At 61.1% G+C, this 230686-nt stretch carries 200 protein-coding genes, 2 tRNA genes, 14 pseudogenes and 2 riboswitches (2 of these 218 only partly in view); of the genes and pseudogenes, 102 read left to right on the top strand and 114 right to left on the bottom strand.

Translation table 11 applies throughout. The features are described 5' to 3' along the window. Nucleotides 1–467, top strand: partial view of a peroxiredoxin-like family protein gene (locus tag R1T40_RS02055; protein WP_106163238.1) — the 3' portion only. 70 nt of this gene lie to the left of the window's left edge; only the last 467 of its 537 coding nucleotides appear in the window; its start codon lies beyond the left edge, outside the window; it ends in the stop codon at nt 465–467. Nucleotides 468–517: 50 nt separating this feature from the next. Continuing rightward, complete coding sequence (locus R1T40_RS02050) at nt 518–835, top strand: WGR domain-containing protein (protein ID WP_317385698.1); 318 nt, start codon at nt 518–520, stop codon at nt 833–835. 19 nt (nt 836–854) lie between these two features. On the opposite strand, the gene R1T40_RS02045 is transcribed toward R1T40_RS02050, so the two are convergent. Continuing rightward, the gene (locus R1T40_RS02045; protein ID WP_106163237.1) at nt 855–1244 is read right to left on the bottom strand and encodes a DUF2147 domain-containing protein; all 390 of its coding nucleotides are present in this window, start codon (nt 1242–1244) and stop codon (nt 855–857) included. A gap of 184 nt (nt 1245–1428) precedes the next feature. On the opposite strand from R1T40_RS02045, the gene hisA reads away from it, so the two are divergent. Together hisA and R1T40_RS02035 are read left to right on the top strand one after the other, a co-directional pair. Continuing rightward, the gene (hisA, locus tag R1T40_RS02040; RefSeq protein ID WP_317386927.1) at nt 1429–2151 is read left to right on the top strand and encodes a 1-(5-phosphoribosyl)-5-[(5-phosphoribosylamino)methylideneamino]imidazole-4-carboxamide isomerase; all 723 of its coding nucleotides are present in this window, start codon (nt 1429–1431) and stop codon (nt 2149–2151) included. Between the two features lie 167 nt (nt 2152–2318). Beyond that, the gene (locus tag R1T40_RS02035; protein ID WP_317385697.1) at nt 2319–2801 is read left to right on the top strand and encodes a DUF2867 domain-containing protein; all 483 of its coding nucleotides are present in this window, start codon (nt 2319–2321) and stop codon (nt 2799–2801) included. A 78-nt stretch (nt 2802–2879) separates the two neighbouring features. Here the strand turns inward: R1T40_RS02035 and R1T40_RS02030 are convergent, their stop codons facing one another. Then, on the bottom strand, nt 2880–3323 hold the full coding sequence (locus R1T40_RS02030) for a DUF302 domain-containing protein (protein WP_317385696.1): 444 nt from the start codon (nt 3321–3323) through the stop codon (nt 2880–2882). Nucleotides 3324–3489: 166 nt separating this feature from the next. Between R1T40_RS02030 and hisF the strand changes: the two genes are divergently transcribed. Both hisF and R1T40_RS02020 read left to right on the top strand, forming a co-directional pair. Continuing rightward, nucleotides 3490–4251, top strand: coding sequence for an imidazole glycerol phosphate synthase subunit HisF (gene hisF / locus R1T40_RS02025; protein ID WP_106163468.1), 762 nt, complete (start codon nt 3490–3492; stop codon nt 4249–4251). Further along, nucleotides 4248–4565: a phosphoribosyl-ATP diphosphatase gene (locus R1T40_RS02020; RefSeq protein WP_106163233.1), complete on the top strand. Its 318-nt coding sequence runs from the start codon at nt 4248–4250 to the stop codon at nt 4563–4565. The genes hisF and R1T40_RS02020 overlap by 4 nt, the downstream gene beginning before the upstream one ends. Before the next feature lie 370 nt (nt 4566–4935). Here the strand turns inward: R1T40_RS02020 and R1T40_RS02015 are convergent, their stop codons facing one another. The 5 genes from R1T40_RS02015 to rlmB form a co-directional block, all read right to left on the bottom strand. Further along, nucleotides 4936–5400, bottom strand: coding sequence for a CoA-binding protein (locus R1T40_RS02015; RefSeq protein ID WP_317385695.1), 465 nt, complete (start codon nt 5398–5400; stop codon nt 4936–4938). A 263-nt stretch (nt 5401–5663) separates the two neighbouring features. Beyond that, nucleotides 5664–6146 carry a YHS domain-containing (seleno)protein gene (locus R1T40_RS02010; RefSeq protein WP_317385694.1) on the bottom strand — a complete coding sequence of 161 codons (483 nt, stop codon included), beginning with the start codon at nt 6144–6146 and terminating at the stop codon, nt 5664–5666. A 1-nt stretch (nt 6147) separates the two neighbouring features. Next, nucleotides 6148–6297, bottom strand: a complete 150-nt coding sequence (locus tag R1T40_RS02005) for a hypothetical protein (RefSeq protein ID WP_317385693.1) — start codon at nt 6295–6297, stop codon at nt 6148–6150. Then, complete coding sequence (locus R1T40_RS02000) at nt 6290–6565, bottom strand: hypothetical protein (protein ID WP_317385692.1); 276 nt, start codon at nt 6563–6565, stop codon at nt 6290–6292. Before R1T40_RS02000 ends, R1T40_RS02005 begins: the two co-directional genes overlap by 8 nt. Nucleotides 6566–6652: 87 nt before the next feature. Continuing rightward, a complete protein-coding gene (gene rlmB / locus R1T40_RS01995; protein WP_106163229.1) occupies nt 6653–7441 on the bottom strand; it encodes a 23S rRNA (guanosine(2251)-2'-O)-methyltransferase RlmB in 789 nt (262 codons plus the stop codon). 119 nt (nt 7442–7560) lie between these two features. On the opposite strand from rlmB, the gene R1T40_RS01990 reads away from it, so the two are divergent. Next, nucleotides 7561–7644 (top strand) — tRNA-Tyr (locus tag R1T40_RS01990). 249 nt (nt 7645–7893) lie between these two features. Here R1T40_RS01990 and R1T40_RS01985 read toward each other — a convergent pair. Both R1T40_RS01985 and bioB read right to left on the bottom strand, forming a co-directional pair. Continuing rightward, the gene (locus R1T40_RS01985) at nt 7894–8412 is read right to left on the bottom strand and encodes a DUF2478 domain-containing protein (protein WP_106163228.1); all 519 of its coding nucleotides are present in this window, start codon (nt 8410–8412) and stop codon (nt 7894–7896) included. Between the two features lie 111 nt (nt 8413–8523). Continuing rightward, nucleotides 8524–9501, bottom strand: coding sequence for a biotin synthase BioB (gene bioB, locus R1T40_RS01980; RefSeq protein WP_317385691.1), 978 nt, complete (start codon nt 9499–9501; stop codon nt 8524–8526). 467 nt (nt 9502–9968) lie between these two features. Between bioB and thiC the strand changes: the two genes are divergently transcribed. Then, the gene (gene thiC, locus R1T40_RS01975) at nt 9969–11807 is read left to right on the top strand and encodes a phosphomethylpyrimidine synthase ThiC (RefSeq protein ID WP_317385690.1); all 1839 of its coding nucleotides are present in this window, start codon (nt 9969–9971) and stop codon (nt 11805–11807) included. A 68-nt stretch (nt 11808–11875) separates the two neighbouring features. Then, nucleotides 11876–12460 carry a thiamine phosphate synthase gene (locus R1T40_RS01970; protein ID WP_317386926.1) on the top strand — a complete coding sequence of 195 codons (585 nt, stop codon included), beginning with the start codon at nt 11876–11878 and terminating at the stop codon, nt 12458–12460. A gap of 133 nt (nt 12461–12593) precedes the next feature. Here R1T40_RS01970 and R1T40_RS01965 read toward each other — a convergent pair whose 3' ends face one another. From R1T40_RS01965 to R1T40_RS01955, 3 genes are read right to left on the bottom strand one after another with little or no spacing between them, the layout of a single operon-like run. Then, nucleotides 12594–13367, bottom strand: coding sequence for a LamB/YcsF family protein (locus tag R1T40_RS01965; RefSeq protein WP_317385689.1), 774 nt, complete (start codon nt 13365–13367; stop codon nt 12594–12596). A 49-nt stretch (nt 13368–13416) separates the two neighbouring features. Further along, nucleotides 13417–14442: a 5-oxoprolinase subunit C family protein gene (locus tag R1T40_RS01960; protein WP_317385688.1), complete on the bottom strand. Its 1026-nt coding sequence runs from the start codon at nt 14440–14442 to the stop codon at nt 13417–13419. Then, a complete protein-coding gene (locus R1T40_RS01955) occupies nt 14439–15209 on the bottom strand; it encodes a 5-oxoprolinase subunit B family protein (RefSeq protein WP_317385687.1) in 771 nt (256 codons plus the stop codon). Before R1T40_RS01955 ends, R1T40_RS01960 begins: the two co-directional genes overlap by 4 nt. Before the next feature lie 142 nt (nt 15210–15351). On the opposite strand from R1T40_RS01955, the gene R1T40_RS01950 reads away from it, so the two are divergent. From R1T40_RS01950 to R1T40_RS01930, 5 genes are all read left to right on the top strand, one after another. Then, the gene (locus R1T40_RS01950; RefSeq protein ID WP_317385686.1) at nt 15352–16266 is read left to right on the top strand and encodes a LysR substrate-binding domain-containing protein; all 915 of its coding nucleotides are present in this window, start codon (nt 15352–15354) and stop codon (nt 16264–16266) included. Between the two features lie 81 nt (nt 16267–16347). Then, nucleotides 16348–17502, top strand: coding sequence for an aromatic ring-hydroxylating oxygenase subunit alpha (locus R1T40_RS01945; RefSeq protein WP_317385685.1), 1155 nt, complete (start codon nt 16348–16350; stop codon nt 17500–17502). Beyond that, nucleotides 17499–17780 (top strand): hypothetical protein, encoded by a 282-nt coding sequence (locus R1T40_RS01940; RefSeq protein ID WP_106163221.1) that lies wholly within the window; start codon nt 17499–17501, stop codon nt 17778–17780. Before R1T40_RS01945 ends, R1T40_RS01940 begins: the two co-directional genes overlap by 4 nt. A 35-nt stretch (nt 17781–17815) precedes the next feature. Further along, entirely contained in the window at nt 17816–18835 is a 1020-nt protein-coding gene (locus tag R1T40_RS01935; protein WP_317385684.1) for a GlxA family transcriptional regulator, read from the top strand. Between the two features lie 129 nt (nt 18836–18964). Then, complete coding sequence (locus tag R1T40_RS01930) at nt 18965–21385, top strand: GcvT family protein (protein WP_317385683.1); 2421 nt, start codon at nt 18965–18967, stop codon at nt 21383–21385. A 39-nt stretch (nt 21386–21424) separates the two neighbouring features. Here R1T40_RS01930 and R1T40_RS01925 read toward each other — a convergent pair whose 3' ends face one another. The 6 genes from R1T40_RS01925 to dctP all read right to left on the bottom strand — a co-directional run bounded on the left by R1T40_RS01925 (nt 21425) and on the right by dctP (nt 27142). Next, on the bottom strand, nt 21425–22669 hold the full coding sequence (locus R1T40_RS01925; protein WP_317385682.1) for an NAD(P)/FAD-dependent oxidoreductase: 1245 nt from the start codon (nt 22667–22669) through the stop codon (nt 21425–21427). 98 nt (nt 22670–22767) lie between these two features. Continuing rightward, nucleotides 22768–23118: a RidA family protein gene (locus tag R1T40_RS01920; protein ID WP_106163217.1), complete on the bottom strand. Its 351-nt coding sequence runs from the start codon at nt 23116–23118 to the stop codon at nt 22768–22770. Nucleotides 23119–23156: 38 nt separating this feature from the next. Then, complete coding sequence (locus R1T40_RS01915) at nt 23157–24185, bottom strand: histone deacetylase family protein (protein ID WP_317385681.1); 1029 nt, start codon at nt 24183–24185, stop codon at nt 23157–23159. 17 nt (nt 24186–24202) lie between these two features. After that, the gene (locus R1T40_RS01910; protein ID WP_106163215.1) at nt 24203–25489 is read right to left on the bottom strand and encodes a TRAP transporter large permease; all 1287 of its coding nucleotides are present in this window, start codon (nt 25487–25489) and stop codon (nt 24203–24205) included. Nucleotides 25490–25493: 4 nt separating this feature from the next. Continuing rightward, nucleotides 25494–26057, bottom strand: a complete 564-nt coding sequence (locus R1T40_RS01905; RefSeq protein WP_317385680.1) for a TRAP transporter small permease — start codon at nt 26055–26057, stop codon at nt 25494–25496. 83 nt (nt 26058–26140) lie between these two features. Continuing rightward, complete coding sequence (dctP, locus tag R1T40_RS01900) at nt 26141–27142, bottom strand: TRAP transporter substrate-binding protein DctP (RefSeq protein WP_317385679.1); 1002 nt, start codon at nt 27140–27142, stop codon at nt 26141–26143. Between the two features lie 277 nt (nt 27143–27419). Between dctP and R1T40_RS01895 the strand changes: the two genes are divergently transcribed. Next, nucleotides 27420–28388 (top strand): LysR family transcriptional regulator, encoded by a 969-nt coding sequence (locus R1T40_RS01895; protein WP_106163212.1) that lies wholly within the window; start codon nt 27420–27422, stop codon nt 28386–28388. Nucleotides 28389–28404: 16 nt separating this feature from the next. On the opposite strand, the gene R1T40_RS01890 is transcribed toward R1T40_RS01895, so the two are convergent. After that, a complete protein-coding gene (locus R1T40_RS01890) occupies nt 28405–28875 on the bottom strand; it encodes an Lrp/AsnC family transcriptional regulator (RefSeq protein WP_106163211.1) in 471 nt (156 codons plus the stop codon). A 140-nt stretch (nt 28876–29015) separates the two neighbouring features. Between R1T40_RS01890 and R1T40_RS01885 the strand changes: the two genes are divergently transcribed. Further along, complete coding sequence (locus R1T40_RS01885) at nt 29016–30056, top strand: zinc-dependent alcohol dehydrogenase family protein (RefSeq protein ID WP_317385678.1); 1041 nt, start codon at nt 29016–29018, stop codon at nt 30054–30056. Nucleotides 30057–30148: 92 nt separating this feature from the next. Here R1T40_RS01885 and R1T40_RS01880 read toward each other — a convergent pair whose 3' ends face one another. Then, nucleotides 30149–30619 carry a nuclear transport factor 2 family protein gene (locus R1T40_RS01880; RefSeq protein WP_317385677.1) on the bottom strand — a complete coding sequence of 157 codons (471 nt, stop codon included), beginning with the start codon at nt 30617–30619 and terminating at the stop codon, nt 30149–30151. A 296-nt stretch (nt 30620–30915) separates the two neighbouring features. Between R1T40_RS01880 and R1T40_RS01875 the strand changes: the two genes are divergently transcribed. Beyond that, on the top strand, nt 30916–31281 hold the full coding sequence (locus R1T40_RS01875) for a winged helix-turn-helix transcriptional regulator (RefSeq protein ID WP_317385676.1): 366 nt from the start codon (nt 30916–30918) through the stop codon (nt 31279–31281). A gap of 98 nt (nt 31282–31379) precedes the next feature. Here R1T40_RS01875 and R1T40_RS01870 read toward each other — a convergent pair whose 3' ends face one another. Further along, a complete protein-coding gene (locus tag R1T40_RS01870; protein ID WP_106163207.1) occupies nt 31380–31604 on the bottom strand; it encodes a DUF1150 family protein in 225 nt (74 codons plus the stop codon). A 3-nt stretch (nt 31605–31607) separates the two neighbouring features. Further along, complete coding sequence (locus R1T40_RS01865) at nt 31608–32021, bottom strand: Hsp20 family protein (protein WP_207796902.1); 414 nt, start codon at nt 32019–32021, stop codon at nt 31608–31610. A 195-nt stretch (nt 32022–32216) separates the two neighbouring features. On the opposite strand from R1T40_RS01865, the gene R1T40_RS01860 reads away from it, so the two are divergent. Next, nucleotides 32217–32441 carry a YdcH family protein gene (locus R1T40_RS01860; RefSeq protein WP_106163205.1) on the top strand — a complete coding sequence of 75 codons (225 nt, stop codon included), beginning with the start codon at nt 32217–32219 and terminating at the stop codon, nt 32439–32441. 97 nt (nt 32442–32538) lie between these two features. Here R1T40_RS01860 and R1T40_RS01855 read toward each other — a convergent pair whose 3' ends face one another. Beyond that, nucleotides 32539–33729: a hypothetical protein gene (locus tag R1T40_RS01855; protein ID WP_317385675.1), complete on the bottom strand. Its 1191-nt coding sequence runs from the start codon at nt 33727–33729 to the stop codon at nt 32539–32541. Between the two features lie 310 nt (nt 33730–34039). On the opposite strand from R1T40_RS01855, the gene purE reads away from it, so the two are divergent. Both purE and R1T40_RS01845 read left to right on the top strand, forming a co-directional pair. Continuing rightward, on the top strand, nt 34040–34528 hold the full coding sequence (gene purE / locus R1T40_RS01850; RefSeq protein WP_106163204.1) for a 5-(carboxyamino)imidazole ribonucleotide mutase: 489 nt from the start codon (nt 34040–34042) through the stop codon (nt 34526–34528). Then, nucleotides 34521–35618, top strand: a complete 1098-nt coding sequence (locus R1T40_RS01845) for a 5-(carboxyamino)imidazole ribonucleotide synthase (protein WP_317385674.1) — start codon at nt 34521–34523, stop codon at nt 35616–35618. Before purE ends, R1T40_RS01845 begins: the two co-directional genes overlap by 8 nt. Nucleotides 35619–35802: 184 nt before the next feature. On the opposite strand, the gene R1T40_RS01840 is transcribed toward R1T40_RS01845, so the two are convergent. From R1T40_RS01840 to R1T40_RS01805, 8 genes and pseudogenes are all read right to left on the bottom strand, one after another. Then, a complete protein-coding gene (locus tag R1T40_RS01840; RefSeq protein WP_317385673.1) occupies nt 35803–36960 on the bottom strand; it encodes an alpha-D-ribose 1-methylphosphonate 5-triphosphate diphosphatase in 1158 nt (385 codons plus the stop codon). Nucleotides 36961–36963: 3 nt separating this feature from the next. Further along, complete coding sequence (locus R1T40_RS01835) at nt 36964–37734, bottom strand: alpha/beta fold hydrolase (protein WP_317385672.1); 771 nt, start codon at nt 37732–37734, stop codon at nt 36964–36966. Nucleotides 37735–37783: 49 nt separating this feature from the next. After that, nucleotides 37784–38638, bottom strand: a complete 855-nt coding sequence (locus R1T40_RS01830; RefSeq protein WP_317385671.1) for a DMT family transporter — start codon at nt 38636–38638, stop codon at nt 37784–37786. Nucleotides 38639–38787: 149 nt separating this feature from the next. After that, nucleotides 38788–39051 carry a hypothetical protein gene (locus tag R1T40_RS01825; protein ID WP_317385670.1) on the bottom strand — a complete coding sequence of 88 codons (264 nt, stop codon included), beginning with the start codon at nt 39049–39051 and terminating at the stop codon, nt 38788–38790. Nucleotides 39052–39671: 620 nt separating this feature from the next. Beyond that, nucleotides 39672–40280: pseudogene (gene istB / locus R1T40_RS01820) on the bottom strand (IS21-like element helper ATPase IstB); the annotation flags it as partial. Further along, nucleotides 40228–41456: pseudogene (gene istA / locus R1T40_RS01815) on the bottom strand (IS21 family transposase); the annotation flags it as partial. The pseudogenes istA and istB, both read right to left, overlap by 53 nt. 398 nt (nt 41457–41854) lie before the next feature. Further along, nucleotides 41855–41929, bottom strand: a tRNA-Gln gene (locus R1T40_RS01810). 233 nt (nt 41930–42162) lie between these two features. Next, nucleotides 42163–43827, bottom strand: a complete 1665-nt coding sequence (locus R1T40_RS01805; RefSeq protein WP_317385669.1) for a tetratricopeptide repeat protein — start codon at nt 43825–43827, stop codon at nt 42163–42165. Between the two features lie 1074 nt (nt 43828–44901). On the opposite strand from R1T40_RS01805, the gene R1T40_RS01800 reads away from it, so the two are divergent. Next, complete coding sequence (locus R1T40_RS01800; protein ID WP_317385668.1) at nt 44902–45831, top strand: PHP domain-containing protein; 930 nt, start codon at nt 44902–44904, stop codon at nt 45829–45831. Nucleotides 45832–46007: 176 nt separating this feature from the next. Here the strand turns inward: R1T40_RS01800 and cueR are convergent, their stop codons facing one another. After that, complete coding sequence (gene cueR, locus R1T40_RS01795) at nt 46008–46409, bottom strand: Cu(I)-responsive transcriptional regulator (RefSeq protein WP_317385667.1); 402 nt, start codon at nt 46407–46409, stop codon at nt 46008–46010. A 410-nt stretch (nt 46410–46819) separates the two neighbouring features. Here cueR and R1T40_RS01790 point away from each other — a divergent pair, with 410 nt between their 5' ends. Beyond that, nucleotides 46820–47935 (top strand): S-(hydroxymethyl)glutathione dehydrogenase/class III alcohol dehydrogenase, encoded by a 1116-nt coding sequence (locus tag R1T40_RS01790; protein WP_317385666.1) that lies wholly within the window; start codon nt 46820–46822, stop codon nt 47933–47935. A 148-nt stretch (nt 47936–48083) separates the two neighbouring features. Here the strand turns inward: R1T40_RS01790 and R1T40_RS01785 are convergent, their stop codons facing one another. From R1T40_RS01785 to R1T40_RS01775, 3 genes are read right to left on the bottom strand one after another with little or no spacing between them, the layout of a single operon-like run. Next, nucleotides 48084–49601 carry a SpoVR family protein gene (locus tag R1T40_RS01785; protein WP_317385665.1) on the bottom strand — a complete coding sequence of 506 codons (1518 nt, stop codon included), beginning with the start codon at nt 49599–49601 and terminating at the stop codon, nt 48084–48086. 5 nt (nt 49602–49606) lie between these two features. Next, entirely contained in the window at nt 49607–50923 is a 1317-nt protein-coding gene (locus R1T40_RS01780; protein WP_317385664.1) for a YeaH/YhbH family protein, read from the bottom strand. An 18-nt stretch (nt 50924–50941) separates the two neighbouring features. Further along, the gene (locus R1T40_RS01775; protein ID WP_106163190.1) at nt 50942–52876 is read right to left on the bottom strand and encodes a PrkA family serine protein kinase; all 1935 of its coding nucleotides are present in this window, start codon (nt 52874–52876) and stop codon (nt 50942–50944) included. A gap of 708 nt (nt 52877–53584) precedes the next feature. Between R1T40_RS01775 and R1T40_RS01770 the strand changes: the two genes are divergently transcribed. From R1T40_RS01770 to R1T40_RS01755, 4 genes are all read left to right on the top strand, one after another. Further along, nucleotides 53585–56164 (top strand): Ig-like domain-containing protein, encoded by a 2580-nt coding sequence (locus R1T40_RS01770; protein ID WP_317385663.1) that lies wholly within the window; start codon nt 53585–53587, stop codon nt 56162–56164. A gap of 107 nt (nt 56165–56271) precedes the next feature. Beyond that, nucleotides 56272–57567, top strand: coding sequence for a TolC family protein (locus R1T40_RS01765; protein WP_317385662.1), 1296 nt, complete (start codon nt 56272–56274; stop codon nt 57565–57567). Between the two features lie 143 nt (nt 57568–57710). Continuing rightward, nucleotides 57711–60071 carry a type I secretion system permease/ATPase gene (locus R1T40_RS01760; RefSeq protein ID WP_394805031.1) on the top strand — a complete coding sequence of 787 codons (2361 nt, stop codon included), beginning with the start codon at nt 57711–57713 and terminating at the stop codon, nt 60069–60071. Then, the gene (locus R1T40_RS01755) at nt 60068–61240 is read left to right on the top strand and encodes an HlyD family type I secretion periplasmic adaptor subunit (RefSeq protein WP_106163186.1); all 1173 of its coding nucleotides are present in this window, start codon (nt 60068–60070) and stop codon (nt 61238–61240) included. The genes R1T40_RS01760 and R1T40_RS01755 overlap by 4 nt, the downstream gene beginning before the upstream one ends. 132 nt (nt 61241–61372) lie before the next feature. Here the strand turns inward: R1T40_RS01755 and R1T40_RS01750 are convergent, their stop codons facing one another. After that, nucleotides 61373–62080, bottom strand: coding sequence for a trypsin-like serine peptidase (locus R1T40_RS01750; protein WP_106163185.1), 708 nt, complete (start codon nt 62078–62080; stop codon nt 61373–61375). Between the two features lie 795 nt (nt 62081–62875). Further along, nucleotides 62876–64507, bottom strand: a complete 1632-nt coding sequence (locus tag R1T40_RS01745) for a PAS domain-containing sensor histidine kinase (RefSeq protein ID WP_317385660.1) — start codon at nt 64505–64507, stop codon at nt 62876–62878. 444 nt (nt 64508–64951) lie between these two features. On the opposite strand from R1T40_RS01745, the gene R1T40_RS01740 reads away from it, so the two are divergent. The 5 genes from R1T40_RS01740 (at nt 64952) to nrdF (ending at nt 69566) form a co-directional block, all read left to right on the top strand. Then, on the top strand, nt 64952–65332 hold the full coding sequence (locus tag R1T40_RS01740; protein WP_317385659.1) for a GFA family protein: 381 nt from the start codon (nt 64952–64954) through the stop codon (nt 65330–65332). 82 nt (nt 65333–65414) lie between these two features. Beyond that, nucleotides 65415–65607: riboswitch (cobalamin riboswitch) on the top strand. Between the two features lie 100 nt (nt 65608–65707). Beyond that, entirely contained in the window at nt 65708–65929 is a 222-nt protein-coding gene (gene nrdH / locus R1T40_RS01735) for a glutaredoxin-like protein NrdH (protein WP_106163182.1), read from the top strand. 15 nt (nt 65930–65944) lie between these two features. Then, nucleotides 65945–66367 carry a class Ib ribonucleoside-diphosphate reductase assembly flavoprotein NrdI gene (gene nrdI, locus R1T40_RS01730; RefSeq protein ID WP_106163181.1) on the top strand — a complete coding sequence of 141 codons (423 nt, stop codon included), beginning with the start codon at nt 65945–65947 and terminating at the stop codon, nt 66365–66367. Continuing rightward, nucleotides 66349–68481 (top strand): class 1b ribonucleoside-diphosphate reductase subunit alpha, encoded by a 2133-nt coding sequence (gene nrdE, locus R1T40_RS01725; protein ID WP_317385658.1) that lies wholly within the window; start codon nt 66349–66351, stop codon nt 68479–68481. Before nrdI ends, nrdE begins: the two co-directional genes overlap by 19 nt. Nucleotides 68482–68588: 107 nt before the next feature. After that, nucleotides 68589–69566 (top strand): class 1b ribonucleoside-diphosphate reductase subunit beta, encoded by a 978-nt coding sequence (gene nrdF / locus R1T40_RS01720; protein WP_317385657.1) that lies wholly within the window; start codon nt 68589–68591, stop codon nt 69564–69566. Between the two features lie 253 nt (nt 69567–69819). Here the strand turns inward: nrdF and R1T40_RS01715 are convergent, their stop codons facing one another. From R1T40_RS01715 to R1T40_RS01655, 13 genes are all read right to left on the bottom strand, one after another. Continuing rightward, nucleotides 69820–70296, bottom strand: a complete 477-nt coding sequence (locus tag R1T40_RS01715) for a hypothetical protein (protein WP_106163178.1) — start codon at nt 70294–70296, stop codon at nt 69820–69822. 64 nt (nt 70297–70360) lie between these two features. After that, nucleotides 70361–71119 (bottom strand): DUF3100 domain-containing protein, encoded by a 759-nt coding sequence (locus R1T40_RS01710; RefSeq protein ID WP_317385656.1) that lies wholly within the window; start codon nt 71117–71119, stop codon nt 70361–70363. A 98-nt stretch (nt 71120–71217) separates the two neighbouring features. Then, nucleotides 71218–72753, bottom strand: coding sequence for an aldehyde dehydrogenase family protein (locus R1T40_RS01705; RefSeq protein ID WP_317385655.1), 1536 nt, complete (start codon nt 72751–72753; stop codon nt 71218–71220). Then, the gene (locus R1T40_RS01700) at nt 72753–73664 is read right to left on the bottom strand and encodes an NAD(P)-dependent oxidoreductase (RefSeq protein ID WP_317385654.1); all 912 of its coding nucleotides are present in this window, start codon (nt 73662–73664) and stop codon (nt 72753–72755) included. Before R1T40_RS01700 ends, R1T40_RS01705 begins: the two co-directional genes overlap by 1 nt. Before the next feature lie 119 nt (nt 73665–73783). Next, nucleotides 73784–74692, bottom strand: a complete 909-nt coding sequence (locus tag R1T40_RS01695) for a LysR family transcriptional regulator (protein WP_106163174.1) — start codon at nt 74690–74692, stop codon at nt 73784–73786. Next, nucleotides 74692–75831, bottom strand: coding sequence for a M20 aminoacylase family protein (locus R1T40_RS01690; protein WP_317385653.1), 1140 nt, complete (start codon nt 75829–75831; stop codon nt 74692–74694). The genes R1T40_RS01695 and R1T40_RS01690 overlap by 1 nt, the downstream gene beginning before the upstream one ends. Nucleotides 75832–75840: 9 nt before the next feature. Further along, nucleotides 75841–76734, bottom strand: a complete 894-nt coding sequence (locus R1T40_RS01685; RefSeq protein WP_317385652.1) for a VOC family protein — start codon at nt 76732–76734, stop codon at nt 75841–75843. Continuing rightward, on the bottom strand, nt 76731–77513 hold the full coding sequence (locus R1T40_RS01680; RefSeq protein WP_317385651.1) for a serine O-acetyltransferase: 783 nt from the start codon (nt 77511–77513) through the stop codon (nt 76731–76733). Before R1T40_RS01680 ends, R1T40_RS01685 begins: the two co-directional genes overlap by 4 nt. Nucleotides 77514–77748: 235 nt before the next feature. Next, entirely contained in the window at nt 77749–79275 is a 1527-nt protein-coding gene (locus tag R1T40_RS01675; protein WP_317385650.1) for a sugar ABC transporter ATP-binding protein, read from the bottom strand. After that, complete coding sequence (locus tag R1T40_RS01670) at nt 79272–80273, bottom strand: ABC transporter permease (RefSeq protein ID WP_317385649.1); 1002 nt, start codon at nt 80271–80273, stop codon at nt 79272–79274. The genes R1T40_RS01675 and R1T40_RS01670 overlap by 4 nt, the downstream gene beginning before the upstream one ends. 13 nt (nt 80274–80286) lie before the next feature. After that, nucleotides 80287–81186, bottom strand: a complete 900-nt coding sequence (locus tag R1T40_RS01665) for an ABC transporter permease (protein ID WP_317386925.1) — start codon at nt 81184–81186, stop codon at nt 80287–80289. A 149-nt stretch (nt 81187–81335) separates the two neighbouring features. Next, the gene (locus R1T40_RS01660; protein WP_317385648.1) at nt 81336–82133 is read right to left on the bottom strand and encodes an SDR family NAD(P)-dependent oxidoreductase; all 798 of its coding nucleotides are present in this window, start codon (nt 82131–82133) and stop codon (nt 81336–81338) included. A gap of 88 nt (nt 82134–82221) precedes the next feature. Then, complete coding sequence (locus tag R1T40_RS01655) at nt 82222–83178, bottom strand: sugar ABC transporter substrate-binding protein (protein WP_106163165.1); 957 nt, start codon at nt 83176–83178, stop codon at nt 82222–82224. Nucleotides 83179–83517: 339 nt separating this feature from the next. Between R1T40_RS01655 and R1T40_RS01650 the strand changes: the two genes are divergently transcribed. The 8 genes from R1T40_RS01650 to R1T40_RS01615 all read left to right on the top strand — a co-directional run bounded on the left by R1T40_RS01650 (nt 83518) and on the right by R1T40_RS01615 (nt 93179). After that, nucleotides 83518–85233 (top strand): ABC transporter substrate-binding protein, encoded by a 1716-nt coding sequence (locus R1T40_RS01650; protein WP_317385647.1) that lies wholly within the window; start codon nt 83518–83520, stop codon nt 85231–85233. 18 nt (nt 85234–85251) lie between these two features. Then, nucleotides 85252–86061, top strand: a complete 810-nt coding sequence (locus R1T40_RS01645; protein ID WP_317385646.1) for an SDR family NAD(P)-dependent oxidoreductase — start codon at nt 85252–85254, stop codon at nt 86059–86061. A 75-nt stretch (nt 86062–86136) separates the two neighbouring features. After that, nucleotides 86137–87435: a M24 family metallopeptidase gene (locus R1T40_RS01640; protein WP_317385645.1), complete on the top strand. Its 1299-nt coding sequence runs from the start codon at nt 86137–86139 to the stop codon at nt 87433–87435. A 66-nt stretch (nt 87436–87501) separates the two neighbouring features. Next, nucleotides 87502–88506, top strand: coding sequence for a thiamine pyrophosphate-dependent dehydrogenase E1 component subunit alpha (locus R1T40_RS01635; RefSeq protein ID WP_106163161.1), 1005 nt, complete (start codon nt 87502–87504; stop codon nt 88504–88506). After that, nucleotides 88472–89515: an alpha-ketoacid dehydrogenase subunit beta gene (locus tag R1T40_RS01630; RefSeq protein WP_317385644.1), complete on the top strand. Its 1044-nt coding sequence runs from the start codon at nt 88472–88474 to the stop codon at nt 89513–89515. The genes R1T40_RS01635 and R1T40_RS01630 overlap by 35 nt, the downstream gene beginning before the upstream one ends. Further along, complete coding sequence (locus tag R1T40_RS01625; protein ID WP_317385643.1) at nt 89505–90824, top strand: biotin/lipoyl-containing protein; 1320 nt, start codon at nt 89505–89507, stop codon at nt 90822–90824. Before R1T40_RS01630 ends, R1T40_RS01625 begins: the two co-directional genes overlap by 11 nt. A 29-nt stretch (nt 90825–90853) precedes the next feature. Beyond that, entirely contained in the window at nt 90854–92284 is a 1431-nt protein-coding gene (locus tag R1T40_RS01620; protein ID WP_317385642.1) for an NAD-dependent succinate-semialdehyde dehydrogenase, read from the top strand. Nucleotides 92285–92294: 10 nt separating this feature from the next. Further along, complete coding sequence (locus tag R1T40_RS01615; RefSeq protein ID WP_317385641.1) at nt 92295–93179, top strand: 2-oxo acid dehydrogenase subunit E2; 885 nt, start codon at nt 92295–92297, stop codon at nt 93177–93179. A gap of 33 nt (nt 93180–93212) precedes the next feature. Here R1T40_RS01615 and R1T40_RS01610 read toward each other — a convergent pair whose 3' ends face one another. Together R1T40_RS01610 and R1T40_RS01605 are read right to left on the bottom strand one after the other, a co-directional pair. After that, nucleotides 93213–94382 carry a CaiB/BaiF CoA transferase family protein gene (locus tag R1T40_RS01610; protein ID WP_317385640.1) on the bottom strand — a complete coding sequence of 390 codons (1170 nt, stop codon included), beginning with the start codon at nt 94380–94382 and terminating at the stop codon, nt 93213–93215. Then, a complete protein-coding gene (locus R1T40_RS01605; RefSeq protein ID WP_317385639.1) occupies nt 94379–95344 on the bottom strand; it encodes a hydroxymethylglutaryl-CoA lyase in 966 nt (321 codons plus the stop codon). The genes R1T40_RS01610 and R1T40_RS01605 overlap by 4 nt, the downstream gene beginning before the upstream one ends. Nucleotides 95345–95411: 67 nt before the next feature. Here R1T40_RS01605 and R1T40_RS01600 point away from each other — a divergent pair, with 67 nt between their 5' ends. The 5 genes from R1T40_RS01600 (at nt 95412) to R1T40_RS01580 (ending at nt 100408) form a co-directional block, all read left to right on the top strand. Further along, nucleotides 95412–96149, top strand: a complete 738-nt coding sequence (locus tag R1T40_RS01600) for a GntR family transcriptional regulator (protein ID WP_317385638.1) — start codon at nt 95412–95414, stop codon at nt 96147–96149. Between the two features lie 66 nt (nt 96150–96215). Continuing rightward, nucleotides 96216–97193 (top strand): Bug family tripartite tricarboxylate transporter substrate binding protein, encoded by a 978-nt coding sequence (locus R1T40_RS01595; protein ID WP_106163153.1) that lies wholly within the window; start codon nt 96216–96218, stop codon nt 97191–97193. After that, the gene (locus R1T40_RS01590) at nt 97190–97621 is read left to right on the top strand and encodes a tripartite tricarboxylate transporter TctB family protein (RefSeq protein WP_106163152.1); all 432 of its coding nucleotides are present in this window, start codon (nt 97190–97192) and stop codon (nt 97619–97621) included. The genes R1T40_RS01595 and R1T40_RS01590 overlap by 4 nt, the downstream gene beginning before the upstream one ends. A 9-nt stretch (nt 97622–97630) precedes the next feature. Next, nucleotides 97631–99133 carry a tripartite tricarboxylate transporter permease gene (locus tag R1T40_RS01585; RefSeq protein WP_106163151.1) on the top strand — a complete coding sequence of 501 codons (1503 nt, stop codon included), beginning with the start codon at nt 97631–97633 and terminating at the stop codon, nt 99131–99133. A gap of 75 nt (nt 99134–99208) precedes the next feature. Next, nucleotides 99209–100408, top strand: coding sequence for a winged helix-turn-helix domain-containing protein (locus tag R1T40_RS01580; protein ID WP_317385637.1), 1200 nt, complete (start codon nt 99209–99211; stop codon nt 100406–100408). A gap of 105 nt (nt 100409–100513) precedes the next feature. On the opposite strand, the gene R1T40_RS01575 is transcribed toward R1T40_RS01580, so the two are convergent. From R1T40_RS01575 to R1T40_RS01545, 7 genes are all read right to left on the bottom strand, one after another. Beyond that, on the bottom strand, nt 100514–103897 hold the full coding sequence (locus tag R1T40_RS01575) for an error-prone DNA polymerase (RefSeq protein WP_394805008.1): 3384 nt from the start codon (nt 103895–103897) through the stop codon (nt 100514–100516). Continuing rightward, on the bottom strand, nt 103894–105372 hold the full coding sequence (locus R1T40_RS01570) for a Y-family DNA polymerase (protein ID WP_317385636.1): 1479 nt from the start codon (nt 105370–105372) through the stop codon (nt 103894–103896). Before R1T40_RS01570 ends, R1T40_RS01575 begins: the two co-directional genes overlap by 4 nt. After that, complete coding sequence (locus tag R1T40_RS01565) at nt 105314–105865, bottom strand: ImuA family protein (RefSeq protein ID WP_317385635.1); 552 nt, start codon at nt 105863–105865, stop codon at nt 105314–105316. Before R1T40_RS01565 ends, R1T40_RS01570 begins: the two co-directional genes overlap by 59 nt. A 116-nt stretch (nt 105866–105981) precedes the next feature. Continuing rightward, nucleotides 105982–107004: an ACR3 family arsenite efflux transporter gene (arsB, locus tag R1T40_RS01560; RefSeq protein WP_317385634.1), complete on the bottom strand. Its 1023-nt coding sequence runs from the start codon at nt 107002–107004 to the stop codon at nt 105982–105984. Then, nucleotides 107001–108242: an organoarsenical effux MFS transporter ArsJ gene (gene arsJ, locus R1T40_RS01555; protein WP_394805029.1), complete on the bottom strand. Its 1242-nt coding sequence runs from the start codon at nt 108240–108242 to the stop codon at nt 107001–107003. The genes arsB and arsJ overlap by 4 nt, the downstream gene beginning before the upstream one ends. A 35-nt stretch (nt 108243–108277) precedes the next feature. Further along, nucleotides 108278–109276 carry an ArsJ-associated glyceraldehyde-3-phosphate dehydrogenase gene (locus R1T40_RS01550; protein WP_317385632.1) on the bottom strand — a complete coding sequence of 333 codons (999 nt, stop codon included), beginning with the start codon at nt 109274–109276 and terminating at the stop codon, nt 108278–108280. 14 nt (nt 109277–109290) lie between these two features. Then, nucleotides 109291–110148, bottom strand: a complete 858-nt coding sequence (locus R1T40_RS01545) for a metalloregulator ArsR/SmtB family transcription factor (protein ID WP_317386923.1) — start codon at nt 110146–110148, stop codon at nt 109291–109293. Between the two features lie 523 nt (nt 110149–110671). On the opposite strand from R1T40_RS01545, the gene xdhA reads away from it, so the two are divergent. The 7 genes from xdhA (at nt 110672) to R1T40_RS01510 (ending at nt 120233) form a co-directional block, all read left to right on the top strand. Then, nucleotides 110672–112096 (top strand): xanthine dehydrogenase small subunit, encoded by a 1425-nt coding sequence (gene xdhA, locus R1T40_RS01540; RefSeq protein WP_317385631.1) that lies wholly within the window; start codon nt 110672–110674, stop codon nt 112094–112096. After that, nucleotides 112093–114462 (top strand): xanthine dehydrogenase molybdopterin binding subunit, encoded by a 2370-nt coding sequence (gene xdhB / locus R1T40_RS01535; protein WP_317385630.1) that lies wholly within the window; start codon nt 112093–112095, stop codon nt 114460–114462. The genes xdhA and xdhB overlap by 4 nt, the downstream gene beginning before the upstream one ends. Beyond that, nucleotides 114452–115399 (top strand): xanthine dehydrogenase accessory protein XdhC, encoded by a 948-nt coding sequence (xdhC, locus tag R1T40_RS01530; protein ID WP_317385629.1) that lies wholly within the window; start codon nt 114452–114454, stop codon nt 115397–115399. The genes xdhB and xdhC overlap by 11 nt, the downstream gene beginning before the upstream one ends. Continuing rightward, a complete protein-coding gene (locus tag R1T40_RS01525) occupies nt 115396–116916 on the top strand; it encodes an ABC transporter ATP-binding protein (protein ID WP_317385628.1) in 1521 nt (506 codons plus the stop codon). Before xdhC ends, R1T40_RS01525 begins: the two co-directional genes overlap by 4 nt. Before the next feature lie 117 nt (nt 116917–117033). Next, nucleotides 117034–118116 carry an ABC transporter permease gene (locus R1T40_RS01520; protein WP_317385627.1) on the top strand — a complete coding sequence of 361 codons (1083 nt, stop codon included), beginning with the start codon at nt 117034–117036 and terminating at the stop codon, nt 118114–118116. Then, complete coding sequence (locus R1T40_RS01515; protein WP_106163137.1) at nt 118116–119036, top strand: ABC transporter permease; 921 nt, start codon at nt 118116–118118, stop codon at nt 119034–119036. The genes R1T40_RS01520 and R1T40_RS01515 overlap by 1 nt, the downstream gene beginning before the upstream one ends. A 120-nt stretch (nt 119037–119156) precedes the next feature. Beyond that, nucleotides 119157–120233: a BMP family ABC transporter substrate-binding protein gene (locus tag R1T40_RS01510; protein WP_317385626.1), complete on the top strand. Its 1077-nt coding sequence runs from the start codon at nt 119157–119159 to the stop codon at nt 120231–120233. 517 nt (nt 120234–120750) lie between these two features. On the opposite strand, the gene R1T40_RS01505 is transcribed toward R1T40_RS01510, so the two are convergent. Beyond that, complete coding sequence (locus R1T40_RS01505; protein ID WP_317386922.1) at nt 120751–121359, bottom strand: CDP-alcohol phosphatidyltransferase family protein; 609 nt, start codon at nt 121357–121359, stop codon at nt 120751–120753. Between the two features lie 116 nt (nt 121360–121475). Between R1T40_RS01505 and R1T40_RS01500 the strand changes: the two genes are divergently transcribed. The 4 genes from R1T40_RS01500 (at nt 121476) to R1T40_RS01485 (ending at nt 124722) form a co-directional block, all read left to right on the top strand. Next, a complete protein-coding gene (locus R1T40_RS01500) occupies nt 121476–122423 on the top strand; it encodes an aldo/keto reductase (RefSeq protein WP_317385625.1) in 948 nt (315 codons plus the stop codon). Beyond that, nucleotides 122420–123505 carry an NAD(P)/FAD-dependent oxidoreductase gene (locus R1T40_RS01495; protein WP_317385624.1) on the top strand — a complete coding sequence of 362 codons (1086 nt, stop codon included), beginning with the start codon at nt 122420–122422 and terminating at the stop codon, nt 123503–123505. Before R1T40_RS01500 ends, R1T40_RS01495 begins: the two co-directional genes overlap by 4 nt. Next, nucleotides 123505–124158, top strand: a complete 654-nt coding sequence (locus tag R1T40_RS01490; RefSeq protein WP_317385623.1) for a DUF938 domain-containing protein — start codon at nt 123505–123507, stop codon at nt 124156–124158. Before R1T40_RS01495 ends, R1T40_RS01490 begins: the two co-directional genes overlap by 1 nt. 96 nt (nt 124159–124254) lie before the next feature. Continuing rightward, entirely contained in the window at nt 124255–124722 is a 468-nt protein-coding gene (locus R1T40_RS01485; RefSeq protein ID WP_317385622.1) for an EF-hand domain-containing protein, read from the top strand. A gap of 51 nt (nt 124723–124773) precedes the next feature. On the opposite strand, the gene R1T40_RS01480 is transcribed toward R1T40_RS01485, so the two are convergent. The 4 genes from R1T40_RS01480 to R1T40_RS01465 all read right to left on the bottom strand — a co-directional run bounded on the left by R1T40_RS01480 (nt 124774) and on the right by R1T40_RS01465 (nt 129857). Beyond that, on the bottom strand, nt 124774–125739 hold the full coding sequence (locus R1T40_RS01480; RefSeq protein ID WP_317385621.1) for a GGDEF domain-containing protein: 966 nt from the start codon (nt 125737–125739) through the stop codon (nt 124774–124776). A 170-nt stretch (nt 125740–125909) separates the two neighbouring features. Next, nucleotides 125910–128417 carry a GcvT family protein gene (locus R1T40_RS01475; RefSeq protein ID WP_317385620.1) on the bottom strand — a complete coding sequence of 836 codons (2508 nt, stop codon included), beginning with the start codon at nt 128415–128417 and terminating at the stop codon, nt 125910–125912. Between the two features lie 323 nt (nt 128418–128740). Then, nucleotides 128741–129034: a DUF1330 domain-containing protein gene (locus R1T40_RS01470; protein ID WP_317385619.1), complete on the bottom strand. Its 294-nt coding sequence runs from the start codon at nt 129032–129034 to the stop codon at nt 128741–128743. 202 nt (nt 129035–129236) lie between these two features. Next, entirely contained in the window at nt 129237–129857 is a 621-nt protein-coding gene (locus R1T40_RS01465) for a CGNR zinc finger domain-containing protein (RefSeq protein WP_317385618.1), read from the bottom strand. Between the two features lie 94 nt (nt 129858–129951). Here R1T40_RS01465 and R1T40_RS01460 point away from each other — a divergent pair, with 94 nt between their 5' ends. Together R1T40_RS01460 and rsgA are read left to right on the top strand one after the other, a co-directional pair. Continuing rightward, a complete protein-coding gene (locus tag R1T40_RS01460; protein ID WP_317385617.1) occupies nt 129952–130767 on the top strand; it encodes an alpha/beta fold hydrolase in 816 nt (271 codons plus the stop codon). 592 nt (nt 130768–131359) lie between these two features. Then, entirely contained in the window at nt 131360–132436 is a 1077-nt protein-coding gene (rsgA, locus tag R1T40_RS01455) for a ribosome small subunit-dependent GTPase A (RefSeq protein WP_317385616.1), read from the top strand. Between the two features lie 375 nt (nt 132437–132811). On the opposite strand, the gene R1T40_RS22250 is transcribed toward rsgA, so the two are convergent. The 5 genes from R1T40_RS22250 to R1T40_RS01435 form a co-directional block, all read right to left on the bottom strand. Next, on the bottom strand, nt 132812–133192 hold the full coding sequence (locus R1T40_RS22250) for a GFA family protein (protein WP_394805007.1): 381 nt from the start codon (nt 133190–133192) through the stop codon (nt 132812–132814). Nucleotides 133193–133509: 317 nt separating this feature from the next. Then, complete coding sequence (locus R1T40_RS01450) at nt 133510–133965, bottom strand: hypothetical protein (RefSeq protein ID WP_317385615.1); 456 nt, start codon at nt 133963–133965, stop codon at nt 133510–133512. A 108-nt stretch (nt 133966–134073) separates the two neighbouring features. Then, entirely contained in the window at nt 134074–135480 is a 1407-nt protein-coding gene (locus R1T40_RS01445; RefSeq protein WP_317385614.1) for an FAD-binding oxidoreductase, read from the bottom strand. Between the two features lie 280 nt (nt 135481–135760). Beyond that, the gene (ggt, locus tag R1T40_RS01440) at nt 135761–137557 is read right to left on the bottom strand and encodes a gamma-glutamyltransferase (protein WP_317385613.1); all 1797 of its coding nucleotides are present in this window, start codon (nt 137555–137557) and stop codon (nt 135761–135763) included. A 29-nt stretch (nt 137558–137586) separates the two neighbouring features. Further along, nucleotides 137587–138573: a 2-hydroxyacid dehydrogenase gene (locus R1T40_RS01435; protein WP_317385612.1), complete on the bottom strand. Its 987-nt coding sequence runs from the start codon at nt 138571–138573 to the stop codon at nt 137587–137589. A 275-nt stretch (nt 138574–138848) separates the two neighbouring features. Between R1T40_RS01435 and R1T40_RS01430 the strand changes: the two genes are divergently transcribed. Continuing rightward, complete coding sequence (locus R1T40_RS01430; RefSeq protein WP_243395068.1) at nt 138849–139322, top strand: SH3 domain-containing protein; 474 nt, start codon at nt 138849–138851, stop codon at nt 139320–139322. Nucleotides 139323–139345: 23 nt separating this feature from the next. On the opposite strand, the gene R1T40_RS01425 is transcribed toward R1T40_RS01430, so the two are convergent. Beyond that, nucleotides 139346–140641 (bottom strand): glycosyltransferase, encoded by a 1296-nt coding sequence (locus R1T40_RS01425; RefSeq protein WP_317385611.1) that lies wholly within the window; start codon nt 140639–140641, stop codon nt 139346–139348. A 463-nt stretch (nt 140642–141104) separates the two neighbouring features. Between R1T40_RS01425 and R1T40_RS01420 the strand changes: the two genes are divergently transcribed. Then, nucleotides 141105–143318 (top strand): NADP-dependent isocitrate dehydrogenase, encoded by a 2214-nt coding sequence (locus R1T40_RS01420; protein WP_317385610.1) that lies wholly within the window; start codon nt 141105–141107, stop codon nt 143316–143318. 195 nt (nt 143319–143513) lie between these two features. Continuing rightward, nucleotides 143514–145316, top strand: a complete 1803-nt coding sequence (locus R1T40_RS01415) for a methyl-accepting chemotaxis protein (RefSeq protein ID WP_317385609.1) — start codon at nt 143514–143516, stop codon at nt 145314–145316. Between the two features lie 184 nt (nt 145317–145500). Here the strand turns inward: R1T40_RS01415 and R1T40_RS01410 are convergent, their stop codons facing one another. Then, a complete protein-coding gene (locus R1T40_RS01410) occupies nt 145501–146454 on the bottom strand; it encodes an aminotransferase class IV (RefSeq protein WP_317385608.1) in 954 nt (317 codons plus the stop codon). Nucleotides 146455–146528: 74 nt separating this feature from the next. After that, nucleotides 146529–147440: a LysR substrate-binding domain-containing protein gene (locus tag R1T40_RS01405; RefSeq protein ID WP_317385607.1), complete on the bottom strand. Its 912-nt coding sequence runs from the start codon at nt 147438–147440 to the stop codon at nt 146529–146531. 146 nt (nt 147441–147586) lie between these two features. On the opposite strand from R1T40_RS01405, the gene R1T40_RS01400 reads away from it, so the two are divergent. Together R1T40_RS01400 and R1T40_RS01395 are read left to right on the top strand one after the other, a co-directional pair. Further along, nucleotides 147587–149125, top strand: coding sequence for a trimethylamine methyltransferase family protein (locus R1T40_RS01400; RefSeq protein ID WP_317385606.1), 1539 nt, complete (start codon nt 147587–147589; stop codon nt 149123–149125). Nucleotides 149126–149187: 62 nt separating this feature from the next. Then, a complete protein-coding gene (locus R1T40_RS01395; protein WP_106165096.1) occupies nt 149188–150219 on the top strand; it encodes a GlxA family transcriptional regulator in 1032 nt (343 codons plus the stop codon). 7 nt (nt 150220–150226) lie between these two features. Here the strand turns inward: R1T40_RS01395 and R1T40_RS01390 are convergent, their stop codons facing one another. From R1T40_RS01390 to R1T40_RS01330, 13 genes are all read right to left on the bottom strand, one after another. Then, nucleotides 150227–150622: a VOC family protein gene (locus R1T40_RS01390; protein ID WP_106165095.1), complete on the bottom strand. Its 396-nt coding sequence runs from the start codon at nt 150620–150622 to the stop codon at nt 150227–150229. A 120-nt stretch (nt 150623–150742) separates the two neighbouring features. Then, a complete protein-coding gene (locus R1T40_RS01385; RefSeq protein ID WP_317385605.1) occupies nt 150743–151477 on the bottom strand; it encodes an ABC transporter permease in 735 nt (244 codons plus the stop codon). Continuing rightward, the gene (locus tag R1T40_RS01380) at nt 151474–152202 is read right to left on the bottom strand and encodes an ABC transporter ATP-binding protein (RefSeq protein WP_317385604.1); all 729 of its coding nucleotides are present in this window, start codon (nt 152200–152202) and stop codon (nt 151474–151476) included. The genes R1T40_RS01385 and R1T40_RS01380 overlap by 4 nt, the downstream gene beginning before the upstream one ends. Next, nucleotides 152199–152876, bottom strand: a complete 678-nt coding sequence (tenA, locus tag R1T40_RS01375) for a thiaminase II (RefSeq protein WP_317385603.1) — start codon at nt 152874–152876, stop codon at nt 152199–152201. Before tenA ends, R1T40_RS01380 begins: the two co-directional genes overlap by 4 nt. Then, on the bottom strand, nt 152873–153808 hold the full coding sequence (locus R1T40_RS01370) for an ABC transporter substrate-binding protein (protein ID WP_106165091.1): 936 nt from the start codon (nt 153806–153808) through the stop codon (nt 152873–152875). Before R1T40_RS01370 ends, tenA begins: the two co-directional genes overlap by 4 nt. Nucleotides 153809–153844: 36 nt before the next feature. Beyond that, nucleotides 153845–154804 carry a HesA/MoeB/ThiF family protein gene (locus R1T40_RS01365; protein WP_317385602.1) on the bottom strand — a complete coding sequence of 320 codons (960 nt, stop codon included), beginning with the start codon at nt 154802–154804 and terminating at the stop codon, nt 153845–153847. Next, a complete protein-coding gene (locus R1T40_RS01360) occupies nt 154801–155397 on the bottom strand; it encodes a thiamine phosphate synthase (RefSeq protein ID WP_317385601.1) in 597 nt (198 codons plus the stop codon). The genes R1T40_RS01365 and R1T40_RS01360 overlap by 4 nt, the downstream gene beginning before the upstream one ends. After that, a complete protein-coding gene (locus R1T40_RS01355; RefSeq protein WP_317385600.1) occupies nt 155394–156164 on the bottom strand; it encodes a thiazole synthase in 771 nt (256 codons plus the stop codon). Before R1T40_RS01355 ends, R1T40_RS01360 begins: the two co-directional genes overlap by 4 nt. Before the next feature lie 2 nt (nt 156165–156166). Further along, entirely contained in the window at nt 156167–156361 is a 195-nt protein-coding gene (thiS, locus tag R1T40_RS01350) for a sulfur carrier protein ThiS (protein WP_317385599.1), read from the bottom strand. Further along, nucleotides 156345–157319: an FAD-dependent oxidoreductase gene (locus R1T40_RS01345; protein WP_317385598.1), complete on the bottom strand. Its 975-nt coding sequence runs from the start codon at nt 157317–157319 to the stop codon at nt 156345–156347. The genes thiS and R1T40_RS01345 overlap by 17 nt, the downstream gene beginning before the upstream one ends. Then, nucleotides 157316–158119 (bottom strand): bifunctional hydroxymethylpyrimidine kinase/phosphomethylpyrimidine kinase, encoded by an 804-nt coding sequence (gene thiD, locus R1T40_RS01340; RefSeq protein WP_317385597.1) that lies wholly within the window; start codon nt 158117–158119, stop codon nt 157316–157318. The genes R1T40_RS01345 and thiD overlap by 4 nt, the downstream gene beginning before the upstream one ends. Nucleotides 158120–158165: 46 nt before the next feature. After that, a riboswitch (TPP riboswitch) is annotated at nt 158166–158269 on the bottom strand. Nucleotides 158270–158574: 305 nt separating this feature from the next. Continuing rightward, a complete protein-coding gene (locus R1T40_RS01335; protein WP_317385596.1) occupies nt 158575–159495 on the bottom strand; it encodes an MYG1 family protein in 921 nt (306 codons plus the stop codon). 346 nt (nt 159496–159841) lie between these two features. Next, a complete protein-coding gene (locus tag R1T40_RS01330; protein WP_317385595.1) occupies nt 159842–160723 on the bottom strand; it encodes a LysR family transcriptional regulator in 882 nt (293 codons plus the stop codon). Nucleotides 160724–160828: 105 nt separating this feature from the next. Here R1T40_RS01330 and R1T40_RS01325 point away from each other — a divergent pair, with 105 nt between their 5' ends. Genes R1T40_RS01325 through R1T40_RS01310 form a run of 4 tightly spaced genes read left to right on the top strand, consistent with a single transcriptional unit; the run spans nt 160829 to nt 164135 of the window. After that, the gene (locus tag R1T40_RS01325) at nt 160829–161227 is read left to right on the top strand and encodes a VOC family protein (RefSeq protein WP_317385594.1); all 399 of its coding nucleotides are present in this window, start codon (nt 160829–160831) and stop codon (nt 161225–161227) included. Continuing rightward, nucleotides 161224–161895, top strand: a complete 672-nt coding sequence (locus R1T40_RS01320) for an SDR family oxidoreductase (protein ID WP_317385593.1) — start codon at nt 161224–161226, stop codon at nt 161893–161895. Before R1T40_RS01325 ends, R1T40_RS01320 begins: the two co-directional genes overlap by 4 nt. A gap of 29 nt (nt 161896–161924) precedes the next feature. Continuing rightward, complete coding sequence (locus R1T40_RS01315) at nt 161925–163100, top strand: MFS transporter (protein ID WP_317385592.1); 1176 nt, start codon at nt 161925–161927, stop codon at nt 163098–163100. 24 nt (nt 163101–163124) lie between these two features. After that, complete coding sequence (locus R1T40_RS01310; protein WP_106165079.1) at nt 163125–164135, top strand: zinc-binding alcohol dehydrogenase family protein; 1011 nt, start codon at nt 163125–163127, stop codon at nt 164133–164135. A 319-nt stretch (nt 164136–164454) separates the two neighbouring features. On the opposite strand, the gene R1T40_RS01305 is transcribed toward R1T40_RS01310, so the two are convergent. Together R1T40_RS01305 and R1T40_RS01300 are read right to left on the bottom strand one after the other, a co-directional pair. Then, nucleotides 164455–165687: a sensor histidine kinase gene (locus tag R1T40_RS01305; protein ID WP_317385591.1), complete on the bottom strand. Its 1233-nt coding sequence runs from the start codon at nt 165685–165687 to the stop codon at nt 164455–164457. 108 nt (nt 165688–165795) lie between these two features. Next, nucleotides 165796–165927: a DUF6552 family protein gene (locus R1T40_RS01300; protein WP_317385590.1), complete on the bottom strand. Its 132-nt coding sequence runs from the start codon at nt 165925–165927 to the stop codon at nt 165796–165798. Between the two features lie 213 nt (nt 165928–166140). Between R1T40_RS01300 and R1T40_RS01295 the strand changes: the two genes are divergently transcribed. After that, nucleotides 166141–166542, top strand: a complete 402-nt coding sequence (locus R1T40_RS01295; RefSeq protein WP_317385589.1) for a DUF892 family protein — start codon at nt 166141–166143, stop codon at nt 166540–166542. Here R1T40_RS01295 and R1T40_RS01290 read toward each other — a convergent pair. Next, complete coding sequence (locus R1T40_RS01290) at nt 166528–167331, bottom strand: Crp/Fnr family transcriptional regulator (protein WP_243395065.1); 804 nt, start codon at nt 167329–167331, stop codon at nt 166528–166530. The two genes, R1T40_RS01295 and R1T40_RS01290, sit on opposite strands and share 15 nt — an antisense overlap. Before the next feature lie 519 nt (nt 167332–167850). Between R1T40_RS01290 and R1T40_RS01280 the strand changes: the two genes are divergently transcribed. From R1T40_RS01280 to R1T40_RS01250, 7 genes are all read left to right on the top strand, one after another. Then, on the top strand, nt 167851–169329 hold the full coding sequence (locus tag R1T40_RS01280; RefSeq protein ID WP_317385588.1) for an FAD/NAD(P)-binding protein: 1479 nt from the start codon (nt 167851–167853) through the stop codon (nt 169327–169329). A 160-nt stretch (nt 169330–169489) separates the two neighbouring features. After that, the gene (locus R1T40_RS01275; protein ID WP_317385587.1) at nt 169490–170809 is read left to right on the top strand and encodes a mechanosensitive ion channel family protein; all 1320 of its coding nucleotides are present in this window, start codon (nt 169490–169492) and stop codon (nt 170807–170809) included. Between the two features lie 48 nt (nt 170810–170857). Then, a complete protein-coding gene (locus R1T40_RS01270; RefSeq protein ID WP_317385586.1) occupies nt 170858–172090 on the top strand; it encodes a putative DNA modification/repair radical SAM protein in 1233 nt (410 codons plus the stop codon). Next, nucleotides 172087–173490, top strand: a complete 1404-nt coding sequence (locus R1T40_RS01265; RefSeq protein ID WP_317385585.1) for a UdgX family uracil-DNA binding protein — start codon at nt 172087–172089, stop codon at nt 173488–173490. The genes R1T40_RS01270 and R1T40_RS01265 overlap by 4 nt, the downstream gene beginning before the upstream one ends. 25 nt (nt 173491–173515) lie before the next feature. Next, complete coding sequence (locus tag R1T40_RS01260) at nt 173516–173980, top strand: pyridoxamine 5'-phosphate oxidase family protein (protein WP_106165072.1); 465 nt, start codon at nt 173516–173518, stop codon at nt 173978–173980. Beyond that, entirely contained in the window at nt 173977–174981 is a 1005-nt protein-coding gene (locus R1T40_RS01255; protein ID WP_317385584.1) for a ligase-associated DNA damage response exonuclease, read from the top strand. Before R1T40_RS01260 ends, R1T40_RS01255 begins: the two co-directional genes overlap by 4 nt. Further along, a complete protein-coding gene (locus R1T40_RS01250; protein ID WP_317385583.1) occupies nt 174982–176541 on the top strand; it encodes a cisplatin damage response ATP-dependent DNA ligase in 1560 nt (519 codons plus the stop codon). Nucleotides 176542–176830: 289 nt separating this feature from the next. On the opposite strand, the gene R1T40_RS01245 is transcribed toward R1T40_RS01250, so the two are convergent. Further along, complete coding sequence (locus R1T40_RS01245) at nt 176831–177424, bottom strand: flavodoxin family protein (protein WP_317385582.1); 594 nt, start codon at nt 177422–177424, stop codon at nt 176831–176833. A 189-nt stretch (nt 177425–177613) separates the two neighbouring features. Here R1T40_RS01245 and R1T40_RS01240 point away from each other — a divergent pair, with 189 nt between their 5' ends. From R1T40_RS01240 to R1T40_RS01225, 4 genes and pseudogenes are all read left to right on the top strand, one after another. After that, nucleotides 177614–178504, top strand: coding sequence for a LysR family transcriptional regulator (locus tag R1T40_RS01240; RefSeq protein WP_317385581.1), 891 nt, complete (start codon nt 177614–177616; stop codon nt 178502–178504). A 378-nt stretch (nt 178505–178882) separates the two neighbouring features. Next, nucleotides 178883–179263, top strand: coding sequence for a nuclear transport factor 2 family protein (locus tag R1T40_RS01235; protein ID WP_317385580.1), 381 nt, complete (start codon nt 178883–178885; stop codon nt 179261–179263). Nucleotides 179264–179267: 4 nt separating this feature from the next. Then, on the top strand, nt 179268–179489 hold the full coding sequence (locus tag R1T40_RS01230) for a tautomerase family protein (protein ID WP_317385579.1): 222 nt from the start codon (nt 179268–179270) through the stop codon (nt 179487–179489). Nucleotides 179490–179565: 76 nt separating this feature from the next. Next, nucleotides 179566–180054, top strand: a pseudogene (locus tag R1T40_RS01225) (Mu transposase domain-containing protein); the annotation flags it as partial. On the opposite strand, the gene R1T40_RS22345 reads toward R1T40_RS01225, so the two are convergent. After that, nucleotides 179993–180385 carry a hypothetical protein gene (locus R1T40_RS22345; RefSeq protein ID WP_455569312.1) on the bottom strand — a complete coding sequence of 131 codons (393 nt, stop codon included), beginning with the start codon at nt 180383–180385 and terminating at the stop codon, nt 179993–179995. The pseudogene R1T40_RS01225 and the gene R1T40_RS22345 overlap by 62 nt on opposite strands. Here R1T40_RS22345 and R1T40_RS22340 point away from each other — a divergent pair. Together R1T40_RS22340 and R1T40_RS01215 are read left to right on the top strand one after the other, a co-directional pair. Further along, nucleotides 180366–180473 (top strand): annotated as a pseudogene (locus R1T40_RS22340) (ATP-binding protein); the annotation flags it as partial. The gene R1T40_RS22345 and the pseudogene R1T40_RS22340 sit on opposite strands and share 20 nt — an antisense overlap. Nucleotides 180474–180505: 32 nt before the next feature. Continuing rightward, nucleotides 180506–180613, top strand: a pseudogene (locus R1T40_RS01215) (IS6 family transposase); the annotation flags it as partial. A gap of 334 nt (nt 180614–180947) precedes the next feature. On the opposite strand, the pseudogene R1T40_RS01210 reads toward R1T40_RS01215, so the two are convergent. The 9 genes and pseudogenes from R1T40_RS01210 to R1T40_RS01170 form a co-directional block, all read right to left on the bottom strand. Beyond that, nucleotides 180948–181578 (bottom strand): annotated as a pseudogene (locus tag R1T40_RS01210) (IS6 family transposase); the annotation flags it as partial. Nucleotides 181579–181707: 129 nt separating this feature from the next. Further along, nucleotides 181708–182613 (bottom strand): sugar kinase, encoded by a 906-nt coding sequence (locus R1T40_RS01205; RefSeq protein ID WP_317385578.1) that lies wholly within the window; start codon nt 182611–182613, stop codon nt 181708–181710. Beyond that, nucleotides 182610–183455, bottom strand: coding sequence for a fumarylacetoacetate hydrolase family protein (locus R1T40_RS01200; protein WP_317385577.1), 846 nt, complete (start codon nt 183453–183455; stop codon nt 182610–182612). The genes R1T40_RS01205 and R1T40_RS01200 overlap by 4 nt, the downstream gene beginning before the upstream one ends. A gap of 43 nt (nt 183456–183498) precedes the next feature. After that, nucleotides 183499–184224 carry an SDR family oxidoreductase gene (locus tag R1T40_RS01195; RefSeq protein ID WP_106165063.1) on the bottom strand — a complete coding sequence of 242 codons (726 nt, stop codon included), beginning with the start codon at nt 184222–184224 and terminating at the stop codon, nt 183499–183501. A 24-nt stretch (nt 184225–184248) separates the two neighbouring features. Beyond that, nucleotides 184249–185766 carry a UxaA family hydrolase gene (locus tag R1T40_RS01190; RefSeq protein ID WP_317385576.1) on the bottom strand — a complete coding sequence of 506 codons (1518 nt, stop codon included), beginning with the start codon at nt 185764–185766 and terminating at the stop codon, nt 184249–184251. A gap of 11 nt (nt 185767–185777) precedes the next feature. Then, nucleotides 185778–186788, bottom strand: a complete 1011-nt coding sequence (locus R1T40_RS01185; protein WP_317385575.1) for a zinc-binding alcohol dehydrogenase family protein — start codon at nt 186786–186788, stop codon at nt 185778–185780. After that, nucleotides 186785–187561, bottom strand: a complete 777-nt coding sequence (locus R1T40_RS01180) for an ATP-binding cassette domain-containing protein (protein ID WP_317385574.1) — start codon at nt 187559–187561, stop codon at nt 186785–186787. Before R1T40_RS01180 ends, R1T40_RS01185 begins: the two co-directional genes overlap by 4 nt. Nucleotides 187562–187635: 74 nt before the next feature. Then, a complete protein-coding gene (locus R1T40_RS01175; protein WP_317385573.1) occupies nt 187636–188574 on the bottom strand; it encodes an ABC transporter substrate-binding protein in 939 nt (312 codons plus the stop codon). 95 nt (nt 188575–188669) lie between these two features. Further along, complete coding sequence (locus R1T40_RS01170) at nt 188670–189704, bottom strand: ABC transporter permease (RefSeq protein ID WP_243395062.1); 1035 nt, start codon at nt 189702–189704, stop codon at nt 188670–188672. Between the two features lie 136 nt (nt 189705–189840). Here R1T40_RS01170 and R1T40_RS01165 point away from each other — a divergent pair, with 136 nt between their 5' ends. Then, nucleotides 189841–190743, top strand: coding sequence for a GntR family transcriptional regulator (locus tag R1T40_RS01165; RefSeq protein ID WP_106165060.1), 903 nt, complete (start codon nt 189841–189843; stop codon nt 190741–190743). 6 nt (nt 190744–190749) lie between these two features. On the opposite strand, the gene R1T40_RS01160 is transcribed toward R1T40_RS01165, so the two are convergent. Beyond that, the gene (locus R1T40_RS01160) at nt 190750–191718 is read right to left on the bottom strand and encodes an aldo/keto reductase (RefSeq protein WP_317385572.1); all 969 of its coding nucleotides are present in this window, start codon (nt 191716–191718) and stop codon (nt 190750–190752) included. Then, on the bottom strand, nt 191715–192812 hold the full coding sequence (locus R1T40_RS01155; RefSeq protein WP_317385571.1) for a mannitol dehydrogenase family protein: 1098 nt from the start codon (nt 192810–192812) through the stop codon (nt 191715–191717). The genes R1T40_RS01160 and R1T40_RS01155 overlap by 4 nt, the downstream gene beginning before the upstream one ends. A gap of 61 nt (nt 192813–192873) precedes the next feature. Here R1T40_RS01155 and R1T40_RS01150 point away from each other — a divergent pair, with 61 nt between their 5' ends. The 9 genes and pseudogenes from R1T40_RS01150 (at nt 192874) to R1T40_RS01110 (ending at nt 201557) form a co-directional block, all read left to right on the top strand. Beyond that, nucleotides 192874–193698, top strand: a complete 825-nt coding sequence (locus R1T40_RS01150) for an amidohydrolase family protein (protein WP_317385570.1) — start codon at nt 192874–192876, stop codon at nt 193696–193698. 9 nt (nt 193699–193707) lie between these two features. Then, nucleotides 193708–194037 carry an L-rhamnose mutarotase gene (locus R1T40_RS01145; protein WP_317385569.1) on the top strand — a complete coding sequence of 110 codons (330 nt, stop codon included), beginning with the start codon at nt 193708–193710 and terminating at the stop codon, nt 194035–194037. A gap of 587 nt (nt 194038–194624) precedes the next feature. After that, on the top strand, nt 194625–195782 hold the full coding sequence (locus tag R1T40_RS01140; RefSeq protein WP_317385568.1) for an ABC transporter substrate-binding protein: 1158 nt from the start codon (nt 194625–194627) through the stop codon (nt 195780–195782). A gap of 98 nt (nt 195783–195880) precedes the next feature. Continuing rightward, nucleotides 195881–198529 carry a methyl-accepting chemotaxis protein gene (locus tag R1T40_RS01135; protein ID WP_317385567.1) on the top strand — a complete coding sequence of 883 codons (2649 nt, stop codon included), beginning with the start codon at nt 195881–195883 and terminating at the stop codon, nt 198527–198529. A 136-nt stretch (nt 198530–198665) separates the two neighbouring features. Beyond that, nucleotides 198666–199066 (top strand): annotated as a pseudogene (locus tag R1T40_RS01130) (transposase); the annotation flags it as partial. Between the two features lie 55 nt (nt 199067–199121). Next, nucleotides 199122–199505, top strand: a pseudogene (locus tag R1T40_RS01125) (transposase); the annotation flags it as partial. A 123-nt stretch (nt 199506–199628) separates the two neighbouring features. After that, complete coding sequence (locus tag R1T40_RS01120) at nt 199629–200033, top strand: helix-turn-helix domain-containing protein (protein ID WP_317385566.1); 405 nt, start codon at nt 199629–199631, stop codon at nt 200031–200033. Beyond that, complete coding sequence (tnpB, locus tag R1T40_RS01115; RefSeq protein WP_317385565.1) at nt 200030–200380, top strand: IS66 family insertion sequence element accessory protein TnpB; 351 nt, start codon at nt 200030–200032, stop codon at nt 200378–200380. Before R1T40_RS01120 ends, tnpB begins: the two co-directional genes overlap by 4 nt. A 76-nt stretch (nt 200381–200456) precedes the next feature. After that, nucleotides 200457–201557, top strand: a complete 1101-nt coding sequence (locus R1T40_RS01110; RefSeq protein WP_317385564.1) for an AAA family ATPase — start codon at nt 200457–200459, stop codon at nt 201555–201557. Between the two features lie 315 nt (nt 201558–201872). On the opposite strand, the pseudogene R1T40_RS01105 reads toward R1T40_RS01110, so the two are convergent. Next, nucleotides 201873–202642: pseudogene (locus tag R1T40_RS01105) on the bottom strand (IS5 family transposase). Nucleotides 202643–202744: 102 nt separating this feature from the next. On the opposite strand from R1T40_RS01105, the gene R1T40_RS01100 reads away from it, so the two are divergent. The 5 genes and pseudogenes from R1T40_RS01100 to tnpC all read left to right on the top strand — a co-directional run bounded on the left by R1T40_RS01100 (nt 202745) and on the right by tnpC (nt 213085). Next, nucleotides 202745–202945 carry an integrase core domain-containing protein gene (locus R1T40_RS01100; protein ID WP_317385563.1) on the top strand — a complete coding sequence of 67 codons (201 nt, stop codon included), beginning with the start codon at nt 202745–202747 and terminating at the stop codon, nt 202943–202945. 79 nt (nt 202946–203024) lie between these two features. Then, nucleotides 203025–203198: pseudogene (locus R1T40_RS01095) on the top strand (transposase domain-containing protein); the annotation flags it as partial. A gap of 167 nt (nt 203199–203365) precedes the next feature. Then, a complete protein-coding gene (locus tag R1T40_RS01090) occupies nt 203366–209983 on the top strand; it encodes a hypothetical protein (protein WP_317385562.1) in 6618 nt (2205 codons plus the stop codon). A gap of 1430 nt (nt 209984–211413) precedes the next feature. Further along, nucleotides 211414–212346, top strand: a complete 933-nt coding sequence (locus R1T40_RS01085) for an IS66 family transposase (RefSeq protein WP_317385561.1) — start codon at nt 211414–211416, stop codon at nt 212344–212346. Then, nucleotides 212330–213085 carry an IS66 family transposase gene (tnpC, locus tag R1T40_RS01080; RefSeq protein WP_317385560.1) on the top strand — a complete coding sequence of 252 codons (756 nt, stop codon included), beginning with the start codon at nt 212330–212332 and terminating at the stop codon, nt 213083–213085. Before R1T40_RS01085 ends, tnpC begins: the two co-directional genes overlap by 17 nt. Nucleotides 213086–213243: 158 nt before the next feature. Here the strand turns inward: tnpC and R1T40_RS01075 are convergent, their stop codons facing one another. Beyond that, nucleotides 213244–213867, bottom strand: a complete 624-nt coding sequence (locus tag R1T40_RS01075; protein ID WP_317385559.1) for a hypothetical protein — start codon at nt 213865–213867, stop codon at nt 213244–213246. Between the two features lie 325 nt (nt 213868–214192). On the opposite strand from R1T40_RS01075, the pseudogene R1T40_RS01070 reads away from it, so the two are divergent. Next, nucleotides 214193–214489: pseudogene (locus R1T40_RS01070) on the top strand (integrase core domain-containing protein); the annotation flags it as partial. 34 nt (nt 214490–214523) lie between these two features. Here R1T40_RS01070 and R1T40_RS01065 read toward each other — a convergent pair. The 7 genes and pseudogenes from R1T40_RS01065 to R1T40_RS01035 form a co-directional block, all read right to left on the bottom strand. After that, nucleotides 214524–214610, bottom strand: a pseudogene (locus R1T40_RS01065) (IS5/IS1182 family transposase); the annotation flags it as partial. A 64-nt stretch (nt 214611–214674) separates the two neighbouring features. Continuing rightward, nucleotides 214675–215601 carry a sugar kinase gene (locus R1T40_RS01060; protein WP_317385558.1) on the bottom strand — a complete coding sequence of 309 codons (927 nt, stop codon included), beginning with the start codon at nt 215599–215601 and terminating at the stop codon, nt 214675–214677. Then, on the bottom strand, nt 215598–216998 hold the full coding sequence (gene uxaC, locus R1T40_RS01055) for a glucuronate isomerase (protein WP_317385557.1): 1401 nt from the start codon (nt 216996–216998) through the stop codon (nt 215598–215600). Before uxaC ends, R1T40_RS01060 begins: the two co-directional genes overlap by 4 nt. After that, nucleotides 216995–218410, bottom strand: a complete 1416-nt coding sequence (locus R1T40_RS01050) for a mannitol dehydrogenase family protein (RefSeq protein WP_317385556.1) — start codon at nt 218408–218410, stop codon at nt 216995–216997. Before R1T40_RS01050 ends, uxaC begins: the two co-directional genes overlap by 4 nt. Beyond that, nucleotides 218407–220713: a glycoside hydrolase family 31 protein gene (locus R1T40_RS01045; protein WP_317385555.1), complete on the bottom strand. Its 2307-nt coding sequence runs from the start codon at nt 220711–220713 to the stop codon at nt 218407–218409. Before R1T40_RS01045 ends, R1T40_RS01050 begins: the two co-directional genes overlap by 4 nt. Before the next feature lie 47 nt (nt 220714–220760). Then, on the bottom strand, nt 220761–222062 hold the full coding sequence (locus R1T40_RS01040; protein ID WP_106165495.1) for a TRAP transporter large permease: 1302 nt from the start codon (nt 222060–222062) through the stop codon (nt 220761–220763). An 11-nt stretch (nt 222063–222073) separates the two neighbouring features. Next, entirely contained in the window at nt 222074–222571 is a 498-nt protein-coding gene (locus tag R1T40_RS01035; RefSeq protein ID WP_243395102.1) for a TRAP transporter small permease, read from the bottom strand. Nucleotides 222572–222846: 275 nt separating this feature from the next. Between R1T40_RS01035 and R1T40_RS01030 the strand changes: the two genes are divergently transcribed. The 4 genes from R1T40_RS01030 (at nt 222847) to uxuA (ending at nt 227616) form a co-directional block, all read left to right on the top strand. Beyond that, entirely contained in the window at nt 222847–223821 is a 975-nt protein-coding gene (locus R1T40_RS01030) for a TRAP transporter substrate-binding protein (protein WP_317385554.1), read from the top strand. Between the two features lie 18 nt (nt 223822–223839). Next, entirely contained in the window at nt 223840–225651 is a 1812-nt protein-coding gene (locus tag R1T40_RS01025) for a glycoside hydrolase family 2 protein (protein WP_317385553.1), read from the top strand. Further along, nucleotides 225648–226379, top strand: coding sequence for an FCD domain-containing protein (locus tag R1T40_RS01020; protein ID WP_009175524.1), 732 nt, complete (start codon nt 225648–225650; stop codon nt 226377–226379). Before R1T40_RS01025 ends, R1T40_RS01020 begins: the two co-directional genes overlap by 4 nt. Nucleotides 226380–226446: 67 nt before the next feature. Next, nucleotides 226447–227616 carry a mannonate dehydratase gene (gene uxuA / locus R1T40_RS01015; protein WP_317385552.1) on the top strand — a complete coding sequence of 390 codons (1170 nt, stop codon included), beginning with the start codon at nt 226447–226449 and terminating at the stop codon, nt 227614–227616. 116 nt (nt 227617–227732) lie between these two features. Here uxuA and R1T40_RS01010 read toward each other — a convergent pair. After that, a pseudogene (locus R1T40_RS01010) lies at nt 227733–227927 on the bottom strand (hypothetical protein); the annotation flags it as partial. A 52-nt stretch (nt 227928–227979) separates the two neighbouring features. Here R1T40_RS01010 and R1T40_RS01005 point away from each other — a divergent pair. Continuing rightward, entirely contained in the window at nt 227980–228348 is a 369-nt protein-coding gene (locus R1T40_RS01005) for an ATP-binding protein (RefSeq protein WP_317385551.1), read from the top strand. A 120-nt stretch (nt 228349–228468) separates the two neighbouring features. Here the strand turns inward: R1T40_RS01005 and R1T40_RS22335 are convergent. The 3 genes and pseudogenes from R1T40_RS22335 to R1T40_RS00990 all read right to left on the bottom strand — a co-directional run. Then, a pseudogene (locus R1T40_RS22335) lies at nt 228469–228660 on the bottom strand (integrase core domain-containing protein); the annotation flags it as partial. Nucleotides 228661–228722: 62 nt separating this feature from the next. After that, nucleotides 228723–228884: a hypothetical protein gene (locus R1T40_RS00995; RefSeq protein WP_317385550.1), complete on the bottom strand. Its 162-nt coding sequence runs from the start codon at nt 228882–228884 to the stop codon at nt 228723–228725. Nucleotides 228885–228989: 105 nt separating this feature from the next. Then, nucleotides 228990–229901 (bottom strand): LysR family transcriptional regulator, encoded by a 912-nt coding sequence (locus tag R1T40_RS00990; RefSeq protein WP_317385549.1) that lies wholly within the window; start codon nt 229899–229901, stop codon nt 228990–228992. A gap of 97 nt (nt 229902–229998) precedes the next feature. On the opposite strand from R1T40_RS00990, the gene R1T40_RS00985 reads away from it, so the two are divergent. Next, nucleotides 229999–230686, top strand: the 5' portion of a protein-coding gene (locus tag R1T40_RS00985) for a CaiB/BaiF CoA transferase family protein (protein ID WP_317385548.1). The gene runs 500 nt beyond the window's last position; only the first 688 of its 1188 coding nucleotides appear in the window; the start codon lies at nt 229999–230001; the stop codon falls past the right edge of the window.

Genomic DNA, 230686 nt, shown 5'->3' with positions numbered 1-230686 from the left:
CGACCGAAACCTCAGAGCGCGGCACCGTCATCTGCTTTTATCGCGGCCTGCACTGCCCGATCTGCGCCAATTACCTGAAAGAGTTCGAAAAGCGCGCGGCCGATTTTGCCGAGCGTGGTGTCAACTGCATCGCCATCAGCTCTGACGGCGAAGAACGCACCCGCCTGATGGCGGAAAAGATCGAGGCCAAAAACCTGCGCTTTGCCTATGATCTACCGCTGAATGTGGCCAAGGACTGGGGGCTCTATATCTCCACTTCGCGTGGCATGACCTCCATCGGCCTGGAAGAGCCCGCCCTGTTCTCCGAGCCGGGCCTGTTCATGGTGTCACCGGAACAAACGCTCTACTATGGCTCGGTTCAGACGATGCCGTTTGTCCGGCCTCATTTCTCCGAACTGGTGTCGGCACTGGATTTTGCCATCGCCAACAACTACCCGGCGCGCGGCGAGTATACCGGCGCCGTTTGATCGCCCCCGCATCCGTCCTGCATCCTCGGTCCCCGACAGCCACGTGAGCAATGGACATAGGCATAGCAACAAGGCATACGGGCCTGACCACCTTCAACGGTCAGGCCCGTTTTACGTTGTACTTGCGCTTTGAAAAATTCAGCCACCGGGACGGGCAGCACCGCTATCTGGTGCTGAGCCTGACACAGACGCTATTCGGCGACTGGTGTGTGGTGCAGGCCTCAGGTCCGATCGGTCAGCCCGGCGGGCAGGAGCGGCGCAACTATTGCAGCTCCCTGAATGAGGCGCAGGATCTCTTCGAGAATACGCGGGACCGGCAGGTGAAGCGGGGCTTCGTGCCGATCCCGGTGCAGATGGGGCTGTTCTGAACGCGCCACCTTAGGGGTCTTACTTCACCCGTGTCCAGGTCTGCTTGGAGCAGATCAACCCGCCCGCGACGCAGCCTCGCAGGCGCAGGCTGTCGCCGTTCAGATCCATCTTGCCGATGTAGATCTTGTTGTTGGACGGCCGCCAGACCTGCCCTTCGTAAGCGCCGCCGCCCTGGGGCACCATGTCGATCACCAGCGTCTTGCCGAGATTGGGTGATTTATACTCGCCGCTGTCATTGAACGTCCGCGCAATCGTGCCGCAGACAGCGCTGCCGCAGGGGGCTATTGCCACATGCGCGTAGGATCCATCATCCGGCTGGGTCTTCCACGTCCCCTCCGCCGGATCAGCGGCAAGCGCGGCACCGGCCAGGCCAAGTGAAACCGCAAGGGTTGCAATCATCTGTTTCATGGTTGTGTCCTCCCTATTCTGGCAGAAGTCTGACCGACAGCGCCGCATGCAGGCAAGACTGACCTTGGGTCGCCCTATCCGGGTGCGGTCGCACGCCCGACCCACGCAGGCGCGTTGCAATTCACCGTGAGCTTGGGCAAAAGGGCAGCCGACGCATTCAAGCATGACCAAAAGGGCGCAGCCGATGATCCTCTACCCTGCAATCGACCTCAAGGACGGCCAGGCCGTGCGGCTTCTGCACGGTGACATGGACAAGACCACCGTGTTCAACGACAATCCCGCCGCGCAGGCGCTGGAGTTCGTGGCGGCAGGCTGTGAATGGCTGCATCTGGTCGATCTGAACGGCGCCTTTGCGGGCGAACCCGTCAACGCCGCGCCGGTCGAAGAAATCCTGAAACAGACACAGGTGCCCGCACAGCTGGGCGGCGGCATCCGCGACATGGCCACCATCGAGCGTTGGCTGGACAAGGGGCTGGCGCGGGTGATCCTAGGCACCGTTGCGGTGGAAAACCCGGATCTGGTCCGCGAGGCGGCGCGCGCCTTCCCCGGCAAGGTTGCGGTCGGCATAGATGCCCGCAATGGCAAGGTCGCGACCAAAGGCTGGGCGGAGGAAACCGACGTTGAGGTCACCGATCTGGCACGGTCCTTTGAGGATGCAGGCGTTGCAGCCATCATCTACACCGACATCATGCGGGACGGGGCGATGAAAGGCCCCAACATCGATGCAACGGCAGCGCTGGCCAATGCGGTCTCGATCCCGGTGATCGCCTCGGGCGGGGTGTCATCGCTCGACGATCTGCGCGCGCTCAAGTCCTGTGGTGCACCGCTGAACGGTGCCATCTCCGGTCGCGCGCTTTACGACGGCGCGATTGATCTTGCCGAGGCGCTGGCGGTTATGAAGGGCTGATCCCCCCCCTGCCACCACAATCGGCCCCGCGATCACGTGTTGAAAAGCTGTTGCCCTTGGCGTCTGCGCCGGGGCGCCTCTGCTCTTCAACACGTGATCTGCGGCATCACGCCCTCTGGCTTGCGGCGCATTTAGCTGAGACGCTGCAACCAGAGGAGACCAACCTTATGTCAAAAATCGAAATGCGCCCCCTGCCCCGTGCCTCCGCCCTGTGGCAGAGCGTGCAGCCTGAAGACTTTATCGATGGCTACGCTGTGCAGAGCAGCCTGTCAGCGCGAGACGCCGCCGATATTGGCCTGAGCATGCCCAAATGGGCTGGCACCCTGCTTGCCCTGCGCAATCGTATCGTGCGGCCCCTCGGGTTGAAGACCGATGTCAGCAACACGGGTGAAGGGGCGATCTTTCCTATCACCCATGAGGACGCGCAGGAGCTGATCCTTGGCACCGACGACAGCCACCTGAATTTCCGCATTTGCGTGCGGCGCGAGGATGGGCGCATCCACATGGCCACATGGGTGCATCGCAACAATTGGATCGGGCGGGTCTACCTGATGGTGGTCATGCCGTTTCATATCCTGATCGTGCGCGATGCCATGCGCCGGATCGCACGCGCGGGGACCCGGACCACGGCCTCTCCAAGCAACGGATAGAGACGCCGTCAGCCCCGTAAATCGCGGCACCCATCGAACCCTGTGTCATCGGGCACGATGGGCACTGCCCTCACTGCTCTATTGCGTCGCAGCGGTGGAGAGTTTCTGCAGCGCGCCGGTCATCACCGCGATGAACTCAGCGCTCGGTTTGATATCCAGACCCTTGAACATCATCACCGGATCCTCATAGGTGAGCCAGACCTTGCCCTCCGCATCCTCATAGGCCAGCGCCTTGAGCGGCAGGAACAGGCCCGCACGCATGTCAGCCTGCATCGCCGGGGTGCCGATCTTCGGATTGCCGAAAATCAGGATCTGCGAGTCGGGCAGCTCTGCACCGATGTCAGACGCGCCCTTGGCGTGATCCACACGGGCAAACACTGTTGCACCGGCCTCATCCAAAGCGGTCTCCAAGGCATTGATCGTCGCATCGACCGAATGGCGGCTCTCAACCTTAACAAGGCCTGCCAGAGCCGGCAGCGCCGTCATCACGCAGAGCGCGGCGGCGGTCAAAATGGTTTTCATCGAAATCTCCTGCTTCACGAGTATGGTTCAGATCGGCACAGATCTTGCCTCGCCCTGCCGGCACACACCAGCCACAAGGCCGTCAATCGCCAAAATCGGCAAGGACCAGCCCTACACGCCGCATTGCCCTCTTTTCCCGCTGCCCGTTCCGGTCCATAAGACCCGCATGCTGAAGACCCGTCTCATTCCCTGTCTCGATGTCGCCGATGGCCGTGTGGTCAAGGGCGTGAACTTTGTCGGCCTGCGCGATGCCGGTGATCCGGTGGAGGCTGCGCGCGCCTATGATGCCGCCGGCGCTGACGAGATCTGCTTTCTCGACATCCACGCCACCCATGAAAACCGCGGCACCATGTTCGACATGGTGCGCCGCACCGCCGAACAATGCTTTGTGCCGCTGACGGTGGGGGGCGGGGTGCGAACCAAGGACGACGTGCGCGCGCTGCTGTTGGCGGGTGCCGACAAGGTGTCGTTCAACTCTGCCGCCGTCGCCAACCCGGATGTGATCCGCGAGGCCGCCGACCAGTTCGGCAGCCAGTGCATCGTCTGCGCCATCGACGCCAAATCGGTCGCCCCCGGCAAATGGGAGATCTTCACCCATGGCGGACGCCGCGAAACCGGCATCGACGCGGTGGAGTTTGCCCGTCTTGTGACCGCCAAGGGCGCGGGCGAGATCCTGCTGACCTCAATGGATCGCGACGGCACCAAATCGGGTTTCAACCTCGAGATGACGCGCGCGATTTCCGATGCGGTGGATGTGCCAGTGATCGCCTCCGGCGGTGTCGGCAATCTGGATCACCTCGTTGACGGTGTGACCAAAGGGGGCGCCAGCGCGGTGCTGGCCGCGTCGATCTTCCACTTTGGCGAATATACTGTGCAGGAAGCCAAGCAACACATGATCGCCAATGGCATCCCGATGAGGCTTCAATGACCCTGCTGCATGACCTCGAACAGACCATTCTGTCGCGCAAGGGCAGCGATCCAGACACCAGCTGGACCGCAAAACTCCTGTCCAAAGGGCCGGAGAAATGTGCGGAGAAATTCGGCGAGGAAGCCATCGAGGCCATCATAGAGGCGGTGAAGGACGACAAGGCAGGGCTCGCGTCTGAGGGCGCAGATGTGCTCTATCATTTCCTGGTGATGCTGGCGGCGCGCGATGTGGCACTGGACGACGTGCTGCAGGTGCTGGCCGACCGGCAGGGCCTGAGCGGCGTCGCCGAGAAGGCAGCCCGCCCCAAAACCTGAGCCGCGACCCCGCACCTCGATACATACCGTCCCGGGCACAATCCCGGGTCAAGGGCCGCTGAAGCGGCCGCGCGGCACGCGCGGTTCACCCTTGAGGCGGGCTTTTGCCCAGTAGAATTGCACAGGCGCTTCAGGGCAGACCTGCCCCTGAAGCGCCTCCCCAGCACCTTCCTCCCCCTCTGCAAACGACCCGGTGACCTGCCAGCGCGCGCTCACACCTGCGGCACAGACCCCGCGCCTTGCCGTCAGGCAAGGCGCCCGGCCCAACCGGCGCAGCGCATGTCTCATGCGCGCCCGACGGGCGGGAGCCCCACCTTGATGCCGATGCGTCGGCACTGCGGCGGTACTGCCCACTGCTCTGCGCGAGACTTCAGAGTTTGGAGGAAATGATACCGGTGGCAAAGCCGCCCTGGCGTAGCTCGCCGAACAGGCGCTGGTATTCAATCTTGGGGCAGCGGTTCTGGATCACCGTCACCCCCCGCGCCTCTGCCTGGGCTGCCGCCTCGGCATGCTCCACGCCGATCTGCATCCAGATGGTCTGCAGGTCCGCAAACACCGTCAAGGCCTCCTCCACGATGGCAGGCACCGCCTCGGGGCGGCGGAAAATATCGACCATGTCGACCTCCCCTTCGATGTCCGACAGCGAGGCCTGAACGGTCTCGCCAAACAGCATCTTGCCCGCGTGACCTGGGTTCACCGGGATCACACGATAGCCCTTGAGCGACAGGTAGCGCGCCACGTAGTAGCTGGGGCGGACCGGATTGAGAGACACGCCGACCACGGCAATCACCTTGGTGCGGGTCAGAATGTCCTTGAGACGTGCATCGGTATACATGGGCTGACTGTGCGCAAGCCGCGCGCCCTATGCAAGCCCGAAGCCCGACCCTGCTGAAGCTGCATGAAAAAAGCGCCCGAAGAATCTTCGGGCGCGAGGTGTGGAACGAGGGACAGTGAAAAAGATCTGCGACGGTTCCAAGGCCGCAGTCTGTCATTAAAACTGGTGCTGTTGAGCCGAAATAAAAGAGGCAATCTCAATTTTGTGAATATGACACAGGCTTGATGACTGCAGATTATACGATTCAGGACGCCTGCAGACCTCTAATCCGTATCCAACACGTCCGGCCAGGCCTGATGTGCGGTCTGGATCATGTGGGTCCGCTCCGCCATCCACAACGCTTCGACCCGCGGCGTGTGAAAGAGATACAGATGCCCATCGACAATTTCCCATGTCATCGGATTGCCGTCGAAGACCCGACCGCGCGCGATACCATAGGCGCAGTGCCCGCCGAACTTCGGCGCATAGGCGCGTGGGTTGGCCTCGAACCGGGATTGGTTATGCGCGGTGTGAAACAGCCAGACCGCACCTTTCCACATAAGCGCGTGATCCTGCGCTCCCTTTTTCGGCTGATCCGCTGTGTGAAACGAGACAGGATCATACCCGCCGATGGCGATGCCGTCCTGCATCGAGATATAGATCGTATCCGCCTGCGCCCGCGACGCGGGAGAAAGGGTCAAGGCCGTCCCAACAAAGATCGCAAAACCGAACCCGGTGAGGGCGTGTTTCAGGCGCAGGTGCAGCAAGTCAGATCTCCGTCCAGATACCGTTCAGCGGCAGAATGCCCGCACCGGCGCGAGCAGAAAAGGTGCGAAACGGGAAATTGAACATCTCGTGACGAGAGTTGAGCACAAGTGCAGCCCGGAGGTCACAGACCATTTTGAATGCGTCAGTCAAAGATGTCCTCGATCACATCAAAGACCTTTTTCCACGACGATTTCTTTTTCTTCTTCTTTCGCTTTTTCATCAGCTTGGCGGTCGCCAGCTCTGCCGCCATCACCGTCCAATCGCCGGATTTCGACTTTTTGGATGACTTGGCCTTATGCGGTTTGGCGACCTTTGGCAGCTTGGCGCCCTTATGATCGGCCAGTGGACGTTGCTTCTGGGCGGAGAGCGGCGCGCCACAGGTGCCGCAGACCAGCGCGTGCAAGGTTTTGTCCGGCACAAAGGCCGACTGCACGCCGCAATAGCAACAGCTGACGATCTTTCCGCCGGGGATGCTTTTATGTGCGATGCCGGTTCTCCTTTGGGTTTATCCCTTCAGGGAGGCATATAGGGAGAGCGCCGCCGCATTTGAAACATTGAGCGAGCCAAAACCGCCAGCTGCGTCGATCTTGACCAGCTTGTCGACCGTTTCCTTGGTCTTTTGACGCAGGCCCGGCCCCTCGGCGCCCAGCACCAGGGCGATCGGGTCGGAGGTGCGGCCGGCAACCGCGTCTTCGATGGTTTCCTCGGCCTCACCATCGAGGCCCAGCACCAGATAGCCCATTTGCTGCAGCGCGACGATACTGTCGGAGAGGTTGCGCATGCGCAGGTAGGGCTGGCGTTCCAACGCGCCCGAGGCTGTTTTGGCCAGCGCGCCGGTCTCCGGTGCGGAATGATGGCGGGTGCCGATCACCGCCGAGGCGCCCAGCACTTCGGCCGAGCGCAAGATGGCGCCGACGTTATGGGGATCGGTCACCCGGTCCAGGAGCAGCACCCGGGGGATTTCAGCGCCGATGCAATTGTCCTCAAGCCCGCCCCAGTTCAGAGGCTTCACTTCCAGTGCTGCGCCCTGATGCACCGAGCCGGGATCGATCGGCACCGAGAATTTGCGCGGCTCGACCACTTCGGGTGTGATGCCGGAGGCGGCGATGGCCTCTTCCAGCTTGTTCTGGGCGTTCAGGGTCACCACAAGCTGCAGCTTTTCACGTTTTGGGTTCAGCAGTGCGTCGCGCACCGCGTGCAGACCAAACAGCCAGACAGTTTCTGCCGAGGCGGCTTTCTTGGCCTTTTCCTTGTCCACCACCCATGCGGGTTTCTTGCTGGGTTTCTTGTTCATGGCTTGCTCCGGAAAACAAATTTCGAGGCGGCGGAAAAAAGTTGCGCTTTTCCGGTTGACGCCCGTTTGGTGCGCTAGTAATCACGCCTCCACGTTAGGTGCAACATGCTTCTAACAGTGGGCGACAGGCCGCAAGGTGTGGCAGGGGACTGTAACTCCCTCGCGGAGACGCACGCCTGGTTCGATTCCAGGGTCGCCCACCATTTCTCCTCTTTCAAACATGATATCAATGTGTTGCGAGGATGAATGGTGGCTCGCCGTTTGTACATTCGGCCCCAATTCTCGATCAGCACAGATGATATTCGCGCGCCCTACAGGCGGTGCGTTGCCCGCCCGCGGCCCCTGTTTTTTTTCGCGGCGGGGCGGTCGCCGGGGCGCTGCCCCGGACCCCGAGATATTTATAAAAAGATGAAGGCAATCCCCCTGACAGGCGGGTTCATAAGCTGGGCCCTTCAGGCGGGTTCCGACACTGCCGCCTCGACCCAGGCGACCAGCGCGTCGAGGTCCGGTTCCGCCTCTGTTGCCGTGCCTTCGGCAAAGCCTTCAAAGGCTGCGACATTCATCCGGTTGACGCCGGAGACGACGGGCAGCCCCATGGCCAGCGCTTCGCCGATGATGGGGCGCATGCCACGCCCGTCCGCCTCATGCTTGCCGAATTTATTGACGATCAGAACCTGCGGCGCAGGCGTGCTGTCAAGCGCCGCCGTCACAAGGCCGACAGCCCGCTCCAGCGCGTCCGGGTTGAGACGGCAGCCACGGGCGCCCTCGCCCAGAGATTGCGAAATGCGGATGGTCTCGCCCTCCGGCAGGACACGCACATCCATGTCACAGAGTTTGTTGTCGTAGCATTCGGTGTTGGTTTGCACGATGCCGGCGGTGCGGATGCCCTTTTCCGCCAGCCGTTCCGCAAGTGCGGTCAGCAGGCGGTCGGTGGCGCCGCGTTCGGCGGTCATTACATAGGCAAGCTGCATGGGATCGTCCTTTGCATATCGTCTGCGCGACACGCAGGATAGCGCGGAAACGCCCGCCCCGCCAGTGGCCGTGGGGCGGGGCTGATGTCGCAGCCGCCCATCACAGCCCCCCTAACGCGTGCCGTGACTGCCCGCCGCCATCGCGCGCAAACCCAGCCGGTCAAACAGCGCCTCGTCCGCGTCTTCCTCGGGGTTGTCGGCAGTCAGGAGCGTATCGCCCATGAAGATCGAGTTGGCCCCGGCAAAGATACACATCGCCTGCAGCTCATCGCTCATCTCGGTGCGCCCGGCCGAGAGCCGCACATGCGCGCGGGGCATCAGGATGCGGGCCAGCGCAATGGTGCGGACAAATTCGATCGGATCGAGCGGGGGTGTGTCTGCCAGTGGCGTATCCGCCATCGGAATCAGCATGTTGATCGGCACCGATTGGGGATGTTCCGGCAGGGTCGCAAGGCTCAGCAGCATGTCGATCCGGTCGCCGTGTTCTTCGCCCATGCCGAGGATGCCACCGGAGCAGACGTTGATCCCGGCCTCGCGCACCCGGGCCAACGTGTCGATGCGGTCGGCAAAGCTGCGGGTGGTGATGACCTCTGGGTAGTAGCGTTCCGAAGTGTCGATGTTGTGATTGTAGTAGTCCAGACCCGCATCCCGCAAGCGCAGTACCTGATCCTGTTCCAGCATGCCCAGGGTCATGCAGGTCTCCATCCCCAGCGCCTTGACGCCTTCGATCATCGCCTCCAGCTGCGCCATGTCGCGGGCCTTGGGCCCGCGCCAGGCCGCGCCCATGCAGTAGCGGGTGGCGCCGGCATCGCGGGCCTTCCTGGCCTCGGCAATCACCCGCTGCACCTCGATCAGTTTTGAAGCTGGCAGCTGCGCGCCATTGCGGGCGGATTGCGAGCAATAGGCGCAATCCTCGGCGCAGCCACCGGTCTTGATCGACAGCAGGCGCGATTTCTGCACCGCGTTGGGATCAAACATCTGCCGGTGCAGGCTCTGGGCCTGAAACAGCAGATCCATGAAGGGCTGGGCGTAGATCTCCTCTGCCTCTTCCCGGGTCCAGTTGGTACGGATAGGGGGCGTATCGAGCATGGAAAACCTCGCTGGAATAGGTGGAACGGCACACGCCGTGGATGAATTTTTATTTTATAGATAATATATGAAATGAGTCGCAAGCGCGCAGGCATTTGAATTTCAGCACAGTTTTCCGCCGCTCAGCTTTGGTGAAAGCACGTTTTGCGCGATAGGTGCGCCTGTGATGGATGCCACCCCGGCAGAGAGAAACTCCTTGACGACACGCTGTGCCCTCCCCTACCCCTAGGGCTACGCAGGGGAGTCCCGCCGAGGGGACTGAGAGGCAGACAGGGAGAAATCCCGGTGACGCGACCCTTAGAACCTGACCCAGTTGATACTGGCGTAGGAAGCTAGGACAGTCGCGCCCCGCCCGGTACAGGTGGGAGCCTCTGCTCTGACACGGCGGGATCTGTACCCCCTGCCCCGTTTTCCTCCGGCCCGGCTCAATTGGTGTCTTTTTGAGAATGGACTCGAGGAGCACCAAGATGAACGTCCCCAACCCCAAGATCACCCCAAAGGTCACGACGGGCGCATTGCCTGCGTCGCGCAAGATCTATGTGGCAGGCGAGATGCATGCAGACATCCGCGTGCCGATGCGCGAAATTGCCACCCACCCGACCGCAGGCGAGGCGCCGCTGCCGGTCTATGACAGTTCCGGGGCCTATACGGACCCCGAAATCCTCACCGATATTCGCAATGGTCTCGCGCCGGTGCGCGCCGCGTGGATCAAGGCCCGGGGCGACGTGGAAGACTATCAGGGCCGCGATGTTACCCCTGCGGACAACGGCTTTGTCGCAGGTGATCGGCTGGTGCCGGAGTTCCCGGTGCGGACCGCGCCCCTGCGGGGCAAGGGCGATGCCGCCCCGACGCAGCTGGCCTATGCCCGCGCCGGTCTTATCACGCCGGAGATGGAGTATATCGCCATCCGCGAGAACCAGCTGCGTGAGCTGTCGCCCTGCCATGGCAGCCGCGATGGGGAGGATTTCGGGGCCAATATCCCAGACTATGTGACGCCGGAATTCGTGCGTGCAGAGATCGCCGCAGGACGCGCCATCATCCCCGCCAATATCAACCACCCGGAGCTGGAGCCGATGATCATCGGCCGCAATTTCAAGGTAAAGATCAACGCCAATATGGGCACCTCCGCCGTGACCTCCTCGATGGAGGAAGAGGTGGACAAGCTGGTCTGGGCGATCCGCTGGGGCGCGGACACGGTGATGGACCTGTCCACGGGCCGCAATATTCACAACACCCGCGAATGGATCATCCGTAACAGCCCCGTGCCCATCGGCACCGTGCCGATCTATCAGGCGCTGGAGAAGGTCAATGGCATTGCCGAAGATCTGACCTGGGAGGTGTTCCGCGACACGCTGATCGAACAGGCGGAACAGGGAGTCGACTATTTCACCATCCACGCGGGCGTGCGGCTGCATATGGTGCCGATGACCGTGGAACGCGTCACCGGGATCGTGTCGCGCGGTGGGTCGATCATGGCCAAATGGTGCCTGCATCATCACAAGGAGAGCTTCCTGTACGAGCATTTCGAGGAGATCTGCGATATCTGCCGCCGCTATGATGTCTCGTTTTCATTGGGCGATGGGCTGCGTCCCGGCTCGATTGCCGATGCCAATGACGAAGCGCAATTTGCCGAACTGGAAACGCTTGGCGAGCTGACCAAGATCGCCTGGGCCAAGGATTGCCAGGTGATGATCGAAGGGCCGGGCCATGTGGCCATGCACAAGATCAAGGAGAACATGGACAAGCAGCTGGAGTGCTGCCACGAGGCGCCGTTTTACACGCTGGGGCCGCTCACGACGGATATTGCGCCGGGCTACGACCACATCACGTCTGGGATTGGCGCGGCGATGATCGGCTGGTTTGGCTGCGCGATGCTGTGTTACGTGACGCCCAAGGAACATCTGGGCCTGCCGGACCGCGACGACGTGAAAACCGGCGTCATCACCTATAAGATCGCCGCCCATGCTGCCGATCTCGCCAAGGGGCTGCCCGGCGCGCAGCGGCGCGATGATGCGCTCTCACGCGCCCGGTTCGAGTTCCGCTGGGAGGATCAGTTCAACCTGTCGCTGGACCCGGAGACCGCACAGAGCTTCCACGATGAGACCCTGCCGAAAGAGGCGCATAAGGTGGCGCATTTCTGTTCGATGTGCGGGCCGAAGTTCTGCTCCATGCGGATCAGCCATGACATCCGCGCCGAGGCCCAGAAAGAGGGGTTCGAGGCAATGGCGGCGAAGTTCCGCGAGGGCGGCGCGCTTTATGTGCCGGTGGCGGACGCGACATCAGAACCGAGTGAGGCCGAGACATGACCCGCGCGGTTCAGGCACGGCACTTCCGCGGCCTTAATGCCCAGAGCGGGCTTTGCGGAGAGCGCAGGATAGAAGGGCTCTATCTGATTGTCGGGCATGTGGGCCGGGTGGAGTTGCTGGTGCCGCAGGGTGCGGATCTGGTGCAGCTGAGGATCGAGGGGCAACCAGAGGCCGAAGTTCGCCGCCAGATCGCCCGCGCACGGGATTTCTGCGCGGTTCACGACGCGCAGCTGGTGATCCACCGGCATTGGCAGGCAGCACTCGATCTGAACTGTGACTTTGTACATCTGACGCAACAGGATCTGGCGGAGGCTGATACGGACGCCCTTCACCGCGCAGGGATACGGTATGGGGTGGACGTCGGCGATGACACGGAACTGAAGCACGCCCTGACGCGGTCCCCGGCTTATGTGGCGCTGGATCTACGCGCGCTCTCGCGAGCATTCGAAGGAAATCAGCCGCTTGAACAACTGAAACGCTGGAAACAGACCTTTGGCGATGTGCCGCTTGTCGTCTCCGGCGGGCTGGTGATCGAGCGCTTGCACGCGGTGTTTGCAGCAGGTGCTGACTGCGTCGCCGTGTCCACCGACATTCAGAGCGCCGAAGACCCCGAGGCCAGAACCCGCGCCTGGGTCACGGCCTGCGAGGCCTGAACACACAGACCACGCGGTTCATTCGCTTGGTCTGACCCGGTATCCTGTTGGTTGGCTATCGGATGGAAGGCGGCAGGCCTCGGCACCTTTGCCGGCTGCATAATTGTACAATGGATCGCGAGATCCCAAAGGGTCAGAGCGGTGCCCCGGCAAAGCTGCGCAAGGTGATCCCTGCCTCTTCGAGTTTGCTGCGCACGCTTCGGGCAATGTCCAGCGCCTCGGGCGTGTCGCCATGCAGGCAAATCGTGTCGATCCGCGCTGGTATGCGGCTGCCGTCCTCAGCGTGAATCGCGCCATCCTTGACCATCCGCGTGATCCGCTGCCCTGCCAAATCCGCGTCGTGGATCACCGCACCGGGCTGCGAGCGGTCAACCAGGGTGGCATCTGCATTATAGGCGCGATCCGCAAATATCTCGCAGGCCACATTGCAGCCCAGCGCCTCGGCTGCGGCCTGCTGCTGAGTGCCCGCCATCACCATGATGATGATGTCCGGCGCGACCGCCAGCGCCGCCTCGTAGCACGCCAGTGCCATGTCCCGATCGGCCGATGCCATATTTGCCATCGCACCATGCAGTTTCAGGTGCCGCACCTCAGTGCCCGCGGCCCGCGCCATCGCTTGCGCTGCGCCCACCTGATATTGCACCAGATGCGCCAGGCTAGCGTGTGGCAAATGCATCTTGCGGCGGCCAAAGCCCTGAAGGTCGGGAAAGCCCGGATGCGCGCCAATGCCAACGCCGCGCGCCGCTGCCGCCGCCATGGTTTGAGCCATCACATCCCAGTCCCCGGCGTGCACACCGCAGGCCACATTGGCGGAGGTGACCACATCGAGCACCTCTGCATCGCGCCCCATCACCCAGGGGCCGAAGCTCTCTCCCATGTCGGCGTTCAGATCGACGGTCAGTGTCATCGGGCATGGCCCTCCTTGGCAGTTTCAGTGTCTGTGCGCATCTTCGCTGTCAGAGCGCATCGTCGAGGTCGCGGCCCGCTGTCGCGCCACTGACCAGTTGATAAGACAACAGGTCGCGCATGCTGGCCGGGTCGCGCAGCAAGGGGTGCAGCCGTGCAGGCAGGCGTTTCAGATCCTCGGCCGCGCGGCGTTCCAGCTCAACCGCCTCCTCCAGCGACACAAGCGTGAAGCTGAAGCGCGCACCGGCCTGGGCCTGCGCCGCGCGCGGCAGATCCGACGGCAGCACGGAGCCGATGCGTGGATAGCCGCCGGTGGTCTGACACTCGCTCATCAGGACATAAGGCGTTCCGTCACCGGTGACTTGAATATCACCGGGAGCGATCACCTCCGACAGCACGCTGAGACCGCCGTCGAGGGCAAAACCGTCTCCGTCAGGCACGAGCCGCACCCCCATGCGATTGGCGCGGGTGTCGCGGGTGAATGTCACATCCTGAAACCGCGCCAGCTCTGTCGCGCCAAAAAGATCCGTCTGCAGGCTGGGCACCATACGCAGGGTGCCGCCCTCCAGACGCGGCTCCGGCTCAAGTGCGAGGTTGACCACACCGTCCGTGTCATGACCGATCGGGAGGGTGTCGCCATCCTGCAATAGCGCACCAAGACCGGAGGCCAGATGGGTGCTGCGCGCGCCAAGGCGGCACTCTGTCGCGATACCGCCGCCGAGGTGCAGGTAGCCATAGGATCCGGCCTGCACCGCGCCGATGGTCAGCTGCGCCCCGGCAAGAAGCAAGTGACTGGCGTTCCAGCGCAGGGATGTCCCGTCATCAAGCGCGGCGCGCATCGGGGCGCCGGTCAGGGCAATGCGGGTGTCTTGTGACACCTCAAAGACGCCGCCCATGCCCGCCATCTCGATCGCGGCCAGATCCGGGGCTTGTCCCAGCAATGCCGCCCCTTCGAAAACTGCCAGCCTGTCCGCCGCTCCGCCCCGAGACAGCCCGAAGGCCAGGTAGCCACTGCGTCCAAGGTCCTGCAGGCTCAGCCCCGGCCCGGCGCGATGAAGTGTCAGCGTGCGGGTCATGACAGCACCTCGCAGGTCGCGCCGCCATCAGGGCCGTCACGCTCAAGCGCTGCGTATGTCTCTGGCGAAATCGGCTCAAACCGCACCTCGTCCCCGGGGCGGAGCACGAAGGGTTCGGGCGCATCCGGGCGAAACAACCGGAACCGGGTCTGACCGATGTGGCGCCACCCCGTCGGCGTGGTGACGGAAAACAGCACGATCTGGCGGATCGCCACCACAACCGCCCCCTCTGGCACCTGCGGTGTCAGGTCGGTCTGGCGCGGGATATCAAAGGCCGGGGGCAATTCGCCCAGATAGGGCTGCCCGGGCGCAAAGCCGATGGTTTGCACCCGCAGCTGTGTTTCGGCGATCTGTCGTACGGCTTCCTCGACCGTGAGCCCCGCACGCTCTGCGGCCTCCGCCAGCTGCGGAGCCAGATCGGTTCCGAACACGGTCGGCACGCGCCACAGCTTGCGCCCCTCGGGCAGCGCGGCATCGTACCAGTCGCGCGACGCCAACAGGGTCTTGACCTGCTGCATCATCTCGGCGTGGGCGGTGCCGAGCGGGTCAAACCGCAGATAGGTGGACACCAGCGAGGTCGAGGTTTCCTGCACCGCTGACCAACCTGCGCGTTCGACCGCGACGCGAAAGGCCAGCGCCGCGCGGTTGGCGGGTTCGCTGAGGGTGTCGGCAAACCGCACGACAAGACCGTCGAAACCGGCAGTGGCCACCTGTGGCCAATCCGATGTCTGCCCCTGTGGCGGCGATGTGGGCTGCGCGTTTGTCATGCCGTATGACTGCCAGCGGTCAAGCCGAAACACCAGACCCAAATGTCGGATGTGACTGGCCATTTGTCGGGAAGCCCACTCGTCAAGCCTCGCATGAACGCCCATACTCGCGTGACTTTCATTCAAGCTACGAGCGCCGCCCATGTCTCGCCGCCACTATGATTTGCCGCCGCTGACAACGCTCACCGCCTTCGAGGCGGCGGCGCGAAACCTGAGTTTCAAGAAGGCCGCCGAAGAGCTTTCGGTCACACCGGGCGCGGTCAGCCATCAGGTCAAGGCGCTGGAAGGCGAACTGGGCGTGACCCTGTTCAGGCGCAAGCATCGCGGGGTGGAACTGACGCCACCGGGACAGACGCTTTATGATACGCTGGCGGCCTCCTTCACCCGCATGTCCCAATGCCTGCAGGCCATCCGCGATCACGGATCTTCTGGCGTGGTAACTGTCGGTTCGACCACCGCGATGGCCTCGCTGTGGTTGTCGCCCGCTGTCATACGGTTCTGGCGTGACCACCCCGAGATCAACATCAACCAGGTGGTGCGGGATCGGGCTTTTACCACCTCGGCGGATATGGATCTCTACATCTGGTATGGGCGGGAACGGGATCCGAGGCTTGACCAATATCCCCTCTACCGCGACCGGTTGCTGCCAGTGACCTCTCCGGAGCGGGCCGAGGAGCTGGCCGACGCGGATCTGGAGGTTCTGGCACGCCAACGGCTGATCCATCTCGAAGGCGATGACATCAGCTGGACCAAATGGCACGACTGGTTCCGCCAGCTGGGCTACAAGGGTCCGGTGGCCTCCGGCATTCGGGTCAACAACTACTCCATCGCGCTGCAGGCCGCTCAGGACGGCGCCGGTCTGACACTGGGGTGGGAACAGCTGATCTCCCCCCTGCTGAACCGGGGAGACCTGCGTACTGTGACGCCGCATGTGCTGTCCGCCCCGCAAAAATTCTATCTGATCTGCAAACCGGAAGAGGAGCTGACGCCCAATGCGCTGATGCTGCGCGACTGGATCATTGCCACGGCCCGAGAGATCACGGATGAACCCAGCTAACCTGTGAGTGAGGTTTTCCGATATTGAGCGAATTTGACCTCGGCCACATGCTCTCTCAACTTCAGTCTGCAGGAGAGTGTGATGAACAAGCCAAGTTCGCTCGAGTCCGTGATGACCTCGGTCAACCGGGCCAACGGTCTGCCCAACGCCCATTATATCGACCCGGTGGTCTTTGCCGAGGAACGCCAGTCGGTGCTGTTTGCCAATTGGTCCGGTATCGGTTTTGGCAAGGACATCCCCGAGGCCGGCGACGCCAAGCCGGTGGATTTCCTCGGCGTGCCGCTCTTGCTGGTGCGCGATCAGGACGGGGCGGTGCATGTCTATCAGAACACCTGCCGCCACCGGGGCATGGTCCTGGTGGACGAACCCAAGAACATCCGCGGCACCATCCGCTGCCCCTATCACAGCTGGTGCTACAGCCTGAAGGGCAAGCTGCGGGCGGCCCCGCATGTGGGCGGCGTGGGTCAGAACACCCATGAAGACGTCAAGATGGACGAGCTGGGCCTGATCACCTTCCGCAGCCATGTCTGGCAGGACGTGATCTTCGTCAATATCGACGGCAACGCCGCACCCTTCGAGGAAGTCCACGCCGATCTGATCGAACGCTGGCAGGAATTCGACAAGCCGCTCTATCACGGCGGCATCGACAGCTCGTTCCAGCTCGAGGTGAAGACCAACTGGAAACTGGCGGTGGAGAACTACTGCGAAAGCTACCACCTGCCCTGGGTGCATCCGGGGCTCAACAGCTATTCCCGGCTGGAGGATCACTACAACATCGAGTCCCGCGGCAAGTATTCCGGTCAGGGCACGCTGGTCTATCGCCAGATGCAGGGCGCCGAGGGCGAGGTGTTTCCGGACTTCGACGACCTGAGCGACAAATGGGACACCGGCGGCGAATATGTGGCGGTCTATCCCAACGTGCTGCTGGGCGTGCAGCGGGACCATACGTTCGCCATCGTGCTGGAGCCGAAGGACTGCGAAAACACGGTGGAGCATATCGAGATCTACTACGCCAAATCCGGCGAGCAGACCGCCGGTCTCGACCATATGCGCCACCAGAACGCGCAGCTGTGGAAGACGGTGTTCGAGGAAGACATCTTTGTCGTTGAGGGCATGCAGAAGGGCCGTCACGGACCGATGTTCGACGGTGGGCGCTTCTCGCCTGCAATGGACGGGCCGACGCATAACTTCCACCATTGGGTTGCCACGCAGATCGAGACGGGCCGCGCCACATGACGCAGGAGTGGACATCCGAAATCTGGGCCACGATCCGCCCCGAGGAGGCCGCAGCCCTGCATGCGGCCATCCTCGCCGCCCATGCGCAGCATGATCTTGAACGGCTCGTCGACCTCTACGCCATCGCCGCCGACAGCAAGGAGGTGGAGGGCGATGTGGACGCGACCTGTTTCTTCCTGACGCAGGCCTTCGTCTTTGCGCTCGAAGCCGGAGTGGCGCGCGCCCATGAATTGAACCGCAGGCTGGTGGCCTATGGCCGCGCCTGGCCCCTGGAGTGATACGGTCTCTCCACCCGAGTTTGGGAGCCTCCCCGATGACCATCACCTTTCTCTGCCTGCCCGGATTTCCACTGGCGCCGCTGTCGCTGGCGATCGATGCGCTGCGGGTGGCCGAAGACATCAACGGCACTCCGGCCCTCGACTGGCAAACCGTCAGCGAGGATGGCGGCGCGGTGGTGTCCAGCAGCGGGCTAAGCCTGACCCCGGCGGGCGCATTGGCAACCGTGGCGCGCAGCGATGTGCTGCTGACCTTTGCGGCGGCCGACGGCGGTTTTGCCCAGCCCGCCGCCAGCAACGCCACCTTGCGCCGCCTGCTGCGGCAGGGCGGCAAGGTCGGCGCGGTGAATGGCGCCATCTTTGCACTGGCGCGCTCCGGCCTGTTCGACGGTGTGCGCTGCAGCGTCCATTTCACCTATGCCGACGCGGTGCGCGAAGGCTTTCCCCGGCTGGAGGTCTGCCCCACCCTGTTCTGCGAGGACCGGGGCCGCATCAGCATCAGCGGCGCGGCGGCGGTGTTTGAATACATGCTGGCGCTGATCGCCCAGCACACCAGCGCTGAGATCGCCGTGGAGGTCGCCTGCCGGTTCCAGCATGCCACCCAGCGCAGCGAGGGGGCGCCGCAATTGCTGCCCGGCCATTCGCGCAACCAGACAAGGGACATGCTGCCGCGCCCGATCCGCGAGGCGGTGCAGTTCTTTGCCGACCATCTGGAGGACCGGGTGCTGATCCAGGACGCTGCCGATCTGGTGGGCCTGTCGCTGCGGCAGTTCGAACGGATCTTCAAGCAGGAGATGGCCACCACGCCGGGCGCATACTACCGCCAGCTGCGGCTCGATGCGGCGCGCCAGAAGGTGTTGCACACCGAGACCCCGCTGTCGGAGGTCGCCTTTTCGGTTGGCTACGAGACCGCCAGCGCCTTCAACGCGATCTACCGGCGCACCTATGGGCGCAGCCCCTCCGCCGACCGCGCTAACCCGCAACGCAGCCGCGCCAATGCGGCCCTGCGCGACCATGCCTTGCCGCAGAGGCCGGCCCTCACTCTGGCGGCGGAATGACCGCGCGCCTTCGGTTTACTTCACCTCATGCGGGGATGAGAATTTTCGACGTTGCCCCACAGCCAACCGCAGTGGAACACTGATCCGCAAGCCAACCTTCACCACCAGCACAGTGAAAGCACCAATATCATGCGTACAGAAGCCAAAGCCGTCGTGATCGGCGGCGGGGTCATCGGATGCTCCATCCTCTACCACCTGACCAAGCTCGGCTGGTCCGACGTGGTCCTTCTGGAGCGGGACGAGCTGACCTCCGGCTCCACCTGGCACGCGGCGGCCAATATCCATGGGCTGCACGACAGCACCAATATTTCCCGCATTCAGCACTACACGATGACGCTGTATAAAGAGCTGGAAGCAGAGACAGGACAGGGCTGCGGCGTGTTCCAGCCCGGCTCGCTCTACCTGGCGCAGACCGAAGCGCGCGAGCACCAGCTGCGTCTGCAGGCCGCCAAGGCCAAGCTCTACGGCATGAACTTCTACGAGATCTCCATCGCCGAAGCGCAGGAACTCAATCCGCTGGTGAATTACGACGGCATCCGCTGCGTGATGTATGAACCCGATGGCGGCAACGTCGACCCCTCGGGCGTGACACAGGCCTATGCCACCGGCGCCCGCCAACGCGGCGCAGAAATCCATCGCTTCACCCCCGTCACCGCCACTGAACAGCAGAAGGACGGCAGCTGGATCGTGAAGACCCCCAAGGGCGACATTCGCACCGACTGGGTGGTGAATGCCGCCGGCCTCTGGGGGCGCGAAGTTGCCAAACTGGCCGGTCTGGACCTGCCCTTGCAGCCCACCGAGCACCAGTATTTCGTCACCGAGACCATCAAGGAAGTCGCCGACATGGACCGCCGCCTGCCCTCGGTGTCGGATCGCGACGGCGAATACTACCTGCGTCAGGAAGGCAACGGGCTGCTGGTCGGTGCCTATGAGAAGAACATGAAGTTCTGGGCCGAAGAGGGCACGCCGCTCGATTTTGCCCATGACCTGTTCCCGGATGATCTGGAGCGCATCGAAGAGAACATGATGAACGCCATCGAGCGCCTGCCGCTGGTGGGCGAAGCAGGCATCAAGCGCGTCATCAACGGGCCGATGATCTGGTCGCCGGATTCAAACGTTCTGTTCGGCCCGGTGCCGGAAATGCAGGGCTATTTCTGCTGCAACGGCATCATCCCCGGCTTCTCGCAATCCGGCGGCATGGGGCTGATGGCGGCGCAGTGGATGATCGAGGGCGAGACCCAATACGACATGTTCGCCTGGGACGTGGCGCGGTTTGACGACTGGGCCACCAAGGAGTTCACCAAGGCCCGCGTGCAGGATCAGTATGCGCACCGTTTCGCGATCCACTTCCCGAACGAGGAACGCAGCGCCGGCCGCCCGGCCCGCACCCGCCCGATCTACGAGATGCAGCGCGAAATGGGCGCGGTCTTTGGCCTCAACGCCGGGTGGGAGCACCCCTTGTGGTTTGCCGATCAGCCCGGCACCGAGGACACCAATGGCTTCACCCGGCAGAACTGGTGGGCGCCGGTGGGCGCGGAATGCAAGATGCTGCGCGAGCGCGCGGGCATCATCGACATCTCGAACTTTGCCAAATACATCTGCAAGGGCCCCGGTGCCGAAGACTGGCTGAACGCAGTCTTTGCCAACACCATGCCGAAATCCGTCGGTCGCTCCTGCCTGACGCCGCTGATTTCAAAACGCGGCGGCATTGCCGGGGATTTCACCGTCACCCGCACCGCCGAAGACGAGTTCTGGATCATCGGCTCCGGCATGGCGGAACGCTATCACAAGCGGTTCTTCGGCGCGGTCCCCCTGCCCGCGGGCACATCGTTTGAGAGCCGGACCCAGGAGGTCTGCGGCTTCAACGTGGCCGGGCCACGCTCGCGCGAGATGCTCCAGCGCATGACCAACGAGTCGCTGGCCACCGAGGATTTCCCCTTCATGCGCAGCAAGCGGCTGATGCTGGACGGGATCAATGTGTCGGCGCTGCGGGTGTCTTTCACCGGGGACCTCGGCTGGGAGTTGCACTGCGCCACAGAAGACCAGCAAAAGCTTTACATGACGTTGATCGAGGCCGGGCGCGACGTCGGCGCAGGCCCCGTCGGTGGCCGGGCCCTGATGTCGATGCGCATCGAAAAAGGCTATGGCTCCTGGAGCCGGGAATACAGCCCCGAATACTTCCCGCAGGAGGTCGGCCTGGACCGGCTGTGCAAGATGCAGAAGGACTTCCTCAACAAAGCCGCCGCCGAGGCCGCTCTGGCCACGCCCGCGCGCGAGGAACTGGTACTGCTTCATCTGAATGAGACGGATGTCAGCGCCTCCAACGCCGATGCCACAGGTGGTGAGCCGATCTTCAAGGACGGTGTCGGCATCGGCCGGGTGACCTCCGGCACCTATGGCTACACTGTCGGCATGTCGCTGGCGCTTGGCTATGTGAAGGGTGCAAAAGCGGGCGACGAGGTCGAGGTGATGGTGTTGGGCCGCCCACACAAGGCGGTGATCCTTTCGGAGCCCCCGTTTGACCCGAAGGGCGACCGCCTGCGCGCCTGATCAGAGGTTACATCCTGGCGCCATGACAACGTGGCGCCATCACGACAAAACAGCCGGGCGGTTTTCTGGCAGGAGTGCCGCAACTGCCGCCCGGTTACCGCCTTCGATCAGATTGGCAAGATGACGTGCTGTGGTGGGGCCAAGCGTAAAGCCTTGATGTCCGTGGCCAAAATGAAACCAGAGACGGTCATGCCGGGGGGCGGCACCAATCATCGGCAGCATATCCGGCAAAAAGGGGCGTGTGCCACGCCAGATCGGCCCCGGCTCTGCCGCACCGAGGTCCATGTAGGCGGGCAGTCCCTCCGCCGCGCGATCAAGCTGGCGCACATCCGGCACCCGGCCCGAGGCCTCCAGCGCCACGCCGCACGTCATCCGCAAGCCGCCCTTCATACTGCAGAGCACCACCCCGTGGCGGGCATCAAAGACCGGGCGGCGCAGCGTTGGAGTCCCGGCATACATGCGGTGCGCGCCATGTTTCATGATCATCCGCACCCGGTAGCCCAGCTCAGCCAAGAGCGGCGGTGTCCACGGCCCAAGCGCAATGACGGCGTGTTCGCCGGTGATCCGCTCCGCATCTGCCTGCACCTCCCATGCGTGGCCGACACGACGTAACGTGCTGGCATCGCCGACCCGGATCTGTCCGCCTTGCCTCTGGAACAGCTCCGCGTAGCGGGTGACCAATTCGCCCGGGGCGGCGCAGCTCCAGACCTCTTTCCAGTGGATGGCCCCAGCAGGCGGGGTGCGAAACACTGGCTCGGCCTCGCACACCTGCGAGCCGCTGAGGGTGGCGGTGTCGATATCATAGGCCTGCCGCAGCCGGTCGAGGTCGCGGGCCATGGCCTCGAACTCTGCTGCCTCCTGAAACACCGAAAGGTAGCCATCCTGCGCCATCAGATCCTGCGCGCCTGCCAGTTTGATCCAGCGGTCGTGATCGGCGCAGGCGCTGCGGATGAGCTGCGCATTGGGCTGCGACAGAACCTGATGCCGTCGGGGATGCGAAGAGCGATAGTACTGCCAAAGCGCGGGCAGCTGGCTCAGCACGCCGCGCGGCGACCACACCACATCGTTGCTGCGCCCCAAAAGGATATCAAGGATCTCTGGCAGCGCGCGGGGCATGGCATAAGGTTCTGCTGCCTCGGCCTGAATAAGGCCCGCATTGCCATAGCTTGTCTCCTGCCCCGGCGGTTTGCGGTCGACAACCGTGACCGCGTGGCCGCGGGCCTGCAACTCCAGCGCGGTTGCAATGCCCACCATTCCGCCACCAAGAACCAGAATTTCGGACATGAGAGAGGGCTCCTGCAGGCAAAGAATTCCACGCAGGCCCGCCATGTTCAGCGGGTCTACGCATTGGTGTCATGGGTCGGGCAACCTGCCCGCCGCGATCAGCCTTTGGCGGCGATGATCAGGATCTCGACGGTGAACTCGGGCGTGGCGAGTTTGGATTCACCGCAGGCACGCGCAGGCGCACGGCCCTCGGGCACCCATGCGTCCCACACGGCGTTCATCTCGGCAAAATCGCCCATGTCGGCGAGCCAGATGGTGGCTTGCAAGACGCGTTCCTTGGAAGACCCGGCCTCCGCCAGCAGCGCGTCGACCTTGTCGAGGCAGTCCTGCGTCTGCTGGGTGACGCTGGCCCCGGCGGTGCCGACTTGACCGGCGAGGTAGATGGTGTCGCCATGGGTGACGATCTGGCTCATGCGTTGGGTGGTGTGGGCGTAGGTGATATCGCTCATGAAAGCTCTCTATGGTTTGAGGATTAAAAGGAAATTTGTCAGCGCGCGGCAGATGTAAATCCGCCAAGCACACGGGTGAGGTTATGGCCGAGACTGTCGGAAATGTAACCGCCCTCCTGCACAAAAAGCGTCGGAAGCCCGGCGCGGGCGATCGTCTCGCCAATGCGGGCAAACCCGTCGCCGGTGACCTGAAAGCCCTGAAACGGATCGTCCTTGGAGGCATCAAGGCCCAGCGCAATGACCAGCACATCCGCGCCAAAGGCCTGCACCCGGTCAAGGCAGGTCTGAAGCGCGGCCAGGAACGGCGCATCATCGGTGCCGCGCGGCAGCGGCAGGTTGAGGTTATAGCCCCGCCCCCGGCCCTCGCCGCGTTCAGAACTGTGGCCCCAGAAGAACGGGTAGAAGTCTGCCGGATCAGCATGGATCGAAAGCGTCAGAACATCGTCGCGATCATAAAACAGTCCCTGCGTGCCATTGCCGTGATGCACGTCCACATCCAAAATCGCTGGTCTGAGGCCCCGATCCCGCAACAGCTGCGCCGCGATGCCGGAGTTGTTGAGGAAACAAAAGCCCCCCGCCATATCGCCAAAGGCATGATGCCCCGGCGGGCGGCACAGCGCGTAGGCCGCGTGTTCGCCATTCGCGACCAGATCGGCGGCGGTGATCGCGGTCTGCGCCGACCAATAGGCAGAGCCCCATGTCGCGGCATTGATCGGACAGGAGGTATCGGCCTGATGATAGCCCGCCTGCCCCAGCGCGGAGCGCGGATAGCTGTCGCGGCGATCACCGGGCTTGATGTGGGAAATCACCTCCGGACCTGCGCCCTCAACCTCGCTCCAGCGGGCATGGATCGTTTGTAGAAACGTCAGGTATTCCGGCGAATGCAGTGCGGCGATGGGGCCAAGGCCTGCGTCATCTGGGGCGGTAAATGCACAGCCGGCGGCCTCGGCCCCGGTGCGCAGGATCTCGGTGCGTTCGGGCTGTTCGGGGTTTGGCTTCATCACCCCATAGGCCATGAACTGGCTGGGATTATGGGCGCGCTGGCGGGGATCATAGATCGCTTTCATGTCGGTCTCCTCAGGCCTCAGCCAAAGACAAAATTGGGCAACCACAGCGCCACTTGCGGCACAAAGGTGGTGATCAGCAGCGTCGGCAACCATGCAAATGCGATCATGATGAAGGTGGGCTTCAACATCTCGCTGACCGGCGTGTCGGTGACCTTGGCGCCCAAATACAACAGCGGTGCCGTGGGCGGCGTGATATTGGCCATGCCGAGATTGACGCCAAGGACAGCGGCAAAATGCACCGGGTCCATGCCGGCACTCTGCACGATGGGCAACAAGAGCGGCGCCGACAGCAACAGCCCCGAGATGTCATCCATCAGCATGCCGATGAGGATCATCACCAGATTGACCATCAGCAGGATCACGATCGGGTTGTCCGAGATCGAAAAGATCAGATCCTTCGCCATGCCGGGGATGTCCTCGAACACCAGGAACCGGCTGACGATCACCACCACAAAGACCATCAGCATCACCACGCCAATGGTGGTGCCCGCATAGCGCAGGGTCGGCCAGATGTTCTGCGGCGTGAGGCCGCGATAGATGAACAGGCCGACGGGAATGGCATAGATCACCGCCACGCCTGCGGCCTCGGTCGGGGTCATGATGCCGCCGTAAATGCCACCCAGGATGATGATCGGCATCAACAGCGCCGGAAAGGCCCGCCCCCCGCGCCGCACAAATTCCTGCGGGTAGCTTGCGGGGCGTTCCAGCAGTTTCAGGTCCGCCTTGCGCATCAGCACATAGTTCACGATGCACAGAAGCGTAATGAGGATCAGCCCCGGCACCACGGTCGACAGGAAACATTTGAGCACCGATTGCTGCGCGACCCAAGCGTATAGGATCTGCGACGAGGATGGCGGGATCAGCAGCCCCAGTGGACAGGCCGCCACAATGAGCGCCGCTGCCGGGCCACGCGGGTAGTTTGCCGCCTTCAGATGCGGCATCATGATCGACCCGATGCAAGTGAGCGTTGCCGCTGCCGAGCCGGAGATCGACCCGAAAATGCCGCTGGCAAACACCGCCGCCGCACTCAGCCCACCGTGGAGACGCCCCACCAGAAGCTCCGCCACAGAGACCAGCGGTGCGGCGATACGCCCCCGCTCCATAATGGCGCCGGCCAGGATGAACAGCGGGATCGCGAGCAGGACGATGGAGTTCATCTTCCAATGCCCGGTTGGCATGAACCCGGTCACGTCATGACCGCCAAAGACGCCGATAAAGACCAGCACGCCGCCGAAGGACAAAGGCACGCTGACCCCGATCAGAAGCAACACGCAGAGAATGAACAGACTGCCGAGGATAATCATGGGCTCAGGCTCCGCGTGCGCTATCACTGTCGGCGGGCACGGCGAAGCGCGCAGCCGGAAGTTTCAGGAAAACAAAAAGCCGCAGCGCGCTGTAGAACCCCATCAGACCAAAGCCGACAAAGATCGCCGCACGCGGCACAAAGAACGGGATCTGCAAGGCGATGGTGGTCTGATAGCGCGGATAATCCCCGATCTCCTCGATCATCATGACCGTGGCCCAGTAAAACAGCACCGAGGTCACCAAAAGTTCGATCCCGGTGATTAGGATCGCGCGGGCGCGGCGTTTTGCGGGGTCAACGATCACGAAATCCAGAAGGTCGGCGTTCACATGCGCGCCCTCCCATGTGCCCATGGCGGCGGCGATAAAATAGAGCCAAAAGCAGATGATGAGCAGCCATTCCTCATAGGCGAACAGATCGGCGTTAAAGCCATATCGGAACACCACCACGAGGAAAAAGGTCAGCGCCATGGCGATACAGCCAAAGCAGATGTAGATGGTTTGAAGTCGCAGCAGAGTGCGGACCAGCTTGGCCAGCCCCGGCGGCAAATCCTGGCTCAGGTCTTTCATGGCGCGCTCACCGTCAAGAGATCATAGGGACACACAGGCCCCGCATTCCGGGGCCTGCTGACAGCAGTTTGACGTTTAGGAGATCAGTTCGTGGGGGCCATCAACCGGTCGATCACATCCTGACCGACGATCTCTGCGATACCCGGCCAGACGTCCTTGCGCACGGTTTCGGCAATAGCGCTGCGCTCGGCGTCAGAGACCTCAACCACCTCGTAGCCGGTTTCCTTGAGCTTATCGATGTAGCCCGCTTCATTGGCCTTGGCCTCGGCAAAATAGCTCTGTGCGGCCTTGTCAAACGCGGCCTGCACGGCTGCGCGCTGTTCGTCGTTCATCTCTTCCCATGTCTCCATGGAGGCATAATAGGTGGTGTTCTCGACAACCGCGCCGTAGGGGATGAAATACTTGCCCACATCCGAGGTCGCAAAGGCGCTGTAGGCCAGCTGCGCGGTGCAGCAGATCGCGCCATCGACCACGCCGGACTGGATCGCCGGGAAGACCTCTCCCCAGTTCATCGTGGTGGCGTTAAAGCCCATGGCCTCCACGGTGTTCTTGATCACCTGACTGGACCAAACGCGGATGTTGACGCCCTTGTCGCCCACGGTGGTTGCGTTTTCGGGCAGGCTTTCCGCAACCACGCCGATAAACCCTTCGGGTGCGTTAGCCAGCAGCTTCAGCCCCAGCCCTTCAAGCCGTTCGCCGAAGATCTCGTTAAAGGCACTGTCCTTGTTCAGATAGATGTTCTCCATCTCGTCAAAGCTCGACACCAGATAAGGCAAGGAATTGATCTCCAACACCGGATCGCGGTGGGCATAGATCACCGAATGCACCAGATCGACATTGCCGCGCGCGGCATCCTCGAACAGCTCTTCGCCGGAGCCAAGCTGCCCCGCCTCAAACAACGTGACTGAAAGGCCCACATCGGCGCCTTCGATATCCGCTTCGATCTGCTTCAGGATGTCATTGCCGAAGTGTTCAACCGGGACAACACCCGCGAGTTTGAGCCGCATATCGGCAGCCTCCGCCGCACCCAGCGACAGGGTGAAAGCAGCCGCCGTCGCGGCAGTGGTCCATAGTGACTTACGCATGAGAAAAACTCCATTCCCTGTTGTTGTGGCGAAAAGGATCCCGCGAATGGCCCATCTGTCGGCTGAAGCCGCTTCTGACGATGCGCCGGGGATCCCCGCCGATTGACAGGAAAGGTGCGGAGACTGACCGAATAGATCAAATAGATAATTGATAAACTAGACATAGTTACAATCTATGCCATGCTGAGAGCAAAGATGCCTTGATGCACACAGCACGGACAAGATCAATCTATGCCGTTGATTTCAAAACAACTTCCCTCTCGCCACGAGGTCATCCATGATAGCACGCGCTCCACATATTGATCCTGAACGCCTCGCACGGGAAATGAACTGGAACCTTCTGCGCACATTTGTTGTGCTGGCCGAAAGCGGTTCCATCACCGAAGCGGCAGAGCGCCTGCGCTTGAAACAGCCCAGCGTCTCGGTTGCGCTTAAAAAACTGGAAGACCGTCTTGGGCAACGGTTGATTGACCGCTCCCCCGGTCGCTTTGCGCTGACCGAGGCCGGTCAGCTGCTCTATGGCGAGGCGGTGAACATCAACGGCTCCATCCTGCGGTTGGCCACCTTGATGCGCGACGTCACACCGGACATCAGCGGCCATGTGCGGATTGCGGTCGCCAGCCACGTGATCTGCCCGCTGTTCGACGAGGTGATCGGCGATTTCTATGCCGCCCACCCACAGGCCAGCCTGTCGATCGATGTGATCACCAGCATGGATGCCATTGCCGCCGTGGCCGCAAAACGCGTGAGTTTTGCCCTTGCGTTGGTCCGCAACCAGGACCCGAACCTGCGCTATATTCCGATGTATCGCGAGGTCTTCGGCCTGTTTTGCGGCCCGCGCCACCCGCTGTTCGGGCGTGAGGATCTGACGCTGGATGACCTCAAGGGCCACGGGGCGGTGGTGTTTGACAACGACCGCCTGCAGGATGCGCTGCAGGACGTCACCCTGCTGCGCGCGCGGGCCGCTCTTGCGCCGCAAGTGACCGGCGTGTCGGAAAACCTGGAAGAAGTGCGCCGGATGATCATGTCCGGTCTGGGCATCGGTCCCCTGCCCAAACATGTGGTGGCACGAGATCTGCGCGACGGGCTGCTGTGGCAGGTGCCGCCCCTCGAAGATCTGCCCGAGGTCGATGTCTACCTGATCTGGAACCCTGCCACGGTACGCAACCGCGCCGAGGACAAGCTGCTGCAGAGCCTGATTGAACGCCTGGAAACAACGCCCTTCTCAGACCGAACCTACGCCTGAAACTGCGGGCGGGCGATCAGCCAGGCCGGATCGGCAGCCTGTTCGACGACTTCATCTCTCGCAGCGACAGGTTTGAGCGAATGCTCGTCACACCCGGTAGGCGGCGCAGCGTCGTGTCGACAAACACGCTGTAATCGTCGAGGTCGCGCGCCACCACGATCAGCAGGAAATCATCGGCTCCGGTGGTATTGTGACAGGCCAGAATGCTGGGCGTGTTTTCGATGATGCGCTGGAATTCCGCCGTGGCGTCCGGGTCGTGCTCCGAGCAGCTCAACTGCACAAAGGCCATCACCCCGAGCCCCAGCTTCCGCCGATTGAGATTGGCCTGATAGCCCTCGATGATACCGCTTTCCTCAAGACGCTTGAGACGTCGCCAGCAAGGGGTTTCGCTCATCGACAGATGCTCGGCCAGTTTGGCGTTGCTCATGCGGCCATCGGTTTGAAGCAGATCCAGTAGATCTGCGTTCACATTGTCAATTCGATCCATTGAGCAGAATCCCCTCTCAACCGCTGAAATCAGGGCAGATTACCCCATGAAATCCGCCACACCCATCAAGAAAAGCAAGGCCATTTCTTAACTTTGAGGTAGATTGGCCTCAGCGCATCTACTCAAGAAGGATCCCTGCGATGAAAGCCGTCCTGTTCGAGAAATTCAGGCAAGCCCCCAAAGTCGCAACGGTGGCGGACCCGACGCCCGCGCGCCATGGCGTCGTCATCAAGGTTGAGGCCACCGGGGTATGCCGCAGCGATTGGCATGGCTGGATGGGGCATGACAGCGACATCGACCTGCCGCATGTGCCCGGACACGAGCTGGCCGGGGTGATCGAGGCCGTGGGCAAGGACGTCACCAACTGGCACGTCGGAGACCGCGTCACGGTTCCCTTCATCTCCGGTTGCGGATCCTGTTCCGAGTGTCATGCCGGCCATCAACAGGTCTGCCACAATCAGGAACAACCGGGGTTCACCCATTGGGGGTCCTTTGCCCAATATGTCGGCATCCATCAGGCGGACCTGAACCTTGTCGCGCTGCCCGAAAGCATGGACTTCGCCACCGCAGCCAGCCTTGGCTGCCGGTTTGCAACCGCGTTTCGGGCCGTGGTCGATCAGGGCAAGGCCGGGGCCGGACAATGGGTTGCGGTGCACGGATGCGGCGGCGTCGGGCTGTCGGCGGTGATGATCGCCAATGCGGTGGGCGCAAATGTGATCGCCATCGACATAGACGACCAGAAGCTGGCGCTGGCCCGGTCACTTGGGGCCGTGGCAACCGTCAACGGGGCCACCTCTGCCAATGTGGCTGACGCGGTGATCGACATGACGCGCGGCGGGGCACATGTGTCGATGGATGCGCTGGGGCACCCGGTGACCTGCTTCAACTCGATCCAGAACCTGCGCCCAAGAGGGAAGCATATCCAGGTGGGCCTGATGTTGGGCGATCATACCGCGCCGCAGGTGCCCATGGCCAAGGTCATTGGCAACGAACTGGAAATCCTCGGCTCGCACGGCATGCAGGCGCATCGCTATGGCGCGATGCTGGACATGATCCAGTCCGGCAAGCTCGCGCCTGAGCGGCTGATCGGCGATCAGATCAGCCTCGATGAAGCGCCCGCCGCCCTGGTGAACATGGATAAATTTCAATCGATCGGCGCGACGGTCATCACCCGCTTCTGACGCCAGCCGCCCCGGTGAGACCGCAGCATCGCGGCTCGATACTGAGAGCCGGCTGACGGTGCTGCCCCTGCCGGCTCTCGCTGCCTGTCTCGTCAGAACATGGTGTTGTCGTTGGCCGCTTCGCTTGGAACGGCCTGAATCACGTCCCAATGCTCCACAATCATGCCGTCTTCGACCCGAAAGATGTCGACAACCGCCTCGCCGAGATCCGCGCCGCCATTGGTCGACTGCACATGCAGCCAGACAAGATCGCCATCGGTTGCGCTGCGCACGATGCGGGCCTGCGATTCCGGGTTTTCAGCGAAGTACCCGGTAAAGAATGACACAAAGGGTTCTTTGCCATCCGGCACGCCGGGATTGTGCTGAATGTAATCCTCGGCGACGACCGTGGCTGCCTCTTCTGTCTCATGCGCATTGAAGAACTGGTCATAGAACGTGACCACCAGCTTGCGGTTGGCCTCTTCCGCTGCCAGATCCCGCGCTGCATCCTGTGCCATTGCGGAGGCAGGGACGGTGGCAATGGCGAGGGCCATCAGAGTGGATTTGAAGGTATGGATCTGCATGTGGTGCTCCATCATTGTTATCATGCAATAGCGCTACGGCCCGATGCGGCTCTGTGTCCGGGCATCGGCGTAGAGGTCGCGTTTTTCAGGGGAAGGCACGGTCGAAAGCTGGGGTATCAGCCTTTGGGGTGTTCACTATTGGGTTCTCCCACGCGCCGACGACCGGTATGTAGGACAGACCAATTCTCGCCTACACACCGGTAGCTAGGAGCGCCGGGCGGGCCGCACAAGAAGTCACCATATGGTGACTAGGTCACTGCTCAGTGACCTCCCCCAGCTTTCACAGGACCGATCACATGAGCACTGAGCCCTTTACCTTTGACCAACCCTGCCCCATCCGGGATGTCCTTGACCGGATCGGCGATCAATGGAGCCTGCTGGTGCTGGAAGCACTGGCGGAAAAGACGCTGCGGTTCAACGAGCTGATGCGCGAGATCGGGGATGTGTCAAAGCAGATGCTGTCAAAGACACTCAAACGGCTGGAGCAGGATGGGCTCGTTCTGCGCACGCTCTATCCGGAGGTGCCGCCACGGGTAGAATATGCGCTGACTGATCTGGGACGTTCGATAATGGAGCCCTTGGCTGTCCTGATCGAATGGGCGGATGCAAATCACCGCGCAATTGTAGAATCGAGACGCCGGGTGAGCCCTCCACATCACTGATACCAAAAGTAAAAGACCCCGCACCTTTGCTCAAGATGCGGGGTCACGTCTGTCATTTTTAGTGCGCCGTTTGCCCGGCGGGCGTCATCGCAAAAGGGTCAGTGAACCGCTACGGGCGCATAGTCGTGCTGGCGCGCCAGCACAAAGGCCATCTTGCGGTCGGCCACCAGGGCAAGCTGTTCGCCGGCCTCATCATGGACCGCATAAAGCTGTTTGCGTCCGGGCACAGAGGCCTGAACATCCTTGGGCAGATCAGTAACGGCGACCGTCTTCACGTAAACGGTGCGTCCGCCCGTCTCAGCCATCTCTACAGGTGTCTGCATGATTTACCCCTTTTTGATATTGATCGTTTGTACAACTGTCTCGGGTCGTGATCGGGTCAAGTCCACATGAAGCAGGCCGTTTTCCATCACGGCCTCGCCCACCTCTACACCATCGGCCAGCACGAACATGCGCTGGAACTGGCGGGCGGCGATGCCCCGGTGCAAGAAGATCCGCCCATCGGAATCATCACTCTGACGCCCTCGAATCACCAACTGCCGATCCTCGACCGTGATCGCCAGATCAGCTTCGGCGAAACCGGCCACCGCCAAGGTGATCCGGTAGGAGTCGTCCGAAGTTTGTTCGATATTATAAGGGGGATAGCCTTCATTGCCGGATTTGGCAGAACGCTCCAGCAGGCGTTCCAGCTGCTCGAAGCCCAGCATATGCGGGTATGAACCCAAGGTAAGTTTCGACACTGTATTTTCGTCCTTAATTCGAAAGCGACGTTTTCTTCCGGTCCCAATATGGCAACCGATATGTTATAGGATATGGGATGTATCTGCCGTTTCACAAGTCCTAGGTTCGTCTTTCCATGCGCAGTCGCCCCTAGCACTGCGATCACAGAGAGCCTAATGTGGTTATTGTTTCACTGTCCTTAACAAGAGTCGCAAATGAACGAGCGGTCCAATCTGTCGATGGCAACCGAAGACGTCCTCCGGGTGGAGCTTGAAGTCTTTCGCAGGGAGCACAGAGACCTCGATGAGGCCATTCAGGCGCTCGAGGAGAAACCAACAGCTGATCCGCTGACCATCCGCCGCCTCAAGAAGCAGAAGCTGGTGCTGAAGGACAAGATCTCGCTGATCGAAGACCGTCTTCTGCCGGATATCATCGCCTGAGGCCAAGTCCCGACGCCAGGTCCCGGCACACCACAGGCCGTGTCACTGACAGAACTGCCCGGCGGCTTATCCCGAATGACCTGCCGATAGCGCGCGCCTATTCCACGCTCGCACCAAACACCATGATCGCTATGCCCAGCGCCGACAACGCAGCGAACAGGGCCACCCGCCGCCCATCGTCCGCCGCATAGGCGCGGCGGGCTGCCAGCATCGACTGCAGCGCGTAGTAGAAGGCAAAGGCCCGCGAGGCGTATGTGATGATTTCAAACACGCTCATGCCCCATGTCATCGTCAGCCCTGCCCCGGCCAGCAGCGCATAGACCGCGCGGGCTGGAACCCGACCGCCGCTGACTTCTGCGACCAATCCGCCCGCCCCCCCGGTATCAGCCACGGCAGCAGAGAATTGCGCGCTCAGGGCCGCCGCGATCAACAGAATCGGCAAGATCGGGGCCACCAACGCGGTAAAGGCAATGATCGATGTCTCGCTCAGCTCGCCCTGCCCCGGCAGATAGAGAAAGGTCAGAAACAGGATATAGAGCATGTAGATCGCCGATGAGAGCCATTGGGCGTAGCGCATCGACCGGATACGCGTGCCCGCGTCATACTCCGCGCCCATGTAGCGCGAGATCTCGAACCCCTGCACCGTGACCAGCAGGCCAAAGACCAGCGTGACCGCCTGCCATCCCACGATGTCGGGCATGTGCAGGACCAACGCACCTGTCGTCGCCTGCGTGACAAAACGCCAACCCAGCGCGAACAGAAGCCCGGCGATAATGGCCAGCTTCACGCCAACCGAGACCTCCTCCAGACGCTCCAGCGCGCCGAAGCCCCGCGTCCAGCCCACAAGCAGGATCAGCAGGAACACGCCAGAGGTGACCACCCGGCCCTGCTCCGGCCCCAGATCCGTGAGGCTGACGGCAAATGCGCCGAGAAGGTTCAGGTAGTAGGCGACCGAGACGAAGTAGGCAAAAGCCAGAGCCAGCGAGCCGAGCTGTTCCAGCCGCAGATCCAGCTGGTCGCGTATTCCCGTCCCGTCGAGCCATGCGATATTGTAGCGCACGGCAGCGCCATAGGCATAAGCCACCCCGCAGAGTGCGGCCATGACGGCCGGAGCCCAGATGCCGAAGTGCGTGTCGAGGATCGGTCCCAGTACCAGGAACCCGCTGCCGATGATCGACGCCAGCGGGGTCACCGTCGCCCGCCAGATCCGCGCCCCTGCGACCCTGGGCAGCATCAGGACAGCCCCGACAAGCGCGCTGACCAACACAATGGCGGCATTGAGGATCATGGCTGGGTCCCTTCGTCTTCTGCGCGGCATGCCCCGCAAGCGACGGCTTACGCCCATACTTGCTGCAAGATCAACATACCGCGATCTCTGCGTCGCATCAGGTTGGGGTACGCAGATTTCATGCATCAGGTCAGCGCGCACCCCTCAAGGCTGCCGGCTGCGGTTCGATGCAAGGATGCCCCCTCTCAGTGCCCGCCCCGGCGCCCCTGCGACGCCCATCTTGCAGATGCAGCAAATCAGCTGCCGCAGCGCATTGCCATTTCAGGTGATTTCGCTAAGGTGCGCGCTCCTTCCACTGTAGAGGCGAGACATGGCCGACATCAAAGTAGGGATCATCATGGGGAGCCAGTCCGACTGGCCCACGATGAAGGAAGCAGCCAACATCCTGGACGAGCTGGGCGTGGCCTATGAGACACGCATCGTCTCCGCTCACCGCACGCCGGACCGGCTGTGGGACTACGGCAAGACCGCCGCTGACCGCGGGCTGCATGTGATCATCGCCGGCGCCGGCGGCGCTGCGCATTTGCCGGGCATGATGGCCTCCAAGACCCGTGTGCCGGTGGTTGGCGTGCCAGTGCAGACGCGCGCGCTCTCTGGTGTCGACAGCCTCTATTCCATTGTGCAGATGCCCAAGGGCTTTCCAGTGGCAACCATGGCGATCGGCGCTGCCGGGGCCGCCAATGCGGGCCTGATGGCCGCCGGAATACTCGCCACCGGCGATGCCGCCCTTGCCGCCCGGCTCGATGCCTGGCGCGACGCCCTTGCCGCTTCCATTCCCGAGGAGCCTACCGATGACTGATCTCGACCAAATCCTCGAACCCGGCGCCGTAATCGGCATTCTCGGCGGCGGCCAGCTGGGCCGCATGCTGTCGGTTGCGGCCTCCCGCCTTGGCTTCACCACCCATATCTTTGAGCCCTCTGCCAATCCGCCCGCAGGCCATGTGGCGGACAAGGTGACCACCGCCGGCTACGAGGACGAGGCCGCCCTGCGCGCCTTTGCCGAGACCGTCGATGTGATCACCTACGAGTTTGAGAACATTCCCACCTCTGCCCTCGACATCCTAGAGGCGCTGAAACCCATCCGACCGAACCGCGAGGCGCTGCGAGTCTCGCAGGACCGGCTGACAGAAAAGACCTTCCTGCAGGATCTCGGGCTGGCCACCGCGCCCTTTGCCGAAGTGAATGATGCCGCCGATTTGGAGGTGGCACTGGAGCAGGTCGGCACGCCGTCGATCCTGAAGACCCGCCGCTTCGGCTATGACGGCAAGGGCCAGATGCGCATCATCGACCTGAGCGAAGCCCCTGCGGCGCTGGCCGCCATGCAGGGTGCCCCGGCGGTGCTGGAAGGGTTCGTGCCGTTCAGCCATGAGGTCTCAGTGATCGCCGCGCGCAGCCTCAATGGCAAGGTGGCCTGTTATGACCCGGGCGAGAATGTGCACTTGGAGGGCGTTCTGAGCACCACCACGGTGCCTGCAAACCTCAACACCAACCAGAGCATGGATGCGGTGTTGATGGCGGGCAAGATCCTGAACGCACTGGATTATGTCGGCGTGCTGGGCGTGGAGATTTTTGTGACAGGTCACGGGCTGGTGGTGAATGAAATCGCACCGCGGGTGCATAACTCCGGCCACTGGACCCAGGAAGGCTGCACGATAGACCAGTTCGAGCAGCACATCCGCGCCATCACCGGGTGGACCATCGGCAATGGCGCGCGCTATGCGGATGTCGTGATGGAGAACCTGATCGGTGAGGATGTGGAACGCATCGCCGACCTCGCCCGCGATCCAGATTGCGCGCTCCATCTCTATGGCAAGGCCGAGGTCAAGCCGGGCCGAAAGATGGGTCATTTCAATCGCGTCAACCATACCGAAGGTCGCGAAGGTTACTGACACCCGCGCCACATGTGTCATTCGGGCCCAAGGCCCGGATGACCGCGCCGCAAGGAGGGCCCATCGGGCCTGACGCGCGGCGCTCCCCCGCCCGCCGCAGGCGAAAGCGGTGTGGCAGGAATGGGGGCTCTGCCCCCAAACCCCCGAGGTATTTCAGAAAAGATGAAGCAAACCCCGGCTCACCTCAGCCGAGGAAACGGGCCGCGATGGCGCCGCTCATATAGCTGACACGACCGCCAGACAGGGTGGCCGCGACCTGATCGGCCTCATTCAGGATCACTAGGTCCGCACGCTTTCCAGCCGAGAGCACGCCGCGATCCGAAAGTCCGAGCACATGGGCAGGTCCGCTTGCCAGCAACGCCCATGCCTGTTCCAGGGCCAACACACCGGTTTTTGCGAGCATCAACGCCGCACGCCGCGGGCTGGGATAGTGGTAGTCGGAGGCCAGCGCGTCACAGAGCCCCATGGCGATCAACTCGATCGCCGACGCATTGCCCTTGTGGCTGCCACCGCGCACCACATTTGGCGCGCCGAGAATGATGTGATCGCCTGAGGTACGCGCGGCCTCGGCCGCTTCTGCCGTTTCGGGAAACTCCGAGATCCTTGCGCCACGCGCCCGCCAGCAACCACGATCTGCCTCTGTCTGATCGTCATGACTGCCGAGGCGCACCCCCTGCGCACGCAGAGTGTCACAGAGCGCATCCAGCGCAGCGGGCACCTCGGCGCGGCGGGCGTGTAGCTCAAGCAGCATTTCAAAGTGTTTTTCCGGGTTCCGCCCGGCTTTCAGCGCCTGCCCGGTCAGCCGTGGCGGCTTCTTGCCCTCGGCCAGTCGATCATGCGGCAGGTGATCGTTGAACACCACGTAAGGCACACCCCAGTCGGCGATGCGCGCCGGAAGGTCGGAGTAGGCATCGAGTTGGTGGATTTCAAATCGCAGCTGCGGGATCAGGTCGGTGACCAGCTGATCGGCCACCTCGGCGAGGCCGGCAAAAACCTGCGCGGCAAAGTCCGGGCCACGCAGCCCGCCCTCCCAGGAGAAAAACTGCGCCAGCACGCCGGTGGTGATGCCATTGGCTGCCAGCTCCGCTTCGGTGGCGCGGATCCCCTCGCCCATCTGCTTCATCGCGCCCCGGCGCGGGGCGACATGGCGCTCGAACCCGTCGCCGTGCAGATCGATGATGCCGGGCAGAATGCGATAGCCTGTGAGATCGACCTCGCGCGCGTCCGATATGTCCTGCACCAGCCCCTCGGCGAGGCTCAAGACACCGCGGCGCTCCAGCCCGGTGTCATGCAACACGTCTGCGCCCACCAGCCGCAGCGCCACCGTTCCATCCGTCCCCATGTCCTAGTCCACTCCGTTCAGACCACCATCCCAGTCCCGGCCCAATACCCCATCAAGCCACCCAAGCGAAGGCTCAAAGCGACCCGTCTCCAGGAACTGCACCACCTGCGCGATCACACGCGGATTGTTCATCATGTAGGTATGCGTCACCGGCAGGATCAACTGGGATGCCATCCCCTCCACCCGCGTACTGGCGACAGACACCTTGCCATCGTCATCGCCCGGAAGAATGCTCGAGAACACCGGGTTCAGGGACTGATTGCCGGCAATCACACCCACCGGGTAGTCGACTGGCGGCAGACGTCTGGGCAGGCTGTCAGGCCCGGTGCCGAGTTCCTGCCCCGCCGGTCCGTGCAGCAGATCAAAAACCGCCCAATCTCCCATTTCGTCCACCAGTTCGCTGCCCTGGTTTGGCGGCGCGAGCATGACCACGCGCCCCAATGTGACGGGGCGCGTGTGCGACAGCCAGTGGCGCACAAGAATGCCGCCCATGGAGTGGGTCACAAGATGTACGGGGGTCTGGGTGCAGGCGTCAAAGGCGCGCGGCAATAGCGCATCCGCCAGCCGCTCCACCGTGTGCTCGGTCGAGGGGTAGCCTGGGCGCACCACCTCATAGCCACGCTGGCTCAGCGCTTCCTCCATAAGCAAAAAGGAGGTTTCCGTGCGCGCCAGACCATGCAGGAGGATGACGCAGCCCTTTTGCGTCTCCGCCTCCTGCGCGCGGGCAGAGAGTGCCGAGAGGATCAAGATCAGGATGAAATGTATACGAAGCATAGATCAGCACATAAGCCCTGCACCGGCTTCGTGGAAGCCCTCAGTCTGTTCAGCGCAGGGGGCTCTTGCGCGGAGCACAGAGGGTCACCACCGCGATGCCCCCCAGCACGACAAGCGCGCCAAGGGTCAACCGCGCGCCTATGGGCTCTCCCAGAATTACCGCGCCTGCCAGAATGGCGATGACCGGCACGCTCAGCTGGACCGTGGCGGCCACCGGACCCGGAATCTGGGGCAGCACCCGGTACCATAGCGCATAGCCCATCCCGGAGGTCACCGCACCTGAGATCACCGCCAGAAGGCATCCGAATGCCGTGACCACAGTGCCGCCGCCGAGAAACCACAGGGCCGGCAGGATCATTCCCGTCGCCAGCAAAAAATTCACCGCACTGGCTGCCAATGGCGACGACGCGCCCCGGCCCAGCAGGCTGTAGATCCCCCAGCCAAGCCCCCCGGCCCCCATGCAGACAACTGCCCAGAGCGGCGCCCGCACGTCACCGCCGGGCCAGACCACATAGGCCAGCCCCGCAAGTGCGATCACGGCGCCGATGATCTGCAGGCCCGCCACAGGCTGGCGTCGCGCAATCCCCCAACCGAACATCGACACCTGCACCACGCCGAACAGGATCAGCGCCCCAAGCCCTGCATCCAAGGCGGCATATGCCACGGAAAAGCCAATCATATAGAGTGTAAGGGCTGCGCCGCCCGCAATCGAGCGCCAGCGATCCTCGGCCGGGCGCTGGCCTTGCACCGCGCACATCAGCCACAGCGCCGCCGCTCCGGATGCCAGACGCAGCAATCCAAACCCGGTTGCATCCATATACTCCGACCCGATCGCCCAGCGACCCAGGATGGAATTTGCGGCAAAGGCGATCATGACAAGGCATGTAAGGGCAAACAGCCGCATCTGCGGGATCCTTTCGATGTCCCAAACGGACAGGGCCAGACAACAGCCTCGCCCCATTACGTCAAGGTAAAGACGCATGCGGCGGGGTCACTATCTCTGCACCACATTGTGTCCCCTGCCAGACACCGTGATGCCCGGCAGGGGTGCGCTCAGTAAAGAGGGGGTGGATACCAGTGCGGCGGCTCGACGCGCTCATATCCACTGGGCAAGCCGATATCGTTGCGGATATGGTCGCTCAGGCCCGCCCCCAGCGTACCGGCCGGCGGCGCGCGACGCAGCGCGACCAGCCGCAAGGCCAACCCCATCCGGCGCATCAGGCTGAGAGACCGGAAATGCTCCTCTACAACGAGGCGGGCAAGCGCCGGGCTGGCACTTGGGTTCGGGGACATCAAGTCAGGTCCAATCGGTGTCATGTTGTATTCCACCCAATACGGGCGGTCCTTTGATCAATAAGTTGATGGTTGGACAGACCCCGTCCCCGAATGCGCCGAAACACAGCGGATACAGCCAGGCCATCGCAATCAAAGGCGCGAAATCGCGACCATGGTTGCAGAAGAATGGGCATCAAACACGGCCAAGTTGGCGTGAGACATGCGGTCTGTCATGAAGTGGAAATTGCGTTCAGCTCAAGCAAGCCGAATATCGAACAGCACCTGCGTTAGCAGAGTGTCTGTGGGCCCCGCGCGAGGGCGCCAGCAAATGAGCCAGCGATCCGTCCGGCGATGAGGCGCAACTGTATGCGTACAATGGTCACGTCGTGCCTCCTTCTACCTTGGCTTGAACACATTGTGTTGCTAGCATGCCGGTTCAGCCCGCGCGTAGCCCTAAATTGTCCCAACACAATCAGATGTGGCGAATGAGACACATTGAGCCCTGTGCAGAGCCGCGCGAGTGGAACCTCGCATACGGCCGCAAATCCCAGCACAAAACGCCCCCCGCATCACGTGTCGGCCTGCAACGTTTTTGATTGTCACTGAGAACTGACCCGGTATTTTCACCGAGATTTGACCCACCCTCAGTTATGCATCGTGGTTTATGACGCGGTCAATGTTTTGGCCTCCTTTCGTTTTTTCGTTGCAGCCTCAGCGCTGGCCTTGAAGCGGTAGCTATCGTTTCCGGTTTCGAGGATGTGGCAGCGGTGTGTCAGCCTATCGAGGAGCGCGGTTGTCATTTTTGCATCCCCGAAGACCTGCGCCCATTCTGAGAAGCTGAGGTTTGTGGTGATGATGACGCTGGTGCGCTCGTAGAGCTTGCTGAGCAGATGGAAGAGCAGCGCCCCGCCAGATGAACTGAACGGCAGGTAGCCGAGTTCGTCCAAGATGACCAAGTCGACCTTCGTCAGCATCTCAGCGAGTTTGCCTGCCTTTCCGAGCGCCTTCTCCTGCTCCAGCGCGTTGACCAATTCCACGGTCTAGAAGAAGCGCACCTTACGCCGGTGATGTTCGATGGCTTGGACGCCGATTGCCGTGGCTGTGTGGCTCTTGCCCGTTCCGGGGCCGCCGATCAAAACGACATTTTCGGCCGCTTCGATAAACTCGCATCGGTGTAGCTGGCGCACTGTCGCTTCGTTGATCTCACTTGATGCAAAATCGAAGCCCGTCAGGTCCTTGTATGCGGGGAAGCGGGCGACCTTCGTGTGGTAGGTAGCGTTGGATAACAGCGAGATAGTGGCGCCAGTCATAGATGACTTTGCCGGGCTTGCGATGAGACCGCTCGATGATCCGCGCATGCTTGCAAACCGTTTGCCCTTCAGCGACCACGACCAACCGTTCGGGATAGACATGCAAAATGACACGGCGGTTCGCAAAGCTGGCGGGCACACTGTAGCGGTTGCGTTCGAATGTGATCAGGCATGTGGGTGACACGCGCTTGCTGTGTTCGATGAAGCCATCAAAGGCGGGCGGCAGCGCCATCAGCACCGGCTTCTCAGCCTCCCACGCATCAGCGATGGACCCTGGTAGGGCCTTGTGTGGTGTCTCATCCCAAAGCGCGATGCAGCGATCTTCGAGCCACTGGTTCAGTTCTTCCAAATCGGCAAAGACCGGCATGACCTGCCACATACGGTTGCGCGCATCTTGCACGTTCTTCTCGACCTGGCCTTTCTCCCAACCCGCAGCGGGATTGCAAAACTCAGGCTCAAAGACATAGTGGCTGGCCATAGCTTTGAAGCGCGCATTGATATCGCGCTGTTTGCCTTTGCCAACGCGGTCTACGGCCGTCTTCATATTGTCGTAGATCCCCGGCCAGGCACCCCACCAAAAACACGGAATGCATGCCAGTGCGCATCAAACAGCATCTCGTGCGTTTGAAGCGGGTATGCCCGGACCAGAAACGCCCGGCTATGCGATAGCTTGATATGGGCAACCTGAAGCTTGACGGGCTCGCCGCCGATAGTGGCCCAATCCTCGCTCCAATCGAACTGGAAGGCTTCACCGGGCTGGAACACCAAAGGCACGTAGGTGCCGCGCCCCGTTGTCTGTTCCGCTCGATGGCGATCGTCACGCCATGCCCGGGCAAAAGCCGCGACGCGCTCATAGGAGCCATCATATCCCAGCTTTACCAGATCAGCATGCATTTGCTTCACTGTCCGCCGCTCTTTGCGTGACTTCCGCGTCTGGATCAAAAGCCAAGCGGACAACCGATCCGTATATGGGTCCAATTTGCTTGGACGCTTGGGCGTCTTGAACTTCGGCTCAACCGCGCCTTCGCGCAGATACTTCTTGATAGTATTCCGAAACAAACCCGTCCGCCGGGCGATCTCGCGTATCGGCATTTTGTCACGCAATGCCCAGCGTCTGATGACACTCAAAAATCCCATGTCGATCACTCCAAATCCCCCCAACCAAAACCGTCGGGGAAGTGTGTTCACATCGGTCAATTCTCAGTGACAATTTATGGGGCTACCGGGTCAGTTCTCAGTGACAATCAACAGCCTCGGCATTTAGACATAGGAGACCGAGGAGATAACTTCAGAGATGAACTGGAGCGGCGGGCGAACGGGGTGGACTGGAGGCTGCTATAGCCTGAGGCCATGCCCAAATCCCGACCGAAAAACAGCTAACCCGCCTCTCCCGCATCTCGGGAGGGGCAACCCACGCCACCCGTATAACGTTATAGCGGGTGCTTCGGGGGTGCTCAAACCAGCTGGGGCACTAAACGGGGGTATTCCGGTCACCGGGTCTCGGCAACGGTCTTGCTGCGATGTTCAGGAGTTGGTGGCTGGGATGGTAGGATTCGAACCTACGGTACACTGTACCAAAAACAGTTGCCTTACCACTTGGCTACATCCCAACACTGTCTGTGTGGGGCCTTCTAATGAGAGTTTCGGAGGGCTGCAAGTGGTTTTTCACAAAAAAGTCCCGACGCGCGAAATTTCATCAAATTTCTGAAATAAAACAGCGTACTATCCGAGGGCAAACGACCCGAACCTCACTGCGCCCGAGAGCGCTCCGCACATAAGAAAGAGAGCCCGTAGGCTCCCCCCAAATTGCAGTGGCTGGTTCTGGCATCCACCCGAGACTGAACTACTCCGGTACACCCGCCTCGCGCAACGCGCTGGCCCAATCCGGCCCAGACGGCGTAAAGGCGGCGGCGTGTTCCTGCATGTAACGGGACAGACTGAAATCCGGGGTCACCCGCATCAGAGACTCGACAACATCGCGGGCTTCGTCGCCCCGCCCCGACATCTGCAGCGCAATGGCCTTCGTGCGCAACGTCGAGGGATAACTGTCATTTTCCTGCAGAGACTGATCCGCCAACTCGATCGCCCGATCGTAGTCCCGCGCAGCCAGGCTCACCGAGGCGGCCAGCGAGTTAAAGTAGTAGCGCTGCGGCCCCAGTGGAGTCAGCTTGCGCGCCGCCTCGGTGAGGCGCATGCCCTCGTCGGGATGGTTTTGCATCGCCCGCGTCGCCCCTTTCAGCAAGAGCGCCAGCGCCTCATTTGGATTGTCCTGCAACGCCTTGTCGTAAGAATACTGCGCGCTGTCGAACTCGAACGTCAGGTAGCTGGAGATCATCCCCTTCAACGTATGTGCAAGGGAAAATGCCGGATCTTGCGCCAGGGCGGCGTTGGCAAGGTTTTCCGCCATCAACGTCCTTTTCCTACGATCCGCGGACAGCCCCTTCTGCACGCGCATGACCTGCCAGATCCCGGCCCAGGTCAGCACCACAGGATGGTGCATTTCACGCTCCATCAGCGTATCGAGGATTTCGTTGGACTTCTCAAACTGATCGACATGTTTGCTCTGCATCATCACGATCGACGCCATCAGCAGCGTGTGATTTGCCAGATTGGAGAGCGGGCGGAAGCTGACCAGGCGCACGGCCTCGCCCACAACGGTTTGTCCGATCTGGCTGGTGGCGTCGCGCAGCGGGCCGCTCTGCCCCATCAAAAGATCGGAGAGCGTGCCGCGAAACTCACGCGACCAGATCACCTTTTCCCGATGCGAGTCATGCAGGTCAATCTGGGCAATAAAATCATGTCCGTTGATAAATACCGACCCGGACACCAGATAACTCACCCCCGCAACGGAGGACACTTCGGCCGGTCGCACATCATCGAGGCTGAATTGCCGCGATGCCATGTAAGACGTTACAGAGAAGGCTTGGCTCCGCGACAGTTGTCTCGACAACTCCTCAGACAGGATTGCACCAAGCGGCGCGGTTGACCCACCGGGCGAGCGCTGAACAAAGGGCAACACAGCGATCGAGGGCAACAACTCATCCAGAACCACGCGGCTACGATCCCTCGGCGCCCAGGGCGGATCAAGCGGTGCCGGCGCGGCACTGGCGGTTTGCGAACGCATTTCCGAGAGCCATTCGGCAAACACATGTTCATGCGGCAGCTCGAAGCCTTCCATGAATGCGCCGCGCGTGGTGTCCGCCTCGATTTCGATCATACGGAGATCCAAGGTGACGCGCTCTCTGTTTGCCATCAATGCAGATGACGCCGAGGGGCCGATATGCTTTCGCAAGGTCGATAAGGCAGTGCGCAAACTTGCCTTGGCCTGCTCCGGCTGGGCAAAACTCCACAGGGTGTGTTCAAGGAAGGCTCGGGTCCGCACCCCTTCCTCGGCGGTAATCAAAAGCGCCAGCAGCGCCTGATGCTTCGCGCCCAGCTGAATAGGCTCGCCATCAGGTTTATAAACACCAAATGCTCCGTACTGACGCACCTTCAACACTAAATCCATCGAATACCCTCACCATACAAGTTAACCATGCCACCACCTCAAAAACGCAAAAAAAATCTTGTGGCAACAACTTCACTCCCACCATTAAAGCAGCAAAACGCGGAATCAACAAACAAAAAAATCCAACAAACAAACCCAAGCAACTTCAACGCATTAAGGAATGATTAATGATGCATTTTGAATGTTAACAAAACAATCAAAAGCAACCATAGGTAGTTTTTAAAATTCAAACCTTGCAATACTCAAAAAATTAACATTGGGCGTTAAGTGCTTGCAAAACATGTCATTCGACATGCTAATGACAGTTTAAGCTTCCTACGCGAACAAACGCGCCAAATTAACCAATACTAACATGAGTAGCCTCAGGCCCGCCAATGCGCCGAAGCGCCAAACCAGGATAGCGCAGCAGATCATTGCATTGATGCTCAAGACGTACGCGTTGGCGCAGGATTTTGGTGTCGTTCCCCATAGCCAAGACCAAAGCAATGACAGAATCGCTCCTCGATGACCGCCGCACGGCAAATCACATGGCGGCTTTTGTGCACAAGCACTGGGGCGACCGCATGACGCACAACCAAGGCGGTATATTGCAGCACAGCCCCAAGACCCCGCAAACAATGAGGAATTGGCTCTTGCGAGCACCACAGCATTGACGCGCCCTACGCCTCTGTCGATGTTAATTGATCCAAAGATGATCGGGGCAACCCTCTGAAAACCTATATTATCGCCACTCTAATTCAGAGATATTGCAATCCAACTACACCGCCCCCAGTTCCACGGTCCACTCCGACAGAGAAATTAATCGCGGGCCGGATATTGCGGCTGTGCAGATGGAATTGAGCGTCCCTGTCCCTCAACCGCCTTGCCGCCGCCAACAGCACCTGAATACGAGCCTGCCACCTCAAGACTGCACCACCCTCTGCTCTCGGCGTCCAAGCGCCAGAGGCCCCTCAACGACCAGCCCCCTTCCCTGCGACATAGAACGCGCCGCTGTCCTGCGGACGCACGGTCACACGGCTGTTGCAGAACCACGCTAGGGCAGCCGAACATTGTTCCTATCAAATGAGCCCAATCATGCTCCTAGCACCCTTTGATGCCCCCGGTTCCTTCTTCCGTGGCAACCTGCACACGCATTCAGACATGTCGGACGGCGCCCTGCCCCCCGCCGAGGTCTGCCGGCGATACAAGGCACAAGGCTATGACTTCATCTCGCTCACCGACCACTTCGTCGGGCGATGGGGCTATCCGATCACCGATACAAGCGCCTTTCGCGACGATGATTTCACCACGCTCCTGGGGATCGAGATGCACTCCGGAGCGCAAAAAAACGGCGAATTGTGGCATCTGCTCGCCGTTGGCGTGCCCGCAGATTTCGCCCCCTCCAACTCCCCCGACTTCCGCCCGGTTGCAGATCAGGAAAGTGGACCGGAAATCGCCGAACGGGCTCGCCAGGCGGGAGCATTTGTCGCCATTGCCCACCCGCAGTGGTCAGGCCTGACCGAAGAGGATGCACGCAGCATCTCGGCCGCGCATGCGGTGGAGGTCTACAACCATGGCTCCCACACCCTTGCGGATCGCGGCACCGGCATGCCGATCCTGGACCTGCTGCTGTCCGAGGGGCGCGCACTCACGCTGATCGCAACCGATGACTCCCACTTCAAGGGGCCGGACGCCTTTGGCGGTTGGGTGATGGTCAAGGCAAAGGCCAACACACCGGGTGATCTTCTGACTGCGCTTAAATCCGGACAGTTCTACTCCTCGCAAGGACCGGAGATCCACGGCATTTGGTATGAAGGGGATCGCGTGCGCGTGTCCTGTTCCGCCGCATCGCAGGTGATCGTACAAGCGCATAATAACGCGTCTGACGTGGTCACCGGAGACAGCCTGACCGATGCCACCATCGCGCTTGGCCGAATGACTCACAGCCCCTGGCTGCGCGTGACAGTCATTGACGCGGCGGGCAAACGGGCCTGGTCAAACCCGATCTGGCCCGCGCAACTCTGATCCTGCCCGCAGCGAAGCCACCAAAGCCATCGACATTGCGCGACCGCGCCACGCCCCTATGGGCGCGGCGCCCGGCCCAACGGGCGGAGATGCGCGCGACGCGCGTCTTCAACGGGCGGAGCCTCCCCTCCGCAATCTCAAACGGTCGCGATGTGCCGAACAGCGGGCAAGACGTGTCAGCCCGCGTCTTCGCAGCTGCCGGAAAGATCCTTCAGAATCGGGCAGTCGGGACGGTTGTCCCCCGCACAGCAGGTGATCAGCTCGCTCAGCGTGGCGCGCATCGCTTCCAGATCGGCGATCTTCGCTTCGATCTTGGTCAGATGCGCCTGCGCAAGCTGCTTCACATCCGCGCTGGCGCGGCTGTCGTCCTCATAGAGCCCCAGAAGCATCCGACAATCTTCGATCGAGAACCCCAATGCCCGCGCACGGCCGAGAAAGGCCAGCTTGTGCAGGTCGCGCTCTTCGAAACAGCGGTAGCCATTGGCGCTGCGGTTGGGGCGGATCAAGCCGATGTCCTCGTAGTAGCGGATCGTCTTGGCCGGAAGTCCCGACCTGGCCGCAACATCGCCGATATTCATGTCTTTCCGCCTCCCAAAGTCCCGTCCCGCCGCTCCGAAAGAGGGCTGCTGGTTTGTCACAAGATGGACCTGACGGGCGGCAATCTCAAGCCAATCCACGGAAACTTGAGCAAAGCCCTGCGCAGTGACGCAGGAAAGAACACTTCTGTCGGTTTTGAGCGCCTTCCCGCCCTCATGTCACCGCTATAGACGGAGGAGACGCCTTTCGATCTGCGGCACGGGCTTTCGGCAGTTGCGCGCGCCCCGTGGCGTGATGTACCCCTGAGATGGCATGTGCTGGTCCCGATGGCCCCGAAGAACACGGCCGCTCTTGCGGTCCCCGCGCCGATACCCTTTGCGAACCGCCTGCCCTTGCGGGCCTCGCCATACAGGCGTAACGGTCTGAAAAGTCTGAAAAGAAGGACAAAGTGATGATCAAAACCCGCGCCGCAGTTGCCCTCGCCCCCGGCAAACCGCTCGAAATCATGGATGTGAACCTCGAAGGCCCCAAGGCGGGCGAGGTTCTGGTGGAGATCAAGGCCACCGGCCTGTGCCACACGGATGAATTCACCCGCTCCGGCGATGACCCCGAAGGCATCTTCCCGGCGATCCTCGGCCATGAGGGCGCCGGTGTGGTGGTCGAAGTGGGCGAAGGTGTCAAAAGCCTGAAGCCCGGCGACCACGTGATCCCGCTCTACACCCCCGAATGCCGCGAGTGTGACTACTGTCTCAACCCCAAGACCAACCTGTGTCAGGCGATCCGCTCTACCCAAGGTCAGGGTCTCTTGCCCGACGGCACCACCCGCTTCTCGCTGGAGGACGGCACGCCGATCCACCACTACATGGGCTGCTCGACCTTCGCCAACCACACTGTGGTGCCGGAAATCGCGCTGGCGAAAATCCGGAATGACGCGCCCTTTGACAAGGTCTGCTACATCGGTTGCGGCGTCACCACAGGCATTGGTGCAGTCATCAACACCGCCAAGGTGGAAATCGGCTCCACCGCCATCGTGTTCGGCCTTGGTGGCATCGGCCTCAACGTGATCCAGGGCCTGCGCCTGGCCGGTGCGGATCAGATTGTCGGCGTCGACCTCAACCCCGGCAAAGTCGAGATGGCAGAGAAATTCGGCATGACCGATTTTGTGAACCCCTCCGAGGTGAGCGGCGATCTGGTGGCGCATCTGGTCGAGCTGACCGGCGGCGGTGCCGACTACACCTTCGACGCCACAGGCAACGTCAACGTGATGCGCACCGCGCTGGAGGCCGCGCACAAGGGCTGGGGTGAGAGCATCATCATCGGCGTCGCCCCTGCCGGAGCCGAGATCTCCACCCGTCCGTTCCAGCTGGTCACCGGCCGGTCCTGGCGCGGCACCGCCTTTGGCGGCGCAGCCGGTCGCACAGACGTGCCGAAGATCGTGGATTGGTACATGGACGGCAAGATCGAGATCGACCCGATGATCACGCACAAGCTGACGCTGGACCAGATCAACGAAGGCTTCGAGCTGATGCACGAAGGCAAGTCCATCCGGGCTGTGGTGGAATTCTGATCGCCCGACCTTCTGGTGTAAAATGACAAAACGCGGACCTCTGGCGGGGCCCGCGTTTTTTAGGACTTCGGGGCATGGAGCGTCTTGATGTCAGCCCCCGTCCAGATCCGTGATCTGCCTGCGCGCGCCCAAGGCGCCTGTCCAATCGTCAGCCACTCGCCGTCGTGACGGTTGAGAGTGTCACATCATACCCCCAAAGCCGCCGCAGGTGTTTCAGAACCTCGTCCCGACCGTCCTCGGCCAGTTGGATATTCTCGCGCACTGTATGGGTAAGCTTCAGCGTTCTGTCGCCCTTCAGATCCGCATCGCTCACCTGGATATCCGGCTCGATGTAGGCAAGGTCATATTGCTTGGCGAGATCGCGGCGGATCGTCTTGTACCCTGCACGATTGTGGATCTGGCTGATCACCAGCTGCGGATGGGTTTCATCATCGGTCAGGGTGAACAGCTTGAACTTGCGCATGAGATGCGGCGACAGGAACTGCTGGATGAAGCTTTCGTCCCGGTAGTTCGACCAGGCATTGCGCAGCACGCCGCGCCAGTCCGGATCACCGGCAATGTCCGGAAACCACTCTCGATCCTCATCCGTGGGGTCCTCGCAGATGCGGCGAATGTCCTGCATCATCGCAAAGCCCAGCGCATAAGGGTTGATGCCGGAGTAGCGCGGGTCGTCATATTCCGGCTGCATCACCACATTGGTGTGGCTGTGCATGATCTCCATCAGCGCGCCTTGGGTGATCAGCCCCTGATCATAGAGCTTGTTGACGATGTAGTAATGCACGAACGTCGCACAGCCTTCATTCATCACCTTGGTCTGCTTCTGCGGGTAAAAATACTGCGCCAGCATCCGCACGATGCGCAGAATCTCACGTTGCCAGGGCTCCAGAACGGGGCTGTGTTTTTCAAGGAAGTAGAGGATGTTCTCCTGCGGCAGGTTCATCCGCTTGCGCCGCTCGCTGTGATCCAGATCCTCGTCCGGCGCATCCATGTCACGTTTCAGCCCCAGTGTCGCATCCGTCCAGATATCAAGCGCGCTTTGCCCCTTCTCATAGGCCTCGCGCAATTGCTGCATCGCGCGACGTTCCTCGATTGTGGGCTTGGGCGGGCGACCGTATCGAAACACGCCCTGAGATTGCAGCGCGTGGGCCGCGTCCAGTATTTCCTCGACCGCATCGTAGCCATACCGCTCCTCGCAGGCGGCGATGTAGTTCTTGGCAAAGGCCAGGTAATCCTGGATGCCATCCGCATCGGTCCATTGCTGGAACAGATAATTGTTCTTGAAGAAGTGGTTATGCCCAAAGGCCGCATGCGCCATCACCAGCGTCTGCATCGCCATGGTGTTTTCTTCCATATTGTAGCTAATGCAGGGGTTGGAGTTGATGACGATCTCATAGGCCAGCCCCTGCCGCCCGGTGCGATAGAGCGCCTCGTCACGGGCGAAATGCTTGCCGAAGGACCAGTGGTGATACATCAACGGCAGGCCGACGCAGGAATAGGCATCCAGCATCTGCTCGGCCGAGATGATCTCGATCTGGTTCGGGTAGACGTCCAGCCCCAGATCCTCGAGCGCGATCTTCTCGATGGCGTCGCGGGCTTTTTCCAACAGCTCGAACGTCCACTCCGGCCCGGTGAAAAGCGGTGTGGCGGTGGATTTTGCAGTCTGCATGTGGATCAGCCTTTCACCTTGGGCAGGAAGAACTCCCGGAAGATCGGATAGATGTGGCCGGGTTCAGAGACGCGCTGCATCTCGAAATGGGCGACCTCCCCCTTGACCTGCCGGTAGTTCTGCCAGAGGTCCTCGCCCGCCTCGTTGTTGTCCAACAGCATCTGCGCTGACTCCTCGACGATCTCCACATAGGCGTAGAACTGGCAGACCGGCAGCAGTTGCTCGGTCAGGATCTTGCGGCAACGCACGGAGTCATTGCCGAAATTCTCCCCGTCCGAGGCCTGGGCGCCGTAGATGTTCCACTCGTCCGGCGGATAGCGTTCGTCGATGATCTCCTTCATCTTCTCCAGCGCGGTGGAGACGATGGTGCCGCCGGTCTCACGCGCATAAAAGAACGTCTCCTCATCGACCTCCTGCGCGTAATGGGTGTGGCGCACAAAGACGATCTCTGTGTGCTCATACCCGCGCGTCAGGAACAGATGCAGCAACAGGAAGAACCGTTTGGCCAGGTCCTTTTCGCGTTCCTGCATGGAACCCGAAACATCCATCAGGCAGAAGACCACGGCGCGGGAGTTGCGGATCTTTTCCGGCACGAAGGTGTCATAGCGCAGATCCAGCGGGTCGATATAACCCACCACCCGGCGTTTGCGCCGGATGCCGTCGAGCTTGAGCTTCAGCTCCGCCAGCAGATCCTCCTGGCTGGGCGAGCGTGCGTCCAGCTCCTCCAACTCGGCCACCTGCGCCTCCAGCTCGCGCTGGGACTTGGTGGACGGGCGCTGCAGCGCTATGCGACGCCCCAAGGAGTTGCGCATGGTGCGCACCAGATTGAGGTTGTTGGGGGTGCCCGCGGTGGTCAGCCCGGCGCGGCGGGTGCCGATGGTTTCGGTCTCCACCGTGGCCTTTTCCACCAGATCCGGCAATTCCAGCCCGTCGAACAGGATTTCAAGGTATTCGTCCCGCGTCAGGGTGAAGGAAAACTCGTCGTCTCCCTCGCCGTCCTCAGAGGCCTTGCGCCCGCCTTGACCCGCGCCGCCCTGTGGTCGGTCGATCGTGTCGCCGACCACAAACTCCTTGTTGCCAGGCAATACATGGCGGCGATTGCCACCGGGACCGTGATAGAGCCGCGGCTCCTTCAACCCCTTGGCAGGAATGGTGATTTTCTCGCCGTTTTCCGGAACGCTTTCGCCCTTGCCGATGGATTTTTCCCGCACCGAACGGTCGACGCGTTCCTTGATATTCTCTCGCGCGCGTCTGAGGAACCGTTGCCGGTTCCCCAAGCTTTTGCCCTTTGGATTTGCGCGCCTGTCGATGAAGTGGTGCATATAGACACCTCCCGCCTGTTAGCCCGCCTTGTTCACTCGCATGTACCATTCGACGAGGCGTCGGACCTGCCTGTCGGTGTAGCCATGCTCGCGCATGCGTTCGACGAACTCCTGGTGTTTGCCTTCGGTTTGACTGTCCTTTTTGGACCCGAAGGATATCACTGGCAGCAGCTCTTCCACCTGGGAGAACATGTGCTTTTCGATCACGTCGCGCAGTTTCTCGTAGGAGTTCCACGCCGGGTTCGAACCGGTGTTGGCCCGATGCCGCAGGGCAAACTTGACCACCTCGTTGCGGAAATCCTTCGGGTTGGCGATGCCGACCGGTTTCTCGATCTTCGACAGCTCCGCATCTAGAACCTCGCGGTCATAGAGCTGGCCGGTATCAGGGTCCTTGTAGTCCTGTTCCTCGATCCAGGCATCGGCGTAGGAGATATAGCGGTCAAAGACGTTCTGACCGTATTCCGTATAGCTCTCCAGATAGGCCTTCTGGATCTCGTTGCCGATGAACTCTTCGTAGCGCGGTGCCAGTTCGGTCTTGATGAACTCCAGATACTTCTGTTCGACCTCTTGCGGGAATTGCTCGCGCTTGATCATACCTTCGAGCACGTACATCAGGTGGACGGGATCGGCGGCGACCTCCTTGGTGTCGTAGTTGAACACCGAGGACAGCACCTTGAAGGCAAAGCGGGTGGAAACCCCGTTCATGCCTTCGTCAACGCCGGCGCGGTCCTGGTATTCCTGCACCGTCTTGGCCTTGGGATCGGTGTCCTTCAGGCTCTCGCCATCGTAGACCCGCATCTTGGAGTAGAGGTTGGAGTTTTCATGCGGCTTCAGCCGGGTCAGCACCGAAAAGCGGCTGAGGATCTTCAGCGTCTCCGGCGCGCAGGGTGCCTCGCGCAGTTCCGAAAATTCTATCAGCTTTTCATAGATTTGCGCCTCGTCTGAGACCCGCAGGCAATAGGGCACTTTTACGATCGACACCCGGTCGATGAAGGCCTCGTTGTTCTTGTTGTTCTTGAAGGTCTGCCATTCGCTCTCGTTCGAATGCGCCAGGATCAGCCCATTGAAGGGGATCGCGCCGAAGCTCTCGGTCCCCATGTAGTTGCCCTCCTGCGTTGCAGTCAGCAGGGGGTGCAGCATCTTGATCGGCGCCTTGAACATCTCGACGAATTCCAGCACCCCTTGGGTGGCCCGGTTGAGACCGCCGGAAAAACTGTAGGCATCGGGGTTGTCCTGGCTGAAGTGTTCCAGCTGGCGGATGTCGACCTTGCCGACGAGGGTGGAGATGTCCTGATTGTTCTCGTCGCCCGGTTCCACCTTGGCGACACAGATGCGGCGCAGGCGGGAGGGGTGCAGTTTCACCACCGAGAACTTGTTGATATCGCCTTCGAATTCATCCAACCGCTGTACCGCCCAGGGCGACATCAGCCCCGGCAGCCGATGGGTGGCAATGCCGTATTCCTCTTGCAGGATCGGCCCCATGCGCAGCGGATCAAACAGACCCAGCGGGCTTTCGAAGATCGGCGAAATGTCATCGCCCGCCTTCAGCACATAGATCGGCTCATCCTCGACCAGCCGCTTCAGCCGCTCCGCCAGCGATGACTTGCCGCCGCCGACCGGTCCCAGCAGATAGAGGATCTGCTTGCGCTCCTCCAGCCCCTGGGCCGCATGGCGGAAATAGCCCACGATCCGTTCGACCGTGTCCTCCATGCCGTAGAAATCCTTGAAGGCGGCGTAGCGTTTGATCGTCCGGTTCTGGAAGATCGGCCCCAGTCGGGAGTCCTTTGAGGTGTCAACCAGTTCCTCTTCGCCGATCGCCTTCAGCATGCGTTCCGCCACATTGGCGTACATGCTGGGGTCGTCGCGACAGGCCGTGAGATAGTCCTGCAAAGACATTTCCTGCTCGCGCGTCTGGCCATAGGCCTCTGCAAAAAGCTCTGCAACTTTATTCATCGGGGTCTCGCCTCCTGGTTAACGTCGTTACCCGTCCTCCTGGGCTTCGGGATCGCACGCGAACAGAGTGGCCTGACGAGGGCCGTTGAGGTGTCCGCGTTTATCGTTGTTATTTTGAGTCTGCTCGGCGCTCTTGACCGTGATCTTGGCCAGGCGTCCCTCCATACATATGACTGTAGAGGGGTTTCCGTCTGGGCCAAGGGCTACAGCGTCGGATTTATTTACCTATATCATACACTAGATATGCCATTCATCATAACGAAGTTTGGTATATTTTCTATTAACACTCGTGAAATGGTCCGTAACTTTGCATCACAACTCGGCGACAGATCCTGTCAAAACCGGGTGCAAAGCGGCCAGAAATCGCCAGCATCGCTCCGGCTCGCACCCTCTCAGACTGCGCAAAACACCAGACTCCGGCGCCATCTCAATGTTGGTTAATGGGATATTAACCATTTTTCGTACCATTGCTGCAGACATGAGTATGAACCGGCCCGCCCGGCCAAAAAAGTGAGGTATTTGAGGCACGCTAGGCAGGCAAACAGGGCGAAGTCACCTAATCTTGGTCTGGACAGGTCAGCAAATTGGAATGCATATTGGCCCCAACAAAGCCGCAAAGACGGCACGTGGCAGACACATACAGGCAACTGAAACAGGCAGCGCGAGACCTTTACGTCGACGCGCAAAGTATAAAGTGAGCAGTTTAGCATGAGCACCGTTGCATTTATTGCCCGCAATCCGTCGGGCACCAATCAGCATGGAACCTCTGCAGAAGGGTCTCCATCTGTAATTTCCACAACTGGCGCGAAAGATATCTCGCTCAACCTCGACCCGACTGATGTTGAGAGCTACGCCCGCCGCGGGAACGATCTCCACATCACCTTGTCAGACGGCACCATCGTGGAACTGGACGGTTTCTACAACACAGCCGCAACTGGTCCGAAGAACCTGTTCCTGAGCGATGAAGGTGATTTCATCGAAGTTGTCCTCGAGGACAAGGCCGATGGAATGTTGTTCGCAAGCTACGAACCCCTTGATCTGTCAGGGAAATGGAGCGCCTACGACGATATGGTCTTTCTTGACGTTGACCGTATTGAACCCGTTGTGGCACCGCTTGCCGCACCGCTGCTTGGCGGCCTCGGCGGTCTGGGCGCCGCAGCAGCTGGCGCCGCAGTCATTGCAGGCGCAGGTGGTGGCGGCGATGGGGACGGCGGCGGCGGTGGCGGCGACGATGGCACCGGCGCGATCATTCCGACCGTGAATGATGCAGACGGCACCTATGACGTGCCAGAAGGCGACCCGGACGGCGTAACCATTTCCGGCACCGGCGAAACCGGATCAGACGTGGAAGTCACCATCGGCGATGTGGTCGTGACCACCACCGTCAATGACGATGGCACCTGGTCTGTGAATGTCCCGACCGACGATCTTCCCGATGATGGCGTTTATGAGACGGTCGTGGATGTTGTGGCCCCCGATGGCACCACCTACGACGATCTCGACGGTCCCACCATCGACATCGACAGCGAGCCTCCCACCGTCGTCATCACCGAAGGCACCCAGTCTGTCGGCGACGTGGTTGACGGCGACGAACAGGCCAGCGGCACGGTGATCACCGGCACCGGTGAGGCCGGGGCGACCGTGAGCCTGGAAATTGCAGGCGCCACTCAGACCACAACAGTGGCGGAGGATGGCACCTGGACCGTGACATTCACACCGGGCGAAATCGCAACTGGTGAATACGAGACCGGCATCACCATCGTCACCACCGACCCGCACGGCAACAGCACCACCTCCTCCGATGTGCTGGAAGTGGATACCGAAACCGCCGTCACCATCGACACCGGCCTTTCCGGGGGCGACGATATCATCACCGCCGCTGAAGCCGCCGCCGGCGTCGCGATCACTGGCACCGCCGAAGCCGGCGCGTCGGTCGAGGTCACTGTCGAGGGCGTGACCCGCACCACGACCGCGAATGGGGATGGCACCTGGTCCGTAACCTACGAGGCAGGATCCCTGCCCGACGGTGAATATGATGCCGATATCTCGGTCACATCCACCGATGCGGTCGGCAACACTGCAACGGCGACATCCACCATCGAAGTGGATACCGATGCCGGGTTTGTGCAGCTCGACGAAGCACCGATCGAGGGTGATGACATCATCAACCACGACGAGCGTGCCGATGGTGTCACCATCACGGGCACCGCAACCGCCGGTGAAACCGTCACGGTAACGCTCGGCGGGTTCAGCGACACCGTCATCGCCGACGCCGACGAAAACTGGTCCCTTGTTGTGAGCGCAAACGACATACCCGAGGGCACTGGAAACCTGGATGTCACCGCTTCGATCAGCGATGACCTCGGCAACACCGAAAGCGACAGCGACACGGTGGAACTCGACACCGTGGTGGAAAACTATGAGTCCGAGACGCTTCAGACCTCGGACGATGTGGTGAACATCGACGAACTCGCCGCTGGCTTTACATTGGCGGGTACGGTCGAAGAAGGTTCCACCGTCACGGTGGAAATCGACGGCACCGACTACCCGGCCTCCGTGGACGACGACGGCAACTGGAGCCTCACGCTTGATGGTGACGACCTCGGCACCGAATCTCGTGAGGTAAATGGGACGATCTACGCGGAGGACTCGGCTGGTAACGTCGACGATATCCCCCTGAACTTCAGAATCGACACCGACGTCGACACGCCGGATCATCGTGGTGGATATATCGAAGACGGATTAGCCTACAGTGTCACCGTATCCGAGGAAACGGAAGAGCTATCCGTCTATAGGATCGATGACAATGGTTCATCATCAGTAATTCAGGGCGCCCCCGACACCTCGCCCACTGGGCTCCCTTCAATCGTCTTCGACGACCCAATTCCAGATGGCACCAATCTGGTCATTCAGGAAACCGATGACGCAGGCAACCGATCTTCGGTACTGGTGATCGACCAGCAATCCGTCAGTTCCGACCTGCTGAATTCGGTTGGCGAGCACAATATCGATACGCTAGACCTTGTGTTCGAGGATAACGGCAACGGCGCCAACGTCACGCTGACCGAAGAGATGATCAACAACATGTCCTCGAACTCGGATACTCTGGTGGTCCGCGGGGATGACAACGTCGGTCTCAATGATGATGACAATCCTCATACCGTCACCCTCACCGGAGGAGTCGCCGCTGGCACCGAGACCGTGGATGGCGAGACCTTCGATGTCTACACGATCGGGGATGGCGACACCCGCCTGCTGGTCGAAGACGATGTGAACGTCGTTATCTAAAAACGCCTGTTGCCGCCCCTCCCCTTTGCGAAGGTTCACGGGGTGGCGGCAACACAGCGATAACCCGTGGATCAACCACGGGACCATCTGAGGCACGAGGGAATTTTATGGCTCTGGCAAGACGCATTTCTGCCGTTGCACTGTTGTGCAGCCTGACGGCGTGTGGGTTGCCAATTCCAGGCCTCACCCCCGCAGATCAGGACACTACGGCGCTGCAAAGCAACTTTGCGCAGGCCGAAGACGCACCACAGTCCGAAGTCATCACAGCGTTGATGCAGCGCCAGTCGCTGCTGGAGCCCGGCAGCAGCTATGACACGGTCGCAAGCGCGTCCCTGTCCGCCTCGGCACGCGCGTCGGAATCTGCACTGATCAGCGCCAAACTGCGGGCAGAAGCCAAATCCAAGAACTGGCTCCCCTCCCTGCGCCCCAGCGTCAGCCTCAATGATCTGGGCGAGATGGTGGCCAGCATGCTGTTGGAACAAGTGCTCTTCGACAATGGACGTCGCAAGGCCGAACGCGCCTTTGCCGCCGCCGATGTGGAGGTTGCCGCCGTCACCCTCTCTGCGGATATGAACGACCGGGTCAAAACCGCGCTGTCGCTCTATGTGTCGGGGCTGCGCGGCGACGAGAAGGCCGCCTATGCCCATCGCGCCATCCGCACCATGCGCGATTTCGAACGGGTGGTTGTTGGGCGTGTGAACGGCGGTGTGTCTGATCGCTCCGACCTCAGTGTGGTTCAATCCAAGATCAGCGGCGTGCAGTCCAGCATGGCCACCGCAAATGATGCGGCCCGCACCGCGCGCGCCGAGCTTGAGGCCATGACAGGCCGCACGTTTGAGGCCTCGCCACAGCGTTTGAACCTCAGCCTGCCCCCCGATGGCAGCAGCTATCTCAGCGTTCTCAAGGCGAAATCCGAAGCCACCCGCACCATCGAGCAAGCCAAGATGGAGCGCGCCGGGCTGCTGCCGCAGGTGTCGGCCTCCGGTCAGGTCGGCAGTGAGGGCAGCGGCGGCGGATTGCTGCTGAACCTTGCGGAACCGCTTGGTCTGGGGACTCCAGCCGCGCTGAAGGCGGTAGAGGCGTCCAAACAGGCGGCCCTGCGCCGCATCGGTGAGGCGGAAGAGAACGCACGGCGTGACTACAGCCGTGAGATCCAGCGCCTTGCCTCCTATCGCCGGCAGGAACGTGAGGCGCTGTCGCTGTCACGCGCCAGCCGCGAAACCTACAACCTGTTCAAGGCACAGTTCGAGGCCGGGCAACGTCCGGTGATGGACGTCATCCCGATCTACGAAGAACTAGTGAAGCGGGAACAGGCCTATATCGACGCAAAATATGAAGTTGTGATGATCCAGCTCGCGCTCGCCGCGTCACTGGGTCTGTTGGCGGATGGGGACAAGATTTGACGGATCGAGACAGCCATAGCCAGAATGAGCCTGCGCAAAAGCCCGCCAAACGCGGGCTGAAGCTGTCATCGATCTCCGGTGGTCTGACCTCCAAACAACGCAAAGGCAGCGACAAAGGCAAAAAGGCACCGGTGAAGATCTCGATGATCTCGCCGGTCACAGCGCCCGCGCCAGTCGCGGGCCAAGACGACAAAACCGCCAGCCCCCCGCCCCCGGCTGCGCAACCAGACGCCGCTGCCGCACCGGCCCCGTCTGCATTTGATGCGAACCAACCGCTGCCCAATCTCCCCTCCGCCCCTGAACCGGACGCAGCCGAAGCAAAGGGCCAGGATGAGGTCGTCGCAGCAGTTGAACCGACGCCGGTGGCTCCCAGCAGCAGCCAAGACGACGAAGCCGCCCATCACGCCCGCCTGAAGGCGCGGGCGCACCTGATGTGCCGCCTTGCCGCACTGCGCGGGTGCACGCTTGCCCCGCAGGACATGATCGAGCATCTGCAGACCAGCGGGCCGGCCTCTCTGCGCCCCGAGGCGATGATGAGCGCGCTGATCACCGCAGGCCTCAAGGCGCGCGTGCAGCAGGTGAAACGCCCGACGCCGCGCCACTGGCCCGGCATCGCCATCATGCAGGGCGGGCAACCGGTTCTGGTCCTGTCGCAGGGCAAGGCAGGCGTCACCATTTACGATACCTCCTGCCCCGACAATCGCGCCGAAGTGCCGATGCAGGATTTCATGCCCTACTTTACCGGGCAGATCCTAACCACCCGCGCCACGCTCTCGCAGCTGGCACAGCGGCACACGCCGCAGCTGGATACCTCGCATTGGTTCTGGGGTGAGTTTCCGAAATATCGCCGCCAGATGGGGGAGATCATGCTCGGCTCTCTGGTGGCCAATGTGCTGGCCGTTGCGGTCGCGTTGTTCTCGCTGCAGGTCTATGACCGCGTGGTGCCGCATCAATCGCAGGCGACACTCTGGGTGCTGGCGATCGGCGCCCTGATGGCGATCACCATGGAAGGTGTGCTGAAGCTCGCCCGCGCCCGCATCACCGATGCCGCAGGGCGTCAGGTCGACATGGCGGTGCAGCACAAGCTGATGCGCCGCGTCATCGGCCTGCGCATGGACCAGAGCCCCCTGCCCCCCTCCGGTCTGTTTGCCGCGATGCGCGATTTTTCCTCGGTGCGGGAGTTCTTTACCTCCTCCACCCTGTCGACGCTGGCGGATGTGCCCTTCATCGCCGTCTTCCTGCTGCTGGTGGCCTCGATCGGCGGCCCGGTGGTCTATGTGATCATCATCGGCGGCGTGCTGATGCTGCTGCCCGGCTACTTCATCCAGAAGAAGATGCTGGCGATGACCCGTCAGGCACAGGGGGCCTCTGCCAAGAGCGGACGGCTGCTTCAGGAAGTGGTCAGCGAGATGGAAACCATCAAGACCCAGCGCGGCGAGGAACGCATCCTGCGGCTCTGGGACGAGCTGAACCTTCTGTCCTCGCAGGCCTCCAACGGGCAGCGCAAGCTGTCCAGCGCCCTCACCTACTGGAGCCAGGGCGTGCAGCAGGCCACCTATATCTGCGCCGTGATCCTCGGCACCTATATGGTGTTTGCGGGCGAATTCACCGTCGGCACCATCATTGCCACCGGCATTCTGACCAGCCGCACGCTGGCGCCGCTGACGCAGTTTGCCGGCACACTGGCGCGCTGGAGCAATGTGCGCGCCGCGCTTGATGCGCTCGACGTGATCGCCACCGCTCCGCAGGAGCGCGAAAAGGGCCGTGCCTATCTGCGCCGTGAAACCATCGAAGGCCGGTTTGAGCTGCGCGAGGTGGTGTTTCGCTACGATCCCGATGGCGCGCCAACCGTCGATGTGCCCGCGGTCGCCACCACGCCGGGCCAACGCATTGCAATTCTGGGCGTCAATGGTTCGGGTAAATCGACACTGCTGAAGCTGCTCGCCGGTCTATACACTCCGGAACGGGGCCGCGTGATGATCGATGGCACCGACATGAGCCAGATCGAACCACGCGATCTGCGCCGCCACATCGGGTATCTCGGCCAGGAGGTAAAGCTCTTTGCCGGTACGTTGCGGGACAACCTGAACCTGTCCCTGCTGACACATAGCGATGAACGTGTGATGGAAGCGCTGGAATTCGCGGGCCTCGCCCCCTTCGTGCAGACCCACCCGCGCGGTCTGGACCTGCAAATCGGCGACGGTGGCGCGGGGCTGTCCATCGGCCAACGTCAAGCCGTGGGCTGGGCACGCTTGCACCTGCAGAACCCTTCGGTTGTCTTGCTGGACGAACCCACAGCGGCGCTTGACCAGACGCTGGAGCGGACGCTGGTGAGCCGGCTGGACGGCTGGCTCGGCAATCGCACCGCAATTATCGCGACCCATCGCATGCCGATCCTGTCCCTGACCAACCGCACACTGATCCTGCAGGCCGGGCGCATGGTCGTCGACGGGCCGCGAGACGAGGTTCTGGCGCATCTGAACGGCGGGAGCAAAGCGTCATGAGTATCGCAGCAGACATGGATATTCTGGAAGGCACGCATGGGGCCAGCCGCATCATCAAGCTGGTGGCGCTGGTGCTGGTGCTGTTCGTGACCTGGGCCGGGTTTGCATCCGTCGACGAGATCGTGCGCGCAGACGGGCAGATCGTCTCCTCCTCCCGCTCTCAGATCGTGCAGAACCTCGAAGGCGGCATCCTTGCAGAACTCCACGTCCGTCAGGGTGACACCGTTGAGGCCGGCCAGGTGCTGGCAAAGCTTCAGGACACCAAATTCCGCGCGGCCTCGGATGATCTGCAGGACCAGATCGACGCGCTGGAGATCAAGCAATACCGGCTCGAGGCGGAGATCGAGCGCGCCTATTCGTTCGATGTCCCCGAAACATTGGCCGAGCGCTCCCCCTCCATCCTCGCCTCGGAACGTGCATTGCTCAAGGCGCGACAAGGCGATTTCGACAGCCGCCGCAACAGCGCCGAAGAGATACTTCTGCAGCTGAAGAACGAACTCTCGAACCTGCGGTCCCTGCATGAGCAGAAGATCGTCGCCCTGCTTGAAGTCAACGAAGCCAAGAAGAAAGTCAGCGACGCGCAGGCGAAATTCGATGAGATTGGAACGCAGTCAGAGCTGGAGCTTGCGGAAGAATACTCCGACACCCTGCGTCAGCTGACCTCCCTGCGACAAGAACAGCGTCTGGCGCGGGATCAGCTTCAACGGACCGTCATCACATCGCCCATGGCGGGGATCGTCAACAGTCTGGCCGTGACCACGATCGGTGGCGTGGTGCGCCCCGGGGACGAGATTCTGGAGATCATTCCGCTCGGCGAAGAGCTGTTCGTGGAAGCGCGGGTTAAGCCTGAGGACATCGCCAATGTGCAGCGCGGGCAGGATGTGACCATAAAGCTCACGGCCTATGACTACACCATCTATGGTTCACTGCGGGGTAAGGTCGATATCGTCTCGGCGGATACGTTCGAGGATGAACGCGATCCCCGTGCCCCCCCCTACTACCGCGTCACCGTAAAGGTGGATCGCTCCAGTCTCACGGCGCGTCAGCAGCAAATCGAAATTCGTCCGGGGATGCGGGCAACTGCGGAGCTGCAGACCGGCTCCAAGACCATCCTCAGCTACTTGCTCAAACCGCTCTACAAGTCACGTGAAGCGTTTCGAGAGCCCTGATCTTCTTAGCTTTGTAACCGACGTGACCTGAAACACGTCAAGCTGCTGGTCCTGTGCGCTCTAGATCCGGACGGAGCAGACAGCCATTCTGGCGTATCGCATCCGGTGGTGGCGTTGGACCCGAGAGCAAGATCAGATCGCGTTTTGCATCATTGTCCGCAGCGTGCGGTCAAGAGCGGTGCCGATCGACACCCGACGGTGCCCCATGGCTGCTTTGGACGAAATGACCGACACGATCTTGGGCGCCTGCCCCGGTCGGATTTCCAGCACCGGCGCGCCGGATGCGCCGAAATCGACCTTGCAGGACATCACCAGGGTTCGGGTGCGACGAGACAGCACTTGGCAGTTCTGCTCTCTGTTGGCACGTGTGGCGTTCGAGTAGCTGTAGGATAGGACATCGACGTTTGCCCCGCGGTCCGCACGGGCGGACATGGAGAACGGGCGAATGTCGTTGCGACTGATCGGATTGGACAGCCGCAAGACCGCGATATCACTGCCCAGTTGCGCATTTCCACCAGCCCGGAACCGATAACCGGGGTGCACGACCGCCTTGCTGACCGAACGCGCGGCCTTGACCCGAGTGCCATCAAGCCCGGCTTCAAAACGGATGCCGCGCGGGTTCACCCGCCGTCCGGTCTGTGCGTCATAGACGCAATGCGCCGCCGTCAGCACCAAGTTTGACGCAATAAGTGTACCGGTGCACATGTATTTCCCGGCTATATTCAGCCGCCCCACGGCTTCCCATCCCGGCAGGCTGCTGGCCCGACGTTCGATTGCCATAGCAGATTCGGACACACCGATAGACAGGCATGCAGCGAGCATCGCAAGCATCAGTCTCATTGTTCCACTCCATTTTCCCACCTCTTCACACTCGTTCAGGCGTGCGGCTGGAATATGGCTGGCCCCTGTTGGCCTTGGACCAAAACGTGGATTGATTGTGTCAGTCTTAACATACCTTAACACCTCAGGTCAGATGGCGTTAAGGATCGCAGAAATGCCAGCGATTACAGGCGAAAAGGTTAACAATTTGGACAAATTGAACCTAACGTACTGCAATTCAAAACAAATTGTAGTGAATTCAGCGCCGATCCCCTCGGATTGTCTCCTGATGTGAGGGTAATATCTTCATAAAATCAGGGCTTGATGGGTGAGAATCTGTCACTTTTGCCACAATCAAAGCAGTTCGCGCCGTTTCGAGAGCTGGCCTATTCGTTAAAATTTGACAGACCGTCGCCTGACATGTCGAGCCCGATCAGCCTTCAGGCGCGCCCCTCGTCACGGGGCATTCTTCCACCTCAGCCACACGCAGATCTTCTTCGCCCCCTGCCCCAGAGGCAGCATTTGGAGCGACGAACAGCGCGTTGGCATTTGGTTTTCGATCAGCCTATCGCCCCGCAGGAAAGCGCATTGAGGCCCGTATAGACACCTCAATCTATATCCTCGCGCCGTCCCGTCCCTGCGGTGATCGAGCGACATCACAGGGCAAGATGTACCCCGGACGTTTGGAGAAGAAGATCGATGCGGATGCGGCGTCGCTTGCGTCTGTCGCAAGCTTCATGGTGCGAATGACAAAAGAGCGAGGCGCGGCGGACGTGGGGATACTCCGCCGCGCCGGCTCCACCCCCTCTTTGACACTCACGAGATCAGAGTAGCATCTTCCGCCAAGGCATGAAGGCAGGCGAGCAACTCATGCTTTCTAAACGGCTTCGACAAGAAGCCATTCATTCCAATTTCGCTACAGGCTTTGACATCGCTTTTCTGAACGTTTGCCGTCAGAGCGATAATCTTGCTCTTCGTTTGCCCGGTTGCGTCTTCATGCTGTCTGATTTTTTGAACGGTTTCCAAGCCGCCCATGACAGGCATTGAAAGATCCATCAGTATCAAATCGTATTGGCCAGCAAGATAGGCCTCGAATGCCAAGGCGCCATTTTCCGAAAAATGGAGATCGGCACCGGAGTTCCTCAGCATTTTTTCCACGACCAGCTGATTTGTCTTATTATCCTCAGCCACGAGTATTCTCATTCCGCGCAGCTCTTCCCGCGCCTCTTCTGCCAGGGCAACCGGATCAGTGTTTGTCTTTGCTGCAAGCAGAGCGGATGAGGCCGCTGCCTCTTCAGCGAGAGCCCCGTCGTCGCTCAAAGACCCAGGCGTCAAATCAAGCCGAACTGTAAAGGTAGACCCTTCGCCAAACTTCGATTTGACCGTGATCTCGCCGCCCATGCGCTCGACAAGTGCTTTGGAAATCGCGAGCCCAAGTCCCGTGCCTTCCGTGCGCGTTTTTGGCGAACCATCCGCCTGCTCAAAGGCAGAGAATATGCTATGAAGTTTGCGCTCTTCAATTCCGCATCCCGTGTCCGAAACCTCAACGCAAAGCGGGCATGTCAGTGCCTGCGGGGTCTCGGAAATCGTGATCGAAACATATCCCTCATCGGTGAACTTGATCGCGTTTCCTATCAGGTTCAGCAACACTTGCCGAATTTTGGTGACATCCCCAAAAAATATGGATGACACATCCTCGGAGTAGTTCACCCGAAAGTCCAACCCCTTATATGCCGCCTTGGCCGACAAGAGCACCGCGACGTCTTCAACTAAGTTACGAAGTGAGAACAATTCGGGCTGCAGTTCGATTTTTTCAGATCTTATCTGTGAAAAATCCAAAACATCATTGACGATCTTAAGCAATGCATTTGCAGAATTGAAAATTGTATTCGCAAAGAGCGACTGCTCCTGATCCAACTCCGTTTCTTGCAGCAACTCACAAATTCCCAGAATCCCATTCATTGGGGTTCTGATTTCGTGACTCATATTGGCAAGAAATCTCTCCTTGGCCTTGTTCGCTTGCTCCGCCTTCTCTTTGGCGACCCGCGTGAGTTCCAAAGCAACATCGCGTTCACGTTCAGAGGTGATGTCTTCGACGGACCCCACCAGATGAGTAAGCTTCCCCACTTCGTCAAAAACCGGGGTCATCGTGTTACGAATATACTGCGTCCCCAGAACGGCAGGCAAATTTATCTCATATGTCGTGGCCTTGGCCGTCCGCACCACATTCTGCTGCACTGCAAGGGCACGTGCACCAGTGGAGCCGCCAAATATCTCCAAAGCGGATTTCCCGAACCAGCCGCTTTCGGGAAGCTGTGCGATTTCCCGCGACCGTTTGTTGATCGCGATATATCGGGGGATCTGGTCGTCACCGACTTCCAAAACGATTACCGCCATGCCTATAGCATCCAATATGGCATAGAGTTCGTTCACTTGCAGTCGTTTCACGCGTTTGTCCCTTTGTGCAGGAGAGCACCTACCGCAGTATGCCGGGGGCAACATCTAACCGAGCATATCCTAGTACCGAGTTTCTCTAAACCAAAATTGAACATGGAGGTCTTCCGGAGGTTCAAATGCGCTGAATTGCGCAGCCTTGGGCATGACGACATCCGCCTGCATACCTGCCAGCGCCCAGACCCTCGCGATGAGGGATGCCGTCGGCAAGAGACAAGAACGCCGGAGGGGATTTACGGGCTCTGCCAGGGTGCGACGGTGCATACAGCGTCGGGCTGATGTACTGGCGGCACAATAAATGGCGTTCTCCGAGCTTTCCCGAACGGAACACCGCCCGGCCCGTCGGCCCGCCGCCAGCGAACCTGTCACCATGAGAACCTTTCATCACACCGACGTGACATGCTAAACTGTCGTGCACGCGAGATGTGGAGGCGCAAGATGACGACGGAGACAGGGGGCTGCCTGTGTGGAAGTGTCCGGATCACAGCAGTCGGACCGCCGATGCGCGTTGGCATGTGCCACTGTCTCGACTGCCGCAAGCATCATGGTGCGGTCTTTTACTGCGCCGCAGTATTTTTGCAGCAAAACGTGACCGTCAGCGGTGATCTGCGCCACTATCAGGAGCGGTACTTCTGCCCTACATGTGGGTCCTCCGTTTTCGCCAAAAGCGGCGATGAGATAGAAGTGCATCTTGGCGCCTTGGATAAGCCGGACATGTTTGCGCCAGAGTATGAACTATGGGTGCAGCGGCGTGAAAGCTGGCTTCCTGCGCTCGACGGCCGCCCACAACACGATCAAAACCGGCACCAAGACGACTAGCGCGCAGCTATCCACATGCCTCTGTGGAAAACTTCCCTGAAGAAACCATACACCATATATTGACCATTTGCTGGATCTGCATCAATATCGTGTTGCTTTGGTTCTTGTGAGGCGACTCGCAAGCAATGAGGGAAATCGGTGAAAAACCGACGCTGCCCCCGCAACTGTAAGCGGCAAGTCCACCCTGGGCCACTGATGCGCAAGACGCATTGGGAAGGCGGGATTGGGCATTTGAGCCGTGAAGCCAGGAGACCTGCCAAAGCAGACAACGACGACCGCGGCGGAGGGCCCGGACGCGTGACACGGTGCTGTTTCGGCGCCGGGTTCCGTGTCCCCTTTCGTCCAAGCAGACAAAACCTGAGGGACCCTTTGCTGATGAGCATCACCGTCTATTCCAAACCCGCCTGTGTGCAATGCACCGCCACCACCCGCGCACTCGAGGCGAAGGGAATTTCTTTCGACGTGATCGATCTGACCGAAGATGCTGCCGCAATGGAAATGGTACAGGGCCTTGGTTACCGTCAGGCCCCTGTGGTTGTCGCCGGACAAGAGCACTGGGCCGGGTTTCGCCCCGACCTGATCGGCCGTCTGGCCTGATCCGGCGCTGATCGGATGGCCGGGCTCGTCTTTTTCTCTTCACGATCGGGCAACACGGCCCGATTGGTGGAGCGCCTCGGGCTGGAGGCTCTGCGGCTGCCGCAGGCAGGGCCGCCGCCTGAGCTGGACGCGCCCTTTGTACTGGTGTCTCCGACCTTCGCCGACGGCGAAGGGCGCGGCGCAGTGCCCAAGCCGGTCATTCGGCTTTTGAACAACACACGCAATCGCGCCCTCCTGCGGGGCGTGATCGCGGGAGGCAACCGCAACTTTGGTGCGACCTTTGCCCTTGCCGGTGAGGTCATCGCACGCAAGTGCAGCGTCCCCGTTCTCTACCGCTTTGAACTGGCGGGAACCGAAACAGACATTACCCGCATCCGCGCGGGCCTTGCCCGGTTCTGGGCAGCACAGGAGAGCCAGACATGCTTGACGCAAGCGTAACCGCCGATCTCGACTATCATGCCCTGAACGCGATGCTGAACCTCTATGATGATGAGGGGAAGATCCAGTTTGACGCCGACCGCATGGCGGCACGGCAGTATTTCCTGCAGCATGTGAACCAGAACACCGTTTTCTTTCATTCGCTGGAGGAAAAGCTGTCCTATCTGGTCAAGGAAGGCTTCTATGAAGCGGCTGTGCTTGATCAATACGAGCGCAGTTTCCTCCACCAGATCTGGGACGCGGCCTTTGCCAAGAAATTCCGGTTCCCGAGCTTTCTGGGGGCGTTCAAATACTACACCTCCTACACGCTGAAGACCCGCGATGGGCAGCGCTATCTGGAGCGTTACGAGGACCGGGTGGTGATGAATGCGCTGACGCTGGCGCGGGGTGACGCAGCGCTGGCGATGCAGCTGATGGGCGAGATCATCGACGGCCGGTTCCAGCCTGCCACGCCGACCTTTCTGAATGCCGGCAAGACGGCGCGGGGCGAGTTCGTCTCCTGCTTCCTGTTGCGGCTGGAAGACAACATGGAAAGCATCGGGCGCGGCATCAACTCCGCCCTGCAGCTCAGCAAACGCGGCGGTGGCGTGGCCCTGATGCTGACCAACATTCGCGAGCATGGCGCCCCGATCAAGGGGATCGAGAACCAGTCTTCCGGGGTGATCCCGGTGATGAAACTGCTGGAAGACAGCTTCTCCTACGCCAACCAGCTGGGCGCACGGCAGGGCGCAGGTGCGGTCTATCTGAACGCCCACCACCCGGATATCCTGCGTTTCCTCGACACCAAGCGCGAAAACGCCGATGAGAAGATCCGCATCAAGACACTGAGCCTTGGCGTGGTCATTCCCGACATCACCTTCCAGCTCGCCAAGAAGAACGAGGACATGTATCTGTTCTCGCCCCACGACGTGGAAAAGGTGTATGGCAAAGCCTTCTCGGAAATCTCGGTCACCGAGAAATATCACGAGATGGTGGACAACCCGCAGATCCGCAAGAAGAAGATCAACGCCCGCGCCTTCTTCCAGACCATTGCCGAGATCCAGTTCGAATCCGGCTACCCCTACATCATGTTTGAGGACACGGTGAATTCGGCCAACCCGATCGCCGGTCGGATTTCGATGTCCAACCTCTGCTCCGAGATCCTGCAAGTGAACACCGCGTCCGAGTTCACCGATGACCTCTCTTACGCGCAGATGGGCACCGATATTTCCTGCAATCTCGGCTCCATGAACATCGCCCGCGCCATGGATGGCGGCGATCTGGCGAGCACCGTCGGCACCGCGATCCGGGCATTGAATGCGGTGTCGGAAATGTCCGCCATCGATAGTGTTCCCTCGATCCGCAAGGGCAATGACGAAGGCCATGCCATCGGTCTTGGCCAGATGAACCTGCATGGCTACCTCGCCCGCGAGCGCATCCATTACGGCTCAGCTGAGGGTATCGACTTCACCAATATCTACTTCTGCACCGTGTTATTTCACGCTCTCAGTGCCTCCAACACGCTGGCACAAGAAAAAGGCACACGGTTCAAGGGCTTTGAGGACTCGACCTATGCCGATGGCAGCTTCTTTGCCAAATACGTCGACCGGGACTGGCTGCCGGAGACCGACCGCGTGCGCGAACTGTTCGAGGGCGCCGGCATCAATGTGCCGAGCCGCGAGGACTGGTCCGTCCTGTGCGACAAGGTGAAGGAGCACGGACTTTACAACCGCAACCTGCAGGCGGTGCCGCCCACCGGGTCGATCAGCTATATCAACTATGCCACCTCCTCGATCCACCCGATCACCGCCAAGATCGAGATCCGCAAGGAAGGCAAGATCGGCCGCGTCTACTATCCCGCGCCCTATATGACCAACGAGAACCTTGAGTATTACCGCGATGCCTATGACATCGGCCCCGAGGCGATCATCGACACCTATGCGGCGGCAACGCAGCACGTCGATCAGGGGCTGTCGCTGACCCTGTTCTTCCCCGCGGAGGCCTCGACCAGAGACATCAACCGCGCGCAGATCTACGCGTGGAAGAAAGGGATCAAGACGATCTACTACATCCGTCTGCGCCAGCAGGCGCTGGAAGGCACCGAGGTCGAGGGCTGCGTGTCCTGTTCGCTGTAACCTGAGGTTGGGATTGGGGGCTCTGCCCCCGGCCACATACGTGGCCTCCCCCGAGGTATTTTGAAAAAGATGAAGGGGCGCGGCCCCTAGCTGCTGAGATCGAGTATATGAAAGACATGACCCAACCCCGTGCCGTGCCCAAGGCGATCAATTGGAACCGTCTGCAGGACGACAAGGATCTGGAGATCTGGAACCGCCTGACAGTGAACTTCTGGCTGCCGGAGAAGGTGCCGCTGTCCAATGACATTCAGTCGTGGTCGCAGCTGACCCCGGATGAGCAGACCCTGACCATCCGGGTTTTCACCGGCCTTACCCTGTTGGACACCATCCAGAACGCGGTTGGCGCGCCGACCCTGATGCAGGATGCAATCACTCCGCATGAGGAATCGGTACTGAGCAACATCGCTTTCATGGAAGCGGTGCATGCGCGCTCTTACTCCTCTGTGTTTTCCACCCTGTGCCAGACCACCGAGGTCGATGAGGCCTTCCGCTGGTCGGCTGAGAACGAGCACCTGCAGGCGAAGTCGCGGCTGATCCTTGATGAATATGACGCCACCGCCTCGCCGCTGCGCAAGAAGGTCGCCAGCGTGTTCCTGGAGAGTTTCCTGTTCTATTCGGGCTTCTATCTGCCGATGCACTGGTCCAGCCGCGCGCGTCTGACCAATACCGCGGACCTGATCCGCCTGATCATTCGCGACGAAGCGATCCACGGCTATTACATCGGCTACAAGTTCCAGCGCGGGCTGGAGCGGGTGAGCGAGGCAGAGCGCAAAGAGATCAAGGATTTCGCCTTCGCGCTGCTGTTCGACCTTTATGACATTGAAGCGCGCTACACCGAGCAGCTCTATGACGGGTTGGGGCTGACCGAGGACGTGAAGAACTTCCTCCATTACAATGCCAACAAGGCGCTGCAGAACCTCGGCTTCGAGGCGTTGTTTCCCGATGAGAGCTGCCGCGTGAACCCCGCGATCATGGCGGCCCTGTCTCCGGGCTCGGACGAGAACCACGACTTCTTCTCCGGCTCGGGCTCCAGCTACGTGATTGGCAAGGCCGAGGCGACCGAGGACGAAGACTGGGATTTCTGAACCAAGAAAGCCGCCACCGGACACCGGATGGCGGCTTTTACTCTCTGCTCTTTACCCCTCTGATGGGCCTCATTTTGCGCTCCCTCAGAGCTTCCCTCCCCGTGCCGGAGTGTGCTGCCTTTGGAACCCTCGGGCGCGGGCCGCAGATGACAGCATCCCCCAAAAGCCGTGTGCGCGTTTTGAAAACGAAAAGCTCCGCCCGATCAGGTCGGACGGAGCTATCTGGCTCAGAGCATTTGCTTTGCGCTGCGTCTTACAGGAACATCTGTGCCACGATGGCAGACCCGACATAGGTACCGGTCATGACCAGCACCGCAACCACGGCGATCTTCCAGCCCGATGTCTTGGCGATCTCGATCTCGCGCTTGGCGATGGCGATACCGGCGTAGGCCAGACAGGGCGTTGCAAGGGTCAGGAAGTTCACGTGACCGACTTTGTCCAGCACCCAGGCGCTGCCCGGCGTCCAGGGCAAGGTGGCCACGATACCGACGAGCGATATCCACGCCACGGAGGGCAGTTTGAACGGGACAAACTCGGTCAGCAGCAGCCCGACCATGCAGATCACCCAGAGGACGATCAGCCCGAGCAGCCCCTGCGGAACGGTGTTCTCGGTCGCCACCGTGTTGCCGACCAGCGCGACAATGCTGACGACGATCAAAGCTGCCGCATGCGTGCCCAGGCCCAGCTTTGCCTCGGTGGTTGGGTCTTCGAAGGATTGCGTATCGCTCATGATTATTCTCCTGCCGCCGAGGCCGGTGCGTCCTTGCGGCCCAGCCAGTCATAGAGTTTCTCCGTCACCGGAAGCGCCACGAAGACGCACAGATACATGCCTGTTGCATAGGTCGCACGTTGCTGGCGCCGGCCAGTGCAAGGATCTGATCCTTCATTTCGGGCACCGCGCTCACCAAGGCGCCAGAACATGCGGCCATCATGGATCCGGAGCCGATACCACATGCCATCGCCAGTGCGTCGATCGAGAACATTCCGGTCGTCGCAAGGATCGACGCCAGAATCGCAAAGATGAACGTGCCAAAGAGCGTGCCGATGACATAGACGCCCATGACGCCCGCACCTTCCTGGCTCTTCAGGCCATATTTATCCGCGATGATTGCAATGTTGGGCTCCCGCGCAACGGAGAAACACGCGCCGATGGACTCGCGCCCCATGCCCAGCACAAGCACCGCAACAGGAAAGGCCAGCACCACGGTAGCCAGATTGCCCAGCTCCTGCAGGATCAGCGCCGGGCCTGCGTCGATGATGGTCGACATCGATGGGCCGATGATTGTGCCAAACTTTGCGATAAAGGGCATGATCGCGATGACGATCATCGGCGAAGCGGCACTCACGTCCCGGTCCTTGATCCACACTTTGGCGCTGCGCACAACATTGGGGTTGATCAACAGGCCCAGAACAAACGCATAGAGCAGCGGCAACAACAAGATCGCGCCGATCCCGATCGGCACCTTGATAACCCCGATCGCCTCGGCGATCACGGTGATGACCACGGCGCTCAGATGCAGCCGCCAGTCAAACAGGATGTCCTTGATATCCATGGATTTTACCTTCCGTTGGTTCCATTTGCGCCCTTCTGACGAGGGCGATTGGGATTTGCAATGGGACCGATGTGCTCACCGCCCCCATTCCGTAGATCTCAGCCCGGTGCGTAGCCGAACCCCTGCACGGGATTTTCCGCCGTTTCGACCCAAACCGATTTTGTCTGCGTGTAGGCAGCCAAGGCCTCGCGCCCCGACGACCGGCCGTAGCCGGAGCGGCCAAAGCCACCAAACGGCGACATGACGTTGATCGTCTTGTAGCTGTTGATCCAGAATGTTCCGGCCCGGACCTCTGCCGCCACCCGATGTGCACGTCCGACATCACGGGTCCAGACGGCCCCGGCAAGCCCGTAGGGCGTGGCATTGGCAAGGGTTATCGCCTCTTCCTCGTCGTCGAAGGGCAGCACGGAAACCACGGGTCCGAACACCTCTTCGCTGGCGATGGTCATCGACGGGGTGACGGCATCCAGCACGGTTGGGGCGTAAAAATATCCACCGCTCTGAGCCAGCGCTTCGGGTTTGGCACCGCCGCTGGCGATCTGCGCGCCCTGCGCCACCGCCTCCTGCACCATGCTGTCGACCTTTGACCATTGGCGCAGATTGTTGACGGGGCCAACCTGGGTGAGCGGGTCCATCGGAACGCCCACCGGAATGCGCGCAGCAGCCGTGGCCAGCTTGTCGACCACTTCGGCCTGCACCGAGCGATGCACCAGAAGGCGCGATCCCGCAACGCAGCTTTGTCCGCATGACGCAAAGATCGCGGCCTGCGCGCCGACCACCGCACGGTCGATGTCAGCATCGCCAAAGACGATATTTGCGGATTTCCCGCCCAGTTCCAACACCGACGGAATGAGGCGTCTGGCTGCCGCTCCTGCGATCTGGCTGCCAGCCTCTGCCGAGCCCACAAACACCACCAATGCGGTTTCCGGATTGTCGATCATCGCCTGCCCTGACCCTGGCCCGTTGCCTGCGATCACATTCACCAGCCCCTTTGGCACACCGGCCTTTTCACACAGGACCCCAACGACGATCGAGGTCAGCGGTGTCAGCTCCGAGGGTTTGATCACCACGCCATTGCCGGCACAGATCGCAGGCGCAACCTGCCAGCAGCATGTGAACAGCGGCGCGTTCCAGGGGGTGATCTGGGCAACCACTCCAAGCGGTTCCTGACGCGTGTAGTTCAAATGGGTCGAGGGCACCGGGATCACGTCGCCCGTGATCTTGTCACACCAGCCCGCATAATATTCGAACATCTCCGCCATACGTGCCGGTTCGCCGCCGGTGTCACGGATCGGGCGCCCGGATGAGAGCGCCTCCAGCTCCGACAACAGAACCGCATGGGCGCGGATCTGGCGTCCAATCTCGAACAGGATCCGGCCACGTTCCGAAGCGGTCTTTGCGTACCACTCCTTCTGCGCCGCCTTCGCCGCGGTGGCAGCCCGCCCCACGACCTCGGCCCCTGCATCACGATAGCGGGCAAAAACCTGCCCGGTTGCGGGATCTGTCAGCTCCAGGTCAGCGCCGGTGCCCGGCACCAATTCGCCGCCCACATAGGATTGCACATCCGCAGAGCCCGTCAGTTCGGTCAGCAATTGCGCGACACGGCGCGCGGTATCAACAACAGCGTCGGTCATCAGTCTTTCTCCTTCCGGCTCAGACGATCCACTTTTGGGTCGCCCATCAGCATGAAATCATCCGCATCACTCAGATCGGAATTCTCTTGTGCCCATAGGGCTGCGGCGAGATCCGCGATTGGGGTAGCAACGCCGGCCTCGGCGGCCAGTTCGCGTGCCAAGCGCAGATCCTTGCGCATCAACCCCGTCGAAAACCCGCTGTCGAAACTCCTGGGCAGCACCCATGTTGGGACATGAATTTCCGAGATGGCACTGCGTCCGGTGGCTGAATTGATCACCTTGAGCATCTCTTCCGCGTCCACTCCGGCGGCTTCGCCCAGACGCAGTGCTTCCAAGGTGGTTACCATGTGATTGGCGACCAGCATGTTGTTCACCAGCTTGGCGACATTGCCCGCCCCGCTCGGCCCCACATGGATGATCTTGGCGGCCATCGCCTCCAAGGCGGGCATCGCCACGGCGACCCATTGCGCGTCCCCCCCCAGCATCACCGAGAGCTGACCGGAGGCCGCACCAGCAGGACCGCCGCTGACCGGTGCATCAAGGAAACCATGCCCTTTGGCCGCAAGCCGTGCAGATAGCTCCCGGCTGACCGCAGCCTCGGATGTGGACGTATCAATAATTACCTTTGGCGCAGCGCCTTTGCTCAGCAGGGCCGTCTCTTCAGCCGCGGCAACAACCGTCTCGACGTGCTGAGCCGTCGGCAGCGACAGCACGATCACATCGGCTGCAAAGAACACTGCATCGGTGCAGGGAACCGCTGTGATACCGGCGTCCTCGGCCCGCTTGCACGCCACCTCGGCCGGATCATAGCCAACCACATCGTAGCCTGCCTCCACCAGGCTAGAGGCCATACCAAAGCCCATCGCCCCCAGTCCGATCACGCCTGCCGTCTTGCTGCTCTTCGCTGCCATCTTGTGCTCTATCCCGTCGAATGACGCCCAATTCGGGGCTGTTCGACCGAACAAAGCCCAAGGAGGGCGATCACAGGAAGTAGTCCATTCGGGCACGATGCGTTGCTGTCAGGGCAACACTAGTCGCGGAATGCCAACATATGCTCGGACAGGAAACTGGCGACCAGAGCGACAGACTTCGGCAGGCGGCGCCGGGCGCGCACCATGAGATGTGTGCTGACCTGCTGCAAAGATGTCTCTTCGATGTCGAGGATCGCCAGATCTCCGCGTTCCGCCTGATTGGTTGCAGAAAAGCGCGGCAGGAAACTCACCCCGACCCCGGCACAGACATAACGCAACAGGAGCGAGATTGACGCGGTCTCAACCTGCACGCGCAACGCAAGGCCACGGTCGGCGGCAGCCTGCCCCACCAGATGCCGGATCGCGTAGCCCGCATTCAGCATCGCCACCGGCTGCTCCAGCATCTCGGCGAGGGTCACACTGCTGCGCCCGGCAAGCGGCGAGTGGCTGGGCACAAGTCCACAGAGCGATTGCCGGGAATGGGCAAGTGACCTCGTCGCCTCGGTCATCAGCGGGTTATAGGCGATGCCGATATCGCACTGCCCCTCGATCACCCGGCGCTGCAACTCATCCGTCCCGGCGTGGTCGATGATAAAGCGCAAATGCGGATGGTCTCGCGTCAATGCGAGCAATCCGTTCTCCATCAGATCCGACGCGAACCCCTCACCGGTGGCAATCCGCACGATCTGGCTACGCCCGTCCTGGTAGTGGCCGATCTGATCCAGAAGGTAGGTTTGTTCATCCCGCACATGCTGCGCATGCTCTCGCATCAACTCCCCGGCTTCGGTGAGTTTCACCCCCTTGGAGCTGCGCTCGAACAGGGGCACACCCAACCGCGCTTCGGCTTCTGCGATCTTGCGCGAAATCGCGGAGGGGACGACGTTGAGCCGCTCCGCCGCACGCCGGATCGAGCCTTCATGCGCGACCACGAGAAACTCGCGCAGGAACTTCGTCTCAAACGCATCCATCACGCGGCCAGGCAGTGACGGGCCAATCGCACCCAGTATTCGGCTCCGACCGGTAGCACGGCATCGTTGAAATCAAACTTTGCCGAATGCAGGCCCGGGTTCTCGCCGTCGCGCGCGGCCCCCAGCCAGAGATATGCGCCGGGCACCTCGTTCAGCATGAAGGCGAAATCCTCAGACGCCATGCTGGGGGCGGCCAATGTGGTATCAAGCCCCATCCCGGTCGCCACCTCGCGCGCGATTGCGGCCTCGGGCGCGGCGTTTATCGTCGCGGGATAGCGTCGTTGGTAATCCACCTGCGCCGTACACCCCTGTGCTTCGGCGCTCGCCCTGGCGATACATTGCAGACGCTCTTCGATCATGTCGCCGGCTGCTGCGTCAAACCAACGCGCGGTGCCGCGCAGGACAGCCCGATCCGGACATACGTTCCAGGCCGAACCGGAGTGGATCTGCGTCACCGACACCACCCCCGGTTCCAGCGGCGGCAGCGCACGGGCCGGGATTTCCTGCAACGCACCCGCCATGGCCGCCGCAGCCGCGATCACCCCGTCAGACTGCTCAGGCATGGCGCCATGCCCGCCGCGCCCAGAAATATCGATCTCAAAGACCGCAAAGGCCGCCATCATCTTGTCATCACGCGCGACCATCCGCCCCGGTGCAAGGCCCGGCCAGTTGTGGATGCCGAACACCCGATCCACCGGAAACTCGCGAAACAAGCCCTGTTCGACCATCACCCGCGCGCCGCCGTCATTCTCTTCGGCGGGCTGGAAAATCAGCGTGACCGTCCCCGTGGTGACGCCCTCCTGCGCGATCTGGCGCGCCGCAAGCAGCAGCATCGCAGTATGCCCATCATGTCCGCAGGCGTGCATCTTGCCCGGCGTGGCTGAGGCATAAGGCAGCCCTGTTGCCTCGTCCATCGGCAGCGCGTCGATGTCGGCCCGCAGGCCAATGACAGGAGCGCCCTGCCCCAATTGCGCCACAACGCCAGTGCCCGCGAGGCCACGATGCACCCGCCACCCCCACTCCGTCAGCAGCCCGGCAATCATGTCGGAGGTGCGATGTTCCTCAAATCCAAGTTCGGGATGGCGATGCAGGTCGTGACGCCAGGCGATGGCATCGTCGATATGGCTGTTGTCGAACATAAGTGTCTCTCAGGTCTTGGGTGTTTCACAAAAGCTCAGCAAGATGCCGCCCAACCGCGCAGGTTCGGTCAGCACCACTGTCTCAGCGATGTCTCGGTAGGCAAAACCGCCCGCCGCAAGGAACGGGCGCAGATTTGCAAGCGCAGTGCATTTGATATCGAGCGAGATCACCGAAGGCGTCCCATCCGGCGCCAGATCATCAGGCAAGGGCCCGAATACAGCGGTCGCCGACGCACGACTGACCACGCGCCAGTTGCCATTGCCAGTGGTCACTTCAAATCCCCAATCGGTGTCGCGCACCGCAGTGGCGCCATGCAGGGTCGACAGCCAATCGCGCACAGCGGGCTGATCCCCAGGCTCGGCGAGGATGGTGGCAGACGCAAAGCCAAACGCGCTGTTGGGGTGGTTCATCCACTCGGGAAACTCGATCAGATCCCGGCGATGCTGCTGGCAGGCAAACATGCTCAACCGGGGCAGCCCCTCGCGGGTAAAGATCTTGAGCGTGGTCTTCGTTCGATCCGCCGTCCCGTCCTCGCGCCGCACATCCCGGCCGAACTCGACCGTGCCCTCGCAGGTTCCGCCGCGCCCGACCACAGCGGCCTCATCCGCAGCAGCATCTGTTGAATGCAACGCGGAGAGGGGCACGCCTTCGCGATCTGAGAGCCACTGCTGAATATGACGGCCAAAACAGAACGTGCCCGCCGGATAGCTGTCCAACAGGGCTTCATCCTGCACCCCGACCAGCTCCAATAGCTGATTGCGAAAGATCACCAATGCGGTGGACGTGCCCCAGGGGTGCTGGCCCGGTGGCTTCATCAGGAATCCAAGCGACCGATAGGTCTCGCGCGCCTGAACAATGTCGTTCACGCACACCAGCGGGTGATCTATTCCAAGTCCAGTCATCGCATCCCCCGCTTTATATCCTTGAGCGCCGCAAACCCGCCAAACCGCCCCGCGCCACGGTCTGTGCCGCGCGGCCCGGTCACCAGATGGCCGGCGGGGACATGACGCGTCACGATAGCGCCCGCTGCAACCGTTGCACCCGCTCCGACCTCCACCGGGCCAAGCACAAGCGCCCCTGCCCCTACAACCGCGCCACGACGCAGAATAGGGTGTCGAGCCTCGCCCATATCGACAAAATTCGATCCCAGTGTCACCCCATGCCACAGGCAAACATCGTCTTCGATGACAGCCGTCTGACCGATGACGATACCCAGCCCGTGATCGAGCCAGACCCCCCGCCCGATCTGTGCCTGGGGCCAGATCTCGACACTCAGCGCGCGCGAAAACTGGCCTTTCACTGCCAGGGCAAGCGTCTCTCGCCCCGCCAGCCAAAGCGCGCGCGTCAGACGATAGGACATCAGCGCATGAAACCCATGGGCAAAATGCAGAACCTGAGCAGCCCCGCCGGGTGCCTCGTCCCGCGCGGTGGTTGCAAGCAGATCATCCAGAATAAGGTCGAGCACCTGCGGCTGATCGTGCAGAACCTCAATCGCAGTGGCCCGCAGTTGATCCCGTGGCGCCCCCTCGGGCAGGCATGCAGCAAGCACCGCCGCAATCAGCTCCGGCAGGGTCTCGATGCGCTCCGGGTCGTACCCGAAGAGTTGCACCAAAGCGGGCTCATGCGCGAACAAGGTCCGCGTGGCAGGCAACAGGGGATCCTGAAGGGGATGTGAGGGCATGACGATCTCGGCTGTTGGTCAGGCCAACTGTGCACTGAGATCGGTGATGCAGACAAGACGACTTTCGCGACACTTGCGTTGCCAGATCGAGAACACCAAGGCGCCGCATTGGAACACAAGCCATGCGGCCAGCCGTTGATCGCATCGTTGCCAGCGCCGACCTGGGCGCGGCCCGTGATGGCCAGACGGACGCGAGGGCATCCGTCCAGCCTTGCCTGATGAGATCCCGTAGCGCTCAACTCGCCTGCGGTTGCGGCTCCGCGGCGTGCGAAATCCCCGAGATCGCCTGAATCAGGCTGTCTTCGGTGACCTCATCTGCCCCAAAGGTGCGGGTGATCCGCCCGCCATACATGGCGATGATCCGGTCGGAAACATGCAACACCTCGGGCATTTCCGAGCTGATCACGATCACCGCATAGCCCTGTGCCGCCAGCTCACGGATCAGATTGTGAATTTCGGATTTGGACCCAACATCGATCCCACGCGTCGGCTCATCCACGATCAGCACCTTCGGACGCATAGACAACCACTTTCCAATCACGATCTTCTGCTGGTTGCCGCCAGACAGGTTACCGACAATCTGGCGCCATCCGGGTGTACGGATATCAAGCTTGTCGCGGTATTGATCAAAGATCGCGATCTCTGCCCCTTCGGCAACAAAAGGGCCGGCCTTGAGGTCGTCCACCTGCGGCAACGTCATGTTGTCGCGGCAGTTCATGCCCAACACCAGCCCCTGTTCCTTGCGATCCTCAGGCACCAGAGAAATCCCTTTGGAAATTGCATCGGCAGGCGATTGGATCCGTGTTTCCTGACCGTCGAGCAATATGTGACCGCCAGATGGATCCCGCAGACCGAATAGCGTTTCGGCGATCTCCGTGCGACCAGCCCCGATCAGACCGTAGAACCCCACCACCTCGCCATAGCGCACAGTGAAACTGGCGTCATTGAACAGCTTGCCGCAGCTGAGGTCCCGCACCTCCAATGCCACGTCGCCCAATTCATGATCGCTGGCGGCTCTCGACAGGTCCAGCTTGCGCCCGATCATCAGCTGGGTGACGTCTTCTTCGGTGGTCTCAGCCGTCTTGAGGGTTCCGCGAAACTGGCCGTCGCGCAGCACGCTGATGCGATCCGTAATCTTGAAGATCTCCTCCATCCGGTGAGAGATATAGATGATCCCAACCCCCTGCGCCTGCAGGCTGGCGATCACGTCGAAGAGCACCACTTTCTCCGCATCGGTGAGCGAGGCGGTGGGCTCGTCGAAAATCACCGCCTTGGCATCTACCGTCAGCGCGCGGGCGATCTCCACCATCTGCTGGTTGGCAATCGACAGGTCGCCGACACGCGTGCGCGCATCAAAGCCGACCTTCAGGCGCTCAAGGATGGCGTCCGTCTGCGCGTAGAGCGTGGCCCAGTCCACCAACCCCAGACGCTTGCGTGGCAGCTCTCCCAGATAGATATTCTCGGCAACTGACAGCTCGCCAGCGAGGCTCAGCTCCTGGTGGATAAACACAATCCCCTTTGCCTTGGCCTCGAGGGGCAGCGCCATGACCACCGGCTGTTCGCCGACGATAATCTGTCCGGCATCTGGTTGATGAATACCGCCGAGCACCTTCATCAGGGTGGATTTCCCAGCGCCATTTTCCCCCATCAGGGCGTGCACCTCTCCGGGCATCACGCTGAAGGACACATTGTCGAGGGCACGCACGCCCGGAAATGTCTTTACGATCCCTTCCAGGCGCAGCGCGGGAGTTTGCTCGCTCATAGTCTCAATTCCTCTTTGCCCTTGATGTTCAACTGACGGTCCAGAAACAGGACGGCCACAAGGATCAAACCGATCACCAGGTTCACGGTAGACGTGTCAGCACCGATATGGGCCAGCCCCTTGCGCAGCAGCTGGATCGCCAACACCCCACCAAAAGTGGACAGGATCGACCCCGCGCCGCCGGTCAGCTTGGTACCGCCAAGCACCACCGCAGTGATCACCCAGAGCTCATACAACTCACCATCGTTGGGGTTTACAGAGCCGCTTTCGGAATAGAAGACGACTGCCGACAGGGCGGCAAGAAACCCGATGATGACGAAGTTTATCATCATATGAGGCCCAACCCTGATCCCGGCATTGACGGCCGCCTCACGGTTGTTGCCGATCGCATAGGCGTTGCGGCCATGCACGGTTCGGTTCATCAGGAACCAGATCGCTGCGGTCGCCGCCAACAGGAACCAGGTCGGGGTGTGCAGTCCCAGGAACTGCGCTTCGGCAAAATCCACAAGCGTCCAGTTCAGATGCGAGGTTGGCTGCTCGCCATTGTACATGAACACCAGACCGCGATAGCCCAGCATCGACCCAAGCGTCACGATGAAGGCATCCACGCCGGTTTTCCACACGATAAGACCATTGAGCGCGCCCAGCATGGCCCCGGTCAGAAGCGCCAGCGCCCAGGACAGCGGGATCACCCAGTCGCCCAGCCCGGCAAACATCGGCCATGTCATACTGCCCAACAGGACAATCGCGCTGATGGCGTAGATCGCGCCAACCGAAAGGTCGATATTGCCGTTGATCATGATGATCGTCATGCCCATGGCGATAATGCCGATGGGGGCGGATTGCTTGAACAACAACAACATGTTGTCCAGATCCATGAAGGCCTTGTCGCTGAGCGACAGAAACTCTCCGGCGATGGTGAAGAAGACCAGCTCGAACAGGATGAACCCCCAGATCGCGCCACGCTTCAGGAAAGTGCTGAGTGTGCCAGGTGCCATGTGCAAACCTCCGTTACGCGATGGGGGACCAAAGCTTGCCCCGCTTGGCCGCAATGTCGAGCCAGACGGCAAGGATGATGATGATCCATGTGACGACGTATTGAACGTAGAACTGCAACCCAACCAGCAGCAGACCGTTCTGGATGAAGCCTAGGATCAGCACGCCGATCACGGTTTTGAAGATCGTACCCGCGCCCCCCATCAGGGAGGCTCCACCAAGGATGACCGCCGCCAGAACCTCCAGCTCCAGCCCCTGCCCGACGGTGTTCTGGCTGCCCAGCGAGCGACTGGCCTGAATGAGCCCGGCCGTTGCCACGCAAAAGGACGAGATCAGATAGCAGCAGAACACCAGTCGCGCCCGCCGAATGCCGGAAAAGGTCGCGGCCACGCCATTGCCGCCCACGGCATAGACCTTGCGCCCAAAGGGCGTCTTTGACAGCACCGCGCCGAGGAGTGCGGCGAGCAGAACGAACAGCAGGATCGGGATCGGTATGCCCATGGCATCTCCCTGCCCGAACACGCCGAACCACGTGCCCTCCTTGTCGGCGATGTCCATGTTCTTGCCGCCCGAGTAGGTCAGCGTCAGGCCATGAATGGCCGACAGCATGCCAAGGGTCACAATCAGGGAGTTCAGCCTGAGATAGCCGACAAGAAACCCGATCAACGCCCCAAGGCAAAGCGTCATGGCGAACATCGCCGGGATCGCCAACGCCGGGCCGATCTTGTCGTGCAGGTCCAGCACCACGATGGTGGAGAAGGACATCATCGACCCGACAGACAGGTCGAGATTGCCGCTGATCACCACAAACGTCACGCCAAGCGCCATGACGCCGAGGATCGCCGAAGAGCGGATCACCCCCATCACGTTGTCCGGGTCGAGAAAGCGCTCGTTTGCGACGGTAAATCCGATCATGAAAATGACGAACGCCACCAGGATGCCCTGCCGCGCAAGAAGACCGGTGATATTCAATCTGGCAAACCAGCTCTCGGTCCGACCGGACGGGCTTGCCTTGTGTTCCGCAGTTGGCGGCATTTGTTCCTCCCTCACCCGCTGGTTCTGTCTCATACCAGCGTCATGCCGCCATCGATCATCACGATCTGGCCAGTCATGTAGTCGCTGTCCTTTGATGCCAGGAATGTCGTTGTCCCGGTGATGTCTTCGGGGCGTGCCACGCGGCCACGCAGGATGGTGGCCGAAAACTCTTCCATCGCCTGACCGGGGCGATCCGCGGCTCCGATCTGCATCAGGTCCTGATCCACCTGCTCCCACATTTCCGTCGCCACCACGCCGGGGGCAAAGCCGGTGACGGTGATGTCATGCTTCGCCAGGTCCCGCGCTCCGGACTGAACCAGCGCCACCACACCCCATTTGGAGGCGCAGTAGGGCGCCACATTGTCAAAACCCTGACGGCTGGCGATGGAGGCGGTGTTCACGATCTTGCCGCCTGTCCCCTGGGCGATCATCTGCTTGGCAGCCTCCTGCATTCCGATCAGGCAGCCCAAGCCGTTGACGTTCATAATGAAATGCCAATTGTCCTCGGTCACATCCAGAAAGTTCATCGGTCGGTTCACACCGGCGTTGTTGAACTTTACGTCCAGCTTGCCAAAGGCCTCCACGGTCTTTGCGATCATCTCGCGCACGTGCTGGCGGTTGGTCACGTCAACTTCGGCCCAAGTCACCCGCCCGCCGTGGTCTGACGCGCGGGACTGGTTTGCCTCTGCCACCTTGGTGGCCAGGGTGCCGTTGATGTCGGCAAAACAGACGTCTGCGCCCTCATCCAGAAGTGCTTCGCCAATGGCGCGTCCGATCCCCTGCGCCGCGCCTGTCACAATACAGGAACGCCCGGTCATACGGCCCATGATTCATGTCCAATCTGTTGTGGTCGTGAAGTCTCGCATGGCGCATCGGGCGCAGGCCGCACAGGCACGCGCCCGATGGCAGCCGGGATCAGAACACCGGCTTGTCGAACTCGCCCATGTTGTCCTGGGTGATCTTCGGCGTATCGAAGTAGTTCAGGAACGGCACGTCTTTGCCGCTGAGCACATCAACCGCAGTCTGCAGGGCCGCTTCGGCGTCATCGACCGGAGACTGGTAGATCGACCCCCAGTATTCGCCCCGCTCCATCGCCTCATACCCAACCGAGAAGTTGGTGGCGCCCACAAAGATGATACCGTCGCGCCCCGCCGCCTTGGCAGCATTCAGAGCGCCCACGCCCATGTTGTCATCGCCGGAATAGACACCATCGATATCGTCATATTTGACGAGGAAGGCCTCCATCACCTTTTGTGATTTCTCACGGTTCCAGTCACCGGGCTGTGTCTCGACCAGGGTCACGTTGGGGCAAACCTCCGGCAGACGGTCCTCAAACCCCTTGGCGCGTTCGATCGCCGTGGTGTAGCCCGGTTGACCGGAAATCTGCACGATGCGAGCCTCATCCTCGATGCCGCTTGCCTTGAACTTGTCGCACATGATCTCTGCCGAGCGGGACCCTTGGGTGATATTGTCCGGTCCAGAGAAAGACGCGACGAAATCAAATCCCTGTTCCGCGATGTTGGAATTGGTCACGATCACCGGGATATCGGCGTTATGCGCCTTGCGTACTGCCGGGATCACCGCCTCACCGTTGGTGGGCCAAATGATGATGGAATCGACCTCTTGCTGGATCAGATCTTCCATCTGGGCGATCTGACGCGCCACATCACCGCCGGCATCCAGCACCACTGTTTCGATATCCGGATTGGCCTCCGCCGCCGCGATAAAGGCCTTTTCATAGGTGGTCTGATAGCTGTCCACACCCACGTTGTTCTGCGTGATACCGATCTTCATCGTATCCGCGGCGACACCACCGGCGGCCGTCAGTGCCAGAACGGCGGTGGCCGAAGCGAGAGTACTGTTAAGTTTCATTACGGGTCTCCTCCCAGATATTCCCCTGTTTCGTCCCATACCGGCGAACTCCTCCCGTTCGGTCAGCATGGCCCGCCAGTACCGGCGGCTGCCTCAAAGAATGCCGCGTGCCGCAAAGCTGCGTGCCCGGAATTTTATCCATAATGGATTATTTTATATCCATAATGGATTTATTCGCGATCCCACCCAGTGACCAAACTGAACATCCTGCAAAGGAGCGGCGCAATGCCAGACAATGATTCATCCAATCCGGATATGTTTCCCCCGCCGGGAGTGACCTCCGAGAGAAAGGTTCAAACGCATCTCATGAACATGATGCGCGGACATAGCGAGGGCAACATGGTAACGCCCCAGGCCAAAACCGAAATGCTCCAGATGATGTCGTTTCTGGATGATTTCGCTGATGAGCTTGAGGACACCATAGAGCTGTTTGCGCCAAATCCGTTCTATCGGATGGCGCTGCATCTCGTGCGTGGGCACCTCGAAGGCAAGGTCATCACCCCGACCTCGCTGATCGGCGCCGCGCGGGTTCCCTATGCCACCGCAACCCGTCGCCTGAAGGAGATGACAGACGCAGGTTTGGTAGAGCGGCGCCCACGGACCAAGACCGGCAAAAGCTTTTCCATGCATCCAAGCGAGGCGCTGCTTGACCAGTGGATGCGCCTGTCAGGACGCCTGCGCCGCATCGGAGATGCCCGGTTCGGTCGCGGCGGCGCGTCACAGGACACCACCGATTATTACTTCGGCGGCTCCTATCTTGCGGCGCAGTCGATCCCGCCGCTACAGGTTCTGGCCGAACCGCTGAAGGCCTCCGGAGGTCTGCGGGTTCTGGTGCACGGCGACCCCACCTTCATGGTGATGGACAATCTGAAGCGCCAGTTCGAACAGGTGATCGGCACTCAGATCCACCAACGCGCCTTTTCCATCGACCGCCTGCGCGAGGAAGCGCTGCGCAATGCAGAGCGCAAGGCCAGCCGGTACGATATCATCGCCGTGGATCTGCCCTGGGTTGGCAGCTTTGCCGCGCGGAATGTGCTGATGCCGCTGGACGACGTGATGGATATCGCCCGTCTCGACCCAGCGGATTTCCACACCGCGGGCTGGAACGCGGCCCATTGCGGCGGTCGTCCCTACGGCGTGCCCGCCCAGACAACACCAGAATTGCTGTTCTATCGCCGCGATCTCTTTGCCGAGGCTGGGCTGGAACCGCCCGCCTCGACGGACGCGCTGCTGAATGCGGCCAAGGTCCTGCATGAGCCACAACAGGGCCGATATGGCATAGCCTGGAACGCGGCGCGTGGGACGGCGCTTGGCCACACCGTGCTGATGACGCTGGCAGATTTTGGTCAGCCTGTTCTCGACCTGCCGGCGATCGCTGGCGGCTTTGACACCTCCGGGCTGCTGGATGGCGACCTGCGTCCCACCATAGACACACCTGCCGGTTTGCTGGCAACAGAGTATCTGCTGGAGATGCTGCAGTATTCGCCACCCGACATCCTGTCGATGTCCTGGTACGAGCGGGTGCGCCCCTACGCGGCGGGCAAGGTGGCGATGGCCTATGGCTACACCCTGCTTGCCCCCTATTTCGAACTCGACAGCTCCTCGCCTGCGCATGGACAGACCGGGTACCTGCCACACCCCTGCGGCGCAGATGCAACGCCGGTCGCCCCGGTTGGAGGCTATGTGATGGGCATTCCGGCCAATCTGCCCCCCGAACGGGTGCCGGCCGCGGTGGAGGCCCTGCTGGTTTTCACCTCACCGGAAGCACAGAAGCTTTACGTGCAGAATGGCAGCCGCACCAACCCGCGCTATTCCGTGGGCGCAGATCCCGAAGTGCGGCGGATCTCGCCCATCTTCGAGGCGGTGGATGCGATGTCCTGGCGTGACGAGCTGCAATTCTGGCCGCGCCCGCCGATGCCGGGGATCAACCGGATGATCCAGATCTGCGGCGAGGAATTCCACGACATGCTGCGCGGCATCCAGACCCCGCGCGAAACCCTGCGCCGCGCCCAGTCCCGGGCCGAAGGCATGCTGCGCTCGGACAAATTTACGTGACATGAGGAGGAGAAACCCATGGACCCCAATCGCCTGAACGGCAAGAATATCCTGATCACCGGTGCCGCCCGCGGCATGGGGGCTGCCAACGCCGAAGCCTTTGCCGCGCAGGGGGCCAATGTCTGCATCGGCGACCTTGATGGCGATGAAGCGCAGGCGATGGCGAACCAGATCAACAGCGCTGGCAACGGCAAGGCGATTGCGGTCAAAATGGATGTGACCAAGCGCGAGGACAACGCCGCCGCTGTGGCTGCCACCGTTGACGCCTTTGGGTCCATTAACATCGGTCTGTTCAATGCTGGCCTCAACAAGCCCCGGTTCTTCATGGATATTGATGAAGACAACTGGGACATGATCATGAACGTCAACACCAAGGCGATGTGGCTGGGGATGCAGGAAACTGCGCGCCAGATGATCGCGCAGGGGCCGATGGAGGATCATCCCTACAAGCTCATCAACGTGGGCAGCATTGCCTCGCGCAAACCGCTGGTGGATGTGACTGTTTACTGCACCTCGAAATACGGCTGTCTGGCGCTGACGCATTGTGGGGCGATTGGTCTTGCAGAGCACAAAATCACCGTCAACGGCTACGCCCCCGGCGTGGTGGTGACGCCGCTCTGGGAGCAACTCGACAAGGATCTGGTCGATATCGGGTTCAAGGAACGCGAAGGTCAGGCCTATGACGACATCGTCCGCGATGCGCTGCAAATCAAACGCGTCTCCTACCCCGATGACATCACCGGCACCGCGTCTTTCCTCGCCTCTGACGACAGCGACTACATGACCGGCCAGATGATCCACATAGATGGCGGCTGGTGCATCCAGTAACCCGCCTGACCTACGACAAATATCAGAATTCAAAGAACAACAGGCGGGGCACTCCCCGACCTGAAGGAGGAACCTATGTCCCGCGCCCTGACCCCGAACGTGCTGACCCCGCAGGATCTCGACCCACATTGGCAATGGGAGGGACGTCTGCCCGCCTGGGGCCACACCAACGTCGATTTTGAACGCCGCGTCGATCACGACCGTTTGCGCCGCTACCGTCTGAGCCGCACCCGCGAGGCGCTGAAGAACAGCCACTGCGGCACGCTTTTGCTGTTTGATGTCAACAACATCCGCTACGTCTCCTCGACTAAGATCGGCGAATGGGAGCGGGACAAGATGTGCCGGTTCTGCCTGCTGACCGGCGATGATGCGCCTTATGTCTGGGATTTCGGCTCCGCTGCGGTCCACCACAAAAAATACTCCGACTGGCTGGTGCCCGATCATTGCCGCGCCGGTGTGGTGGGCATGCGGGGCACCATCCCGCCGTCGTTCGGACTGATGCGCAAATATGCCGAGGAAATCGCAGGTCTGATCGAAGATGCGGGCATGAAGGGCATGCCGGTTGGCGTCGACTATGCTGAAACCGCGATGTTCCACGCCTTGAAAGAAGCGGGCTTGAACGTGGTCGATGGTCAGCAGATCATGCTGTCGGCGCGCGAGATCAAGAACTGGGATGAGATCCAGTTGCTGACGCAGGCCGCCTCCATGGTCGATGGTGTCTACCATATGATCTACGAGGAGCTGAAACCCGGCATCCGCGAAAACGACATTGTCGCCATGTCCAACAAGCTCCTCTACGAAATGGGCTCGGACGATGTGGAGGCGATCAACGCCATTTCCGGCGAGCGCTGCAACCCGCACCCGCATAACTTCACCGACCGGCTGTTCCGGCCCGGCGACCAGGCCTTTTTCGATATCCTGCAATCCTATCAGGGCTATCGGACCTGCTACTACCGGACTTTTAACATCGGCACCTCCACCCCCGCCCAGCGCGATGCCTACGTGAAGGCGCGTGAATGGATCGACGCCTCGATCCAGGCGATCAAACCCGGCGTGACGACCGATCAGGTGGCCAAGCTCTGGCCCAAGGCCGAGGAGTTCGGCTTTCCGGATGAACTGTCGGCATTTGGCTTGCAATTCGGCCATGGTCTGGGATTGGCGCTGCACGAACGCCCCATCATCAGCCGCGCCGTCAGCCTTGATAACCCGATGGAAATCAAGACCGGCATGGTCTTTGCGCTGGAGACCTACTGCCCCGCCGCCGACGGCTATTCTGCCGCGCGGATCGAGGAAGAAGTGGTGGTGACCGACACCGGCTGCGAGGTGATTTCGCTGTTCCCGGCGCAGGATCTGCCGATCGCCAACAGGTACTGAGACACCTCCCCGCCTGCCCGGCCCCGATCACTGCGGGGCCGGGATTTTTTGACCGGAGACACAACCATGAGTTCTGCCAAACAGACCCAAACAAATTCAGAGGATTATCTGCGCATGTACCGCCAGATGGTCCGTATCCGCACCTTCGAGGACAACGCCAACCAGCTGTACCTCTCGGCCAAGATGCCGGGGCTGACGCATATGTATTCGGGCGAAGAAGCCGTCGCCGTGGGCATCTGCGAGGCCCTGAAGGTCAGCGACAAGATCACCTCCACCCACCGCGGCCATGGCCATTGCGTCGCCAAGGGCGCCGCCTTCAAAGAGATGTTCTGCGAGCTGCTGGGCAAGGAAGAAGGCTACTGCCGCGGCAAGGGCGGCTCGATGCATATCGCAGATCAGTCCAACGGCAACCTCGGCGCCAATGCGATCGTCGGGGGATCCATGGGCATTGCGACCGGAGCCGCCTTCAGCGCCAAACTGGCCGGGCGCGACGACGTGGCCGTGTGCTTTTTCGGTGATGGCGCGACCGCCCAGGGATTGATGTACGAGGTCATGAATATGGCCGCCCTGTGGAACCTGCCGGTGATCTATGCCTGCGAAAACAACGGCTACTCGGAATACACCAAGACCGATGAAATCGCCGCCGGCTCCATCACGGCCCGCGCCGAGGCCTTTGGCATCGAGGCGCATCAGGTGGACGGTCAGGACGTGCTGGCGGTCAATACACTGACCCAGCAGCTGGTGGAGCGTGCGCGCAAGGGCGAGGGTCCGTTTTTCATGGAGCTGATGACCTACCGCTACCACGGGCACCATGTCGGCGACATCAATCGCGAATACTACCGCTCCAAGGATGAGGAACGCGACTGGAAAGACAATCGCGACCCCATCGTGCGGTTCCGGGCCTGGCTTGTGGACGAAGGGATCGCCACCGAGGACGAGATCGAGGCGCTGAACGCAGCCGTGCGCAAAGATGCCGAAGAGGCCGTCACCTACGCGCTTGATGCGCCTTACCCCGATGGCGCGGAGGTCGACATGCATGTCTACACCGACGTCCCCCACGCGCTGGCCTGAGGAGGAAATGATGCGAGAGATTACCCTGTCACAGGCGGTAAACGAGGCTTTGGCCGAAGAAATGCGCCGTGACGAAAGCGTGTTCATCATCGGCGAGGATGTCGCCGAAGCCGGAACGCCGTTCAAGGTCCTGTCCGGACTGGTCGAGGAATTCGGCACCGCGCGCGTTGTCGACACGCCGATCGCCGAACCCGGGTTCATGGGCATCGCCGTCGGGGCCGCCATGACCGGAAGCCGCCCGGTGGTGGACCTGATGTTCGGCGACTTCCTGTTTCTGGTCATGGACCAGCTCTGCAATCAGGCGGCCAAGACCCACTACATGTCTGGTGGCAAGCTGAATGTGCCTTTGGTCTTGCGCACGAACCTTGGCGCCACCCGCCGCTCTGCCGCGCAACACAGCCAGTCCCTGCACGCGCTGGTCGCCCATATTCCGGGGCTGAAGGTCGCAATGCCCTCCTCGGCGCTGGAGGCAAAGGGGCTGATGAAAACCGCCATCCGCGACGACAACCCGGTGGTGATTTTCGAAGACAAGCTGATGTACAACGACAAGGCCGAGGTGCCCGAAGGCGGCGATCTGCTGATCCCCTTTGGCGCGGCCAACGTCAAACGCGAAGGGCGCGACATCACCCTGATCGGCACCTCCTCCATGGTGCAGGTCTGCGAAAAGGCGGCCGAACTCCTCGCTGCAGAGGGCATTTCCGCAGAGGTGATCGACCCGCGCACCATCGTGCCGCTGGATGAGGCGACCCTGGTGGCCTCGGCCAAGAAAACAAGCCGCGTGATCGTGGTGGATGAGGGGCATCAGAGCTATGGCGTCACCGGAGAGATTGCCAGCCGCATCAACGAAAAGGCGTTTTATCACCTCGACGCGCCCGCGCTGCGGATGGGGGCGATGGATGTGCCCGTCCCCTTCTCGCCCGCATTGGAGGATCTGACCGTCCCGACACCCGAGGCCGTGGCAGAGCAGGCCCGCAAACTCTGCGCCGGGGAGATGATCCATGCCGCTTGACGTCATCATGCCCGCGCTCGGCATGGCGCAGGACACCGGACGCATCGTCGCCTGGCACAAGGCATCGGGCGATGCGGTTGCCGCGGGCGACGTGCTGTTCGAGGTGGAGACCGACAAGGCCACGATGGAGGTCGAAGCACAGGAACCGGGCTACCTGACCGATGTGGCCGCCGCCGCAGGCGATGATGTCCCGGTCGGAGATGTCATCGCCCGGATCGCGGACGCCCCCGGCGACAGCGCCTCCCCCTCCCCTGCGCCGTCAGACAACGCGCCATCCCCGGCGGATGCCTTGCCCGAGGGCAACAGCGTCATCATGCCGACACTGGGCATGGCGCAAGACACCGGGCAACTGGTGGCATGGCACAAGACCCCGGGAGAGGCCGTGGCAGCGGATGATATTCTGTTCGAGGTGGAAACCGACAAGAGCACGGTTGAGGTGCCTGCCGGCTTTGAAGGCTATATCGCCGCACAACTGGCCGAGGCGGGCGAGGATGTGCCCGTCGGGGATACCATCGCCGTCATTTCCGCCACGCCCCCGGACACACCTGTGGTCCGGCGCCATGCCACACACACGGTCGATGACAACACGCCGCCTGCGGCGGAAGACACGAACAGCAAACCAAGCCCGCCGCCCAAGCCCGAGCCGGAGCGCCGCTCCAATGCGGCAGCAACGGGAACGCCCCGTTCTGACGGGTGCATTCTGGCCTCCCCCAAAGCGCGCAGACTGGCGCGCGAACAGGGGCTGGATCTGGAGCATTTGGTGCAGGCGGGACATCCGCAGCCCTATCATGTGCGCGATCTGGAGGTGCTGAAGGCATTGCCGACACAGGCACAGGCGATGCAGGCACAGGCGTCACAGCCCGCCCGCCGCCTGACCGCGGAATTGACGTCTGTGGACCTTGCGGCCTTCACCAACTGGGCGGCAGAGCATGCAGATATCGGCGACCCCAGAGCGCTGCTTGCCGGGCTGGCGGGCGCCGGCCTGGAACGTGATGACGCGGTGGTCGCGGTCGAACAACCGGGCGATCTGCGTCATTTTCACGTACCGCGCGGCGCATTGGGTGGCGTCACGCCGCATGACGGTGAAGCCCCCTCCCCCGACCTGATTTTGCGCGACTTGCGGCAAGCGCGGATCACGACCGTCGCCATCGGGCCCGAACATGCCCCGGTCCTGACCCTGACAACCTGTGGAGAGGGGCTTTCCCTCACCTTGGAATGCAGCGCCGAACAGCTCTCCGGACCCGCGGCGGTCACCCTTCTGTCCGAGACGGCAGGCCGACTGGAGCAGCCGCTCCGCCACCTGCTTTGACCCCATTTTGATGACCCATGGAGTATGACATGGACCACACGGATCTCTATATAAACGGCCGCTGGCACCCTGGCGCCGAGGGCGCGCGCTTTGACGTGGTGAACCCGGCGACCGAAACTGTTCTGGCCTCCGTCGCCTCGGCAGAAATCGCCGATGCAAACGCCGCGCTGGATGCCGCAGAAACCGCGATGAAGGACTGGGCCGCCCGCACGCCGCGGCAACGCTCCGAAGTGCTGCGCAAGGCCTGGGAGCTGATGACAGCACGGCTGGAAACATTTGCCCATCTGATCACGCTGGAAAATGGCAAGGCCGGGGCCGATGCCATGGGCGAGGCGACCTATGCGGCCGAGTTCTTCCGCTGGTTTGCGGAAGAGGCCGTTCGGGCAGACGGGATTTTGACCCATGCGCCTGCCTCCGGCGCGCGGATCATGGTGCAGCACAAACCTGCAGGCCTCGCGGTGCTGATCACCCCGTGGAATTACCCCGCCGCCATGGGCACCCGCAAGATTGCGCCTGCGCTGGCGGCTGGCTGTGGTGTCATTATCAAACCTGCCTCGGAAACCCCGCTGACCATGCTGGCGCTGATGCCGCTGCTGGAAGAGGCCGGAGTGCCGCCGGGCCTAGTGAACGTGCTGCCCTCGCGGCGCACCGGCGCGTTGGTCGACCACATGCTGCATGATCCCCGCGTCCGCGTCGTGTCCTTTACCGGCTCCACCGGAGTGGGGCGCAAGCTGCTGCATTCCGCCGCCGATCAGGTCCTGAAACCCGCGATGGAACTGGGCGGCAACGCGCCCCTGATTGTCTGTCACGACGCCGATATCGAGGAGGCGGTGGCCGGCACCATGCTGGCCAAGATGCGCAACCTCGGCGAGGCCTGCACCGCCGCCAACCGCATCTACGTGCATGACAGCGTGGCGGCAGACTACACCCGTCGCCTCAGCGCGGCCATGTCGGAACTGAAAGTCGGCGATGGCAGCGATCCGTCGGTCGACGTGGGCCCGTTGGTCAATGCCGACACAAGAGACAAGGTGGCGGGCTTCGTACAGGACGCGCTCGCCAAGGGTGCCAGACTGGAATGCGGCGGCGACATCCCGGCGGGCAAGGGGTATTTCTACCCGCCCACGGTGCTGTCGAACGTGCCGGAAACCGCTGATTGCGTGCATGACGAGATCTTTGGCCCGGTTGCCGCGATACAGACCTTCCAAGATGAAGACGACGCGATCACCCGGGCCAATGCTACGGAATACGGGCTGGTCGCTTATGTTTTCAGCCGCGACATGAAGCGCGCGCTGCAGCTGTGCGAACGTCTGGAATACGGCATGATCGGCCTCAACCGTGGGCTCGTCAGTGATCCCGCCGCCCCTTTCGGTGGTGTGAAACAGTCGGGACTGGGCCGCGAGGGCGGCCATGAAGGCATGCTTGAGTTCATGGAAACCCAATATATTTCGGCCAGTTGGTAAGGAGGCACATATGTCGGATATCATCGCTTCCCCATCGGTCCGCGCATCTGCGTTGAACAAGGGCATAGACCTGGCGCAGTTGGCACAGGATCTGGGCCGCACCACCATCGGCCACGAGGATCTGACCGCGACGGCACGCGCGCCGGACGCGGGCGCCGCTCAGAACGCCCAGTATTGGCAGGTCGACCACAGCGCCTATGGGCCCGTGACAGAAGAGCCGCTCAGCCGGTTCGCTCAGGTGGCTGCAGGTAATCTTGGTGCCGCCAATGCGCTGATCCCGCAGGTCACGCATCACGATCAGGCGGATATGACGGAGATCGAGGCGCTGCGCCAGAGCTGGAAACCGGACGCGCAGGCCCGTGGCATCAAGCTGACAGCGCTGGCCTTTCACGTCATGGCGCTGGCGCGCAGCCTGCGGGAATTCCCCACGTTCAACGCCTCGCTCAGCGCAGACGGCAAGATTCTGATCCTCAAAGACTATGTTCACATCGGAATTGCCGTGGACACGGCCCGTGGGTTGATGGTTCCGGTCATTCGGGATGCGGACAGAAAAGGCCTGTTTCAAATTTCAGGTGAAATCACGGATCTGGCCGCTCGGGCGCAGTCGCGCAAGATTGCCCCCGATGAGATGGGCGGCGCCTCGATGAGTATCTCGAACCTCGGCGGAATCGGTGGCTCGGCGTTTACCCCGATCGTCAACCCGCCGGAGCTGGCGATCCTCGGCATTACCCGGGCGCAGATGGTCCCCGAATGGGATGGCGAAGCCTTCAAGCCGGTGCTCAAGGCCCCGCTGGATCTGAGCTACGACCACAGGGTGATCAACGGGGCCGATGCCGCGCGCTTCATGTCCTGCCTGTGTGGGTTTCTCACAGAACCACGGCGGCTTGTGATTTGAGAGGCGCGCTAGGGACTTCACCCTATTGGCGGGTTATCCTGACGCGTGCCTGCGCAATGAAGCCAGAACCTCCTCGGTATGTTCGCCTAATTCCGGGGCTGGCAGGCGCACCTCGCAGGGGGTGCGCGACAATTTCACCGGAAAGCCCAGCATCCGGACGTCGCCTCGGTCACCGTGTGGCACATCGATAGCCATCTCCTGCGCCTGAATCTGCGGGTCCTCAAATACATCCTTGAGGGTCTGGACCTTCCCAGTCGGCACGCCGGCGCGATTCAATCGGGCAATCCAGTTTTCGCGCGTATCCGTGGCCAGCGCCGCATCGAGAATGTCGTGCAACTCCGCGCGCCGCGAAAAACGCGCATCATTGCTGGCAAAGCGCGGATCGTCCAGCAGGTTCGGCAAGCCGATTTCACCCAGCAATCGACGCAATATCTGATCATTAGATGCCGCAATAGCGATTTGCCCGTCAGCCGTATTATAGAGCCCGTAGGGCGCCACAAGCGGATGGTCATTGCCGGTGCGCTGCGGGTTTTCTCCGGTGACGAAATGCTCTGACGCCAGATAGGCCATCATGCTCAAGACGCCGTTCACCATCGAGGTCTCAACAGCCTGCCCCACCCCGTCGCGGTTGCGCCCGTGCAGCGCCGATGCGATCCCAAACGCGGTGTACAACCCCGCCACGAGGTCCGTTACGGGCTGCGCGGCGCGAAGCGGCGGCTCTCCTGCGGGACCATTGACGCTCATGAAGCCGCTCATGGCCTGCGCAATAAAATCAAAGGCGGGACGATCCGTATAGGGGCCAGTCGAGCCAAATCCATTGACGCTGGCAACGATAAGGCGCGGATTTATGCTGTCGAGACGATCTTGCGGGAACCCCATGCGCGCAAGAACACCGGGGCGAAAATTCTCCAGCAACACATCCGCAGTCTCAAGCAGTTGGGCCAGAGTGTCGCGTCCTTCATCGGAATAGAGATCGAGCACCACGGACTTCTTGTTGCGGTTAAAGCTCGCAAAATACCACGAGAACCCGTTCTTGTGATGCCCCTGCCCGCGCACCGGATCCCCCGCCGGGCTTTCGATTTTGATGACCTCGGCCCCCATGTCGCCCAGCAACATGGAGCAGAATGGTCCGGACAGCACGCGGGTCAGGTCGACGACGCGAATGCCATCCAGCGGCGGCTTCATCTCATTCCCAGAGATCATGCGCGGCTCCCACTTGAGGACCGGACATCCTCGCGCTCGTATCTGCGCAACCGTGGACCGGCCTTCATGACCTGCCCCGGCAAAGTCTGTCCAAGCGCCTTCTCGGTGCGTCGCGCGACCTCAATCAGCGCATCGAGATTTATGCCGGTCGCCACGCCGCTCTCCTGCAGCATGTAGACCAGATCTTCTGTACAGATGTTGCCGGTTGCGCCGGGTGCAAATGGACAACCGCCGATCCCGGCGATACTTGCCTCAAACCGGGTGATCCCTTCCTGCAGTCCGGCGTAGGCGCAGGCCAGCCCCACACCGCGCGTATTGTGGAAATGCAATGCGATATCCGCCGCAGGCACCTCGGTCGCCAAAGTCCGGCACCGCTCCTGCACCAGTCGAGGCGTTGCCATGCCGGTTGTGTCGCCGAGGGTAAGCTGCGCGATACCGCAGTCGCCATAGGACTTCGCCACCTGCACAATATCCTTGATCGCGACATTGCCCTCAAAGGGGCAGCCAAACGCGGTGGCAATGGCACCATAAACCGGCACATCCGCATCCTGCCCCATACGAGCGATCTCCGCCGCTGCGGCCAGCGACTTGTCGCGGCTGCAATTCACATTGGCCTGATTGTGGCTTTCCGAAGCAGACAGAAACACCACCATCGCATCGACGCCCGCCTCAATCGCGCGTTCGGCACCGCGCGCGTTCGGCACCAACGCCGTCATCTCTGCACCCCGGCTGCGGTCAATTCCTGCCATGACCTCACGTGCATCCGCCATATTGGGCACGGCGCGCGGCGCGACAAAGGACGTCACCTCCAACTGCGGCACGCCGGCAGCAATCAGTGTGTTGATCAATTCGATCTTCACATCAGTGGACACCGGGTCTGGCCAGGCCTGCAGCCCATCACGGGCGCCCACGTCCACAATGCGCACGCGCTCGGGAAACCCGTCTAGCGGAACCTCGGTCATGAGCTCTCCTCCAAAAGCTGTTGATGTGGTCGACCGCGTTGGTATACCATTAGTGCAAGGAGGGTCAATGCGGACCATGACGAGCGACAAGGTGACAGGCAAAGAGGAGCTGCCGCGCACGGAACGCGCACTTCAGGAAATCCGTCGGGATATCCTGTCGATGGCCTTTGCCCCCGGAGAACCTGTATCGGAACGCGCCCTGGAAGAGCGCTACGGCATGTCCCGCACCCCAATCCGCGCTGCTCTGGCAGCCCTGATCGGCGAAGGACTGATCGTCCGTGACCCACGGCGCGGATACATGATCGCGCCGATCGACCTGCAGGAAATCCACGATCTCTTCGAATTCCGTGAAGAGCTGGAAGACACCGCCGTGCGCCTCGCATGTCGGCGCGCCCGTCCCGAAGACCTCGACGCGCTGCGCCGCACCGTCGAGCGCGGGCGCACCGACTTCGAGGTCGAGGACTGGATGGCCTCCGGGCTCGACGTGCATGTGGAGCTGGCGGCGTTGTCCGGCAACCCGTTCCTGCGCGATGCGGTCCATGCAGCGGTCGGTCGCGCGTTGCGACTGCGCTGGCTACTGGCCAGCGACAAGACGCAACGCGACGCGGCATTCAAGGAACACAGCGAAATCCTCGATCTGGTTGCCGCGGGCGACGAGGACGAGGCGGCCCGCAAGATCCGGTTGCACACCCAGGCGGTGCGGGACCAGATTCTGGCGGCCGTGGAGGGCGCGCGCCGCTTTCTCGGCACGCGCGGCGTCGTGGATCAGACCAGCGCACAGGCGCGGAACGATACGGACGCGTAGCAAGACGATCCCGGAGTGGGAGTTCCGGGAAAATGGCCTTTGGGCCGAGGACTTAAGGGAGGAACCATGTCCTATACACGCAAACTACTCGCCGGCGCGATACTCGCCACCGGCCTAACCGCCACGAGCGCAATTACTGCGAGCGCGGCAGAGTGTATTGCCCCTGCCGATCCCGGGGGCGGTTGGGATTTCACCTGCCGCACTGTCGGTCGCCTGCTTACCGAACTGGGTCTTGAAGAGGGCTCCGTTCAGGTCACCAACATGCCCGGCGGTGTGGGTGCCGTCGCCTTTGCCAACGTCGCAGGCAAGCGTGCGGATGACGGCGACGTTCTGGTTGCAACTTCGACCGTTGGCGTCACTCAGATCGCCCAGGGCAAGTATCCGGGTGGTATCGACGTGATGCGCTGGGTCGGCATGCTCGGCACGGATGTTGGCGTGATCGTGGTCCCCGCAGATTCGGAATATGAAACCGTCGATGACCTGCTCAATACCCTCAAGGCCGATCCAACGTCAGTGCCTGTGGCAGGATCTTCCGGCGCCGGTGGCTGGGATCACATCCGCCTTCTGATGCTCGCCGATGAAGCGGGCATGGACGATGACGCCTATAAGGCAATTCGCTGGGTACAGTTTGACGGCGGCAGCCCTGCGGTGACACAGATGCTCGGCGGTCAGGTCGGCGCGGTGTCCACGGACCTTGGTGAGATTGCGGGCTTTGTGGAATCCGGCGACATCAGGATCATTGCGGCCCTGTCCGACGACCCCATCCCGGCCTTTCCGGATGCACCGACGGCCAAGGCGCAGGGCTATGACGTAACCGGATACAACTGGCGTGGGTTCTATACCGGCGGCGATGTCTCGGACGCGGAATATCAGGCCTGGGTCGAGGAACTGAAGTCACTCTTTGACACCGCCGAGTGGAAAGAGGCCGCCGAGGCGAATGGTCTCATTACTGTGTGGCGTGGCGGTGAGGCCTTCGAAGCCTATGTCGCAGAGCAAGCCAAGCAGATGGAAGACATCTCGCGCAGCATCGGGGTCATCCAATGATCGACCGCATTGCCGGGGCCGTGATCTTTATGGTCTCGGTCTCGGCCGTCTGGGTCGCGCGCGACTACAAGGCCGGTTTCGGGGATCCCCTGGGCCCGGCGTTGTTTCCGCAGATGGTGGCCGCTGCGGCGGCCCTTCTCAGCCTCGGGCTGATCCTGCGCCCTGACCCCAATCCCGACGCACAACCGCTGCCGGCCTTTATCCGGCAGGCCTTCACGCTTGCCGTTCTTGTCGGCTATGTTCTTCTGCTGGAGCCATTGGGTTTCCCGCTGTCGACCATGCTTGGAACCGCGTGCCTCGCGCTGCTGTTTGGGGCAGAGCCCAAAAAGGCCGGAGTGACCGGCGTTGCGGTCGGCGTATCGCTCTATTTGATTTTCGACAACCTGCTGGGGCTGCCCTTGCCCCTTGCCCCTGCCACCTTCGGCTAGCGAGACTGCATGGACATCCTGAATTCCCTCATCGGCGGCATCGCCGTCGCGGTGACGCCGCTCAACCTCGCGCTGGCGGTGTTCGGCTGTTTCGCCGGTACACTGATTGGCGCGCTGCCCGGGCTTGGCCCGGTTAATGGCGTGGCGATCCTGATCCCCGTCGCCTTTGCCATGAAACTCGAACCCAGCTCCGCGCTGATCATGCTGTCCTGCATCTATTACGGCTGCATGTACGGCGGGCGGATCAGTTCCATCATGCTGAATATCCCCGGTGACGAACCTGCAATCATGACCACGCTGGATGGCTATCCCATGGCCCGGCGTGGTCAGGCGGCAAAGGCGCTTGGCATTTCCGCCGTGGCCTCATTCGTCGGCGCAACGGTTGCCACACTGGGACTGACCTTCTTCGCACCACTGCTGGCCAAGGCCGCAATCCATTTTGGCCCGGCCGACTATTTTGCGCTCTACGTCATGGCCTTTGCCACCATTGGTGGGGTCACTGGCGTGAACCCGTTCAAGACGCTGCTGGCGGCCATGATCGGCCTTCTGCTGGCCAGCGTTGGTCTGGACCCCGGAACCGGCACCGCCCGCTTCACCTTTGGGTCGTTCCATCTTTACGACGGCTTTGATCCGATCGTCGCCATCGTTGGCCTGTTCGCGGTCAGTGAAATCATCATGTATTTCGAAAGCCATGCCCTCTCCGGAGCAGGGCCGGTCAAACTTGGTCGGACGCTGCCGCGATTGCGTGAGGTATTCGAGGGCTTTGGCGCATCGATCCGAGGCGCCTTGATCGGCTTTGTCTGCGGCGTCCTTCCTGGCGCAGGCGCATCACTCGGCGCATTTGTGTCCTATAGCACGGAGAAGCAGCTGAACGACAAGAACGGCACATTCGGAACCGGTGACCCCCGCGGCATCGCCGCACCCGAAGCCGGCAACAACGCAGCCTCCGGTGGCGCTCTTATTCCGATGCTGACACTGGGTGTCCCTGGCAGCGGCACGACCGCCGTGATGCTGGCGCTTTTGGTCTCACTCAACATCCAGCCGGGTCCGCTGCTGTTTGAACGCCAGCCCGACCTTGTCTGGGGGCTGATTGCAGCGCTCTATCTCGCCAATGTCGTACTGCTGCTTCTGAACATTCCAATGGTGGGCATATTCACCCGCCTGCTGTCGCTGCCCCAATGGTTCCTGATGCCGGTTGTGGTGATGGTCAGCTTTATTGGCATCTATTCGATCAGCCATTCGACCTTTGACCTGTTTGTGATGATCGGTTTTGGCCTGCTTGGATATGCGCTGCGCAAGTTCGATATCTCCCTGGTTCCGGTGGTGCTGGGCCTTTTGCTGGGGGCAGATATGGAAAACAATCTGCGACGTGCCCTGTCGATCTCCGGCGGCGATTTCAATATCCTCCTGCAAAGTCCGATCGCTCTGGCGATCTATGCCTTCACCGCACTGATGTTGGCGTTTTCCTTTGGGATCGCGATGCGTCGCCGCGGGCCACGTTCTGCAAAATGACATGCAAGCGCCCGCATTGCGGGCGCTTGCCCGTTTTCACCTGTCAGCGGAGCCACGCCGCGCTATGGTTCCCCGATGACACGCTCCTTTTTTCTCGACAATCAAACCGCCCGTCGCCTGTTTTTGGACCGACATCTGTTGCTGCAACAGAGATCCGGCACCGGGAAAGGCGCGGATCTCGACCAAGTCCTTGATGATCTGGGCTTTGTCCAGATCGACAGCGTCAACACGCTCGCCCGCGCGCATGACCTCATCCTCTGGTCTCGACGCGGCCAGTATCGCCCGCGCGCATTGGAGCGTCTGGTTGCAAATGATCGCTCGGCCTTCGAGCACTGGACCCATGACGCGGCGGCTATTCCGATGCAGTTCTACCCGCAGTGGCGCCTGAAATTCGCCCGCGATGAAGCGCGCATGCAGCGACGCTGGCAGGACGGGCGCCGCCCCGGCTGGACCTCCGAGATCGACACAGTTCTGCGCCATATCTCCGACCATGGTCCGACCTGCTCCAAGGATGTCGGAGACGGTGAAAAGAAGGGCTCATCCGGGTGGTGGGACTGGCACCCCTCCAAGACCGCGCTGGAGTTCCTCTGGCGATCCGGCAGGTTGGCCATTTGTCACCGTGTGGGCTTTCGCAAATTTTACGACCTCAGCGAACGGGTCATCCCTGCTGAAACCTTGAACGCACGACATTCAGAGGCCGAGATCGTCGATTGGGCCATGTCCGCCGCCCTCGACCGGCTTGGCTTTGGCACCAGTGGGGAATTGGCGGCCTTCTTCGACATCGTGACCCGCGCCGAGGCCAAACACTGGTGCGCTGCGGCATTGGCTTCGGGGCAGATCGTCGAGGCCGACATCGAACAGGCCGATGGCACCTGCCGCCGGAGTTATACAACGCAGGCTCTGCTTGCGCAGGCCGCTGAGCTGCCCAGCCCATCGACACGCGTGCGCCTCCTGTCGCCCTTTGACCCGGCGCTGCGTGATCGCGCCCGCGCCGAGCGCCTGTTCGGATTTCACTACCGGATCGAGATTTTCGTCCCCGAGGCCAAGCGGCGCTACGGATATTACGTGTTTCCGGTTCTGCAGGGGGATCGCCTGATCGGCCGGATCGACTGCAAGCGCAGTGGCGAGGTGTTGCAGGTGCGTGCCTTCTGGCCGGAGGCTGGCATCGCGATGGGCAAACAGCGGCGCTCTGGGCTGATCGCAGAGCTGGACCGCGTGCAAAAGCTGGCCGGAACCGAGGTTGTGCGCTTCGCCGAGGACTGGCTGCGCTGCTGAAAGCGCGCTTGGGAATTCCGGTTCACCGACAACGGTCGCCGTGCCGGGGCCATATCGGGATGTCGCGCGACCTTGGTGCATGATACCCCCGGCCGCCGCCCGCCCTTAATGAAAGTCCCGACTTGGGAACAACCGTTTGGCCTGCTCTCTCGGGTGCCGTGCGCTGGGGCCGGTGTTCTGTTTGCGCGGCGCATCATCCGCCTGAGGTTGCGTTATGCCGACCGCATCCTCCAGCGGATGGCCAAGCTCTGCGAGCTTGTAGGACATATCGGCGATCTCCTGGGCGATCAGATGCACGATGATCCCCTCGCGCTGCAGGTAGCCCCGCACTTTCAGCAGCCGCCCCCCCATCACAATCCGCCGAAACCGCTCATAGACCTTTGGCCAGACGACCACATTGCTGACGCCGGTTTCATCTTCCAATGTCAGGAAAATAACCCCCGAGGCCGTCCCCGGACGTTGGCGCGTGATCACCAGGCCACACACCGTGTGGCGCCCCGCTGGCACGGTCTGCAGCGCCGCATGGGGCACCAGTTCCGGAATGGAGGGGCGCAGCAACTCCATCGGGTGGGCGCGCAATGTCATCCGGGTGGCGACGTAGTCTTCGACCACCTCCTCTCCCAGATGCATCACCGGCAACTCCACCTCCGGCTCGCGAATGCTTTCGCCGTCGATCGGATCGTTGAACAGCGGCAAAGGGCTGGGGCTGCGAATGGCTTTGACCTGCCACAGGGCATCCCTGCGGGTCAGTCCCATATCGGCGAATGCATCCGCTTCGGCCAGCCGTGTCAGCACCTCGGGCCGCAGCCCCGCGCGCAGCCAGAGCGCTTCGGGATCGGGATAACCGTTGCCGCGCGCAGCGACGATCAGGCCGGCCTCCTCCTTCTTGAACCCCTTGATCTGGCGAAACCCCAACCGCAGGGCCAGACTGCCATCCGCACGGCGTTCCAGCGCATTGTCCCATTTCGACGCATTCACGCAGATCGGACGGATCTCCACCCCGTGCTCACGCGCATCCCGCACGATCTGTGCCGGAGCATAAAATCCCATGGGCTGTGAGTTCAGCAAGGCACAGGCAAAGATCGCCGGATAATGGCATTTCAGCCAGGCTGACACATAGGCCAGCATGGCAAAGGCAGCGGCATGGCTTTCGGGAAAACCATAATCCGCAAAGCCCTCGATCTGAGAAAAACACCGCTCCGCGACGTCCTGGGCATAGCCATTCTCCAACATGCCGGCGATGAACTTATCCCGAAACGTGCCGATGGTTCCCATCCGCCGGAACGAGGCAAGAGACCGGCGCAGGTGATCCGCCTCTTCGGCCGTGAAACCGGCACCGACAACCGCGATCTGCATGGCCTGTTCCTGAAACAGCGGCACCCCCAATGTGCGTTTCGTCACGTTCTCAAGGTCCGGCCCAAAGGGTTCCGGCTGCTCCAGACCATGCCGACGGCGGATATAGGGTTTGACCATATTCCCCTGAATGGGCCCCGGGCGCACGATGGCCACCTCGATCACCAGATCATAAAATTCGCGCGGCCTCATCCGCGGCAGGAAATTCATCTGAGCCCGGCTTTCCACCTGAAAGACGCCCACCGCATCCGCCCGGCACAACATGTCATATGTGGGCGTATCATCCTGCGGCACCTCCCCGATGGACATCTCCCGCCCCTCGTGTACCCGCAGCAGTTCAAAGGCCTTGCGCACGCAGGTCAGCATGCCGAGCGAGAGCACATCGACCTTCAGAATGCCAAGCGCGTCGATGTCGTCCTTATCCCATTCGATGACAGTTCGGTCCTCCATCGCGGCGTTTTCGATCGGCGACAGTTCGTCCAGCCGCCCCCGGGTGATCACAAAGCCACCGACATGCTGCGACAGATGTCTTGGGAAGCCGATGATTTCACCGATCAGGCGAATGGTCTGCATCAGACGGCGATCTTCAAGGTTGAGACCAAGTTCCTGCATACGTTTGGGATCGACACCGCCGTTGCTCATGCCCCAGATCTGCCCGGACAATCCCGCCGTCACATCCTGCGACAATCCCATGACCTTGCCGACCTCGCGGATCGCGGCGCGGGATCGAAAATGGATCACCGTGGCGCATAGACCGGCATGATCCCGGCCATATTTGTCATAGATCCACTGGATCACCTCTTCGCGACGCTCATGTTCGAAATCCACGTCGATATCCGGCGGCTCGCCCCGGTGTTTCGAGACAAAGCGCTCAAACACCATGGTGATCATATCCGGGCTGACGTCGGTGATGCCAAGGAGATAGCACAGAATCGAATTGGCCGCAGAGCCGCGCCCCTGACACAGAATATCCTGTGACTTCGCAAATTGAACGATGTCATGCACGGTCAGGAAATAAGCCGCGAACCCCAGATCCCCGACCAGGGCCAGTTCCTTTTGCAACAGGTTTATCGCCCGCTCGGACGGCCCCTCAGGATAGCGCCAGGCCAGCCCGTCTTGGGCGAGGCGCGCCAACCGGTCCTGCGGGGTTTCCTGCCCGACCACCTCATGGGGGTAATCATAGGAGAGTTCGCCCAGATCAAAGCTGCATTTGTCCATGATCTCCAACGTGCGGCGCAGGGCGGCCGGATAGTCGCGAAACAGCCGCGCCATATCCGCGCCCGCCTTCAACCGGCGTTCCGCATTCGGCAGCGCCCGGCTGCCAATCTCGTCGATGGTGAGATGCTCGCGCATGCAGGTCAGCACATCGGCCAGCTGCCTGCGACTGGCCCTGTGCAAGAGCACATCCCCCACCGCCACCATCGGCGCGCAGGTCTTCTGCGCCACCTCTGCGCAGCGGGCCAGATAGGCCTGATCGCTGCCATCATAGCGCGGAACCGCCCCCAGAAAGACGTGATGCGAAAACGTCTGCCGCATCTTCTGAATATCGGCAATGGCCTCTCTCAACCCCGCCTGTGGCAGGGCAATCAGGATCATCCCCCGGCAGGATGCCAACAGATCCTTGCTGTCCAGATGGCACGCCCCCTTGGGCGCCCGCCGCTTGCCCAGTGTCAAAAGGCGGGTCAGCCGCGTATAGGCCGCGTGATCGCGGGGCAAGGCGACCCAATCCACGGAGCTGTCGCGCAACACCAGCCGGCAGCCGACAATCAGCTTGGGCAGGGTGGGCACATCCGGCTTTTCAATTGGCGTCGCAACACCGACCTCTTGCCGGGAGGACGGGTCGATACGGTGTTGCGATCTGATTTGAACAGCCTCTGCTGCCTCGCGCCGCAGCGCCTTCAGGGCGCTCCAGGCCCGCACCACACCCGCCAGGGAATTTCGATCCGTGATGGCCAGGGCCGCCAGCCGCAATTCCGCCGCGCGTGCCACCAGCTCTTCGGGGTGTGAGGCACCTGTCAGAAAGGTGAAATTGCTGGTCACACACAGTTCTGCATAACCGGGGCTCTCCGAATGCCCCCCCCGCATGGTCCGGTCAAACGTCTCAACGGGGCGGGGCGTGCGATTGACTTCGCTCATGTGAACTCCCCCTGCACAAACCATCCCGGTGCCTGCGGCGTGTGAAAGAGCCACAGCCGCCGCCCCTGCTGCGTTTCGACACGCCAGTAATCCCGCAGCCCGCTGCGCCAGTTTTCATCTTCCAGCCACCATTCGGGACAAATGCGTTCAGGACCAATGGCCCGCCCCGTGGTCAGCGCCATCCGTCGCCAGCGAAACCGTTGCGGCGGATGCGGGCCACTGCCAGAGATCGGCTCCGGAGCGAACAACAGCAACGGGCGCGGTCGGGCGGGGGCCCAGCCACTTTGAGGTTCGCAATAGGCTGCAGATGAAAGTGTGAAACTGCGCTCCGGGATATGGCTGTCGGCCGGGAGAAACCTTTGAATGTTATCCAGGCCGATGCGCGTGCCGATCCGCGTGATCAAATCCTCCAACTGGTCCTTAGGCCCGGCTGAGACATGGTTCATTTGGGTTGCATGCACATCCTCGACCCGCGTCGCCTCAAGGCGCAGGCGCTCGATGCCAAACCCCGCATCGATGTCGCTGACACCGCGTTCGAACAGCGGCAGAATACGCCCCGGATCATGCAGGGGGCGGGCAAGCCGCAATTCGACCTGCTGGCTGTCATGATCCACACGATCCAGCGTCAGACAGAGGATGCGGGCACCGACCTCCTGCGCCTTGAGCTTGTGACAGAGTTGCTCCAGCAGGCGCCGTGTTCCGGCCATCACGTCATCGACCAATCCGATAGGCTCCGGCAGGGTGATGCGGACGCCATAGTGTGGCGCCTCCGCCAGTGGCGAGATGTCTTCCGGCTGTGCCCCCAGGGCCTGATCAAGGCGCCGCAGCACCCCCGGACCAAACCGGCGCGTCAGTGGCGCACGCGCGGCCGCAGCCAGATCGGACACCCGGCGCAGCCCCAATCGTTGCAGGGCAACCGTTTCGCGCGCCTCCAACCGTAGTGCCGCAACGGGCAACGCCCCTATTGCACGCAGCATATCGCCGGTCGGCGCCACCCCTGCCCCATAATGCGCCAGTGCCCAGGCCGCGCCGCGCGTATCGCCGAGACCGGCCCGCACCTCAAACCCTGCGCGTTGAAGCTTCCCGCACATCTCCGCCAGCAGGGCCTCTTCGCCCCCAAAGAGATGCACCGACCCGGTCACATCCAGCACCAGGCCTTCTGCATCCTCCAGCCCCACCCAGGGACAATACTGCGTGGCCCAACGGCGCAGCACATGCAGAAATCGCAAATCCTCCTGCGGGTCCGCCACCCGGCTGCGCAGATCCGGGCAGAAGGCACGCGCATCGGAGTAAGGCATGCCCGCGTGCAAACCTTGGCGTTCAGCCTCTGCATTCAGGCAATAGACCCGGTTTGCATTCTTCTGTTTGAGCGTGAGGACGAACGGCCCCTGAATCGGCCTCGACCGCAATGCCCGGTCACTTGCCAGCCGGGGAAACCATAGCGAAACGACGCGACGCTGCATCCCATCGAACATACCAGACACCTAACGTTCCCGATTTGTTCTTGATAAGCTCCCACTTCAAAAGAGTCGAGTCCCGGGAGTCAAAAACCGGATCGCACCGCCATCTGGTTTCCGCAGCATTGCTGCCCATCCCTTCGGGAATAAGGGCCAGCCCGACAGCGTTTCCGTCACGCGCCGCCAACTGCAAACGCCGCCCTTCGGTCAGGCCCAAGGGCTTGCTCAGCGTCATCACGACAAGCGTCACCGCCCCCGAGCGCAAGGCCTCTTCGGCGACGGCCAGAACCTCTCTCTGACTGTCCGCATGGCACAGCAGGAGGTCGGCAGGATCGATAAAGTCCGCAATCCCATCCGGGTTGATCTTGCCCGTCTCCCAGGATTCGCGGATCCAAAGGCTCTGCCCGCCAAGACGGGCGGCCAGCCCAAATGCGAAGGAGAACGCAGCAGCGCCGCACACCTCATGGGCGCGACCTCTGGAAAGCGGAAAAGGCATCGAAGGAGGGGTCATGCACACACAGTTAAGAGAGCTGGAAGGTAAATCAACACCCGTGTTGATGGCACCATACTACACGGATGCAGCAGGATGCGCACCTGCCGAAACCAGCATCGTGCGCCCCCCTCCCGTCAGGATGTGTCACCTGTCGCGAACCGTGCCCGCGTGCGATTGGCAAAGGCCACCAGCGTCAGCATCACCGGAACCTCGACCAGCACCCCGACCACCGTGGCCAGCGCGGCGCCGGAGTGGAGGCCAAACAGGCTGATCGCCACCGCCACGGCCAGCTCGAAGAAGTTCGACGTGCCAATCAGCGCGCAAGGAGCCGCGATGCGATGCGGGACGCGCAGCGCATAGGCCGCACCATAGGCGAGAAAGAAGATGCCATAGCTCTGGATCAGGATCGGCACCGCGATCATCGCGATCACCACGGGGCGATCAAGGATCACCTGCCCCTGCAGGCCAAAGAGGATCACCACGGTCGCAATCAGGCCGATGACGGAGAGCGGCTTGATCCGGGCCAGGAAGGCGTCGATGCGCGCCTCGTCTCCAAGCCGGCTGCGGGTCCAGAGACCGGCCAGCAGCGGCAGCAGCACAAACAGCACTGCCGACAGAACCAGCGTGCTCCAGGGTACAACGATGTCGGTGACCCCCAGCAGGAACGCCACGATCGGGGCAAAGGCCACCACCATGATCAGATCATTCACCGAGACCTGCAGCAGGGTATAGCTCTCGTCGCCCTTGGTCAGCTGCGACCAGACAAAGACCATCGCGGTGCAGGGCGCGGCCCCCAGCAGGATCAGCCCGGCGATATATTGCTGCGCGTCTGCGGGCTGCAGGAAGGGGGCAAAGACCACCTCGAAGAACAACACCCCAAGCGCGGCCATGGTGAAGGGTTTGATCAGCCAGTTGACCACCAGCGTGATGGCGAGCCCCTTGAGCTGGCGGGCCACATCCCTGAGGCTGTTGGGGTTCACACCGATCATCATCGGGTAGACCATCGCCCAGATCAGCACCGCGACCACCAGATTGACACTGGCCACCTCGGCGCGCGCGACCAGATCGACCAGCCCCGGCGCGGTGCTGCCCAGCAGGATGCCCGCGATCATGGCCAGGGCGACCCAGAGGCTCAGGTAACGCTCAAAAATATTCATGCGGCAACTTTCTCGGGGGCTGAAGGGGCGGAGGAGAGGCGACCGGCGGCCAGCGCGCTCAGCGCGATCATCACCGCAGCAGTGCCAAGACAGGCCGCAACGCCGCCCAGTTGATAGGTCAGGCCCGACAGAACCGTGCCCAGAAGCCGCCCACCCGCGTTGGCCATGTAATAAAATCCGACATCCATCGTCACCCGCTCATCCTTGGAGAAGGCGAGGATCAGATAGGAATGCAGCGCGGAGTTCACCGCAAACAAAGCGCCAAAGACCAGCAGTCCTATCACCAGTGTGACCGTCAGCCACAGGGCCGGTCCGGCTGCAACAAGCACCGCGCCGGTCAGCACCGCAGGCACCACCGCCAGCATGCCGGCCCAGCGACGGGCGGCGGCGATCAACTCGGCCTCGCTGCGCGATGGCGCCCGCAGGATGCGGGGAGCCGCGGCCTGGATCGCGCCGTAGCAGATGATCCAGATCGCCATGAAGCTGCCGATCAGGAAGAAAGCGGCGCGGTTGCCGTCTTCTGTGCCATCCGACAGGACGGCGTAGAAATAGACCGGGATGCCAACCACGAACCAGACGTCACGCGCGCCAAACAGGACCACCCGCGCCGCCGACAGCCAGTTGATATTGCGGGATTTGGAGAAGACCTCGGAGAATTTTGCGCCCTTGCGCCCGGTGGGCAGGCCTGCGGGCATGGCGATCAGCACCGCGATCAGGATCAGCCCGAGGATGACGGCCATGCCAAGGGTCGCCCAGGTAAACCCCGCCAGCGCCAGCAGTGCAGCCCCCAGCAGGAAGCCAAGACCCTTGACCGCATTCTTCGACCCAGTCAGCACCGCAACCCAGCGGAACAGCCCGTCGCCGTCCTTTGGGGCCAGCAGTTTGACGGCGGATTTCGACGCCATCTTGGCCAGATCCTTGGCCACACCGGACAGACCCTGCACCAGCATCACAAAGGCAACCGAGGTGGCGATCTGCCAGTCGGGATCAAGCTGCGTCAACGCCACCAGCGCCACCACCTGCAACCCAAGCCCGGCATAAAGCGTCGAGGTAAGGCCAAACCGCGCGGCGATCCAGCCCGCTGACAGGTTGGTGACCATGCCCGCGATCTCATAAAGAACAAAGAGATAGGCCAGCTGCACCGGGCTGAAACCCAGGGTGTGAAAATGCAGCAGCACTAGCATCCTGAGGGCGCCATCGGTCAGCATGAAGGCCCAATAGGCCGCCGTCACCGCCATATAGGCGGCCAGGCCGTTTTGCGCGGGCGCGGAGGTCACAGGTTGTCACCCACCATCTTGGCCACATCCACCAGCCGGTGGGCATAGCCCATCTCGTTGTCGTACCAGGCGTAGATCTTCACCTGGGTGCCGTTGACCACCATGGTCGAGGGCGCATCCACGATCGACGAGCGTGTGTCGTTGGTGTAATCAGACGAGACCAGCGGCCGTTCTTCATACCCGAGAATGCCCGAGAGCGCGCCCTCGGCAGCCTGTTTGAACAGGGCGTTGACCTCTTCGGCAGTGGTCTCGCGCGCCACTTCAAAGACGCAATCGGTGATCGAAGCATTGAGCAGCGGCACCCGCACCGCGTGACCGTTCAGCTTGCCGGTGAGTTCCGGGTAGATCAGCGTGATCGCGGTGGCCGAGCCGGTGGTGGTCGGGATCAGATTGGTCAGCGCCGAGCGCGCGCGCCGCAGATCCTTGGCGGGTCGGTCAACAATGGTCTGGGTGTTGGTCACATCATGGATCGTGGTGATCGAGCCGTGTTTGATGCCGATATTCTCGTGCAGGACCTTCACCACCGGCGCAAGGCAGTTGGTGGTGCAGCTGGCAGCGGTCACGATGCGGTGGCGCGCGGCGTCGTAGACATCATCATTGACGCCATAGACGATATTGGCGGTCTCGCCGTCCTTGACCGGGGCGGACACTACGACTTTTTTCACACCGGCCTCGAAATAGGGCGCCAGCTTGGCCTCGCTCTTGAAGACGCCGGTGCAGTCGATCACCACATCAACGCCGGCCAGCGGCAGATCCTCGATGCGGCGCCTGGCGTGGACGGGAAGCCGGGTGCCATCAATGGTGATGCTGTCGGCGTCAGACGAAATCTCCGCCTGCCAACGGCCATGCACGGAGTCGAATTTCAGCAGATGCGCATGCATCTGCGCATCCCCCACCGCGTCGTTGATCCAGGCAATTTCGGCACCGCTCTCCAGCAGCGGCTTCAGGGCCAGCTTGCCCATCCGGCCAAGGCCGTTCAATGCGTAAACGGTCATGATGTATCCTCGATCTATATGGTCAGGGGTTCAGGCTCAGCACAGTTCGACTGGCCAATGTCATCCACCGCACGTTGCAGCGAAACCCGGTCCAGTTCGGCAAAGGGCAGCGCGGCAAAGGCGCGAATGCGGTTCTTCAGGGTGCCGTATGCCTGCTGAAACGCGAGGCTCTGTTCGGCCTGGCTTCCTTCGGCCTTCACCGGGTCCGGCATGCCCCAATGGCCCGAAATGGGCTGGCCGTCCCACGCGGGACATTCCTCGTTCGCGGCCTGGTCGCACACCGTAAAGACAAAATCGAACTTGGGAGCGGTGTCGCCGATGAATTCGCTGACATTCTTGGCGCGCAGGTTGGCCGTTTCATGCCCCTTGGCACGCAGCACGTCGAGCGCAACGGGGTTCAACTCTGAATATGGTCTTGTTCCAGCCGAATAGACGTTGAAACGGTCCCCCCCCTCACTGCGCAAAAGCGTTTCCGCAAAGATGGAGCGGGCAGAATTTCCGGTGCAGATAAAAAGGACATTATAAGTCTGTTCAGTCATGCGTTCGATCTCCGATCGCGGGTCTGTTTGGAACGGAAGACACAATTCAGGGCGTCCCCGGCAGCAGTCGACAACCAGCGCATTCAGCGTCTCCGTCATGGCGGGGACGTTGGCGCGATAGTACAGCCAGGTCCCCTCACGGGCTTTGGTCACCAGCCCGACCTGCATTAAAGCAGAAAGATATGACGACAATGTACTGGATTTCACATCCAGTGCCGCGCTGATCTCACCTGCGGGAACACGATCTGGATACCGGCGCATCAGCAGCCGCAACACCGAAAGGCGTTGCGGGTGGCCAAGGACGGCGAGGCGAAGGGGAATCTCTTTTTCCATATTTCGCGTTTTATCGAAATATAAAGGTTCAGCAAGCAAAAACATCGCTGGCGCCCTGCGCATGTTAAGGTGTGTGTCTGCCTTGAAGAGAGGAAGATAGCAGTCATCCGAAGGCCCGCCCCCGGTCCTTGCATGTCCCTTACGGACATTCAGACCGATTGAAATGACGCTTCGAACGCCAGCATGGGGTTTTACACCTTTGCAGACACCTGGACGGCCCGCTTAAAAGATGTTCATCCATTCTATGGATTTTTTTGAAACTCCTACGTCTCAAAGCACGTTCTGCCATAGCATCGCTTGCGCAAAATTGTTACAAATCAAAAGGTAGTCGCGCAATGCTTGCCATACGCCGAACGCGCCAACGAGGTTCCATTGCCGGTTTGGGCCCGGCATTAGGTCTTGCTTTGGCGTTCCGGCCCTCACAAGCTGAACGTGACAATAGGACACAACCCCGCGCCCCCTTCTACGTCGCATCGAAGGCCGCGCAGCATGGGGCAACAGGGTAACGCGACTGGCTTTCAAGATGACGATCACCTTTCATCTCAATGGTGAAGAGGTCTCGCTTCCAGACACCGAGCCGACCACCACGCTTCTCGACTGGTTGCGCGACGACCGCGGCCTCACCGGCACCAAGGAAGGCTGCAACGAAGGCGATTGCGGCGCCTGCACGGTCATGGTCACCGATCAGGACGGCGTCAGGGCGCTGAACGCCTGCATCCTGTTCCTGCCGCAGCTGCAGGGCAAATCCATCCGCACGGTCGAGGGCGCGGCAAGCCCCGACGGTGTTATGCACCCGGTGCAGCAGGCGATGGTGGACCAGCACGGCAGCCAATGCGGCTTCTGCACCCCGGGTTTCATCATGTCGATGGTCACCGCTCATACAAATGGCGCCACCGACCACGACGACCAGCTGGCCGGCAACCTCTGCCGCTGCACCGGATACGCGCCGATCATCCGCGCCGCCGAGGCCGCACAGGCCGCCCCCGTTCCGGACTGGATCGCAGCGGACAGGTCCTTCATCTTTTCAGAAATATCTCGGGGGGAGGTCGCAGACCGGGGGGCAGAGCCCCCCGCAACAGCAGCTGCGCCGTCAAACACCCTGCGCCCCACTTCCTCGGACGCGCTGGCCACAGCCTATGCGGCCCGCCCCAAGGCAACGCTGATCGCCGGGGCGACCGATGTGGGCCTCTGGGTCACCAAACAGCTGCGCGATCTTGACGACGTGATCTTTCTCGACGGCTGCACCGACCTGAAACAGATCACCGTGACCGACAGCGAAGTCCACATTGGCGCCATGGCCGACATGAACCGGGTGCGGGAGGCCCTCGCGCCGCTGCATCCCTCCTACGCCGAGATGATCCGCCGTTACGCCAGCCAGCAGGTGCGCGCGGCGGCGACCATCGGCGGCAATATCGCCAATGGCTCCCCCATCGGGGACAACCCGCCCGCGCTGATCGCCTTGCGTGCAAACCTGCACCTGCGAAAAGGCGAGGCGCGCCGCACCCTACCGCTGCAGGATTTCTTTGTCGATTATGGCAAGCAAGACCGCGCCCTGGGAGAATTTGTCGAAGCAGTCAGCTTTGCCCGCCAGCCCGATGCCTTGCGGGTCTACAAACTCTCCAAACGCTTCGATCAGGACATCTCTGCCGTGCTTGGCGCCTTCAACGTCACGGTGGTGAACGGCAGCGTCACAGCCGCAGTGATCGCCTTTGGCGGCATGGCCGGCATCCCGAAACGCGCTGCTCATGTGGAGGCGGCGCTGATCGGCCAGCCTTGGACTGCGGCAACGATCCAGGCGGCACAGGCGGCCCTTGATACCGATTTCACCCCAATGAGCGACATGCGCGCCTCTGCCAGCTACCGGCAGGAGACTGCCCGCAACATGTTGATGCGCTACTTCACCGATCTGAATGGCGCCCCCGCCCATGTGCTGGAGGTGAGCCAATGAGCGTTGCACACCCCCTGCCCCATGACGCCGCCGCCCTGCATGTGACCGGTCAAGCGCGCTATGTGGATGACATCCCGACGCCAAAAGGCACGCTGCATCTGGCCTTTGGCCTGTCGCAGATTGCCAAGGGCCGGATCACCGCCATGGACCTCGATGCGGTGCGTGCCAGCAAAGGCGTGGTTGCGGTGCTGACCGCCGACGATCTGCCGTTCGACAATGACGTCTCGCCGTCGCTGCATGACGAACCGCTGTTGGCTGCCGGGGAGGTGCATTACCTCGGTCAGCCGGTGTTTCTGGTGGTGGCCACCTCGCATCGCGCCGCTCGCGTCGCCGCGCGCAAGGGCGATGTTGAGTATGCCGAGGAAGAGGCGCTGCTGACACTGGAGACGGCGCTGGCCGCAAACAGCCGGTTCGAAGACGGCCCGCGCATCTATCAGAAAGGCGATGCCGCGGTCGCCATCGACGCCGCGCGACATGTCATCGAGGACACGTTCGAGCTCGGCGGACAGGAACATTTCTACCTCGAAGGGCAAGCCGCGCTGGCGATGCCTCAGGAGGATGGCGGCATGATCGTCAACTCCTCCACCCAGCACCCGACCGAGATCCAGCACAAGGTGGCCGAGGCCATCGGCCTGCCGATGCACAGCGTCAGGGTGGAGACCCGCCGCATGGGCGGTGGTTTCGGCGGCAAGGAAAGCCAGGGCAACGCGCTGGCCGTGTCTTGCGCTGTAGCGGCGCGGCACACCGGCAAGACCTGCAAGATGCGCTATGACCGCGATGATGACATGACCATCACCGGCAAACGCCACGCGTTTCGCATCTCCTACCGGGCCGGGTTTGATGCCGAGGGGCGGATTGCGGGTATTGAATTCACCCATCTGGTGAATTGTGGCTGGGCGCAGGATCTGTCGCTGCCGGTCGCCGACCGGGCCATGTTGCATGCCGACAATGCCTATGCCATCCCAGCCATCCGCATCGAGAGCCATAGGCTAAAAACCAACCTGCAAAGCGCCACCGCCTATCGCGGCTTTGGTGGCCCGCAGGGCATGGTTGGCATCGAGCGGGTGATGGATCACGCCGCGCATGTGTTGGGTCTGGATCCGGTCGCGCTGCGGCTGCGGAATTATTATGATGCGCCTGCAGCCGGGGGATCTGCCACTGCTACGGATAACGGGGGCTCTGCCCCCCGGCCTGCGGCCTCCCCCCGAGATATTTCTGAAAAGATGAAGGACAATAGCACCCCCTACGGCATGGAGGTGACGGACTTTGAGCTGCATGAAATGACGGCACAGTTGCTGGAGACTTCCGATTATACGGCGCGGCGGGCAGAGATTGCGGACTGGAACGCAGGCAATGACCGGCTGAAGCGCGGGATTGCCTTTTCGCCAGTGAAATTCGGGATTTCCTTCACCCTGACCCATCTCAACCAGGCCGGTGCGCTGGTGCATGTCTACCAGGATGGCTCGATCCATCTCAATCACGGTGGCACCGAGATGGGACAGGGGCTGTTCCAGAAGGTGGCGCAGGTGGCGGCCGCGCGGTTTGGGGTTGGTCTGGAGCGGGTGAAGATCACCGCAACCGATACCGCCAAGGTGCCCAATACCTCCGCCACGGCGGCCTCCTCCGGATCGGACCTCAACGGGATGGCGGTGAAGGCCGCCTGTGACACCATTCGCGACCGCATGGCGGCGCATTTGGCGCAGACCTATCAACAGCCCGCATCGGCGGTGGTCTTTGAGGGCGACATTGTGCGCATCGGCGCGGAGGAGATCTCCTTCGAGGCGGCTGCGATGCTGTGCTACACCGGGCGTGTCAGCCTGTCGGCTACGGGGTATTACAAGACGCCCTCGCTGGAGTGGGACCGGATCAAGGGCCAGGGGCGACCGTTTTTCTACTTTGCCTATGGCGCTGCGGTGACCGAGGTTGTGGTGGATCGTCTGACGGGCGAGAACCGCATCCTGCGCTGCGATATCCTGCATGATGCAGGGGCCTCGTTGAACCCGGCGCTGGATATCGGTCAGGTCGAAGGGGCCTATGTGCAGGGGGTCGGCTGGCTCACCACCGAAGAACTGGTCTGGGACGGCACCGGGCAATTGCGGACCCATGCGCCCTCCACCTACAAGATCCCCGCCTGCTCGGACCGTCCCGATGTGTTCAATGTGGCGCTTTATGATGCGCCTAACCGGGAAGAGACCATTTATCGCTCCAAGGCGGTGGGCGAGCCGCCTTTCATGCTGGGGATTTCCGCCTGGCTGGCGCTGTCGGATGCGGTTGGCGCTTATGGCGCGGCCTATCCGCATCTCAATGCGCCGGCCACGGCAGAGGAGATCTGGCGCGCGATCGGACAGGTGCAGAATGGCGTTTGATCTGGAGGCCCTGAGGGACGCGGTCGCAGCCCATGCCCGCGTCACCCGCGTCGTGGTGGCTCAGGTGAAGGGCTCCTCCCCCCGCGAGGTGGGCGCGGCGATGCTGGTCTGGGATGGCGGGCAATCGGGGACCATCGGCGGCGGCGCACTGGAATACGAGGCGGCGGAACTGGCGCGCGGCCAGAACATGCCCCGCCGCCTCAGCACCCATGCGCTGGGGCCGGATCTGGGGCAATGCTGTGGCGGTTCCGTCACCCTGCTGAGCGAAGTCTACACTTCCGCAGACCTGCCCGATCCGGATCAGGACGTTGTGGTCCGCGCGACCGCTCCGGGATCGCAACCGCTGGCTGTGAGCCGTCTGCTCAATGCCGCCCGCAACCAGGGCCAACGCCCCGAGGCACAGCTGCTGCAGGGCTGGATGGTGGAACCGGTGCATCGCCCCAGCCAATCGCTGTGGATCTGGGGTGCCGGTCATGTGGGCCGGGCCCTGGCAGAGGTGCTGGCTCCCTTGCCGGATCTGGATATCACATGGGTGGATGTGAGCGCGGAGAAGTTTCCCGACAGTATTCCCGCCGGCGTCACCTCCCTGCCCGAGCGCGCCCCTGAGCGGCTCGTGCCGCATGCGGCTCCGAACGCCCAGCATCTGATCCTGACCTATTCCCATCAGCTGGATCTGGCGCTATGCCACGGCCTGCTGGGACATGGCTTCGGCTTTGCCGGGCTGATCGGCTCAAAAACCAAATGGGCGCGGTTTCGGGCGCGTCTGTCGGACCTGGGGCATTCGCAGGAACAGATTGCCCGCCTTACCTGCCCGATCGGCCTGCCCGAACTGGGCAAACACCCTCAGGCCATCGCCATCGGCGTGGCCGCAGAACTCATGGCGCTGTCACGGCGCGCGGACCGGAATACCGAGCTGAACAAGGAGCACAGCGCGTGAGCACGCCCCCCCTATTGACCCTCGAAGGTCTCACCAAGGCCTACCCCGGCGTTGTGGCCAATGATTCCGTCTCCTTTGCAATCGGCGAGGGCGAGGTGCATGCGCTCCTCGGCGAAAATGGTGCCGGAAAATCGACGCTGGTGAAGATGATCTATGGTCTGGTGAAACCCGACAGTGGTCGAATGATCCTGCGCGGCGCGCCCTATGAGCCCGCCGAGCCGCGCCAGGCGCGGGCCGACGGCATCGCCATGGTGTTCCAGCATTTCTCGCTGTTTGACGCGCTCAACGTGGCCGAGAATATCGCGCTGGGGATGGAGAAGCCGCCCGCCCTGCGCGATCTGGCCGCCCGTATCCGCGAAGTATCAGAGGCCTATGGCCTGCCGCTTGATCCCTTCCGCACCGTCGGCGATCTGTCCGCCGGCGAGCGTCAGCGGGTGGAGATCATCCGCTGCCTGTTGCAGGATCCCAAGCTGCTGATCATGGACGAGCCGACCTCGGTGCTGACCCCGCAGGAGGTGGAGATCCTGTTCGAGACCCTGAAGAAGCTGAAAAGCGAGGGCACCTCGATCCTCTACATCAGCCACAAGCTGGAGGAAATCCGCACGCTGTGCGATCACGCGACCATCCTGAGGCTGGGCAAGAACGTGGGCGAATGCACCCCCGCCGACACCTCGGCCCGCGACATGGCGGAGCTGATGGTGGGCACGGCGCTGAAGACACCGGAGCGCAGCGCCAAGGCGTTTGGCGAGGTGGCGCTGGATATCACCGGCCTGTCGGTGCCTGCGCCCTCGGCCTTTGGCACCGCGCTGAAGAAAGTGCATCTGGCGGTGCGCCGGGGCGAGATCCTCGGCATCGGCGGGGTGGCGGGCAACGGCCAGGACGAGCTGCTGTCGGTGATGTCCGGCGAGGTGACCTGCGCCCGCGATGCGGTGAAGTTCGACGGCAAGCCCATTGGCCATATGGGGCCTACCGCGCGGCGTGGCCTCGGGGTTCTGACCGCGCCTGAAGAGCGGCTTGGCCATGCGGCGGCACCCGACATGAGCCTGACCGAGAATGCGCTTTTGACCGGGTCGGTGCGCGAGGGGCTGGATAACAACGGGTTTCTGAAGTGGGGCGCCACCCGGAGCTTTGCCGAACGGATCATCAAGGGTTTTGACGTGCGCACGCCGGGGCCGGAGAATGCGGCCCGGTCGCTGTCGGGCGGCAACCTGCAGAAGTTCGTCATTGGCCGCGAGGTGTTGCAACGGCCCGAAGTGCTGGTGGTGAACCAGCCGACCTGGGGTGTCGATGCGGCAGCGGCGGCAGCGATCCGCCAGGCGCTGCTGGATCTGGCCGCCAATGGCGCGGCGGTGATCTGTATCAGCCAGGATCTCGACGAGCTGATGGAGATTTCGGACAATTTTGCCGCCCTCAACGAAGGCCGCCTGTCCGCCCCCCGCCCTACGGCGGAGCTGACGGTAGACGAGATCGGCCTGATGATGGGTGGCGCCCATGGCATGGAAGTGGCGCATGTGTAGCGCCTCTGTCGGCCATCATGGGGGCATGGCGCCAGGGGTAGAAGCCTCCGGCGGAGGTATTTGGGAAAAGATGAAAAGGACCGGAGCACGAATTTCCGGCCAAGAGGGACAATAGGGATGATCCGGTTAGAGAAAAGACCGCAGCCGTCGCGCGCCTGGTCGCTGGCGACACCGCTGATGGCGGTGCTGGCGACCATGCTGATGGGGGGGCTGTTGTTTGCCGCCCTCGGCAAGCCTCCGGTGGAGGCGATCCGCACGATTTTCTGGGAACCGCTGTTTGGCGAGTTTGCGTTTTACTACCGCCCGCAGCTTCTGGTGAAAGGGGCGCCGCTGGTGCTGATCGCCATCGGCCTGTCACTGGGGTTCCGCGCCGGGATCTGGAACATCGGCGCCGAAGGACAATACATCATCGGCGCGCTGACCGGCGCGGGGGTGGGGCTGGCCTTCTACCCGATGGAGAGCTGGATCATCTTTCCGTTGATGATCCTGGCCGGCGCCTTTGGCGGCTGGGCCTGGGCGATGATCCCGGCGGTTCTGAAGACGCGGTTCGGCACCAACGAGATCCTTGTGTCGCTGATGCTGGTCTATGTGGCGGAGCAATTTCTGGCCTCCATGTCATTGGGATTGATGAAGAATCCCGAAGGGTTTGGCTTTCCCGGCTCGCGCAACCTGCAGCAATACGACAGTGCCCATAACGCCGAGCTGATCGCCGGGACCGGCATGCATTGGGGCGTGGTGGCGGCGCTGATCGCGGTGATCTTCTCCTACGTGCTTCTGAACCGGCACATGCTGGGCTACCACATCCGCCTGACCGGCGAGGCGCCGAGGGCGGCGCGGTTTGCCGGGGTGAAGCCGGCACGGCTGGTGCTGTTCTGTCTGGGTGCCTCGGGCGCGCTGGCCGGGCTTGCCGGCATGTTCGAAGTCTCCGGCCCCTCGGGTCAGGTCTCGATCGATTTCAACGTCGGCTACGGCTTTACCGCGATCATCGTGGCCTTTCTGGGCCGCCTGCATCCGGTGGGCATCCTGCTCGCCGGGGGGCTGATGGCGCTGACCTATATTGGCGGCGACATTGCGCAGGGCAATCTGGGCCTGCCCTCGGCGGCCATCCAGGTGTTTCAGGGGATGTTGCTGTTCTTTCTTCTGGCGCTGGACATGCTGACCAACTTTCGCATCTCAATTGGCAAGCCGGAGGTCGCGTGATGGATCTGTCTGCAATTAACCCGGTCCTTCTCATCGCCTCACTGATGGTTGCGGCCACGCCCTTGTTGCTGGCCGCGATCGGCGAGCTGGTGGTGGAAAAATCCGGTGTCCTGAACCTCGGGGTCGAGGGCATGATGATCGTGGGCGCTATCGCGGGCTTTGCCGCGGCGGTGGAGACTGGCTCGCCGCTCATGGGGTTTGTCGCCGCCGCCGTTGCGGGCGCGGCGCTATCGCTGCTGTTTGCGGGGCTGACGCAGTTGGCGCTGGCCAATCAGGTCGCCTCTGGTCTGGCGCTGACCCTGTTTGGGCTGGGGCTTTCGGCGCTGATGGGGCAGCGCTATGTGGGGGTGAAACCGCCGCAGATGGCACGAGTGGATCTTCCGCTGCTGTCGGATCTGCCGATCTTGGGCCGTATCCTGTTCTCCCATGACGTGGTGCTCTACTTCGGCATCGCGCTCACCGCCGCCGTCTGGGCGGTGCTGAAGTTTACGCGGGCCGGGCTGATCCTGCGCGCGGTGGGCGAAAATCACGAGGCCGCACATGCGCTGGGCTACAAGGTGGTCAAGATCCGCACCCTGGCGATCCTGTTCGGCGGCGCCTGCGCCGGGCTTGGCGGCGCCTACATCAGCCTGATCCGGGTGCCGCAGTGGACCGAAGGCATGACGGCCGGTATCGGCTGGATCGCCCTGGCGCTGGTGGTCTTTGCCAGCTGGAAACCCTGGCGTGCGTTGCTCGGCGCCTATCTTTTTGGCGGCGTCACCGTGGTTCAGCTCAATCTGCAGGCGGCGGGCGTTGCCATTCCGGTGGAGTATCTGGCAATGTCACCCTATCTGATCACCATTCTGGTGCTCGTCATCCTGTCCGCCGACAAAAGCAGCGCGCCCGCGTCGCTCGGCCGGAGTTTCCACGCCTCTCGTTGATTTCGGGGGGCGTCTCCTCGTCCGGGGCGCATTGCGGCGCGGGCGAGCACACCAAAATCCAGCTTCGGGGCGAACCGGGGCGGGTCACAACATTAGAACCAACCAGGGGGAACCCATCTCATGAAACTCACCAAACTTCTTACCGGCGCTGCTGTTGCGCTGGGTCTGGCCGCCGGTGGCGCGCTGGCCCAGGACAAGACCAAGGTCGGCTTTGTCTACGTCGGCCCCGTCGGCGATGGCGGCTGGACCTATGAACACGATCAGGCCCGTAAGGCCGTGGTCGAAGAATTCGGCGACAAGGTCGAAACCGTCTATGTGGAAAACGTCGCAGAAGGCCCCGACGCCGAGCGCGTGATCACCCAGATGGCCCTGCAGGGCGCGGACCTGATCTTCACCACCTCCTTTGGCTACATGGATCCCACCATCAACGTCGCCAAGAAATTCCCGGATGTGAAGTTCGAGCACGCCACCGGCTACAAGCGCGCCGAGAACGTCTCGACCTATTCCGCGCGGTTTTACGAGGGGCGCGCCGTACAGGGCACCATCGCGGGCCATATGACCGAGAGCAACATCGTCGGCTACATCGGCTCCTACCCGATCCCGGAAGTGATCCGCGGCATCAACTCCGCCTATATCCACGCCAAGAAGGTCAACCCGGACGTCGAGTTCAAGATCGTCTGGGCCTTCACTTGGTTTGACCCGGCCAAGGAAGCCGACGCCGCAAAAGTGCTGATCGAACAGGGCGCGGACGTGATCCTGCAGCACACCGACTCCACCGCACCGCAGGCCGCAGCGCAGGCGGCGGGCAATGTGGTCACCTTTGGTCAGGCGTCTGACATGGCGGAATATGCGCCCTTCCCGCGCGTGTCCTCGATCATTGACGACTGGGCGCCCTACTACATCGCGCGCACCAAGGCCGTGATGGATGGCACCTGGACCTCTGTGGACACTTGGGACGGCATCGGCCCCGGCATGGTCGGCATCGGCGAGATCACCGATGCAGTTCCGGCCGAGGTGAAAGCCGAAGCGCTGGCGCTGAAGGAGGCGATGGCCTCGGGTGAATACCACCCCTTCACCGGCCCGCTGAAAAAGCAGGACGGTTCCGACTTCCTCGCCGAGGGTGAGATTGCAGATGACGGCACGCTGGCTGGCATGAACTTCTATGTCGAAGGCATCGAAGGCTCCATCCCGGAGTAAGCATTTCGTGATCGCGATCTGGAGAGACCCGCCCTTTGGGGCGGGTCTTTTCTTGTCTCGGGAGAGAACAAACGGCACCTGCGGACCGGATCAACGATCTGCATACAAGCGATACCAACGGTGGCTGCCCCCCAGCACGTCCTCGGCCAAGCAAGTCAGTACTGCTGACCTTATGTTTCACGCACGAAACAATGGGGCACTGATGCTGATACTTTTTATGCCCGTTGCGCCATCTGCGCGCGCATAGATCTGGGACCGGCGCAACAGGTATTAAGCTGGTGAAAACAATTGGCTTGCCCGTGCGCGGCTCCTCCCCCATAGGAGCAGCCGCGCCTCTTCACGCCCAACGGGCGTGGCCGCGCGCGCCCCTCCGGGGCACGCGCGGCGGCAGCCAGCCCGGGTTCCCCGGGCTGGCTGCCCGGCCCAACGCCGAGGGAGGCTCTGATCCCAAAGGGACAGAGGACCCGAGGCGGCGGGAGCCACGCCCCGCCCTCGCACCTCTTGCGATCAATGCGCCTCAGTCGCCGAACACCTTGGCCGCAAGCAGCACACGCGACAGCGCGGTGAGGAAACAGAGCGTGCCAAATGCATAGGCCAGCGGCACAAAGGATCCCGGCAGGCAACACAGCAGCACGAAGAAACCGATGGTCTCCGCCCCCTCCAGCAGCCCGCCGGTGAAATAAAGCGTCTTCACCCCGCGCGCCCGGGTTTTCATCTCGCGCTTTTCCGCCAGCACCGCATAGCCGAGGAAGCTCGCCCCATTCGCATAGAAACTGCACAGCAGGAAGGCTCCCGCCAGCCCGTTGGCCGCAGGCGCCAGCGCCACAAAGGCCAGCGGCACCGCGCCGTAGAAGACAAAATCGCAGACGATATCGAGATAACCGCCAAAATCGCTCGGCCTGCCTGCCCGCGCCACCGCCCCGTCGAGCCCATCCGCAAGCCGCGAGGCCAGCAGCGGCAGCAGCGCCCAGCCCACAGCCCCGCAGGCGATCAGCGCCGCCGACAGCAGCCCCAGCGCCAGCCCAAGCAGGGTGATCTGATTGGCCGTCACCCCAAGCGCGGCAAGGCGGGCCCCCTGCGCATTCAGGACCGGATCAATGAGCGGGCGTATCTTGGCGTCAAACATGATCTCGATGTAGCGGCAATGGGCTGAAACATCCATTCACGTTGCTGCGCTGGAATGTGAAAGCCCTGGGCATCGCACCGTTGCCCTCGGCCCATCTGCGTGCCACTCTCCGCCGCATGACACAGACATCTCGCCCCCCGCTCACCACTCTCGACGGTCACGATATTGGCCGTTTTGCCTTTGGTTGCATGCAGTTCGGCGGTCGCGCCGACGCGCAGGCCTCGGCCGAGATGTTCGCCGCCTGCCGCGCGTCCGGCCTGCGCCACTTCGACACCGCCTGGGTCTACACCGAGGGCGCCAGCGAAGAGATCCTCGGCAAGCTGATCGCCCCGGAGCGCGAGGCGCTTTATGTGGCAACCAAGGTGGGCATCACCGGCGGTGCCAGCGCCGCCAACATGCGGGCGCAATTCGACCAAAGTCGGCAACGGCTGAACCTCGACGGGGTGGACCTGCTCTATCTGCACCGATTTGATCCCGACACGCCGCTGGAGGACACGCTGACCTGTTTCGCCGAACTGAAGCAGCAGGGGCTGATCCGTCACGTGGGCCTGTCGAACTTCGCCGCCTGGCAGGTGATGAAGGCGGTGGCGCTGGCCGCACGGCTCGGTCTGCAGATCGACGTGCTGCAGCCGATGTATTCGCTGGTGAAGCGCCAGGCGGAGGTAGAACTCCTGCCGATGTGCGCCGACCAGAACATCCTGCCGGTGCCCTACTCGCCACTGGGCGGCGGGCTGTTGACCGGCAAATACGCCCGCGGCGGCTCTGGGCGGCTGAGTGAGGACAAACGCTACGCCGCGCGCTACGGCCAGGACTGGATGCATCAGTCGGCGCGTGATCTGCTGGAAATTGCCGAGGAACTGGACATTGACGCCGCCACGCTGGCCGTGGCCTGGGCCGCCGGTCACCCGGCACGCCCTGCGCCAATCCTGTCGGCGCGCTCCGCCGCGCAGTTGGCGCCCTCGCTGGCGGCGACGCAGTTCGAGATGTCGCCGGAGCTTTATGCCCGCATCGCAGCGCTCAGCCCCCGCCCGGCGCCGGCAACCGACCGGCTGGAGGAAGCATGATCGATTTCCTTGTCATTGGCGGCGGCGTGGCCGGGATTGGCGCGGCGGCGCATCTGGCCGAACTGGGCTCCGTGCTGCTGCTGGAGCGTGAGGACGCGCTGGGGTTTCATGCGTCGGGACGGTCGGCGGCAATGTTCGAGGAGGACTACGGCCCTGGTCCGATCAAGGCGCTGTCGCAGGCCAGTCGCGCGTTTTTTGTCACGCCCGGCGCGGCGCGCGACAGCTATCTCAGTCCGCGCGGGCTGATGCTGGTGGCGCGTGCGGACCAGCGCGCGGGCTTTGAGGCAGATCTGGCCGAGCTGGACCTGCAGGAAATCCCGGTGAGCGAAGCGCTGGCGCGGGTGCCGATCCTGAACCCCGACAGCGTGGCCTTTGCCGCCGCCCATGAGACCGCCACCGATATCGACACGGACCGGCTGATGGGCGACTGGACCAAGCTACTGCGCCAGCGCGGCGGCGAGACCCGCACCCGGCAGGAGGTCACAGCGATCACCCGGCTGGACGCGGGCTGGCGGGTGGAGACCCGCAGCGACAGCTTCGAGGCGCGCCAGATCGTCAATGCCGCCGGTGCCTGGGCCGATATCATCGCCGAGATGGCCGGGGTGGCGCCAGTGGGCATCCAGCCGAGACGCCGATCAATCGCGCAACTGCCGGCGCCCGGGGGGCATGACGTCAGCGACTGGCCGATGCTGATGGGCGTGCACGAGGCGTGGTATGCCAAACCGCAGGCCGGCAAGTTGCTGGTCTCGCCCGCCGATGCCGAGCCGGTGCCGCCGCAGGATGCCTGGGCCGACGACATGGTTCTGGCCGAAGGGCTTGCCCGCTACGAAGAGATGGTCACCACCCCCGTGACCCGGTTGGAAACCAGCTGGGCCGGGCTGCGCAGCTTTGCCCCCGACGGGGTGCCGGTGTTTGGCGCGGATCCACGGCAGAGCGGTTTCTGGTGGTATGCCGGACAAGGCGGCTACGGGTTCCAGAGTGCCCCGGCCTCGGCCCGGCTGCTGCGCGATCTGGTGGCGGGTCGCACGCCGGAAATTGACGCCGACATGGTTGCCGCCCTCAGCCCCGAGAGGTTCACCTGATGCCGTTTCGATCCGTACCCGGACAGGCCTCAGTGGCCGAGGAAACCGCCGGCGGCAAACTCTTTGCCCCTGCTGCCGCACGCAATCTCGCGCCGCTTCTGGCGGTGGTGGAACAGCATGCCCCCGCCACGGGTCGCGCATTGGAGATCGCCAGCGGCACCGGTCAGCATGTGGTCGGCTATGCCCGCGCCCTGCCCGGCCTCAACTGGCAGCCCAGCGACATCGATCCGAGCCGCCGCGCCAGTATCGACGCCCATGTGACCGACGCAGAGGTGCAAAACGTGGAACTGGCGGCGGCGCTGGATGCCACATCATCCGGCTGGGGCGCGCTGATCGGCCCGTTTGATCTGATCCTGCTGGCCAATCTGTTACATCTGGTCAGCGCCGATGAGGTCCGCACCCTGCTGGGCGAAGCCTCTACGGCGCTGGCGCCGGGCGGGCGGATGGTGATCTACGGCCCTTTTACGCGCGACGGTCAGCTGGTCAGCGAGGGTGATCGCAATTTCCACGCCGCCCTCAGCACCCACGACCCGGAGATCGGCTACAAGGACGTGGATGACATCACGACATGGGCCGCGGCGGTAGGGCTTCAGCTGACAAAGCAGGTGGAGATGCCCGCGAACAACCTGTGCTTGATCTTGTCGCGCACATGAGATGTGCACAAATATAAAGTTTTTGTAACACCGCCCTCTCCAAAACCGTCAACTGAGCGCCTATTTCTACGATAGAAGAAGAACAAGGTCTCTCCGATGTTGCAACGTCCCCGCCCTATCGCCGCCCCTGCCGCGGTCTGTATTGTCGGGCGTGTGCTCGCAACCTCACTGATTGCAGCAACGGTTGCCGCGTCTTCGGCGCTGGCTGATCCGAGTTTCCTGCGCAGTCTCGATTTTGATGGCGACGGGGTCGTGTTGGTGGATGAGGCCATTGCATTGCGCAACCTCCAGTTTAACGAGATTGACCTGAACGGCGACGACAAGATCAGCCCCGATGAGTTCGACGCATCGCTGCGGGCTGCGCAAGCGCGCTACGCGCAGATGGGTCAGAGCTATCAGGCGCAAAACGCCAGCCCCGGCCGGATTGATGCTTTCACCTTTGCGGATACGGATGCCGATGGCTTCATTTCACGCAGGGAATACAATCATCATTCCGCACGGCTTGCACATAGCCTTGATCGGGATAAAGACGGGATCATCTCCGACGCCGATCTCTCCCATTGAACGCAATCCCTGTCGGGTCGCGAGAGATGAAAGCCTGCCAGAGGACGAATGTCAGAGCACCTCGGGTGAAAACGGAGCTACGCCGGTTGGCGCTGTATCCAATCCGGCCATAGCACGGGCCAGGGCGCTTTCGAACTCCTCCGGGTCATGCACCTCAGCGGCACCGCTCTGTGCGTTCACGCCCTCGGGCAGCGTCGGCTGTACTGACCTGCAGATATGCTGCCCCAGCTCGTAACTCTCAAAAGCGCGCCAGCCAGCCAGCCCGATCATAAATTCACTGTTGCCAAGGCGATAGAGCCGCTCTCGGGTGCTGAGGATCGGTATGATCTCTCTGGCCACAGAGGCTATCAACTTGTCTGCCTGACGGTCCTGCCCCTGGTTGCGCAGCGCCATCACCCCATCCAGCCGGATCACCACCAGCCCGACCGGCGCGAGTCGCGATATCATCTCCCGGTCCTGTTCAAGACTGGCGCGGGAAAAGGCCCGGGTCAGGGGATCGCGCCCCTCATCACGGTCCAGTTTTGCGCGCAGGGACACCATCTCCCCTTCGGCGAGCCAAAGATAGGCGGAGGAAATCAAAGCCGCCGCCAGCAGGCGCCCAGCATTCCCGGCATCCCCATGATACAGCACCACCAGCGGCACCATCACGATAAGCACCAGCCGCGCGGGCTGATATTGCGCCGGGGACGCAGCAAAGCGCAGCCCCACCAACACCGGAAACATCCAGATCGCACCAGATATACCGACATAAAAGGTTGTCAGAATAACGGTCGCTGTGAGAACCGCCACCAACACAGAGAGCGGCACACGCGCCGCGCTGTGCCGCCACAAGGCCAGCAGATTGACAAAGATGATACCGGCAAGTGCGATCAGAAAACCAACAAGCACCCAATGTGCCAGCACCGCACTTTTTACGGCAAGCCCGAGCAAAAGCAGGACACAGAACATGCGGGTGGCACAGTCGAGGCGATGTGCCGGAATGTCCCCAAAGACGGCTAGAAGTCTACTCGTTATCACTGTCTCTTTAACCTCAGGCGGCCTCACTCCCGAGCGCCGCCGTAACTGACACAATATCCCGCGATTTCAGGCGCTGACCAAGCGAAAAGCGCTCCGACCAAGTCGGAGCGCTTCTCTATGGTGGTGTCGCCGCATCACTTTCGAGAGGCGGCGCACAGTGTCGGAGGGGATCAGCCGTCCTTGCGGATAGTTTCGTTCTTCGGATCATAGGGGCTGTCGCAGGTGACAACCGCATCCCAGAGCTTGTCCTGCATCTTGACCTTCAGCTTGGTGCCTTCGACCGCCTGCTCGGGCTTGACGTAGCCCATGCCGATGGATTTCTCGAACGCAACCGAGTAGCCGCCGGAGGTCAGACGCCCCACCCGGGTGCCATCCTCGGCATAAAGCGCCTCGTGCCCCCACGGATCGGCATCCGCCGGACCGTCGATCAGCAGGGTGCAGCATTTGACGCGCACGCCGGTCTCTTCCAGCTTGTCCTTGCCGAAGAACTCTTTGTTCAGGTCGACAAAGCGCGGCAGGTCGGCCTCCAGCGGGGTCGCGTCACGGCCCAGCTCGTTGCCAAAGGCGCGGTAGGATTTCTCCTGACGCAGCCAGTTCTGAGCGCGGGCCCCGACCAGCTTCATACCATGCTTCTCGCCGGCCTTTTCAAGCAGATCGAACAGGTAGTTCTGCATCTCCATCGGGTGGTGAAGTTCCCAGCCCAGCTCTCCGGTATAGGCCACGCGGATCGCGTTGACCGGACACATGCCCAGTTCGATCTGACGAGCAGACAGCCACGGGAAGCGCTTGTTCGACAGGGCGGTTTCCGGATCGGCGTCGCGGATGACCTCCTTGAGGACGTCACGGGACTTCGGACCGGCGATGGCAAAGACGCCCCATTGGGTGGTCACGTCCTGCAGCTCGATCCGGCCGAAGTCGGCTTCCTTGTCGGCAATCGCCTTCTTCAGATAGTCGGCATCATACTCGGTCCATGCCCCGGCGGAGACCAGGTAGTACTCGTCATCCTTGAGGCGGACGATGGTGTACTCGGTGCGGGTGGTGCCCGCCACGGTCAGCGCATAGGTCAGGTTGATGCGGCCCACTTTCGGCAGCTTGTTGCAGGTGAACCAGTCGAGGAAAGCCGTCGCGCCGGGACCCTTGACGATATGCTTGGTGAAGGCGGTCGCGTCGATCAGGCCGACACCCTCGCGGATCGACTTGGCCTCATCCACGGCATGCTGCCACCAGCCGCCACGTCGGAAGCTGCGGGCGTCATGGTCGAAGCTGTCCGGCGCATCCACGGGGCCGAAGTAGTTCGGGCGTTCCCAGCCGTTGACCCAGCCGAATTGTGCGCCGCGGGCTTTTTGACGATCAAATGCGGGCGCGGTGCGCAGCGGGCGGGCCGCCGGGCGTTCCTCGTCCGGGTGGTGCAGGATGTAGACGTGGTCGTAAGCTTCCTCGTTCTTGCGCGCCGCAAACTCGGTGGTCATCCAGTTGGAGGAGTAGCGTTTCGGGTCGAGCGACGCCATGTCGATCTCGGCCTCGCCCTCCACCATCATCTGCGCCAGGTAATACCCTGTGCCGCCCGCAGCGGTGATGCCGAAGGAGAAGCCCTCTGCCAGCCACATGTTGCGCAGGCCCGGTGCGGGGCCAACCAGCGGGTTGCCGTCCGGCGTGTAGCAGATCGGGCCGTTGAAGTCGTCCTTCAGGCCGCATTCCTCGCTGGAGGGCATGCGGTGGATCATCGCCATATACTGGTCTTCGATGCGCTCCAGCGCCAGCGGGAACAGATCGGCGCGGAAGCTGTCCGGAACGCCATATTCAAAGCAGGCCGGCGCGTGTTTTTCGTAAACGCCGAGGATCCAGCCGCCACGCTCTTCGCGCACATAGGATTGTGCGTCGGCGTCGCGGATCACCGGATGCTCCGGGTTGCCCTCGTCACGGAACGCCTGCAGCGCCGGGTCCACATCGGTGACGATGAACTGGTGCTCGACCGGGACGGCGGGCATCTTGATGCCCAGCATCTTGGCAGTGCGCTGCGCGTGGTTGCCGGAGGCGGTGACGACATGCTCGGCGGTGATCACCACCTGCTCGTCGCTCTCCACAAGGTTGCCGCCCTTTTCCACCATCTTGGTGCAGGTGACTTCCCAATGGGTGCCGGTCCAATGGAAAGCATCGGCCTGCAGCTTGCGCACGATCTCTGCGCCGTGCTGGCGCGCGCCCTTGGCCATCGCCTGGGTCACGTCGGCGGGGTTAATATAGCCGTCCTCGGTGTGGTAGATCGCGCCCTTCAGGTCGGAGGTCTCGATCAGCGGCCAGCGTTCCTTGATCTCATCCGGGGTCAGCCATTCGTAGTTCACGCCACAGGTCTCCGCGGTGGAGGCATAGAGCATGTATTCGTCCATGCGCTCCTGCGTCTGCGCCATGCGCAGGTTGCCGACGACCGCAAAGCCCGCGTTGAGGCCGGTTTCAGCCTCCAGGGTCTTGTAGAAATCGACCGAGTATTTGTGGATATGGGTTGTCGCATAGGACATGTTGAACAGCGGCAACAGGCCGGCTGCGTGCCAGGTGGAGCCGGAGGTCAGCTCGTCACGCTCGATGAGCATGACGTCGTCCCAACCGGCCTTGGCCAGGTGATATGCGATCGAGGTCCCGATGGCACCACCACCGACAACAAGTGCTTTGACTTGGGTTTTCATGAGCCCGCTCTCCGAGTTCTCTGATTCACGATTGTATTGTTTATGACGCAGAGTTCAGCACGGACGCGAAATCAGTCCGACGCAAAAAATGATAAAACCGACTTCGGCTTATGTTTCGGATGATATCAGTGCAGGCTAACCGCGACAGGATGTTGCGCGCGCGGGCTCTGTGTCGCGTGCCGTACCGTGCCGACGCCACCGGACGGATCTTGCGAATCTTGTCAACGGCCCGCGCCAAGCAATAGCGAAACAGTTTTGCCCCAGACCGGTCCCAAGGTGCGGTATAGGTCGGCGTCGGCAGTGCGGACAAAGCCGAAACGCGATCACTCCACCGCATCAGTGAGGATTGCGTTCAGTGTGGAGCCAGTGCGTCGCAGAACCGCAAGAGACTGGAACTCGTCGGAATTCCAGAATGATGTAGCATGACTGCGGTCTGGAAACTCGATGACGAAAGCAGCATCAGGCATCTTGCCCTCCCCTTCAAGTTGCTCCGGCTTGCCGCCACGGACCTTGAAAGCCCCGTTGTGACGTTTCACCAGGTCAGGAATCTTCGCAAAGTATTCATCCATCCAATCCCGACTGTGAATCTCCATCTGGCCAATGATGTATGCTGTCACGATGCTCTCCTTCATTGCGCATGATCAGGCTGCCCAGGCAGCTTAGAATGCATACTCTTTAGCCGCCAGCGGCGCACTCCAATCGTCAGTTTCGGCATCTACGGGGTCTGAGAAGGGCTCACCGCCGACCTTCGCCGCAGCTCTCCTGAGTGGCAGGACCGCCGTACAAAGTCCCATTTCGCTACACATGCGCCAATGTCGGCTACTTGGATTTCGTCGTCTTACGACGGTAGTATTTCGCCGACTTGGCTCTGCTACCGCACGCGGCCATGCTGCACCAACGACGCGCACGTCCCCGCCCCCGATCAATAAACAGCCAAGAGCAGCGCTCGCAGTTCCGCATTCGTGCAAGATCATCGCTCCGAAGCAGTGCTTCAAGCAACAGGACGATCCTTACTTTGGGTAGCTCCAGATTAGATTGTTGGGCTGAAGTTGCCCATCTGTACGTATCTCCGTCGCTTTCAAGATGCGCGTTCCAAAGTGCTTGGCGAATGGCGTCTATAACCTGAGTGCGTTCAGGCTCGGGCCATTCCAGATCCGCTTGTTCAGCCATCAGGAGGGCGTGCAGTGCTTCGCGAAAACGCCGTGTGTCTGCCAAGACAGCTTGCGCCGCGTCAGCGTCGTTCTGCTCACGCGCAAGCAGGTCGCGGGCCTCCTGCTCGGACAAGACATCGGCCACAACGGCCCATTCAAGAAAGGTCGGAAAGTCGGTCAGCCGCTCCACATCGCGCAGCTTTGTGCGACCGCCAGCGGTATTTAGAAAATCCAAGACAGGATGCCCCCCGATGAGGTCATCTTCAATCCAGACGGTTTGATCCAACATACCCATATCTCACCTTAAAACACGGATTTGACAGTGTGAAGCAGGTGGGTATCTTACCATCAATATCTTTTTGATGGTAAGAATGGAGATCGGAATGACGGGTTGGAGCTTGCATGAAACCTATGAGACGGCTGCGGGCAGAGTCGCGGCAGGGCGGATCGGCGAAGGACCGAACCTCGTGCTGGCCCACGGATGGCCCTGGTCATCATTCTCGTGGCATCGCGTGATCCCCAATCTGGCGAAGGATTTTCGCGTCCATTGGTACGATATGCCCGGCTACGGCCAATCGGCCAAAAGCGCCGAACAACGCACATCGCTCGATGTTCAAGGTGAAGTCTTCGCTGAAATGCTGGGTCATTGGGGGCTAACGCGTCCGCACGTCGTTGCGCATGATTTTGGCGGCGCAACGACATTGCGCGCCCATCTGCTGCATGGGTGTGATTTCGAGAAATATGTTCTCATGAACGTCGTTGCAATGCGCCCCTGGGGGTCAGATTTTTTTGACCATATGGGGCAACATGTCGACGCCTTTCAGGGGCTGCCTGCACACATTCATCGCGCGCTGGTCACTGCTTACATCGAAGGTGCGCTCGTTAATGACATACCAGCAGAAGATCTGAAAAACCTAGTCGCACCTTGGCTGACGGAGGACGGCGCTTCGAGCTTCTATCGTCAGTTCGCACAGGCGGACGAGAAATATACGGCTGAAGTTGAGCCACAGTTCGGCGCAGTTCGCTGTCCAACAAAAATCGTCTGGGGTGAGGATGATCCCTGGATTCCCCTCGAACGCGGGCGATCTCTTCACGATCTGATGCCGGATGCCGAGTTCACGACCATGCCGGGGGTCGGGCATCTGCCGCAGCTCGAAAACCCTGATGCTGTGCTCGATCAGGTGCGGAAGTTTCTCTGAATGACAGTCGGTCCAATCCAACAAGCCGCCACTCGCACACCGCGCAGCATCAGGCGCAATGGGCTCCAAGCCGGCTTGCGGCGATGCGGCAGCAGGGTTGCAGCGATTCTGCACCTGGCGCCTGCGGCTAGATGACGCAGGCCAGCCCAAAGCGGATCCACGGCCTTAGACACGAACCTGCATAGCGGTCCTTCGCTACGCAGGTCGCGAACTCACACAATGCGGACGAAGGTTACTTTCGCTGCGGCTTCGCCAGTGTCCGGTCTGGCAAACCGTTCAAAAAACGTTGATCTTTGAACGGCAGAATGAACGCGGTTACAGCTCGCATAGAGCGCAACATCCGCGCGTATCTACTGTCCCCCACACGTGGCAATGCTTGCTAAAAGAACCGTTGCCGCATATACAGCTACAAACTCTTGGAGGTTTGATGACCTGTTAAAGTGGGGAGGCATAACGCCCTCCCGATGCAAAATTAGTCCAAACGAACGCGCTGCCTGGCAAGGTTGCGAGTGATGGTTTTTTGCATCCTAGTTTACGCACACTTTTGCAGACCAGGCATTGCCTTGGACGTTGAACATGAGAGTTCACCACAATGACACGAGACTACTCGCAATTTATGCCGCCTGCGGCGTCACAACAGATTCCCGAACGTGAATCCCTGGTCTTGGAAAGGTTGGGCTGGAAGCCATTTTTCAGTCAGCAATCCAGTATCGAAGACCTCATCCGCACACCTCCCGCCCGAGTGATCGAAGTTCACAGAACCGGTTTACATCTCTTGGGTGATGAAATCGATACAATGATACCGCCCGGGCTTGATGCGACCGTTGGGGACTGGCTTCTCTTTGATGCGCACGAACCAACGAACAGCAGGCTCTTGCACCGCAGCAGTGCGTTTGAACGACGAGCCCCAGGAAAAGACCGCAAGCGCCAGCTGATAGCAGCCAATGTGGATACCGTTTTTATCGTGTCATCGTGCAACAGGGATTTTAACATTGCACGGCTAGAGCGCTATGTCGCATTGGCATTCGACGCGGAGGTTACGCCGGTTATTTTGCTCACCAAAGCCGATGTGTGCGAAGATCATGCGCCCTATGTCGAAGCGGCAAGCGCAATTTCGAACCGCGTCCCGGTTGTGCCCCTGAATGCCTTGAGCGATGAACCAATAGCCAAACTATCTTCGTGGTGCGCACTGAGCCAGACCGTTGCGTTTCTTGGGTCGTCTGGGGTTGGAAAGTCAACGCTGGTAAATGCCCTTTTGCAAGGCGGTGTTGTGGAGACTGCAGCCATTCGGGAAGATGATAGTAAAGGTCGCCATACAACAACACGACGCCAGTTGCACTTTACGACCGGTGGCTGCGCTGTGCTGGACACGCCAGGCATGCGGGAACTTCAATTGACGGATGTTGAAGCGGGGATTGCTGAAGTGTTTGATGATTTGGTCGCTTTGGCAGGTCAATGTCGGTTCAAGGATTGCCGACACGAGGTGGAGCCAGGATGTGCCATTCGGCAGGCACAGGATCAGGGTGAGATCGACATGTCCAGATTGGCACGGTGGCGTAAGTTGGCTGCTGAGGAGCGCTTTAATTCGTCTACCTTAGCCGAACGCAAAACGCACGACAGATCCCGGCACAAAATGTTCCGATCAATTCAACAGAAAAATAAGTGGTGAGCGCCTCGTCAGACGAGACGCATCGCTAAGGGAAGATGGCGACCTCTGCAAGCCGCATGGACGGCTTGCAGCACGGCACTGTACTGTTTCACCTGCGGACGGGGCAATAAACCCTCGTTCTTGGAATGCCCGCAAACGTCCTTGTTTAATGCTTCCAGAAGCCCCTTTCAAAACCCAAGTGGTTGTTGAACGTTATTGCCTTCGCCGTGATAGCAGGCATTAACCGCAGTGCAGAAAATCGGTAAGGAGGGCTCTCACCCGCCGTTCGCCTCGCCAGCACACCAAATTGGCACTGAGACCGGAGGTCAAGGTCAGCTGAGCGGACTTTGCTGCCTTTCGATGATGAAAGATGAACGACCGCTGTGCCTTTTGCGGCTACGGGCCGACATCCGGGTGCCACCACTTTGGCCGCGATCCCTTGTACGAGTGCGTCTCCGGTTTGAGTACTTTAAGATGAGGTTTGTCGAAAACTCCGGTGAGCAACGCAACAACCGGTTCATCGTCAATAGCTCCAATCGAACCGCCGCAAGTCGAGCAAAAGGCCCGAGACGACTTCTCTGATGATCGAAAAAGGGCTGGCCTGCCGCCTAGACCAATCCATTCAACGGCTTCTGCCGGAAACTCAACCCATGTTGCAGTAAGTGCGCCAGTGTGACGTTGGCACATTCGGCATGAACACGTGTGAGGAAATTCAGGAAGCCCAGTCGTGCGAAACCGGATATGTCCACAGAGACATCCACCTTCCAACGTTTTCATGAAGTGATCCTCTCGAAGTGCTAAATCCGTACATGCCTATCTATCGAGCTAATACGTAGTGTGTTGTTGCCCAAAATGCGATACCGCAATAGCCGTCATTAACTCCTCTCGCAGCATCTGTTGGACTGGGCTCCAAGCCGACCTTAGCTGCGCTTGGACTGAGTGACCGCTTGGTGCCAGCTTCGCCCGTCGGCCATAGCCCTCCGAGCAGTGCCGATCCGCCCGTCGGGTGACGACCACTTGAAAGCGGAACTCGGTAATCCGCCGGGTCAACGAACCAATACGAAAATCGGTTTTGCTTGCCATCTGATTTCAGGTCAGCAGCTGAGCACATTGCCCCGGCGCACGCAGGGACGCGCAGCATCGCTGTCTTCCACCTGAACCACTGGAGCAACAACTGTTGAGGGTGGCTCTGACGGCGCAACAGCGGGCGGAGGCAGCAGGGCAACCTCATCGACGTCGATATCCTGCCCCATCAGATGGGCCTTTGCCACGCTAAGACCCCGCAAGGCCTGAAACGCGACATCCAGCGGAGAGGTGACTTCGGCCTCAGGGTCAGGGATGGCGCCCGCGGCTGCCATCCGCCGGGCTTGCTCCGGACCACCGAGACGCCACTGCAGCGTCCGCAGATAGGCGTCTGGTGCGTAGTCGCCAAACGATTTCCCCACCGCCTTGGCCTGCATGTCGTAATCGACCCCGACCATCACCAGTCCACACAGGAGAATGAAGGAATAAAACCGAAACAATCCATGAAGTCGCCTGATGATAAACATGCTTTCCCTTACCGGCCTGCTTGCCAGCTCCAACCCCCATCTTCCGCGCCAGAATGACGGAAAGATGGGGCAGAAATTTGACAGCAGACGGTAAAGTCGCGGGCGCCGTCAGGCGTCGGTCAGGATCTTGCCGGGATTGAGGATATTATCGGGATCCATCGCTGCTTTCACCGCCGCCATGAACCGGGTCGTCTCGCCCAGCTCGCGCCGCAGGTAGGGTCGTTTGCCCTGCCCGATGCCATGCTCACCGGTACAGGTGCCCTCCATCGAGATCGCCAGATCGTTGAGCCAGCCGACATATTCATCGGCCTTGGCGCGCTCTTCGGCGTTCTCCATGTCGATCAGCAGCAGCGCGTGGAAGTTGCCGTCGCCCACATGCCCCACCATCGGTGCGATCAATCCCAACTCTTCGGCCTTGGCGCGGGCGGTGGAGACGCATTCCGCCAGCCGCGAGATCGGCACGCAGACATCGGTGGAGATCCCCTTAGCGCCGGGGCGCAGGTTCAGGCAGGCCCAGTACATATCGTGGCGCGCCTGCCAGAGCTTGTTGCGTTCCTCGGCGGTGGAGGTGGCGGCGATGTCGAAACCGCCAAACTCCTCGGCGATCTGGGCAAAGGTATCGGCCTGCTCCACCACGCCCGCGTCCGAGCCGTGGAATTCCAGCAGCAGCAGCGGTCCCTCCGGCAGGTCGAGGCCCGAATGCTGGTTGGCGGCGCGCACGCTCATCTCGTCGAGCATCTCGATGCGGGCGACCGGGATGCCATACTGGATCACCATCATCACCGCGCGACAGGCATCATCGACGGTGTGGAAGGAACAGCGCGCCGAGCGGATCGCCTCCGGTATGCCCTGCAGCCGCAGGGTGATCTCGGTAATCAGCCCCAGGGTGCCCTCGGAGCCCACCAGCAGCCGCGTCATGTCATAGCCGGCGGAGGATTTCTTCGCCCGCGACGCCGTGCGGATCACCGTGCCATCGGCCATCACCGCCTCGAGACTGAGGACATTGTCCTTCATGGTGCCGTAGCGCACCGCGTTGGTGCCGGAGGCGCGGGTGGCGACCATGCCGCCGAGCGAGGCATTGGCGCCGGGGTCGATCGGGAAGAACAGCCCCTGGTCGCGCAGATAGGTGTTGAGCTGTTCGCGGGTGACACCGGGCTGGACCACCACGTCGAGGTCTTCGGCATGCACCGCGCGGATCTGGTCCATCCGCATCATGTCGACACAGATGCCCCCGGCAGGCGCGTTGACATGGCCCTCCAGCGAGGTGCCGGTGCCAAAGGGAATGACCGGCACGCCAAATTCGGCGCAAGTGGTCACGATCTCAGAGACCTCATCCGTCGAGGTGGGAAAAACCACGGCGTCCGGGGCCTGATTCTCGATCCAGGTGGTGGTGTGGCCGTGTTGTTCGCGCAGGGCCTGCCCGGTCTGCAGCCGGTCGCCGAACCGGGCGGATAGCGCCTCAACCGCGGCTTTGATACCGCCCTCATTGCGGGGCAAAGTGGTGGCCTGAACCATGCGTGATGTCCTCCCAGAACTGTCTTTCCGTCCTTGGCTCGCCCAAACGCTTGCCTTGTTAACGGTCACTTGGGCGCAAGACTATGTCGACAGCGCGCGCGCCACAAGACCGACGCGCACTGCCACATCGACGATGAGAGGATCTCGCTGCATGCGCGCGCATATTCACGCAAAGAGGAAGGGACGCCAGTGGTGCGGCGTCCCTTCAGTTTTCCAATCTCTCCAACGTTCCGGGCAACGGGCGCTGGCGGAGGCACCCCTGCACAGCAGGCGCGTGTCGCTATTGACCCAGCGCGATGCCTTCGCGTCGCGGGTCTGCCGCCCCTTCAAGACCATCGGTGGTGATCTCGATCGCATGCAGACCGGAGTTCAGATCCCGCAGGTTGACCTCATAGCCCATCGCGGTCAGCGCGTCCCCAAGCGCCTCAGCCTCGGTGCCCTCTTCCAGATCATAGGTACCAAAGCGATTCACCGCATGAGGCAGCGACACGGCTTCCTGCACCGTCATGCCCCAGTCCGCCCAGGCAACGATTGCAGTGGCCACATATCCGATGATGCGGCTGCCACCGGGCGATCCGATCGCCAGCACCGGCTTGCCATCCTGCATGACGATGGTTGGTGCCATCGATGAGCGCGGGCGCTTGCCCGGTTCCAGTCGGTTGGCGATGGGCACGCCATCGCTGTGACTGCGAAAGGAGAAATCCGTCAACTCATTGTTCAGCAAAAACCCGTTGGTCATCAGCCGGGAGCCAAAGCCATTCTCGATCGTCGTCGTCATCGACAGCACATTGCCATATTGGTCGACGATGGAGATATGCGAGGTCGAGGGGAACTCGATGCTTTCGTCATCGGCCCAATTCAGCGCGTGATCGAAGGCCGGATGACCCGGTGCCACGCCTTCCAGCGCCTTATCGCCCTCCAGCAGCTTTGCGCGCTTGGCCAGATAGTCGTCAGCCACCAGCCCTTTGGTTGGCATCGGGACATAATCGCTGTCGGCCATGTAGCGGCCACGATCCGCAAAGGCGAGCCGCGAGGCATCCCCGATCAGGCGCCAGCTTTCGGGGCTCTCCGCGCCCAGCGCCGCCAGATCATACTGCCCCAACATGCCAAGGATCTGCCCCACGGTCAGCGCCCCGGAGGACGGCGGCCCCATGCCACAGGCCTCGAACGCGCGATAGTTGGCGCAGACTGCAGGGCGTTCCTTGACCTGATAGAGCGCCAAGTCGACCTCGGACAGCACCCCGGGATTGCCTGCCGCGTTCTGTACGGTGCGCACGATATCTGCCGCCACGGGTCCAGTGTAGAAGGCGCTTGTGCCCTCGAACGCCATTGCACGCAGCACATCGGCATAGGGCTGGTTGGTGATCACCGTGCCAGCCTCCAGCGGCTTGCCCTCTGGCAGGAAATAGTCGGCGGTTGCCGGAAAACGGCCAAGCCGCTCGGCATCATTGGCGATGGAGCCCGCCATGCGCGGCGAGACCGCAAACCCCAACTCGGCAAGTCGGATGGCATCGGTGAACAACCCGCCCCAATTGGCCTTGCCCCATTTGCGATGCGCCTCTTCCAGCAATGCCGGCGTGCCCGGCGTGCCGACAGAACGTCCACCGACCACCGCATCGTAGAACCCCAAGGGTTCACCGTTTTGATCCTGAAACAGGCGTGGCGTGGCCGCTAGGGGCGCGGTTTCACGCCCGTCCAGCGTGCTCAGCGCACCTGTTGAGGCATCATAATAGACAAGAAATGCGCCGCCCCCCAATCCCGAGGACTGCGGCTCCACTAGCCCGAGCACGGTTTGCACTGCAATCATGGCATCCGCTGCGGTTCCCCCATCCCGCAGGATGCGCGCCCCGGCTTCGACCGCAAGCGGGTTGGCGGCGGCGACCATCCAGTCGTCTGCCAGCACAACCTCACCGGCATTCCGGGCCGCCAAGGATGCAGACGCAACATCCGACAGGGCCAAACCGGCAAATTCGGCGCCGATGGTGCCGGCTTCTGGCGCCACGGCATCCGCTGCCTGCTGCGCAGACGCGGCACTCGCCAGGGCCAATATGGCCCCGGTCCAGAAATATGTTCTCATCTTATCCTCCCACTGCCCGCAAACCGGGCTTAAAGCATGGAGGGCACCACCTGATCTGGTGGGCGATGCCCGTCTTCAAATGTCTTGATGTTCAACAGAACCTTTTCGCCCATCTCGATCCGCCCTTCGAGGGTCGCAGACCCCATATGCGGCAGCAGCACCACATTGGGCAGCTCGCGCAGACGTGGGTTGATGGTGGTGCCGTGCTCATAGACGTCGAGGCCACAGCCCGCGATTTCACCCGCGCGCAGGCCTCGCGTCAGGGCGTTCTCGTCGATCACCTCCCCGCGCGAGGTGTTGACGATCACCGTGTCGGGTTTCAACAGCTTCAGCCGCCGCGCGTTCATCAGGTGAAAGGTGGAGGGCGTCGAGGGGCAATGGATCGAGATCACATCCATCCGGGCCACCATCTGATCGAGGCTTTCCCACCAGGTGGCTTCCAGATCCTCTTCCACCTCGGGGCGCAGGCGTCGGCGGTTGTTGTAGTGGATCTGCATTCCGAAGGCGCGCGCACGACGCGCCACCGCCTGACCGATGCGGCCCATGCCGAGAATGCCGAGACGCCGCCCCGCCAGCCGCCCGCCAAGCATCGCAGTGGGGGACCAGCCCTCCCAATCGCCCTTCTGCATGATGGCGAGACCTTCAGGGATGCGGCGCACCACGGCCATGATCAGCGCCATGGTCATGTCGGCGGTGTCATCGGTCAGCACGCCGGGCGTGTTGGAGACCAGAATGCCGCGCTGCCGGGCGGTGGCGACATCAATGTTGTCCACCCCTGCCCCATAATTGGCGATCAGCCGCAGCTGCCCGCCCGCCTGCCCCAGAAGGGCGGCGTCGATGGTGTCGGTGACCGTGGGCACCAGCACATCGGCCTCTTTCATCGCTGCGGCCAGCTCGGCGCGGCTCATCGGGGTGTCGTCGCTGCGCAACCGCACATCGAACAATTCGCTCAGGCGGGTTTCCACCGACTCTGGCAAGCGTCGCGTAACAACAACACTCAGGCGTTCTCTGGGCACGTGCCTACTCCCTCGGCTATGCAAGTCGTTCTGTTCCATGGCATCGTGGAGCAAGATAATTGCGGGCACAAGCACCCTTCCGCCCGCGCTTGCGTTGCGGTATGTGATGCTGCAGGATCAGCGGGCTCTGAGGACATAAAAACAAGGCGCCCGGGACAATGATGGGCATCGAGGCCGTGCAGAAAACCAATCGAACACAGAGACGCGGACGGGCCTCCAGTGCCGGAGGCCTGACACTGCGTGGGCTGGGCGCAGTCTTGCTTGTCGCAATCGCGATGGCGGGTGATATCGGTGTGGCCGCACAGGAAGCCACCGTCCAGAAACGCGGGCCAGTGACCAACCTGCCACTGCCGCGCTTTGTGTCCATGAAGGCCGCAGAGGGTAATGTGCGGCGCGGACCTTCTCTGACGCACCGGATCGACTGGGTGTTCAAACGGCGCAGCATGCCGCTGGAGATCATCGCCGAATACGGACACTGGCGCCGGGTGCGCGACCGGGATGGCGCCGGTGGCTGGGTCCACTACGCCTTGCTGTCCGGCATTCGCACGGTTCTGGTCGAAGAAGACATGCTGCGCGTCCGCGCCCGCCCCGAGGAAAACGCGCCGGTCATGGCGGCGTTTGAGCTGGGTGTTGTGGCGCAACTGGGAGCCTGCGAGCCGAAATGGTGCGAGATTTCTGCCGGTGGCCATAGCGGCTGGGCGCTCAAGGATAAGCTCTGGGGCGTAGGCCCCGATGAGCTGCGCGAATGACCCCGCGCAATTCAGCGCGCCGTTCAGTTCCCGGTAACCGCCCCTAGCGCCCTGCCGCTGGGCCCTTTGTCGGAGGGAGGTCGGACCACCGGTGCGAGATAGCGCCGGATCAGCTGGCAGCGATGCGCGAACACTTTTTCGTCCGTGTAAGGCGCTGCATCCGCCAGCGCATTCTGCATCAGCCGGGCAAGACCCTCGCGTTTGGTGCTGAGATCCGCCAGCACGGCGGCCAGCGCCGCCGCATCGCCCCGTGGTACCAAGACCCCGCCGCCATGATCCGCGACCAGGTCCTGCGCATAAGCCCCCTCGTAGCCAATGATCGGAGTTGCGCCGGTCAGCGCCTCGATCAGGCATCGCGGCGACTCGGCGGTCTTGTGACAAAAGAGGAAGACATCCGCCCTCTGGAGACGCGACCGCACCTCTGCATGATCTTCGACAAAGCCCGGCAGGCGCACGTTGTCGGACAGCCCAGCGCGGCGCACTCGGTCACGCATCATTTGAAGGCAGCTCCCCGCGCCGAGCCATTCAGCCTCAAACGAAATGCCAAGCGCAGCCAGACGCTCCAGGACATCGATCCAGTCCTCCGGCCCCTTCATCCCTTCGGCGCGCCCAGCATAGACGATTCGCAGCGGACGCTGTTCTAGTTGCGACAGTTTGGTCTGCAGGGCTGCGGGACTGATGTGTTCAGTGCCGGAAATATGAATATCGTGAACCAGCTGCGGGTTACGACTGAAAGCGGCATAGGCGTCAAAGGTTTCGCGACCGTGAAACAGGCCGAGGTCCGCGCGCGAGATCAACGCGCGCTCCAGCCAGGCCATCGGGCGTCGATAGAGGCGCGATTTCAACTGTTGTTTCCAGCCACCCCATTCGCGTGTCTGGCGCAGCACGTCCGACTCTACCCGGTCCGTCCAGATCGCAAAGGCGCGACGCAGACTCAGGGCTTCGACAGCACAGACCGCGCCCCAGTCGCCAAACAGCCCTCCGATGGCAAAGCTGAGATAGTCCGCCTCGGCGATCAGCTTGCGCAGACGACGCCGCTGGCGGGGCAACGCATATAAAAATCGCTGCGCGCCGTATGCGGAGGGCACGGTCACGACGCGCACCTTTGGCAGGGGCTCCAGCGCCTCGGACATCAGCATCCACCCTTGGGGACGCGGCGCGGTTTTCTCTGGCATGACGATGGTGACACGGCCGAAGTGCTCAGACCACAGACGCAGACCGTTGACGGCCTGTCGCTCGATATAAAGCGACGTCCCGTCCCGATAAACCGGGACCGGCGCGTAGATTAACAGATGCCCTGCCGCCGTCGTCCGCGTCATCTTTCTCTCCAAAAGGGCGCAGCTGAAACAGGAACGTTCCCACCCATCGACAAATACACGGTCAATATCCGACTGGAGATTTCCAGGAGGTCTAGCGCGTCCTTCGCCCCACACGCCCGATCCGCATCGATGACACAACGTAACCCAACTCACCTTAACAAAGATTAATCATACCGCAGATTGAATGCATAGACAAACAGCCCGACCGCCAAAGCCACCCGATCAGGTGGGGAAATTTATGCATGCCGGGTCAAAACCAGAAAACTCTCGGCAACAAAGCCGCGTTTGCGCATCGAGACAATTGCCTTGCGCGGTCCTCTGGTCTAGGAGAGGCGTGTAAACATGATGCATGTCCGGGACCGACCGCTGGTCCGCTGCCCCGGACGGCCCCCAGGTGACGCGGCCCAAGTGCCGCAGAGACGACGACAAAACAACTTCCGTATTCGCAGAAAGGTTGTGGAACATGGCAGAAAACTCAACGCCGGACATTTTGTATACCATCGTAGACGAAGCGCCCGAGCTGGCCTCGGCGTCCTTCCTGCCGATCATCCGCAAGTTTGCGGATGCCGCCGGTGTAACCGTGGGCACCAAGGACATCTCGCTGGCCGCGCGCATTCTCGCGACCTTCCCGGATCACCTCACCGAAGACCAGCGCCAGAGCGATGATCTCGCCGCGCTGGGCGAGTTGGTGAAGACGCCGGATGCCAACGTCATCAAACTGCCGAACATCTCGGCCTCTGAACCCCAGCTGGTCGCCGCAGTCGAAGAACTGCAGGCGCAGGGCTATGCGTTGCCCAATTACCCCTACGAGCCCGCCACCGATGCGGAAAAAGAAGTCCGTGCGCGCTACGATAGCATCAAGGGCTCTGCCGTGAACCCGGTGCTGCGCGAAGGCAATTCCGACCGTCGCGCCGCCAAGCCGGTGAAGACCTACGCCCAGAACAACCCGCATTCGATGGGCAAATGGGTCTCCGACAGCAAAACCAAAGTGTCGTCGATGCCCGGCAATGATTTCTACGCAAACGAGAAATCCGCCACCCTAACCGCCGATCAGGCCGGGGATGCAAAGATTGAGTTTGTCGCCAAAGACGGGACGGTCACCGTGTTGAAAGACGGCTGGCCGCTGGCGGCTGGCACCGTTACGGATGCGACCTTCATGTCCGTCAAGGCGCTCTCCACCTTCCTTGAAGGCGCCATCGAGGACACCAAGTCCGACGGCACCATGTTCTCGCTGCACATGAAGGCCACCATGATGAAGGTCTCCGACCCGATCATCTTTGGCTACGCGGTCAAAGCCTGGCTGAAGCCGGTGTTCGACAAATATGGCGAGGAGCTTAAGGCGCTGGGCGTCAATGCAAACGCTGGCCTCGGCGACCTGCTGGAACGCGTGAAGGGCAATGCCGAGATCACCGCGGCCATCGAGGCCCTGCGCGCCGAGCGCCCCGAGATGTATATGGTCGACTCTGACCGCGGCATCACCAACCTGCATGTGCCGTCCGATGTGATCATCGACGCCTCCATGCCCGCCGTGATCCGTGCTGGCGGCAAGGGCTGGAACAGCCAGAACGAAAAGGGCGACACCAACTGCGTCATCCCTGACAATTGCTATGCCACCGTCTATGACGAGACCATCAACTACTTCAAAGCCAATGGCGCGCTTGACGTGACCACCGCAGGCTCCGTCGCCAACGTCGGCCTGATGGCGCAGAAAGCCGAGGAATACGGCTCGCACCCGACGACGTTTGAGGCCCCTGCAGACGGCAGCATCCGCATCGTTCTGGCCAATGGCGACACGCTGCATTCACATGATGTAGAGGCCGGAGACATCTGGCGCGCATGCACCGTGAAACAGGCTCCGATCGAGAACTGGATCCAGCTGGCGCTGGACCGTCAGCGCCTGACCGGCTCCGAGGCGATCTTCTGGCTCGATGCCAACCGTGCCCATGACGCCGAGCTGATCAAATACGTGCAGCCCGCACTGGAGGCCGCAGGTGTGGCCGACAAGTTCCTGATCCTGGCGCCGCGCGAAGCGACCCGTCAGTCGCTGGACACCATCACCGCGGGCAAGGACAGCATCGCCATCACCGGCAACGTGCTGCGCGACTACCTGACCGACCTGTTCCCGATCCTCGAGCTGGGCACCTCGGCCAAGATGCTGTCGATCGTGAAGCTGATGAACGGTGGCGGCCTGTTCGAGACCGGCGCCGGGGGCTCCGCGCCCAAGCACGTGCAGCAACTGGTGGAGGAAAACCACCTGCGCTGGGACTCCATGGGCGAGTTCTGCGCGCTGGGTGAAAGCCTGAAGTTCCTCGCCGACCTGAAGGGCAACGCCAAGGCGGGCGTGCTGGGCGCTGCGGCAGAGGTCGCGACCCAAGGCGTTCTGGACAATAACAAATCTCCGGATCGCAAGGTCGGCCAGCCTGACAACCGCGACAGCCATTACTGGTTCGCCCGCTACTGGGCCGAAGCGCTCGCAGCACAGGGTGATGACGCCGAGCTGGCAGAGCACTTCAAACCGATTGCCGGTGCGCTGGCAGCCAGCGAGGGCGCGATCTTGTCGGAACTGGCCGCCGCACAGGGCAAGCCGGGCGATATCGGTGGCTACTACCACCCATCGGTCGAGAAAAAGGCCCAAGTGATGCGCCCGTCGGCAACGCTGAACGGCATCATCGGCTAAGCCGGTTTTGAAAACGTCAATAACACGCAACGCCCGGCACAGTCCGGGCGTTGCCTTTTTTAGGCCCGCGGATCAGTCGGCTTGCAAAATACGAATATCGGCCAATCACATGTGTGTCAGACCTTCCATGTAAATCAGCCGTTAGCAATTTTGTCCGAAACTGGGAGCAATCGAAAACACGCAAGGCCTACCACCATGCCCGCCGCATTTTACGGTTTATCCAACCGGATTTACGCCCTCGTGGCGCTTGCACTCATTGCAGCTGCAAGTTTGACTTTCTTCACGCTTAACCACGCATCCGAGGCGGCCTACGACCTCAGGACAGAAGAGCTGCGTCACATCACGGACGTCGGCCTCAGCCATATCGAGGCCTACAGCAATCGCGTAGAAGCCGGAGAAATGACGCTGGAAGAGGCAAAAGATGCCGTCTATCAGATTCTGAACGACCTGCGTTTTGGCGACAATGGCTACATCTACGCCTTCGACAGCGACATCGTCTATTCCGTCCACCCGTTCCGTCCGCAATGGGTCGGCGGCGAAAGCCAACGCAATCTGAAGGATGTGCATGGCAACAAGATTTTCGAGGCGATTCTCGGCAGCATGGATTCTGAGGGACGTTCCGTCTCCACCATCTATTTCGAGAACCCGGCGACCAAAAAGGTCGAACCAAAGCTGACCTATGCTCAGTACTACGAACCTTGGGATTGGTATCTGGGTACCGGTGCCTATGTAAATGACATTGAGGCAGACATCGCACGGATGCGTATGCGCGCTCTGGCCGGGCTTGGCGTGGCTCTGGCGGTCCTGATCGGGGTGTCATTGCTGATCATCCGCAGCATGCTGCCGCCCCTCAATGCGCTCAAGGAACGTATGGCGACCATGGCCGACGGAGATCTCGAATCCGATGTACCCGGCCTCTCGGACCGCAGCGAAATCGGCCAGATGGCCCATGCGGTTGCCAATTTCCGCGATGGCTTGCAGATGCAAGCCGCATTGGAAGCAGAGGCGCAGCTCAAGGACGAAGAGCGACAGCGCGTGGTTGCGATCCTGAGCCAGCGACTGGCCAAATTTGCCGAGGGCGATCTGACCGTTCGGGTTGATGACGCCATGCCCGAGGAATTCCGCCAGGTGGCTGAAGACTTCAACGCCACGGTTACACAGATCTCAGATCTGATGCGCAAGCTGGTGATCGGCGTCGAGCGGATCGAGAGCGAGAGTGAAGCCCTCGACAGCTCCTCGCGCGAATTGGGCATGCGCACCGAAACGCAGGCGGCATCGCTCGAGGAAACCTCGGCAGCGCTCACGGAACTCTCAGCTTCGGTCAGGAACTCCGCCGAAGAAAGCCGTGCGGCCTCTGAACGTGTGCAACAGGCCAGCGAGCGCACCGAGCGTGGCGCACAAGTTGTCCGCAAGACGATCGAGGCCATGCGTGGCATCGAGGAAAGCTCTGCCAAGATTTCCAGCATTACGTCGCTGATCGATGACATCTCCTTTCAGACCAGCCTGTTGGCCCTGAATGCAGGGGTCGAGGCCGCACGGGCAGGTGAAGCAGGACGTGGCTTTGCGGTGGTTGCGGGCGAAGTGCGTGCACTGGCGGGCAAGTCATCGGATGCGGCTCGCGAGATTGCAGACCTCATCGGCAATGCCAACCGTGAGGTAGAAACGGGCGTTGCTCTGGCGCGCGACTCCGGCACGGCGCTGGACGAGATCAACGAACATATCAGCGCCATCAACGAAACCGTGAGCGCATTGGCCGAAGCAGCCCGTGAACAATCGACCGGCCTGTCGGAAATCACCTCGGCAGCCGATCAACTGGACCAGGTTACACAGCAGAACGCTGCAATGTTCGAAGAAACCTCTGCCGCAACCCAGCGCCTGCGCGACGAAGCCAACACACTGGCGCTGAACGCCCGCCAGTTTCAGGTCAGCGAACGCGACGACGACAGCGTGCAACGCCAAGCGTCAGAAACCCGGTCGCGGTCCCATCACACTGGATAAGAACGCGACCTCAAGTTGACCTTACTAAGCGACCGCCCGTGTCACACATGGGCGGTCGCTTCACGTTTTGGCCTCTGTCGCCTTTCCCGCAGGCGGCCGGCAGGGTTGACCATTTCCTCGCATGACCTATCCAGCATGCGGCCGCGGCCCCTGCCAACTCGGCCAACACAGCATTAGGAGGACCTCAGCCCGATGAGCGCGCCGCTTTCTGCGCGGCCACGGTTTTTGCCACAAGATCCTTGTAGAGCGTGCGAATGCGGGCCGTCACCGGACGCGCGCCGTCACCGATCTCCTTACCGTCGATCAGGGCCACCGGCGTCTGCGCGCCAAAGGTGCCGGTCAGGAAGGCCTCATCGGCGCCATAGGCCTCATAGAGCGAAAAGTTCTTCTCAAACACCGGGATGTCGTTTGCGCGGCACAGGTCGATCACATTCTGCCGGGTGACCCCGTTCATGCAGTAATCGCCGGTCGAGGTCCAAACCTCGCCCCGCCGCACGATGAAGAAATTGCAGGCATTGGTGGTGTTCACAAACCCATGCGGATCGAGCATCAGCCCCTCGTCCGCCCCCGCCTGTTCGGCCTGCAGGCAGGCGATCACGCAGTTCAGCTTGGAATGACTGTTATATTTGGCGTCCTGGCTCATCGGCAGCCCACGCACCTGCGGCACGGTCGCCAAGCGAATGCCATGGGCCGAGAGACTTTCGGCCGGTTTGGAATGCTCCACGATGGCGACCACGGTCGGGCCCCATTTCGACAGGGCTGGATGCTGGAACGGCTTTGCCTTCCGCCCGCGTGTGATCATCAACCGGCAATGGGCGTCACCGGTCATGCCATTGGCCGCAGCAGTCCGGTCGAGGATGTCGCGGATGTCCTCCGGCCCCATGTCGATCTCCAGCGACACCGACTTCAGTGAGTTGAACAGCCGGTCCATATGTGCGTCGAAGAACGCCCACTCACCGTCATACAGGCGCATCCCTTCCCACATGCCATCACCCAGCATGAAACCGGAGTCATAGACCGAGACCGTGGCCTCCTCCTTGGGCACGATCGCGCCGTTCACATAGATCTTGATGTGATCGTTGCGGTCATCGGCTTCGGCGTCATGGGTGGAATGGGTGGGGCTCTGGTCCAGTATCATGCGGGATCTCGTCTGTTGTCTCTTTGCAGGCAGACAGACCATGCGCCCGCCCGGCTTGGCAAGGGGCGGTGGGATTATCCGTCCAGAACAGGCGGATGCGCGGTGGCCTCTGTGCGGATGAACTGGTGCAGCGCCCGCGCCGCGTCCGAGGTCAACAGGCTGCTGTCGGAAATGGTGCAGACCCAGGGGCACGGGCCCACCTGCCCCAGCGGCGCCGCCAGCCGCCCCGCGTCCAACCCGGCGCGGGCGAAGACGCCCGGCACCACCGCCACCCCATGCCCGGCCTCGGCCAGCGCAATGACCGAGCCGAAGGTATTCGCCTGACACGCGCCCTCCGCCCCCGGATCCGCGGTAGCGACCGGCAGACCGAGGCGCTGGAACACCTGCAACCACACTTCTGTGCGCCCAAGGCTGTGGATCAAGCGCGCCCGCAGCAGATCCTCCGGCGCGTCGATCCCGCCGATCTGCGTCAGGTACCCCGGTGCGCAGACCGCCACCATCTGGTCCTGCCACAGCGGCAGGCTGGCGCGATCCAGCGCCTCTTTGTACACGTTGGTCAGGATGATGTCGGCAATCTCCGGCGGCTCATCCACCCAGACGCGGCCATGGATGGTGACCGCTGCGCCGGGATGCTGCACGCCGAACCGGGCCACCAGATCCGCCAGCCAGTGATCCACCAGGCTCACCGGGCAGGAGATCACCACCCGCTCCACGCCACGCCGCCGCAGGATCGCGTGAGTCGCCTGCTGCACCTGCTGCAAGGCCTGCTGCACCCCCGGCAGATAGGCGTTGCCAAGCGAGGTCAACGTCAGGGAGCGCGGATGGCGCACGAACAGCGGCCCGCCGATATACTGCTCCAGCGCGCGGATGTGGCCGCTGACGGCGGCCTGGGTCAGGTGCAGCTCCCGCGCCGCCTCGGTAAAGCTGAGCATCCGGGCCGCGGCCTCGAAGGAGCGCAGATAATTCAGCGGCGGCAGATCCTGCATCGTCGTCCTTTCCCGCATACAAGTCACGTCATCGACGGCTCATGACCTCGGTTTCATGAGGTCATAGGGGCCGGATTGTCCATGTGTCAAGCGCCGCGCCGCTGGTTAGGCTTGCGCGAAACAGCACATGAAGGACCTTGGACCAGATGGCCAGATCAGGACGACGAGGCGGACGCGGCGGCATGTCTGCACGTGCGGGAAACAAGATCGAGCAGCTCCCGTGGAGCCAGACCCACCTGCCCTACACACCGCTGAAGGTGGTCACCGAAGAGCAGCTCGAACAGATCCACCGGACCTCCATGCGGGTGCTGTCGGAGGCCGGGATCCGGGTGATGAGCGAGACAGTGATGGATCTGTTTGAACGTGCGGGCGCCATCGTGGACCGGGACGAGATGACCATCCGCATCGACGAGAGTATCGTCGCACAGGCGCTGGAAACCGTGCCGCAGAGCTTTGACATGGTGGCGCGCAACCCCGAGAAACGCATCACCATGGGCGGCAGTGCAATGAACTTCGGCCTTGTCGCCGGCCCGCCCAACACCCACGACATGATCAACGGCAGGCGGCCAGGAAACCACGAGGATTACTGCAATTTCATCCGTCTGGCGCATCACTTCAACGCGGTCAACATCATCGGCAATCAGGTGGTGGCCCCGATGGAACTACCCGCCAACACCCGCCACCTGGACACCTATCTGGCCAATCTCACCCTCTCGGATCTGACATTTCACTGCACCGCCATCGGGCGCGGGCGGGCACTGGACGGCATCAACATGATGGCGATCAGCCGCGGCATCTCGATCGAGGAGATGCGCGAGGTGCCCGGCGTGGTCACGGTGATCTCGGTGAACTCGCCACGGCTGCTGGACGAGGCGATGACCGATGGGCTGATGGCAATGGCCGAACATGGCCAGCCTGTCAGCATCACGCCGTTCACCCTGATGGGGGCGATGACCCCGGTGACCTTGCCCGCCGCCATGGCGCAACAGAATGCCGAGGCGCTGTTTGGCGTGGTGCTGACGCAACTGGTGAACCCGGGCACGCCGGTGCTTTATGGGGCGTTCACGTCGAACGTCGACATGCGCTCCGGCGCGCCGGCCTTTGGCACGCCTGAGAACACCAAGGCCAATATCATCGCCGGTCAGCTGGCGCGGCGCTACCGGGTGCCCTACCGGACCTCGAACGCCAATGCCTCCAACTGCGTCGACCTGCAGGCCGCCTATGAGACGATGATGTCCACCTGGGGGGCCACCATGGGCGGGGCCAACCTGATCTACCACGCGGCGGGCTGGCTCGAAGGGGGGCTGACCGCCTCGATGGAGAAATTCATCCTCGATGTGGAGATCATCCAGAACATGAAGGAATTCATGAAGCCGATCAGCTTCGGCGAGGATGAGCTTGGGCTGGAGGCGATCAAATCGGTGCCCACCGGCGGCCATTTCTTTGGCGCAGCGCATACGATGGAGCGTTACGAGACCGCCTTTTACCGCCCGTTGCTGTCGGACTGGACCAACTACGAGAGCTGGGAGGCCGCCGGTGCCAAGGACGCGCTGACCCGCGCAACCGAGCTGTGGCAGCAGGCCCTGCGCGAATACGAGGAACCCGCGCTGGACCCGGGCGTGGCCGAGGCGCTCGACGCCTATGTGATCCGCCGCCGCGAGGAGATCGGCGCGGGGGAGCCCTGAGCCACCCCTGCCCCCCTGACCGCCCCCCCCGTGACCGGAGCCCACTGACCGGAGATTGACCGATGTTGCAGGACAAACCGCTGCACATGTCTGAGGAAGAGACCGCCGCCCCCGCGGCGCCTGCCCCGGCCGGCCCGGTCAGCGCGCCTGTGCAGCGTTTTGTGCTGATGCTGCTGCCCGGGCATTCGCTGCTGTCGGTCAGTGGCCTTCTGGACACGCTGGCACTGGCCAACCGGCTGTGCCGTGCGCAGCCCCTGAGCAGTCTCTGCATCACGCTGGACGGGGCGCCGGTGACTTCATCCTCAGGCCTTGCCCTACCGGTTGCGGGCAGCCTCCGGGATCTGCGGCGCGGCGATCTGCTGCTGCTCTGCGGCACGCCCGACATTCCGCGCGCCACACTGGATGCGGTCACGCGCGGCTTGCGCAGCGCCATGCGCCACGGGGTGCGCTGCGGCGGGCTGGATCGCGGCGCGGAGGTGCTGGCGATGGCGGGGCTGTTGAACGGTAAAACCGCCACCACCCATTGGCGCCACCAGAGCAGCTTTGCCGAGCGCTATCCGCAGGTGGTGCTGGCACGCTCCGCCTTTGTCTATGAGCACGACAGTTTTTCCTGCGCTGCGGGCACCGCCGCGATCGATCTGGCGCTGTGTTTCATCCGCAGCCTGCTGGGGAGCGAACTGGCCGATCAGGTGGCGGATGAGCTGAGTTATACCCAGCAGCACCGGCTGCAGGCGCTGACCTCTGACATCTCGCCCCATTTTGCCCATGTGACCCACCCGCGCCTGCGCCGGATCATCCGAGCGATGGATGACAATGTCGAATACCCGCTGCCGATGCAGCGTTTTTCCGAACTGGTCGGCATCTCGCAACGGCAGGTGGAACGGCTGTTCCTGCGCTATGTGGGCCTGCCGCCCAAGCGGTTCTACGACGAGCTGCGCCTGGACCGGGCCCGCAACCTGCTGCTGCAGAGCGAGATGCCGATCACCGAAGTGGCCATGGCCACGGGGTTTTCCTCGCCGAGCCATTTCTCCAAGAAGTTCCGCCTGCGCTTCGGACAGTCCCCGTTCGAAATCCGCTCCGGCCGCATTGGGTAACGGAGGATTAGCGGAAGCGGCCGCCCTGCTCGATCACTTCGATCTGATAGCCATCCGGGTCGGCGACAAAGAAGAACCGCGCCACGCGTTCACCGCCGGGGCGGAAATCGACGATATCGCGCGGCGCCCCACCTGCGGCTTCGACCCGGGCGCGGGCCGCTTCCAGATCCGCAACCACCAATGCGATATGGCCATAGCCATCACCCAGATCGTAAGGCTCTGTGCGGGATTTGTTGACGGTCAGTTCCAGCTCGAAGGCACCTTCGGGGGCGGTCATGTAGATCAGCGTGAAGTCGTCAAAATCGAGCCGATCCGCGATCTCCATCGCAAAGGCGGCCTTGTAGAAGGCAACGGACGTCTCCTCGTTCAAAACGCGGATCATGCTGTGGGCAAGTTTGGTCATGGGACCCCCAATGTCTTTGATGATACTCAGGCAAGGGTGTGACCGGAGCGGCGGGGCAAAGGCAACCCTGATCGTTCATTTTGCGTCGAGACCATGGTCGATCCAGCGCGCCTGCAGCTGCTACGCGCCGTGTTTCCCAAGGTTGCGGGTCAATCGCGCCACCCCGAGATGCAGCAGCACCGAAAGCACGCCAAGCGTCAGCATCGCGGCGAACATCAGATCCGTCTTGGCACGCCCATTCGCCAGCAACATCAGATAGCCCAGCCCGCGCGAGGCCCCCACCCATTCGCCGATGACCGCGCCGATCGGGGCATAGACCGCCGCAAGGCGCACGCCCGAGGCCAGAGATGGCAAAGCGGCAGGAATGCGGATATTCCACAGAATGCGCGACGGGCTGGCCTGCATCGTGCGCGCAAGATCGAGATAGCCCTGCGGCGTACGCATCAGGCCGTCAAAGAACGACGCGGTGATGGGAAAATAGATGATCAGCACCGCCATCGCGACCTTGGACCACAGGCCAAAACCCAGCCATAGCGTCAGGATCGGTGCCAGCGCAAACACCGGCAAGGCCTGCGTGAACACCAGAATGGGCTGTATCAGCACCCGCGCCATGCGTGAGCTGGCCAAATGAATGGCCGTCGCGATGCCAAGCGCGGTCCCGATCGCCAGACCGATCAGAACCTCCAGCGCGGTGGTCAGGGTGTGTTCGGCAATAATGGCGCGATTGTCCCACCATGTTTCCGCCACCAGCATCGGACCCGGCAGGATAAACTTCGGCAGGCCGGTGGCGCTGACGATGATTTGCCAGACCAGTAGCGCAAACAATGTCGCTGCAACGACCGGAGCATACTTCATGAAACGGTCGACCTCAGCAGGCGCAGCAGGGACGCCTGACATTCAAGCGTGCCCAGATCATCCACCGGGCGGGGAATGGCACCATCCGGCGGGGGATGCGAGGTCAGCCCCTCGGGCGTCATCACAAGAATGGCATGCCCCAGACGCGCGGCCTCGGCCGGGTCATGTGTCACGATCAGCACGGTTTTATGCGCCAGCACCTCGACCGCGAGATCCTGCATTGCGGCGCGTGTCTGGGCGTCCAGTGCGGAAAACGGCTCGTCCAGCAATATGACGGGCTTGTCTTCCATCAAGGTGCGGGCCAACGCCACCCGCTGACGCTGACCTCCGGACAGTTCAGCGGGTTTCTTGTCCACATGCTCCACAAGCCCCACGCGGGCCAAGATGCGCGCCAGTCGCGCGCGGTCGGGCGCCTCTGACCGCAGGCGCGCCCCGAGCTGGATATTCTCAGACACGCTGGCCCAGGGCAGCAGCAGATCATCCTGCGCCATATAGGCCACCCGATGCGCCACCGGCGCAGTGTCCGTCGCGGTAATGTCGCCCTCAAACGTCGCCTCGGTCGCCAGCCCCGAGATCAACCGCAGCACGGTGGATTTACCAACACCAGACCCGCCCAGCAGGCAGGTCCATTGCCCGGCCGCCAGGGTCAGCGTGAGTGGTGCAAAAAGCTGCGCGCCACCAAGACTCGCCTCCCCCGAGATCGTCACACCGGGCGCAGGCGTCATGGGGTCAGGCCCATCTGCCAGAAGCCGACTTCAAGCTCGGTTGCTGTGCGGAAGGTCTGGCACAGCCGCGCCCAGCGGGGCGATGTGGTGAACTCCACGCCCAGACGCCGTGTAAGCGCGGTGTCCATCAAGACGCCCACCGCCGCGCAGGCCTCCTGATAGTCGGCGCCCGCATAGGTGTTGATCCAATCCGCATAGGTGTCGGATGTGGCCTCGGCGGCAAGGCGCGTGCCGATCTCGCCATAGCCCATGACGCAGGGCGCCAGTGCCGCAAGAAGATCCAGCAGATCGCCGCTGTAGCCTGCCTCAAGCACAAAGCGCGTATAGGCCAGGTTCTCCGCCCGCTCCGCCGTCGCAAACAGCGCGTCCTGAGAGATCCCTTCTGCCTCGCAGATACCGATATGCAGCTGCATTTCCTCGGCCACCAGAGCGTTGACCGTGCCCACGGCGGCCAGCATTTCGGCATGGGTTTCGGACTTCACCACCGCCAGCGCCCAGGCGCGGGAGAAATGGGTCAGAAACACGTAGTCCTGACGCAAATAGTGCAGGAATGCCTCGCGCGGCAGGCTGCCGTCTTTCAACCCTTCGACAAAACCGTGGCGGGTATAGTCCTGCCACGGCCCTTCAGCCTGCGCGCGCATCAGCGCAAAGGAGTGCCCGTATCCGCCGCTCATTGTGCGGTCACGTCGATGCTGATCGCATCCACCGGGTTCAGACTGTCGATCATGCCGCTGTCCTTCAGGAAGGCCTCGAACCGGGCATAGCGGCCCGCGTCAAACCCCGCCGGACGCAGGGCGAAGCGTGGCAGCGTATCTGTCCAGGCACGTGCGTTCAGCTCGTCCTGCAATTCGGTCGACGTCGCGGCGAAGATCTCCCAGCTTTTCTCCGGGTTGTTGACGATATACTGCGTTGCCTTCTCGGTCGCGGCGAGAAAACGCTCGACCTTGTCTGCGTCCATGCGGTCCGGGTTGGCGACATAGATCAGTTCATCATAGGCGGGCACGCCCTCTTCTTCGACATAGAAACAGCGCCCTTCGACACCTTCGATTTCCATCTGGTTCAGCTCGAAGTTACGGAACGCGCCGATCACCGCGTCGACCTGCCCCGACATCAGCGAGGGCGACAGCGAGAAATTCACGTTGATCATCTCGATATCATCCGGCGTCACCCCGTGCTGGCCCAGCATCGCCTGCAACACCGCCTCTTCGACACCCGCGACGGAGAAGCCGATCTTCTTGCCCTTCAGATCCGCGAGTTCCTGAATGGGACCATCCTTCAGCACCAACAGGCAGTTCAGCGGGGTCGCAACCAGCGTTCCGACACGTTTCAGCGGCAACCCTTCGTGGATCTGCAGATGCAGCTGCGGCTGATATGACACCGCCAGATCTGCCTGACCGGCAGCGACCAGACGCGGTGGCGCCGAGGGGTCAGCGGGCGCAACGACCTCGACCTCCAGGCCTTCATCCGCGAAATAGCCGTTTTCCTGCGCGATGATGATCGGCCCGTGGTCGGGGTTCACAAACCAGTCCAGCAGCAACGTCATCTTGTCAGCTGCCATGGCAGGGGTCGCGGCCATGAGCGCGAGAGCAGCAATGAAATGTTTCATAAAAAAGATGTCCTTCTTTTGTCGTGGACCTGTGTCTCAGGATGCGGAGGCCGCGACGAGAACGATCTCGCCGGGCCAGATGTCTCTGATCTGTTCAGCTGCGCGCCAGGCCCGCAGCCCGGTTGCACAACACAGCGCCAGACGGGTGTCTGTGGTTGGCGGCAGGTGCTGCGCAATGTCATCGCCGGCCAATCGCCGTGCTGCCGGATGCAATGCTGCGCCATCGGCACGCAGCTCGATGATGTGATCGTTGTCACAAAGCTCTGTCGCGGCCACAAAGGCAAAGAGGCCGTCCGGCTCTGGCACGCCATCAAAGCGGAAGCTCGAGGCGCGAAACCCTTGCGCGTCGAACTGCACCACCTGTCCCAGGGGCGACGGTGAGAGCTCCAGCAGCACAGTCAGCGCCATCTGCGCTTGCATGGCCCCGATCATGCCGACGACCGGGCCAAGTACGCCCGCCGTCTCGCAGCTGGCGCCGCTGTCGGGCGCGTCCGGGAACACCGCGCGCAGCGAAGGCGCCCCCCCGCAGAAGCCGCCGACATAGCCGCCCAGCCCCAGCACCGATGCACTGAGGAGCGGCACCGTCGCCGCCCGGCAGATATCGCTGAGCAGGTAGCTCACCGCATAGCTGTCGGCACAATCCAGAACCAGATCCGCATTGGCCACATAAGCAGGCGCGGTCGCCGGGGTCAGGGCCTGCGTCACCGCCGCGACGGTGATTTCGCTGTTCAGCGAACGACAACGCTGCGCGGCCACCTCTGCCTTGGGCTGGCCACAGTCGGCCTCGGCAAACAGGGTCTGACGGTGCAGGTTTGACAGGCTCACCCTGTCGCCATCCACCAAGGTGATATGCCCCACGCCAGCCCCTGCCAGCAAGGGCAGCACCGGCGCTGCCAGGCCACCGGCGCCGATCACCAGCACCCGCGCCTGGGCAAGACGCGCCTGCCCGGCGGTGCCGACCTCGGGGAGGATCATCTGACGCGCATAGCGGTTCATCGCGTTGCCTCGATCCACTGGCGCACGCGGGACTCAGGCTCTGCATTCAGGGTGATATCCGTCACTACTGATACGATATCCGCGCCCGCCTCGAGCACCCCTGCGGCACGCTCAACCGACATGCCGCCGATGCCTACCAGTGGGGTCTGTCCCACGCGCGCCTTCCATTCGGTGACCCGCGGCAAGCCCTGCTGGTGCCATTTCATCTTCTTGAGGATCGTCGGATAGACCGGACCAAGGGCGACGTAGTCAGGCTCCATCGCCAGCACACGCTCCAGCTCGTCATCATCATGGGTCGAGACGCCCAGCTTCAGCCCGGCCTTGCGGATCGCGGAGAGGTCGGCATCGTCCAGATCCTCCTGCCCCAGATGCACCCAGTCGCAGCCCAGGTCGATGGCCGCCTGCCAGTGATCGTTGATCACCAAGACCGCGCCATGCTCCCGGCACAGATCCCGCGACAGCGCAATCTGCGTGCGCACGGACTCTTCTGGCAAGTCCTTCATGCGCAGTTGCACCAGCTTGACGCCCAGCGGCAGCATCCGGCGCAGCCAGTCCGAATGGTCGAAAATCGGGTAGAAACGATCCAGTGTCATGTGAGGAATGCCTTTCCGATCACGGGGGTAGAAGCCTCAGCCATATCGCGCGCCTCGATCGGGTCCGCGTCATGGGCCAACTGGCCTGCCCGCACCGCGCCTATCATGGCCTGCGCCATCGCAATCGGGTCCCCCGCGCGGGCAACAGCGGTGTTCAGCAGCACCGCATCAAAGCCCAGTTCCATCGCATGCGCGGCGTGGCTCGGCAGACCAACGCCTGCATCGACCACAAGCGGCACCTCGGGAAACTCGGCCCGCATGGCGCGCAGCGCATAGGGGTTGTTCAGCCCCCGGCCCGACCCGATCGGCGCGCCCCAGGGCATCAACACCTCGCAGCCCGCCGCCAGCAGGCGTTCGGCGACGATCAGGTCCTCTGTGGTGTAGGGAAAGACCTCAAACCCGTCCTCGGTCAGGATTTTTGCCGCCTCGACCAACTGGAAGACATCCGGCTGCAAACTGTCTGTATGGCCAATCAGCTCCAGCTTGATCCATTTGGTGTCGAACACTTCCCGCGCCATATGGGCGGTGGTGACGGCCTCCTTCACCGTATGACAGCCCGCCGTGTTGGGCAGGATCAAAACGCCAAGATCCTGTATCATCTGCCAGAAGGCCGCGCCTGCGCCCCCTGCCCCTTCGCGGCGCAACGAGACGGTCGCCACCCCGGCGTCGCTCTGGCGGAAGGCCTGTTCCAGTATGGCTGGACTGGGGTATTGCGCCGTGCCAAGCATCAGCGGATTGGGCAGTGCAGTGCCGTAAAACGTCTTCATCCTCAGCCTCCTTGCATGGGGGCGACGACCTCGACCCGGTCGCCGTCTTTCAAGTGGCAAGATCCGCGCAACGATGCGGGTACGAACTCTTCATTCACCGCCGTCGCGACGCGCCCCGACACCTCCCGCTCCTGCAACAGGTCGGAAAGCGTCAGCGCGGCGACTTCGAGGGGATCACCATTAAGTACGATCTTCATCGACCATCTCCGAATGTGTGTTGTTCAGGGCGAGATCAGCCACACCGCACGCCAATGCCGGCGCGAGAAGATAACCGTGCCGATACAAGCCATTGGCGTAGATCCTGCCCGCCCGCCTGCGGATGCGCGGCAGGTTGTCGGCAAAGGCCGGGCGCAGATCGACACCGATTTCCAGCACTTCGGCCTCGCCAAACGCCGGGTTCAGCGCATAGGCCGCGCTGAGCAATTCCAACATGGACCGTGCCGTGATACGGCTGCTGTCCTCGCTCTCGATCATGGTGGCGCCCAGCATGTAGACGCCATCGCCGCGCGGTACGATGTAAAGCGGCATACGCGGATGCAGCAGCCGCACCGGGCGCGTCAGGCTGACATCGGGGCAGCGGATCACCAGCATCTCGCCCTTCACGCCGCGCAGGTCAGTCAGCACATCGCGTGCATGCAGACCGCGGCAGTCGATGGCATTGTCCAGCGATGCAGGCGCCATCGTTTTGTGGAAGGTCACGCCGCTGTCGATCAGGCCGGTGTAGAGGTCCATCAATGCCCTGCGCGGGTCGAGATGCGCCTCAGCTTCGAAGAACAATCCCTGCCCATAGCCTGGCAAATCAGGCTCCAGCGTGGCGATCTGCGCACCGACCTCCTGAAACCCTTCGGTCCGGCGGGCAAAGCGGCGCAAATCCGGCAGATCCCGCCGCCCCGCAACAACCAAAGTGCCACGATGGGTGACCTCGGTGCGTGTCTGCCACCAGCGGATTGCGTCCTGCCCCAGTCGCAAAACCGGCTCTTCGGCGTTTTCATACTCACACCACGGCGCGAGCATGCCACCCGCCCACCAGGAACAGCCGTGCGCACCGGGCGGACCGGACGGGTCAAACACCTGTACGGTGGCGCCACGCGCGACCAGTTCCGAGGCCACGGCCAGACCGGCCACCCCGGCCCCTATGACGGAGTAAACTGTCATGCGGGCCAGAACCTGTGGAAATGGTGAACCGGACCATGGCCGTGACCGATCTGCAGATCATCCGCCGCTGCAATAGCGCCTTGCAGATAGCCGTGCGCCTCTGACACCGCCGCGTCCAGTGACAGCCCCTTGGCCAGCCCGGCCGCAATGGCAGACGACAGGGTGCAGCCGGTGCCATGAGTGTTCTTGGTGTGCTGACGCGCTGCGCTGAAGCGCGCAATCTCCGCGCCAGCCTCAATCAGGATGTCCTCGCAGATTTCGCCCTCGGCATGACCGCCCTTCATCAGAACCGCCTGCGCCCCCAACGCACAGAGGGCGCGGCCCTGTTCGACCATATCCTGCGCGGATGTGGCGGTGGGACGGTCCAGCAGGCAGGCCGCTTCGGGCAGGTTCGGGGTGATGATCCGCGCACGTGGCAGAAGCACGCGGCACAGCGTGGACACCGCTTCTGGCGCCAAGAGCGCATCGCCGGATTTGGCAATCATCACCGGGTCAAGCACAACCGCGCCGTCAAAGTCTGCGATGGCCCGGGCGACACAGTCGATGATCTCTGGCGTTGCCAGCATGCCGATTTTGATCGCGCCCACATCCAGATCACTCAGCACCGCGTCGATCTGCGCGGTGATCATGTCCAGCGGAATACCATGCACACCCGTCACGGCCTGCGTGTTTTGCGCGGTGATGGCGGTGATCACACTGGCCCCGTAGACCCCAAGCGCAGACATGGTTTTCAGATCCGCCTGAATGCCGGCCCCGCCGCCACTGTCAGACCCGGCAATGGTCAAAGCGATATGCGCCATAGCGATGCTCCTTACGACAAAAGGGCACCGGGCATAGAAACTGTCTGCATATCAGAAGACCGTTCCCTCCGCCGGAATTGCCCGGATCAGGTTCGATGGGTTAACGCTTGCGCATCTCTCAGCCTCGACGAGGCACCCCAACGGTTCACATGTGCGGTAACAACTCCGTCGCGCGAAGTCAAACCTCTCGCCCGTCGTTCAACGCGCTCAACCTGAGCGTTCCGCCAGACCCGCACCTTTGTCGGTATGGTCCGCAGGGTATCACCCACGCAAACTGCACGCGGGCCTACATCGCCGTAATCGGCGCGATAAGCGGTTGGTTGATCTCGCTTTTTTAGCTTCCGAGGTCTTTTTCAGGAACAGCAGATTGAGACGGCACCTGACTGCGCAGCCTCGCCAGTCGCAAAGCGCGGCACCTGATCTGCCAGTATCACAGAGGCGCAATCCGCTCGAAATCAGGAGAGTTCTGCAACCGCCAACTCTGCCATCCGCAGGATCGCATCCCGGTTTGCCGCCACCGCGACAAAGCGGGCGTTGTGGCAGAACTTTGCCCCCTCAACACCGCAGGCGTGTTCCAGAGCCGCATCAGTCAGTCCCGCCCAAGCTTCTGGCAGGTCAGCACGGCTTTCGAAGGTATCGCCACTCTTCCGGATGGTCGTCAGCGCCCAGTCTCCGTCGCGCGGGTGAATGACGAACAACAGATGATCAGCGCCCGTCTTTTCAACAGCCGACCGGAACGGCATTCCCATCGGCAGTTCCAAAATTGGCGAGTCGCCGGCCTCCTTGATCGACTGCGTCACCATCGTTTCGGCCCGATTCTTGGAGGCCTTGCCACGGACCGAGGCCTCAACAAATGCACGCGCAACGCCCAGAGCATCTGCAAAGGCGCGGTCATTTGCATCGGGGCTTCTGTCGTCGAACACCGGTTTCAGCGTCTCAAGCAAAACGGGCAGCGTCATCCCCGACAGCGGTCCTGCAACTGACGGTTCCAATGCGCCATTGTCCAGGAGATCCACCGGGAGGACAAAGCTCTGATCGAAGCGATGATGAATGTCGTCCACGTCACTCTCCGGCACCTCCATCGCGCGCAGATAATCACGTCCGAAATGCTTCCAGATCAAGCCGAAAGAACTGTAGGGCGAGGCATTGTCCTCACGGAGCGGATTGGGTCGCTGGTGGTGGTCAAAAATCTGCTTGTCAGGATCATATGCGCGCCCGACATCAAAGATGATCCGGTCTTCGGCTGGCGCAATCCACGTCGCATCCCGTGACCGCACCAGCTTCGCATCTGGAAACAACCGGGTCAGAATGACCGAAGACAGGAGTTCATCCGCATGGAACCCGCCTGAGTGGGTCACAAGGTGCTTTATGGTCATCTGCTCGTCTCCGGATATGTCACACCCGTAGATCGGGGGCGGGTTTTCCCGAAGATCTCTATAAAGGCGCACATAGTCAACGGGTTATGCCGCGTCATTTTGCTTCGAATGAATGGGTCCGCAAAAAACTCGGGCGAGATATCGAGAAGAATGGGATATCAATCAGGAAAAGCCTGTCCACGCGGGCGTGACCAGCAGTTCCAAGGGCTGAGAAACACCGTTGCTCATTTGCGCACCCAGAAAGAGCCAGAATGGAAAACGGCCGCCAACGCCACTATGGATCTGGCGGCGATCCCAGACTGCATGCGCCGCGGATTGATCTGAAGTCTGCCTCGCTTTCCAACCGTTACTGAAGCGCCTTTGACAGATAATCCATCAAGGCACGCACCCGTCGCGGCTGTACGGCGCCAGCGGGGTAGACCATTTGCAGCGCACTCGGCTCGACTGCAAACGCTTCAAGCAACTCGACAAGCCTGCCTGCCTGCAGATCATCTCGGACATCCCATTCTGACTTCAGGGCCACTCCGTAGCCATTGAGGCACCATGCGCGAATGAGACCACCGTCATTGGCAATACGATTGCCATAGACCCGGCAGGCGCGCTTTTCGCCATTGACCGTAAAGATCCAATCCTGATCCGTAATGGCACCGAACCTCATGATGAGGCAGTTGTGATGCGCCAGATCATCCGGATGACTGGGCGTCCCGTTCAGCTTCAGATAATCTGGAGCCGCACAGACAAGGCGGCGATTCACGCCGAGTTTGCGCGATTTCATGCTGCTGTCGGCAAGCTCGCCAAATCGTAAGGCCAGGTCGATGCCCTGCCCGACCAGATCGACATAGCCATCGCTGAGCGTCAGGTCGATTGTGATTTCGGGGTTCTGCTCCATGAAGCGATCAAGCAACGGTACAATCTGATTGCGGCCCAGATCGCTCGGCGCGCTCATGTGGATCCTTCCTGAAATCTTCTCGACACCCAGCTTTATCCGGGCCTCGGTCTCTTCGGCTTCCGCCAATATACGTCGCGCTCCGATCATGAGCTCTCGACCTTCATCTGTCAGGCTGATCGAGCGGGTCGTTCGCGTCAGCAAACGTGCGCCGTAATAGGTTTCAAGCGCCGCAAGCCTGTCAGTGACCGTCGCCGGGGAAAGGCCGATCTCGCGCCCGGCAGCGGCGAGCCCGCCCTTTTCAACGATCAAGAGGAAGAGCCTGAGATTTTCGATAAGCATGATCGCCCCACATTGTACGGAATTACCGAATTATAATTTTGAATATTACCCAATTATTCAGCGAATGGACAAGCTGTAGATCGTGACCAACGAAAGGAGGTCATCATGCACCTTGACCACATCACAATCCGCACTCGCGATCTGCCCGGGACCAGGTCTTTCTTTCTTGAGGTTTTTGACGAGCTTGAAGAACGCGAACGTCCACAGGCGATCCAGCGCATTCCGGGGCATTGGCTCTATGCACGCGACAAGCCCATCGTGCACCTGATTGGCGCGCGGGGCTATGGCATTGATAGCGCGGCAGAGGCTTACGACCATGTGGGGATCCACCTCGACGATTACAGCGCGTTCCGCGCCAAGCTGGAAGCGCTGAATATCCCCTATTCAAAGATGGATCTCGCCGAACGGGGCGAGCGGCGACTGTTCTTGCGAACCCCATCGGGCCCGCTGATCGAGGCCGTCTTTCATGACCCCATTCCAGAGCCACAGGAGCAGATCCAATGACCTTTACAAACGACACCAAAACCATCGTCATCGGTGGCACCTCCGGGATCGGGAAAGCCGTCGCCAGTGCGCTTGCGCTGCGCCCGGGATCGGTTGCGACCGCAAGCCGGTCGACCGGTCTGGACGTGACGGACCAAGCCGCAGTTGCTGCCTATTTCGAAGCTCAAAGCCCGGTCGACCATGTGGTGTTTACTGCAGGATCAGCGGCGCCGGGTGGTGCGGTGACAGATGTGTCTATTGATGCCGCCAAACAGGCGTTTGACGCCAAGTTCTGGGGCGCCATCGCCACAGCCGGAGCTGCTGCCAAACACATCCGCCCCGGTGGGTCGATCACGCTGACATCTGGATTCCTTGCCCGGCGGACAGTGCCGGGGACCTACGTGAAAACAGCGATGAATGCGGGGATCGAGGCCGTCGCCAAGATTCTCGCCAAGGAACTGGCACCCATTCGCGTGAACGTGATCAGCCCCGGCCTGACCGATACCGAAGCCCATGCAGGTATGGATGCGGAGGCGCGGCAAACGATGCTCGACCGTGCTGCCAGATCACTTCCTGCAGGTAAGGCCGGTGCGCCGGAAGACCTCGCCCGAGGCTATCTCTTCGCCATCGACAACGCCTTTGTCACCGGTGCCGTCATCGACATCGATGGTGGCGCACTCATCAACTGAACAAATCCGTCCCGGATAGGACCGAAGCCATGTCACTAAAATCAAAAATGCCGCTGCAGGTCTGGATTTTGACCCTCGCAGCTTTCGCCATTGGCACCGCAGAGTTTGTGATTGCCGGTATTCTTACACAGGTTGCCGAAAGCCTGAACATTTCAGAGGGGCAAGCGGGACATTTGATCACTGCTTATGCCTTGGCCATCGTCATTGGTGGTCCGATCCTGACCCTATGGCTGGCGCGCTACCGCAAGCGGGTTGTGCTGATCGGGCTGATGGCATTGTTCGTGGTCTCCAACCTGATCACCGCATTTTCGGCTGACTACACCACCCTGATGATCAGCCGCGTCATGGCTGGTCTGACACAGGGACCATTCTACGGCATCGGAGCGGTGGTTGCGACGCGACTGGTCGCCAAGAACATGGAGGGCCAGGCGGTTGGTCAAATGTTCGCGGGCCTGACGCTGGCGAATGTGCTTGGCGTTCCCGGTGGAGCATGGATCGGCAATATTTTCGGCTGGAACGCCACCTTCATTGTTGTCGCCGCGCTAGGGGCAATCGCCACTGCCGCAATTGCGATTGCCATCCCGCCGCAGGGTGCTGAAGAACCCAAATCTGTTCGTTCACAGATCGGCGCGTTCCGTAATCCGCAACTGCTGGCCAGCTTGCTCATCACAACATTGGGGTGGGTCGGTTTCATGACGTTTTACGGATATATCGCCCCGATCGCCGAGCAGGTTGCAGGGTTTGAGCGAGCCTCCCTGACATGGATCCTTGTCATCGTCGGCCTGGGCCTGGTTTTGGGCAACACGCTTGGCGGCAAAACCGCTGACAAGAACCTGAGCGCGTCGCTGATCGGATGGCCCCTCGCAATGAGTGCAGCCCTGATCGTCGTCGGCTTGGTGGCGTCGCAACCCTATCTGTTCGTTGCCGCCTCCTTTGTCTTTGGCGTGGTGTCCTTTGCCAACGTGCCGCCCATGCAGATGCGCGTCATGAAACACGGCGGCGATGCCCCCGAGCTGGCCGCGACGGCGAACATATCGGCCTTCAATATCGCCAACGCCCTGGGCGGGATTATCGGCGGCGTCGTGGTCGATAGCGCATGGGGACCGGGATACATTCCCTTCGCCGCCATCATCGTCCCCTCAATCGGACTGCTCTTCATCATCTGGCAGGAATGGAAATCCCCTTCCGTTTCGGTCGCAGCTTAACCCCAACCCTCAAGGAGATTTCACATGAAAGCCGTAGGTTTCACCCACTACCTGCCAGTCGAGGATGCCAACGCATTCCTTGACCTGGAGGTCGACAAACCAGAACCCAAAGGCCACGACATTCTTGTCGCCGTCAAGGCCGTAGCCGTTAACCCGGTTGATACAAAGGTGCGGGCACCAAAGGACAAGGTCGAGGATCAAGCGCGTATCATCGGGTATGACGCGTCCGGCGTGGTCGAGGCTGTCGGCTCTGAGGTGACGCTCTTCAAGCCCGGCGATGAGGTTTATTATGCGGGCGACATCACCCGCTCCGGCACCAACGCTGAATTCCATCTTGTCGATGAGCGTATCGTCGGGCGCAGGCCGGCATCCCTGTCCCACGCCGAGGCTGCGGCATTGCCGCTGACCACGATCACCGCCTATGAAGCGTTCTTTGATCGCCTCGGCATTGATCGCGACGGCGCTGATAGTGGCCAATCAATCCTGATCATCGGTGCCGGTGGTGGTGTTGGCTCCATCGGTATTCAGCTTGCCAAACAGGCTGGCCTGAAGGTCCTTGCCACAGCCTCACGCCCCGAAACCTCTGCCTGGGTGCAGGAACTCGGTGCGGATCATGTGGTAAATCACCGCGAAGATATGGTGGCGCAGATCCGTGCCTTGGGGATTCAGCATGTCGATCATATCGCAATCTTCAACGACATGCGCCATTGGGAGACGGCCGTCGAGCTGATCCGCCCGCAAGGTGGCATTGTCTCGATTGACGATACTGATCTGCCGATGCCGATGGGTGGGATGAAGATGAAGGCGGCAAGCTTCCATTGGGAGTTCATGTTCGCCAGATCGATGCACCAGACCCACGACATGGTCGAGCAGCACAAACTGCTGTCATATGTCGCCGATCAAATCGACGCGGGAAAGATCAAGACAACCGTGTCAAAACGGATGTCGCCAATCAACGCCACCAATATGCGCGAAGCACACCGCTTGGTTGAAACTGGCCAAGCCAAAGGCAAAATCGTGGTTGAGGGATTTTGAAAACGCGTGCGGAGTGCGAAAATCCACTCCGCACACCCACATGCCGTCAAAGGCGCCATTGTCGCATCTTGCAACACCTGCACTCTGGGCTCCAAGCCGATTTGCGGCGGTGCGGCAGCTTGATTGCAGCGACATCGCATTTGATGTCGGTCGCAAGTTAACTGCGGCCAGCCCAAACTCGACATTCATGCAAGGCGCAGCGAAGCATCTGGTGCAAGAGCGAACGACTTCTCGAGAGTGGACATTCAGCTCTGCCTAACTGGCGATTTGCATGACAATAAGAGTGATCGGAGTGTCTGACCGCAGAGCTTGTATGGAGCTACGAAACGTTGAGTTTCGGCAGCTCAAGCCGGAAACAGGTCGTGCTGCCCTCGCTCGATACGGAGAGACGCCCGCTATGGGCCTTGGCGATCGACGATGCAATGTGCAGACCGAGTCCGAGCCCCTCGCTTGTTTCATTCCCGCGACGGAACGGCTGAAACAGGTTTTTCTGAAGCTCCGGCGGGATCGGATCTCCCTCATTCTCCACTTCTATGTAGATCTCTTTGTCGCAGCTTCTGACCGAAACCTGAACTGGTGATCCAGGGGCGCCGTGCGTGATCGCGTTCGAAATCAGGTTCGACACCGCTTGCCCGATCCGATCCGGGTCGCAGCTGACCGGCTTCGACAGGTCTACGGTCAGAAGGATTTCTCGTTCTGGGGTGGTGAAACGGATTTCCTCCACCACATGTTGTAGTGCTTCCGACAACGGTGCATCTGGCACGGCCGTCACGGCAATACCGCTGCCGAGGCGGGATTTCGCATGCAGCATCATGTTGTCAATCAGCTCGTTCATACGGTGCAGTGATGCACGCATCAGAACCAGAAGTTCTCGCCCCCGGCTTGTCACTGGCTCCTTGTCCAGCTGTCGGAGGCCCGCACCCAGCGCGGCAACCGGGTTTCGCAGATCGTGGCCGAGTATCGCCACGAACTCTTCCTGAATCTGGACCAGATTGCGTTCGTGCTCGATCAGTTGCTCTTGCGCTTCCAGTCTTTCCTCGGTTTCCAGACTGCTTCCGATGAGATCTGCAAACATCCGCAGCATCGCCACGGCGCGGGGGCTCTTGACGTCTTTCGGTTCCGTGTCGATCACGCAGAGGGTGCCAAAAAAGCTTCGGTCACTTCGATAGATTGGCACGGATGCAGTGCTCGTGATGCCTAAGGCCGCTGCAATGGGATGGCCTTGGTACTTTGGATCCGTAGCGACATCGTTGAAGATGACCATCTCGGATGTGTCCCGGACATTTTGGCAAAAGGTTGAATCTATTGGGATCTCATCGCCTTCGGCGAGACCGAAGTTGATCTCGTCGATTGTGCGACAGGCGACCCATCTGTCGGCTGTCACACGGGCAACCCCCGCAAAGCGCATGTTCGTCGCGAGCATGACGGTCTCAAGAATTGTCGCGACAAAATCACTGCCTGCCAGCAATTCGATATCTGTCTGGAAATCGTGGGTTCCGGCAAGAAACGCCGAGTGATCCTGCAACTCGGAGATAGCTTCTGGTTTGGTCATTGAAATCACTTTTGCCTTCTTCTGATATATTCGTTCACGGATCACGAACGGTTTGGCATCTTGCTGCCGGGCGCGTGATCGCGTGCCATGCCTACGAGCCCTGTCACGTCATCCGCTGGCCATCCCCGTCGACATCGCGCCAAGAGAAACGAGGTGGATCAGCATGAATTCCTTGTCGCCACAGAGAAGGTCGGCAATGAACCGACCGATGACGCCGACGACGAACCGGTGAAGATCCAAGAGCGTCTATCCTGCGGTGAATGGATCAGAACAAAACACTGATCACAGCCAGAACGACGACAATCAGTCCGATGACGTAAAAGACGTTGTGCATTGATAGGATCCTCCAAGGGGCATGTGCGGCCACCTTGAACTACGTTACGCAATCAATGCGCTGCGTGCGGAGCGCACATACTAAACTGGTTTAGGATTTCGAGACTTAGGCACGGCGGAATGGAATGGGTGACTTTGATGAAGGCCCTGAATGCCGGAGCCGAAGGCATCCAGAGAGGAATTGGGGCCATCGCGAAAATCTCAAGTGAGCGCGACGAGACCACCGAGGGGGAGCACTGCAAGGGAATGGAAGGGCTAGTCGTAGAGGCACAAGCGCATGCGATCAAAGATAGCTTCGGCAAGGAAGCAACGCGCGATGCAATGATCATCACGCGGTATCAGTGGCTGATCGACTATGCGATTACAGGGTACGGATGCCTTGCGGCTTTCGCCGAGCGCCTGGAGTTGGACAGCGACATGATTGAACTGAAGGCTTGTCTCGATGCGTCCCATGATGGCGACCGCACGATGACCGCGCTCGCACCTGGTGGCGTCAACCGGGAAGCTCTAGTCTGGTTCTAACTCCGGCTCGGCCAATTTTGCGGGCGCAGTCGCATCGCGCCCCACGGGGTCGGGCTGTGGAAACCAAGACGTATCCATATCGACGAATGGATTAACGTACTCACAGTCTTTTTCCCATCTCTCGCGATCCAGCAGACGCAAGTAAGGACGCTCGATTTCGATTTCGCCGTTTTCGACAAACCTGCGCAGCAGCTTGTTTACGTAGATGGATGTCAGGCCGACGGCCTGTCCTATCTCGGCCTGGCTGAGGGGCACTTGCAAGCGGTTGCCCAAACCGACGTTCGCGATTTCAAGACGTGATCTCAGTTGCAGCAGCCAAAACTTGAGCTTTCGAGTTGCATCCATTGATGCAAGACTGCTGGCATGGTGCCGTAGCGCGATCTGATCAAGACTGCCGACCGCAGTCAGAAGCGCCCCAAGCCGCGGATGATCCGAGAAGAGCGGCGCTAAACCGTTTCGGGGGAATGGACATATGACCCCGTCGGTCTGCATGACCACCCGATGACTGGCACGTGACGATCCGATCTCAGCAAGCCCCATCACTTCGCCGGGCAAGTAAATTCTCAATATCTGGCTTCGGCCGTCGGTGCTGTCAGACCTCACGATAGCCCAGCCGGACTTGAGAATGGTCACGCCATCCGACCGGTCACCCACACTGATGACCGTTCTACCTTTATGGCAAGGTCGTTCATCCTTCTCCATTTCAGCAATGAAGGCACGTTCACGCTCGGTCAGGTCAACGAAGCGGGACAGGCGGCTGACAAGGCAGCTTTCAATTTTTTTGGTCATTCCGGATCTTATCATAGGTTAATCCCGGCCACCTCGTTCCTTCCGCAGTGCCGAGCTACATCAAAGTATGATACCTTAGTCGAAAGAGCTCCCGCAATAGAGCTGATCATCATCCGTTCCGTCATGGTTCCATCGCTTCGGGTAGTTCTGCGGGTCGGTCCTGAAACGCAATTCTGGCGCAGGACGAGATTGGACTTGTCTCGAAGTGATGCATGCGCAGGATCTATTGATAGTCTTGTGAGCAATATTGCGATCCACGATCCCTGTGGTGAATGCTGCCTAGTGGCCTGGCTGGCGCAGGTTTAGCGCCATTGGCAAGGCGTGTATTACGAGGTTGCGTTTTATTCGGGCGCTGGCTGTCCATGCGACCTGCATCACGCTTGAATTCTTCCGCCCGTTTCCCTGACATCGCTTATCTCCTTGAACGCGATCATGCCCTACGACCCCGGCACTTTTTCGACGCAAGTCCAGAAAACCGCGCGCTTTACTTTCCACTGTGGCTGAGCTACGCCGCCTCTCGTGTCTTTGAAAAAGCTAGCAATCATCGGGCTCGGTCCCAGGGGCCTGGCCGCCGCCGAGGCGGCGCTGGAGGTTGTTCCGGGACTACGCATCTGCATCTTCGAGCCGGGCCCTTACCCGGGCGTAGGACCAAATTTTCGTCCAGACGAAGCCCCCGAGTGCCTCTTGAACCTGCCGGTTCGCGAGCTTGATCTTGGTGCGCCGCGCTTTGCCGATTGGTTGGGAGGCACGTCCGAGGCCTACCCTCCAAGGGCTGAGGTAGGCCGCTACCTCACGGAGCGCTGGCAGAGACTGCAATCACAGGTCGAACATGTCCCCGCCACCGCCGTGTCGGCGCATTATGATCGCGGCTGGATCGTTGATGATCGAGGGCCGTTTGACAACCTGCTGCTGACGCAAGGCCAACCCCCGGTGACGCAAGACGCGCAGGCCGCCCGCTGGAGCGCGCATGCCGCCGCGCAGAAGCTGACCTTTATCGACGCCTACCCCACAACGTCGATCCGCTCCGTGGATTGGCGCGGGCGGGTCGCGGCGCTGCGTGGACTCGCACTCTCGGCGCTGGATGTGATCGCCCTGCTCACGCTCGGGCAAGGCGGCACCATGGATGGCGACAGCTATCGCGCCTCGGGGCGGGAACCGGATCTGATCGTGCCGTTCTCGCTTGACGGGATGCCTCCGATGCCGAAGCCGGCCAATGCCGATATCGACGCCCTCTTTGATCCGTCCCCGACCGAGCGGCGCGCGGTGATCAGCGCGGTGACGCGGGCACTGACGCTTTCGCCGGATGCCGCGGTCCAATGCCTGACCGACGCCCTTGCGCCGATCATCGCGCGCGTCACCAACACCGACCCCCAGCCCTGGCTCGCCGCGGAGCGCGACGCGCCGGGCGCGCAGGAGCGCGATGACCCGGTGTCCGCGCTCGAGACCGGCCTCTCGATGGCGGAGGGACAGCGCGCGCCTTCGGTTGGCTATGCCGTCGGGCAGATTTGGCGAAAACTGCAACAGGATGTGCGGGGCCCGTTCGCAGCGTGTGACGGCAGTTGCGCAACCCGTTCCGCGCTGGTCGCCTTTGAAAACGGGCTCAAGCGCTATTCCTACGGCCCGCCCGTGCGCAGCGCCCGCCTGCTTCGGGCCCTGATCCACAAGGCCCTGGTCCGCCTGACCGTTGCGGAGGATCCGGCGATCTCATTGGAGCGTGGCGGGTGGCGGTTGAATGATCAGATCCTCGCCGACGCGATGATAGATTGCGTTCTTCCCGGACCGTCGCCCGACGATATCACCGATCCCTTGGTGCGCGGCCTGATCCGCGCTGGACACCTAAAGGTCGACTGCGGATTGAAACCGGTGACGGATGGGCTCTCCGTACTCGGCCGCACGACCGAAGGTCAAAGGTGGGCAACAAATTCCCTCGTCGACTGTTTTGGCGATGTGACGGCTGAGTGGGCCAGAAAATCTCTCGGCGGCTCAAAAGGGGTTTGAGCCACCACAGGCACGACACAAGACGGCGCAGAGAATAAAAGCATGGCAAACCGCGCCTGATGCTGCAAAGCTTGTTCCGGGCCTATGTCGGCACCTTCGCCCCCATTTGCATCAGGCGCCGCTTGGCCCAAACTCCGCACCTATCCAGACCGAGGCCGCCATGCGCACCCTTCTGATCCTATTGCTTTTAACGGCCGCGCCCGCGCTGGCCCAGACCCCGGATGACACGGAGGTCGAGGTGACCTCTACCGATCAGGCGGTGGATATAGAGCCGGGACTTGCGGATGGGCGCATCGCGGAGCGGATCGCGCAAATCCTCGATGCCACAGGCTGGTATTCGGACGCATCAGTGCGTGTGAATGACAGTATCGCTTTTCTGGACGGGACCACGACGACGACGGAGCGCAAGACCTGGGCGCGCGATCTGGCTGCCAAGACCACGGGGGTTGTCGCCGTGGTCAACAGGATCGAGGTGGAACACGCAGTCGAACTGACCATCGACCCTGCCGTGCGCGAGGTGCGCGTGCTCAAAGATCAGCTGCTAGGGGCGCTGCCCTCCATCGCGCTGGCCCTGCTGATCCTGCCGCTGGCGTGGTTCGCCGCGCGTCTGGTGCGCCACATATTGAGCTGGTCGCTGCGCGGGCGCACGCGGTCGCCGTTCATCGCAGACATCCTGGCACGGCTCGGCGCGCTTCCGGTGCTGTTGCTGGGGCTCTACCTCGTGCTTCAAATCGCGGGATTGACCCAGCTGGCGCTATCGGTAGTCGGCGGCGCCGGGGTGCTGGGGATCGTCATCGGCTTTGCGTTCCGAGACATTGCCGAGAATTTCCTCGCCTCGCTGTTGCTCAGCCTGCGCCAGCCCTTTGCGCGGGGCGATATCATCAACGTGGCCGGGCAGTCCGGCGTCGTTCACAGCATGAACACGCGCAGCACGGTGCTGGTGTCAGTAGAAGGCAACCACATCCAGATCCCCAATGCGACCGTCTTCAAGTCGATCATAGAGAATATAACCGCGGTGCCCCGCCGCCGCGGAGAGCTGGATCTGGGCATCGGATATGACGCGGCGATCAGCGATGTGCAGCGGATCGTCGATGCCGTGCTCAGTGCCGAACCGGGCGTGCTGAAGCACCCCGAGCCGATGGTGCTGGCCGACACGCTTGGCGCTTCAACCGTGAACGTAAAGATCTACTACTGGTTCGACGGGGCGCAGATTTCACCGCTCAAGCTGCGCAGCGCGCTGGTCCGGCAGATCAAGCAAACGCTGATGGATGCCGGCATTTCCATGCCCGATGAAGCGCGGGAGATCATCTTTCCCGAAGGCATCCCGCTGCAACAGGGCTCGGGACCCGCCCCAGTGCCCGAACCCGCTCCCAAGGAGGGCCGATCGGAGATGGACGACGACCTCAGCGCCGAGGACGATCTTGAAGAGCAAATGCAGGTGCCAATCGAAGGATCAAACGATACCGATCTGCTGCGCTGACAGCGGCAAGGCTTGCACGACACCCACCTGTGTTCTATATATGTTCTCATGAAGCGCACACTCCAAGATAAGCTCGCAATCCTGTCGGATGCTGCGAAGTACGATGCCTCCTGCGCGAGTTCCGGGACCACGCGACGGGATTCTCGCGCCGGCGGGATAGGCAGTGCCGGGGGCAGCGGGATCTGCCACGCCTACACGCCAGACGGGCGCTGCATCAGCCTCCTGAAGATCCTGATGACCAACTTCTGCATCTATGACTGCGTTTACTGCGTCAACCGCGTCTCGAGCAGGGTGGAACGGGCGCGTTTCACCCCCGAAGAGGTCGTGACGCTGACGTTGGAGTTTTATCGGCGCAACTACATCGAGGGGCTGTTTCTGTCGTCGGGCATTATTCGCAGTCCGGATGACACGATGGCAGATATGGTCCGCATTGCGCGGATGCTGCGCGAGGATCACGGTTTTAAGGGCTACATCCACCTCAAGACGATTCCCGAGGCGTCGCCCGAGTTGATCACAGCGGCCGGACGCTACGCCGATCGCCTGTCGATCAACGTGGAACTACCCAAAGACGACAGCGTCGCCAGGCTTGCGCCGCAGAAACAGCCCAAAGGCATCCGCGCCGCCATGAGCCATGTGCGCGAAACACGCGCCGCCAGCAAAGTGGCCAGCCATCGCGGCAAGCGGCCTGCGCGTTTTGCCCCTGCTGGGCAGTCGACTCAGATGATCGTCGGGGCCGATGGCACCTCTGACTGCGATATTCTGGGCACGTCCACACGGCTTTATCAGGGCTACAAGCTCAAGCGGGTCTATTATTCGGCCTTTTCTCCGATCCCCGACAGCTCCGCAATGCTGCCGCTGATCCGACCGCCGTTGATCCGGGAACACCGGCTTTATCAGGCCGATTGGCTGATGCGGTTTTACGGTTTTGATGCGGCGGAGATCACATCCTCCACCAAAGGCGGAAACCTCGATCTGGAGATCGACCCGAAGCTCGCCTGGGCCCTGGCGCACCGCGCACAGTTTCCCGTGGATGTGGCGCGCGCGCCGCGTGAGCTGTTGTTGCGCGTTCCCGGATTTGGAACACGCACCGTGCAACGCATCATTGCCGCGCGGCGTTCCGGGCCGCTGCGCTACGCGGATCTGATCCGCATCGGCGCGCGGGTGAAACAGGCCGAGCCGTTCATCACGCTGCCCGACTGGTCGCCCGGCGCGTTGACCGACAGCGCCGGACTGCGCGCACGCTATGCGCCACCGCCCGTGCAGCTCAGCCTGTTCGCATGATCCAGGTCGACCTGCCCGTTCTGGGACGCGCAAAGGCGTGGCGCGAGGCCGCCCGGCGTCTCGCCAGCCACAGGATTGCCCCGGAGGAGGTCGACTGGCAGGGCGGCACGCTCTTTGGCGGTGAACCCATTCCCGCTGCGGACGGCCCGCGCGATCTTCGCGTGCCCAAGAGCTTTGTTCAGCTTTCAGGCAGCGTCATCTGCCATACCGACCCGGAGGCGCCCGCCCTGCTGTATCAGGCGCTTTGGCGGCATCAAAAGGACCGGCGCGCGCTAGGGAACCCCGCCGATCCTCTGACCCGTCGCCTTGACCGGCTGGCAAAGGCCGTGGGGCGCGACATTCACAAGATGCACGCCTTCGTCCGGTTCCGCGAATTGTCCACGGGCGGCGCGCGCCGCCGCTTCGCCGCGTGGTTCGAGCCAGACCACCGTATCGTAGAGGCCGCTGCTCCCTTCTTCGCCCGCCGCTTCGCCGATATGGACTGGCTGATTGCGACGCCGTTCGGCACCGCGCGGTTTTCAGACGGCCAGCTTGGTTTTGACCTCCCGGGGCCGCGCCCGGATCTGCCGGAGGACGCGTCAGAGGCACTCTGGACGACGTATTTCACCAATATATTCAACCCGGCGCGGGTAAAGATTGGCGCGATGAAATCCGAAATGCCGGTGAAGTACTGGAAAAACCTCCCCGAGACCCGCGCGATCCCGGCCATGCTGCAAGACGCCGAAGCGCGCGTGCAGCGGATGCGGGACGCGCTGCCGACAGAGCCGCCGAAACGCGCGGCGCGGATCGCAGCAATGCCTGCAACGCTAGATCAGGCGCGTGCGGGGGCCGAGACGTGTACACGATGCGACCTTTGCGCGCCGCGGCGGATGGTCTGGGGCGAAGGGCCCGCCGATGCACCCCTGATGATCGTCGGCGAAGCACCGGGAGATCACGAGGACCAGAAAGCCCTGCCCTTTGTCGGCCCGGCTGGCCAGCTCTTGCGCGCCGCGATGACAGAGGCCGGATGCCCGCCCTCTTATCTGACCAACGCCGTGAAACACTTCAAGTTTACGCAGCGGGGCAAGCAGCGGCTGCACGAAAGCCCGACGCGCGGCGAGATAGACCATTGCCGCTGGTGGCTGGACCAGGAACGACGGCTGATCCGGCCCCGGCTTACCGTCGCGCTCGGCGCGAGCGCCGCATTTGCACTGACCGGGCATCACGCGGCGCTGACGTCGCGACGTGGCACGCTGGAACCGGCGATCCGTGGCGGTGACGTCCTCATCACCTGGCATCCCGCAGCGATCCTGCGCGCACGATCACCGGGCGCGGAGATGCGCGCCGAACTGGCGGCTGATCTGAGCCATGCTGCAGAACTCGCAAGGGAACGAATGGGCGCGCGGAGCGTTGAGGCGTAGCAAGCTTTAATGAAGAGGAAACCTCATGACTGACACACAAGAATTCTGGGATCGCCTCGCCAAAGTGCGTGCCGGTCTGATGGAGGTGAATGGCCGTCTTATTCCCATGTCGCCAAACTGCGCACCCGAGGATGGCTGCATCTGGTTCCTGACGGCCCGCGGCACCGACGCGGCCGAAGCCGCAAAAGCTGGCAAAGAAATCCGCTTTGCCATTTGTGATACAGATGCGGGACTGCATGGCGTTCTCAACGGCACGCTGGAGCTGTCGGAAGATCGCGAGAAACTGGCCGAGGTTTGGAATTTCGTCGCCGCGTCCTGGTTTGAAGAAGGCAAGGACGACCCCGATCTGGTGCTGACCCGGATGACGCCGAAAACCTCCGAGCTGTGGCTGAGCCCGAAAAGCGGCATGGTTTTTCTATATGAAACACTGAAGGCCAACCTGACCGACACGCAACCTGACATGGGGCGCCATGTCACCGTGACGTTTTGAACCCAGCGGAGATCCTTACAAATCGACCCGAGGGGCTTTATTGCCCCTCGGGAGATTTCTATGTCGACCCGATCAAACCAGTGCCCCGCGCTCTGATCACCCATGGCCATGCGGACCATGCCCGCGCGGGACACGGCGCGGTTATGGCGACGGCGCAGACCCTTGATATCATGTCGATCCGCTATGGAGAGAGCTTTGCCGAGGCGCGGCAGGTGGCGCAAGGCGTGACGCAAGTCGGCGACGCCTCAGTGTCCTTCCACCCTGCCGGGCATGTTCTGGGCTCGGCCCAGATCCGGATTGAGCAGCAGGGCGCGGTGGCAGTTGTTTCCGGCGACTACGCGCGCGAGGCAAACCCGTCCTGCGCGTCGTTTGAACCCGTCCCCTGCGACATCTTCGTCACCGAAGCGACCTTCGGCCTGCCAGTGTTTCGCCACCCGCCTATGGCTGATGAAATCGCCCGGTTGCTGGCGTCGGTGCGGGCCTTTCCGGACCGCGCACATCTGGTCGGTGCCTATGCCTTGGGTAAGGCGCAACGGGTCATCATGGGGCTACGACAGGCCGGGTGGGACGCGCCGATCTACATCCACGGCGCCCTCCAACAGCTGTGCGATTACCATATCGCGCAGGGCGTGCCCTTGGGCGATCTGCGCCCAGCCACCGTCGCGCGGGGCAGCAAGGCGGATTTCAAAGGTAGCATCGTGATTGGCCCGCCCTCGGCCTTTGCCTCAACTTGGGCACAGCGCTTCCCCGATCCGGTGATCTGTTTCGCAAGTGGCTGGATGCAGGTGCGGGCACGGGCACGCCAGAGGGGCGTGGAGCTGCCGCTGATCATCTCTGACCATGTGGACTGGCCCGATCTGACCCGCACGATCACGGAGCTGAACCCAGAAGAAACCTGGGTCACTCATGGGCGCGAAGACGCTGTGATCCGCTGGTGCGAGATGACCGGCCGCACCGCCCGACCGCTGCGGCTGATCGGCTATGAAGACGAGGCCGACTAGATGCGTGACTTCGCCCACCTCCTTGAACGGCTCGCATTCACGCCGCAACGCAGCGGTAAGCTCCAGATTCTGGTGGATTACTTCGCCCGGGCGCCCGACCCGGCGCGCGGCTATGCGCTGGCGGCACTGACCGGCGACTTGGATCTGCGCAAGGTCACGCCGTCGCTGCTGCGGGCTCTGGTGGCCGAACGGGTCGACGCGGAGCTGTTTCGGCTTTCTTACGAGTTCGTCGGCGATCTGGCTGAAACCATCGCTTTAATCTGGCCCGGCCAACAGGACGGGGACCTGCCGCTGCCCGACGTGGTGGCGGAGCTGAGAGAGACCGCCAAAGCCGATCTGCCCGGGGTGATCGCCGCACGGTTGGACGCGCTCGGCCCCTCGTCGCGATACGCCTACCTGAAGCTTGCGACAGGTGGGCTGCGTGTCGGGGTTTCGGGGCGGCTGGCGCGGCTTGCGCTGGCCGAGTTCGGCGATATCGAGGTCACCGAGGTCGAAGAGATCTGGCACGGGCTGACTCCGCCCTTTGAGCCGCTGTTCGCCTGGGCGACGGGCGGCCCTAAACCCGAAAGTGCCGCGCTGGCGCCGTTCCGCCCGGTGATGCTGTCCACCGCGACTGATCTGGACGCGCTGCGCGCACTTGACCCCGATGATTTCGCCGCTGAATGGAAATGGGATGGCATCCGCGTGCAAGCGGTGAGTGATGGCGGGGTGCAGCGGCTTTATTCCCGCACTGGCGAGGATATCTCGACCGCGTTTCCCGATGTGTTGGAAGCGCTGCCCGACGCGGCGGCGCTGGACGGCGAATTGCTGATCCGGCGCGGCGACGCGGTTGCGCCCTTCGGCGACCTGCAAAAACGGCTTGGGCGCAAGCAGGTTTCGGCAAAGATGCGGGCCAGCCACCCGGCAGCTCTGCGGGCCTATGACCTGCTGGTGGCGGATGGCGAAGATCTCCGCGGTGCGCCCTTCACCACCCGCCGCGCGGCGCTGGAGGCCTTGGTGGCGCGACACGCTCACCCCCGCCTTGATCTGTCGCCGCTGCTGGCATTCGACAGCTGGGAGGCGCTGGCGGATCTGCGCGCTGACCCGCCCGATCAGGTGATCGAAGGGGTCATGTTGAAACGAAAAAGCAGCCCTTATCAGGCGGGGCGGATCAAGGGACCATGGTTCAAGTGGAAGCGTGATCCGATGCTGATCGACGCGGTATTACTCTATGCGCAGCGCGGGCACGGCAAGCGCTCGGGCTACTACTCCGACTTTACCTTCGGCGTTTGGGATGGGGAGGCGCTGGTGCCGGTCGGAAAAGCGTATTTCGGGTTCACGGATGCCGAACTCAAGGATCTGGATCGCTTCGTGCGCAGCCACACCACCGACCGCTTCGGCCCGGTCCGCGCGGTGGAACCGATCAAGGTGGTCGAGGTCGCCTTCGAGGGGCTCAACCGCTCCACCCGGCACAAATCAGGGGTCGCCATGCGCTTTCCACGCATCAGCCGCATTCGCGACGACAAACCGGCATCGGAGGCCGACACACTTGCCAGCCTGCGGGCGCTTCTGCCGAAGTGATCACGCGCGTCTGGCCATACGGCGCTTCGTCCCAACGTGCTATGGCACAATGCTGGCGTCGAGTGCGATCCTGAGATCATAGCGCAGGGTCTGGTCTTCAATGGACATGCGGGTGACCAAGACGTAGCTGAGCCTGCCGCAAGACGATCTGCGTTGCTTCGAACGCGTTGAATGCGCTGCGCCAGACCAAGGATTTAGGGGGCCGAGGCCCGTAAGTCTGGGCCTCGGAAGGTGCGGTTCAACGGCTGCCTGTGTCGTAATCTAGAAATGGCGGCGGAATGGGTCTTGCTCAGCTGGCCACTGCTTGGGACGCTCGACCAGACTGCCAGAGGTGCGCGATTTCGGCGACCCGGCGGCCAAGGTATTCTGCGGTTCTGAGATCAGAGCCTGCCGGCGCAACTTTGGCTGACACATCGGCATCCGCCTGCGACATCGCACCCAAGAACCCACCGAGGCGATTGAGATCTTCGGGAGAGCCTGTGCTGGTGTTGTTTCCAGGCGGCAAGCCCAGACCAACCCAGACCATGCCATGTTGCATGGCGAAGTGGTTGATCTGTTGAAGCGTTGCGAGCTTGTCGCCGCTCATGCCCGCCGAGTTAGTGAACCCTGCAGCCAGTTTATTGACCCAGCGCCCTTCGAGCCATCGACCTGAGGTCTCATCCAGGAAAGATTTGAACTGCGCGGAGGCACTGCCGAAATATGTGGGGGAGCCAAAGACGATTGCATCGGCGTCGTCGATAACCTCCCAGTTTTGCGCGCGCTCTTCGACCGGGATCAAAGTGATCTGTGCCCCGGCAACCTCACTCGCACCGCGATACACCGCTTTGGCCTGCACCGCCGTGTGGCCATAGCCGCTGTGGTAGACGATTGCGATCTTCACCATTGCTTTCTCCTTTTGAGTGGCGCCGACCGAGCTGGCTGGATTGCCCTGAATGCGACACCAAGATTTCGGAACGGAGGTGCATCCCGTTCCTGTTGGGATGTCCCGCTTGCTTATGTCGGCAGAGATCAGCGATTGATAATATTGAGTTCTCATGACAATGATCGTTTTATGAGATCATAAAGGCTCGCCATGACATTGGATCAGCTCATAGCACTCGACGCGATTGTCGCCTCCGGAACATTCCGAGGAGCGGCGGATCGGATGAACAAGGCGCAATCCGCGGTGAGCCATCAAATCAAGAAACTCGAGGACGAATTGGGGTTCGACCTCTTCTCGCGGGACGCCTATCGGCCCAGATTGTCACCGGAAGGCGAGGTCTATTATCGCGAGGTGACGCGAGTCCTGGAGCAGGTTAATGGCTTGAAAACCGTGGCTGCCGGGCTGCGAAGTGAACAGGAGCCTTTGGTTTCGATCGCGATCACGGCAACGATGTCGCTTGATCCGATTCTGAACCTTCTCGGAGAAGTGGGGCGCGCCTTCCCTGCAACGCATATCAAGCTGGTGACCGAGATGATGGGCGGTCCGCTCGCGCGTCTCATGAATGGTGAGGCCCATCTTATCATCGCCGGGCTCGATGGCGTGCCAATCGATGAAGTCGAAACGCGTCCGGTTGGAACCATCACTATCCGCCCCGTCGCCAGCCCGGCATTTTCGGCGGCCGACCCGTCACGGGTCAAGTCGCGCCGTGAGATGCAGGCCTACACTCAGGTTGTTGTGTCAGGGACTGGCGGTAATGACTATGAACAGAGCCGCGACCTGCTTTTGGGTGGCCAACGTTGGACGGTCTCGGATTTTCAAGCCAAGAAGTCCATCATCACGGCAGGTCTTGGGTGGGGCGGGATACCGGAGCATTTAATCCTCGATGAACTCAGATCAGGAGAATTGGTTCCTCTGGTGATCGAGGGCCATCCTCCGCGCCACACGGAGATCTTTGCGATCAGACGCCGGGATCACCCGATGGGACAGGTCATGTCGCGGATTTGGAACGCTCTGGGACGCGAGGCGATCCAAGACAGCTGACCACCTAAAGCACGGGCGCTCTTTGTTGAGGCTGGCCCATTCTTGCTTTCTAGGCGCAGTCAGATTGCAACGACAATAACCGTGAAGGAGGCTCTGTAAGCCCGGCCTTCCCGAACCCCGTTCGCGTATCGGTCGGGTTGCCCCCCCCCTCGGCTCGCAACTTGTTCAATTGATCTACTTTTCAGATCAAATACATGAAAACTCGATGTTATCTTTCGGTGACTCTCATTGCTAGATCAATGGAGACGCCAATATGGAACATCGTATGACACTCTATTCCCAATTCCCGGATCGCGGTCGCACCAGCGCATGCACAGAAGCCGTTCGCAAAATTACTCTCATTGCAACGCCCCCTTCGGATCAGCGGGGTATTGCAGGATGAGCGGATCCTATGACGCTGAGGTCCAAGACCTCATGACGCGCTATTTCGAGGGGCTTTATCACTCAAACAGCGACATTTTGCGAACTGTCTTCCACCCTGACCTCGCCTACGTAAACGGAACAGAGGGCACCTATGAGCACATGGGGCTCGACGCCTATATGACACGGATCGATGCCCGCACGCCGCCCGCCTCCCGTGGCGACGCCCGGGATGAGGTCATCGAACGGATCACCTTCAAAGGCACACGCATCGGCATGGTAGAGGCCCGCATGACGATGATGGGTCGTAATTACCAAGACCTATTGACGATCATCCACACAGATCAAGACTGGCGCGTTCTCACCAAAGTGTTCTCGTTTGTGGAAAGAAAGGACTGACAAAATGCCCTATGTGAACATCAAGGTAACCCAAGAGGGCGGCCCAAATGGGACCGGCCCCTCGACCGAAGAAAAGAAACAACTGGTGAAGGGGGTGACGGATCTTCTTGCCATCGTTCTTGGCAAGAGTCCGGCCACCACATGTGTCGTCATCGACGAAGTCCCGCTTGAAAACTGGGGTTTGGAGGGGCGGCAGGTCAGCACTATTCGCGCTGAACAGGCCTGACCCTTCTTGCCAAACATATCTCCCAATGTGCCGGTGTGCGTCTTGCGCACCGGCATGAACAACAGCTTGGATGCCAGAGCTTCGGGGGCGCGCGACCTGGGAGGTGTTCCAAGCCGAGCGCCCGAGCCTGGTGCCTTGCGTCGACCCCTTCTACGGCTTTCATGCCGTGCCAGCATCGGACGCGAAGACCTGCCTCGTCCGGTTCGACAGGAACCGATACTCGGTCGATGGTCGCGCCGTCGGTCGTGCAGTCGACATCCGCGACTATGCCGAGCGCGTCGAGTTCTGGCAGGACGGCAAGATCGTGAGGCACCACGCACGCGCCTTCGGCCGCGACAACGCCGTCGACGACCCGCGGCACAACACACCGGTGCTGGCCCGCAAGCCCAGTGCCCTCAGGAACGGGGCGCCGTTCAAGGACTGGGAATTGCCGCCCGAGATCAGGCAAGTGCAGCGCAAGCCTGGCAAGACCGGCAGATGATCCAGACCCAACCGTGAAAAGATTACAGGTGCTGGACGCGATGGGCCCGCCGAAGCTCTACGGCATGACGGCCGCCTAAGATGAGATCATCACCAAAGGGATGATGCGGCAGCACCAACCGCAACAGATCGTCGGTGACTTTCTGAACGCCGAGATCAGCGAGAAGCAGGCTCGGTCGATCAAATACCAGACGACAATTGCCAAGCTCCCTCTCGCAAATGAGATCGACGAGCTCGACTTCGTGGACACGCCTGTCAACTAACCGCTGGTGCGCGATCTGGCCTCCGGCGAGTTCCTTGAGCCTCAACGTAACGTCGTGTAGATCGGCGGCGCAGGGACCGAAAAATCCCACCTCGCCGTGAGCTTCGCCCAGACATGCATTCGGCGCAGCAAACGGGAACGCAAAGATGACCACAGCGCTCCTCGATCACCTCACCCACCATTGCGAAATCGTCGGAACCAGAAACGAACGCTGGCGCTTCAAGCCCCGAGAGCAACCCAAGCTCCGCTGCCCCGACACGGCTGCGCTGTATGATGGATCAACCGTTTTTGCGGTCTCTTCGCCAGTTTTAGCAGGCGAGACCGGCCAGCCGCGGCCGACACATGGCATTTGGACGAATTGGTCATACCGATCAACGGTCAGGCCGCACAGCGCATTGGGCTATCGCCCACCCGCGCCCGAAAGCACCGTTCCGCTGGATCAAAGGCCCACGATGCACTAACAATCAAACCGAACCACCCGATGGGGGCAGACCAATACCCTCGGCATACTGGCAAAGTCTGCTTTTCAATTACGCGAAGCTCTTCAGACGGGATTGTCAGGTTGTTGCAATCGACGGCTCTGTTGCAAACATGGTTTTAGGACGCAAACGCCTTCGGTTCGAAGGACTTATACTGCAAGACAGGCTTCAAGCATTGCCAATGGCTTCGGTCATGACACAGCGTCCAGCGCCAAAAGCACGCTCAATCATGCGTTATTCGCCAACGGGATCGCGTATTAGGTTGAATACGCACTCCTAGCCTTTTCGCTGCCCCGCATCACCTCAAAACTCCTGATGGTCAAATAAGCCGTCTTTATCATTTTGAAGCCACGCACCGCTTCGATCATCTGCTTAAGCTTTCCGTGACTGGCCTCGATCACACTATTCAGGTATCTGACCTGGCGGTGTTCGATATCCTTGAGACACTTGCCCATTTTTCTTTAATTCGCGTACCGCCTGGGTATGGCACCCGGACTTGTCGGTGTTGGTTCTGGATGCTTTCCCCTAAGCTTCACAAGCGCGGTGGCATTGCCGAGGAAGCATTTCCGCGGCCTTCGCAGTGCTGGTCCGTGACAGATAATGATCCATCGCATTCCCCAGCTTCTCGACAGCCCGGTACAGAAACGTCTACTTGCCTCGCAGCTTGAATAGGTTTTGCTAACGCGCCAGTGATCCGGCATCGGCGGCCGCCACTGCCAGCGCATCCGCCGCTCCATCTCGGGGGCGTAGCGTTGCACCCAGGGGTAAATGGTCGGATGATCGACACGCACACCGCGCTCCGCCGTCATGGCTTCAGATCGCGGTAGCTAAGTCCGCACCGGCAATACCAGCGAGCCGCACACAGCATGACCTCGCCAGAGAAATGCGGCCCTTAGAAGTCACTCATAGCTTGATCCCCGCACTTAAAATCGACCTGAGCGTGGCAACCTGCATGTGAGTTGACAACAGAGCCAGCGACGGCGCCCCATAGCGCAACTCAGGCTGGCAGGATCGCGCCGCGATACCCGATCACCTGACCGGCCAGCCGATGCCCGGCCAGAGCCGCTTCGGTGGCGGGCTGCCCTTGGTGAAGGCCAGCCAGAAACGCCGCATTGAAGCTGTCTCCGGCAGCAGTTGTGTCCACGACCGACACCTGCGCGGGTACCGGCACCGTATTGAGCTGATCTTGCGCCCAGATCAGGCATCCGTTTGCCCCATCCTTCACGACGATGGTCTTGGGCCCCATTTCAGACAGGCGTGCGCAACAATTTGCTGCCGATTGATCCCCCCAGAGCAGGGCCTCATCCTCATATGTGGGCAGGTAGATGTCACTCAGAGCTATCGCAGTGCGGAAAATCTCCTGTGTACGCGCCTTGTCCCCCGGCCAGAGCCGAGGTCGAAAATTACCATCAAACGCGATCTTCAGCCCGGCGGCGCGCAGAGCGGACAGGCTGGCAAAAAACCTGTCCAGATCCGCTTGAAATGCAAAAAGACTGATCCCGGAGAAATAGAGCAGCGATGTCTCGCCCAGCCCTTCCATCCACATCTGAGAAGGTGCGGCAAAGCACTGCCGCGCTGCCGATGTCTCGCGCCAATAAGAGAAACTGCGCTCGCCGCTGGCATCGTTGGAGATCGCATAGAGCCCCGTCACCGCCCCCGGGACGCGTCGCAACAACCTGTCGGATACGTCATTTTCGCGCAGGCTGCGCTGGATCAGATCGCCAAACGGATCTTCTCCCACCGCACTGGCAAAGCCTACCTGCAGCCCCGCCCGCGCCAGATAGATGGCAGTGTTGAAGGTATCACCCCCCACTGCGACTTGCGGCACTCCAGCGGGAGAAAAGGCGATCTCCCCCATCGCCTCACCGAGGCACAGAACATCGAGGCGCTCCGCTTGCGTCATTGGTCGGCAATCACGTCCTGGCGTTGCAGTCCAAGACCTGCAATGCCCAGCTCTACCACGTCACCTGCCTTCAGGTAGCGCGGCGGCGTCATGCCAAGGCCGACGCCCGGGGGCGTGCCAGTGGAGATCACGTCTCCTGGATGAAGCGTCATGAACTGGCTGAGGTAATGCACCAGATGCGCCACGCCGTAGACCATGGTGCTGGAGGAGCCGTCCTGCATCGTCTCGCCATTCACCTTGAGCCACATGGCAAGAGATTGCGGATCGGGCACTTCATCCTGTGTCACCAGCCAAGGGCCGATCTGGCCGAAATTGTCGCAGCTCTTGCCCTTAGTCCATTGCCCAGCCCGCTCGGTCTGAAAAGCGCGTTCGGAGACGTCGTTGGTGATCGCATACCCCGCCACGTAGTCCATCGCCTCGGCTTCGCTGACATATTTTGCGGGCTTGCCGATGATCACCGCCAGCTCCACTTCCCAATCCGTCTTGGTGGAACCGCGCGGGATGACAATGGGGTCATTCGGCCCGCAAATGGCAGAACTCGCCTTCATGAAAATCACCGGCTCCGGCGGCACGTCCAACCCACTCTCGGCGGCGTGATCGGCGTAGTTGAGACCGATGCAGATGAATTTTCCCGTACCTGCGATCGGCGGGCCAAGACGCGGGTTGTCTTCGACCACCGGCAGCGAGTCCGCATCCACTTCGGCCAGTCCGGCGAGGCTCTCGGGCGAGAGCGCCGCCCCAGAGAGATCGTCGATCAGATCTGAGAGATCGCGAAGGGTTCCGTCCCGGTGCAACAATCCCGGTTTCTCGGCACCGGGGGCACCATAGCGCAGCAATTTCATGTCGTGTCAGTCCTCAGGCTTTTGATGTCATCAGGGTGTTTGGTCAAAGGGTCCAGCCGCCATCGACGCAGCAAGCCTGCCCAGTGGTATAGGTCGCACCGGCCAGATAGACGGCGAGGTCGGCGACCTCTTCAGCTTCGGCGATGCGGCCCATCGGCTGGCGCGCGACAAAAGCCGCACGGGCCGCGTCATAATCGCCCGTCGCCGCCAGCCGCTCGTCGAGCGAGGGCGATTGCACGGTGCCCGGGCAGATCGCATTGCAGCGAATGCCGTCAGCCACGTAGTCGGCGGCAATCGCCTTAGTCAGGCCCAGTACCGCCGCCTTGGTGGTGGAATAGACAAAGCGGTTCGGCACCCCTTTCACCGAAGACGCCACCGAGGACATGTTGAGGATTGCACCCGATTTGCGTTCCAGCATGCCTGGCAGCACTGCCCGTACCATCCGCACCATCGCCTTGACGTTCAGGTCATAGGCGAAGTCCAGTTCTTCCTCGCGGCACTCCAGCACGGTCCCCCCGTGTACGATACCCGCACAATTGAACAAGATATCTACCGGTCCTGCCGCCGCGCAAACCTCGGCAACCGATGCTGTATCGAGCACATCCAGCCGCGCCGTGTCGCAGTCCATAAGCCCCTGAAGCCCCGCTGCATTTATATCGGTCGCAAGCACGCTGGCCCCCGCCCGCACAAAAGCTTCGGCACTGGCGCGTCCGATGCCTTGCGCCGCCGCGGTGATCAGCACCCGCTTTCCGGTCAGATCAATGGTCATGGTTCTTCCTCCTTCGCGCCGTACTCACATCACCGCGCCGATTTGCCAGGGCACGAATTCCACCGCACCAAACCCCTGCGCTTCGCTCTTGGTTTCTTCGCCCGAGGCAACCCGCAGCATCAGATCAAAGATCTCCTGCCCCTTATCCTGCAGGCTGACCCCATCGAGGATATCGCCGCAGTTCACATCCATATCCATCTGCATACGCCGCCAAAGGTCGGGGTTTGAGGCAATCTTGATCGCAGGCACCGGCTGGTAGCCAGACACGCTGCCACGACCGGTGGTAAAGGCGATCAGATTAGCTCCAGATGCGGTCTGCCCCGTCACGGAACAGGGGTCGTAGCCGGGGCTGTCCATGAAAACAAAGCCCGCCCGATCAATGGGTTCAGCGAATTTATAGACCCCAGAGAGTGGCGCGCTGCCGCCTTTGGCCACGGCACCGAGCGATTTTTCCAGGATCGTGGTCAGCCCGCCGCGTTTGTTGCCCGGCGATGGATTGTTGTCCATCTCGCCAAAGTTGCGGGCGGTGTAGTCCTCCCACCAATTGATGAGGTCAATCAGTTTGCGGCCCGTCCCCTCGTCCACGGCACGGCGGGTCAGCAGATGCTCGGCACCGTAGATCTCGGAGGTTTCCGACAGGATCGAGGTGCCCCCATGGCGCACCAGCAGGTCGGAGGCCACCCCAAGCGCAGGGTTCGCGGTGATCCCCGAGTAGCCATCCGAACCACCACATTGCATCCCCAGAACCAAGTGGCGCGCGGACGCAGGCGTGCGTGTCGCCTTGTTCGCCTCTGCTGCAAGTTCGCGCAGCAGCCCAAGACCCTTGCCCACAGTGGCCCGCGTGCCGCCCTCATGCTGGATCGTCATATAGCGGAACCGGGCGCTGTCCTGCAGCGCCTTGCGGTCGATGAGGTCGGGGATCTGCATCACCTCGCAACCAAGGCCGACCATGAGGATCGCCCCGAAATTGGCGCTGTGGCCATAACCGGCGAGGGTGCGGAACAGGGTGTCATAGCCCTCACCCTTGCCCGACATGCCGCAGCCCGACCCATGCACGATCGGCACGATGCCATCGACATTGGGAAACGCCGCCAGCAGGTCTGAGCGCTCTGCCGCATCCGCGATGAACCGCGCCACCGAGCCTGCGCAATTGACCGAGGTCAGTATGCCGAGATAGTTCCGTGTCCCGACCCGTCCCGAAGGGCGATGATAGCCTTGGAACACGGCCTCTTGCTTCAGAACAGGCAAGGGGTGCGCCGCTTGCCCAAAGCCATAGTCCTGCTTGTGATCCCCCATGCCGAGGTTTTGCACATGCACATGAGCCCCTGCGGGGATCGCAGCAGTGGTTGTGCCGATGATCTGGCCATACTTCAGGATCATCTCCCCTGCCGCGACGTCGCGCAGGGCGATCTTGTGGCCCGCCGGGATCGGCTCTTGCGCGGTGAGGCCGCCGGGCAGCGTGGCCCCTGCCGGCACCGCTCGCAGGGCAACAAGCACGTTGTCGGCCTCATGCAGACAAAGCGCAAAGGGTTGGTTGGTCATATCACTGACTTTCACGGCGTCACCAACACCTTGATCACATGGTCGCGATCCCCGGCAAGGTTGGCAAATTGCGACGGAAGCTCCGACAGCGGCAACACGGCGGAAGCGATCTGTTGGGTCGGGACTGCGCCGCTGCGGATTGCCTCGATCACCCGGTCGAAATCGCCGCGCAGCGCATTGCGGCTGCCGATGATCTGGCTCTCGCGTTTGTGGAACTCGGAATCGGCAAAGGTGATGTTCTCCTTCACCACGCTGACCAGAACCGTGACGCCACCATGCGCCACCAGGGCAAAGCCCGCCTCAATCGCGCCCGCATTGCCGGTCGCGTCAAAAACCACGTCAAAACCTTCGGCCAGATCCCCGCACAGGATCTCGTCGCCGGGCTGATGGACAGCGGTGAAATCGAACAGCTCCGCTGCCGCCGTCAGGCGCTTGGCGCTGAGGTCCATCAGATGCACTTCGGCTCCGGCAATACGCGCAAAGAGTGCAGTGCCCAGCCCGATCGGCCCGGCGCCTGTGACCATCACCCGATCCCCTGCCCCGCAGTCCGAGCGCGCCACCGCATGTGCCCCGATGGCGAGGAACTCCACCATTGCCGCCTCGACCGGCGTCAGCCCCTCGGCGGGGTAGAGGTTGCCCTCCGGCACCGCAATCCGGGAACACATGCCGCCGTCGGTATGGACCCCCAGAACCGCGATATCGCTGCAGCAGTTCGGTTTACCACGTCGGCAGGCCCGGCATTTCCCGCAGGAGAGATAGGGATTCACCACCACCAATTGGCCCGCATCCGGCCCGTCCACCAAATGCCCCGAGAGCTCATGGCCGATCACGCGCGGATAGTTCAGAAAAGGGTGCTTGCCCTCGAATATATGATAGTCGGTGCCGCAAATGCCGATCGCGGCGATATCAACCAGCCGATGGCCCTCGGGGGCGACTTCGGGGCGTGGGCGTGTCTCCAGCTCAAAGGTGCCGGGCTTCACGCAAACGCCGCAGGCCATCTCATTTTGAACATGATCCTTCATTGCACCGCCTCCAGATTTCGAGCGGACCAGTCAGCGGGCAATTCGCCCTTCACGATCAGACTTAGCACATCGTCTTTGCTCACCTCGTCGATGCCATGGGCCCCCACCAGGCGGCCTTTGTTCATCACCACCACGCGGTTACAGAGGTCAAAGACGTCATGCATGTCGTGGCTGACCAAAAGGATGCCGATGCCCTCCGCCTGCAATTGCCGGATGAGATCCGCAACCATCGCGGTCTCCGACGGCCCCAGTGCCGCCGTGGGCTCGTCCATGATAAGCACCTTGGTGTCGAAATAGATCGCCCGCGCAATCGCGATCACCTGCCGTTGACCACCCGACAGCGAGGAAACCGGATCGGTGAGGTTCTTGAAGTTCGGGTTGAGCCGTGCCAGGACCTTGCGGCTTTCCTCCAGCATTCGCGCATCGTCTAGATTGCCAAACCGCGTCTTCAGCTCACGGCCCAGAAACAGGTTCGCGGGCGCATCCAGATGATCGGCCAGCGCCAACGTCTGGTAAATCGTCTCGATCCCCGCCGCACGGGCATCGTTGGGGTCGTCAAAGGTGACTGCCGTGCCATTGATCCGGATCTCACCCGCACTGGGGATCATCGCACCGGCCAGAATACGCATCAAACAGGATTTGCCGGCACCATTGTGGCCCAACACGCCGACCACCTCGCCGGGATGGAGATCAAGCGAGACATGATCCACTGCCCGCACCCCGCCAAAGTGCTTTTCGATACCGATCATCTCTACCAAGGGGGTTTGCGACATGTTCTGCCTTTCTGCCGGAGTAGTCTGGAGGTCTTGAACCGAGGGGCACGCCAGTGCCCCCCGGAAAAACGCGCTCAGTAAAGGACGTTTTTAGCCTTGTCGGAGTCGATGTTCTCCTGATCGACGAGCACCACGCCGGTGTTGATGAAGGGCTCGACCGTTGCACCAGAGAGGATGTCCATCACAGCCGTCACGCCCATGTCACCCATGGCGAAAGAGCCCTGCACCGCGGTTGCCTCCATCAGCCCCTCACGCACGAACTGCTGCAGATCCTCGTTGCCATCAAAGCCGAGTGCGACCAGCTGACCGGCCTTGCCCGCCTGTTGGATGGCCCGCCCCATACCCACGGCAGTGGGTTCATTTGCGCCAAAGATTCCGACCAGATCCGGGTTTGAGGCCAGAATGTCGGTGGTCTGGTTCAGCGCCAGCGCCATCTGGCTCTGCGAGTAATAGGGGCCGACGATCTCCAAGCTGGAATTGGCCTTGAGGTAATCGGAGAAACAGCCGACCCGGCCGATTTCCGACCCAACCCCGGCGACATAGGACATCACCGCCACTTTGCCCTCGGTGCCCGCCTCGGCGATCATGCGCTTGGCCACTTCTTCACCCGCGGCGCAATTGTCGGTGGACAGAAACGACTGGTAGGTGCCCTTCGCGCCCTCCGTCAGGGCGCTGTCGATGATGACCACTGGAATGGCGCTCTCAAAGGCGCGTTTCACCGCCGGGGCCAGGGCTTCCGGGTCCGAGGGTGCCAGCACAACACCCGCAACCCCGCGATTGATGGCGTTCTCGACCAGGTTCACCTGATCGGCGACAGCACTTTCGGTCGCCGGACCGTCAAAGCTGAACGTGTGCTCGGACTGGCCCGCAATCGCCGCCTCCGCGCCCTTGTTCACGTTCTGCCAGAAGTTGGAGCTGGTGGTCTTCACGATCACCGCGATTTCACCGGCCTGTGCAAGACCCGCGGACAGGGCCATCGCCGACGCCAGCATTCCAAGTTTAAAGGACCGCATCTCATTCCTCCTCTATTGAGATATTGGTTGTCTTTTCTTCTTCTTATTCTGTCAGACCCCTCCTCCCGGTTGGGGTCGAACCTCGGTGTTGACCCTCAGCGCCGGTTGCGCATCTGGTCGATCCAGACCGCGCCGATCACCACGGCACCGATCACGATTTGCTGGATAAACGCGGAGACCCCCGCCATATTGAGCCCGTTGCGCAGGATGCCGATGATGAAGGCTCCGATCATCGTGCCCGATACGGTGCCCACGCCGCCCGAAAGCGAAGCGCCGCCGATGACAGCCGCCGCGATGGCGTCAAGTTCATACATCACACCCTCGCTCGGCTGCGCGGTCACGAGCCGCGACATCAGCACATTGCCCGCCAGACCGGCCAGAGCACCGGACATCACATAGGCATAAAGCTTGGTCTGATTGACCCGCACCCCCGAGAGCCGCGCCGCTTCCTCGTTGGAGCCGGTCGCATAGATATGACGACCGATACTGCGGCGACGCAGCAGGTAGGTTGCCCCCACCGCCACCACCAGCAGCAGGATCGCGGGATAAGGGATGCCGGGAAAAATGACCTTGGGGAAACCGTTGGGTTGCATCTCCACCATGCGAAACAGCGCTCCGTTGCCCAGTCGGCCAAAGGCTTCGCCCAGCTGCGAGATCGGAGCGGCTCCGGTCAGTTGGAGTGCCAGCCCACGCGCCATCAGCATCATCCCAAGGGTCGCCACGAAGGGTGGAATTTTAGCCCGCGTCACGACGAGACCATTCACCGCTCCACAGGCGGCACCGATCGCGACGCCCAAGCCCATGGCCAGCCCCACCGGCACCCCGGCCTTCACCGCCATGGCAGTGCCGACCCCAGAAAGTGCCAGAACCGACCCCACCGACAGATCGATGCCCCCGGTGATAATCACCAGGGTCATGCCAATACCCAGAAGTCCGATCACCGACGTCTGCAACAAAATGGTCAGCGCATTGTTCACGGAAAAGAACGCTTGGCTCGCGAGAGAAAAGCCGGCGATCAACATCAAAAGCGTCAGTAAAGCTGAGAGGCGGTGAATCTTCGCCGCATCCGGCATCACGCTCGCAAGCGGGGTCGAGGCCCGCTTGGACGCGGGTTTGATAGCTTGTGACATACGCCTCCCTTTCGCAGTCTTGCGTTTAATTATTTAATACATAGACAGAACTCGGTTGATTCTTGTCAATTGTTTTTTATAATAACGTACAAATACAAGTGCCGCCGCTCTGGCGGCACCGAGGAAGGGCAATCAGATGGCACGCAGCGACACCAGATACCGAGAAGCCTATAATCGCATCCTCGCCTATTGCGAGACCCTGCCCCCCAAGGCACCGATCCCATCGGAGACGAGCCTGGCCGAGATCGCGGGTGTAAGCAGGACAGTCATCCGCCGCTGTCTTGCGCGAATGGAGGAACTGGGGCTGATCTCCTGGCAGGGGCGCGACAAGCACCTCCTGCGCGCGCCCCTGGCCGAGGACAGGATCGCGGTGCCGGAGACGCCATCGGACAAGAACGATCTGGAACAGCGGTTCCTCGACTGGGTGCTGCGCTTTGACGTGCCTGCCAATACGCCGCTCTCCGTCGCGGAACTGTCCCGCACCTTCGGCGTTGCCCAGCATGACCTGAAGGAATTTCTTGCCGGGCTCAGCCGCTTCGGCCTTGTGTCGCGCCGTCCGCAAGGCGGCTGGATGCTTCTTGGTTTCACCAAGGATTTTGCAATCGAGCTGTCAGATTTTCGCTCCGTGCTGGAACTGAACGCCGTAACCCAGGTGGCAGAAGTACCGGTCGACCATCCGGTTTGGGCCGCCCTCGCTCAGCTGCGCCAAGACCATCTGGCCCTCAAGAACGCCATAGATACCGACTTCCACGAATTCTCAAAACTCGACGAGCGCTTTCACCTCGCCATCAACTCGGTGGTTAGGAACCGCTTCATTGCTGAGTTCCAAAAGGTCATATCGCTGATTTTCCACTACCACTACATGTGGGACAAAACCGAGGAGAAGGACCGAAACGCCGCCGCGATTGACGAACATATTGCGATCATCGACGCCCTGGAGGCACGCGACGCCGAGGCTGCCCGCCTTGCAGCGCAGCGGCACTTGCGTACATCAAAAACAACGCTCCTGTCATCGCTGCGCCATCACGATTTGGGCTGAACCGTCTCAGGCGAAAGCCGCGTCCAATCCGGCTGGAACCGGGGCCGCCAATGCCTCCAGATTGCGCTGCAGGGAGGCTGGTTTGGCAGTCCCAAGGAGCACCGACGCCACCGCCGGATGGCGGATCGCGAACTGCAGCGCCGCCGTCGCCAGCGGCACACCAAAATCTGCGGCCCTCGCCTCAAGCGCCCTCACCCTATCCATGACCACCTCCGGGGCCGGGCCATAATCATAGGTCGCCCCCGGCACCGGCCCAGTGGCCAGAATACCGGAATTGAAGATGCCCCCCAGCACCAGACTGGTGCCCGCGGCGCGACATTCCGGAACCAGCTCCGCCTCTGCCGCACGGTCCAGCAACGTGAGCCGCCCCGCGAGCAGGATCACATCCAGAGGGCCGCCATTTCGCATCACATCCAGACACACCTCGCACTCATTAACCCCGAGCCCGAAGGCCCGAATTTTTCCCTGCTCCTTCAACCGTACCAGCCGCTCATACCCCGAGCCGAGAAACGCCTCTCGGTGTGGTATATTGCCCTCAACCCCGTGTGTATATTCGCCGATATCATGCACATAGAGGATATCGATCCGACTGCGGCCCAACCGCATGCAACTCTGTTCAAAGCTCTCTTCGATACCATCGCCGGAGTAATCATAGCGCACGTCATTCTGCGCCGGGTTTACAAAGCCGTCCACCTCCGCAATCGGCGCGCGCGCCGGGGACAACACCCGCCCCACCTTGGTCGAGATTGTGGCCTCAGGACAGGATTTCAGAAAGCGACCCAGCCGTTGCTCGGACAGGCCGCGCCCGTAATGCGGTGCTGTATCGAAATACCGGATGCCCGCTGCCCAGGCGCAGGCAAGCACCGCGTCCGCATCCGCCTCGCTCACCTCGCGATAGAGGTTTCCGATGCTGGCGCAGCCAAAAGACAATTCACTAACGGCCAGACCCGTCCGGCCCACGTATCGCGTTTTCATCCGATTTCTCCCTGCAATGCGGCCCTGAGCCGCGGTTTCGCACGCCCGTCGCCATTCGCTTCTGCCCAGCCTAGGAAGGCCGCGATCCGGCGCTCCAGCTTTTGCGCATGATTTTGGGCAATATCCGCCAGTCGATGATCCAGAAAAGGGTTGGAAAACCGCTCCAGCGTGGTCTCGATATAGTCCTCCAGCCCCGCGCCCTCGCCCGCAGCGACAAAGCCTGGAAGCACCTCTTCTGCAAAAACCGTCCGTAAACGCGCGGCCCAGTCCGGGTCCGCCATCACCTCGCGCACATGCTCCGCGTCACGCCTGCCGCGCGCCAGCCACTCCGCCACCATCCAACTATGACCAAGGTTCAGCACAAAAAGCTTGCGCCGCTCAATCACCCCGAGGTCCGGCACCACTTGCACCGCCGGATGCTGGCAGGGAAGCCGCAGTCCCGGTTGCGCCTCGATCGCCCAAAGCGCATAAGGCTCCGCGATCGCCCCGGCCGGGTAGAGCGGCTCAGACACGATGCGATCCACCAGCGAATTGACCCAGACCACTTCGGCGCGCAACCAATCGCGATAATCACGGTCCATGCCTTCAGCCGCAGCAAGCACCAAATCGCGCAGGGCCGTGCCATTACCGCGCAGCAGTTCCGTCGGCAGCACCTGCACCGCGCGCCCGCCCTGTTCGAACCGTGCCCGCAACAAATACGCCAGCTTGGCCGGGTAGGACATCGCCGGATCGAGGCACCGCCCCGCATCCGCCACCTGGGGACCAAAACCCGCATCGCCAGTATTGGACAGGATCATGTCCGCCTCTTCTGCCACGAGGCGCTGCACCTCCGCCAGATCCGGGCCAAAGATCAGGCCTCGCGCGATGGATGTCACCCGGCAGGTCTCTTCAACCGGCCGTCCCTGCCGCAGCCCGCGGATACGCACCTCATAGCCCTCGGCCAGCGCCTGCAACCGTGCAGCCCTCTGTGCATCGCCGCTGCTTTGCACCACGGTGACGGGGCGCGCGTCGGGCATGGATTCGGACAGAAACAGATCAGCATGCGCCTGCAAAAAGCGGCTGGTTCCAAACTGGACAACAGTTGGATTTGACATTGACGTCCCTCCCATTTTGGTTTGTTATTATTTAGAACATTTCTTCATGCAAGGAAAAACCGTGATTATCGACGCACATCAGCACTTCTGGCGGATCGACCGCGGCGACTATTCCTGGATGGACGACAGCGTCGCCGCAATTCGGCGGGACATTCTACCACCGGATCTGGCCCCATTAGCGGCCACAAGTGGCATCAGCGGGACGATTGCGGTTCAGGCAGCACCAACTCTGGCAGAGACTGAATTTCTCCTCGCGCTTGCCGATCAAACCCCGCTGGTCAGAGGTGTCGTGGGTTGGGTTGACCTCACAGGTGATGTCCCGGCCCAGCTTGCACGCCTGTCGCATCCATTGCTCAAAGGTATCCGCCCGATGTTGCAGGATATTGCTGAGACCGACTGGGTCTTGCGCGCCGATGTGCTGGCGGGGCTGAAGGCGGTCGCCGCTGCCGGATTGCGCATGGATGTGTTGATCACTCCGCGCCATTTCGACGTGATCGACACGCTCGCGCACCGCCTGCCGCAACTGCCGCTCATCCTCGACCATTGCGCCAAACCTACCTTTGAGAACTGCGATCCCGGCTCTGACTGGCGCGCAGGGATCGCAGCGCTCGCCGCGCATCCGCAGGTTTCGTGCAAGCTGTCCGGTCTGGCCAATGAATTCGGCCCCGGTTGGTCTGCCCAGGCGCTCCGTCCGGTGTTCGACCATGTTCTGCAACATTTCGGGCCACAGCGACTGATGTGGGGCAGCGACTGGCCAGTTCTGGAATTGGAAGGACGCTACCCCGACTGGCTGACAGTCGCGCAGCAACTCGCCGCCGATCTCTCGCAGGACGCGCGCCGCAGCCTTTTTGCCGACACCGCCACCCGTATCTACACGCTCACCTAGGAGTCCCATATGCAGCGTATGGCACATATCATTGGCCTCAAACCTGAACATCAGGCGGAATATATTCGCCTGCATGCGGATGTCTGGCCCGACGTACTTGAGCGGCTGCGTGCCTCCAACATAACGAATTACTCGATCTTCCTGCGCGAACCGGAAATGTTGATGTTCAGCTACTGGGAGTACACCGGTAGCGACTTTCAAGCAGACAATGCAGCAATCGCAGCCGATCCGGTCACGCGCGAGTGGTGGGCTCTGTGTGGCCCGATGCAGGCCCCTTTGCAGAGCCGGGCAGAAGGAGAGTGGTGGGCTTCCGCACGGGAAGTCTTTCACCTGCCATAGGTGATGAATGCACGAGGTCAGGCACCCGAACGGCGTCATTGCAGAACAGGCATCTGAGGCGTGAGCTCCCCTTTCCCGACTGACGTCACGCGACGGAAACGATTTCGGCGGTGCGGAGGGCAATGGGCGGATGTGGCTTTCGGCTGTTTGCGCGGCAGCGTCAGGCTGACAACTGCGCCTCCCCCTGTCATCGTCATCAGTCGCGCACGAACGCGGTCAACCTGAGCCATCTGTCAAACCAGTTTTTCGAGAAGTGCTTGGGAATGCACTGTCGGGATTGCGCGCGCAGGGCGACTATGACGCCATCTTGTCCAAATGCCTAAACCGACCCTGCTGATTTCAGATCACGATAAAAACGAGGCGTGCGAATCACCTCGACCAGGTCGCATCAGCTCTAGTTTCGCAAAATCTCCGATAACGGACCGATGGCAAATTGCGCGTCAGGCTAGGATAAGACGCTGAATATTCAGCTGTGTTTCGTGAATGCATTCAAAGCAGTATATTTGATTTTCCGAAGTTATCTTTTTCTAAACCGAGCGGTCGTCAGACTACCGTAAATGTCCACTCAGTGCCTCGGAGTAACCAACATGAATTTCACCAAACCACTGTTCGCGACCCTATTGATGGCATTTCCGCATTTTGCGGCAGCCGAACAGGGGATCACCGACGACAGCGTCACATTTGCTCAGGTCGCCGCATTCGAAGGACCGGCAGCCGCACTTGGCACCGGCATGCGGCTGGGGATCACCGCCGCATTCGAAGAAGTCAATGCTGCGGGTGGTGTGCATGGTCGCACCGTGCAGCTCGACGCAATGGACGACGGGTACGAACCGGATCGCTCTGCTGCCCTGGTCAAGACCGTGGTGGACGAAAACAATCACATCGGGCTGATCGGGCCGGTCGGCACACCGACCACTTCAGCGACGCAGCCGATCGCATCAGCCGCAAACATGCCCTTCATCGGCCCGTTCACCGGCGCCGGGTTCCTGCGCGATGCCAGTCACGGCAACATCTTCAACGTGCGCGCCACCTATCATGCGGAAACCGAGGCCTGGATCGATTATCTGGTCGATCAGCAGGGCATGGAATCCATTGCCATCCTCTATCAGGATGACGGGTTCGGCCGTGTCGGCCTGGCCGGTGTCAACGCCGCACTGGAAAAGCGCAACATGACCCTTGCCGCGGAAGGCACGTATACCCGCAACACGACTGCGGTGAAAAAGGCGCTGCTGTCGATCCGCAAGGCCAAGCCAGATGCGGTGGTTATGGTCGGCGCCTACAAGCCGGTTGCGGAATTCATCAAGCTGTCCCGGAAGATGAAAATCGATGCAACCTTCGTCAATATTTCCTTTGTCGGCTCTGATGCCCTGGCACAAGAGCTGGGGGATGCCGGTGAAGGCGTCATCATCAGCCAGGTCGTGCCGCTCCCATGGGACGCGTCGGTGCCGATTGTGGCCCAGTACACAAAGGCGCTGGCAGCTGCGGATGCCTCTGCCAAGCCAGGGTTCGTGTCGCTTGAAGGCTATATCGTTGGGCGTCTCGCCATCGAAGGGCTGGAAGCTGCGGGCAAGGAGCTGACGCGCGAAAGCTATCTGCAAGCGCTTTCTACGCTGACCACAGTCGATCTTGGTGGTGTGACCATGACGTTTGGGTCCGACGACAATCAGGGGATGGACGATGTGTTCATGACCCGGATCACTGCAGACGGAGGCTTCGAGCCTATCTCGCCAGCCGAAGAATCCTGATCGACAGCAAGGTGCCGACGGCTGTCCCACCGATCTGAAGGGTTCCTGCCCGGTTAACGGGCAGGAGCAGGCGCACATCCTCTCCAACAGGTAGTCTCATGTTTCGATCACTCGCACGCAAAACACTGCGCCGTCTGAATATTCTTTCGAGCATTCGCGGCAAAATCACGTTTCTTCTCCTGCTGATTGCAGTGACCGTCGGCACGGCGGGCTTCGTGAGCTACCAGTCGTTTGACCGTGTGTCATCAGGCATGAGTGACATGACAGGACGGGATCTGCCGCAATTGACCCGCAGCAACGAACTGGTGATGGCGTCGGCCTCAACCAAGGATGCGATGCTGGCGGTTCTGATGTCGAATGACGTCGATGAGCTTACGCATGCCAGAGGGCTGGTTGAGACGTCGATGCAGTCGCTCGACACCGTTATCGCCACCCTGCCAGAGGACGTCGCGGCGCATTTTGAGGCGGAACGCGCCGCAGTCGACGACACAATCCAGAGCCTGATCGCGGCACGCGGGACATCGTTTGAGACCAATGCCGACGTGGCCGCCATGACGCAGGACCTACAGGCACTTGTGGCCGCGCTGCAGGTCGATCTGACCGAGATCGCGGATGGGGCCTATTTCGACATTGCCATGCAGGGTGAGGACACGATCACCTCGATCGAGGAAACGATGCTGGATCTTGTGGAGAACAAGTTCACGGCATTGCAGACCCTGCTGGAAGTCCGTTCCGAGGTGAACCTTTTGTCCGGCGTTGCCTTGGCGCTCGCGAGTACCGAAGACAGCGCGACACGGTCGATTCTGTCAGATCTTGCGCTGTCATCGCGCAACCGTCTGGCGGATGCGATCGATACGCTGGCACTGGTAGAGATCGACCCAACAGTTGCGCAGGACATGCAGGTGAATGCCGACACGCTCGCCGGCGCCATCGAGGCCGCGCTCGAAGGCGGGCAAGTGGATCGCAGCAGCGTCTTGTCCGTGCGGCAATCGGCTGATGCCGTTCTCGCCCTTGCAGTGGACGACATGGTGTTCGAGCTGACCATCGCGGCCGATGACGCCTCGACTGGCAACCGCGATGCAATCCAGGGCCTGCTGGACAATGAAGTTGCCTATATGAACACCCTTCTCGAAATCAGTTCCTGGCTCAGCGGATTGCAAAGCGCCGCCTTGAAGGTTGTCAGCGCGCAGAATGTTGATCAGGCAAATGTAGCGGCAACAGCCATGCAGGCGGCGGCGCAGCAATTATCGGGGTATCGGGATTTTGCCGACGGCCAACTGGCAGCCACCATCGACGCGCTGGTAGCACTGGCGGATCCGGACCAAGGGCTTGTGTCCTTCCGCGTGCAATCGCTGAATGCGGACGCTGCCTCCGAGCAGGCAGCCAATGCGACCGTGAATGCGGTGCTTCTGATTGCAGGAGAAGCTAGCATGCGCGGTGCAACAAGCCAAACCAGCATGACAGAGCAGGCAGTGGCCATCGCCAAGGATGCTACTTCGGTCAAGCGCAGCCTCGAATTGCTCGGCCTGGCGGCGATTGCTTTCCTTTTCATGGCGTTGTTCCTGAATCATATGCTGATCGTGCGCCCGCTCAACGCGATCATCGCCACCACAGAGCGCCTGTCCCAGGGCGACATGAAACCTGTTCGCGGCTTCGACCGATCCAGCGACGAGATCGCGCGGATCGCCAGGGCGCTGACAGTGTTTCGCGATGGTCTGGTCGAAAAGGAAGACATGTCCCGCCTTGCAGAAGAAGAACGGGCGGAAAACCAAGCGAAGCAGACCGCTGCGGTGGGCGCCATCGGTACCGGGCTGGCAGAGCTGTCGCGAGGCAACCTGTCCTATCGCATCAACGAAGAGCTGACCGAGGGCTACACGCAGCTGAAGGAAGACTTCAACAGCACTGCGCATACGCTCAGCACCACGGTTCAGGATGTGGTGGCAGTCGCGGAATCGATCAGGAACGGCTCAGCAGAAGTGAGCCAGGCCTCAGACGACCTGTCGCAGCGCACCGAAAGCCAGGCAGCTACCCTGGAACAGACCGCGGCGGCGCTCGAGGAGCTGACGGCCAGCGTCCGGTCGGCGGCCGAAGGGTCCCGCGATGCGGAGACCACGACGGTCGAGGCCAAGAATGAGGCGACGCAAAGCGGCAAGGTTGTGGAGAACGCCGTACAGGCGATGCAGGACATCGAGGCAAGCTCGACCCAGATCGAGCAGATCATCGCAGTCATCGACGACATTGCGTTTCAGACCAATCTGTTGGCCCTGAATGCGGGCGTGGAAGCCGCGCGAGCGGGTGAAGCCGGGCGCGGATTTGCGGTTGTCGCCTCCGAGGTGCGCGGGCTGGCACAGAAGACGACGGATGCGGCCCGCGAAATCAAGACGCTGATTTCCAAGAGCACGGAGCAGGTGAACACCGGGGTGGATCTGGTGGCCCGCACGGGCGAAGCGCTGAAGAGCATCACTGATCGGGTGACGCATATCTCCAAACTGATGAGCGCCATCGCAGATTCCACCAGCGAACAGGCCACCGGGTTGGGTGAGGCCAATATCGCGGTCTCGCAACTCGATCAGGTGACGCAGCAAAACGCAGCCATGGTGGAGGAAACCAGCGCCGCTGGCCAGTTGCTCAGCCGGGATGCCGAGAAACTGTCGGACCTGATGTCGTATTTCTCGATCACCGCTGGCCTATCGGAGGTGGCTCGGGGCTCTTGGTCGCAAGATTGCACAACGTCGGACGCCGCGTGAGCGACGGGCTAGAAAAAGGCCACAAGGGCATTGAGAAGTTGTTCGGCCGTGCTGCTTGACTATAGGGTGGCGCGGCCTTGTTGCGCAATTCGCGAGAGGGATTCATAGCGTGAATTCAGCGTGGTAGCTGGGCGACATGAGCAGTTGGTCCCCTACGAAGTACAAGACCACGAACTGGTCGTCGTACAATAACAGCCCGATACAGCGAGGATCGTTGTCGATCAAGGTTGATCCCGACATGGAGTGGATACACTCCTCCGTGCGGGACACGCGGTGGCCAACGGAGCTTCAGCGATGCCGCGCTCCGAACCTGTCTGACCCTGAAAGTGCTGTTCGGCATGTCGCCGAGGCAGAGTAAGCCGGTGAATGCGCCACGGGTTCGAACCCACTGGCGAACGGGGTTCGTGCAGAGCCTCTTGGACCGATTGGACCGTGCCAGACTTCAGCACGCTGTGTCGCCGCCAAAAGACGCTGAACGTGAGCACCCCCTATCGCGGCGGCGCGGGGCCGCTGAACCTGCAGATCCCCTCTCATGGTGCTCCTCCCCCACTGAATTGGTCCTCCGCTATGTTTAGCAAGACGGAGGAAACACGTGGCAAACAAGCGGCCGAAGCCCGAAGAGATTGTCACGAAGTTACGGCAGGTTGAGTTTCTAACGGGTCAAGGAATGCCGCGCCTGAACGCGATCAGGCAGATTGGCGTGACTGAACAAACGTATGACCGCTGGAAGAAAAAGTACGGCGGAATGGGCACTGAGCAACTAAAAGAACTGAACCGTCTTCAGAAAGAGAACGAAAGACTAAGAAGAGCGATATTTGATCTGACGCTGGACAAGTTGATCTTGGCTGAGGCTGCAAAGGGAAACTTCTACGTCCCGCTCGTCGCCGCGCCTGCATTGATCGTGTTCGTGCTGAGAGATGCTGGTTGGCATGTGAACGACAAGCGCGTCGAAAGGCTGTGGCGACGAGAGGGGCTGAGTGACCTGTTCATCCTGCGCGGGGTGCCATTGTACATTTGGTCGTAAGCGGTGCAAAGACCCCATGTTTCAATAAAATAAGGGGTTTGAGATACTGGCACCACCTGAAGAAAGGAGGTGGTGATGCTGGATGGAATGATGCCGGAAGAGGTGAAGGTGTGGGGGTTCACGATCCCCGTTTCCTCATCCGGGCGGCGAAAATGGCCTGACGCGCTCCGTGCTAAGGCTGTTCAAAAGATCCTGGCTGGAGCCGGAATCCGCGAGACAGCTGAGGAGATTGGCGCCAACAAATCTCTGGTCGCTCTCTGGGTTAAGAAGGCCCGCGCTTCCGGGATGAGCCCAGCTTTTGTCGAGGTCGTTGCTCCGGCGGCCCAGCGGCTGGCCGAGTCTCCTCACGAGAAAGACCATGAGGCTGCAAGCAGCACCTCCTGCCGGATCAGTATCGGAGCGGCTGCCATCGAGATACCCCCTGGCTATCCTGCCGACCACCTGGTGGAAGTGTTGCGGGCAGTGAGGGCAGCACAATGATTTCTCCTGCCAGCAACTTCCGGATTTACCTTGCCTCGGAGCCGGTCGACTTCCGCAAGGGTATGGACGGGCTTGCCGCTTGTGTGGCTAACAGCTTTGAGCTCGATCCTTATTCCGGGGCGATTTACGTTTTTCGTTCCCGGCGCGCCGACCGGTTGAAGATTCTGGTCTGGGATGGTTCAGGCCTTGTGCTGATCATGAAACGGTTGTCCGGCAAGCGTTTCACCTGGCCGAAACCGCAAGCGGGGCCTGTCACTTTGAGCAAAGTTCAGTTCGACGCCCTTTTCGAAGGGGTCGATTGGACCCAGGTGGCAGCATCAAACAGCCGCAAGCCCGTATTTCTGTAAATCCAACAGTCAGTTCCTTGTTGAGCGGCCGGAGTGCTCCCGGCCAACAGCCCAATTTGCCATAGGCCTTACCCTGATGTCCCGCATCCCCTTCATCGAAGCCCGGTTTTTCAACCCGGATGACACCACCTACACTCTGGAGAAACGGTTCGTGCAGCACCTGCGCGACCTGCGAAGCCGGGAGCTGCCAGATACCAGCGCTGGTGCAGAGCAAGCAGACAGCTGTGAAAGCGCTGCAAGGCGCCGTCACTCCACCAGCCCCAGCGAACAGGAAAGAGCGCGGATTAAACGCCGTGTTGCTCTTCTTATCGAGCGCCGGAAAGCCACTTCTGGCATGGGACATCTTGCCCGGGAGCACAGGGAGCGGCTCGCTGTGCTGCGGGATGGCGTCAGGCTGGCTGCGATCGCTACTGAACACCAAGCTGATGAACTGGCAGCTGAACTGCATGGGGAGATGCCCTGGATGGGGCCGGCGACGGAAATCGTGTGGCATGCGATGCGCCGGTCTGTGCGCGAAGGGTGGCCGGGCCTGCGGCTGCCGCCCATGCTGCTGGATGGGCCGCCCGGAATCGGTAAAAGTCACTGGGCGCGGCGCCTCGGGAAGCTTCTCGCAGTCCCGACGGCCGTTGTCGAAGCTACCAGCGAGAACGCGTCGTTCGGCATTGTCGGGTCGCAGCGCGGCTGGGGAAATGCGCATCCAGGGCGCCTGCTGGAAACAATTCTGCAGGCGCGCGTAGCAAACCCGGTTCTTGTTGTGGACGAAGTGGAGAAGGCCGGGAAAGCTACTTCCAACAAAGGCCATACATTTGGTCTGGCTGAGGCCCTCTTGCCGTTGCTCGAACCCATGACCGCCAAACGCTGGAATTGCCCTTACTATCAGGTGAAGTTCGACATGAGCTGGGTGGCCTGGGTGCTGACGTCCAACAATTGCCGCCTGTTGCCCGAACCGCTTCTCAGCAGATGCCCGCCTGTCAGGTTACGCGAGCTCACACCCGCGGAGCTGAGTGAATTTGTGCGGCAGGAAGGCGCTAAGCGGCATCTCTCGGACATCGCTGTCCAATCTGTTAACGAAGCGGTTGATCACGCTTGCCAACATGGGATGCGCGTCGATCTTCGGATTGCATCCCGGTTGATCCAGCGTGCTGAAGACCTGGAGCGTCAACCTGTCTGGCATTGACCCCTTAGGGCTTCTGCGTGGTACTGAAATTCCAAGTTGTAGTTGCCCGGGACGCATTCGTTTGGTTCGAGGGTAGCAATGCGCAGAAAGCACCTTTTGCAAATTTTCCCTGTCGCCAGATCAGCTCAAGATCTTCGCCGCGGTGACGCACCCAAAAGCTGCCCCTCGTCGTGGGTGAAGCGTGAAACCGGCATCGTGTGACCGAGATGTGGGGCAAAGCCGTCGCTCCCGCCACCCGAGACAATGAAGACAAACCGCCCGCACCGAGCCTTTGCCACCGAGCCAAACTTCGCTAGGGTCAGGACTCGTTATCCTTCATAGCCAGAAGATGACGAGAGCGGCGAGAGCGATAGCTGACAGGAACACTGTTGGTGATCTGTCGTATCGTGTTGCGACCCTTCTCCAGTCTTTCAGCCTGCCGAACATGATCTCGATCTGGTTGCGGCGTTTGTAACGGCGCTTATCGTACTTGACAGGGGTTTTACGCTGTTTGCGCCCAGGGATGCACGCCTTTATCCCCTTGTCTTCCAACGCTTCTCTGAACCAGTCAGCGTCATAGCCCCGGTCGCCCAGCAGCCATCCGACCGTCGGCAGGCTGCTGCACAGAGCCCGTGCTCCGACGTAATCGCTGACTTGGCCGGCAGTGATGAACAAGTTGAGCGGGCGACCACGGCTGTCGCAGATCGCATGCAGCTTCGTGTTCATCCCGCCTTTTGTGCGACCGATCACCCGCCCGCGCTTGTCTCCAGGTCCCCTTTTTTCGCCCGTAGGCTGGAAGCCGTACGGTGCGCTTTGAGATACGTCGCATCGATCATGACAGTTTGTTCTTCGCGATGATCTGCGGCCAGACCGACCAGCATTTGTGCGAAAATGCCCTTATCGCTCCACCGCTTCCAGCGGTTGTACAACGTTTTGTGTGGGCCGTATTCCTTCGGTGCATCACGCCACCGCAAGCCATTGCGATTGATGAAGATAATGCCACTTAGGACCCGCCGGTCATCAACTCGCGGCTTGCCGTGAGACTTGGGAAAGAAGCGCTCAAGACGCGCCATCTGCGCATCGCTCAACCAGAAAAGATCAGACATCGTCACCGCCCATTTTTGATGCGGTGAATCACGCAGCCAACCGAAAATCAATGGGTCCTGACCCTAGTAGATAATTGCACCAAAGCTCAACTGAATACTGTGTTGGCAGATGCCTCTCAGGCGACCCAGAGCTGGCTGGAGAAGGTCGGCGTGAACCCGATCCGGATTTATCCGGGATCACCTTGGGAGAACGGATACAACGAACGTTTCAATGGAACGCTCCGCCGCGAGGTACTTAATGTTGAATGGTTCAAAACAACCAAACAGGCGCAGATCGTAATTGATTGCTGGCTCAAGCAATAGAACCACACCCGCCCGCATCAAGCCCTCAACATGCGCCTGCCAGTGCCCGAAACTCTACTTCGAACTGGCCCATAGCAATGGGGCTGGACACGGCGGGGAAACCCTTGCCCGCGCCATGACGCTCGTCGAGACCGCGAAGATGAGTGGCATCGATCCGCAGGCCTGGCTGGCCGACGTGCTGGACCGCATCCACGATCACAAGATCAATCGGATCGACGAGCTTCTTCCATGGAATTGGGTGCCACAGGCATAACCAGTGGTATCAACCGGTCGGTTACATTGTGAGGATTAATGCTTCCCGCAATCTGGGAACACTTGGATTCGATGCTCGCGGTTAGGCAATATTGGAATATGCACGCTAGTGCGGCGCATGCTAGCAAGTTAGTCGTGAGGTATGCACTCGCGGATGGGACGATTAAGTTGGCAGATAAGCCGAAAACTGATGACAGCGAGGAGGCGCCTAAGGCGCCGATAGCGATCGACAAAGTCCGAGCTTCGAAGGCTGGGCATGCCTTTCATGAAGCTTGGGCGGCGAGGACGGCGCTTGAACTGCTTTCGCCATCGACAGACCTTCTGAGTATCACCCTTGAAGGGTTCGATGAGAAGGACGAGCGGGAGTTGGGAACAGGTGCCGTCGAAATTGCCGACTTGGTCCGGTATCACGGCGGCACCGATGTCGCCCACTCGCACCGCGTGGCGATCGTTCAGTTCAAGTACTCCATTGCCAGTGCCAATAAGGCGGTAAGGGCAGCGGACCTCGCTGGGACACTGAAAAAGTTTGCGGTCTCGGATACCGAGCTATGCGCCACCCACGGGGAACGTCACGTCAAGGAGGTGGTCAGGTATGAGTTCGCAACGAACCGTCCAATTCACGAAAGTCTTCGGTCGGCGATTTCGGACCTGATCACCGGCTCGCAGTCCAAGGGCGACGTCGCCCGGCAAGCGAGCCAGATCATTGAAGCCCTGCGCGCATACCCTCATCCGCAAGCCGAATTGCTTAATAGGCTGGAGTTAATTGGTAGCAAAGGTAGCTTGGTCGATGCCGAACGCGCGATATCATCTACTCTTGCCGCGTGGAGCGAGCCTGGCGATCCGGATGCGGAAAAGCGTCTGCTCAAACTGCGGAATCTGATCAGAATCAAAGCTGGCCCGGGCAGCGACACTGACAAACACGTCGATCGGATCGCGGTCTTGGCAGAGCTGGAGATCGAGCACGAAGAGAGGCTGTATCCGACCCCGGACGCCTTTCCCGACGTCGGAGACGTTGTCGAACGCCGGGTCATGAGCGATCTTCTGGTAGTGGCGCGCGAGCCTGGATTACCTCTTGTCATCCATGCGGCTGGGGGAATGGGCAAGACAGTTTTGATGCAGGGCTTGGCCGAGCAGCTTAGGGTCGACGGGCCGGTGGTCCTATTCGACGGTTTCGGCGCCGGCCGCTGGCGCGACCCTTCGGATAATCGCCATCTTCCCGAGCGCACATTGGTCCACCTTGCCAACTTGCTAGCAGGAGATGGCCTTTGCGACATCTTTCTACCCGTTACCGACATCACCGCCCTTTTGAAGGCATTTCGTCGGCGCCTCGAACAAGCGGTGGCTTCGGCGCGCAATACGCAGCAGGAAGCACAAATATCACTCGTGCTAGACGCTGTCGATCACGCAGGATTGGCCGCACAAGATACGGCGACGCAATCCTTCGCCCACCTGCTCATACGTAGTTTGAGCACAAACCCCATTGATGGCATCCGGATAATCGCTTCGTGCCGCACTGAACGACGTTCTCTCGCAACCGGCGGCAACTCACATAGAGAGTTCGCCATCCCGTTGTTCACCGACGCAGAGGCGCGTAGCTTGATCGCGAGCAGAGCACCGGATTGCTCCCAAGATGAAATCGCTGCGCTACTGATGCGCTCGGGACGTAATCCCCGCTGCCTCGACAACCTTATCGCCGCTGGTCGCCCTTTCGACCCGATTTCCTTTCCGGACTCGCCAATCGAACCGGGCGATCTGCTTGACGAACTCTTGCGCAAGAGGTTGGACGACGCCCGTGAAACGGCTCGTATGCGCGGTACGGCAGATCCTGACATCGATCTCCTGCTGACGGGCTTAGCATTGCTCGCGCCGCCCGTGCCGATCGAAGAGTTGGCTGCTGCTCACGGCTTGATCGCCGAGCAGGTTGAGAGTTTCGCTGCTGACCTGGCACCTCTACTTGAGCGGACACCGCACGGGCTGATGTTCCGCGATGAGCCAACCGAAACGCTCATCCGGAAGACTTACGGAAACGACCAAGCCGGCCGCGAACGTGTGATCTCGGCCCTGCAAGAGCGCCAGGTATCTTCGAATTACGCGGCGAGGGCCCTGCCGGCGTTGCTGACGTCACTTCGCAATACGGACCAACTCATCGCGTTGGCCTTCGATACGCGTATTCCAGCCAGCGCGTCGCAAGTCAGCGGCCGAGACATTAGGCTCGCCCGTATCACCGCGGCGATTGCGCTGACAAATGACGCGGGGCGCAGGGACGATCTGTTCCGCCTGCTGCTGGAGGCTTCGCTGGTCGCAGCCGGCCATGAGCGGTCAGATCGATTTCTATACGAGCATCCCGACCTTGCGGCGGTGTCTGGCGATCCCGAGGCACTGCGCAGGCTAGCCGCGACCTTCGTGGGCTGGCCGGGCGGCAAGCATGCGGCGCTTGCGTTAGCCAACTCATTCGCCGGCGACTTCGATGAAGCCCGTCGGCACGCCCGCCGCGCTATCGACTGGCACAATTGGGCGGCACACTCGAACGGTAATACTCGTTTCAGAAAAACGAGTGCATCGCGCCAGTGGGACGACATCGGCTTTGCCTATGTAGAAATGTTAGCGGGTAACGACGTAAGGATCGCTCAGTTTTTTACGCGTCGCGACGATGGATCGGCCTACGCCAAGTTCAGAGAACTGTTTGATCTGCTGGAGCGCCACACGCTCTCCCTTCATCCTCCAAGCTCGCGCGTCCATGCCCGCCTAGCGCGGTGTAGACACCCGTCCCGCGCCCTCTTTGCTGCTGCGCTTCAATTCGGAGACCGGGACGAGGCTTGGGAAACAAAGCTGATTGCGGAAATGGCAGCTGCTCCAGCTTCCGCCGGTGACCATGATGGTTTGGCCATTGCGAATGTTCAGGCATCCGCCCGGGCTATCGCGCTCGGGCTCAAGCGCGAAGGCTCGTCAATCCTCGACGGCGCTGGACTGAAAGCTCCATCGATCCACGTCTACTCAAGCTATTTCGATGGCGGTCGGGCGATCGACGTTGCGGTATTTGCCGCCGGCGTGCGATCGGCCTTAAGCGGCCGCCCCGTCCAGCTACTCGATATCGTCCCGACCGAGTTGATCGAGTTAGTGCCGAAAAGTTCGCGAACACGTGGACCGGCGGCGTTCTCTCGAGCCTTGGAACAAAAGCTGGCGGAGCCGAAATTCGAAGCTCGCCGACGGCCCGGACGGCGCCGCGATAGTCTGAATGGCGAGAGGCGCTCCGAATATTCTCGCGCGCTCAGCAGCCGCATCAAGCCGTTGTTGCCTTACGCGCAGGACCTCGCCAACGTCATTCGCCCACCACTTGGAAAGACGCGTTCCTCGATGCTTGCGAAGGCGTTCAACCGGCTCGTTGAAGACGTTAAGAAAGCATCAAATTATCCGTACCGGGACGGCAAAGCCTATCTCGCTCGAACTGGCTTTCGAGGTATCTTCTACTTGGCCGACGCGCTGGGAGCATTCGACGCTTCTCTCGCGAAGCAAATGGTCGATTGGCTAGCAGGCGCGCCAGGACTGTTCACGTCTGAACTCACCGACTACGTGACCCGGCTCTCGCGCTTCACCAACTGTCACGACGCAGCGCTCGTTCTCGCCGCACACGTCGAGACAAAGATCCAACTCGATACAGACGTCGGTTCGCGGGTCGCGGCCTACGGCCGCCTCGCACGCGCCGTATGGCGGGTCAGCACCGAGGAGGCTGGCGCATACTTTCGCCGTGCGCTTGATCTCGCCGAGGCTATCGGGTCCGACGATTTCGACCGCGCGAACCACTTACTCGAGCTTACGGCTCACTACAAGGGAGCCGAGCTCTCGCCCGAAGCGTCGCATACCCTCGCTCGCGTTTTCGAACTAAACCAAGGAGAGGGCGATCGTTTTCCGTGGATCGAATACGCCGAAAGTATGGTGCCTATAGCAGGGCGTGCAACGCTGGCGATGATCAACCGGCTCGACGATCGCGCCGTTGCCAGTCTCGGTATGCCGCTCGGCCCCGTGCTGACCGTCCTAGTTCGGCAGTCGAAGCTTTCAGCGGAAACGGCAGCGACGCTCTTCGGGCTCGCTGCGCCGAGAGAGGCTTGGACCTGGAGAATCTCGGATTTTGCCGGAGAGGCGATGACACAGCTTCCTGCGGAACGCCACGAATGGTTTTTTGGCCTTCTCCTCGTAGAGATTGACCGGAACGACCAATTGGTGCCGGCGCACGATACGATCGAAGCCCTAGCTCGCCTCGCCAGCGAGTATCTGCCTGAAACGTCCGCAGCCCGTGTGCGAGTCGAAGGGCTGCTATCTCGGCGCGCTCCGAAAGACGACACTCCCTGGACGCCAGCTCCGGAGCTGACTTTAATGGATTCCCATTTAGTCTCTCTCGATCTTAGCGATCCGGACGAGATCGACCGCCAAGTACTCAGCGAAGCAGTCGATCAGACCGGGCGCCGTTGGCCGGATCGCACATTGCTCGCTCTCGCAAAGAGAGTGGCCACACCAGTCGAACGTCTCGTATTTCTCCGCGCTGTGGTTGAATCCAGCGCGGCGTCGCTACCTGAGAAGCTCAGATCTCTAGGAGACCACTTGGAAGTTTGGAGCACAGCATCCCCGGCCATGCGCGATTGCCTGCCGGAGCTCGGACGGCGGTTGGCTTCGAAGCATGCTTCGGAACTCGCCAGCTCCAGCGCGGACGCGTGGGGCAGTTGGCGAGGCCTCGAGCGGTTCTTCTTGGCCGACCGGAGCGCTCTGGTCGAGCATGTCGTTGCGGGGCTGCGCAGCGATGCAGTAAACCTTGGCGGCAATGGTTGGCTGGCGATGGCCGCGCGACTTGCCGCGAATGTCAGCGACGAGGCGATTGCCGATGGCATCAACCGTTTTCTCGCGATAAGCGCTGAGAAGTTGCCAAATGAGGTCGGCGACGGTCCATGGGATAAGGTTTTCTCGGCACCCAACGACGAGGCGGACCTAGTCGCGGGCCTTCTATGGGCGCGACTAGGGCACCCTGTTGCTGCAATGCGATGGCGCGCCGCACATGCCGTGCGCCGCATGGCTGAGATTGAGCGTTTCGACATCATCGCCAAGCTTATCGAGGGCTTTGACAATGGGAGTGGGTCTCCCTTCACCGACGCAAAATTTCCCTTCTATGTCATGCATTCTCAGCTTTGGTTGCTGATCGCACTTTCGAGGATCGCCAAGGATTCCCCTGGCTCCTTGCTGCGGCACAGAGCTTTTTTTGAGCGAGTGGTCGACTCGAGTGACTTCCCCCACGTCGTCATGCGTTCTTTCGCAAAGGATGCCCTTAGAGCCATCGCTGCAGCGCTAGCCCCTGCTGAAGCAGCAACCCTTTTAGACGCGGTCGCATTCACAAACGTTTCGCCGTATCCGCATGCGCCACGAACCAGCTATGTCGACCCCCTTTACGCTTCGCGCCCGGATACTTCGCCCCGCCCGGACGACGTGTTCCACTTGGATTATGACTTCAACAAATATCAGGTCGCCCCTCTGTGTCGCGTCTTCGGAAGTCTTGGCTGGGAGGTCGAAGATCGCATCTGGCGCTGGGTTCGTGTGTGGGACGCTTCCGTGCGTGCTATGCACGAATGCCCGCGTAGCAGTGGACATGGAGAAGCCTGGTCGTCGGGGTATGTCCCCGATCGCGATCTTTACGGCGGCTACCTCGGCTGGCATGCCCTCATGCTCACTGCGGGTGAGTTTTTGGCCGAGCGCACGGTCGTCGGTGAACATTGGGATGGGGATGCCTGGGCCGCGTTCCTGAGCGAATACAGTCTGTCGCGCGGCGACGGATTGTGGCTTGCTGACTTGACTGACCCGTTTCCAATCGATCTGCCCGAGGAAGCGGACGTCCCTATGCCAGATGGCGGTGCTGATCGAAGCGCCGTTGGCGAAGATGCTCGCCTACTCGCCCCGATACTGGGCTTCCGGGATGGAAAAGTCGCAGCCGACTGGATTCCGGCCGCAGGCCGGTGGTCGATGGGCCGAGACACGACGCTTACCCTGCGGAGCGTCGTGGCGAAGGCGGGCGATGCCCGATCGACCGTAATGGCTTTGCTTTCTGATGAGCCCTTCTTTCGGTGGTTGCCAGACGATGAAGACGAGATCACACGCCAATTCGGCCAGCAAGGGCACAGTGTTACCCTATGGGTGGCCCAAACGCCTAACACGCACCTGCAACTCGATCGCCACGATCCCTACGCTTGCACCTCCGCTCTCGACAGGCCGTTCCCGACAGAGGCCACCTGTCAGGTCTTGGGTGTAAAACCAGGCGATCCAATTGTCCGGAAGTGGCGGATCGAAAATTCGCAGGCATTCTACGCTGAGGCTTGGGGCGCGGAGGGTGGGCGCGGCGAGCACGCTTGGCGAGAGGCCGGCTCTCGAATTTTCGTCAGTCGGTCGGCTCTGATGTCATTCCTCACTGCGAAGGATATGCGCCTCGTTGTAGCGTTGAAGTTACAAAAATATCATCGTAGCAAATCGGGCAGCAGGGGCGGCGACACAAGTGCATTCTCGCATCGATGGCTCCTAGCGATTATCAACGCGCGCGGCGACGTCTGGATTCCGCATCGCTTGTCGAAGCACGCCAGACGCGCGATAGACGATCTGGATTCCGATAGAAGGCGCGACTTCTATCCGCGCTTTCGGGCCATCGCCGGCTTAGCCGACGAATGGCTTGCCCGTGAAACTAATCCTCAGATCGATGCCGAGCTCTATCGCAGTTTGCTCGAGCAGTTGGAGGGCGACGAGACTGGCCCGCTATGATAGGAACATCAAACGGTCACGGGGGTAGATCGTCACGATTACGTGCTGTCTCTGTAAAATATCTTATGGCACAAAAAAAAGCGGTTCGAAGATGCGCCCGCACCATTTGGTGTTCGATATAGAAAACGGTCTTACACCTTACAGCTTCAAACCAGCTGTTCCTCCTCGTCACAGTGAACTTTCACTTTCCGCACATTCTCGTAGGGTCGGCGTAGACGCAGCGGAAACCAAACCGGTGCTGGGAACGGCAGCAAGGTCCCTCAGCCCAGTTTCGGCGGCACTACGAATTGATTGAAGCAGTCAATTCCTGAAATCGTTCATTTCGAATGAAGCTGCCCAAGACCCGTCAATAGAAATCGGAGAATGGTGACGTTTTTCTGGACGGCTAGCCAAGAGGAGGTAGCGCAAATTGCCGCCCAGTTGGGGCGGTTCGCCGTCGGCCCCTTCCTAGCTAACAGCCCTATGGGCTTTATAGGAAGGGGATTCTGCAACCATTTGATTGAAATCCATATTCAGAAAAATGCTATTAGTTGCATAATTATCACATTTTGTGCGCACAAGAGCTTCCGCCACACTGCTCGGATTGCTCTTCGCAGCAGCAGCTGGGTAATCTCCGCCCATGATGCTGAACAATATCTCTCATATCACCCTCGCCGCCTGCGGACACATACGCTGATCCATCCAGGATCAGCGTGAGGGCACGTTCAGCCGTACGGTTCCTCTGACAGCTTATTACCTCTCGAATCGTCTGCCGAAAAACGGCCGCCGATCTGGGAAACTTGGGGGCCAGAAGCTCCTTGGTCATTGTACAAACGGAAACTTTGTGAAGGCGGCATCCGCTGTGGAGCCGTTTTCGCAAGTTTCCTGCACAGCAGCGAGGGAGAGCCAAGACCTGTAAATTGTGGGGGAATTGCAGCGAAGCACAATGTCTTCGTGTGCAGCGGGTGCGTTCTCTGAGACTATCGAAACTGCAGTCCCATTTTCGCACAAGGCATTGATTTAAGTGAAATTATTCCATCTTCGCGCGAACCGGTGTAAACAGCCTCGCCGCGAAGATCAGGAGAAGGAGAGACCGGAATGAAGACCTGAACTTCTTTAGAAACGAAAACACCGGAATGTTGGCGCATTCCGGCGTGATCGTTCGAGGCAGACCGAAACCCGCCAGCGTTGACACTGGTCCCTTAGCAAATCCTGCGATCCGTCGCAAGGCTTCTGCGTGGGTGACGGCCTTCCTCACTCAATAGGCACACTTCCCGAAATGGAAAGATGAGCGAACCGGCCCTGACCGCAAACGGCAGGGCGGGACGGACTGTCTTTGCCTTTCGTCACGGAATGGTGCCTCAGCCGGGCCAGCTTCGCGCAGCTCCGGTGTGTGACTCCCTGCGTCCGGTTGGCGGGCGGAGGCCGATACCCCATGAGGAAAATTTGCAATGACCATCCAAGAGCCCGGCTGGCTGCCGGGTCAGCAAGAGACGGATGCTGGCGAGCTGAGCCCTATTGGCCTTCTTTGCGACGGCGTTCTCAGCGCTGTTCGCCAGCTTCCCAGCAGCCCTGAGGAAGCCACGGTTGAGATCGGCACACGGATCAGCAGCATTCTGTCGCTGTTCTCCGAGACAGAAGGCGAAGTCCAGTCTGCAAAACGGCGGATCTCTGCGCTCAAGAGCGATCTGCGCCGGGTGACGGAGCAATTGGCGGTGCTGCGCCAGGAGCATTTCGGGCAGAGCTCGGAAAAAGACCTCGGCGATCCCGCGGAAGAGGACCTTGGCCTCGCGCTTGACGATGACCTTGACGATGAACCGAAGGAAAAACCCAAGGGTAAGCGCGCACGCAAAGTACCCAAGGATATCAAGGTCATCACCGTTGATCATTTCCCCGACGATATGAGCTGCGGCACATGCGGGCATGATCTCAAGTCGATCAAGCGTGAGGAACGTGCCGGGAGCTTCCGGATCGTGCCGGAGCATGTGGTTCTGGTGAAAGACGTATATCACACCTGCGCGTGCAACCGCGGGATTTGCAAGGAGAACAAACCCGTGGCCGCAAAGTCGAAAAACTACATCATGAAGGGACGCGGCATGGAGCCAGGGTTCGCAGCCGAAGCCGCGTGCCAGAAGTTCTTCGAGCATATCCCGCCCTATCGGCTGGAGCGGCGGTTCAGGAGCGCCAACATCAATTTGGCCCGCCAAACGATCGACAAGGTTGTTGCCCATTTGGCCAAACACCTGGTGCCGGTCCAAGAAGAGCTTCATGCGCATGTGCTTGCTGGTCATACCGCCCAAATGGATGAGAACTCCGGTGAAGGTTCAGGCTCCTGGAAAGGGAAAGTGCGATACCGGGTATTTCTGGGTGATCAACCGCGATGAACGCGATTGGAATTCCGAGGCCCGGCCGGCTGTGGTGTACCACTATGCCCATTCCCGCGCCGGCGCTGTTGCAGAGGAATTGCTTTCCGGCGCGTCGATCCGTTTCCTGCAGACTGATGGCTACTCGGGTTACAACTGTCTTTTCAAAGAGAGCCGGGAGAATGACGGATTGATGCCGGTGCGCTGCAATGCCCATGCACGGCGCAAGTTCTTCGAAGCCCATCTGGCAACCAAGAGCAAGCTGGCTGCCAAGGTCGTGCAGATGTACCGCAAAGTGTATGCCGTCGAAAAGGCAGCCAAAGGCCTGCCCCCGAAGGAGCGGGAACAGTTGCGCCTCGAGAAAACTCTGCCCATCCTGACCGAGCTCAAAGCCATCCTGACGAAACATCAGGATGACGCCACCGGGAAACTGAAAACGGCCATCAACTACACGCTCAACGCCTTTGACGGGCTGCAGCGGTTCGTGTTCGATGGCCGGCTTGAGATCGATAACAACGCAGTCGAACGCTGCATCCGCGGCATCGCTCTGACGAAGAAGAACTCGCTTTTCGCCGGGAACCATGAGGCGGCTGAAGTCTGGGCAACCTACTATTCGCTCATCGAAAGCGCGCGCCTGAACAAGGTCAACCCCCGCAGCTACCTGAACTGGGTAGTGCAGGAAATCGAGCGCAACCGCGGTGAGTTGGACTATGGCCAGCTGATGCCCTGGCACTGCCCTGTCGGCCGGATCGACGACTGACAGGCTATCACCGCCCCCAATCGGGGCGGTGACGCATTCTCACACAGCCGGAACCCCAAGCGGGGTTCCGACCCAAAGCCGTGTCTGGACGGTCTCCCGATGGGGGGCGACAGTCTTCATGCCTAAATCCGTGGTGCCCTGCGCCCATCAGGCCAGTCTTAGGCAGTAACTGGGACGAGTTCGGCCGCAAGCTCCAGAACAAATCCGCTGACCGCCTCCTGGGCTTGGTCCTGCGATTTCTTCCCGCGCAATTGGCGGGCCAGCGCAGACCCGCGGGCGGAGGTTTCCTGTACCAGCAGAAGAAAAGCGATCTCCCGCAATTGGTGCATGGCCAGATCGGCCTCGTCTTGCCCTAGCAGCCTTTCAAGTTCAGCCGGTGCCGCGCATTCGAACAGCAGGCGCTTCAGGGCGAGCCCGTGTTTTGACGCCTCGGCCCAAGCAATGCAAATGTCGGTCATGCCTGCCATCTCAGAGAGAAAAACCTCAACTGGCATGCACGCAGTCTGTCTGGAATAACCGGCCTGCCGCTCGACATGGAGCTCCCGCTGCGCCGGGTCATAGGACATCTCAAGCCCATCGAGCGACACGTCCGATGTAATGGGATTACCGAAACGCCTGCGCAGGCTGAGCGCTTCGGCAAAGAGCACCAGCTGCAAAAGGCCGGCCTGCGGCAGATCGCAGGAAATACGCTGGATGCCGCTGCGGCCGGCGTGCTTGTACTTGAGCGCGAGCCGGGCACCGCCGTCCTCCCGCGCCTCCATCGAAAATATCTTTGCAGCCATGGCGCGGGTTATATGGAAAGCTGCCGGACCTTCAAGCGGCGGCCAGGAGGTCCGGCGATGCTAGGCGGCCACGCGCCTAAGGCGGCGCCTGGAAGGGACGTGTTTGCATAGAGAAAACTCGGTCATTCCGGAGCTATTGAAGCCGCCTAGAGGTACGTCTGCGGCATGGGGAATCGCCTAGTCAGCCATTGAGTGAAATGTTGGTCTGATGCATGCCTGCCAGAAAAAATAATTTTGCGGGCCAGTCAATTTCCGGGGCGGATACACCGCTTACATTTGGTCAGAGTTGCCCATTGAGGGCGCCATTGGTTCGAGCCCAATGGGCGACGGCTCGGAGTTCGCCGCTCAAGCGGTCCAGGATTGGATCAAAGCTGTCGGTGCAAAGACGGCTTACATCGAGCCAGGGTCCCCTTGAGAGAACGGGTATTTCGAAAAATTCGATGCACGGTTCCGCGATGAATTCTTGTATGGCGAGATCTTCTACACCCTGGGCAAAGCCCAAATCCTTATCCAAGAATGGAGGAAACACTACAACACGAAACGACCACACAGTGCTCTGGGCTACCGCCCACCGGCCCCGGAAACCATCGTCCAGATGGACCAAAGGTCGATCATGCACTGACAATCCAATGGGACCACTTAGGTGGGGCTGATCAATCAACTCGAGGTTTGCCATGAGATTTCGGAAAGAAAGGTTCCAGACGTGCCATCTGTTCGTCGGCAAGCCAGAAAAGGTCGCTCATATTCACCGCTCCGTTTTCCGGAACATGAATCAAGCAGCGTGGCCGAAATCATTGCATCCTGACCCTAGGCTTTGGGTGTTGATTTGGCCAATGATGCGCAACGTTCCACAACCAGCAACGCTCCGGGCACTTGCAAGACGCGCGCGGCATGTTTGTGCGCGGCAATCAAGGCCTCTTTGGGTGCGGCGCCTTCCAGGCGAGCCGCCAGCCATGCCGCGTTAAAGGCATCACCCGCGCCAGTCGCATCAACAACGGGCACTGCCAATCTTTTGGCAGCGACACCCAAAGTGCCTTTTGAGCTGGAATAGAGCGCAGGACGCGCTGCGTCTTTTACCACCACCTCCCCTGCCCCGAGGCGTGTATAACGCGCCACAGTTGCTTGAGGCGTGGCATCCCCAAACAGCGCAGCATCGTCGTCAAAGCTCGGCAAGATCACATCTGATCGCATCGCCGCATCCGTCAAAACTGCGCGACAGTCTTCTTGGCTGCTCCACAATTTTGGTCGGATATTGGGATCGAATGCAACCTGCGCACCTGATGCGGCAATTGCAGACCAAAGTGTTTCGCGGGCCGTTGGCGATAGAATGGCCAAGGTAATGCCGGACAGGCAGACCAGATCGGCCCCTTGCAAGGCCCGCGCCAAGGCTGCTGGATCATCGGCGAGCTGTCGCGCAGCGGATGTTTCTCTCCAATAGTTAAAGGCTCGATCACCGTTTTCCTGTCGGATCAGGTATAAGCCGGGAGAGGCTCCTGAAATCTGGCGAATGTGCGCGATACCCACTCCCTGCGATTGGATGAAGTCCAACATGGCCTGCGATGTGCTATCGTCTCCCACCGCGCTCAGATAGTCGACGCTATGAGCTGGGCCCAGCAGGTACCTCAGGTGCCATGCCATGTTGAAGGTGTCGCCTGCAAACCCCATGCGATAGAGCCCGCCGTCAACGGGGGCCATTTCAACCATGCATTCTCCGATAACGACAATTCGTGTCATTGCGGCTCCAGAAACCAGGACTTGGCGTTGTTGTAGCAGATGTCGCGCACCAGCCGGTCGAGCAGGTCCGCGTCATCCGGCAAATGGCCCGTCTCGGCCCAGCGGCCAATCATGCCACACAGCAAGCGGCGGAAGTACTCATGCCGCGGAAAGGACAGGAAGGAGCGGCTGTCGGTCAACATTCCAAGGAATGTCGACAGAAGACCGACCTGGGCCAGGGTACGCATCTGCGCTTCCATCCCGTCCAGCGTGTCATTGAACCACCAGGCGGCCCCAGCCTGTATCTTACCGGGAACCGAACCGTCCTGAAACGTACCCGCTGTTGCGGCAAGGATAGGATTGCGGGAGGGATCTAGGCCATAAAGCACCATGCGCGGTAGTTTCCCGTCGCGATCCAGCCGATCCAGCAGAGTGTTAAGCGGACCGGCCATATCGGTGTCGCGCATGCTATCCCCGCCTGCGTCTGGCCCGATCCCATGCAGCAGCCTGGACGCACCGTTGCGAACAACGTTCATGTGGCACTGCATCACCAACCCTCGTGCGGCATAGGCCCGTCCAAGGGCGTCAAAGAGCGCTGCGCGGTGGCCCGCCGCCTGTTCCGGCGTGACGGGTTGCCCCTGTCGGGCGGCCTTCAGCGCCGCGTCCAAATCGAAGGCACCAAGGATATCAGCGGCATCCAAGTGATTGATCCCATGATCGGCTGCCCTGCACCCGTGCTGCACGAAATGATCCAGCCTCAGGAAAAGAGCCGCGACCAGATCATCAAAGGAGCGGATCGGATGCGTGAGCGCCTCCAGGCTGTCGATGTAGGCGGCGAAACCAGGCGCCTCTATCTGCACGGATTTGTCGGGGCGGAAGGTCGGAACCACCCGGATGTCTGAGCCTGCCATCGCGGCATGGTGCTCCAGGGTATCAAGCGGGTCATCTGTCGTGCCGACCAACTCAACGTTCATTTTTCGCAAGAGGCTTTGCGCGGAATATCCTTTTTCTCCGAGCTGCGCATTGGCCGCTTCCCAAACGTTATCGGCGGTTGCGGGCGACAGCACTGTGCCGTTCAGATCGAAGTAGCGCCAAAGTTCCAGATGTGACCAATGATGAACCGGGTTCAGCACGGCGCGGGGCATCGCCTCCGCAAAGGCGTCGAATTTTTCGCGCCAGGTTGCAGCGCCTGTCACCCGAGCCTCGTCAATGCCAGCCCATCGCATGACGCGCCACTTATAGTGGTCATGGGCGAGCCACATCTCACCCAGATTTTCCCATGTGCGATCACCGGAGATTTCAGCCGGCGGGAGGTGATTATGATAATCCACAATCGGCAGATCTGTCGCGACCTCGTGGAACAATCGTCGTGCGGTCGCAGTGTCGAGTAAAAAATCTTGTTGGAGGAAACCCGTCATACGCCCAATTCCTTTGCGATGGTTGTCACAGCCGACTTTGCCCCGCCCTGCAAACGGTCAAATGCCGCGCTGATTGTGGTTTGGAACTCTGCTCGCGCGCGCAGGGCGTCTGGAACCAAGGACGGCAGCGACAGAACCCCGGCGACTGGATCATCGCCAAGGGCGGCCCAACGCAGGTCATCTTGTCGTGGATCCGGAACAGGAGTCAGGCTACGCAACCCTATGATCCAAGCGGCCACCGCCACGGCCGAGACCGACCAATCACGTTTGGCTTCAAGGTTGGCAGCTATCGGGGTGAACAGGCGTTGCGGCATCTTCTGGCTGCTGTCGCTGGCGATCTGATCCAGTCTGTGCCGGAGCCGGGTGTTTTCAAACCGCTTTAGCAACTCATCCGCATAGGCTGCGAGGTCAATACCTTCAAGCGGACGCAGTGTTGCGGCCTGTTCGGCCAGCATCAGGTGGCGTACTAATGCGCGCAGCTCCTTGTCGGCCATGCAGTCTGCCACTGTCTGATATCCCAGCAACTGCCCCAGCCAAGCCAAGGTGGTGTGCGCACCATTGAGCAGTCTAAGTTTCATTTCCTCAAACGGCTGAACGTCTGCAACCAGCATAGCTCCACCCTCTGCGAAGGGGGGGCGTCCATTGGCAAAGTCATCTTCAATCACCCATTGCCTGAAGGGTTCGCACAGAATCGCATTCGGGTCGGCACGACCAAGAGCGGATGTGACCACGGCATGGCTGTCATCGGTCATGGCAGGCACGATCCGGTCCACCATCGACGAAGGGAACCGAACGTGGGTCCTGATCCATTCAGCGAGATTTCGATCCAACGCCTCCGCAAACCCCAGCACAGCGGCGCGGGTGAGCGCGCCGTTATCCGGCTGGTTGTCACAAGACAAGATGGTGACCCCGCCCAGTCCCGCTGCGCGTCGGCACTGGAGGCCTGCAACCAACACACCGATGGCAGTTGTGGGCGCCCCGCCTGCCAACTCAGCCTGAATGGCCGCGTGCTCCAGATCGAGCTGGCCTTCTTTTGTGCAGTATCCTTTTTCGGTAATGGTCAATAGGATCACCGACATGTCTGGAGTCGCGATCAACGCGGGGATTGCATCCTCCCCATCGCGGGCGGGATGACAGGTGCCGCACAGGACTCCGATTTCGCGCAGTTTTATGGTGTCGCTATCCGCTTCGGCGACGTGATACTGGCCCTGCACCTCATCCAACCCATCCAGAGCTTCAACACCGGAATTCAGCCGTGCGGCGACCACGCCCCAATCACCACCCTCGGCCACAAGACCATGGTGGAGAAAAACCATCGGATGGGCGCGGGCAAAGGCACCAAAGCCAATATGCAGGATGCGTGGTTTCAGAAACGTTCTTTCGTAGGGGCAAGGAATGAGGGCGCTGGTCATAAATCGATCCTCGTGTCCGTCTTCAAAATGCGTCGTTCACCAGCCGGCAGGACCACCTGTGCCTCCGGCAACACCGGCGCGCCGTCGCCCTCCCTTCTGGTAGTCAGGCTGATGTGGTTATGGGTGCTGTGCAAGACGAGATGGGACAGGCACCACTTGCTCGCCTTTGTCACACCGTCGTCCTCATAAAGAAGACTGGTGGTTTCCTCGTCCCCTTGAGCAGGGAAGACAGCCAACAGACGTGCGGTCTCTGCCTCGGGCGCTGCGCGATTTGCGCCCTGCCCCATCGGGATCACGGCGCCGCCGCGGACGAACAAGGGAATGGTGTCCAAGGTGACAGGAACTGTCAGCCATTGGCCGCCTTCGTGCCACAGGCCAGTGTGGAAATCCCACCAGCCCCCGGGATGTCGCGGCAAATAGACGGAGCGGGCCTCGACACCCTTGTCGAGGACTGTTGCCACCAAAAGATCCCGCCCGAGAAGGAAGCTATCGCTCTCCACCCAGGTTTGACTATCCGCGCCGAAATCAAGGAACAAAGGCCGTAGCATCGGCTCACTGCGCTCTGACGCCTGCCACAGGCAGGTGTAGAGATAAGGCAGAAGCTGGTACCGCAATTCTATCGCCGCGCGGATATGATCCGTCACCTCAGGATACATCCAGGGTTCATTCACTGTGGCGTCATCATTCCATGAATGGATGGTAAAGCGCGGATGGAATATACCGTTTTGAACCCAACGTACGAACAGTTCCGGTTCCGGTCGTGGCCCGGAGAAGCCGCCGACGTCATGGCCGATGTTGTAAAAGCCGGACACACTCATCCCAAGGCCCATCCGCTGGTTCCAGCGCAAGGTCTTCCAATCTGTGCGATTGTCCCCACTCCAGGTCTGGGCGTAGCGCTGCAATCCCGGCGCGCCTGATCGGCTGATGAGATAGGGCCGCTGCTCCGGGGAATGGGCTTCCTGCGCCTCCATCGACGCGCGTGTCATCAGGATGGGCATCACGGGGCGCATCAACGAAATGTCGATTGCCTCGCCGAAACCCGCACATTGAGCGTGTCGATCCCAAATTTCATATTCGTTGTTGTCGTTCCAAGTTGAACCTATGCCGCGTTGCAACAACGCCTCGTCGACATTCTGCTTCCACCAGTCCACAGTCGCCTGGTTGGTGAAGTCGAGATGCGAGCCTTCGTCGTCCCAAAAGACTGAACGTTCTGGTCCGCAGTTTGCATCTGTTTCAGCGCTCGCGCGCACGAACAGCCCTGCATCCGCCACCTCGGCGTAGCGCGGATGCTCCTGCAACAGGCAAGGTTTGATGTTGGCGATGAGATGCACCCCCTTATCAGCGAATTTTGCCGCCATTGCCTCGGGGTCGGGCATTTTTTCATCATTCCAGTGAAAGACGTACCGCTTCGTCCCGATCGAGGTGTAGCCCGACGACATCTGAAAACTGTCGCAAGGGATGCGATGCTCGGCAATTTTTGTCAGGAAACCTTCCAGCTGCACCTGTGCATCCGACGCATCTGTATAGGACATTGTCGACCCGGAGTAGCCCAGGCTCCAGCGTGGCGGAAATGCGGTGCCGCCGGTCAATTGCTCTTGCTGTTTGACCAAGTCGAGCAACTCAGGCGCCCATGTCATATAAAAATCGAGATCGCCGTCCTCGGCACGATAGGCACGATAAGGGGCATGGTAATTGTCCAATTCATTGCCAAGATCGAACCAACAACCGGCCAGATTGTCGTAGAAAATAGACCAGCACCCGGCGCTCTGGGTCCGGGTCAGAGTGAAAGGCACGTGCTTATAGAGCGGATCGGTGCGCTCTGCATCATACCCCATCGCATCTAAGTTGCGCATTTCGTAACGTTGACCAGCACGGTTGAGCGGCCCTGTCTTTTCGCCAAGCCCGAATACCGGTTCTTGCGGGTGTCGGGATAGGAAATGCGCGTGGGCATGATCACGCAGGCCTAGGTGAATGCCGCCGGTTGGGCGATCCTCGGCAAAGACTTCCCATGCTCCATCCACCTTAGCTTCCCAAACCATTTGCAGCGGCGTCAAAAGACGAAGCCGCATCGTCTCGGTCGACAATACGAGTTCCGTCTCGCTCTGCGAGATCTGGGGAGAGGGACAGGCAAAGCCGGATGTGTCGTCGCGGCCGCGTCCCCCCCATGGGGCATCTCCAGCCGGCGCCACAGTCCATGTCCGCCCCAAACGCCACGCTGCGTCTTTTTGCAGGGACACGCGAAACCTATTTTCCTCCAGCACGCAAAGATGCAGCAGGTGGCGACCTTCGACGCGCAGGGTCACACCGGTGGCGGTTTTCGCCTCCAAAGCCCAAGTTTTAAGGCACTTCATTACTGATATCCCAATAGAAGACGCGGCAGGAAGAGGCTGATATCAGGCACATAAGTGACCAGCATCAACAGACCGAACAACACCGCATAAAAGGGCAGAAGTGGACGGATCACCTTGGCAATAGAGGTGCCGCCGACGGAGCACCCCACAAACAGGGCGGACCCAACAGGCGGCGTGCAGATACCAATGCAGAGGTTTAGCGTCATCACGATGCCAAAATGCACAGGGTCCATGCCAAGACCTTTGACAACTGGCATGAAAATTGGCGTGAAGATTAAGAGCGCCGGTGTCATGTCCATAAAGGTTCCGACAACGAGCAGCGCCACGTTTATCGCCAGGAGAATGGCGATCGGGTTGTCAGACAGGCCCAGCAAGAAATCCGAGATCGCAAAGGGAATGCCACCGAAGGCCATGGCCCGGCTCATCGCGATGGACGCGCCGATCATTAACAGCACGACCGAAGTGGTGACCGCACTTTCTATCAGGATTGCAGGCAGATCCTTTATCGTGATTTCGCGGTACCAGACCAGTGCCAAAACCAGAGTGTAGAGTACGGCTGCAGCCGAGGCCTCGGTTGCCGTGAAGACACCAGAGATGATGCCGCCCATCACGATCACGACCAGGCCTAAAGGCAAGACTGCATCGCGAGCGGCCACCATGACCTCACTGAGGGCTGGACGGGGCGCAACGGGATAGCCGCGCCGCTTAGCGATCACGCCAGCCACGATCATCAATCCCAAGCCCATCAAGATGCCGGGCAAATATCCCGCGACGAACAAAGCAGCGATGGATGTTCCGCCGGTGATCAAGGAGTAGACGATCAACGTTGCTGAGGGCGGTATCAGCAGGCCTGTCGGACAGGATGCAATATTGACCGCGGCGGAGAAAGCAGGGTCGTAGCCCTCTTTCTTTTGCAAGGGCGCCATCACGCCGCCCACCGCCGCTGCAGAGGCCACGGCGGATCCGGAAATGGATCCGAACATCATATTGGCAATCACATTGCAATGGGCCAGCGCGCCTGGAAGCCGACCGCCCAGCACCTTGGCGAAGTTGATCAACCGCATGGCGATCCCGCCGCGGTTCATAATGTTCCCTGCCAAGATAAAGAACGGAATAGCAAGAAGCGTAAAGCTGTCCAGCCCCGACGCCATTTGCTGTGCGACGATAAACAGGGATTGGTCCACCCCCATAAACAACAAGAACGTCGCGGTGGTCGCGATACCAATCGCAAACGCAATCGGCACACCGAGTGCCATCAGCACGGCAAAGCTGCCAAAGAGAAGAAAAATAGCTGTCGTCATGTCGCGCCGCCTTAATCCAGTGGTCCGCCGAGCGGGGCCGTCTCGCCCAGCTCCGGCGTAGAAGGGCCGTCACGCCACAGCTCGAACGCGAAGATCGCGCAGTAAAACAAGATGATCGCGCCCGCGAAGGGGATCGCACCGTAGACCAGCCCCATAGGCAACTGCAGCGCTGGTGTGACCTGACCAGAGGCCATCGTCTTGAGGACAAGCTGACTGCCACCCCGGATCATGACGAAAGCTGCAAAGCCAGCAATGGCGAACAGGACGAAGGCCTCGCTCACGGTCCGTGCTCGTCCCGACAATTGCTGGGTTAGAAGGTCAATCGCCAAGTGTCGGCGCAAACCTAACGTGTAGGCCCCTCCGATCAGGGCCAGCCACATAAAGAGAAACCGTGCCAATTCATCGGTTACCGTGCTGGGCGTACCCAACACGTAACGACTGATGACCTGCCAGCTCACGCAGGCCACGAGCACCACAAATATCGTTGTAATGACCGTTTTGAGGAGCATGTCGACCCACGCTCTCATGAATGACCCTTGCCACATTTGCGGGTTTGTTCGATCCGAGTCATAGGCTCCTCCCTCTCTCCGGTCCTTCACTCTTGCCGAGGACCCTTGCTCAGACCAGCCGATTGGTCAACCAATTTGTGCTCAAGACGTAGTTTGCCTCAAGTATTACGACCAATTTCGAAGTTTTGGTTGACTGATTGCTGGCTTTAGGGAAGATTTCCGGAGTATTGGTTGACCAATTGCCGGTCAGACCGAAACACTTGGGAGGAGAGACCATGACCAAGACGTTTACCGCCGCATTGTCTGCGCTGGCACTGGCCGCATCGGTCGGCGCTGCAGGCGCGACCACATTGAAACTTAACCACAATAATCCGCCGGATCATCCGGTCCACATCTCCATGCAGATCATGGCAGACCGCGTGGCCGAGCTGACCGATGGCGAAATCAAGATCCAGATCTTCCCCAATGCCCAGCTCGGCACTCAGCGGGAATCGATGGAACTGGTCCAAAACTGCGCTCTGGAGATGGCACGCTCCAATGCGTCCGAACTCGAGGCATTCGAGGAAAGCTATTCTGCGCTCAATCTGCCTTACATCTTCTCGTCCGAAGAGCATTTCAACACGGTAATCACCAGCGACATTGGCCAGGACATCCTGAGTTCCTCTGTCGATCAAGGGTTTCGCGGGGTCGCGTTCTATACCGAGGGTGCGCGCTCCTTTTATGCGCAGAAGCCAATCATGTCCCCGGCAGACCTGCAGGGCGTAAAAGTGCGCGTTCAGCCGAGCCCCTCCGCCATTCGCATGGTCGAACTTTTGGGCGGCAACCCGACACCGATTTCTTGGGGTGAGCTATATAGCGCCCTGCAGCAAGGCGTCGTGGACGCGGCAGAAAACAACCCAACCGCCCTGACCACCGCACGCCACGGCGAAGTTGTCAGCGACTTTTCTTTGGATGAGCACACCATGATCCCCTCGGTCGTTGTGATCTCCAACTGCGCATGGGACGGTATGACTGCTGATCAGCAAAAGGCCCTGCAGACTGCTGCGCTCGACTCCATGGCCGCGCACCGCGAGGCGTGGAACGCAGCCTCTGACGCGGCGATTGATGAAGCGAAAGCCACGCTGAACGTCAACGTCCACATGGTCGACAAGGCGCCTTTCGCTGAGGCTGTCCTGCCAATGCACGAGGAAGTAGCGGCAAAGTCCGAGCACCTTGCTGATCTGATCGACCGCATCAAAGCGGCCCAATAAGCGACAGGCACAGGCACCATGCTCGAACGTTCCGAACTCGCAGATAATGCGCTGCAAGCTTTGCATGACGAGGATTACGACCGTCCTTTCAATACGCAAAACCTCAACGCCGACACGCTGATATTCACCCGAGGCCGCCAAGGGCAGTCTTTGGATGGGGATTGGAACTTCTGCGTCGACCTTCTGGATACCGGCCTGCGGCAAAAATGGTTCGCCATGACGCCAGAAGCCCCAGAGGATCGAATCGAACCTTGGGATTATGACCCCTACATGGGCGAAACGGTGCCTGTGCCCTCCTGCTGGCAGATGCAAAAAGAGAAGTGGTACTTCTTTGAAGGCTCTGCCTGGTATACGCGTCCGCTGACGCACGACCCTGTGCCGGGGCGCCGGCAGGTGCTACGCATCGGTGCGGCGCAGTATGATTGTAAAGTGTTTTTGAACGGTGCTTTTCTCGGGAACCACTACGGGGGCTCCACGCCATTTTGCGTGGAATTGACCGAGGCCCTGAAGCCGGGGCAAAATTGGCTGATGCTCTGCGTCAACAACACGCGCACGCGGGACCGTGTGCCGATGCGAAACACCGACTGGTTCAACTATGGTGGCGTCTATCGCGAGGTCACGCTGTATGATCTACCGTCCGTTGTGATCCGCGATCTGTTTGTTCGCCTTGAGGGGAATGCGATCCGCGTCTCGGTCGCAGTTGATGGCGCGTGCGCCTCAGCGCGGTTTTCGATTCCCGAGCTGGGTATCGACACGGAGCTGCCCTTGATCGCAGGAAAGGGTGATGTGACGCTTGCCGCCTCACCCGAACTGTGGTCGCCGGACAATCCCAAGCTCTATGACGTGTCGCTGACCGCAGGTGAGGATCAAGTACAAGATCGGGTTGGGTTCCGCAGCATCTCTCGCGAGGGAACCGAGATCCTGCTAAACGGCAAACCTCTCTTTCTACGAGGCATTTCCGTGCATGAAGACGATGCAACGCAAGGAAAGGTCACAAGCGAGACCGACATCCGTCGCCGGTTTGCCCACGCCAAGGAACTGGGATGTAATTTCCTGCGCCTTGCCCATTACCCACATCACGAAAGAGCAGCCGAGATTGCTGATGAGATGGGCTTGATGCTCTGGGAGGAGGTTCCGGTCTACTGGGCGATCGACTTTTCCAACCCCGCAACTCGGCGGGATGCTGAGAACCAGTTGCGCGAACTCATTCGCCGCGACCGGAACCGCGCCAGCGTGATCATCTGGTCGGTGGGCAACGAAAATCCTGACACCGATGCACGGCTTGATTTCATGCGCGGGCTTGCAGATCTTGCCAAGGCTGAAGACCCGACCCGCCTGACGTCTGCCGCCTGCCTCGTGAACCACGCAAAGCTAAAGATCGAGGACCGGCTGGCTGAACATATCGATGTCATTGGCTTGAATGAATACTATGGCTGGTACGAAGAGAACTTTGACGAACTGGGTGAGATTGGCCGCAATTCTGCGCCTGACCGCCCCGTGGTCATCTCTGAAACCGGCGCGGACGGCGACAGCACCGAACATGGACCAGAACGCGGACTATTCAGCCTCGCCTATCAGGATGAGGTTTACGCCAAACAGATCGCGACACTCCGTGCGCTGGATTATGTGAAGGGCATGTCGCCTTGGATCCTCTATGATTTTCGAGTGGAGCGGCGACAGGGCATCTTTCAGCGCGGCTGGAACCGCAAGGGACTGATCGCCGGTGACAAGGCGACCAAAAAACCTGCATTCCATCGGTTGGCCGCCTATTATGCCGAACGCGCGGCAGTTGAGCATCAACCACCATTAGCCCCCGAGGAGACAGCATGACCCAATACCGGCGCTATCAGGACGTGGCACAGGCCTTGCGGGGTGTGATCCGGGAAGAAGGGTTTGCCGTTGGCGACCGCTTGCCCCCGGAACGGCAGCTCTCCGAACGGCTGTCAGTGTCGCGGTCGTTGGTACGTGAGGCATTGATTATGCTGGAAATTGATGGGCTGGTCGAGGTTCGCAAGGGCTCTGGTATCTATCTGGCCACGCCCTCTGCAACAAAGGCCCCGCCTGAGCGTGACGATATCGGCCCATTTGAGTTGCTGCAGGCGCGCCAGCTTCTAGAAAGCTCCATTGCCGCCTTTGCCGCCGAGATGGTCACGAAGAACGACATCACGCGGATGCGCGAAGCGCTGGAGATGGAGCGCGCCGATATTGAGGCCGGCAGCACGGATCACTCCGGCGACGAGCTTTTTCACCGGCTGATTGCTGAGGCAACGCAGAATTCGGTACTGGTGGACATGGTCGATGAGTTGTGGCGCAAACGGGACCAGAGCCCGATGTGGGCCAAACTGCACGACCGTATCTTTGATGCCGGGTACCGCCAGAACTGGCTCGAAGACCATCAACAGATCCTGACCGCCCTGCGTACCAAAGATCGCGACGGTGCGCGGGCTGCCATGTGGCAACACCTTGCCCATGTCCGGGAAACATTGATGGAACTGTCTGATGTCGATGACCCGGCCTTCGACGGCTACCTCTTTCAATCTATTTCCGCGCCGACCTGAGGCCGGAGACTGCCAAAGCGCCTTTAGCAAGTAGGCGCGCTCCTAACGATAAGAACACGAGGATCGCATGATCGAAACCTGGCGCTGGTTTGGCCCGAATGACCCCGTAACGCTGGCCGATATCCGTCAGGCCGGGGCCACTGGTATTGTGACGGCCCTGCACTCTCTGCCCAACGGCACCGTCTGGCCAGTCGAGCAGATTGCCGCGCACCGTGACATGATCGCCGCGGCGGGCCTCACTTGGGATGTGGTCGAAAGCGTGCCCGTCCACGAAGACATCAAACGCGCGGCGCCGGGGTGGGAAGACAAGGCGGACGCCTGGGCGCAGTCCATACGAAACCTCGCAGCCTGTGGCATTGGAACAGTGTGTTACAATTTCATGCCGCTGTTGGATTGGACCCGAACAGACCTGACGTATCCCCTCTCTGATGGTGCGTTGTGCCTGCGTTACGACGCAGTGGATGCGGCGGTGTTTGATATTCATATCCTCGCCCGGGACGGCGCCGATGCGGACCACAGGCCGGAAATCGTAACACACGCAGCTGACCGGTTTGCGAAGATGACTAAACCGGAATGCGAGGCACTTACGCGCACCATCATAGCTGGCCTTCCCGGCGCTGAAGAGAGCTTTGACCTTGACAGTTTCCGGTCGCATCTTGCTCTTTACGCCGACATTGATGCGACGCGACTGCGGGCTAATCTGGCCGCCTTTCTTCAACGTGTGGTGCCGGTGGCAGAAGAGGTGGGCGTGCGGCTGGGTATCCATCCAGACGATCCGCCTTTTCCCATTTTTGGTCTGCCGCGCGTAGCCTCGACCGCAGAGGATCTAGACCACGTCGTCCACATGGTAGAAAGCCCCGCAAACGGCCTTACGTTCTGCACCGGGTCGTTGGGCGTGCGTGCGGACAACGATCTACCGGCCATGCTGAGACACTTCGGGGAGCACGTGAATTTCCTCCACCTGCGCGCCACGCTGCGCGAAGAGGATGGCATCAGCTTTCACGAAGCTCCGCATCTGCTCGGCAACGTCGATATGGTCGCAGTATGTAAGGCAGCGCTGGCTGCGGAGTCTGCACAGGGGCGCAAATTACCATTCCGGCCGGACCATGGCCATATGCTAGCCTATGATCAACGCGTCGACAGCACACCGGGCTATCCCTACATTGGGCGCCTGCGTGGACTGGCAGAATTGAGAGGAGTGCTTCACACGCTGGATTGGCTGCAAAGAGCCGAATGATCGACCTCAATCCGCCCCCTAGCATCAGGGCTTCGGTAACGGGGTTGCTTCAGTCAAGTGATTTCACGCAAAGCAATTCAGTTGGCATCGTTGCAGAACTCCCTTTTGAGGCCTGACTACCACTTTTCCCTCCGAACTTCGGCGACGCGGGTGATCTCGGCCGTGCCGAGTGCGTTGAAGCGGTTGATGAGTTCAATGCGGATGTGGGTTTCGGCGGTTTGGCGGTCGGGAGCTCTTACGGCAATGCGCTCGCCGAATGCCTTTAAGCAGCGCATCTTTGCCTCGATCCGGCTCCGGACGTGGTACCCTGTCCCGTATGCCCGAAGATTTCGAGCTTATCCGTCTCGAAGGGCAGCGCCACCCTTGCGGGCAAAGTACAAACGGACAGACCTGCTGATCTTCGACGACTTTGGCGTCAGCAAGCTGAAGTCCACTGGCAAGCATGATCTTCTGGAACTTCTGGATGACCGCATCGGTGAGCCCGCCACTATCGTTTGCGGCCAACTCCCCGTCGAGAACTGGCACGCCTTCATCGACAATCCAACGATTGCGGATGCAATACTTGATCGGCTGACGATCGCTGCACATCGCATCGAGCTTTCCGGCCCATCCTTACGGCGAAAAGAAAACTGTCTCCGGTACAGATCGGTGTCGGTGCGGATGATCAAGGGTCTCAATCTTGATCACCCGCCCATCATGGAAGCTCATGATCAAGTATGTCGATTCATGTGATTTCCAGCAAGTTGAGTTCGTGTTTAGAGGTGATCCCGGATATTCGACCGGTCTGCCGCCGATCAAAGCTATAGGATGGGTTTCATGGCAGGCGGCGACTTTCAGGTTCATGGCCTGACTATCATAGACTTCAGCCGGGATCAGCCGCCCGTGTGATGAGTGCAGGCGTATTTCGTTGTAATAAGCAGTCCACCTGCCGATCCCGTTGCGGGCCTCGGAACCGGTTTCGAGGGCGTTCGGGTAGATGCATTCGTACTTCAGTGATCGCCAGGCCCGCTCGATTATACGGTTGTCGATCCAGCGACCGTGACCCCGGTGGGGCCGCGAAAGCGCTGCGAAGCATCCCGTTCCACCACCAACTGGCCGATCTTGGCTTAGAGCTTTTTGGAGTTCTTCTCGGAAATCTGCGGCTCAGCCAATGAGGCGTCGTCGAACGCCGACGCCATGCCCTCGATGGCCATGTTCGCCGGGTGTATGTTGCACTTGTTGGCCAGCTCGGCCGCGGTCAGTTCCTCGCGGACGGCTTTCAGTGTCATCTTCGCCTTGAACTCCGCTGAACAGCGCTTTCGTTTCGTCATATAGGGTCGCGTCGCCCTCAGGTGCTAAAGCTCAGCAACTGCTCCAAATCCCCGCGACCACCTCTATTCTCGCCGGGGGTCATCTGGCGGGCAAGGCGATGGGCTGAAAAAGGTTTCGGCAAATGCGATAAACGCTTGGGTGATTGGCCGTTTGAGCGCCGCGCCGCGATGGGCAAGGGCTATCTGATGCTGCGGCGGGCGCCCGGCGAGGGGAACCCGGATCACTGCACTGCCATCATAGCACGGGGCGTCTGGCAGGTCGGTCGCCAGCAGGCCAACACCAAACCCGTTGGCTACCATTGTCCGCAACATTTCGATCGAGCCGGTTTCGTGGGCCACCCGCACCGGAGCACTTGCATTCTGCAACAGAGACAGGAAATAGCCGCGGCTGTGAGGCAAGTTCATTAGGATGACCGGCTCCTGCGCCAGATCTTCGGCGCGAACGCTGGGCTGTTGTGCTAGCCTGTGCCCCTGCGGCAGCAGGGCGTAGGGTTTCGCTGCCATCAGAGGCGTGATGACAAAATCGGACGGAATACCAAAGTCGTAGAGCAGCGCCATGTCAATCCGACCTTCACTGAGCCAGTCGAACAGTGTTTGCAGGTCGCCTTCAAGGATACGGACTTCGGCGTCGGGACGGGCGTCCAGAAAGCGGCGCACCAGCTGCGGCGCATAGCGTGGTCCGAGGGTTGAAAACACCCCCAGATTCAAGAATTCCGGCGTACCCTCACCGCCACTCAGAACCCAGCGCGCCTGTTTCTCCAATTCCCGCAGCTGTGCGACCTTGTGCTGCCCGACGGGGGTCAGCTCCATCCCACGCCCGGGAATGCGGATAAACAGCTTTTGCCCGAACACTTCCTCACAGCGGGCAATGGCCAGCGAAACCGAAGGCTGAGACGTGTTCAGCGCGCGGCTCGCCGCGGCGGTGCTGCCGGTGTCCGCTACCGCCAGCAGGATTTCAATCTGTCGGAAGTTCAATGGTATATTCAATTGGGTATACCCATCATATGCATCCTGTATTTCTACATATATCCAATCTGAAGCTACCTTCCAGTAAGCAATTGATGGTGGGTGCATGTTCGACGACGAGAAAACAGCAGGCCGCAGGCCGCTAGAAGGGGTCCGCGTTCTGGACTTTTCCCGAGTTCTGGCAGGGCCCTACTGCACTGCGCTGATGGCCGACCTCGGGGCGGAGGTGATCAAGGTGGAGCCGCCCGCGGGCGATGACTACCGCCACATTGGCCCGTTCAGGGACGGCGAAAGCCTGCTGTTCCAATCGGTGAACCGGGGCAAGAAATCCATCGTTCTGGATCTGAAATCCGAGGACGGGACTGCGGCTGCATTGGCGCTGGCGGAAGAGTGCGACGTGCTGGTCGAAAACTTCCGCCCCGGCGTGATGGAGCGGTTCGGGCTGGGTGCGGACAAACTGTGTGCGGCCTGTCCCCGGCTGGTCTATGTTTCTGTGTCCGGGTTCGGCCAGACAGGCCCGAACCGGTTGCTGCCGGCCTATGACATCATCATCCAGGCGATGAGCGGGCTGATGGATATGACCGGCGCTGAGGACGGCCCGCCGATGATGGCGGGAGATGCCTTTGCCGACGTTGCAGGCGGCATGTTCGCGGCCTTCGGAGCAATGGTGGCGCTGTTTGACCGGGAACGCAGCGGCAGCGGGCGGCATGTTGATCTGGCGCTTTATGACTCGCTTGTCTCGATGATGCCGGTGGCCGCCTGCCGCGCGCTGATGGCGGGCGAGACGCCAAGGC

Source organism: Tritonibacter scottomollicae, assembly GCF_032924845.1.
GTDB lineage: Bacteria > Pseudomonadota > Alphaproteobacteria > Rhodobacterales > Rhodobacteraceae > Epibacterium > Epibacterium scottomollicae.
The sequence above is the reverse complement of the archived record's forward strand: the minus strand, read 5'-3'. Positions and strand labels throughout refer to the sequence as shown.

Bases quoted from the DNA above. Each gene is read 5' to 3' on its own strand.
- R1T40_RS02050 (WP_317385698.1), top strand. From the start codon at position 518: ATGGACATAGGCATAGCAACAAGGCATACGGGCCTGACCACCTTCAAC.
- R1T40_RS02045 (WP_106163237.1), bottom strand. From the start codon at position 1,244: ATGAAACAGATGATTGCAACCCTTGCGGTTTCACTTGGCCTGGCCGGT.
- hisA (WP_317386927.1), top strand. From the start codon at position 1,429: ATGATCCTCTACCCTGCAATCGACCTCAAGGACGGCCAGGCCGTGCGG.
- R1T40_RS02035 (WP_317385697.1), top strand. From the start codon at position 2,319: ATGTCAAAAATCGAAATGCGCCCCCTGCCCCGTGCCTCCGCCCTGTGG.
- R1T40_RS02030 (WP_317385696.1), bottom strand. From the start codon at position 3,323: ATGAAAACCATTTTGACCGCCGCCGCGCTCTGCGTGATGACGGCGCTG.
- hisF (WP_106163468.1), top strand. From the start codon at position 3,490: ATGCTGAAGACCCGTCTCATTCCCTGTCTCGATGTCGCCGATGGCCGT.
- R1T40_RS02020 (WP_106163233.1), top strand. From the start codon at position 4,248: ATGACCCTGCTGCATGACCTCGAACAGACCATTCTGTCGCGCAAGGGC.
- R1T40_RS02015 (WP_317385695.1), bottom strand. From the start codon at position 5,400: ATGTATACCGATGCACGTCTCAAGGACATTCTGACCCGCACCAAGGTG.
- rlmB (WP_106163229.1), bottom strand. From the start codon at position 7,441: ATGAACAAGAAACCCAGCAAGAAACCCGCATGGGTGGTGGACAAGGAA.
- R1T40_RS01985 (WP_106163228.1), bottom strand. From the start codon at position 8,412: ATGCAGCTTGCCTATGTAATGACCGCCGAACGCGGCGCCACCGACCGC.
- bioB (WP_317385691.1), bottom strand. From the start codon at position 9,501: ATGCTCGATACGCCCCCTATCCGTACCAACTGGACCCGGGAAGAGGCA.
- thiC (WP_317385690.1), top strand. From the start codon at position 9,969: ATGAACGTCCCCAACCCCAAGATCACCCCAAAGGTCACGACGGGCGCA.
- R1T40_RS01965 (WP_317385689.1), bottom strand. From the start codon at position 13,367: ATGACACTGACCGTCGATCTGAACGCCGACATGGGAGAGAGCTTCGGC.
- R1T40_RS01960 (WP_317385688.1), bottom strand. From the start codon at position 14,442: ATGACCCGCACGCTGACACTTCATCGCGCCGGGCCGGGGCTGAGCCTG.
- R1T40_RS01955 (WP_317385687.1), bottom strand. From the start codon at position 15,209: ATGACAAACGCGCAGCCCACATCGCCGCCACAGGGGCAGACATCGGAT.
- R1T40_RS01950 (WP_317385686.1), top strand. From the start codon at position 15,352: ATGTCTCGCCGCCACTATGATTTGCCGCCGCTGACAACGCTCACCGCC.
- R1T40_RS01945 (WP_317385685.1), top strand. From the start codon at position 16,348: ATGAACAAGCCAAGTTCGCTCGAGTCCGTGATGACCTCGGTCAACCGG.
- R1T40_RS01940 (WP_106163221.1), top strand. From the start codon at position 17,499: ATGACGCAGGAGTGGACATCCGAAATCTGGGCCACGATCCGCCCCGAG.
- R1T40_RS01935 (WP_317385684.1), top strand. From the start codon at position 17,816: ATGACCATCACCTTTCTCTGCCTGCCCGGATTTCCACTGGCGCCGCTG.
- R1T40_RS01930 (WP_317385683.1), top strand. From the start codon at position 18,965: ATGCGTACAGAAGCCAAAGCCGTCGTGATCGGCGGCGGGGTCATCGGA.
- R1T40_RS01925 (WP_317385682.1), bottom strand. From the start codon at position 22,669: ATGTCCGAAATTCTGGTTCTTGGTGGCGGAATGGTGGGCATTGCAACC.
- R1T40_RS01920 (WP_106163217.1), bottom strand. From the start codon at position 23,118: ATGAGCGATATCACCTACGCCCACACCACCCAACGCATGAGCCAGATC.
- R1T40_RS01915 (WP_317385681.1), bottom strand. From the start codon at position 24,185: ATGAAAGCGATCTATGATCCCCGCCAGCGCGCCCATAATCCCAGCCAG.
- R1T40_RS01910 (WP_106163215.1), bottom strand. From the start codon at position 25,489: ATGATTATCCTCGGCAGTCTGTTCATTCTCTGCGTGTTGCTTCTGATC.
- R1T40_RS01905 (WP_317385680.1), bottom strand. From the start codon at position 26,057: ATGAAAGACCTGAGCCAGGATTTGCCGCCGGGGCTGGCCAAGCTGGTC.
- dctP (WP_317385679.1), bottom strand. From the start codon at position 27,142: ATGCGTAAGTCACTATGGACCACTGCCGCGACGGCGGCTGCTTTCACC.
- R1T40_RS01895 (WP_106163212.1), top strand. From the start codon at position 27,420: ATGATAGCACGCGCTCCACATATTGATCCTGAACGCCTCGCACGGGAA.
- R1T40_RS01890 (WP_106163211.1), bottom strand. From the start codon at position 28,875: ATGGATCGAATTGACAATGTGAACGCAGATCTACTGGATCTGCTTCAA.
- R1T40_RS01885 (WP_317385678.1), top strand. From the start codon at position 29,016: ATGAAAGCCGTCCTGTTCGAGAAATTCAGGCAAGCCCCCAAAGTCGCA.
- R1T40_RS01880 (WP_317385677.1), bottom strand. From the start codon at position 30,619: ATGCAGATCCATACCTTCAAATCCACTCTGATGGCCCTCGCCATTGCC.
- R1T40_RS01875 (WP_317385676.1), top strand. From the start codon at position 30,916: ATGAGCACTGAGCCCTTTACCTTTGACCAACCCTGCCCCATCCGGGAT.
- R1T40_RS01870 (WP_106163207.1), bottom strand. From the start codon at position 31,604: ATGCAGACACCTGTAGAGATGGCTGAGACGGGCGGACGCACCGTTTAC.
- R1T40_RS01860 (WP_106163205.1), top strand. From the start codon at position 32,217: ATGAACGAGCGGTCCAATCTGTCGATGGCAACCGAAGACGTCCTCCGG.
- R1T40_RS01855 (WP_317385675.1), bottom strand. From the start codon at position 33,729: ATGATCCTCAATGCCGCCATTGTGTTGGTCAGCGCGCTTGTCGGGGCT.
- purE (WP_106163204.1), top strand. From the start codon at position 34,040: ATGGCCGACATCAAAGTAGGGATCATCATGGGGAGCCAGTCCGACTGG.
- R1T40_RS01845 (WP_317385674.1), top strand. From the start codon at position 34,521: ATGACTGATCTCGACCAAATCCTCGAACCCGGCGCCGTAATCGGCATT.
- R1T40_RS01840 (WP_317385673.1), bottom strand. From the start codon at position 36,960: ATGGGGACGGATGGAACGGTGGCGCTGCGGCTGGTGGGCGCAGACGTG.
- R1T40_RS01835 (WP_317385672.1), bottom strand. From the start codon at position 37,734: ATGCTTCGTATACATTTCATCCTGATCTTGATCCTCTCGGCACTCTCT.
- R1T40_RS01830 (WP_317385671.1), bottom strand. From the start codon at position 38,638: ATGCGGCTGTTTGCCCTTACATGCCTTGTCATGATCGCCTTTGCCGCA.
- R1T40_RS01825 (WP_317385670.1), bottom strand. From the start codon at position 39,051: ATGACACCGATTGGACCTGACTTGATGTCCCCGAACCCAAGTGCCAGC.
- R1T40_RS01805 (WP_317385669.1), bottom strand. From the start codon at position 43,827: ATGGATTTAGTGTTGAAGGTGCGTCAGTACGGAGCATTTGGTGTTTAT.
- R1T40_RS01800 (WP_317385668.1), top strand. From the start codon at position 44,902: ATGCTCCTAGCACCCTTTGATGCCCCCGGTTCCTTCTTCCGTGGCAAC.
- cueR (WP_317385667.1), bottom strand. From the start codon at position 46,409: ATGAATATCGGCGATGTTGCGGCCAGGTCGGGACTTCCGGCCAAGACG.
- R1T40_RS01790 (WP_317385666.1), top strand. From the start codon at position 46,820: ATGATCAAAACCCGCGCCGCAGTTGCCCTCGCCCCCGGCAAACCGCTC.
- R1T40_RS01785 (WP_317385665.1), bottom strand. From the start codon at position 49,601: ATGCAGACTGCAAAATCCACCGCCACACCGCTTTTCACCGGGCCGGAG.
- R1T40_RS01780 (WP_317385664.1), bottom strand. From the start codon at position 50,923: ATGCACCACTTCATCGACAGGCGCGCAAATCCAAAGGGCAAAAGCTTG.
- R1T40_RS01775 (WP_106163190.1), bottom strand. From the start codon at position 52,876: ATGAATAAAGTTGCAGAGCTTTTTGCAGAGGCCTATGGCCAGACGCGC.
- R1T40_RS01770 (WP_317385663.1), top strand. From the start codon at position 53,585: ATGAGCACCGTTGCATTTATTGCCCGCAATCCGTCGGGCACCAATCAG.
- R1T40_RS01765 (WP_317385662.1), top strand. From the start codon at position 56,272: ATGGCTCTGGCAAGACGCATTTCTGCCGTTGCACTGTTGTGCAGCCTG.
- R1T40_RS01760 (WP_394805031.1), top strand. From the start codon at position 57,711: ATGATCTCGCCGGTCACAGCGCCCGCGCCAGTCGCGGGCCAAGACGAC.
- R1T40_RS01755 (WP_106163186.1), top strand. From the start codon at position 60,068: ATGAGTATCGCAGCAGACATGGATATTCTGGAAGGCACGCATGGGGCC.
- R1T40_RS01750 (WP_106163185.1), bottom strand. From the start codon at position 62,080: ATGAGACTGATGCTTGCGATGCTCGCTGCATGCCTGTCTATCGGTGTG.
- R1T40_RS01740 (WP_317385659.1), top strand. From the start codon at position 64,952: ATGACGACGGAGACAGGGGGCTGCCTGTGTGGAAGTGTCCGGATCACA.
- nrdH (WP_106163182.1), top strand. From the start codon at position 65,708: ATGAGCATCACCGTCTATTCCAAACCCGCCTGTGTGCAATGCACCGCC.
- nrdI (WP_106163181.1), top strand. From the start codon at position 65,945: ATGGCCGGGCTCGTCTTTTTCTCTTCACGATCGGGCAACACGGCCCGA.
- nrdE (WP_317385658.1), top strand. From the start codon at position 66,349: ATGCTTGACGCAAGCGTAACCGCCGATCTCGACTATCATGCCCTGAAC.
- nrdF (WP_317385657.1), top strand. From the start codon at position 68,589: ATGAAAGACATGACCCAACCCCGTGCCGTGCCCAAGGCGATCAATTGG.
- R1T40_RS01715 (WP_106163178.1), bottom strand. From the start codon at position 70,296: ATGAGCGATACGCAATCCTTCGAAGACCCAACCACCGAGGCAAAGCTG.
- R1T40_RS01710 (WP_317385656.1), bottom strand. From the start codon at position 71,119: ATGGATATCAAGGACATCCTGTTTGACTGGCGGCTGCATCTGAGCGCC.
- R1T40_RS01705 (WP_317385655.1), bottom strand. From the start codon at position 72,753: ATGACCGACGCTGTTGTTGATACCGCGCGCCGTGTCGCGCAATTGCTG.
- R1T40_RS01700 (WP_317385654.1), bottom strand. From the start codon at position 73,664: ATGGCAGCGAAGAGCAGCAAGACGGCAGGCGTGATCGGACTGGGGGCG.
- R1T40_RS01695 (WP_106163174.1), bottom strand. From the start codon at position 74,692: ATGGATGCGTTTGAGACGAAGTTCCTGCGCGAGTTTCTCGTGGTCGCG.
- R1T40_RS01690 (WP_317385653.1), bottom strand. From the start codon at position 75,831: ATGTTCGACAACAGCCATATCGACGATGCCATCGCCTGGCGTCACGAC.
- R1T40_RS01685 (WP_317385652.1), bottom strand. From the start codon at position 76,734: ATGACTGGACTTGGAATAGATCACCCGCTGGTGTGCGTGAACGACATT.
- R1T40_RS01680 (WP_317385651.1), bottom strand. From the start codon at position 77,513: ATGCCCTCACATCCCCTTCAGGATCCCCTGTTGCCTGCCACGCGGACC.
- R1T40_RS01675 (WP_317385650.1), bottom strand. From the start codon at position 79,275: ATGAGCGAGCAAACTCCCGCGCTGCGCCTGGAAGGGATCGTAAAGACA.
- R1T40_RS01670 (WP_317385649.1), bottom strand. From the start codon at position 80,273: ATGGCACCTGGCACACTCAGCACTTTCCTGAAGCGTGGCGCGATCTGG.
- R1T40_RS01665 (WP_317386925.1), bottom strand. From the start codon at position 81,186: ATGATCGGATTTACCGTCGCAAACGAGCGCTTTCTCGACCCGGACAAC.
- R1T40_RS01660 (WP_317385648.1), bottom strand. From the start codon at position 82,133: ATGGGCCGTATGACCGGGCGTTCCTGTATTGTGACAGGCGCGGCGCAG.
- R1T40_RS01655 (WP_106163165.1), bottom strand. From the start codon at position 83,178: ATGAAACTTAACAGTACTCTCGCTTCGGCCACCGCCGTTCTGGCACTG.
- R1T40_RS01650 (WP_317385647.1), top strand. From the start codon at position 83,518: ATGGTAACGCCCCAGGCCAAAACCGAAATGCTCCAGATGATGTCGTTT.
- R1T40_RS01645 (WP_317385646.1), top strand. From the start codon at position 85,252: ATGGACCCCAATCGCCTGAACGGCAAGAATATCCTGATCACCGGTGCC.
- R1T40_RS01640 (WP_317385645.1), top strand. From the start codon at position 86,137: ATGTCCCGCGCCCTGACCCCGAACGTGCTGACCCCGCAGGATCTCGAC.
- R1T40_RS01635 (WP_106163161.1), top strand. From the start codon at position 87,502: ATGAGTTCTGCCAAACAGACCCAAACAAATTCAGAGGATTATCTGCGC.
- R1T40_RS01630 (WP_317385644.1), top strand. From the start codon at position 88,472: ATGTCTACACCGACGTCCCCCACGCGCTGGCCTGAGGAGGAAATGATG.
- R1T40_RS01625 (WP_317385643.1), top strand. From the start codon at position 89,505: ATGCCGCTTGACGTCATCATGCCCGCGCTCGGCATGGCGCAGGACACC.
- R1T40_RS01620 (WP_317385642.1), top strand. From the start codon at position 90,854: ATGGACCACACGGATCTCTATATAAACGGCCGCTGGCACCCTGGCGCC.
- R1T40_RS01615 (WP_317385641.1), top strand. From the start codon at position 92,295: ATGTCGGATATCATCGCTTCCCCATCGGTCCGCGCATCTGCGTTGAAC.
- R1T40_RS01610 (WP_317385640.1), bottom strand. From the start codon at position 94,382: ATGATCTCTGGGAATGAGATGAAGCCGCCGCTGGATGGCATTCGCGTC.
- R1T40_RS01605 (WP_317385639.1), bottom strand. From the start codon at position 95,344: ATGACCGAGGTTCCGCTAGACGGGTTTCCCGAGCGCGTGCGCATTGTG.
- R1T40_RS01600 (WP_317385638.1), top strand. From the start codon at position 95,412: ATGCGGACCATGACGAGCGACAAGGTGACAGGCAAAGAGGAGCTGCCG.
- R1T40_RS01595 (WP_106163153.1), top strand. From the start codon at position 96,216: ATGTCCTATACACGCAAACTACTCGCCGGCGCGATACTCGCCACCGGC.
- R1T40_RS01590 (WP_106163152.1), top strand. From the start codon at position 97,190: ATGATCGACCGCATTGCCGGGGCCGTGATCTTTATGGTCTCGGTCTCG.
- R1T40_RS01585 (WP_106163151.1), top strand. From the start codon at position 97,631: ATGGACATCCTGAATTCCCTCATCGGCGGCATCGCCGTCGCGGTGACG.
- R1T40_RS01580 (WP_317385637.1), top strand. From the start codon at position 99,209: ATGACACGCTCCTTTTTTCTCGACAATCAAACCGCCCGTCGCCTGTTT.
- R1T40_RS01575 (WP_394805008.1), bottom strand. From the start codon at position 103,897: ATGAGCGAAGTCAATCGCACGCCCCGCCCCGTTGAGACGTTTGACCGG.
- R1T40_RS01570 (WP_317385636.1), bottom strand. From the start codon at position 105,372: ATGTTCGATGGGATGCAGCGTCGCGTCGTTTCGCTATGGTTTCCCCGG.
- R1T40_RS01565 (WP_317385635.1), bottom strand. From the start codon at position 105,865: ATGACCCCTCCTTCGATGCCTTTTCCGCTTTCCAGAGGTCGCGCCCAT.
- arsB (WP_317385634.1), bottom strand. From the start codon at position 107,004: ATGAATATTTTTGAGCGTTACCTGAGCCTCTGGGTCGCCCTGGCCATG.
- arsJ (WP_394805029.1), bottom strand. From the start codon at position 108,242: ATGGCGGTGACGGCGGCCTATTGGGCCTTCATGCTGACCGATGGCGCC.
- R1T40_RS01550 (WP_317385632.1), bottom strand. From the start codon at position 109,276: ATGACCGTTTACGCATTGAACGGCCTTGGCCGGATGGGCAAGCTGGCC.
- R1T40_RS01545 (WP_317386923.1), bottom strand. From the start codon at position 110,148: ATGGAAAAAGAGATTCCCCTTCGCCTCGCCGTCCTTGGCCACCCGCAA.
- xdhA (WP_317385631.1), top strand. From the start codon at position 110,672: ATGACGATCACCTTTCATCTCAATGGTGAAGAGGTCTCGCTTCCAGAC.
- xdhB (WP_317385630.1), top strand. From the start codon at position 112,093: ATGAGCGTTGCACACCCCCTGCCCCATGACGCCGCCGCCCTGCATGTG.
- xdhC (WP_317385629.1), top strand. From the start codon at position 114,452: ATGGCGTTTGATCTGGAGGCCCTGAGGGACGCGGTCGCAGCCCATGCC.
- R1T40_RS01520 (WP_317385627.1), top strand. From the start codon at position 117,034: ATGATCCGGTTAGAGAAAAGACCGCAGCCGTCGCGCGCCTGGTCGCTG.
- R1T40_RS01515 (WP_106163137.1), top strand. From the start codon at position 118,116: ATGGATCTGTCTGCAATTAACCCGGTCCTTCTCATCGCCTCACTGATG.
- R1T40_RS01510 (WP_317385626.1), top strand. From the start codon at position 119,157: ATGAAACTCACCAAACTTCTTACCGGCGCTGCTGTTGCGCTGGGTCTG.
- R1T40_RS01505 (WP_317386922.1), bottom strand. From the start codon at position 121,359: ATGTTTGACGCCAAGATACGCCCGCTCATTGATCCGGTCCTGAATGCG.
- R1T40_RS01500 (WP_317385625.1), top strand. From the start codon at position 121,476: ATGACACAGACATCTCGCCCCCCGCTCACCACTCTCGACGGTCACGAT.
- R1T40_RS01495 (WP_317385624.1), top strand. From the start codon at position 122,420: ATGATCGATTTCCTTGTCATTGGCGGCGGCGTGGCCGGGATTGGCGCG.
- R1T40_RS01490 (WP_317385623.1), top strand. From the start codon at position 123,505: ATGCCGTTTCGATCCGTACCCGGACAGGCCTCAGTGGCCGAGGAAACC.
- R1T40_RS01485 (WP_317385622.1), top strand. From the start codon at position 124,255: ATGTTGCAACGTCCCCGCCCTATCGCCGCCCCTGCCGCGGTCTGTATT.
- R1T40_RS01475 (WP_317385620.1), bottom strand. From the start codon at position 128,417: ATGAAAACCCAAGTCAAAGCACTTGTTGTCGGTGGTGGTGCCATCGGG.
- R1T40_RS01465 (WP_317385618.1), bottom strand. From the start codon at position 129,857: ATGTTGGATCAAACCGTCTGGATTGAAGATGACCTCATCGGGGGGCAT.
- R1T40_RS01460 (WP_317385617.1), top strand. From the start codon at position 129,952: ATGACGGGTTGGAGCTTGCATGAAACCTATGAGACGGCTGCGGGCAGA.
- rsgA (WP_317385616.1), top strand. From the start codon at position 131,360: ATGACACGAGACTACTCGCAATTTATGCCGCCTGCGGCGTCACAACAG.
- R1T40_RS22250 (WP_394805007.1), bottom strand. From the start codon at position 133,192: ATGAAAACGTTGGAAGGTGGATGTCTCTGTGGACATATCCGGTTTCGC.
- R1T40_RS01450 (WP_317385615.1), bottom strand. From the start codon at position 133,965: ATGTTTATCATCAGGCGACTTCATGGATTGTTTCGGTTTTATTCCTTC.
- R1T40_RS01445 (WP_317385614.1), bottom strand. From the start codon at position 135,480: ATGGTTCAGGCCACCACTTTGCCCCGCAATGAGGGCGGTATCAAAGCC.
- ggt (WP_317385613.1), bottom strand. From the start codon at position 137,557: ATGAGAACATATTTCTGGACCGGGGCCATATTGGCCCTGGCGAGTGCC.
- R1T40_RS01430 (WP_243395068.1), top strand. From the start codon at position 138,849: ATGGCGGGTGATATCGGTGTGGCCGCACAGGAAGCCACCGTCCAGAAA.
- R1T40_RS01425 (WP_317385611.1), bottom strand. From the start codon at position 140,641: ATGACGCGGACGACGGCGGCAGGGCATCTGTTAATCTACGCGCCGGTC.
- R1T40_RS01420 (WP_317385610.1), top strand. From the start codon at position 141,105: ATGGCAGAAAACTCAACGCCGGACATTTTGTATACCATCGTAGACGAA.
- R1T40_RS01415 (WP_317385609.1), top strand. From the start codon at position 143,514: ATGCCCGCCGCATTTTACGGTTTATCCAACCGGATTTACGCCCTCGTG.
- R1T40_RS01410 (WP_317385608.1), bottom strand. From the start codon at position 146,454: ATGATACTGGACCAGAGCCCCACCCATTCCACCCATGACGCCGAAGCC.
- R1T40_RS01405 (WP_317385607.1), bottom strand. From the start codon at position 147,440: ATGCAGGATCTGCCGCCGCTGAATTATCTGCGCTCCTTCGAGGCCGCG.
- R1T40_RS01400 (WP_317385606.1), top strand. From the start codon at position 147,587: ATGGCCAGATCAGGACGACGAGGCGGACGCGGCGGCATGTCTGCACGT.
- R1T40_RS01395 (WP_106165096.1), top strand. From the start codon at position 149,188: ATGTTGCAGGACAAACCGCTGCACATGTCTGAGGAAGAGACCGCCGCC.
- R1T40_RS01390 (WP_106165095.1), bottom strand. From the start codon at position 150,622: ATGACCAAACTTGCCCACAGCATGATCCGCGTTTTGAACGAGGAGACG.
- R1T40_RS01385 (WP_317385605.1), bottom strand. From the start codon at position 151,477: ATGAAGTATGCTCCGGTCGTTGCAGCGACATTGTTTGCGCTACTGGTC.
- R1T40_RS01380 (WP_317385604.1), bottom strand. From the start codon at position 152,202: ATGACGCCTGCGCCCGGTGTGACGATCTCGGGGGAGGCGAGTCTTGGT.
- tenA (WP_317385603.1), bottom strand. From the start codon at position 152,876: ATGAGCGGCGGATACGGGCACTCCTTTGCGCTGATGCGCGCGCAGGCT.
- R1T40_RS01370 (WP_106165091.1), bottom strand. From the start codon at position 153,808: ATGAAACATTTCATTGCTGCTCTCGCGCTCATGGCCGCGACCCCTGCC.
- R1T40_RS01365 (WP_317385602.1), bottom strand. From the start codon at position 154,804: ATGAACCGCTATGCGCGTCAGATGATCCTCCCCGAGGTCGGCACCGCC.
- R1T40_RS01360 (WP_317385601.1), bottom strand. From the start codon at position 155,397: ATGACACTGGATCGTTTCTACCCGATTTTCGACCATTCGGACTGGCTG.
- R1T40_RS01355 (WP_317385600.1), bottom strand. From the start codon at position 156,164: ATGAAGACGTTTTACGGCACTGCACTGCCCAATCCGCTGATGCTTGGC.
- thiS (WP_317385599.1), bottom strand. From the start codon at position 156,361: ATGAAGATCGTACTTAATGGTGATCCCCTCGAAGTCGCCGCGCTGACG.
- R1T40_RS01345 (WP_317385598.1), bottom strand. From the start codon at position 157,319: ATGACAGTTTACTCCGTCATAGGGGCCGGGGTGGCCGGTCTGGCCGTG.
- thiD (WP_317385597.1), bottom strand. From the start codon at position 158,119: ATGGCGCATATCGCTTTGACCATTGCCGGGTCTGACAGTGGCGGCGGG.
- R1T40_RS01335 (WP_317385596.1), bottom strand. From the start codon at position 159,495: ATGACCATAAAGCACCTTGTGACCCACTCAGGCGGGTTCCATGCGGAT.
- R1T40_RS01330 (WP_317385595.1), bottom strand. From the start codon at position 160,723: ATGCTTATCGAAAATCTCAGGCTCTTCCTCTTGATCGTTGAAAAGGGC.
- R1T40_RS01325 (WP_317385594.1), top strand. From the start codon at position 160,829: ATGCACCTTGACCACATCACAATCCGCACTCGCGATCTGCCCGGGACC.
- R1T40_RS01320 (WP_317385593.1), top strand. From the start codon at position 161,224: ATGACCTTTACAAACGACACCAAAACCATCGTCATCGGTGGCACCTCC.
- R1T40_RS01315 (WP_317385592.1), top strand. From the start codon at position 161,925: ATGTCACTAAAATCAAAAATGCCGCTGCAGGTCTGGATTTTGACCCTC.
- R1T40_RS01310 (WP_106165079.1), top strand. From the start codon at position 163,125: ATGAAAGCCGTAGGTTTCACCCACTACCTGCCAGTCGAGGATGCCAAC.
- R1T40_RS01305 (WP_317385591.1), bottom strand. From the start codon at position 165,687: ATGACCAAACCAGAAGCTATCTCCGAGTTGCAGGATCACTCGGCGTTT.
- R1T40_RS01295 (WP_317385589.1), top strand. From the start codon at position 166,141: ATGGAATGGGTGACTTTGATGAAGGCCCTGAATGCCGGAGCCGAAGGC.
- R1T40_RS01290 (WP_243395065.1), bottom strand. From the start codon at position 167,331: ATGACCAAAAAAATTGAAAGCTGCCTTGTCAGCCGCCTGTCCCGCTTC.
- R1T40_RS01275 (WP_317385587.1), top strand. From the start codon at position 169,490: ATGCGCACCCTTCTGATCCTATTGCTTTTAACGGCCGCGCCCGCGCTG.
- R1T40_RS01270 (WP_317385586.1), top strand. From the start codon at position 170,858: ATGAAGCGCACACTCCAAGATAAGCTCGCAATCCTGTCGGATGCTGCG.
- R1T40_RS01265 (WP_317385585.1), top strand. From the start codon at position 172,087: ATGATCCAGGTCGACCTGCCCGTTCTGGGACGCGCAAAGGCGTGGCGC.
- R1T40_RS01260 (WP_106165072.1), top strand. From the start codon at position 173,516: ATGACTGACACACAAGAATTCTGGGATCGCCTCGCCAAAGTGCGTGCC.
- R1T40_RS01250 (WP_317385583.1), top strand. From the start codon at position 174,982: ATGCGTGACTTCGCCCACCTCCTTGAACGGCTCGCATTCACGCCGCAA.
- R1T40_RS01245 (WP_317385582.1), bottom strand. From the start codon at position 177,424: ATGGTGAAGATCGCAATCGTCTACCACAGCGGCTATGGCCACACGGCG.
- R1T40_RS01240 (WP_317385581.1), top strand. From the start codon at position 177,614: ATGACATTGGATCAGCTCATAGCACTCGACGCGATTGTCGCCTCCGGA.
- R1T40_RS01235 (WP_317385580.1), top strand. From the start codon at position 178,883: ATGAGCGGATCCTATGACGCTGAGGTCCAAGACCTCATGACGCGCTAT.
- R1T40_RS01230 (WP_317385579.1), top strand. From the start codon at position 179,268: ATGCCCTATGTGAACATCAAGGTAACCCAAGAGGGCGGCCCAAATGGG.
- R1T40_RS01205 (WP_317385578.1), bottom strand. From the start codon at position 182,613: ATGACGCAAGCGGAGCGCCTCGATGTTCTGTGCCTCGGTGAGGCGATG.
- R1T40_RS01200 (WP_317385577.1), bottom strand. From the start codon at position 183,455: ATGAAATTGCTGCGCTATGGTGCCCCCGGTGCCGAGAAACCGGGATTG.
- R1T40_RS01195 (WP_106165063.1), bottom strand. From the start codon at position 184,224: ATGACCATTGATCTGACCGGAAAGCGGGTGCTGATCACCGCGGCGGCG.
- R1T40_RS01190 (WP_317385576.1), bottom strand. From the start codon at position 185,766: ATGACCAACCAACCCTTTGCGCTTTGTCTGCATGAGGCCGACAACGTG.
- R1T40_RS01185 (WP_317385575.1), bottom strand. From the start codon at position 186,788: ATGAAGGATCATGTTCAAAATGAGATGGCCTGCGGCGTTTGCGTGAAG.
- R1T40_RS01180 (WP_317385574.1), bottom strand. From the start codon at position 187,561: ATGTCGCAAACCCCCTTGGTAGAGATGATCGGTATCGAAAAGCACTTT.
- R1T40_RS01175 (WP_317385573.1), bottom strand. From the start codon at position 188,574: ATGCGGTCCTTTAAACTTGGAATGCTGGCGTCGGCGATGGCCCTGTCC.
- R1T40_RS01170 (WP_243395062.1), bottom strand. From the start codon at position 189,704: ATGTCACAAGCTATCAAACCCGCGTCCAAGCGGGCCTCGACCCCGCTT.
- R1T40_RS01165 (WP_106165060.1), top strand. From the start codon at position 189,841: ATGGCACGCAGCGACACCAGATACCGAGAAGCCTATAATCGCATCCTC.
- R1T40_RS01160 (WP_317385572.1), bottom strand. From the start codon at position 191,718: ATGAAAACGCGATACGTGGGCCGGACGGGTCTGGCCGTTAGTGAATTG.
- R1T40_RS01155 (WP_317385571.1), bottom strand. From the start codon at position 192,812: ATGTCAAATCCAACTGTTGTCCAGTTTGGAACCAGCCGCTTTTTGCAG.
- R1T40_RS01145 (WP_317385569.1), top strand. From the start codon at position 193,708: ATGCAGCGTATGGCACATATCATTGGCCTCAAACCTGAACATCAGGCG.
- R1T40_RS01140 (WP_317385568.1), top strand. From the start codon at position 194,625: ATGAATTTCACCAAACCACTGTTCGCGACCCTATTGATGGCATTTCCG.
- R1T40_RS01135 (WP_317385567.1), top strand. From the start codon at position 195,881: ATGTTTCGATCACTCGCACGCAAAACACTGCGCCGTCTGAATATTCTT.
- R1T40_RS01120 (WP_317385566.1), top strand. From the start codon at position 199,629: ATGCTGGATGGAATGATGCCGGAAGAGGTGAAGGTGTGGGGGTTCACG.
- tnpB (WP_317385565.1), top strand. From the start codon at position 200,030: ATGATTTCTCCTGCCAGCAACTTCCGGATTTACCTTGCCTCGGAGCCG.
- R1T40_RS01110 (WP_317385564.1), top strand. From the start codon at position 200,457: ATGTCCCGCATCCCCTTCATCGAAGCCCGGTTTTTCAACCCGGATGAC.
- R1T40_RS01085 (WP_317385561.1), top strand. From the start codon at position 211,414: ATGACCATCCAAGAGCCCGGCTGGCTGCCGGGTCAGCAAGAGACGGAT.
- R1T40_RS01075 (WP_317385559.1), bottom strand. From the start codon at position 213,867: ATGGCTGCAAAGATATTTTCGATGGAGGCGCGGGAGGACGGCGGTGCC.
- R1T40_RS01060 (WP_317385558.1), bottom strand. From the start codon at position 215,601: ATGACACGAATTGTCGTTATCGGAGAATGCATGGTTGAAATGGCCCCC.
- uxaC (WP_317385557.1), bottom strand. From the start codon at position 216,998: ATGACGGGTTTCCTCCAACAAGATTTTTTACTCGACACTGCGACCGCA.
- R1T40_RS01050 (WP_317385556.1), bottom strand. From the start codon at position 218,410: ATGACCAGCGCCCTCATTCCTTGCCCCTACGAAAGAACGTTTCTGAAA.
- R1T40_RS01040 (WP_106165495.1), bottom strand. From the start codon at position 222,062: ATGACGACAGCTATTTTTCTTCTCTTTGGCAGCTTTGCCGTGCTGATG.
- R1T40_RS01035 (WP_243395102.1), bottom strand. From the start codon at position 222,571: ATGCTCCTCAAAACGGTCATTACAACGATATTTGTGGTGCTCGTGGCC.
- R1T40_RS01030 (WP_317385554.1), top strand. From the start codon at position 222,847: ATGACCAAGACGTTTACCGCCGCATTGTCTGCGCTGGCACTGGCCGCA.
- R1T40_RS01025 (WP_317385553.1), top strand. From the start codon at position 223,840: ATGCTCGAACGTTCCGAACTCGCAGATAATGCGCTGCAAGCTTTGCAT.
- R1T40_RS01020 (WP_009175524.1), top strand. From the start codon at position 225,648: ATGACCCAATACCGGCGCTATCAGGACGTGGCACAGGCCTTGCGGGGT.
- uxuA (WP_317385552.1), top strand. From the start codon at position 226,447: ATGATCGAAACCTGGCGCTGGTTTGGCCCGAATGACCCCGTAACGCTG.
- R1T40_RS00995 (WP_317385550.1), bottom strand. From the start codon at position 228,884: ATGACACTGAAAGCCGTCCGCGAGGAACTGACCGCGGCCGAGCTGGCC.